We start from the raw sequence: 168,853 nt of genomic DNA, 5'->3' as shown, positions 1-168,853 counted from the left end.
GCCGTTCCTCCGGTTTGATACCGAGATCCGCCGCATCGTCTGCACCACGAACGCCATCGAGTCGGTGAACGCCAGGATTCGGCGAGCAGTCAAGGACCGCGGTCACTTCCCGAACGAGACCGCAGCTTTGAAATGCGTCTACATGGCCATCATGTCGCTGGACCCCACCGGCAAGGGCCAGGCCCGCTGGACCATGCGCTGGAAGACCGCCCTGAACGCCTTCGACATCACCTTCGACGGCCGACTCTCAGCAGCCCGTCAGTAGCCCCAACACTCTGGTTACACCGCTCGTTTGACAGACCCGGACGCGCAGCTGCCCGGCACCCTCAACTCACGGTCGCACAAGGCCTGTCAGCGGGATTCGAACACTCGGTCAAGCCACCACAACGAGCGAAGCCGGATACTGGCTTTGTCCACGCTCACTGACAAAACTGGCGGACAATTGTCATGCGGACATGGAATTTCTCACCGGAATCGGGACCCTACACAAGCGCGGGATCAGGTCTGTGCCATGTCCACGAAGCGTGAGTAGTGGCCCTGGAAGGCAACGGTGATGGTGGCCGTCGGGCCGTTACGGTGCTTGCCCACGATGATGTCCGCCTCGCCTGCGCGCGGGGACTCCTTCTCGTACGCGTCCTCACGGTGCAGCAGGATCACCATGTCGGCGTCCTGCTCGATGGAGCCGGACTCACGCAGGTCGGACACCATCGGTTTCTTGTCCGTGCGCTGCTCAGGACCACGGTTGAGCTGCGAGAGCGCGATCACCGGGACTTCCAGCTCCTTGGCCAGCAGCTTGAGGTTTCGGGACATGTCCGAGACCTCCTGCTGACGGCTCTCGGAGCGTTTGGAACCGCCGGCCTGCATCAGCTGGAGGTAGTCGATGATCACGAGCTTGATGTCGTTGCGCTGCTTCAGCCGACGGCACTTCGCGCGGATCTCCATCATCGACAGGTTCGGGGAGTCGTCGATGTAGAGCGGCGCGGAGGACACTTCCGGCATCCGGCGAGCCAGGCGCGTCCAGTCCTCGTCCGTCATGGTGCCGGACCGCATGTGGTGCAGGGCGACCCGGGCCTCTGCGGAAAGGAGGCGCATCGCGATCTCGTTGCGTCCCATTTCCAGGGAGAAGATGACGCTCGGCAGGTTGTGCTTGATCGACGCAGCGCGCGCGAAGTCCAGCGCGAGCGTCGACTTGCCCATGGCGGGACGGGCGGCGATGACGATCATCTGGCCCGGGTGCAGACCGTTGGTGAGCGAGTCCAGGTCCGTGAAGCCGGTGGGCACACCCGTCATTTCGCCGCTGCGCGAGCCGATCGCCTCGATCTCGTCGAGCGCGCCCTCCATGATGTCGCCGAGCGGGAGGTAGTCCTCGCTGGTGCGCTGCTCGGTGACCGCGTAGATCTCCGCCTGGGCTCGGTTGACGATCTCGTCGACGTCGTCGTCGGCCGCGTATCCCATCTGCGTGATCCGGGTGCCGGCCTCGACCAGGCGGCGCAGCACGGCGCGCTCGTGGACGATCTCCGCGTAGTACTCGGCGTTGGCGGCGGTGGGCACCGTCTGGACGAGCGTGTGCAGATACGCCGCGCCGCCGACCTTGTTGATCTCGCCGCGCTTGGTGAGTTCGGCCGCGATCGTGATCGGGTCGGCCGGTTCGCCCTTGGCGTAGACGTCGAGGATCGCCTGGTAGATCGTCTCGTGCGCGGGCTTGTAGAAGTCGTGGCCCTTGAGTACTTCGACGACGTCGGCGATGGCGTCCTTGGACAGGAGCATGCCGCCGAGGACGGACTGCTCCGCGTCGAGGTCCTGCGGCGGTACCCGCTCGAAAGCAGTGCCACCGCCCTCCCACTCGCCGCCTTCCCGGCCGCGATCGTGCTGTTCGTCACGGCCGCGGCCGCCGTCGCCGCGGCGGCGGGAAGCGGGCAGACGATCGCTGGGTCCGCTCTCGGCCCACGGGTCGTCCAAGGGCTCGGAAATGCTCACCGAGCAGCCTCCTCCCGTCCGCCGAGCGGACCTCGCCGTGCCTTAAGTTCTACGGCACAGCACTGACAATCGAGAGCCCCAACTCCGCTTGTGGCGCGTCGGTATTGTGAGGGTTTCATCGGCCGGCGAACGCAGTGGGCGCCGGACCACCGTAGGCCCGCGGGCACCTTCAGCCAATCTGGTTATCCACAGGCCATGTGGACGACGGCCCCGATGCTGTGGAGAACTCCGCAAAACCTGTGCATGACCCGGTGGACAGCACTGTGAACAAGCCCTCGCCTTTTCTTTTCAACCGCCTCTGACCTGCACGTTCTCCATCCACCGGCTGTGCAGAAGAAAAAGTTTCCCGGTCGGGCCAAGATCCCTTCGAACGACACGCGAGACGATGCGCAACGCAACAGCAGGTAAGGGTCAATAGTCAATTGCATCTCTTACCTGTGGACGATTAGATTGGTGGCCATGACACAGGCTCCCGCGCCCCCCAGGGCCATCCGGCGACAGCACGATCGGGAGATCGTCGCACTCGCTGTTCCGGCCTTCGGCGCACTCGTCGCCGAGCCGCTCTTCGTCATGGCCGACAGTGCGATCGTGGGCCATCTGGGCACCGCCCAACTCGCCGGGCTCGGAGTCGCCTCCGCGCTTCTGATGACAGCCGTCAGCGTCTTCGTCTTCCTTGCCTACGCCACCACCGCCGCCGTCGCGCGCCGCGTGGGCTCCGGTGACCTTCCGGCCGCCATCCGCCAGGGCATGGACGGCATCTGGCTGGCCCTGCTGCTCGGCGTCGTCGTGATCGTGACCGTCCTGCCCACCGCCCCGACACTCGTCGACGTGTTCGGTGCCTCGGACACCGCAGCTCCGTACGCGACCACCTATCTACGCATCTCAGCACTCGGCATCCCGGCCATGCTCGTCGTTCTGGCCGCGACCGGCGTCCTGCGGGGACTCCAGGACACGAGGACACCGCTCTACGTCGCCGTCGGGGGCTTCGTCGCCAACGGCGCCCTGAACGTCGGCCTCGTCTACGGCGCGGACCTCGGCATCGCCGGATCCGCCTGGGGCACGGTCATCGCCCAGTGCGGCATGGCCATGGCCTACCTCGCGGTAGTGGTCCGGGGAGCCCGTCGCCACGGCGCGTCTCTGCGGCCCGACGCCGCCGGGATCAGGGCCTCCGCACAGGCCGGGGTGCCCCTGCTGGTCCGCACGCTCTCGCTGCGGGCGATTCTGATGATCGCCACCGCTGTGGCCGCCCGTCTCGGGGACGACGACATCGCAGCACACCAGATCGCTCTGGGCCTGTGGAGCCTGCTCGCCTTCGCCCTCGATGCCATAGCCATAGCCGGACAGGCCATCATCGGACGCTGTCTCGGCGCCGACGACGCTCAGGGCGCCCGTGACGTCTGCCGCCGCATGGTCGAGTGGGGCATCGCCGTGGGTATCGCCCTCGGCCTGCTCGTCGTGATCGCCCGGCCGCTGTTCCTGCCGCTGTTCACCAGCGACCCTGCGGTGAAGGACGTCGCGCTGCCGGCTCTTCTCGTGGTGGCACTCTCCCAGCCCGTCTGCGGCATCGTCTTCGTGCTGGACGGTGTGCTGATGGGTGCGGGAGACGGCCCCTATCTCGCCTGGGCGATGGTGCTCACGCTGGCCGTCTTCGCCCCGGTGGCCCTGTTGGTGCCGGTTCTTGGTGGCGGTCTCACCGCCGTATGGGGAGCGATGACACTGATGATGGCCGTCCGGATGCTGACGCTCTGGCTTCGCGCCCGCTCCGGCCGCTGGCTCATCACCGGCGCGACCCGCTGACTGTTTCACGTGAAACCGGCGTTCACGCGAAACGGAAGGTAGAGAGCACGACCAGCCCTCGCGTGAAGCGGGCGTTTCACGTGAAACAAGCAAGCGGAAGGGGCCGCACCCAGCGGGTACGGCCCCTTCTCGGCACTACAAGCCGAACGCAGCGATCAGGCCGCGATGACCTCGATGTTGACCTTGGCGGCAACCTCGGGGTGCAGACGCACGGACGTCTGGTGGGCGCCCAGGGTCTTGATCGGCGAGCCGAGCTCGATGCGGCGCTTGTCGACCTCGGGGCCACCGGAAGCCTTGATCGCCGAAGCGATGTCGGCCGGGGTGACGGAACCGAAGAGACGACCGGCGTCGCCGGAGCGGACGGCCAGACGGACCTTCACGCCCTCGAGCTGGGCCTTCACAGCGTTGGCCTGCTCGATGGTCTGGATCTCGTGGATCTTGCGAGCACGACGGATCTGCTCGACGTCCTTCTCGCCACCCTTGGTCCAGCGGATCGCGAAGTTCCGCGGGATCAGGTAGTTGCGAGCGTAACCGTCCTTGACGTCGACGACGTCGCCGGCGGCACCGAGGCCAGAGACCTCGTGGGTGAGGATGATCTTCATTTTTCGGTCACCCTTCCCTTATCGCGCCTGGGCGGTGTACGGCAGCAGCGCCATCTCACGGCTGTTCTTGACGGCCGTGGCGACGTCACGCTGGTGCTGCGTGCAATTGCCGGTCACGCGACGGGCACGGATCTTGCCGCGGTCGGAAATGAACTTCCGCAGCATGTTCGTGTCCTTGTAGTCCACGTACGTGACCTTGTCCTTGCAGAATGCGCAGACCTTCTTCTTAGGCTTGCGCACAGGCGGCTTCGCCATGGTGTTTCTCCTGTGTGATCAAGAAGTTGGGATACGACCCACCCTCGACCCGAGCAGGCCCGGACAACCGGGCCCGACGGGCTAGAAGGGGGGTTCGTCCGAGTAGCCGCCGCTCTGCTGGCCGCCGCCGGAGCTTCCGCCCCAGCCGCCACCGCCGCTGCCGCCGCCCTGGGCGCCGCCGGCGGGAGCGCCGGTAGCCCACGGGTCCTCAGCGGGAGCGCTGCCGCCGCCCTGCTGGCCGCCGCCGGAGCTTCCGCCCCAGCCGCCGCCACCCTGGCCGCCACCGCCACCGCCGCCGTAACCACCCTGGCCGCCCTGGCCACCGCGGCCGGAAGCCTTGGTGACCTTTGCCGTGGCACTGCGCAGGCTGGCGCCGACTTCCTCGACGTCCAGCTCGTAGACCGTGCGCTTGACGCCCTCACGGTCCTCGTAGGACCGCTGCTTCAGTCGGCCCTGCACGATGACGCGCATGCCTCGCTGGAGCGACTCCGCGACGTTCTCCGCCGCCTGACGCCAGACCGAGCAGGTCAGGAACAGGCTTTCGCCGTCCTTCCACTCGTTCGTCTGGCGGTCGAAGGTGCGGGGAGTGGACGCGACACGGAACTTCGCGACCGCCGCACCGGAGGGGGTGAAGCGCAGCTCGGGGTCGTCGACAAGATTGCCGACGACCGTGATGACGGTCTCGCCTGCCATGGGGGAACCTCTCGGCGGGTTTGCTGCTGGCTGCTTGTGCTGCTACTCGAAATCCCGAGATCAGCTGAGCGTGAGCTCAGTGGGTCTCGGGGCGGAGGACCTTGGTCCGGAGGACCGACTCGTTCAGGTTCATCTGGCGGTCGAGCTCCTTGACGATCGCGGGCTCAGCCTGCAGATCGATGACCGAGTAGATGCCCTCGGGCTTCTTCTTGATCTCGTACGAGAGACGACGACGGCCCCAGGTGTCGACCTTCTCGACCTTTCCGTTGCCCTCACGGACGACGGAAAGGAAGTTCTCGATCAGCGGGGAGACAGCGCGCTCCTCGAGATCGGGGTCGAGGATGACCATCACTTCGTAGTGACGCATGTGGAACCCACCTCCTTTGGACTCAGCGGCCACGGTCGATCCGTGGCAGGAGGGTTGTGATGCGTACGCAACGGTATCGGCCGCCACTGACAATCGGGGGCCGGCGAGCGACATCCCCGGTCTGAGCTGGGCGGACACCCTGGCTCTGGCTGGGCAGACACCGGTGCAGACGGTACAGACTACCTGCACACCCGCTTCCGGTTGAAATCCGGCGTGGTTGACCGTCAATCTGTACACGTCGGGTGTGTATGGCGCTACGATGCGCCGCTTCCGCAGGAGGTGCCACATGGCACAGGTATTGCGACCCAACACCGCCGGATCTCTCTTCGCCACCGACGGCAAATCCCATCCGCTCCAGGACACTCTGCTCGCCGTGACTCTGGTGCTCGGCCTGACGGCCTTCATCACGTCGTTCTTCCACAGCCTGCATCTGCTGAGCTCCTGGACCGGTCTGGTGGGAATCCTGACCGGCGCGTACGGGCAGTGGATCTCCGAGACCACCCGTGAGCGCTTCGGCCTGATCCTGGGTCTCGGCACCGCGGCCGTGGGCTTCTTCATCGGGATGGCGCACGGCGGTCTCTTCGGCGGAGTCTGGTGACCGAACCGGTGCCGGTCCCGGCATCCCGGACCCCAACCTCACCTCAGGACGCGTAGGACACCTACGAACCATGACGGAACGCCCCGGCCGCACGCGGGCCGGGGCGCAGGTTCCATACGCCCAGTCAGGGCGCTCGCAAGGCGCAGTAGGCTTCGGCGCGAGAGCCGGAGCCCCCGTACCCATGGGGCCACACCAGCCCGAGGAGCGCCCCGAATGAGCCTGACCCTGAGGACGATCAGCCGAGAGCAGCATCTGGCATACATCCAGAGCCTGCCGTCGGCGAGCCACATGCAGGTTCCGGCCTGGGCCGATGTCAAGGCCGAGTGGCGATCGGAGAGCCTCGGCTGGTTCGACGGGCGAACCGGTGAACTGGTCGGCGCAGGCCTCGTCCTCTACCGCCAACTGCCCAAGATCAAGCGTTATCTGGCCTATCTGCCCGAGGGCCCGGTCATCAACTGGTACGCGCCAAATCTGACCGAGTGGCTGGAACCGATGCTCGCGCACCTCAAGCAGCAGGGCGCGTTCTCGGTGAAGATGGGCCCGCCGGTGATCATCCGCCGCTGGGAGGCCACCTCCATCAAGGCGGGCATCCAGAACCCGGACGTGAAGCGCCTGCGCGACATCGAGGCCGACTTCATCGAACCGCGCGCCTTCGAGGTCGCCGACAAGCTGCGCCGCATGGGCTGGCAGCAGGGCGAGGACGGCGGTGCCGGCTTCGGCGACGTCCAGCCGCGCTACGTCTACCAGGTGCCGCTGGCGAACCGCTCCCTTGAAGAGGTCCACAAGAACTTCAACCAGCTGTGGCGCCGCAACATCAAGAAGGCCGAGAAGGCGGGCGTCGAGGTCGTCCAGGGCGGCTACCACGACCTCGAGGAATGGCAGCGGCTGTACGAGATCACGGCCGTGCGCGACCACTTCCGCCCCCGCCCCCTGTCGTACTTCCAGCGCATGTGGACGGCCCTCAACACCGAGGACCCGAACCGTATGCGGCTGTACTTCGCCCGCCACAACGGTGTGAACCTGTCGGCGGCGACGATGCTGATCGTCGGCGGGCACGTCTGGTACTCCTACGGCGCCTCCGACAACATCGGCCGTGAGTTCCGTCCCTCGAACGCGATGCAGTGGCGCATGCTGCGCGACGCCTACGCCCTCGGCGCCACCGTCTACGACCTGCGCGGCATCTCCGACTCGCTGGACGAGACCGACCACCTCTTCGGCCTGATCCAGTTCAAGGTCGGCACCGGCGGTCAGGCCGCGGAGTACCTCGGCGAGTGGGACTTCCCGCTGAACAAGCTGCTCCACAAGGCCCTCGACATCTACATGTCGCGCCGCTGACGTCACGTCCAGTGATTCCATACCTCTGACACCTCTGACGCGTTTCCCCACACCGCAGCCACCAGAAAGGTCCCAGGTCCGGCCATGGCGCTCACCCTCTACGTCGACACCGCGCGCTGGCGGGCGCATCACAAGCACGTGCAGGAGCAGTTCCCGGGACTCGTCCCGGTCTGCAAGGGCAACGGCTACGGCTTCGGGCACGAGCGGCTGGCGGAGGAGGCCACCCGGCTGGGCTCGGACATCCTCGCCGTCGGAACGACGTACGAGGCCGCGCGCATCAAGGACTTCTTCGGCGGTGACCTGCTGGTGCTGACGCCGTACCGGCGCGGCGAGGAGCCCGTCCCGCTGCCGGACCGGGTCGTGCGCTCGGTGTCCTCGATCGACGGCGTGTACGGCCTCGTGGGGGCCCGTGTGGTCATCGAGGTGATGTCCTCGATGAAGCGGCACGGCATCAGCGAGCAGGACCTGGCACAGCTGCACGCCGCCATCGAGAACGTCCGGCTCGAGGGTTTCGCGATCCACCTGCCGCTGGACCGCACCGACGGCTCCGACGCCGTCGAGGAGGTCATCGGCTGGATGGACCGGCTGCGCGCGGCTCGGCTGCCGCTGCACACGATGTTCGTCAGCCACCTCAAGGCCGACGAACTGGCCCGGTTGCAGCAGCAGTTCCCGCAGACCCGGTTCCGGGCCCGGATCGGCACGCGGCTGTGGCTGGGGGACCACGACGCCACCGAGTACCGCGGCGCGGTCCTGGACGTCACCCGGGTCGCCAAGGGCGACCGCTTCGGCTACCGGCAGCAGAAGGCGGCCTCCGACGGCTTCCTGGTGGTCGTGGCGGGCGGTACGTCGCACGGGGTGGGTCTGGAGGCCCCCAAGGCCCTCCACGGCGTCATGCCGCGCGCCAAGGGCGTCGCCCGGGCCGGCCTCGCCACCGTGAACCGGAACCTCTCGCCGTTCGTCTGGGGCGGCAAGCAGCGCTGGTTCGCCGAGCCGCCGCACATGCAGGTGTCCATCCTGTTCGTGCCCTCGGACGCGCCGGAGCCGCACGTCGGCGACGAGCTGGTGGCCCATCTGCGGCACACCACCACCCAGTTCGACCGACTCGTGGACCGCTGAGCCCCAGAGGACAGCAGGGGCAGCAGGGCAGCCAGCCAGTAGAAGAGGCCGTACCCGGATTCCGTGTACGGCCTCTTCTACTGGCTGGCTGGCTGACTAGCCGGCTGGATGTTCGCTCACGGCGAACTGTCGGCTGCGTCCGCCTTGCCCCAGTCCACCTGCGGCCCGTCGAAGTGGGAGGCGTGCCGGGGCGGATGCGCCGCGGTGCCGAGGACGAAGACGTCCTCCGCCCCGTCGAGCACCCCGCCCGAGGGATCGTCGTCCCCTGCCTGCCGCACCACGTCCCGCTCCGGCATCAGGATGTCCCGCACGACCACGCCGCACAGGTAGAGCGTCCCCAGCAGGTGCACGCCGATGGCCCAGTGGTAGCCGTCGGTCGGCAGGCCCTTGTGGGCGTCTCCGCTCATCGTGTACGCGAGGTACATCCAGATACCCAGGAAGTAGACGACCTCGCACGCCTGCCAGATCAGGAAGTCCCGCCACTTCGGCCGGGCCAGCACCGCCAGGGGCACCAGCCACAGGACGTACTGCGGCGAGTAGACCTTGTTGGTGAGGATGAAGGCCGCCACGATCAGGAAGGCCAGCTGGGCGAAGCGGGGACGCCGGGGCGCGGTCAGTGCCAGCGCCGCGATACCCACCGCGCACAGCACGACGAGAAGCGTGGCGAGGGTGTTGACGCTGTCGGTGGTGAGCGGATCGCTGGAGTTCTGGGCCAGGATCAGCCAGAAGGAGCCGAAGTCGACGCCCCGCTCCTGACTGAACCGGTAGAACTTCGACCACCCTTCGAAGGCGAAGAGCATCACCGGCAGGTTCACCACCAGCCAGGCGACAGCCGCACCCGCCAGCGCCTTGCCGAAGTCCCGCCACTTCCCCGCGCGCCAGCACAGCACGAACAGGGGGCCGAGCAGGAAGACGGGATAGAGCTTGGCGGCCGTTGCAAGCCCCAGCAGGACACCGAAGGCAAGGGACCGGCCCCGCGACCACATGAGCATCGCCGCGGCCGTCAGAGCGACCGCCAGCAGGTCCCAGTTGATGGTCGCCGTCAGCGCGAAGGCGGGCGCCAGGGCGACCAGCAGGCCGTCCCAGGGACGCCGGGCGTGCGTCCGGGCCACGCAGACGGCGATGACGGCCGCGCAGGCCATCAGCATCCCTGCGTTGACCATCCAGTACCACTGTTCCTGGTCCTGGATGCTGCCGCTGCCCGGCGTCAGCCAGTTGGCCACCTCCATGAACACGCCGGTCAGCACCGGGTACTCGAGGTAGTCCATGTCACCGGGGAGCTTGTCGAAGTAAGGCACGAGCCCGTCGGCGAAACCGCGCCCCTGATAGAGGTGCGGAATGTCGGAGTAGCAGGCGTGCGTGTACTGGGAGGTGGCGCCGAAGAACCAGCCCCCGTTGTAGCAGGGCGCCTTCTGGATCAGCCCTAGGGCGAACATCCCGATCGCCACGAGCGCGACGATCCGTACGGGAGTCCACCAGGAAGTCCCCACCAGGGCCCGTCGGCCGAGGGGACCGCCGATCAGCTCACTGCCGGCCGCGGCCACCGGGTCGTCACTGGTGGGCTTTACCTGATCCGGCTCGTGCACGCGCGCCGGCGTCGATTCTGCACTGGGCATGGGCGACATCCTGCCGTACGGACCTAGGAAAACGCCGAGGACCGCCCCACCTGGTTCGGTGGAGCGGCCCTCGTTTCACGTGAAACATGCACATGTTTCACGTGAAACACCCAAGCTGGGCGGGTGCGCGACTAGCCGCCGCCTCCGAAGAAGCCGTTGCTGGTATTGCCTCTGCTGTTGCCTTCTGTCTCCGTGGCAGTCGGCGAGGCGCTTGTCTCCCCGCTGTTGCCTCCCGAGTTTCCGTTGGTCGTCCCCTGGCTGTCCTCGTCACAGCCGAAGAAGGTGGTGCACGTCGCGGACGCCGAAGGCGAAGGCTGGACCTCCGACCGGCTCGGAGACGGGGACGGCGACGGCTGCGCCTCCTCGGTCTCGGTCACCGAGGGAGACGGCGACGGAGAGGGTTCCGCGTTGACGATCTTGCCGATCGGCTCGGGCTCCGGGAAGTCCTTCGCCGGCGTGCCCTTCAGCGCCTCTTCCATGTAGTCGTGCCAGATCTGCGCCGGGAACGAGGCGCCGTGGATCTTCTTCTGGCCACCCGTTCCGAACATCTCCAGGAACGTACGGTTCTTGTTCGACTCATCGTCGTCGTAGCGGAACATGGTGACCGCGGTCGACAGCTGCGGGGTGTAGCCCACGAACCAGGCCGACTTGTTGCCGTCGGTGGTACCGGTCTTGCCCGCGACCTCGCGGCCCGTCAGCTGGGCGTTGGTACCGGTGCCCTTCTCGACCACGGTCTTCAGGACGTCCGTCACGTTGTCGGCGACCTTGGCGGTGAACGCCTGCTCCGACTCGGTCTCGTGCGTGAAGATCTGGCCCTTCTCGCTCGTGACCTTCTCCACGGAGTACGGGTCGCGCTGCTTGCCGCTGGAGGCGAAGGTCGCGTACGCGCCCGCCATCCGGATCGCGCTCGGGTCCGAGATACCGATCGAGAACGACGGGAATCCACTGTTGGTGAGGCTGGACTCCTTCAGGCCCGCACTGACTGCGGCTTCCTTGACCTTGTCCAGACCGACGTCCATGCCGAGCTGCACGAATGCGGAGTTCACCGACTCGCGCATCGCCTCACGCAGGTCGATCTTGTAGTCGGGAGGGCTGCCGAGGGAGACGCCGCCGTCGTTGGTCTGCAGCCACTCCTCGCCCTTCTCGTTCTTCCAGACCGTCTGGTCGTAGTTCTGGATCTTGAGCTTGTTCTTGCCGCTGAACAGGCTCTTGGGCGAGACGATCGTGCGTTCGTCCTGCGCCTGCGACGACCCCAGTTCAGGATCGCGCACACCCCAGGTCATCGCGGCCGCCAGCACGAACGGCTTGAAGGTCGAACCGACCTGGGCACCGGTCTGGTCGGCGTTGTCGGTGAAGTGCTTGGTGGCGTCCTCGCCGCCGTACACGGCCCGGATGGCACCGGTCTCCGGCTCCACGGACGCGCCGCCGAACTGGACGTGCGTGTCGGTCTCCGGCCGCTCCTCCGGCTTGATGTTGGCCTTCTGGACCTTCGTGACCGAATCCTCGAGCTCCTTGACCTTGTTCTTGTCGAAGGTCGTGTAGATCGAGTAGCCGCCCTGCTGGAGCAGGTCCTGGGTGATCCCGGTCTTCTTGCTGTTGGTGACCAGGTAGCCGTTGGCGAGGTCGACGAGGTAGCCGACCTGACCCTTCAGGTCGGTGTTCGACCGGGGGTTCTGCCACTTGGGGAGCGTCGTGTACTTGGCCCGCACCGAGGCATCGAGGTGCCCGTACTCGACCATCTTGTCCAGGGTGTCCTGCATCTGGACCAGGGCCCGCTTGCTGTTGGCCTGGGGCGTGGCGCCGGTCGGGTCGACCGAGGTCGCACCGGCGGGGTCGTAGTACGTGGCGCCCTTCAGCATGGCGGCCAGGAAGGCGCACTCGCCCGGGTTGAGCTTGATCGCGTCCTTGTTGAAGTAGGCGCGGGCGGCGGCCTGGATTCCGTAGGCGTTGCGCCCGTAGTACGCGGAGTTCAGGTAGCCGGCCATGATCTGGTCCTTGTCGACCTCGGCGCCCACCTTTATCGACACGAAGATCTCCTTGAACTTCCGGGAGATCGTCTGACTCTGGTCGTTCAGCATCGCGTTCTTGACGTACTGCTGGGTGATCGTCGATCCACCCTGCGTCTGTCCGCCCCTGGCCATGTTGAACACGGCTCGGGCGATGCCCTTGGGGTCGATGCCGCTGTCGTCGTAGAAGGTCTTGTTCTCCTGCGAGATCACCGCCCAGCGCATCTCCTCGGGGATCTGCGAGAGGTCGATGTTCTGACGGTTCGTCTCACCACCGGTGGCAACCATCTGGCTGCCGTCCTTCCAGTAGTAGACGTTGTTCTGGGCCGTGGCCGTCTTGGCGACGTCCGGAATACCCACCATGGCGTACCCGATGCCGGCCACGGCCACCAGGCTGCCGACGAAGCCGACGAACAGGCCCGTGACGAGCTTCCAGGACGGCATCCAGCGCTGCCAGCCGTCCTTTCCGGCGCGCGGGTAGTCGATCAGACGCTTCCGGTCGGGCGCCGAGCGCCCTCTGCCCCGTCCGGGGCCGGTGGGCTCGGCCACTCTGCGCCGCCCGCCCGAGTTTCTCTGGGGCGCGCGTCGGGCGTCGGCGCGGCTGCTGTGCGGCTGCTCCTCGCTTCCGGACCCGTGACCCAACCCGTAGTCGGCAGGAGATCCGGTAGCGCCTCGCGGTGCCGCGCGGCGGCCGGAAGACGGACCGGACTGGCCGCGTCGGGCCGCGGCACGTCCGCCTCCCTGCGGCTGCGGCGGTTTGCGACGGTGCTCGCTCATCGAACGATTACTCCTCGGGCAGGCGCATCCGTGCGCGCCTGGAAAGGGCGGCTGGTTTCCTGTCCCCCCGAAGTACGGATGCGGTCGGTCGCGCATTCATCCGTACTGCACCGAGGACCTCGACGCCCCCCGGCGTCTCATGGGTCCCGGTGGTGTGCATGGCGCACAGACTACGCACCGTCAAAACCTGCCTAGCCCCGAAGTTCACCTCAAATCAGGCAACTCGCCTGCAACGAATCGGTGATGTGATCCCGTTCACCGTCCCCCCTCTTGTCGCATCCGGAAGGCCGTTCTATCGTCTTGATGTATCGAGTCGATACATCAGCGCGACATAAGACTGAGGGAGGCGACGATGAGCCGGCGTTCCGGGATCCTCGAGTTCGCCGTCCTGGGTCTTCTCCGCGAGTCCCCGATGCACGGCTATGAGCTGCGCAAACGACTCAATACGTCACTGGGTGTGTTCCGTGCGTTCAGCTACGGCACGCTGTACCCCTGCCTCAAGACGCTGGTCGCCAACGGCTGGTTGATCGAAGAGCCGGGGAGCACACCCGAGGACGCCCTCGCGGCTCCACTCACCGGGCGACGCGCCAAGATCGTCTACCGGTTGACGGCCGAGGGTAAGGAGCACTTCGAGGAGCTGCTCTCGCAGACGGGCCCCGACGCGTACGAGGACGAACACTTCGCCGCTCGTTTCGCCTTCTTCGGGCAGACGTCACGCGATGTCCGTATGCGCGTACTGGAGGGCCGCCGCAGCCGGCTGGAGGAGCGTCTGGAGAAGATGCGCGCCTCCCTGGCTCGCACCCGAGAGCGCCTCGACGACTACACGCTCGAGCTCCAGCGCCACGGAATGGAGTCCGTGGAGCGCGAAGTGCGCTGGCTGAACGAGCTCATCGAGAGCGAGCGGGCCGGACGGGACCTGACAGGTTCCGCGTCCGGGGAGTCCGCTCAGCAGAACACCACATCTGGATCGACGGGCGGCCTGCCCCGTCCCGGGGGCGACCCCGGGACGGATCTGCCCGACGAAACCACCCCGTGAGCGCCCAACCAGGGCCTCACTCGCACACACAGGGAGCAACCGGAATGGGTTCGGTTCGCGTAGCCATCGTCGGCGTGGGCAACTGCGCGGCATCGCTGGTACAGGGCGTCGAGTACTACAAGGACGCCGACCCGGCGTCCAAGGTCCCGGGCCTGATGCACGTGCAGTTCGGCGACTACCACGTCCGCGACATCGAGTTCGTCGCCGCGTTCGACGTGGACGCCAAGAAGGTCGGCCTCGACCTCTCGGACGCCATCGGCGCGTCCGAGAACAACACCATCAAGATCTGCGACGTGCCGAACACGGGCGTGACCGTCCAGCGCGGCCACACCCTCGACGGCCTCGGCAAGTACTACCGCGAGACCATCGAGGAGTCCGCCGAGGCCCCGGTCGACATCATCCAGATCCTCAAGGACAAGCAGGTCGACGTCCTCGTCTGCTACCTGCCCGTCGGTTCCGAGGCCGCGGCGAAGTTCTACGCCCAGGCCGCCATCGACGCCAAGGTCGCCTTCGTCAACGCTCTCCCGGTCTTCATCGCCGGCACCAAGGAGTGGGCGGACAAGTTCACCGAGGCGGGCGTCCCGATCGTCGGCGACGACATCAAGTCCCAGGTCGGTGCCACCATCACGCACCGCGTCATGGCGAAGCTGTTCGAGGACCGCGGCGTCGTCCTGGACCGCACGATGCAGCTGAACGTCGGCGGCAACATGGACTTCAAGAACATGCTCGAGCGCGAGCGCCTGGAGTCCAAGAAGATCTCCAAGACGCAGGCCGTCACCTCGCAGATCCCCGACCGGGAGCTCGGCGCGAAGAACGTACACATCGGCCCGTCGGACTACGTGCAGTGGCTCGACGACCGCAAGTGGGCCTACGTCCGCCTCGAGGGTCGCGCCTTCGGCGACGTCCCGCTGAGCCTGGAGTACAAGCTCGAGGTCTGGGACTCCCCGAACTCCGCGGGCGTCATCATCGACGCCGTGCGCGCCGCGAAGATCGCCCAGGACCGCGGCATCGGCGGCCCGATCCTGTCGGCGTCGAGCTACTTCATGAAGTCCCCGCCGGTCCAGTACTTCGACGACGAGGCCCGCGAGAACGTCGAGAAGTTCATCCGCGGCGACGTCGAGCGCTGAACCCGACACAACGCTCGTAGCAGCACCGGCGCTGTTCCGCCAGCGCTGAAAATTCGCTCCTGCCAGGGCTGAGAAGGGTCCCCGGGTCACCTGACCCGGGGACCCTCCCCGTGTGTGAGGCTGTGACCATGGCCGTCGTCCGTGATCTGCGCGTCCTGCTGCGCCTCGGGAACTTCCGGCGCCTGCTCGCCGTGCGGCTGCTCTCCCAGTGCGCGGACGGCGCCTACCAGGTCGCGCTCGCCGCCTATGTCGTGTTCTCCCCGGAGAACCAGGCCTCGGCCACCGCGATCGCCTCCGCCATGGCGGTCCTGCTGCTGCCCTACTCGCTGGTCGGCCCCTTCGCCGGCGTCCTGCTGGACCGCTGGCGCCGCCGACAGGTCTTCCTCTACGGCAACCTGCTGCGCGCCCTGCTGGCCTCGGCCACGGCCGTCCTGATGATCAGCCAGGTCCCCGACTGGCTCTTCTACGCCTCCGCGCTGTGCGTCACCGCGGTCAACCGCTTCGTCCTCGCCGGTCTGTCGGCGGCTCTTCCGCGGGTGGTCGACGGTGAGCGCCTCGTGATGGCCAACTCCCTCTCTCCGACCGCCGGGACGCTGGCCGCCGTCGTGGGCGGCGGTCTCGCGTTCACCGTCCGACTGGTGGTGGACTCCGACGCGGCGGTGGTGCTCCTGGGGTCCGTGTTGTACCTGTGCGCCGCGCTCGTCTCCCTGTCCATGGCCGCGGATCTGCTCGGGCCCGACCGGGACCTGGTCCCGCTTCGGCTGTCGGCCGCGCTCAGGGGCACCGCACAGGGCCTTTCGGCCGGCGTACGTCATCTGGCCGAGCCGAGGCGCCGGGCGGCCGCCTGGGCACTCGGCTCGATCGCGCTGATGCGGTTCTGCTACGGCGCCCTGACCGTCATGGCGTTGATGCTGTGCCGGTACGCCTGGTCGTCCGACACGGACGAGGGACTGGCCCTTCTGGGACTGGCGGTGGGCGTCTCCGGCATCGGCTTCTTCCTCGCGGCGGTGGTGACCCCGTCGGCGGCGGGGCGACTGGGCCCGGTCCGCTGGATCGTCGTCTGCGCCGCGGCGGCCGCGGTCCTGGAGCTCGTCCTCATGCTCTCGTTCACCCAAGTCACGACGTTCGTCGCCGCATTCGTGCTGGGGCTCGTCACCCAGGGCGCGAAGATCGCCACCGACACCATCGTCCAGTCCTCCGTGGAGGACGGCTTCCGCGGCCGGATCTTCTCTCTCTACGACGTCCTGTTCAACGTCGCCTTCGTCGGTGCCGCCGGTGTCGCCGCCCTGATGCTGCCGCCCGACGGCCGTTCGGCAGCGTTGGTGGTCACGGTCGCCGTTATATACGGAGCGATTGCTGGCGCTATGTTCCGCTTTGAGCGCCAGTATGTGTCACATCAATGACACAGACTCCCCCTGAGCTACTGGGTTGTCAGTGGGGCCCGGTAACTTACGTGCGTCTTACTTCGCGACTGATTTCGCGCCACACGTCTAAGTTCCTAGGGGGAACCCAAGTGTCGACTCCGCCGCCCCAGGGCCAGAACCCGTTTGCGCAGCAGGGCCAGCAGCCCTACGGCCAGCCCGAGGGCCAGGCCCCGTACCCGCCGCAGGCCGGCTACCCGCAGCCGGGTGCCGCTCCCTACGGTGCGGTGCCGCCGGAGCAGCCCCGGCGCAAGGTCAGCTTCAAGCTGATCAAGAACATCGTCATCGTGATCGCCGTCATCAGCGTGGCCATCGGCGCCTACATATCGAGCCGGGACGACGCCAACACGGCGGCCGTCGGCGACTGCATGCACCGCGGCAGCAGCGACGACAACAACCCCGACCTCGAGGTCGTCAAGTGCGACTCCTCGCAGGCGCAGTACATCGTGCTGGCGAAGATCGAGGGCACGTACAGCCAGCTGACGGCCGACAGCAAGTGCGAGGAAAAGGCCAAGGACTTCCAGTACTCGTACACCGAGAGCGGTGACGGCAGCAACTTCCTGCTCTGCCTGAAGGACTACTCGAAGTAAGGCAGTTGTGGAGTGGGGCGGTGTTTCACGTGAAACACCGCCCCTTCGCATGTCCGCCTGCCGCATCGGCGGGGTCGTGTTTCACGTGAAACATGACCCCGTTTCACGGCCTCAGTCCTGCTGCGCCCACCACTCCTTGAGTGCCGCCACCGCCGCGTCGTGCTCCATCGGCCCGTTCTCCAGGCGCAGTTCCAGCAGGTGCTTGTACGCCAGACCGATGGCAGGACCGGGACCGACGCCCAGGATCTCCATGATCTGGTTGCCGTCGAGGTCGGGACGGATCGCGTCCAGCTCCTCCTGCTCCTTCAGCTGGGAGATGCGCTCCTCCAGCCCGTCGTACGCCCGCGAGAGCGCGACCGCCTTACGCTTGTTCCGCGTCGTGCAGTCCGAGCGGGTCAGCTTGTGGAGGCGTTCGAGGAGCGGTCCCGCGTCACGGACATAGCGACGCACCGCGGAGTCCGTCCACTCACCTGTGCCGTACCCGTGGAAGCGCAGGTGGAGTTCGACGAGACGGGAGACGTCCTTCACCAGCTCGTTGGAGTACTTCAGAGCCGTCATCCGCTTCTTCGTCATCTTCGCGCCCACCACCTCGTGGTGGTGGAACGAGACACGGCCGTCGTTCTCGAAGCGACGGGTGCGCGGCTTGCCGATGTCATGCAGCAGCGCGGCGAGCCGCAGGGTGAGATCGGGGCCGTCCTCCTCCAGGGCGATGGCCTGCTCGAGGACGATCAGCGTGTGCTCGTAGACGTCCTTGTGCCGGTGGTGCTCGTCACTCTCCAGCCGCAGGGCGGGCAGCTCGGCCAGCACCCGGTCAGCGATGCCGGTGTCGACCAGCAGCGACAGGCCCTCGCGCGGGTGCGTGGACAGGATCAGCTTGTTCAGCTCGTCCCGTACCCGCTCGGCCGAGACGATCTCGATACGGCCGGCCATGTCCTTCATCGCCGCGACGACCTCGGGGGCGACCTCGAAGTCGAGCTGGGCGGCGAAGCGGGCGGCGCGCATCATGCGCAGCGGGTCGTCCGAGAAGGACTCCTCCGGTGTCCCCGGGGTGCGCAGCACGCGCGCCGCGAGGTCGTCGAGGCCGCCGTGGGGGTCGATGAACTCCTTCTCGGGAAGCGCCACGGCCATGGCGTTCACGGTGAAGTCCCGCCGCACGAGATCCTGCTCGATCGAGTCGCCGTACGACACCTCAGGCTTGCGCGAGGTGCGGTCGTAGGCCTCCGACCGGTAGGTGGTGACCTCGATCTGGTAGCCGTCCTTCTGCGCCCCGACGGTACCGAAGGCGATTCCTACCTCCCACAGGGCGTCCGCCCACGGCCGCACGATCTTCAGGACGTCCTCGGGTCGGGCGTCCGTGGTGAAGTCCAGGTCGTTGCCGAGCCGGCCGAGCAGCGCGTCCCGGACCGAGCCGCCGACCAGGGCGAGTGAGAACCCGGCCTCCTGGAAGCGGCGTGCGAGGTCGTCGGCGACAGGCGCTACCCGCAGCAGTTCACTCACCGCGCGGTGCTGCACCTGGCTCAGGACGCTGAGATTGTCTTCGTTGGCGTTCGGCACAACAGAAGAGGGTACGTGGCCCGGCGAGCCGGGCGCCCCTCTTTATACGCGCACATAGCGGACTACCCGACCGTCTTCCACGATCTTGTGAAGCAGTCCGCGGCACTTCCCCTCAGCGCGCATCGTTACCATGCGTGGACGCACATTCCGACGACCACTGACGACGACGAGGGACGGGCGAACGCGTGGCCGAGGCGGCAGACTTTCCGGGGATGAGTCCCTCACCTGCCCGCCGGTGGCTGCGGCGCACCGGCGCACTGCTCGCCGGGGCGCCCCTGCTGGCCGGTCTCCTCCAGCTGCCCGCCGCCGCCCCCGCGCAGGCCGCCGGCCGAGCTTCCGCCAAGGCGGCCTCCGACACGGGCACGGTGGCCGTCGCCGTGGACTCGCTCAGCCCTGGGGCACCCATCGAGGGGGACACCGTGACCGTCTCCGGCACGGTCACCAACAACGGCAAGCAGACGGTCACCGACGCCCATGTCGGCCTGAGCGTGGGCGCCGCGCTCACCACCCGCTCGGCGATCGACAGTGTCGCCAAGCGCTCGGACGCCCTCCCTGCCACCTACGGCTCCGAAGTGGGCGGCAAGTACGTCGCCGAGTTCGCCAAGCTCACGCCCGGCGTGTCCGAGCACTTCACCCTCTCCGTCCCGGTCGACAAGCTCGACCTCGACGAGGACGGCGTCTACCCGCTCGGCGTCTCTCTCTCGGGCGAGACGTCCTCCCAGCAGTGGGAGCAGGTGCTGGGCGTCCAGCGCACCTTCCTGCCCTGGCAGCCCGACGAGGCGGACACCCGGACCCGGACGACCGTGCTGTGGCCGCTGATGTCCACCGTCCACATGACGGCGGAGACCGGTTCGAACGAGCAGCAGACGCCGGTCTTCCTCAACGACGACCTCGCCGAGGAGATCGCGCCGGGCGGCCGCCTGGACCAGCTCCTGACCCTGGGCAAGGGCCTCGACGTCACCTGGGTGATCGACCCGGATCTGCTGGCCTCCGTCGACGCCATGACCGGCAGCTACCGGGTCCGGGGCGAGGGCGACACCACCACGGCCGGCACCCACCAGGCGATCGCCAAGCAGTGGCTCGACGACCTCCAAAACGCGGTGCTCGGCAAGGAGGTCGTCGCACTGCCCTTCGCCGATCCCGACCTGGCCTCCCTCGCCCACAACGGCACCGGCGTCACCGGCTCGCTGAGCCAGCTCAAGGAGGCCACCGACGTCGCTGCCACCACGGTGGAGACGGTGCTCCACGTGACGCCGAACACCGACTTCGCCTGGCCGGTGGACGGCGCCGTCGACCCTTCGATCGTCAAGGTCGCCACCTCCGCCGGCGCCGACAAGGTGATCGCGCGCAGCGACAGCCTGACCGAGACCGGCGACCTCACCTACACCCCCTCCGCCGCCCGGCCCATCGGCGGCGGCACCACCGCGGTGGTCGCCGACTCGCGGCTGTCGAAGGCGTTCTCCGGAGACCTGACGAAAGCCTCCGCGTCCACGCTCGCCGTGCAGGAGTTCCTCGCGCAGAGCCTGTCGCTGAACCTTCAGACGGACAAACAGCGAAGCATCGTCGTCGCCCCGCAGCGTATGCCGACCGCGAGCCAGGCCCGGTCGCTGGCGGAGGCCGTCACGACGCTCCAGGGCGGTACCTGGTCGCAGTCCCAGCAGCTCGCGGCGACCGCCGAGGCCAAGCCCGACCCGGACGCCACCACGAAGGTGCCGTCCAAGTCGGCGTACCCCTCCTCGCTGCGCAAGCAGGAGCTGCCCCGCTCGGCATTCGAGCAGATCGCGGACACCCAGGACAAGCTCGACAACTTCAAGGTGGTCCTCGCCAACGAGGCCCGCGTGGTGACCCCCTTCGGTCGGGCCATAAACCGTGAGATGTCCACGTCGTGGCGGGGCCGGAGCACGGCCGCGAGCACCTTCCGCCAGGGGGTGCAGGCCTACCTCGACACGCTCACCGGCCAGGTCAAGCTGATCGACAAGTCGGAGACCAAGCTCTCCGGGCGCAGCGCCACGATCCCGGTGACCGTGCAGAACAACCTGGTGCAGGGCGTCGACCACCTGGTACTGCGGCTCACCTCGACGAACCCGACCCGCCTCGAGATCTCCGGCGAGGCCTACGCCGAACAGCCGATCACCGTGTCCGGCGGGCACACCACGACGGTGAAGTTCACCACGTCCGCCAAGGTCAACGGCCAGACGACGGTGATCGCCCAGCTGTACACCGAGGACGGCCAGAAGTACGGCGCGCCCGTCACCTTCGACGTGAAGGTCACCGAGATCACGGCCACCGTGATGCTGGTCATCGGCGGCGGCGTCCTGCTGCTCGTGCTGGCCGGCTTCCGGATGTACACCCAGCGCAAGCGTGCCGCGGCCCGGGAGCGCAGCGAGGACGGCGAGGACGCTCCCGACGCGGCTGACGAGCCCGCCGACGCCTCGCAGAACCCCGAGGGCCCCGAAGACCGCCCCAAGGAAGAGTCCGGCACCGGTGCCGGGGCAGACGACCCGGAGCAGCCGAGTGACGAGACAGCGGACACCGCAGCGGAAAGCGCCGACCCGTCCGGCACGGGTGAGAGAGTGGACCGTTGAGGATGTCGTGGCCGGTGGGCCCGGGACGATGAGGTGGGGTAAACCATGAACGCGCCGTACGACGGTGACCGCGGCCAGGCCGCGGGCGGCTCGGGCCACCCGGAGGGCCCGCCGCCCGAGCACGGCCAGGTGCCGCCGCAGCACCCGGCGGACATGTACCTCCAGGACGCCTACGACCAGGACCCCTACCAGGCGCAGGACCTCACCGCCCAGGACCCGGTCGCCGAGGCGCTCTACGACCGCGCCGCGCACCCCCCGCCGCCGGGCGCCTACTCGCCCCAGCAGCCGCTGTACGGCCGGCCCGCGCAGTCCCCGTACGCCCCCGATCCGCATGTGTGGGCCCAGACCCCGGCGCCCGAGCCCGAGGGTCCCACGCAGTACCTGCCGTACGGCGACGACCCGCGCACGACCCAGTTCGTGGGCGTGGACGACCTCGTGACGCACTCCGGCGAGGAGCAGCACCAGCCCGACGCCTTCGCCCACCTCTTCCGGGACCAGCAGCAGAGCGGCTCCCGTCCGCAGGCAGGGCCCCCTGCGGTGCCCGGTCCGGCCCACGCCCCGGGCGGGCAGGGGACGCCGCCGCAGTACCAGGCGCCGGTCGCCTCGTCGCCCGCGGCCGACCAGACCATGAACCTCACCGCCACACCGGCCGCGGCCGGTGTGGCGGCTCCTGCCCCGGCCTCTGCTTCCGCCTCCGCAGCCGCCGCGAAGAAGAGCGGGCGCGCCGCGGGCCTGCTGAAGTCCAGCGCCGTCATGGCGGCCGGCACGATGGTCTCCCGCCTCACCGGCTTCGTCCGCTCCGCTCTGATCGTCTCGGCGCTCGGCGTCGGCCTGCTCGGCGACACCTTCCAGGTCGCCTACCAGTTGCCGACGATGATCTACATCCTGACCGTCGGCGGCGGCCTCAACTCCGTCTTCGTACCGCAGCTCGTGCGGGCCATGAAGGAGGACGAGGACGGCGGCGAGGCCTTCGCCAACCGTCTGCTCACGCTGGTCATGGTGGCGCTCGGCCTGCTCACCGCCGCCTCGATCGTGGCTGCGCCCGTCCTGATCCGCCTGCTGTCCGACTCGGTCGCCAGCGACCCGGCGGCCAACGAGGTCGGCATCACCTTCGTCCGCTACTTCCTGCCCTCGATCTTCTTCATGGGCGTCCACGTGGTGATGGGCCAGATCCTCAACGCCCGCGGCAAATTCGGCGCGATGATGTGGACGCCGGTCCTGAACAACATCGTCATCATCGTGACGCTGGGCATGTTCATCTGGGTCTACGGCACCGCCGCCGACTCCGGTATGAAGGTCACGACCATTCCACCGGAGGGCGAGCGGCTCCTCGGCCTCGGCGTCCTGCTCGGCCTGGTCGTGCAGGCCCTCGCGATGATCCCGTACCTGCGCGAGACCGGGTTCCGGCTGCGGCTGCGCTTCGACTGGAAGGGCCACGGCCTCGGCAAGGCGGCCACCCTCGCCAAGTGGACCGTCCTGTTCGTCCTGGCCAACCAGGCCGGCGCGCTCGTCGTCACCCAGCTGTCCACCTCGGCCGGCACCGACTCGCCGGTCGACGGCACCGGCTTCGCCGCCTACGCCAACGCCCAGCTGATCTGGGGACTGCCGCAGGCCATCATCACCGTCTCCCTCATGGCCGCCCTGCTGCCGCGCATCTCCCGTTCGGCGGCCGAGGGCGACGCCGGCGCGGTCCGCGACGACATCTCCCAGGGCCTGCGCACCACGGCCGTCGCGATCGTGCCGATCGCCTTCGGCTTCCTCGCGCTCGGCATCCCGATGTGCACGCTGATCTTCGGTTCCTCCGGCACCAGCGAGGCCACGAACATGGGCTTCATGCTGATGGCCTTCGGCCTCGGCCTGATCCCCTACTCCGTGCAGTACGTCGTCCTGCGCGCCTTCTACGCCTACGAAGACACCCGCACGCCCTTCTACAACACGGTCATCGTGGCCGCGGTCAACGCGAGCGCCTCGGCAGTCTGCTTCTTCGTCCTTCCCGCCCGCTGGGCCGTGGTCGGCATGGCGGCCGCCTACGGTCTGGCGTACGCGATCGGCGTCGGCGTCGCCTGGAACCGGCTGCGCAAGCGGCTCGGCGGCGACCTCGACGGCTCCCACGTCCTGCGCACCTACGCACGGCTGTGCATCGCCTCCGTGCCGGCCGCCCTGATCAGCGGCGCGGCCTGCTACGGCATCGGCCACACCCTGGGCCAGGGCGTCCTCGGCTCCTTCGCCGCGCTGCTGGCCGGCGGGGTCCTGTTGTTCGGCATCTTCTTCGTCGCCGCCCGCCGCATGCGCATCGAGGAGCTCAACTCGCTCGTCGGCATGGTCCGCGGACGCCTGGGCCGCTAGGGCCGTCCCACAACCGGGGCGGAGGAAAGGAGTGGTACCCGATGAGCGGGAGTCAGTTGCGGCGAGGGGAGCACTTCCTCCGGGGCAGTGCGTGCCGGACCTCAGGCATGCGGCATGATCCGCTGCACAGGTCCCAGGACGAGGTAGGCGCACAACCATCGTCCGCCGCCGCGTGTCGTGCATAGCGACGGACTATGGGCACAATTGGGTTCGGCGTCGAACGGCGCGCACGAGGTCGGACGGCGCGCACTGGATGGGGAGGCAGGAACGACGGTGGCGGAACGGAGCACAGCTGCCGTCGACGTGGCAGACAACAGCGGTGACGAGCCGCTGACCGCACAAGCGGACCAGTCCACGGCCGACGGGGTGGTCAAGAACCGGGAGCAGGACACGGACAGCGACGAGGCACAGGGGAGCGGCGGGGCGGAGCGTCCCGGGAAGGCCTCACCGCCGGAACTGCACAGTGGACACAAGCTCGCCAGACGCTATCGCCTCGAAGAGTGCGTCACCCGTCTGGACGGTTTCAGCAGTTGGCGTGCGGTCGACGAGAAACTCCGTCGTGCCGTGGGCGTGCACATCCTGCCTGCGGACCACACACGGGCCCGTTCGGTGCTGGCCGCGGCCCGCTCCTCGGCCCTGCTCGGCGATCCCCGATTCGTCCAAGTGCTGGACGCCGTCGAGGAGAACGACCTCGTCTACGTCGTCCACGAGTGGCTGCCCGACGCCACCGAGCTGACCGCGCTGCTCGCGGCCGGCCCGCTGGAACCGCACGACGCCTACCAGATGGTCAGTCAGATCGCCTCCGCCATGGCCGCCGCGCACCGCGAGGGCCTGTCGCATCTGCGGCTGAACCCCAATGCCGTGCTGCGCACCTCCTCGGGCCAGTGGCGCATCCGCGGCCTCGCCGTGAACGCCGCCCTGCGCGGCATCACCACCGACACCCCTCAGCGCACCGACACCGAGGCGATCGGCGCCCTGTTGTACTCGGCGCTCACCCAGCGCTGGCCCTACGAGAACGACGCGTACGGCCTGTCCGGGCTGCCCAAGGACGTCGGATTGATCGCCCCCGACCAGGTGCGGGCCGGCGTCCACCGGGGCCTGTCGGAGCTGGCCATGCGCGCCCTCGTCAACGACGGCGCGACCGCCTCCCGGCACGAGGCCGCCTGCACCACGCCGGAGGAGCTGGTGAAGGCGATCGGCGAGATGCCCCGCATCCGCCCGCCGGAGCCCGCGTTCACCGCACCGCCCGAGTACCAGCGCACGACCTACCAGCAGGGCACCTACGGCCGTCCGGCACCGCACCCGGGCGCCACCCAGCCTGTGGCGGCTCCGCTCCCTCCGCTGCAGAGTCGCACCGGCAAGGCTCTGAAGTGGGCGGTCTCGGCCCTCCTCATCGCCGCCCTCGGACTCGGCAGCTGGCAGCTCGCGGACGCTCTGATGGAGAGCAAGTCCGAGGACACCAACCAGACGCAGACGACGGACGACGGCGACAAGAACAGCGCCGCGCCCAAGGCTCCCCAACAGCTGAAGATCAAGGGCGCGGCGGAGTACGTCGTGAGCGGCGACGCCCAGCACCCCAACGACGTCGGCGAAACCTACGACGGCGACAGCTCGACCTACTGGCGGACGTCCAGCTTCCTCGGCGGACCGGTGCTCGCGCCGTACAAGCCGGGCGTGGGCATCGTCTACGACCTCGGCTCGGCACAGGAGATCTCCGCGGCGACGATAGGGCTCTACTACGGCGGCAATCACACGACCGTGAACTTGTACGCCGCCGACTCGCTGAATCCGTCCGCGAGTGCCCTCAAGTCCATGCAGAAGATCGGCACGCTCAGCACGTCCGGAACCGCCGCCACGGTCAAGGCCACCAAGGCGGTCAAGACGCGGTATGTGCTCGTCTGGCTCACCGCTCTGCCCTACGCTGCTGGCGACCAGTACAGCGATGCCGGCTACAAGCAGGCCATCACCGACGTGAAGTTCACGGGCTGACGTCTCACCGAGGGGGAGGGGGTCCGATGGCAGAAGGCGCCGCCTATGACGGGGTGAGCGACCAGGACCTCCTCACTCACCACGTCGAGGGCGACCCCGACGCCTTCGGTGAGCTCGTGCGGCGTCACCGCGACCGGCTCTGGGCGGTGGCCCTGCGCACGCTGGGAGACCGCGAGGAGGCCGCTGACGCCGTCCAGGACGCCCTCGTGTCCGCCTACCGGGCCGCCCACACCTTCCGCGGCCAGTCCGCCGTCACGACCTGGCTGCACCGCATCACCGTGAACGCCTGCCTGGACCGCGCCCGCAAGGCCGCGTCCCGCAAGACCTCGCCGGTCGACGACACCGAGCGACTGGAGCAACTGCTCGAGCCGCATGAGTCGGCCGCCGCTCCCGCGGAACGCAACGACCTGCACCGCCAGCTCCTCGAAGCGCTCGGCACCCTCCCGCCCGACCAGCGGGCCGCCCTGGTCCTCGTGGACATGCAGGGCTACCCGGTCGCCGAGGCCGCCCGCATGCTCGACGTGCCGACCGGAACGGTCAAGAGCCGCTGCGCACGAGGCAGGGCAAGACTCCTGCCGCTCCTGACCCATCTGCGGCCGGACAGCACCGGCAGCGGGAGAGAAAGCGGCTCAGGACGGAACCGGGCGCAGGGGACATCCGTCACACCGGCAGCGGAACCTCGTGACGAGGGACCGGGCAACACCGGGACAGGCGATTCAGCTGCTGTGAAGGGCGGAGGTGGGCGAACGTGACATCGACGACGGACACGACCGGGCACCCGGATGTCGCGGAGATCTCCGACCTCGCCGAGGGCCTGCTCGCACCTGCCCGGAGCGCGGACCTGCGCCGGCACCTGGACGCCTGCGAGCTCTGCACGGACGTCCACACCTCGCTCGAGGAGATCCGCGGCCTGCTGGGCACTTTCCCCGGTCCGCCGCGCATGCCGGACGATGTCGCCCACCGCATCGATGCCGCACTCGCCGCCGAGGCCCTCCTGAACGCCACGGCCCGGGAGAGCGAAAACGCTCCGGAGGCGGCCACCGGAATCAAGGCCGACGCAGACGCGCTCCCTGTTTCACGTGAAACAACGACGGCGACGGACCGACCCGCGGGGCACGCCCGCACCGGCGCCACCGGTCCGGGCCGCAAGGACCGCAAGCGGGGCAGGCGTCGCAAGGTCGCCGTTCTCGGCGCGGTCTTCACTGCCGCGGCGCTGGGGCTCGGTTCCGTCCTGGTGTCTTCCCTCACAGGTGGTGGAGGGTCGGGCACCTTGGTGCATCAGTCCGCCGGGCCGGACACCTTCGCCGCGAGCAAGCTCGAAGGACAGGTCGCCGACCTCCTGACCAATGCCGGCAGCTCGCGTGTCCCGGAGAGCATGGGAATCCAAGGCACCACCGAACCGTCGCCCAAGGTCCTCCGGCAGCCCGTGGTTCCCCCTTGCGTGCAGCAGGGCATCGGCCGCGAGGACGCGGCCCTCGCCACCGAGGAGGGCACGTACCAGGGGACGGTCGCCCTGCTCGTCGTGCTGCCCGACGCCTCGGACAGCACGAAGATCGACGTCTTCATCATGGACAAGACCTGTGTGGATCATCCGTCGTCGAGCCCGGCCAAGGTCCTGCTGACGGACTCCTACACACGTCGCTGACGGCCCGCCTACCGTCTCGGTCCTGCACGTCGTTTCCCCCGGCCTCCCTCCTGGTTTCTCCCTGGCTTCTCCGTTGGCATCCGCGACGGGATCCCCTGCGGTGTCGCCCCTTCGTGTGCCCGGACACAGTGGGAATGGACGCCCCTTAGGATCCGTTGGGTGGGGTGAGAGTCCAGAAGCTCCCACCCGTCGAGAAGCAGTCCAGAGACGAGGAACCAAGCCGTGAGCGACGTCCGTAACGTGATCATCATCGGCTCCGGGCCTGCCGGCTACACCGCGGCCCTGTACACCGCACGCGCGTCGCTGAAGCCGCTGGTGTTCGAAGGGGCCGTCACCGCGGGCGGTGCACTCATGAACACCACCGAGGTGGAGAACTTCCCCGGCTTCCAGGACGGCATCATGGGCCCCGAGCTCATGGACAACATGCGCTCCCAGGCCGAGCGCTTCGGCGCCGAGCTGATCCCCGACGACATCGTCTCCGTCGACCTCACGGGTGAGATCAAGACCGTCACGGACACCGCGGGCACGGTCCACCGGGCCAAGGCTGTCATCGTCACCACCGGCTCCCAGCACCGCAAGCTCGGCCTGCCGAACGAGGACGCGCTGTCCGGTCGGGGTGTCTCCTGGTGCGCCACGTGTGACGGCTTCTTCTTCAAGGAGCAGGACATCGCCGTGATCGGCGGCGGCGACACGGCGATGGAGGAGGCCACCTTCCTCTCGCGCTTCGCCAAGTCCGTGACGATCGTCCACCGCCGGGACACCCTGCGCGCCTCCAAGGCGATGCAGGAGCGTGCCTTCGCCGACCCGAAGATCAAGTTCGTCTGGGACAGCGAGGTCGCCGAGATCCAGGGGGACCCGAAGCTGGCCGGGCTGAAGCTGCGCAACCTCAAGACCGGCGAGCTCTCGGACCTGGCGGTGACCGGACTGTTCATCGCGATCGGCCACGACCCGCGCACCGAGCTCTTCAAGGGTCAGCTCGACCTCGACGAGGAGGGCTACCTGAAGGTCGACGCGCCTTCCACCCGGACGAACCTCACCGGCGTCTTCGCCGGCGGTGACGTGGTGGACCACACCTACCGTCAGGCGATCACCGCGGCCGGCACCGGCTGCTCCTCCGCTCTCGACGCCGAGCGCTACCTCGCCGCCCTGGCGGACGAGGAGCAGTCCGAGCCCGAGAAGACCTCTGTCTGACCCTCTCCCGCCCCACCGCACCAAGAATTAAGGAGCCCCCTGTGGCCGGCACCCTGAAGAATGTGACCGACGCCGACTTCGAAGAGGTCGTCCTCAAGAGCGACAAGCCCGTCCTGGTGGACTTCTGGGCCGAGTGGTGCGGCCCGTGCCGCCAGATCGCTCCCTCTCTCGAGGCCATCGCGGCCGAGCACGGCGAGAAGATCGAGATCGTCAAGCTCAACATCGACGAGAACCCGGCCACGGCTGCCAAGTACGGCGTCATGTCGATCCCGACCCTGAACGTGTACCAGGGCGGCGAGGTCGCCAAGACGATCGTCGGCGCCAAGCCGAAGGCTGCGCTCGTCCGCGATCTGGAGACCTTCATCTCCGAGTGACGCACGACTGACGCACTGAGCCGTCCCGCCGACGGCTGATGTTTCACGTGAAACACGAAGGGGCCGGCCCGAGAGGGCCGGCCCCTTCGCTTTCCCGAACGCGCCACCAAACGGGTCCCACCAGAGCGCGTCACCCAAGGCGTCTACAGCGGGCGCAACGCCGGCTCCTTCTGGACCGCTCCCAGCAACCGGTCGAGCGCCATCTCCACGTCTTCCTTCCAGGAGAGCGTGGTCCGCAGCTCCAGCCTCATCCGAGGATGGGATGGATGAGGGCGCATGGTCTTGAAGCCCACCGCCAGCAGGTGGTCCGCCGGGAGCACACAGGCCGGCTCCTGCCAGCGGGCGTCGCCGAATGCCTCGATCGCCTTGAAGCCCCGACGCAGCAGGTCCTTGGCGACCGTCTGGACCATCACACGGCCGAGTCCCTGCCCCTGGTAGCCCGGCATGATGAACGCGGTCATCAACTGCACGGCGTCCGGGGACACGGGACTCGTGGGGAACGCCGTCGAGCGGGGAACGTAGGCAGGAGGGGCGTAGAGCACAAAGCCCACGGGGACGTCATCCACGTAGACGACCCGGCCGCACGACCCCCAGTCCAGCAGGACAGCGGAGATCCAGGACTCCTTCTCCAGGGCGGACTTCCCTGCCTTCAGCGCGGCCGCACCGCGGACGGGGTCCAGTTCCCAGAAGACACACGAGCGACAGCGCTTGGGAAGGTCCTGAAGGTTGTCCAGCGTGAGCGGTACGAGCCGACGCCCCATGAAGGCTGTTCCTCGCTTCCTTCGCCCGCGGCGTCGCGAGCGGCTGTCAGAGCGCTCCGTTCCCTGAGCAGACTGCCGACGAAACCGCCGACGGCGCCCAGTCCCAGTCCGGCGCTCACCAGTCCGGTCCGGCTCATCGTTCGCATGGCCCCCGCCTCCCGCTCCGAGGTGCTACCAGGTGGATGCGCCATAGCCCCAACCGCATCGTATCCACGATGCGATTCCATCGATACCGACTGAAAGCAAAGAGCGAGCCGTGTTCCGGTACACACCGGACACGGCTCGCTCACAGACTTCCAGGACCAGCGCCGCCTCTGCCGAGCAGCCGCTCAGTCTTCCGTTTCGTCTTCCGCTGCCTCGGTGTCGCCGTCCACGAGGCCCTTCTGCAGGACAGGACCCTCGCCGGGAGCGAGCGTGTCGAGGATGCGCTCGAGATCCTCCATCGAGGCGAACTCGACAGTGATCTTGCCCTTCTTCTGCCCCAGGTCGACCTTCACCCGCGTCTCAAAGCGGTCCGAGAGCCGGGTCGCGAGGTCGGTCAGCGCCGGGGAGACCCTGCCACCGGCGCGCGGCCCCTTGGCACGCTGAGCCGTCTGCGGACGCGAGCCCATGAGGGTCACGATCTCCTCGACGGCCCGCACCGAGAGTCCCTCGGCCACGATGCGGTGGGCCAGCCGGTCCTGCTCCTCCGAGTCGTCGACGGAGAGCAGCGCCCGGGCATGACCGGCGGAAAGCACTCCGGCCGCGACCCGGCGCTGGACCGCCGGCGAGAGCTTCAACAGACGCAGGGTGTTGGAGACCTGTGGGCGGGACCGGCCGATGCGGTCCGCCAACTGGTCGTGCGTGCAGTTGAAGTCCTTCAGCAACTGGTCGTAGGCGGCTGCCTCTTCCAGCGGGTTCAGCTGGGCCCGGTGAAGGTTCTCCAGGAGTGCGTCCAGGAGAAGCTTCTCGTCGTCCGTGGCCCGCACGATCGCCGGGATCGCTTCCAGGCCGGCCTCACGGCAGGCCCGCCACCGCCGCTCGCCCATGATGAGCTCGTAGCGGGCCGGACCGGTCTGACGCACCACAACCGGCTGAAGCAGGCCGACCTCCTGGATGGAGGTGATGAGTTCGTGCAGCGCGTCCTCATCGAAAACCTCACGCGGCTGGCGCGGGTTCGGCGTGATGTGGTCGAGAGGGATCTCGGCGAAGTGCGCGCCGATCGGCGGCGCGGGCGTCTCCATGACGCCGAACACCGACAGCTCCTCTGTTTCACGTGAAACAGGCGGCAGCGTGGCCACCTTCGCCGCGGCCACTCCACGGTCGGTCGTCAGCACCGGTACCACTGCGGGAGACGTGGATCCCCCGCCGCCCACCGCGGACTGTGCCGGTGTCTTCTCCGTCGGGGCAGCAGGAATCAGCGCTCCAAGACCTCGGCCGAGCCCCCTCCGTCGCTCACTCACTGGATCCCCTCCACCATGTTCCGGTTGTTCTGGGCGCCGATGTGGGCGTGCGTGGCGTCGTAACTGACCTCGACACCCCTCAGCGCAAGTTCTCGTGCTGCCTCAAGGTAAGACAGGGCGCCGCTCGATCCGGGATCGTAGGTCAGCACCGTCTGCCCGTAGCTCGGCGCCTCGGAGATACGGACCGAGCGGGGAATGCTCGTCCGGAGAACCTCGTCACCGAAGTGGGTGCGCACCTCTTCGGCGACCTGCGACGCAAGACGCGTCCGGCCGTCGTACATGGTGAGCAGGATGGTCGACACATGCAGGGTGGGGTTGAGGTGCCCCCGCACCAGGTCGACGTTGCGCAGTAGCTGCCCCAGCCCCTCCAATGCGTAGTACTCGCACTGGATCGGGATGAGGACCTCGGCACCGGCCACCAACGCGTTGACCGTCAGCAGACCGAGGGACGGCGGGCAGTCGATGAGGATGTAGTCCAGCGGTTGTTCGTAGGCCTGGATCGCTCGCTGCAGGCGGCTCTCACGCGCCACCAGGGACACCAGCTCGATCTCCGCACCGGCGAGATCGATTGTGGCGGGAGCGCAGAAGAGGCCCTCTACATCGGGGACGGGCTGAACGACCTCCGCGAGGGGACGGCTCTCGACCAACACGTCATAGATGGACGGAACCTCGGCGTGGTGGTCGATCCCCAGAGCGGTGGACGCGTTGCCCTGTGGGTCGAGGTCGACCACCAGGACACGGCCGCCGTGCAGGGCCAGGGACGCGGCAAGATTGACGGTCGTCGTCGTCTTGCCCACTCCGCCCTTCTGGTTGGCGACCACGATCACACGGGTCTGCTCGGGACGTGGCAGACCCTCGCCGGCGCGGCCGAGAGCCTCCACCGCGAGTTGGGCAGCACGACCGATCGGAGTGTCGTCCATCGGGGGCGGTGTTTCACGTGAAACATCCTCCCCAAACGACTCGGTACGGGGACCGGGGACCGGATCGGTCATCGGTCCCGCGATGTTGGCGTCGGACCGCAAGGATTCACTCTCCTCGACTTCAGGCTCGCAATGAACAGAGCCTCCCATGTCTTCGGGGTCGTGAACCAGTGAGGCCTGCTGTTCTGTGGAGAAATCCACCTCTGTGGACAACTCCCGTCCCTCATCGAGTGAACCGAGAGGCTTACGGTCGCGGGGTTCGGCCGCGGCGCGGCCGCGACTGATGATGCCGTGGAGCAGGGAGCGACGTTTCACGTGAAACACGATGCACAGCGCCTGCGGCCGGATCCTCGCGACACTCCGTGTGCATGGGTTTGGCAGCTTGTGTGGAGTACGTCTCAGCGGCGTCGGCGCACTCGGCCGGTGCGGGCCGCCTTGGCCCGCTTCGCCGCGAACCGCACACCACCCGGGCTCTCCCCGACCTCGACCCGCACCACCGTGGACAACGGATCGACCACGCCCTCGCCTACGTGCAGGATCGACGTGCTCACGGCCCCGAGCTTGCTCAGTGCCGTGGCCGCGCTCTTCAGCTCTTCCTCGGCGGTGTCTCCCTTGAGGGCGAGCATCTCACCGTAGGGACGCAGCAGCGGGATACCCCAGCCGGCCAGGCGGTCCAGGGGCGCCACGGCACGGGCGGTCACCACATGGACCGGCGGGATCTTGCCCATGACCTCCTCGGCACGGCCACGCGCGACCGTCACATGGTCCAGGCCCAAGAGCTCGACGACCTCGTTGAGGAAGTTGGTCCGTCGCAGCAGCGGCTCCAGCAAGGTGATCTTCAGGTCCTCCCGCACGAGCGCCAGGGGAATGCCGGGCAGACCGGCACCCGAACCGACGTCGCACACGGTCACGCCCTCGGGTACGACCTCAGAGAGCACCGCGCAGTTCAAGATGTGCCTCTCCCACAGGCGGGGCACCTCGCGTGGACCGATCAGCCCACGCTGCACACCGGCCTCGGCCAAGAGCTCGGCGTATCGGACCGCATCGCCGAAGCGATCACCGAATACCTCTCGTGCCACTTCGGGCGCGGGGGGGAGCTCCGCTGCCTCCGTCACGGGGACCGTCCTTCCGTACCGCATCAGCGCTTCCCGCGCCGACACCAGAACTACCAGGCTGACAAAGATCGGCCCCGCCTGCGCAACAGACGGGGCCGGAGTACGTACGTACCGAATCAGTTGGGCAGCACGACGACGAAGCGCTGCGGCTCCTCGCCCTCGGACTCGCTGCGCAGGCCGGCGGCCTTGACCGCGTCGTGCACGACCTTGCGCTCGAAGGGCGTCATCGGCTTCATCTTGACCGGCTCACCGCTGTTCTTCGCGTCGGCCGCGGCCTTGGCGCCCAGCTCGGTGAGCTCGGCGCGCTTGTTGGCGCGGTAGCCGGCGATGTCGAGCATCAGTCGGCTGCGGTCGCCGGTCTCCCGGTGCACGGCGAGGCGCGTGAGTTCCTGCAGCGCCTCCAGCACCTCGCCGTCCCGGCCGACCAGCTTCAGCAGGTCACGGGTGCCCGCGTCGCTGATGATCGACACAGAGGCTCGGTCGGCCTCGACGTCCATGTCGATGTCGCCGTCGAGATCGGCGATGTCCAGCAGACCCTCGAGGTAGTCCGCCGCGATCTCGCCCTCCTGCTCCAGGCGGGTCAGGGTGTCTGCACCCTCGGCGGCGGCGGAGGTGGTGCCTTCCGTCACGGGATGGGCTCCTTCTTACTTCTTGGACGGGGACTTGGGGCGCTGCGGGCCGCCCTTGCGCTGCCCGGACTGGGCCTTGCTGCGGCCTCCGGAACCGGGCTTGGCACCGGCCTGCTTGGCGGCGCCGGCGCTGCCCGAGGGCTTGGCGTCCTCCGGCTCGTCGGACTTGGTCAGCGAGGTGGGCTCGCCGGCCGCCTTCGGGGTCGCAGACTGGCGCTGCGACTTCGACTGGCGCTTGGGCTGCTGACGCTTGGCGGCTGCCGCGCTCGTAGACATGCCGTCCTCGGCCTGGGCAGCCGCCTGGGCCTCGCTCTTGACGACGTTGCCGTCGGCCTGTGCCGCGAAGCCCACCTTGGTCAGGGCGTTGATGAACTTGCGCTCGGCGTCGTTGCGGTCGCGGCCCTTGGCCACGATGGCCTTGACGATGGCCTTCTCGCTGCGGCGACGGGTCTTGCCGTTGTGTGTGACGTGCTTGTACAGGCGATCCAGGTAGGCGGCCTGCGCCTTGGAACCCGGCGTCGGGTTGTTGCGGATCACGTACATCTGCTGACCCATGGTCCACACGTTGGTGGTGAGCCAGTAGACGAGGACACCCACGGGGAAGTTGATGCCGAAGACGGCGAACATGACGGGGAAGACGTACATCAGCATCTTCTGCTGCTGCATGAACGGCGTCTTCACCGAGGTGTCGACGTTCTTCGTCATCAGCTGGCGCTGGGTGAAGAACTGCGACGCCGACATCAGAACGATCATGATCGCGGTGACCACGCGGACGTCGGTGAGCGAGGCGCCGAGCGCCTCCACCTTCGCCGAGCCGTCGGTGAACTTCGCGGCCAGCGGAGCACCGACGATGTGCGCCTTCTGCGCACTCGCCAGCAGGCTCTTGTTGATCACGCCGATGGTGTCACCGGAGGCGATGGCGTTGAGCACGTGGTACAGGGCGAAGAAGAACGGGGACTGCGCCAGGATGGGAAGGCACGAGGACAACGGGTTGGTACCCGTGTCCTTGTACAGCTTCATCATCTCTTCGGACTGACGCTGCTTGTCGTTCTTGTAGCGCTCCTGGATCTTCTTCATCTCGGGCTGGAGCGTCTGCATGGCCCGAGTGGCCTTGATCTGCTTCACGAACAGCGGGATCAGGCAGATACGGATCAGGATCACCAGGGACACGATGGACAGGCCCCAGGCCCAACCGGTGTCGGGGCCGAAGATGGCGCCGTACACCGTGTGGAACTGGACGATGACCCAGGAGACAGGTGTCGTGATGAAGCTGAAGAGGCTGGCAATCGTGTCCACTAATCATGCTCCTTGGGCATGGGACGGTGTCTCTGCGGCCGGGCCCGAGGAAGAGTGCTCCTCGGGGGCCGTTTCGGCGGCGGAGGTCCCGCCCCTGCGTGCACGCCACGCGTCGCGCAGCATTTCGTGCCATCGCGGCCGCTTGCGCTGCGGGACATGGTCCACACCGCCGAGCGACCACGGGTTGCAGCGCAGAATGCGCCACGCGGTGAGTGCCGTTCCCTTGATCGCACCGTGCCGATCGATGGCCGTAAAGCCGTAGTGGGAGCACGACGGGTAGTACTTGCACACCGGCCCGAGCAGCGGACTGATCGTCCACTGGTAGAGCTTGATCAGAGCCAGTAGCGGGTACTTCATCGCGCGCCCCCTCCCAGTAGCCGTTGAAGGGCGGCATCCAGGTCTTGGGCCAGCTGTGCGTGGTCGGCGTCGCCCGCCCCGGGCAGCGCCCGTACGACTACCAGGCTACCGGGGGGGAACAGGCTGACCCGGTCGCGCATCAGGTGACGCAGTCTGCGCTTCACCTTGTTACGCACCACCGCTCCGCCCACAGCCTTGCTCACGACGAAACCCGCACGCGTCGGGGGAGCGCTCTCCCCAGGCGCGTGCGGGTCCGTGGCACCGCTTCGAAAATGGACCACGAGGGTCGGGCGGCCTGCCCGACGACCCCGTCGTACCGCGGTCGCGAAGTCCTCGCGCCGCCTCAGCCGATGCTCGGTAGGCAGCACGACGTCATGACCTGATCAGGCTCAGGCGGACAGGTTGGCGCGGCCCTTGCTGCGGCGGTTCGCGAGAATCGCGCGACCGGCACGGGTGCGCATCCGCAGGCGGAAGCCGTGGGTCTTGGCGCGACGGCGGTTGTTCGGCTGGAAGGTGCGCTTGCTCACTCGGGGGCTCCAGAAATCAATCGGTGGCGGCGGGGTGCCGTCCTGGCTGTCACCGTGCGCCCACGAGGTAGCTCGCGGTGAACGCCCGAGTGCACCGCTTCCCGATCACCTGAAGCGATCTGTGCCCATCGGAGGCAGGCGGCAGCAGCCATCGACAACTCGACCTGGTTACGGTACGCGCGGCTACGCCATCCGGTCAAACCGGCAGTCACAGGGAGACACTATCCACAGCCTGGGGACAACAACTTGAACCGCACCCGCCGCCCTGACTACCTTGGCTGGACTCCGAATCGTTCCTTTGTCCCTGCCCCGCCCCATATGAATCCCGACCGTCCCGCAACCACACGTTCGTGGGACCCGCGAGAGAGCGTGCCCTGTGGCTGACGTACCTGCCGATCTTGCCGCAGTGTGGCCACGAGTACTGGAGCAGCTCCTCGGCGAGGGCCGGGGCCAGGGCGTCGAGGTGAAGGACGAGCACTGGATCCGGCGCTGCCAGCCGCTCGCGCTGGTCGCCGACACCGCCCTGCTCTCGGTACCGAACGAATTTGCGAAAGGCGTGCTGGAGGGCCGCCTCGCCCCGATCGTCAGCGAGACGCTGAGCCGTGAGTGCGGCCGCCCGATCCGCATCGCCATCACCGTCGACGACTCCGTCGGCGACCCCCAGGCCCCGTCGGCCCCCCCTGCCCAACAGCAGCCGCGCTACGAGGAGCCCGAGCTCCCGGCCGGCTCCTATGACGGGCAGGACGGCCGGAAGGACGGCCGCTACGACTCCGGATACGACAACTCGTACGACAGCCAGTACGAGGGCTACGGCCGGCACCGCGCCGACCCGATGCCCCCGACGCCCGGCGACCAGCTCCCCGGCTCGCGCCCGGACCAACTGCCCACCGCACGGCCCGCGTATCCGTCGGAGTACCAGCGCCCCGAGCCCGGCGCCTGGCCGCGGCCCCAGCAGGACGAGTACAGCTGGCAGCAGCAGCGGCTGGGTTTCCCGGAGCGCGACCCTTACGCGTCGCCCTCCTCCCAGGACCCGTACGGCTCCTCGTCGCAGGACTCCTACGGTCCGCCGTCGCAGGACTACCGCCCCCAGTCGATGGAGCGGCCGCCGTACGACCCGTCGCCGTACGAGCAGAAGCGGTCGGAGTACGAGCAGTCGCGGTCCGACTACGACCAGCGCGACGCCGGCCGCCGGGAGCGGCCCGAGCCGCCGGCCGGTCCCGGTCATCCGCACCGCGGCGGCCCCGGTCAGCACGGACCCGGTCAGCACGGCCCGGGCACCCCCGGACCGTCGGCCGCGCAGTCCTCGCCGAAGGCCGGCCCCGGTGAGCCGACGGCGCGCCTGAACCCGAAGTACCTCTTCGACACGTTCGTCATCGGCGCCTCCAACCGGTTCGCGCACGCGGCCGCCGTCGCCGTCGCCGAGGCGCCCGCGAAGGCCTACAACCCCCTCTTCATCTACGGGGAATCGGGCCTCGGCAAGACGCACCTGCTGCACGCCATCGGGCACTACGCGCGGAGCCTCTACCCGGGCACGCGCGTGCGGTACGTGAGCTCGGAGGAGTTCACCAACGAGTTCATCAACTCCATCCGCGACGGCAAGGGCGACAGCTTCCGCAAGCGGTACCGGGAGATGGACATCCTGCTCGTCGACGACATCCAGTTCCTCGCGGACAAGGAGTCGACGCAGGAGGAGTTCTTCCACACCTTCAACACGCTCCACAACGCCAACAAGCAGATCGTGCTGTCCAGCGACCGGCCGCCGAAGCAGCTGGTCACGCTGGAGGACCGACTGCGGAACCGTTTCGAGTGGGGCCTGATCACGGACGTCCAGCCGCCCGAGTTGGAGACGCGGATCGCGATCCTCCGCAAGAAGGCGGTGCAGGAACAGCTCAACGCCCCGCCGGAGGTACTGGAGTTCATCGCGTCCCGCATCTCGCGCAACATCCGCGAGCTGGAGGGCGCGCTGATCCGGGTGACGGCGTTCGCGTCGCTCAACCGGCAGCCGGTGGACCTGGGCCTGACGGAGATCGTCCTCAAGGACCTGATCCCCGGCGGCGACGACTCCACGCCTGAGATCACCTCGACCGCCATCATGAGCGCGACCGCCGACTACTTCGGCCTCACGATCGAGGACCTGTGCGGCAGCTCGCGCGGCCGCCAGCTCGTCACGGCCCGCCAGATCGCCATGTACCTGTGCCGCGAGCTGACGGACCTGTCACTGCCGAAGATCGGCGCGCTGTTCGGCGGCCGCGACCACACGACGGTCATGCACGCCGACCGCAAGATCCGCAATCTCATGGCCGAGCGGCGCTCCATCTACAACCAGGTGACCGAGCTGACCAACCGCATCAAGAACGGCTGACGGCACCGAAGACCGCGGCACAGACGCCGCTGAGGGCGCCCCCGGAGGACATCCGGGGGCGCTTTTCGTCGTCTGAAGGCCTTCCCGAGGCCCTCCGCACCGGCCGGCGGCGACGGGCAACGGTCGTTCGCCGCTCATCCGCTGTTCGAATACCGGCCGGGTTACGGCCACTCTCCACAGATTCGGCGACTTTTTCCCGTCCACACCCTGGGGACCGGGAAGTTGTCCAGACTGTGTCCACAGGCTCGCCCTGTGCGAGACCATCGAGCCAGGTCAAGTGGTTGTGGATTCGTGGAAAAAGTTTGTCCACAGCCTGTGGACAAAAAAATGATCCACAGGCTGTGCACGAAGTTGTCCACCGGCAACCCACAGGCTGCGGCCGGTTGTCCCCAGCGATCTCCGGCTTCTCCACATGTCTGTCCACTGTTCGGCAACACGACGCGCCTCGTCACCGGGCCGAGTGAAAGGCGTCACACGAAGCCGCCGGGTTGCCCTGTGGGAAACGTGGGTAAACCTGGGGACGCCGCTGGGGAGAACTCGCCCCCGCCTGTGCATGGAGTGTGCAGAACTTTCTGTTCTCCACAGAAGCACCCGGTTGTCCACCGCCTCCACCCACAGGGCCAGTGGATAAAATATCGCCTCTGAGCTGCGAAAACGGGGTTATCCACGGTTTCCACAGGCCCTACTACTACTAACAACTAGAGAGAGCTGGGAATCCGTTTCGAAGCGGGGCCTGTGCACAACTCGCTCCTCGGTGCCCGGCTGCCCCTCGTCACGACTTGACCCCGAGGGGCACCAGCTGTCAGTGCGGTGCGTCAGACTGGTCCCCGGTGGTTCTGCCCCGCCTCGGGGCCGACCACACCGAGACAGACGACGAAGGCCAGGCAGGGCGAGAAGCGCCGGCAACAGCAGGAGGCGGCAAGAGTGAAGATCCGGGTGGAACGCGACGTACTCGCGGAGGCCGTGGCCTGGGCGGCGCGTAGCCTCCCGGCCCGTCCGCCGGCGCCGGTCCTCGCCGGCCTGCTGCTGAAGGCGGAGGACGGCCAGCTGAGCCTGTCCAGCTTCGACTACGAGGTCTCCGCGCGGGTCTCCGTGGAGACCGAGGTCGAGGAGGAGGGCACCGTCCTCGTCTCCGGCCGCCTGCTCGCGGACATCTGCCGCGCCCTGCCCAACCGTCCGGTGGAGATCTCCACAGACGGTGTACGGGCCACGGTGGTCTGCGGCTCCTCGCGCTTCACTCTCCACACCCTGCCGGTGGAGGAGTACCCGTCGCTGCCGCAGATGCCGAACGCCACGGGCACCGTCCCCGGCGAGGTCTTCGCCTCCGCGGCCGCCCAGGTCGCCATCGCCGCCGGTCGTGACGACACGCTGCCGGTGCTCACCGGTGTGCGCATCGAGATCGAGGGCGACACGGTCACGCTGGCCTCCACCGACCGCTACCGCTTCGCGGTCCGCGAGTTCCTGTGGAAGCCGGAGAACCCCGAGGCGTCCGCGGTCGCCCTGGTGCCCGCCAAGACGCTCCTGGACACCGCCAAGGCGCTCACGAGCGGCGACAGCGTCATCCTGGCGCTCTCCGGCTCGGGCTCCGGCGAGGGCCTGATCGGTTTCGAGGGCGCCGGCCGTCGTACGACGACCCGCCTCCTGGAGGGCGACCTCCCGAAGTACCGCACGCTGTTCCCGACCGAGTTCAACTCCGTCGCCGTGATCGAGACCGCCCCCTTCGTGGAGGCCGTCAAGCGCGTGGCGCTGGTCGCCGAGCGCAACACCCCGGTGCGGCTCAGCTTCGAGCAGGGCGTGCTCATCCTCGAGGCCGGTTCCAGCGACGACGCACAGGCTGTGGAGCGGGTCGACGCCCAGCTCGAGGGCGACGACATCTCGATCGCCTTCAACCCGACCTTCCTGCTGGACGGCCTGAGCGCGATCGACTCCCCGGTCGCACAGCTGTCCTTCACGACGTCCACGAAGCCCGCGCTGCTCAGCGGCAAGCCGGCTCTGGACGCGGAGGCGGACGAGGCCTACAAGTACCTGATCATGCCGGTGCGCCTGAGCGGCTGAGTCGCGGGTGTTGTCCACAGGTCGTGGAGAAAGCGTCCCCGGCCTGTGGGTAAGCCGCAGGTGGGAGCGTTCGTTTGAGCGCGTATGCCCACAGGTGTGCGTGACCGTCCGGGTTTAGGCTCGTACATGGGTACGAAGGTGCCCCACACGCCACACAGCGACCTAAGGAACAACTGATGGAGCTCGGTCTCGTCGGCCTCGGCAAGATGGGCGGCAACATGCGCGAGCGGATCCGCCGCGCAGGCCACACCGTCGTCGGATACGACCGCAACCCGGACCTCGCCGATGTCCACAGCCTCCAAGAGCTTGTGGGCAAGCTCGAGGGCCCGCGCGTGGTCTGGGTGATGGTTCCGGCCGGCGCCGCGACCCAGTCCACCGTCGACGAGCTCGGCGAGCTCCTGGAGCCGGGTGACGTGGTCGTGGACGGCGGCAACTCCCGCTGGACGGACGACGAGAAGCACGCCGAGGAGCTGGCCGCCAAGGGCATAGGCTTCGTCGACTGCGGCGTCTCCGGCGGCGTCTGGGGCCTGGAGAACGGCTATGCGCTGATGTACGGCGGCGCCGCGGAGAACGTGGCCAAGGTGCAGCCGGTCTTCGACGCCCTCAAGCCCGAGGGCGACTTCGGCGCGGTCCACGCCGGCAAGGTCGGCGCCGGGCACTTCGCGAAGATGGTCCACAACGGCATCGAGTACGCGATGATGCAGGCCTACGCCGAGGGCTGGGAGCTCCTGGAGAAGGTCGACTCCGTCACGGACGTGCGCGAGGTCTTCCGCTCCTGGCAGGAGGGCACGGTCATCCGGTCCTGGCTGCTGGACCTCGCGGTCAACGCGCTCGACGAGGACGAGCACCTCGACAAGCTGCGCGGCTTCGCACAGGACTCCGGCGAGGGCCGCTGGACCGTGGAGGCCGCGATCGACAACGCCGTGCCGCTGCCCGCGATCACGGCCTCGCTGTTCGCGCGGTTCGCCTCCCGACAGGAGGACTCGCCGCAGATGAAGATGATCGCGGCGCTGCGCAACCAGTTCGGCGGCCACGCCGTCGAGACGAAGTAGTCCACGACCAAGTGATCCACAGGGTCGCACCGCGATCCACAACCCTGGGGGAGGTCGGCGAACGACCATGCACGTCACGCATCTGTCGCTGGCCGACTTCCGCTCGTACGCCCGGGTCGAAGTTCCGCTCGACCCGGGCGTCACCGCCTTCGTGGGCCCCAACGGGCAGGGCAAGACGAACCTCGTCGAGGCCGTCGGCTATCTCGCCACGCTCGGCAGTCACCGGGTCGCCTCGGACGCGCCCCTGGTCCGCATGGGCGCCGACCGCGCGATCATCCGGGCGCAGGTCAGGCAGGGCGAGCGGCAGCAGCTGATCGAGCTGGAGCTGAACCCCGGGAAGGCCAACCGCGCCCGTATCAACAGGTCCTCGCAGGTCAGGCCCCGTGATGTGCTCGGCATCGTGCGGACCGTGCTGTTCGCGCCCGAGGACCTCGCCCTGGTGAAGGGCGACCCGGGCGAGCGCCGCCGCTTCCTGGACGAGCTGATCACCGCCCGCTCCCCGCGCATGGCGGGCGTGCGCTCCGACTACGAGCGGGTCCTCAAGCAGCGCAACACCCTCCTGAAGACGGCCGCGCTGGCCCGCAGGCACGGCGGCCGCAGGGGGGCACCTCCCGCGCGAGCGGATTCGAGCGTGGGGACGGACCTCTCCACGCTCGACGTCTGGGATCAGCACCTCGCGCGCGTGGGCGCCGAACTGCTCGCCCAGCGGCTCGACCTGGTCGCCGCGATCCAGCCGCTCGCCGACAAGGCGTACGAACAACTGGCGCCCGGTGGCGGTCCGGTGGCCCTGGAGTACAAGTCGTCGGCCCCCGGTGAGGCACACACGCGTGAGGAGCTCTACGGGCAGCTGATGGCCGCGCTCGCGGACGTCCGCAAGCAGGAGATCGAGCGCGGCGTCACGCTGGTGGGCCCCCACCGGGACGATGTGATCCTCAAGCTCGGCCCGATGCCGGCCAAGGGGTACGCCTCGCACGGCGAGTCCTGGTCGTACGCGCTGGCGCTGCGGCTGGCCTCCTACGACCTGCTGCGGGCCGAGGGCAACGAGCCGGTGCTGGTCCTGGACGACGTCTTCGCCGAGCTGGACGCCCGTCGGCGGGAGCGGCTGGCCGAGCTGGTCGCGCCCGGCGAGCAGGTGCTGGTGACGGCCGCGGTCGACGACGACGTGCCGGACGTCCTCGCGGGGGCGCGGTACACCGTGTCCGGGGGGACGGTGGAGCGCGTATGAGCGCCGACGAGCCCGCCCCGGAGCGGAACCCCGAGCGCGGCCCCGAGCCGTCCGGCGTCGACCTCGCGCGCGTGGCGCTCAGGGCGGCACGCGAGCAGGCACGCGCGCGCGGGGACGCGGTGCAGCAGAAGAAGCAGGCCCGGCGCGGGGGCGGCCTGCGCTCCGGAGCGCGCGCCGACGGCCGCGACCCGATGGCGCTGGGCGCCGCCATCAACCGGCTGCTCACCGAGCGCGGGTGGGAGGCGCCGGCGGCGGTGGGCGGGGTGATGGGCCGGTGGCCGCAGATCGTCGGCGAGGACCTGGCCAAGCACTGCCTGCCGGAGAAGTACGACGAGGACGAGCGGACGCTGATCGTGCGCTGCGACTCCACGGCCTGGGCGACGAACCTGCGGCTGCTCGCCCCGGCTCTGGTGGCGCGCCTGAACGAGGATCTGGGGCACGGCACGGTGCGACTGATCAAGGTGCTGGGTCCCGGTGGTCCCGTGCGCCGCTACGGCCCCTTGAGGGCCCCTGGGAGCACCGGTCCCGGCGACACCTATGGGTGACGTATGTCACGTATTCGAAGGCCGGGACGGTTCTGTCGTGACCGCCCGGCCTTCGTCGCGTGTGCCCGCGTGCGGGTGCGAATCGCGACCTGACTCCCAAGTAGCCAAGGGTTGACACCCGGAAGCGCTGAGTGCCTCCGTGAGCCTCTTGGAGCCCCCATCCATATATCGGGACTCGAAAGAGACCGGTTGAGGGCGGCACATGCGGACTCAGGTACCGGCAAACCCCCATCACTGTCAGTGCTACCGGTAGACTGGAAGCCAATCCCGCCCCGAACGTGGGGACCGCCCGGGAAAAGCTGAGCAACGCTGATCAAGGCTTACCAACGCAACATGCCGCAGCCGCTCCGGCAACCCGCCGACGAGCCTGGCTAGTGCTGTGCCAGAAAGGGCGCTTCGTGGCCGATTCCGGCAACCCCAACGAGAACATCCCGTCCACCGACGCCGGCGCGAACGACGAGGTCATCGCCTCGAGCAACTCGAGCATCTCGAGCATCTCGAGCAGCGAGGTCACCGCCTCGTACGACGCCAGCGCCATTACCGTCCTCGAGGGCCTGGACGCCGTCCGCAAGCGACCCGGTATGTACATCGGTTCGACCGGTGAGCGAGGGCTGCACCACCTCGTGTACGAGGTCGTCGACAACTCGGTCGACGAGGCGCTGGCCGGTCACGCGGACACCATCGACGTGACGATCCTGGCCGACGGCGGTGTGCGCGTCATCGACAACGGCCGGGGCATCCCGGTGGGCATCGTCCCCTCCGAGGGCAAGCCGGCCCTCGAGGTCGTGCTCACGGTGCTGCACGCGGGCGGCAAGTTCGGCGGCGGCGGTTACGCGGTCTCCGGCGGTCTGCACGGCGTCGGCGTCTCGGTCGTGAACGCCCTGTCGAGCAAGGTCGCGGTCGAGGTCAGGACCGACGGCCACCGCTGGACGCAGGACTACAAGATGGGCGTCCCCACGGCCCCGCTGGTCAAGCACGAGGCCACGGACGAGACCGGCACGTCGGTCACCTTCTGGGCGGACGGCGACATCTTCGAGACCACGGAGTACTCCTTCGAGACGCTCTCGCGGCGCTTCCAGGAGATGGCGTTCCTCAACAAGGGCTTGACGATCAAGCTCACCGACGAGCGCGAGTCGGCGAAGGCCACCGCCGGGGCGGACGAGGCGGGTGCGGACGAGAAGGACGAGGTCAAGACCGTCACGTACCACTACGAGGGCGGCATCGTCGACTTCGTGAAGTACCTCAACTCCCGCAAGGGCGACGTGGTGCACCCGACGGTGATCGACCTCGAGGCGGAGGACAAGGACAAGGCCCTCTCCCTCGAAGTCGCGATGCAGTGGAACAGCGGCTACAGCGAGGGCGTGTACTCCTTCGCCAACATCATCCACACGCATGAGGGCGGTACGCACGAAGAGGGCTTCCGCGCGGCGCTGACGAACCTGGTCAACAAGTACGCGCGCGACAAGAAGCTGCTGCGCGAGAAGGACGACAACCTCACGGGCGACGACATCCGCGAGGGTCTGACCGCGATCATCTCCGTCAAGCTGAGCGAGCCCCAGTTCGAGGGCCAGACGAAGACCAAGCTGGGCAACACGGAGGCGAAGACCTTCGTCCAGAAGGCCGTCTACGAGCACCTCAACGACTGGCTGGACCGCAACCCGGTCGAGGCGGCGGACATCGTCCGCAAGGGCATCCAGGCGGCCACCGCGCGCGTGGCGGCCCGCAAGGCGCGCGACCTGACACGTCGTAAGGGCCTGCTGGAGTCGGCGTCCCTGCCGGGCAAGCTCTCCGACTGCCAGTCGAACGACCCCATCAAGTGCGAGATCTTCATCGTCGAGGGTGACTCCGCCGGCGGTTCGGCCAAGTCCGGCCGCAACCCGCAGTACCAGGCGATCCTCCCGATCCGGGGCAAGATCCTCAACGTCGAGAAGGCGCGGATCGACAAGATCCTGCAGAACCAGGAGATCCAGGCGCTGATCTCCGCCTTCGGCACCGGTGTGCACGAGGACTTCGACATCTCCCGGCTCCGCTATCACAAGATCATCCTGATGGCGGACGCCGACGTCGACGGCCAGCACATCAACACCCTGCTGCTGACCTTCCTGTTCCGCTTCATGCGGCCGCTGGTCGAGGCCGGGCACGTGTTCCTGTCCCGCCCGCCGCTCTACAAGATCAAGTGGGGCCGGGAGGACATCGAGTACGCGTACTCCGACCGCGAGCGCGACGCGCTGCTCGAGATGGGCCGCCAGCGCGGCAAGCGGGTGCGCGAGGACTCGATCCAGCGCTTCAAGGGCCTCGGCGAGATGAACGCCGAGGAACTGCGCATCACCACCATGGACCAGGAGCACCGCGTCCTCGGCCAGGTCACCCTGGACGACGCAGCCCAGGCCGACGACCTGTTCTCGGTTTTGATGGGCGAGGACGTCGAGGCGCGTCGCGCCTTCATCCAGCGCAACGCCAAGGACGTCCGCTTCCTCGACATCTGAGTCGGTCTCAGCTGACCGCACCAGGAAGGATCCCCACCAGCAATGACCGACGAGAACACTCCCGTCACGCCTGAAGAGGGCGGCGACGTCGTGATGCGCATCGAGCCCGTCGGGCTCGAGACGGAGATGCAGCGTTCGTACCTCGACTACGCGATGTCCGTCATCGTCTCGCGTGCGCTGCCGGACGTCCGGGACGGCCTCAAGCCCGTCCACCGTCGCGTCCTGTACGCCATGTACGACGGCGGCTACCGGCCCGAGAAGGGCTTCTACAAGTGCGCCCGCGTCGTCGGCGACGTCATGGGCAACTACCACCCGCACGGCGACTCCTCGATCTACGACGCGCTGGTCCGCCTCGCGCAACCGTGGTCGATGCGGATGCCGCTGGTGGACTCCAACGGCAACTTCGGATCTCCCGGCAACGACCCGGCGGCCGCCATGCGGTACACCGAGTGCAAGATGATGCCGCTGTCCATGGAGATGGTCCGTGACATCGACGAGGAGACCGTCGACTTCACGGACAACTACGACGGCCGCTCCCAGGAGCCGACCGTCCTGCCGGCCCGCTTCCCCAACCTGCTGATCAACGGCTCGGCCGGCATCGCGGTCGGCATGGCGACGAACATCCCCTCGCACAACCTGCGCGAGGTCGCGTCCGGCGCCCAGTGGTACCTGGAGCACCCGGAGGCCTCGCACGAGGAGCTGCTGGACGCGCTCATCGAGCGCATCAAGGGCCCCGACTTCCCGACCGGCGCCCTGGTGGTGGGCCGCAAGGGCATCGAGGAGGCCTACCGCACGGGCCGCGGTTCGATCACCATGCGGGCAGTCGTAGAGGTCGAGGAGATCCAGAACCGCCAGTGCCTGGTGGTCACGGAGTTGCCCTACCAGGTCAACCCCGACAACCTCGCGCAGAAGATCGCCGACCTGGTGAAGGACGGCAAGATCGGCGGCATCGCGGACGTCCGTGACGAGACGTCGTCGCGCACCGGCCAGCGTCTCGTCATCGTCCTCAAGAGGGACGCGGTCGCCAAGGTCGTCCTGAACAACCTCTACAAGCACACGGACCTGCAGACGAACTTCGGCGCCAACATGCTGGCGCTCGTCGACGGCGTCCCACGCACGCTGTCCCTGGACGCGTTCATCCGCCACTGGGTGACGCACCAGATCGAGGTCATCGTCCGGCGCACGAAGTTCCGGCTGCGCAAGGCGGAGGAGCGCGCGCACATCCTGCGTGGCCTCCTGAAGGCCCTGGACGCCATCGACGAGGTCATCGCGCTGATCCGGCGCAGCGACACCGTCGAGATCGCGCGCACGGGCCTGATGGGCCTCCTGGAGATCGACGAGATCCAGGCGAACGCGATCCTCGAGATGCAGCTGCGCCGACTGGCCGCCCTGGAGCGTCAGAAGATCATCCAGGAGCACGACGAGCTCCAGGCGAAGATCACCGAGTACAACGCGATCCTCTCGTCCCCGGTCCGCCAGCGCGGCATCGTGAGCGAGGAACTGGCCGCGATCGTCGAGAAGTACGGCGACGACCGCAAGACCATGCTGGTGCCCTACGACGGTGACATGTCCATCGAGGACCTGATCGCCGAGGAGGACATCGTCGTCACCGTCACGCGCGGCGGCTACGTCAAGCGCACGAAGGCGGACGACTACCGAGCCCAGAAGCGCGGCGGCAAGGGTGTGCGCGGCGCGAAGTTGAAGGAAGACGACATCGTCGACCACTTCTTCGTCTCCACCACGCATCACTGGCTGCTGTTCTTCACCAACAAGGGCCGCGTGTACCGGGCGAAGGCCTACGAGCTGCCCGACGCCGGTCGGGACGCGCGCGGTCAGCACGTCGCGAACCTGCTGGCCTTCCAGCCGGACGAGGCGATCGCCGAGATCCTCGCGATCCGCGACTACGAGGCGGCGCCGTATCTGATCCTGGCCACCAAGGGCGGTCTGGTGAAGAAGACGCCTCTGAAGGATTACGATTCGCCGCGTTCCGGTGGTGTCATCGCGATCAATCTCCGTGAGACGGAGGACGGTTCCGACGACGAACTGATCGGAGCCGAACTCGTCTCGGCCGACGATGATCTGCTTCTGATCAGCAAGAAGGCGCAGTCGATCAGGTTCACCGCCACGGACGAAAGCCTGCGGCCCATGGGCCGTGCCACCTCGGGTGTCAAGGGCATGAGCTTCCGTGAGGGAGACCAGCTGCTCTCGATGAATGTTGTTCGACCCGGTACGTTCGTGTTCACTGCCACAGACGGCGGGTACGCGAAGCGGACCGCCGTCGACGAGTACCGCGTCCAGGGTCGCGGCGGCCTGGGTATCAAGGCCGCCAAGATCGTCGAGGACCGCGGTTCTCTCGTCGGCGCGCTGGTGGTCGAGGAGACCGACGAGATCCTCGCCATCTCGCTGTCCGGCGGTGTGATTCGTACGCGAGTCAACGAGGTCAGGGAGACGGGCCGTGACACCATGGGCGTCCAACTGATCAACCTGGGCAAGCGCGATGCCGTCGTCGGCATCGCACGTAACGCCGAGGCGGGGCGTGAGGCGGAGGAGGTCGACGGCGAGGACGCCGTGGACGAGACCGCCGAGCAGGCCACGACCACCGGCACGGACGAGGGTGAGTCGCCCTCGGCTGAGTAGCACCGAGGAGTGAGTCATCGTGAGCGGAGCCACGGGCGCCGGTACATCTGCCGGTACGGACAAGAACGGCGGCGGCCGTGGCTCCGCCGCGTCGAAGGGGGACGCGCGTACGACCGACGCGCGGGGCGCGGGGGACGGCGAGGGACGTGCGGCGGACACGCACACGACCCAGCTGAAGGCGATCAAGGCACCTGTGTCCGACTCCCCCTCATCGGCACCCTCGACCGACACCCAAGGTGCCAAGGGATCCCAGGGGGGAACCGTGACGGACACCCGAGGCTCGCAGGGCAAACAGGAGGCGTCGCCGCTTCCCGGCGAGCGTCAGCCGCAGCAGCCCGCAGGGCCCTACCACCCGCCGCAGGCCTACCCGACGCAGCAGGCGTCCGCGGCCACGCCGTCGGCCGGTCCGGCGGCCGGGCCCGCCACGGCCCAGGCCGGCGCGGTCCGGCGGCCGCGGACGGGCGCGCGCACCACGCCCCGCGTCCGCAAGGCGCGGCTGCGGGTGGCGAAGGCCGACCCGTGGTCGGTGATGAAGGTCAGCTTCCTGCTCTCCATCGCGCTGGGCATCTGCACGATCGTCGCGGCGGCCGTGCTGTGGATGGTCATGGACGCGATGGGCGTCTTCTCGACGGTCGGCGGCACGATCTCGGAGGCGACCGGCTCGAACGAGTCGAACGGCTTCGACCTTCAGTCGTTCCTGTCGCTCCCCCACGTCCTGATGTTCACGTCGATCATCGCGGTCATCGATGTGGTCCTCGCGACGGCGCTGGCCACCCTCGGCGCGTTCATCTACAACCTCTCCGCGGGCTTCGTCGGCGGCGTCGAGCTGACGCTGGCCGAGGACGAGTGACCTTTGCCGTCATAGCCGTCTCAAACCTCGCTGCGGGTCCCGCGACTATCGATTTTGGGACTGCCCGCGTCGTGCGCTAATCTTCAGGAGTCAGCGCGCGGGACACACACCGCAGAGCGCGGCGGGGCTATAGCTCAGTTGGTTAGAGCGCATCCCTGATAAGGATGAGGCCACAGGTTCAAATCCTGTTAGCCCCACCAGCTGGAAGGCCCCCGGTCCACTTGGACCGGGGGCCTTCGGCATGCAGGGGCGACAGCGGTTCGTCCTCTCCTATTACGGCCAAATCGCGACCTACTGTCATTTGCTCGATTCCGCCCACACTCGAACGTATGGGGACGACAGCTGATCGGGGCGATCGCTGGTGCCAGTGCTGTGGGAAGTCAGGGTCGGCTGTGCGCAGTCGGGGACGCATCGATCTCATGGTCGAGTTCTGCGACGGCTGCTGGAATCGGGCCGCCAACCAGATGGCGTTGGCCGACGGCGCCACCGCGTCGCCGTGGCCCGAGCCCGACGGAGACGACGTCACGTTCCTGGAGCCCCCGACCTGTGTCCGGTGCGGTCGTGGCATCCGGATCTGTCCGACGGTCTACGACCGATGGGTGAGCCTGTCCACCGCGGAACTGCTGGCCAAGGACGTTCCGCCGCGGTTCCGCTGGCGGCTCACCAGGCTGCCCGGCCGCCGCACGTCCGTGATCGTCGATGTCCTGGCGGTCCGGGTGCGGGCCATCGCTCCGCTCCCAGGTGAACTGGTGATACCGGCCCATCGGATGCTCTGCGCCATGGAACAGTCGGAGGAGGGGTGGGACGTCGACGGCTGACGGCCGGCCGGACATGGGTGCGTGCACGGCGAAGGCCCGGTGGCTCCTGGGGAGCTGCCGGGCCTGCTCGTGCGGGCTGTACGCAAGTTCGCCGTCACGTGGTGGGTCGGGAAGGGCCGCTCAGCGCTGCAGGGGGATGGCCGGCTCGGCCTGTTCCGCGGGGTCGCAGGAGGTCGGCGTGTTCTCGGCCGGATCCGTGTCCGGGAGGCCGCGGTGGCGGCAGCTGGGGGACTTTCCGTGGGCCTCGGCGCGGATGCGCTGTTTCATCGTGGGGGGCAGAGAGCGGGTCTGGGACCAGAGCCAGGGGGAGGAGATCGTCGGCCATGCCGCGGTGTGCGTGGTGGGCGCACTCTCGCCGGTGTGCGTCGGCTCGGTCCGGGCCGCCGCCGTCGTGGCGGTCGTCGTGATGAGTCCGAGCGCCGTGCACAGCGCGAGGAAGGCGGTGACGATGGCGGTCCACAGCTTCATGACCCGGTTCTCGGTCATGGCCCCTCACTTTCGGGTTGGGCGATTTGCGTACTTTCCTCATGATGTGTATGGGCGGCGCGAAGTCGTGGACCGACGCTCGCGGCGTGGCGTTGTTCCGATGAACACCACCCGGATGGGTGCAAGCAGCCATAAAAGGGAGGAGAGTGGATCAGGTGGGGCGGGAAGGGGTGAAAGTCACCCTCTGTGGAGATGTGATCACCCTCCGATCGGAGTGGTGTGATCCGCGCTGCGAACCGCTGCTACTGCGCTGCCGGGGGCGGGAGTTGAGGGCTGGACGCAGGTCACCGATCGGTATCGGTCGGTGTGTATAGTCGGGCGCCAGAGGTCCCCTACGTCAAGGAAAGACGAGGTCGCGCGGTGAAGAAGCTTCTCCTGGTCGCACTGGCCGCCATCGGCGGGCTCCTTGTGTACCGCCAGATCCAGGCGGATCGCGCCGAGCAGGATCTGTGGACGGAGGCGACTGACTCCGTGCCCACGGGTTCGTGAGTACCGATACCGAGGACTGAGAAGTCCGAGCAGACCCCGGCCGCCGCTTGCGGTCGGGGTTTTGTGTTGCGGATCCCCGGGCCTGCGGTTAGAGACGGGCTTTTCGGACGCTCGTACGGAATGCGCGGGTGGCGCGCGTACGGGCGGGGCAGGATGGCCCACGTTCGGTCGAAGGCGAGGGGGCGGAATCGATGGGCCGGCGTGCGGGGCGGACGGGGCGGGAAAGGTGTGGGGCGGCCGGATGGCAGGCCCTCGCGCGGATCACCGCCGTGGCGGCGGCGCTCTGCGCGTCGTCCGCGGTGCTGCCCGGTCCGGTCGCCGTGGCCGCGCCGGACGTCCCGTCGTACGCCTTCGCCGACGACGTCCGCACCGCCCCGGCGGCGACGGGCACCAGCGACGCGGTACGTCTGGAGCCCGGCGCGACCTACCGGAGTTCCCTGGAGGGCGAGAAGAAGGCCTACTACCGTCTCGAACTCGACGGCATGTCGAACACGTACGTCTCCGTGACGGCCGTCCCGCGCGCGGACGCCGAGCTGTCCGTCGGTGCGGGGATCACCGTCTCCGTGCAGGATTCCGACAGCGCCAGCTGTTCCCGGGACTCGGTGACCGTCGGGGCGTCCAAGAGCCCGCAACCGATCACGGCCTGGGGCGCGCGTGAGCTGCTGCCGGGCAAGGGGCTGTGCCAGGAGGCCGGCACCTACTACGTCATCGTCGAGCGCACCGGCACCGGCACCGGCACCGGTAACGGCAGCGGCGCGGGCTCCGGTGACGGCAGCGGCGCGGGCTCCGGTGACGGCGACAGGACGGATCTCGCCACCGAGGAGTCTGAGGAGTCTTGGGAGCTGGAGCTCGCGGCCGTTTCCGAGCCGGCGCTGAAGAAGGCGGCCGCCACCAGCGTTCCCGAGGCCTGGAACTCCGCGACGCCCACGCCGCCCGCCGCCGAGCCGGTGACCGTCCGCGGCGGGGCCGGCTTTGCCAGGGCGACGGCCGTGGAGCAGGGCGTCTGGAGCGACGAGATCGTCCCCGGGCAGACCCTCTTCTACAAGGTGCCCGTCGACTGGGGCCGCCAGGTGTCCGCCGCCGTCGACCTCGGCAGCGCCGACAAGGACTCCGGGTATGTGGTCGACGCCCTGGACATGACCCTCTACAACCCGGTGCGAGCCGAGGTGACGAACGCGAGCGTCGGGTACGGCGGCAGCCAGAAGTCGGCGGCTCTGCCCCCCGTCCCGCCGGTCAGATACGTCAACCGGTACGCGCCCACCGATCCGACGAACTCTTTGCGGTTCGCCGGCTCGTACTACCTCGTGGTGCACCTCGCCGCGCAGGTGGACGAGCGTTTCGGGGACGGCCCCTACGGGCTGACCCTGCGCGTCGGCCTCGGTGGAACCACGCAGGACGGACCGGGATACGCGCATCGGTCGGTACCGCGCGGGTTCTTCGACGTGGGCGCGCCGGACCCGGAGCCGTCGGCGGGCGGGGCCGGCGGCGACACCGCTTCGGGCGGCGATGCGTCAGGCGGTGACCCCGCGATGAAGGCGGTTGCCGTGGGCGGAATCGGCGCCGGAAGCGTGCTGCTGACGGTGCTCGGGGTCTGGACGCTGACCGCCCGGCGCAGGGCGGCGGCGGCTCAGATCCGCGCCAACGCCCAGAACCCCACGGCGTAGCAGGCCAACGCGAGGAGCAGCATCGGCACCGCGACCTTGGCGGGCGGGCCGGGACGCCCCCGGCGGGCGGCGCGATGTCCCCGCCGACCGGTCTGCGGCGCCGGCGCCTGCGCGGTGTACGTGGCGGTGGCGGCATCGGCGCCCGGAGGCTCGTACGAGGGCGCGGGGGAGAGGGGCGTCGGCGCGTAGGCGGGGGGACGGGGAGTGGGGGTGGGGGTAGGGGTGGAGAAGGAGGTGGCCGTCGGTTGCGGAGGCGGCAGGTGGAAGCTTCCGGTGTCCGACATGGAGGGGACGGCGACCGGGGTTTGAGCAGGGGTGGGGGTGGCCGACTGCGGCGCCGGATGTGTGGAGCGGCGTGGGTCGGTCGGTATGGAGTCCGTGCCGGGCCATGACTGGCCGGTACCGGCGCCGTCGTCGGCCTGAGCGGGCAGGGCACCTGTGCCCGGATGGGCAGGACGGGCGGCCGCGCCTGGGCCAAAGGGAAACGGTTCGGTGCCCGGCGGGGCGGCATCCGGATCCCTCTCCGGACGGGCGGGCAGGGAGCCGGTGCCCGCGCGGCCCGGATCGGGAGCGGCGTAGGGGCGGGGCGGCAGGGAATCCATGCCCATGCCCAGGTCCACGCCCATGCCCATGCCCATGCCCATGCCGGTACCCGTACCCGTACCCGATCTGGCACCCGTACCCGTATCCGTGTCCCGCAGGGGTGTCGGTGTAGTCGGGCCCTCGGGGCCGAACCCCTTGGGCAGTGCGCCCAGTTGGTCGAAGATCTCGATCGTCTCGTCGTCCGGACCGGGCTCGGGGAGCAGCTCGACGGCCGCCGCGAGCGCCTTGCGCGCGCCCGTGGCCGTACGGAAACGGGCCTGCGGGTCCGGTTGCAGGAGGGTGGCCACGACCTGCCACAGCGGCTCCGGAACACTCTTGGGGGCGCTCGGAGTTCCGTGTTCCGCGAAGTACTCGACGAGCGCCTTGGCATCGGGTTTGGCGCCCTCCAGCAGATACAGCGCGACCAGGCCGACGGCGAACAGGTCGGCCGGGAAGTCCGGGTCGGCACCCAGCAGTTGCTCGGGCGCGAGGTAACCGGGCGTTCCCACCACGAGGTCGGTGTCGGTCAGCCGGGGCTCGCCGAGCCGCATCGCGATGCCGAAGTCGGAGAGCCGGAGCCGGGGCCGGCCCGTTCCGGTGGCCTCCAGCAGGATGTTGGCGGGTTTGATGTCGCGGTGCACGACGCCCTCCGCGTGGACCGCGGTGAGCCCGGAGAGCAACTGGTCGAGCAGGGTGCACACGAACAGCGGGGGCAGCGGGCCGTAGTCGCCGACGAGATGGACCAGGGAGCCGCCGGCGACCAGGTCCATGGTGAACAGGACCTTGTCGTCGTCGGCGGCCCAGCTGGCGGGTGCGAGGACATGGGGATGGTCGATCCGCAGCGCCTGTTCGCGGACGAACCGCAGCAGCGCGTGCGCGTCGCTCTGCTGGAGGACCTTGGCGGCGACATAGCGGCGGCGACGGTGGTCCCAGGCGCGCCAGACCGCACCGACCCCTCCGCGGCCGATCGGGTCCGCCAGTTCGTACCGTGCGGCGAAGACCTCACCCATGGCAGTACCTAGCTCCTCCCCCTTGTCCCCTGCTCCCCCTGCTCCCTCTCGGTTCTCCCCCCTTGCTACCCCCGCGATGAGCGATACGACCCCCGTGTGCCCCTGAATCGCCCCCTAAGGGGCCTGCCCCTCCGAGCTGCCGACTGCCCGGCTGCCGAACCCCCTTCGGCGACCGGGCCGAGGGCTCAGCTCTGGTGGGACTGGTAGTGCGTGACCGCGTCGGAGGTACGGCCGGCGCCGTACACCCGGAGGAACTCTGCCAGTTCCGGGTGGGTCGGGGCGAGAGTGTCGGCGGCGTCGATGATGTCGCCGGCGGCGGCCACCGAGCGCAGCAGGGACTGGATCTCGCGGACGACCCGCTTGACCGTCGGCGCCCCTGAACTGCTCGTCGTCTGCGTGGTGTTACTGAGCACCGATCCCCCCTGCGACCGCTTGATCTCGTCCATGCGCTCGGTCGCCTCGGCGGCGCTGACGCTGCCGTCCGCGACCTGCGCCGCCAACTCCTGGAGCAGCTGCACTCGCTGCACCACGGCCGGGTTGCCGATCTTCGCCCGCTGACCGCTCATCAGCTGCGACAGCATCGGTGCCGACAGTCCCAGTACCCCCGCGAGACGAGCCTGGTTGAGGCCAAGATCGTCGATGAGCTTACGGAAGAGCGCCCCCAGCGGCTCCCCGTACCAGTTCCGCTGCAGTTCCCGCGCTCTCGCGGTCGCTTCCTGCTGTGCGGCGTCCATTGCGTCTCCCCATCGCTTCCCCAGAAACCGCGGTTCGCTGTAGCGAACCGCGTCCGAGCATCTTACGGAGAGTGGTCATCCGCGGGGACCCCCAATCTTTTTGCGAGATACCCCGGGTGACCCGGTACTCTGGTCTGCGGCGCCCGCCGGGAAGAGGTTTCTCCGGCCGGTCGTCTCTTGCGGGGCCTTAGCTCAGTTGGTAGAGCGCTGTCTTTGCATGGCAGATGTCAGGGGTTCGACTCCCCTAGGCTCCACACACAAGACCCCTCCGACCTGCGGAAACGCAGGTCGGAGGGGTCTTTGCGCTGGTGCTCGGTCAGCCGCGGTCCTCGCGCTTCGCGGCTTCCTCCTCGGCCTCCTTGGCCTGTACCTCGGGGTCCAGGACCGAGGTGTCGCCGCTGCCGTCCACCGAGGTCAGGCCGCCTGCGGCCGGCACCTCCGTGGCTGCCGGCGGCTCGACCAGCCAGTCCGGGTTGGCCTGCTTGTCCCACCACTTCCAGGCGGCGAAGGCACCGCCGGCGACGACGCCCAGCACCACGAGCGCCTTGGCGAGCTTGCCCGCCTTGGCCCGGCGCCGGTGCTTGCGCACCAGCTTCTCGATCTCCTTCGGCGTCACCTGGCCGCGCAGGGCGGCCAGCGCGGCGACGCCGCGGGCAGCGGCCTCGTCCCGTACGGGTCCGGCCGCGGCCACCGCCTGTTCGATCCTCGGCCGGGAGTAGTCGGCGGCCTGCCGTGCGGCCAGCCGGGTGCGGGCGGCCGCCTCCTGCGCGGCCAGGTCGACCTTCGGCGGGACATGTGTCTTCGCCTGTTCCAGACGTGGGGCGACATGGGCGTCGTACTGGACTCGGGCCTGGAGTCGGGCCTGGTCGGCGGCCTGCGACACCTTGGGCGCGAGTCGTACACGGGCTTCCTGCGCGTAGAGCGCGGCCCGCTCCTTGGCCGTGTCGGCGTAGGGCGCCACCACTTCCGCGGCGTGCAGCACGCTGTCCTTCGCCGAGCCGGTCGCGGAGCGCACGCTGTCGATGCGGGTCACGGGTTCCTCCTCCTCGGTGGCGTACGGTATTTCGACTTTCCACCCTTTGACGGATCATGCCTGCCGACGGCCGTCCCGGCATGTGCGGACGGGCATACGGGTGCTGGTCGCGCGCCGATCGCACGCTGATCATCTGCGCCAGCGGATGGACGGATCGGCGGATGGATCGGTGGATGGATCGGTGGATCGATGGATCGGTGGATTCGGATCTTCGGTGCGGACCGGTGTGGATGTGCGTTGATCGGTGTTGATCGTTACAGAGTCTGATCAATGCAAACAGTCGGGGCATTGGAAACAGAGCGTCGACAGGGCGACAAAGCCGACGATGCCACGGATCGGCCCCGCCCGCTCCCGTCCAGGCCGAGTCGGGTGCGATTCCGTGCCGGAACCGTCGGTTCCGATCGAGGGCGGGCCGTCCGGCCACGCGGGCCGCGGACCGTGCGAGGATCGGGGGGTCACAGGAAGACAACGGAAGGCAGATCGTGGCCGAGCAGCTGTACGCCACCCTGAAGACCAACCACGGCGACATCGAGATCCGGCTCTTCCCGGACCATGCCCCGAAGACGGTCAAGAACTTCGTCGAGCTCGCCACCGGCGAGCGTGAGTGGGTCAACCCGGAAACGGGTGTGAAGTCCACGGACAGGCTCTACGACGGCACGGTCTTCCACCGGGTGATCAGCGGATTCATGATCCAGGGCGGTGACCCGCTGGGCAACGGCACCGGCGGTCCCGGCTACCAGTTCGAGGACGAGTTCCACCCGGACCTGCGGTTCGACCGGCCCTACCTGCTGGCCATGGCCAACGCCGGCCCGGCCACCAACGGCTCGCAGTTCTTCCTGACCGTCTCCCCGACGGCCTGGCTGACCCGCAAGCACACCATCTTCGGCGAGGTCGTCGACCCGGCCGGCCAGAAGGTCGTGGACGCCATCGCGGCCACCCAGACCAACCCGCGCACCGATCGTCCGCTGAAGGACGTCGTCATCGAGTCGGTCGTCGTGGAGAGCCGCAAGGGCTGAGCGGTACCGCCGGGAACCATGCGCCCTGCTCGTCCGTAAGGATGAGCAGGGCGGTTCCTTTACGATCCGTTCCTACTCGATTCCGACTCGATCCATTGCGAACACGACGGCTCACGTGACGCGCACGCATTGACTGGGGGAGCCCATGGACCAGGCGCCTGGCAGCCGGCAGGACGACGCTCAGAGCGGCCTGCCCGTCTGCTACCGGCACCCCGACCGGGAGACCGGCATTCGCTGCACCCGCTGCGAGCGCCCGATCTGCCCCGAGTGCATGGTCAGCGCCTCCGTCGGTTTCCAGTGCCCCAACTGCGTCCGCGACGGCTCCGGCACGGGCCACGCTCCGGGCGCCTCGCAGCCCCGCACCCTCGCGGGCGGCACGATCGCAGCCGATCCCCTCCTGGTCACCAAGATCCTTCTCGGGATCAACGTGGCGATGTTCGTGCTCCAGCAGGCTCTCGGCGACAGTTTCACCGACCGGCTCGACCTGATCGGCCGGGCGTTCATGCCGGCCCTGGGGTACGGCGAACTCCAGGGCGTGGCCGAAGGCCAGTGGTACCGGCTGCTGACCTCGATGTTCCTGCACGGCAGCGTCATCCACATCCTGTCCAACATGCTCAGCCTCTGGTGGATCGGCGGCCCTCTCGAAGCGGCCCTCGGCCGGGTCCGCTACCTCGCGCTCTACCTGGTCTCCGGTCTGGCCGGCAGCGCGCTCACGTACCTGATCGCCGCGCCCAACCAGGCCTCGCTCGGCGCCTCCGGGGCGATCTTCGGTCTCTTCGGGGCGCTCGCCGTGCTGGTGCGTCGGCAGCGCTACGACATGCGGCCGGTGATCGCTCTGCTGGTGATCAACCTGGTCATCACCTTCGGATGGAGCGGGATCTCCTGGCAGGCGCACATCGGCGGCCTGGTCGCCGGTGTGGTCATCGGCTTCGGGATGGTCCACGCCCCCCGCGAGCGCCGGGCCCTCGTGCAGTTCGGGACCTGCGCGGTGATGCTGGTGGTCGTCCTGGTCGTGACGCTCCTGAGGACTGCTCAGCTCACCTGAGCGCGCTGTTGTCCACAGTCTGTGTCGAATCTTGTGCACAACGTGCGGGAACAACTGTGCCCCCTGTCCTCGACCCGCGTTTGCGCAGGTCGGGCAGGGGGCGAACAGTTTTTCGAGTGACAGTGACAGCCGGTAGTTACGTCACACCGGCGTCAACCCTCGATGAGTTATCCACAGATCGTCTTTCTTTTCCCCATGTGGAAAACCGCTGTGGATAACTCAGTGGATAGCCGTGGGCAGAGCTGGCCGGCGGCCTGCCTCGGGGGCTACTTCCACTGCGTGGAGACGCCGAAGCCGGCCGCGATGAAGCCGAAGCCGACGACGATGTTCCAGTTGTCCAGCTTGTCGATGGGCAGCGAGCCGTCGGTCACGTAGAAGACCACGATCCAGGCCAGCCCGATGAGGAACATGGCCAGCATCACGGGTGCGACCCAGGCGCGGCTGTTCAGCTTGATGGCGGTCGCCTGCTTCGCCGGCGGCGGCGTGTAGTCGGCCTTCTTGCGGATACGTGACTTCGGCACGAGGGTCTCTCCTGTCGATGCGCTGCGTGGCCGCGCAGAGTGCTGGGGTCGGGCTCGGGGGCTGCGTGCCAGGGGACTGAGGGGCTCCTCCGGGCGTCCGTTAGCGTAGTGCTTCTACGGCGCCGAAGGAGATAAGGGTACGTTGAGCAATTCTGCCGACTCCCCCCGGACGGATTCAACGGGTTCACCCCCTGATCCCACCTCCGTTTCCCCTGCCGTTCTCTCGCTGCCTTCCTCCTCGGCCTCCGCTGCCGATCGCCGGGGCGGTTTCCGGCCCGTGCGGGTGCTCACCGTGGGCGTCTTCGCCCTCGCCGGCCTTCTCTTCTTCACCAGCTTCAACACCGCCAAGGGCACCAACATCCGCACGGACGCCTCCCTGCTGAAGCTGTCCGACCTCATCGAGGAGCGCAGCAAGAAGAACGGCGAGTTGGAGGGGACGAACGGGGCCCTGCGCGAAGACGTGGAGTCGCTGGCCGAGGCCGACGACGGCAGCACCCAGGCCCAGGACGACAAGCTCGCGGGACTGGAGAAGGGCGCGGGCACCCAGCAGCTCAAGGGCCGGGCGATCACCGTCACGCTCAACGACGCCCCGCCGAACGCCACCGCCAAGCTCCCCGGCTACCCGGACCCGCAACCCGACTACCTGGTCATCCACCAGCAGGACCTCCAGGCCGTGGTGAACGCGCTCTGGCAGGGCGGCGCCCAGGGCGTCAAGGTCATGGACCAGCGGCTGATCTCCACCAGCGCCGTGCGCTGCGTCGGCAACACGCTGATCCTCCAGGGCCGCGTCTACTCGCCGCCGTACAAGATCCAGGCGGTCGGCGACCCGGAGAAGCTGCAGCAGGCGCTCGCGGACGCCCCGGCGATCCAGAACTACATGGTCTACGTGAATGTCTACGGCCTCGGCTGGAAAGTCACCGAGGACGGGACGGTGACTCTGCCGGGTTACTCGGGCACAGTGGATCTGCACTACGCCAAGCCCGTGGAGTAGTCAGGCCTGAAGCGGGCCCTCGAGCGAGTCCTTATCGGAGCCGCCGGTGCGGGTGATCGTCAGGACGTTCAGCGAGCTGTGCATCACGGTAGGCGCCGTCATCGTCCTGTTTGTCGTCTATGTGCTGTTCTGGACCGGGGTTCAGGCCGACCGTGTCATGGACGACCAGATCGACGACCTTCACGACCAGTGGGCCCAGCCGACCGCAGGGCCCGCCCCGGGCCCCGGCGCGAGCACGAGCCCGGGCACCCCCGCGCAGCCGGCGCCGTACCGGAGCGGGAAGCCGTTCGCCGTCATGTACATCCCGCGTCTTGGTTTCACGTGGAACAAGCCCGTCCTCGAAGGCACAGCGACCGGCACCCTGAAGAAGGGGCTGGGGCACTACGCCGGGACGGCCGGGCTCGGGCAGACCGGGAACTTCTCCGTCGCAGGTCACCGCCGTACCTACGGCGACCCGTTCAAGGACTTCCCGAAGCTCAGGCGCGGGGACGCGGTGGTGCTGACGGACGGGGCGACCTGGTTCACGTATCGGATCGACAAAGGCCCCTACAAAACCGTGCCCTCGGATGTCGAGGTGATCGACGCTGTGCCACGTAAGTCGGGGTACACGCGTCCGGGCCGGTATCTGACCTTGACCACGTGCGATCCGGAATGGGGGCACAGTCATCGGCTGATCGTCTGGGCGCACCTGGACTCCACACAGCCTGTGGAGGCAGGCGAACCGAAGGCTCTGCGCCGTTAGTCTGGTGGCGTACGGCGTGAGTCAGGTGCCGTGGTGCGACGGAAGGGACGGCATGTACGGCTGGATCTGGCGACATCTGCCGGGAAACGCGTGGGTGAGGGCGCTGATCTCGATCATGCTGATCGTGGCCGTGGTGTACGGGCTGTTCCAGTACGTCTTCCCGTGGGCCGAACCGCTGCTTCCCTTCAACGATGTGACGGTGGACAACCAGTGAGCGCGCGCATTCTCGTCGTCGACAACTACGACAGCTTCGTCTTCAACCTGGTTCAGTACCTGTACCAGCTGGGCGCCGAGTGCGAGGTCCTGCGCAACGACGAGGTCTCCACGGCTCACGCCCAGGACGGCTTCGACGGCGTTCTGCTGTCCCCCGGCCCGGGTACGCCCGAGGAGGCCGGCGTCTGCATCGAGATGGTCCGGCACTGCGCGGCCACCGGTGTCCCCGTCTTCGGCGTCTGCCTGGGCATGCAGTCGATGCAGGTGGCGTACGGCGGTGTCGTGGACCGGGCGCCGGAGCTGCTGCACGGCAAGACCTCGCTGGTGGAGCACGAGGGCCGGGGCGTCTTCGCGGGCCTGCCGACCCCGTTCACCGCGACCCGCTACCACTCGCTGGCCGCCGAGCCGGCGACGGTCCCGGCCGAACTCGAGGTGACCGCCCGAACCCACGACGGGATCATCATGGGACTGCGCCACCGTGAACTGCCCGTCGAGGGCGTCCAGTTCCACCCGGAGTCGGTGTTGACCGAGCACGGGCACCGGATGCTCGCCAACTGGCTGGTGGAGTGCGGCGACCAGGGCGCGGTGGCGAGGTCGGCGGGGCTCGCCCCGGTGGTGGGCAGGGCCACGGCGTGACCGCGCTGCGCCCCGAGCGCGAGGACTCGTACGGCACGGCGGCGTACGAGTCCTTCGGCGGTGACGCGTACGGCGCCGACCCCTATGCGGGGCAGCCGTACCAGCCGCCGATCGACGAGGAGACGGTGGCGCTGCGGATCCCGCCGCCGGCTTCCGCGTTCGGTGGCAAGCCCGTATCGGCCTCTGGGGCCCCGGCGGCCTCTCCCCTCCCCGGAACACCGGCGGGCGGGCGCGCGGCCCGCAGAAAGGCCGCCAAGGGCCGTCGTGGGCGTCATGGCGGCCCCGGCGAGGAGTCCGAGTCGTACAACGGGGCCGACGCGCCGTCCCAGGGCGAGCGGCCCCTGTCGCGCGTCGAGGCCCGCCGCCGGGAGCGGGCCCGCAAGCCGGGCGCGGCCGTCGTCGCCAGCCGGGCGGTCGGCGAGGTGTTCATCACCACGGGCGTGCTGATGCTGCTGTTCGTCACCTACCAGCTGTGGTGGACGAACGTGCGGGCGCACGCGCAGGCGGACAAGGAGGCGAGCAGCCTCCAGGACGACTGGGCGAAGGGCAAGGGCGCTCCCGGCGTCTTCTCGCCGGGGCAGGGCTTCGCCCTCCTGCACATCCCCAAGCTGGACGTGGTCGTGCCGATCGCGGAGGGCGTCAGCAACAAGAAGGTGCTGGACAAGGGCATGGTCGGGCACTACGGGGAGAGCCCGCTGGAGACGGCGATGCCCGACGCGAAGACCGGCAACTTCGGGCTCGCGGGCCACCGCAACACGCACGGCGAACCGTTCCGGTACATCAATCGGCTCCAGGCGGGCGACGACATCGTCGTCGAGACGCAGAACGAGTACTTCGTCTACAAGATGACGTCGTCGCTGCCGGTGACCGCGCCCAGCAACACGAGCGTCCTGGATCCTGTCCCGCCGGGCTCCGGGTTCACCGGGCCGGGACGGTACATCACGCTCACCACCTGCACGCCGGAGTTCACCAGCAAGTACCGCTTGATCGTCTGGGGCAAGATGGTCGAGGAACGGCCGCGCAGCAAGGGCAAGCCGGACGCGCTCGTCGAGTAGGCGCGCAGTGGAGCAGTCGAGTAAAGGCAGATGAACGTGGCAGCGACCACCGGCGACACCGAGCACGAAGAGCACGCGCGCGTGGACGCGCCCGATCCCGCGCCGCCGCGTCGCGCGGGCGGGCGGATCGCCTTCGCCGTCAGCGTCTTCGGTGAACTCCTCATCACCGCAGGCCTGGTGCTCGGCCTGTTCGTCGTCTACTCGCTCTGGTGGACGAACGTCGTCGCCGACCGGCACGCGGACCGGCAGGGCGACAAGGTGCGTGACAACTGGGCCCAGCAGGACACCGGTCCGGGCGCGCTCGACACCAAGGACGGCATCGGCTTCCTCCATGTGCCGACGATGAAGAACGGTGAGGTGCTGGTCGAGAAGGGCACCTCGTCGAAGGTCCTCAACGAGGGCGTCGCCGGCTACTACACCGACCCCGTCAAGGCCGTCCTCCCGACCAGCGGCAAGGAGGGCAACTTCACGCTCGCCGCCCACCGGGACGGCCACGGCGCGAAGTTCCACAACATCGACAAGCTGGAGAAGGGCGACCCGATCGTCTTCGAGACGAAGGACGACTGGTACGTCTACAAGGTGTACGCGGTCCTTCCAGAGACGTCGAAGTACAACGTCGAGGTCCTCGGTCAGATCCCGAAGGAGTCCGGCAAGAAGAAGGCCGGGCACTACATCACGTTGACGACCTGCACGCCGGTGTACACGTCCCGGTACCGGTACGTGGTCTGGGGCGAGCTGGTCCGCGTGGACAAGGTGGACGCGGACCGGACTCCGCCGAAGGAACTCGGCGACTGAGCTTCCCGACGCAAGCAGGACGAAACCAGAACGGGCCCCGCCGGTCGTGACCGGCGGGGCCCGTGTCGTTCGGTGTCAGCGACAGCGACAGCGGCAGCGTCAGTTGAACGGGTTGCCGTCGTTGTCGTCGTTGTTGTTGTTATTGCCGTTCTTTATGGCGATCAGGTTGACCGTCTGACCCCGGTTGACCGTGCTGCCGGGGGCCGGGTCGGAGCTGATGACCTGGGCGTCGTCGTCCTGGGAGCCGGCGATGTTGCCGACGTTCAGCCCCGCGTTCTGCAGCGCCTGCTTGGCGTCCTTCAGGCTCAGGCCCTGAAGGTTCGACGGAACCTGGGTCTGGCTGCTCTTGCCGATCTGGATCTGGACCGTGGATCCCTTGTCGGCCTGGGAGCCGATCGACGGGACGGTCTGGATGGTCTTGCCGACCGCGTTCTGGTCCTGGGTGTCGACCTCGACACAGGTGCCCGTCAGGTCGTTCTGTTGCATCTGCGCCTTGGCGTCCTCACAGCTCTTGCCGGAGACGTCGGGCACGGTGGCCTTCTCCTCGGCCTTGGCGATGGTCAGGGTGACCGTGGTGCCCTTCTCCACCTCCTTGCCGAGTTCGGGGTCCTGCGACAGAACGGTGCCCGCCTCCTCGGTGGACACCTCCTGCTTCGTCTCGACGACGAACTGGTACTGGTCGCCCTCCAGCAGCGTCTTGGCCTCGTCCAGGGTCTTGCCGAGGACACTCGGCACGGCCACCTTCGGCGCGCCGGTCGACACCACGAGGTTGACGGTGTCGCCCTTGTTGACGGTCTTGCCGAACGCCGGGTCCTGGGAGCAGATGTTGCCCTTGGAGGAGTTCTCGCAGGCCTTCTGGGTGAAGACCGCTTTCAGGTCGACGTTCTCGGCCATGGTCTTGGCCTCGGCCTGCGACTTGTTCACGAAGTTCGGGACCGGGAAAGCCTTGTCCGCGGCGGCGTTGCCGTCGAACACCCACTTGCCGATCAGGATGGCGCCCACCAGCACCAGCGCAGCGGCGACGACCAAGAGGATCGTCGAGGCGTTGGACTTCTTCTGGCGCCGCCGGTCGGGACGGTCGTCGTAGCCGAAGCCGCCGTCGTCCGGGTTCATGGGCGGCAGCATCGACGTGGCGCCGGCGTCCGCGGAACGCATGGCCGTGGTCGCCTGGTCGTCCCCGTAACCGCCGTACCCGCCGTAGCCGACCGAGCCCATCGCCGCCGTGGCCGCGACCGGCTGACCGTCGAGGCATGCCTCGATGTCGATGCGCATCTCGTCGGCGGACTGGTAGCGGTAGTTCGGGTCCTTGACCAGCGCCTTCAGGACGATGGCGTCCATCTCGGGGGTGATCTCGGGATCGAAGACGCTCGGCGGCTGCGGTTCCTCCCGCACATGCTGGTAGGCCACCGCGACCGGGGAGTCCCCGACGAACGGCGGCCGTACCGTCAGCAGCTCGTAGAGCAGACAGCCCGTGGAGTACAGGTCGGAGCGCGCGTCGACCTGCTCGCCCTTCGCCTGTTCCGGCGAGAGGTACTGGGCGGTGCCGATCACGGCGGACGTCTGCGTCATCGTCATGCCGGAGTCGCCCATGGCGCGGGCGATGCCGAAGTCCATGACCTTGACCTGGCCGTTGCGCGTCAGCATGACGTTGGCCGGCTTGATGTCACGGTGGACGATGCCGGCTCGGTGCGAGTACTCCAGGGCCTGGAGGATGCCGATGGTCATCTCCAGCGTCCGCTCCGGCAGCAGCTTGCGGCCGGAGTGGAGCAGCTCGCGGAGCGTGGAGCCGTCGACGTACTCCATGACGATGTACGGGATCGAGACCCCGTCGATGTAGTCCTCGCCCGTGTCGTAGACCGCGACGATCGCGGGGTGGTTGAGCGAGGCGGCAGACTGGGCCTCCCGGCGGAACCGGGCCTGGAAGGAAGGGTCGCGCGCGAGGTCCGCGCGCAGCGTCTTCACCGCCACGGTGCGGCCGAGGCGGGTGTCATGCGCGAGGTAGACCTCAGCCATGCCACCACGGCCGAGCACGTGGCCCAGCTCGTACCGGCCGCCGAGGCGACGCGGCTCTTCCATAGCTACCTACCAGCCCTCTCCGTCGGTCCCGACCGGCACACGTGTGCGGCCGGAGGCTGCCGTCCGGGCTTACCGTACCCGGACGGCGCTGTGTGACCTGGCCAAGCCCGTCACCCGATACAGGACCGGTATCGCAACGTGCACCGATGTGTAGGCGACGTGATGGGGGTCACTTCTTGCTGTCGATGACTGCCTTCATCACGTCCCTCGCGATCGGACCGGCGAGACCGCCGCCGGTGATGTCGCCGCGGTTGGCGGCGCCGTCCTCGACGACGACGGCGACGGCGACCGGCGCGCTGCCGTCGGACAGCTTCGCGTACGAGATGAACCAGGCGTACGGCTTCTCGCTGTTGTTGAGGCCGTGCTGGGCGGTACCGGTCTTGCCGCCGACGATGACATTGTCGATCTTGGCCTTGCCGCCGGTGCCCTGCGGGTTGCTGACGACCGTCTCCATCATCTCCTGGAGGGCCTGCGCGGTCTTGGACGAGACGGCCTGCGACAGCTGCTGCGGCTCGGTCGTCTCGACGGTGTCCAGGTTCGCGGCCTTCAGCTGGTCGACCATGTACGGCTTCATCAGCTTGCCGTCGTTGGCGACCGCCGAGGCGACCATGGCCATCTGGAGCGGGGTGGCGCGGTTGGAGGCCTGGCCGATGCCGTCCTGGGCGTTCTGCGGCCGGTTGTCCTTGGGGTAGATGCTCTCCGCGGCGCGCACCGGGGTGTCCAGCTCCGCCTCGTTGAAGCCGAACTTCTCCGCCTGCTCGATCATCTTCTCGTTGCCGACGTTGTCGGCCATCTTCGCGAAGACGGTGTTGCAGGACACCATGAGCGCGTAGCGCAGGGTGGCGTTCTTGCACTCGCCGTGCTCGTTGGTGAGCTTGCTCGAGGACTCCGGCAGCTTGAACGGGTCCGGGGTGTCGGTCTTGTCGTCGATGTCGGCGACCTCGCCGTTCTCCAGCGCGGCGGCGGCGGTGACGACCTTGAACGTGGAGCCCGGCGGGTAGGTCTCGCGCAGCGCGCGGTTGAGCATCGGGTCGTCGGTGTTGTTCTTCTTCTGGACCGCCTTCCACGCGGTGGCGTCGGCGTCGGAGGACCCGGCGAACTTCGACGGGTCGTACGACGGCGTCGAGACCAGCGCCAGGATCTTGCCGGTGGACGGCTCGATCGCGGCGACCGCGCCCTTCTTGCTGCCCAGGCCCTCGTAAGCGGCCTTCTGCGCGGCGGCGTTGAGGGTGGTGATGACGCTGCCGCCCTCCTTGTCCTTGCCCGTGATCATGTCCAGGGTGTTGCGGAAGAAGAGCCGGTCGTCGTTGCCGCTGAGGATGCCGTCCTCCAGCTTCTCCAGCTGGTTGGCGCCGAAGGCCTGCGAGGAGAAGCCGGTGACCGGCGCCCACATGGGGCCGTTGATCCAGGTGCGCTTGTACTTGTAGTCGCCGGTGGTCTCCACCGAGCCGGTGATGGCCTTGCCGTCGACGATGATGTTGCCGCGCGGCGTCGAGTAGCGCGTGATGTTGACGCGGCGGTTCTTGGTGTCGCTGGCGAGGGTGTCCGCCTTGACGTACTGCAGGTAGTTGTCCCGCAGCAGCAGGGTGAGGACCAGGAGGCCGCAGAAGATCGCGATCCGGCGCAGGGGCTTGTTCATGACGGGCGGACCACCTGGGTCATCTCGGCGTCGGGATTGGAGGCGGGAGCGGGTGCCGGGCGGCGCGCGGTGTCGCTGATTCTGATCAGGATGCCGATCAGGGCCCAGTTGGCGATGACGGAGGAACCGCCGTACGCCAGGAAGGGCATCGTCATACCGGTGAGCGGGATGAGACCCATCACACCGCCGGCGACGACGAACACCTGGAGCGCGAAGGCGCCCGAGAGGCCGATGGCGAGCAGCTTGCCGAAGGGGTCGCGGGCGGCGAGGGCGGTGCGCACGCCGCGCTCCACGATCAGGCCGTACAGCAGCAGCAGCGCCATGATGCCGGCCAGGCCCAGCTCCTCGCCGAAGGTGGCGAGGATGAAGTCGGAGTTGGCGGCGAACTTGATCAGCTCGGAGTGGCCCTGGCCCCAGCCGGTGCCGAGGGTGCCGCCGGAGCCGAACGCCCACAGGGCCTGCATGGCCTGCTCGGAGTGGCCGATGACGCCCTGCTGGGAGAGCTTGTACTCGCCCATCGGGTCGAGCCAGGCCTGGACACGCTGCTGGACGTGGCTCTCGAACTGGGCCACGCCGACCGCGCCGACCGCGGACATCAGCATGCCGAAGACGATCCAGCTGGTCCGCTCGGTGGCGACGTACAGCATGATGACGAACATTCCGAAGAACAGCAGAGAGGTGCCGAGGTCCGTCTCGAAGACCAGGATCAGGATCGAGATGATCCAGACGACGATGATCGGGCCGAGGTCGCGGCCGCGCGGCAGATACAGGCCGAGGACGCGGCGGCTGGCCAGGGCGAGCGCGTCGCGCTTCACCATCAGATAGCCGGCGAAGAAGATCGCCAGCACGATCTTGGCGAACTCACCGGGCTGGATGGAGAAGCCGGCGACCGAGATCCAGATCTTGGCGCCGTAGATGTTCTGGCCGAGGCCCGGCACGAGCGGGAGCAGCAGCAGGAAGATCGCGCCGACCATGGAGATGTAGGTGTAGCGCTGCAGGGCGCGGTGGTCCTTGAGGAAGATCAGCACCACGATGAACAGGGCGATGCCCATCGCCGTGTACAGCAGCTGCCGTGGCGCGGCCGTGCCGGCCTGCTCGGCGTTCTGCAGATACTTCGACTGGTCCAGTCGCCAGATGGCGACCAGCCCGAGCCCGTTCAGCAGGGTGGCCAGCGGCAGCAGCAGCGGGTCCGCGTACGGCGCGAACTTGCGGACGACGAGATGGGCGACGCCGGCCAGGAGCCCGAGGCCCAGCCCGTAGCTCAGGAGGCCGGACGGCACCTCCTCCTTGATGGCCAGGCCCACGTTGGCGTAGGCGAAGACCGGGATGGCGACGGCGAACACCAGCAGCGCGAGCTCGGTGTTGCGCCGGCTCGGCGTACCGATCGAGCCGATCGTGGACGTGTGATGCGTCGGCGAGTTGGTAGTACTGCTCATCGTGTGACGGGGCCTCTCACGGCTTGCCTACTGCTCACCGCACCGCGAGACGACCTTCTGCTCTTCCTCCGAAAGGCTGGGGCCGGGGGTGGGAGTGGCGGTCGCGGATACGGACGGGGACGCGGATGCCGAGGGGCTCGGCGATGCCTTGGACGTGACGGACGCGGGCGTGGTTCCCGTGCTGCCACCCGCCTCGCCCGCGCCGGTCTTGGAGCCGGTCGTGCTCGCTGTCCCGGTACCGGCCTGCTTCTTGCAGGCGGAGGCCTGGACGGCCAGCTCGTCGATCTTCTTCTGGGCGGTGGACAGGCTGCCCTCGGCGATCGTCGCCTCGACCAGCTTCTGCTGGTACTCCGGGAGGTACTTGAGTTCGATCTCGGGGTGGTCTTTCTCCACCTTCGACAGCGACACCCAGGCCAGGTCCTGGCTGATGCCGCGGTACAGCGCGACGTGCTCGCCCTTGGTGCCGACGTAGTACTGCGTCTGCGTCCAGCGCCAGCCGCCGTACAGGCCGCCGCCGATGACGGCGAGCGCGAGCACGCTGTAGAAGGATCTCTTCAGCCACTTGCGGCCGCCGCGCGGCTTGACGAAGTCGTCGTCGGTGTAGTCGCCGAAGCCGTCGGTGGGGATGAAGCCGGTGATGTCGCCGCCGGAGCCGGGCGGGCCGAACTCGCCGCCCCCGCCGTGCCCCTGCTGCCGACGGCCGAGGCCCGAGGCCCGGCCGGCCGGGGTCTGCATGATGCCGTTGTCGTGCAGCTGGAGCTGGTTCTCGGCGACCGCGCCGACCACGACCGGGACGTCGGACAGCTGCCCCGCGAGGGTGTCGCCGGTGTCCAGGTCGAGGACGTCGGCCACGATCACGGTGATGTTGTCGGGGCCGCCGCCGCGCAGCGCGAGCTGGATCAGCTCCTGCACGGTCTCCTGGGGGCCCTGGTAGCTGGCGAGGGTGTCCTCGAGCGTCTGGTGGGAGACCACGCCGGACAGGCCGTCGGAGCAGATCAGATAGCGGTCGCCGGCCCGGACCTCACGGATCGACAGATCCGGCTCGACGTGCTCGCCGCTGCCCAGCGCCCGCATCAGCAGGGAGCGCTGGGGGTGGGTGGTCGCCTCTTCCTCGGTGATGCGGCCCTCGTCGACGAGGCGCTGCACCCAGGTGTGGTCCTGCGTGATCTGGGTCAGCACCCCGTCCCGCAGCAGGTAGGCGCGCGAGTCGCCGACGTGCACCAGACCGAGGCGCTGGCCGGTCCACAGCAGCGCGGTCAGGGTGGTCCCCATGCCCTCGAGCTGGGGGTCCTCCTCGACCAGGGCGCGCAACTGGTCGTTGGCGCGCTGGACGGCGGTACCGAGCGAGGTGAGGACGTCGGAGCCGGGGACGTCGTCGTCGAGGGCGACGATGGTGGAGATGGCCTCGGAGGAGGCGACCTCACCGGCGGCCGCGCCGCCCATGCCGTCGGCGATGGCGAGCAGCCGAGGGCCGGCGTAGCCGGAGTCCTCGTTGCCCTCCCGGATCATGCCCTTGTGCGATCCGGCGGCGAAGCGCAGTGACAGACTCATGCGCACCTCGCCCGTCGGCCCCGGGTACAGCCGGTCGTGTCGAGCCACACTGCCCACCCTCCGGTCGGGAGCACACCGGGGCCCTGGGTGCCGGCCGCCGCCGCGTGCTCGCTCCGCTCGCGCTCAGTCATGATGTAGCACTACTTCCGCAACTCGATGACGGTCTTGCCGATACGGATCGGCGCGCCCAGCGGGATCGGTGTGGGAGTCGTCAGCCGCGATCGGTCGAGGTACGTGCCGTTGGTGGAGCCCAGGTCCTCGACGATCCACTGTCCGTCGCGGTCCGGGTAGATCCTGGCATGGCGGCTGGAGGCGTAGTCGTCGTCCAGCACGATCGTGCTGTCGTGCGCCCGGCCCAGCGTGATGGTCTGGCCCTGGAGCGCGACGGTCGTGCCGGTGAGGATGCCCTCGGACACGACCAGCTTGGTAGGTGCGTTACGACGCGTGCGGCCGGCGGCGGGCTGCTGGCGCTGCTGCGGTGGCGCCTGGCGCTGCGCCTGCTGCTGTTGCTGCGCACGCCCGGCCTCCCGGCGCGAACCGCGCTGGGTGACCCGCGTACCGAACAGGTCGCTGCGGATGACCTGCACGGCCACGATCACGAACAGCCACAGTACGGCCAGGAAACCCAGCCGCATGACCGTGAGGGTCAGCTCTGACATTGCCCCCGCTTCACCCTTCGGCTTGCCGGTAAATGATGGTGGTGCTGCCCACGACGATCCGCGAGCCGTCGCGGAGCGTAGCGCGGGTGGTGTGCTGCCCGTCCACCACGATGCCGTTGGTGGAGCCGAGATCCTGGATCGTCGAGGGCGAACCGGTCCGGATCTCGCAGTGCCGACGCGAGACGCCGGGGTCGTCGATCCGCACGTCGGCCTCGGTGCTGCGACCCAGCACGAGCGTCGCGCGGGAGATCTGGTGGCGGGTGCCGTTGATCTCGATCCAGTGGCGGGTGCGTGACCCGGGCTGCGGAGCCCCGGCCAGGCCACCGCCGGCCGCACCCGGGCGCTGGGCGCCGGACGCGGGCGGGTAGCCGTAGCCGCCGGGACGGGCGCCGGGGGCGCCGCCGGGCGGTGGTGCGGCGGGCATGGGCGGCGCGGCGGCCCCGCCGGGCCGCTGTCTGCCGCCGGCGGCGGGCGCCTGCTCCGGCGCCTGGCTGCCGGTGGTGGCGAGCGTACGGCTGCGCACCCGGTACAGGCCGGTGTCGAGGTCGTCCGCCTTCTCCAGGTTGACCTTGATCGGTCCCATGAAGGTGTAGCGCTGCTGCTTGGCGTAGTCGCGCACCATGCCGGCGAGCTCGTCGCCGAGCTGGCCGGAGTAGGGGCTGAGCCGCTCGTAGTCCGGCGTGCTCAGCTCCACGATGAAGTCGTTGGGGACGACCGTGCGGTCACGGTTCCAGATCGTGGCGTTGTTGTCGCACTCGCGCTGGAGCGCACCGGCGATCTCCACGGGCTGGACCTCGGACTTGAAGACCTTGGCGAAGGTGCCGTTGACCAGACCCTCGAGGCGCTGCTCGAATTTCTTCAGGACTCCCATGGGGCACCTCCTCCGTAGTGGCTGCCGTCCCGTGCCGTGCTGCTTACCGTGCTGCCTGCCTGGTACTGCTCACTGATCGTATCCACGCGCCGGTGAATCGGCTGGTTCCCCCTGTCGGCCCCGCCGACGGATGTCGACGCCCTCTTGCGCATGTGTTTCTGTCCAGGATCGTAGAGGCGGCCGTGGACCAGTGTCCCGCACCTGACTGTGGTCCTCGTCCGGCTCCTGGGGAGACGGCCGCCCTTAGTACGAGGTTGATACGTGAACCAGTCACCGCCGAGACCTGAGAGGTTGCCGAGGGCCTCCCACCTGCTCCCTGCCCCCGAACAAGGGATGTGAACGCACCCTGACCCGCGTGCTAATGTTCTGCGTGTCGGAAGGCGCAAGGCCGCAAGGCCAACAAGCCAAATGACACACCCAATGCGCGGGTGGCGGAATAGGCAGACGCGCTGGATTCAGGTTCCAGTGCCCGCAAGGGCGTGGGGGTTCAACTCCCCCCTCGCGCACCAGCTGGAAGCCCCTCAGGTCTCAGGACCTGAGGGGCTTTCGCGTTTCTCCGGACAGGTGCGCAGTCGGTGGGCGACCGGCAAGCAGGCGGCAAGTACAGGCCATGGTTGATCACAGCGTGTGAGGAACATCTCAGGGTCTTGGCCGGTGGCGGCGGGTGCGGTGACCGGTGCCGTGACCGGTGGTGTAGCGGGCTACACCGCGTTCGCGCGGGGCGCGACCTAGCGTGGGTGCATGGCACAGGCGATCCGGCCGACGGCGACGGCGACGGCGACGGCGAACCGGCCGACGCCGATCCGGCGGGCAGGACGGGCGACGGGCCGGCTGGCCATCGCCGCGGTGATGACCTTCGGCACCTATCTGTTCGTCACCGTGCTGCACATCGCCGCCATCGGCACGCTCACCGTCGTCGGCGCGTGGCTGCTGCCCGAGGCGGTGCTGCTGATCCGCCGGATCGCCGGGGCCAAGCGCCATCAGGTCGCCGACTGGACGGGCCGCGAGATCCCCGAGGCGTACGAGCCGCTCACCGGATCGCTGCGCGAGCGCGTCCGGACGGCCGTCCGCGACCCCGGCACCCTCGCCGACCTGCGCTGGATGGTCGCCCACTACGTCTACGGCTGGCTGGTCCTGCTCGCACTGCCGCTGTGGCCGGCGGCGCTGGTCGTCGACGGGGTGCGGTGCGGGCTGCTGCGCCGGGACGCGGTCGTCCTGCCGCTCGTCGTCCGGCTCGCCGACCTCGAGGCCCGCTGGTCGGAGGCCCTGCTCAAGCCGTCCCCCAAGGCGCGCCTCGCCGCCCGGGTCCGGGCGCTGACCGAGACCCGCGCCGACGCGATCGCCGCGCACGGCGCCGAACTGCGCCGCATCGAACGCGACCTGCACGACGGGGCTCAGGCCCGGCTGGTCGCCCTGTCCATGCGGATCGGGCTCGCCCAGCGGGCCTTCGACCGTGACCCGGACGCCGCGCGCACGCTCATGGCGGACGCCCAGGACCAGGCCGAACAGGCGCTGACCGAACTGCGGCACGTCGTGCGGGGCATCCACCCGCCGATCCTCACGGACCGCGGCCTGACGGGGGCGGTCCGGGCGCTGGCGGCCGGCAGCGGACTGGATGTGACGGTTCGGGTGGAGGGGCTCGAGGACGGTGTCAGCGGGGGTGCGGGCGGGTACCGGGCGCCCGTCGCCGTGGAGGCCGCCGCCTACTTCGCGGTGGCGGAGGCGCTCACCAACGTGACCAAGCACAGCGGTTCACCGCGGGCCGACGTCGAGCTGGTGCGGCTGCGGAGCGGGCTGCGGGCGGTGGTGCGGGACGAGGGTCTCGGCGGGGCGGACGAGGGTGAAGGGTCCGGACTGCTGGGGATCCGGCGACGGGTCGCCGCGTTGGACGGTGCGGTGAGCGTGAGCAGTCCGGTCGGGGGGGCCGACGGCGATCGCCGTGGAGTTGCCGTGCGTGTGGTGAGGGCGGTGGCGTGTTTCACGTGAAACATGCCGTCCACAGGGTCTGACGGGTCCCGGTCGACGGCTGTACGGTCGGCACGAGTTGATGATCGGCTCGTCGAGCCGACGGACGGACGTGTGCGGGGGAGGCGGTCGTGGTGACCGAGGCCGGTGTGGCAGGGACAGGGGCCGAGGCGGCTGGAGCGCGCAGGCTTCCCCGGGTGCCTGGGTTCGCGGAGTGGCCCGTCGAGCGGTCTGTTGAGCGGTCCGTCGCGGGTGAGGGCGAGGGCGCGGTCGCGGGTGCCGAGTCGGGGTCTGTGCTCGGTGCCCCCAAGGAGGCGGGCAGGGCTCTGCGGAGCCGGGTGTCGCGGGCGGCGCACGCCGCGCTCGAGCTGGACGCCTCGCGGCCGGACGCGGTGACGGTGGTCGAGGAGTCCAACCGGGGCCGCATCGTGGAGCTGGCGCCGATAAGGGTCGGCCGGATGGCGACCACGCCGTTCGCGTTCCTGCGCGGCTCGGCCGGGCTCATGGCGTACGACCTGGCCCGCACGCCCATGACCGGGATCCGCGCGCAGATCTGCGGCGACGCCCACGCGGCCAACTTCGGCCTCTACGGCGACGCCCGGGGCGGTCTGGTCATCGACCTGAACGACTTCGACGAGACGGTCGACGGCCCCTGGGAGTGGGACCTCAAGCGTCTCGCCGCCTCCCTGGTGCTCGCGGGCCGGGAGGCCGGCGCGGACGAGGACACCTGCCGCAAGGCGGCGCACGGCGCGGCCGGCTCCTACCGACGCACCATGCGGCTGCTGGCCAGGCTTCCGGTGCTGGACGCGTGGAACGCCATCGCCGACGAGGAGCTGGTCTCCCACACCGACGCCCACGACCTGCTGGGCACCCTGGAACGGGTCTCGGAGAAGGCGCGGGCCAACACCAGCGGACGGTTCGCGGCGAAGTCGACCGAGCCGACGGAGAACGGCGGCCGCCGCTTCGTCGACGCGCCGCCGGTGCTGCGCCGGGTCCCGGACGCGGAGGCCGCGGTGGTGGCCGCGTCCCTGGAGCAGTACCTGACCACGCTGTCCGAGGACCGCCACCCCCTGCTGGCCCGCCACGCGGTGCACGACGTCGCCTTCCGCATCGTCGGCACGGGCAGTGTCGGGGCGCGGTCGTACGTGGTGCTGTTGCTGGACCACCGGGGCGAGCCGCTGATCCTCCAGGTGAAGGAGGCCCGTGCCTCGGCCCTCGTCCCGCACCTGCTGACCGCCGGCTTCGAGGCGCCGGAGGTGGAGCACGAGGGCCGCCGGGTGGTCCTCGGCCAGAAGCGCATGCAGGTCGTCAGCGACATACTGCTGGGCTGGACGACGGTCGACGGACGCCCCTTCCAGGTGCGGCAGTTCCGCAACCGCAAGGGCAGCGTGGACCCGGCGGCGCTCGCGGCGGACCAGATCGACGACTACGGCCGGATGACCGGCGCCCTGCTCGCCCGCGCCCACTCCCACAGCGCCGACCCCCGCCTGGTCGCCGGCTACTGCGGCAAGAACGAGGAACTCGACGAGGCGATCGCCACGTTCGCCGTGGCCTACGCGGACCGCACCGAGGCGGACCACACGGATCTGGTCGCCGCGGTACGGGCGGGGCGGATCGCCGCGGAGACCGGGGTGTGAGGCGCAGGAGACCGGGGTGTGAGGCGCATCTGAAGCGCATCTGAGGTGCGTCGCGTGCGGAGCCGGGGGGCTCGGCGGACGGTGGGTCGACGTGGTGGGGGGATCGTTGGCCTAGGCTGGTCGGGTGACGACCCCCGAAGCTGAGCAGCCCCGGCCCGAGGCGCGGCTGGAGCAGGCCGTGCGGGCCGCCGAGCAGGCGTTGATCGAGTTCGAGATCGCGGTGGAGACCTTCCGCGTCGAGGTCGAGAACTTCTCGCGGCTCCACCACCAGAAACTCGGTCCGATGTACGCCCGGCTCGACGAACTGGACGCGCAGATCGCCGAGGCCAAGGCCGCCCGCACGGGTGATCCCGAGGATGCGCGCAAGGCCGCCGAGGCGCGGGCCCGGGTGCTGCCGATGCCCGGGGTCGAGGAGCTGTTCCACGGCTGGATGGACGGCGAGGGGCTGTTCCCGGAGGCCGCGGCGATGCTCTCGGACCAGTCGGTCCGACCCCCGCAGCGGGTGCGGCCCAGCGAGGAGGCCCGCAAGCTGTATCGCGAGCTGGCCCGCAAGGCCCACCCCGACCTGGCCCAGGAGGACGCGGAGCGGGCCCGGCGCGAGGAGTTCATCACCCGCGTCAACGCGGCCTACGCGCGGGGCGACGAGGTCCTGCTCCGCGAGCTGGCCGAGGAGTGGGCGGCCGGTCCGGTGCCCCCGGAGCGCGCCCCGAGCCCCAGCGAGGAGCTCTATGCCCGCCTCGAGTGGCTCGCCGAGCGCAAGGAGATGCTCACGCTGGTCGCCCGGGAGCTGGAGGACAGCGCGATCGGCTCGATGCTCCGGATGGCCCCGGACGACCCCGACCGCCTCCTGGACGAGATCGCCGACAAGCTCCTGGCCGACGTCGCCGCACGCGAGACGGAGCTGGCCGAACTGGTGGGCTAGCGGGCCGGTGGATCGGCGCGCTTGAGGGCTGGTGGGTTTGCGGTCCGGTGGGCCGGCGGTCCGGTCCGGTGACCGGCCCCGTCGTCTCATGCGTCCTGTCGGGTAGCGTCGGGGCATGAGTTTCGGAGCTGGTGTGCCCACGGTCGAGGTCGGAGAGCTCAAGGACGGCGACTTCCTGCTGGACGTCCGCGAGGACGACGAGTGGCAGGCGGGTCACGCCGAAGGGGCGCTGCACATCCCCATCAGCGAGTTCGTCGGGCGCTACGGCGAGCTGACCGAGGCGGCTCCGCAGGACGGGCGGGTCCATGTGATCTGCCGCTCCGGCGGTCGTTCGGCCCAGGTCACGATGTACCTCGTGCAGCAGGGCATCGACGCGGTGAACGTCGACGGCGGCATGCAGATCTGGGCCGCCGTGGGCCGCCCGGTCGTCACGGCCGAGGGCAAGCCGGGCTTCGTGCTGTAGGCCGGGGCCGCATCAGCCGCATCAGCCGAATCAAGGGCTCTGTGAGGGTCAGCCGAGGTGATGGGCGGCCAGTAGGTCGCCCAGGGCCTCCTCGTGCGCGGCGGCCGGGCCGAGCGACAGTTCGAGGTGCTTGGCCCAGGCGTGGTACCGGTGCAGCGGGTAGTCGACGTCGGCTCCGAAGCCTCCGTGCAGATGCTGCGCGGTCTGCACGATCCGCCGGACGCCTTCCGAGGCCCAGATCTTGGCCACGGCGACGTCACCGGCGGCCGGCAGCGCGCCCGGGGCGTCGGAGGAGATCCGCCACGCGGCCTGCCAGAGCGTGACCTCCATCGCGCGCAGGTCGATGTAGCGGTCGGCGGCCTGCACGGCGACGGCCTGGAAACTGGCGATCGGGTACCCGAACTGCTCCCGCTTGCCGGCGTAGTCGCTGGTCATTGCCAGCACGCGCTCCCCCAGACCCAGCGCCAGCGCGCACGTCCCCGTGGTCAGCAGGGCGCGCAGCCATTCCCACGCGCCGTCGGCGGTGATGACGTTCCGGGCGGTGATCCGCGTCGATTCCAGACGCAGTTCGCCGAGCCGTTCGCCGGTGGTGGAGACCTGTTCGGCCAGCACGACGCCCTCGTGCTCGCGGGGAACGACGGCCAGGACGCTCCGGTCGTCCCCGGTGCGCGCCGGTACGACCACGAAGTCGGCGTCGTAGGCCCACGACACCGCCGTCTGCACGCCGTCCAGCACCCACGCGTCGCCGGCGCTGTCCTGCCGGGCGGTCACGGCGAGTTCGGCCGGGTCGTGGCCGGTGCGGCCATTGGCGGCGACGGTCAGGACGACCTCGCCCCGCCCGGCCCGCGCGAGCAGGGCCGACCTCAACTCCGGGCCCCCGTAGGCCTGTACGGCGGCCGCGGCCGCGCTGTTCTCCAGCAACGGCACCCGGGCCAGCACCTTCGCCGATTCGCGCAGCACCAGACAGAGACCGACCGCGTCGAGGCCGGCGCCGCCGAACTCCTCGTCGAGCGGCAGGCTCAGCAGGTCCGCGGCGGCGAGCCTGGCCCACAGCGCCCGGTCGAAGTCGTCGGCCACGGCGGCGCCCCTGGTGAGCGCGGGGCTGGGCACGCCGTCGGGGGCGACCCCGGCGAACACTCCCCGCGCCGCCTCGGCCGCGGCCTGCTGCTCCTCGGTGAAGGTGAAGTCCACGGCCTGTCCTCCCGACGGGTCAGCTGATCTGACGGAGCGTCAAGATAGAACAGGTTCTAGAAGAAGGGAACCGGGCGGTCACTCCTCATCGCCCGCCCGATGTACGCCTCACCGGTCGAGTCACCGATCGAATCACCGGTCCAGTCACCGGTCCAGTCACCGGTCCAGTCACCGGTCGAAGTCCACCTCCACCGCCTCCGTCAGCGGATGCGACTGGCAGGCCAGTACGTACCCGGAGTCCGTCTCCTCCGGCTCCAGCGCGAAGTTGCGGTCCATGCGGACCTCCCCGGAGACCAGGAAGGCCCGGCAGGTTCCGCACACCCCGCCCTTGCAGGCGTAGGGCGCGTCCGGCCGGTTGCGCAGCACCGTCTCCAGGACCGACTCCCCGTCCTGCACGGGCCAGTTTCCGCCGCGGCCGTCGAGCCGGGCGGTCACGGTGCTGTGGGCGGGGGCCGCGGTGCGCGCCGGCGGGGGCGCGTCGTCCACGTGGAAGATCTCCTCGTGGATCCGGGACCGAGCGACCCCGAGCCCGCGCAGCGCCTGCTCCGAGCCCTGCACGAGTCCGAAGGGACCGCACAGGAACCACCCCGCGACTTTCTCCACCGGCAGCAGCGAGGGCAGCAGCGCGGTCAGCCGCTCCCGGTCCAGCCGGCCGGAGGGCAGTCCCGCCTGCTGTTCCTCCCGAGAGAGCACGGTGACCAGGTGCAGCCGCTCGGGATGGCGGTCCTTGAGGTCGGCGACCTCCTCCAGGAACATCGTCGAGGCGGCCGTCCGGTCGCTGCGGATGAGGCAGAACCGGGCGGCGGGCTCGCGGGCCAGCAGCGTGGAGACGATCGACAGCACCGGTGTGATGCCGCTGCCGCCGACGATCGCCGCGTACAGGCCCGGCGCGGGGTCGAGGGTGAACCGGCCCGCCGGGGTCATCACCTCCAGTTCGTCGCCGACGTCGATCTCCTTCAGGGCGTAGGTCGAGAAGGCTCCGCCGTCGACCAGGCGGACGCCCACCCGCAGTGTGCGGGGGCCCTCGCCGACCGGGTCGGGGGCGGGTGAGCAGATCGAGTACGTCCGCCGGACTTCGGTGCCGTCGGCCACGCGGCGCAGGGCGAGGTGTTGTCCGGGGGCGTGCCGGTACTCCTCGCGCAGTTCGTCGGGGACCGTGAGGGTGAGGGCGACGGAGTCGTCGGTGAGGCGGTCCGCGGCGGCCACTCGGAGCGGGTGGAAGCGGGCCATCACAACTCCTTGAAGTGGTCGAAGGGTTCACGGCAGGCCAGGCAGCGCCGCAGTGCCTTGCAGGCGGTGGAGGAGAAGCGGCTGAGCAGCTCGGTGTCGGCGGACCCGCAGTGCGGGCAGTGGACCGGGTCGGGGTCCGCGGCGCGGCTTCCGGTCGGGCCGAGGGTTCTGGTCGGGCCGAGGGCCAGGGCGACGGGGCCGGTGTCGCGTGCCGTCCGGGGCGGCGCGATGCCGAATTCCCGGAGCTTGCGGCGTCCTTCGGCCGTGATGTCGTCGGTCGACCAGGCAGGGGACAGTACCCGGCGTACCGTCACCTCGCGTACCCCGTGCGCGTGCAGCGCGCGCTCGATGTCCACGGACATCGCCTCCACCGCCGGACAGCCGGTGTACGTCGGGGTCAGCTCGACCTCGACGGCCTGTGCCCCGAGGACGTGCACGGCGCGCACGACGCCGAGCTCCTGGAGCGTGAGCACCGGCAGCTCGGGGTCGGGGACCGCGCCGGCGATCTCCAGCAGCTCCGCCTCCAGGGCGGTGGCGGTCACCATGACGCACCCGGGTGGCTGCGGTGCAGGTGCTGCATCTCGGCGAGCATCCGGCCGAAGGACTCGGTGTGCAGGCCCTCACGGCCCGCGCCGGCCCGCCAGGCTCCGGTGCGCGATCCTTCGGGCAGGGAGAGGCCGGCCCGTCCCAGTACGTGCCCGACCGATTCCAGCCAGGACGACTCCAGGGCGGCCCGGTCGAGGTCCAGGCCGTCGACGGGGCGGAACATCTCGCCGGTGAACCGCCACAGTGCGGTGCAGGCCTGCCGCATCCGCTCGTGGCTGACCTCGGTGCCGTCGCCGAGCCGCAGGGTCCACTGCTCGGCGTGGTCGCGGTGGTAGGCGACCTCCTTGACGGCCTTCGCCGCAAGCCCCGCGAACGGGCCCTCTCCGGCCGCCAGGCGGTCGTACAGCAGGTGCTGGTAGGTGGAGAAGTACAGCTGGCGGGCGATGGTGTGGGCGAAGTCGCCGTTGGGCTGCTCGACCAACTGGACGTTGCGGAAGGCGCGTTCCTCGCGCAGGTACGCCAGTTCGTCCTCGTCGCCGGCCATCGACAGCAGGATCCGGGCCTGGCCCAGCAGATCGAGCGCGATGTTGGCGAGGGCGACCTCCTCCTCCAGCACGGGCGCGTGGCCCATCCACTCCCCCAGGCGGTGGGAGAGCACCAGGGCGTCGTCGCCGAGGGCGAGGGCGGCGGTCGTCGTGGCGGTGGTTGTGCCGGCCGTCGTGGTCACAGGCGGCTTCACAGGTGCTTCACCCCCTCCGGGATCTCGTAGAACGTCGGGTGCCGGTAGGGCTTGTCGGCGGACGGTTCGAAGAAGGAATCCTTCTCGTCGGGCGAGGAGGCCATGATCGCCGAGGACGGCACGACCCAGATCGAGACGCCCTCGCCGCGGCGGGTGTACAGATCGCGGGCGTTGCGCAGGGCGAACTCCGCGTCCGGTGCGTGCAGGCTGCCGGCGTGGGTGTGGGAGAGGCCGCGGCGCGAGCGCACGAAGACCTCCCACAGGGGCCAGTCGGTGTTCGTCATGCTCGTGTCGCTCCTGTCTCGCCGCTGTGCTTGTCCGCGTAGGCCGCGGCCGCCTCCCGGACCCACGCGCCCTCGTCGTGTGCGCGCCTGCGCTGGGTGATCCGCTCTTCGTTGCAGGGGCCGTTGCCCTTGAGGACCTGCTTGAACTCGGTCCAGTCGATGGGGCCGAAGTCGTGGTGTCCGCTCTCCTCGTTCCACTTCAGCTCCGGGTCGGGGAGCGTGAGGCCGAGGGACTCCGCCTGGGGGACGCAGATGTCGACGAAGCGCCGGCGCAGTTCGTCGTTGGAGTGGCGCTTGATCTTCCAGGCCATCGACTGCGCGGAGTGCGCGGACTCGTCGTCGGGCGGCCCGAACATCATGAGCGAGGGCCACCACCAGCGGTCCACCGCGTCCTGCGCCATCGCGTGCTGCTCCGGGGTGCCGCGGCTGAGGGACAGCAGGAGCTCATACCCCTGGCGCTGGTGGAAGGACTCCTCCTTGCAGATGCGGACCATCGCGCGCGCGTACGGGCCGTAGGAGCAGCGGCACAGGGGGACCTGGTTGGTGATCGCGGCGCCGTCCACCAGCCAGCCGATCGCGCCGACGTCCGCCCAGGTCAGCGTGGGGTAGTTGAAGATCGAGGAATACTTCTGGCGGCCGGTGTGGAGCTTGTCGAGCAGTTCGTCGCGGCCGGTGCCGAGGGTTTCGGCCGCGCTGTACAGGTAGAGCCCGTGGCCCGCCTCGTCCTGGACCTTCGCCATGAGGACGGCCTTGCGGCGCAGGGAGGGCGCGCGGGTGATCCAGTTGGCCTCCGGCTGCATGCCGATGATCTCGGAGTGGGCGTGCTGGGCGATCTGGCGCACCAGCGTGGCGCGGTAGGCGTCGGGCATCCAGTCGCGTGGCTCGATGCGCTCGTCGGCGGCCACGGTGGCGTCGAAGGCGCGCTCGTACGCCGCGTCGGCTTCGACGCCGCTGTCCTGCGCGCTGTGCCCCTGTGTGCGGGCCGTCTGGTGCGCGGCTGCTGTCGCCATGCGGTCCCCCTTGACCTCGGGCCTGGGCTGGTTGCCTCGGCCTCGGCTCTCCCGGAGCCTTCTCCCGACCGATCGTTCGGTCCGTCCGATTCCATGGTGGGACGGCCGTCGTAAGGTGTCAACCGCTGTGGATAACCTGCGAGCGTCCCCTGTGGACAACCGCCCCGCCCCCGGCACGTCCCGGGCGACGCGGGGGGAGGGCTGCGCCGAACGGGTGAGGCTGAGTACCGTTCGCGATTGCGCGATGCAGCAGGAAGACGACCGGGATCGGGGAACGGGGCGGAATGGACGCGTACGACGGAGGCTCTGGCGCTCGACGGGGGCGCGACACGTCGGGGGAGGCGGAGACGGAGGCACAGACGCCGCCCGAGGCGGAGGCGCTTCCCGGCGACGTCGTTCCCCGGCCCCGGACGGAGCTCCCGAGTTCCGAGCCCGGTTCGCGGGCCGACGTAGCCGACGGCTCCGGTTCCGGTCCCGGTGTCGTGCCCGCCGCCGCTGCCTCGGCTGCCGATCCCGCCGCCGGACCGAGCGCTGCCCTCGCCTCCGCTCCCGGCCTCGCGGCCGAGCCGCAGCACCCCGAGCCCCGGACCGGTGTGGCCGCGCTCTCCCCGCGCTACCAGATCGGCGCCGCGCTGGCGCTGGCCGTCGTCGCGGTCGCCGTCTGTGTGCATGTGGGAATGGTGTTCCTGCACGTCGCGCCGCAGAACACGGTCACGAAGGCGCACGGCCGGGCGATCGACGAGTGGATATACCCGGAGTTCGAACAGAACTGGAAGCTGTTCGCGCCGAACCCGCTTCAGCAGAACATCGCCGTCCAGGTCCGCGCGCAGGTCCGCACCGCGGACGGCGGGTCGCGGACCACCGGCTGGTACGACCTGTCCGCGCAGGACGGCCGCGCCATCGACGGCAACCTGCTGCCGAGCCACACGCAGCAGAACGAGCTGCGTCGGGCCTGGGACTTCTTCACCGGTACGCACAACAACGAGAACCGCCCCGTCGGCCTGCGCGGCGCCCTCTCCGAGACGTATCTGCGCCACATCGTGGTGCGGCGTCTGGAGCAGGGCAACGCGGTCGGCGAGGACGGTGTCGTCGAGCGGATACAGATCCGCTCGCAGACCACGAACGTGACCCCGCCGAAGTGGAGCACCGAGAAGGTGTCGATGATCCCGGTGTACCGCGAGCTGTCCTGGTGGTCGGTGCCGGCCGGCGAGACCGAGGGAGGCGCGAGGTGAACCGGTTCTCCCTGACGGTGTCCACCGCCATCGCCCGTGTCACCGAGTCGGCGCTCGGGCCGTACCAGAGCGCTGTGGTCCGGATCGGCTTCAGCGCGACCTGGCTGCTGTTCCTGCTGCGCGAGTTCCCGCACCGCCAGGAGCTCTACGGGCCCGACAGCCCCTGGGACTGGGAGCTGGCCCGGCAGCTGATCGACACCAACGGGGCGTTCACGGCCCTGATGTGGTCGGACGGACAGGGCTGGTTCCAGGCCGTCTACGCGCTCGGGCTGCTCACCAGTGTGGCGCTGCTGCTCGGCTGGCGCACCCGCACGATGTCGGTGCTGTTCATGGTCGGCGTGCTCTCGCTGCAGAACCGCAGCGTCTTCATGGGCGACGGCGGCGACAACGTCGTGCACCTGACGTCGATCTACCTGGTGTTCATGCGCTGCGGCCAGGTGTGGTCGCTGGACGCGCGGCGGGCCCGGCGGGAGCGCGAGGCACGCGCGCGTGGGGAGCGGGTCACGGACCGGGTCGGTCCCGTGCTGTGGGCGGCGTCCGGGTTCGTGCTGGTCACGGTGACCGTGGCGGGCCGTTTCCACAGCGAGGCGACCATTCCCGTGCTGCTCTGGGCGGCGTGGGTCGTGCAGGGCCTGTGGTGGGCCGTCCGGCGTCTCAGGAAGTCGCCGGAGCCCCGGATCCTGTGCGAGGTGATCGGCAACATCCTGCACAACGGCGCCCTGGTCGTGATCATGGTCGAGGCCTGTCTGATCTACGCGACGGCCGGCTGGTACAAGATCCAGGGTTCGCGCTGGCAGGACGGCACCGCCGTGTACTACCCGCTGCACCTGGACTACTTCTCGCCCTGGCCCGAGCTCACCGACCTGCTGGCCGGCAGCGGCACGATGGTGCTGCTCGCGACCTACGGGACCGTCATCGTGCAGGTCGCCTTCCCGTTCACCCTGTTCAACCGGCGGGTCAAGAACGTCCTGCTGGCCGTGATGATGGCCGAGCACGCGGTGATCGCCGTGGTCCTCGGACTGCCGTTCTTCTCGCTGGCGATGATCGCGACGGACGCCGTCTTCCTGCCGACGACGTTCCTGCACCGGCTGGGCGGATGGGCGACGCGCGCGCGTGGACGGCTGTTCTCCGGCGGCGGGCGTACGGGCGCACCGGAGCCGCCGAGCCAGAAGGACCCCGAGCCCACCCACGTAGGGTTCACCGCATGACCGACCCCGCGACCGCCGGTTCCGAGCGCCTCGGCCCGTTCGACGGGCTCGACCCGCTCGGCCGGTGGCGCCGGTTCGCCGACGCGGCCGTCCTGCTCGACGGCTTCCACGCCCTCAAGCACGCCGTGCGCTTCCGGGCCGGGATCCCGGTGGCGGTCGCCGTGGACCGGCGGGCCACGCTCGCTCTCGCCGACGAGCTCGCCCCCGACGTACGCGAGGCGCTGGACGGGCTCCTGACGGAGGTCCCGGAGGCGACGTACGCGTCCCTGGTGCCGCGCCCGCATCCCACCGGCGTCGCCGCCCTGGCCGTACGGCCCTCCCGTGCGGCCAACCTGGAGCGGCTCGGGCACACGCCCCGCGCCACTCCCGTCGTCGTCCTCGACAACCCGCGCAACCTGGGCAACGCGGGGGCGGTGATCCGGCTGGCGGCGGGCTTCGGGGCGACCGGGGTGGTCACCACCGGCACGCTGGACCCCTGGCATCCGACCGTCGTGCGCGGCGGCGCGGGGCTGCACTTCGCGACCGCCGTGGAGCGGCTGACGGTCGGCGAGCTGCCTGCCGGTCCGGTGTTCGCCCTCGACCCGGAGGGCGACGACATCCGGGGCGTCGAGCTCCCGGACGACGCCCTCCTCGCGTTCGGCTCGGAGCGCAGCGGGCTCTCCGCCGAGCTGCGCGCGCGTGCCGACCAGTTGCTCGCCCTGCCGATGCGCCCCCAGGTCTCCAGCTACAACCTCGCGACCAGTGTGGCCATGACGCTGTACCACTGGAGCGCCACCGGGGGCGCACCCGCGTAGCGCCCACGCCTGCTCCTGACTCCTATGCCTCCCGGCGGACCTCCACCATCCGGAAGCGGTTCGCGACGAACGCGCCGTCGGTGAGGGCCGCGTTGGCCGCCGGGTTGCCGCCCGAGCCGTGGAAGTCGGAGAACGCGGCCGTCTGGTTGACGTACACCCCGCCGGTGAGGTTGAGGGACAGCTGGGCGGCCTCCTCCAGGCAGACCTCCTGGATTGCCCGCTCGACCTCCTCGTCGGTGGTGTACGCGCCGACCGTCATCGCGCCCTTCTCGCGCACCGTGCGCCGCAGCAGGGCGACCGCGTCGGCCGCGGAGTCGACGGCGACGGCGAAGGAGACCGGGCCGAAGCACTCGTTCATGTAGGCGGCCTCGTCGTCCGGCTTGGCGCCGTCCAGCTTGACGATGACGGGGGTGCGCACGATCGCGTCCGGGAACTCCGGGTTGCTCACCTCACGGGAGGCGAGGGCGACCTCGCCGAGGCCCGCCGCGGCCTCCAGACGGGCCTTGACGTCGGGGTTGACGATCGCGCCGAGCAGCCCGTTCGCACGCGTGTCGTCGCCGAGGAGGCCGTCGACCGAGCGGGCCAGGTCGGCGACGACCTCGTCGAAGCTCTTCAGGCCCTCGTCGGTGCGGATGCCCGCGCGGGGGATCAGCAGGTTCTGCGGGGTGGTGCACATCTGGCCGCTGTACAGGGACAGCGAGAACGCCAGGTTGGCGAGCATGCCCTTGTAGTTCGCGGTGGAGTCCACGATCACCGTGTTGACGCCGGCCTTCTCGGTGTAGACCTGCGCCTGGCGGGCGTTGGCCTCCAGCCAGTCGCCGAAGGCGGTCGACCCGGTGTAGTCGACGATCCTGATCTCGGGGCGGGTGGCCAGCGTCTTGGCGATGCCCTCGCCGGGGCGCTCGGCGGCCAGCGCGACCAGGTTCGGGTCGAAGCCGGCCGCGGCGAGCACCTCGCGCGCGATGCCCACGGTCAGCGCGAGCGGCAGCACCGCGCGCGGGTGGGGCTTGACCAGGACCGCGTTGCCGGTGGCGAGGGAGGCGAACAGGCCCGGGTAGCCGTTCCACGTGGGGAAGGTGTTGCAGCCGATGAGCAGGGCGGTGCCGCGCGGGACGGGGGTGAAGGTCTTGGTCAGCGCGAGCGGGTCGCGCTTGCCCTGGGGCTTGGTCCACTCCGCCGTGCCGGGTGTGCGGACCTGCTCCGCGTACGCGTAGGCCACCGCCTCCAGGCCGCGGTCCTGCGCGTGCGGGCCGCCCGCCTGGAACGCCATCATGAAGGCCTGGCCGGAGGTGTGCATGACCGCGTGCGCGAACTCGTGCGTCCGGTCGCCGATCCGCTTGAGGATCTCCACACAGACCACCGCGCGGGTCTCCGCGCCCGCTTCCCGCCAGGCGCGCTGTCCGGCCGCCATCGCGGGCAGCAGGGTGTCCACGTCCGGGTGCGGGTACTCCACGCCCAGCTCGACGCCGTAGGGCGAGACCTCGCCGCCCACCCAGTCGTCGGTGCCGGGCTGGCCGAGGTCGAGCCGCGTGTTCAGGACGGCGTCGAAGGCGGCCTTGCCCGCCGCCGCGTCCAGGCTGCCGTTCTCCCCGTAGGCCTTGGGGTGTTCCGGGTGCGGGGACCAGTACGCGCGGGTGCGGATCGCTTCCAGGGCCTGATCGAGGGTGGGCCGGTGCTGGGCGATCAGGGCGGGCACGGACAGTTCGGCGGCCATGCGGGACCAACTCCTCGTCGTGAGAACTCTTCTTCGAGCCCATGACCTGGTGGAAACCTGGGCAGGCAGCACCAGTCAGAGTTAGAGTAACCGAACGATCGGTCGGGACAAGGGGGCCTGCCGCATCTGTGGAAAACCCCGTGCGGGAGGATCGCGCACATGACAGCAAACGACCTCAGCAGCCCCGTGGCCGTCGTCGGCACCGGCACCATGGGCCAGGGCATCGCCCAGGTCGCGCTGGTAGCGGGCCACCTCGTGCGGCTCTACGACGCCGTCCCCGGTCGGGCCCGTGAGGCGGCGGCCGTGATCGGCGCCCGGCTCGACCGGCTCGTCGACAAGGACCGCCTCGCCGCCACCGACCGGGACGAGGCCCGGGCCCGCCTGAAGGCCGCGGAGAGCCTCGCCGACCTCGCGGACTGCTCCCTGGTCGTCGAGGCCGTCGTCGAGGACCTGGCGGCCAAGCAGGAGCTGTTCCGGCAGCTGGAGGACGTGGTCGGCGAGGACTGTCTGCTCGCCACCAACACCTCGTCCCTGTCGGTGACCGCCGTCGCCGCCGCCCTGCGCAACCCGGGCCGCTTCGTCGGCCTGCACTTCTTCAACCCGGCGCCGCTGCTGCCGCTGGTCGAGGTCGTCTCCGGGTACGCCACCGACGTCACCTCGGCCACGCGCGCGTACGAGACCGCCCGCTCCTGGGGCAAGACGCCGGTCGCCTGCGCCGACACGCCCGGCTTCATCGTCAACCGCATCGCGCGGCCCTTCTACGCCGAAGCGTTCGCCGTCTACGAGGCGCAGGGCGCCGACCCGGCCACCATCGACGCCGTCCTGCGCGAGTCGGGCGGCTTCCGGATGGGCGCCTTCGAGCTGACCGACCTGATCGGACAGGACGTCAACGAGTCGGTCACGCACTCCGTGTGGCGGTCCTTCTTCCAGGACGTGCGGTTCACGCCCTCGCTCGCCCAGCGCCGCCTGGTCGAGTCGGGCCGCCTCGGCCGCAAGTCCGGCCAGGGCTGGTACGACTACCGCGAGGACGCCGAGCCCGCCGAGCCGCACACCGCGGAGCGGGCCCAGCCGCCCGCGTACGTCGTCGCCGAGGGCAACCTGGGCCCCGCGTCGGAGCTGCTCGCGCTGATCCGCGAGGCGGGCGTCCAGGTCCGCGAGGAGGAAGAGGACCACGGCACCCGCCTGGTGCTGCCCGGCGGAGGCCAGCTCGCGCTCGCCGACGGCCAGACCTCCGTGGAGTTCCGGGACGTCGTCTACTTCGACCTCGCCCTCGACTACCGCAAGGCCACCCGCATCGCCCTGTCCGCCTCCCAGGACACCTCCACGCAGACCATGTCCGAGGCGATCGGCCTGTTCCAGGCGCTCGGCAAGGACGTCAGCGTCATCGGCGACGTGCCCGGCATGATCGTCGCCCGTACGGTCGCGCGGATCGTCGACCTCGCGCACGACGCCGTCGCCAAGGGCGTGGCCACCGAGGAGGACATCGACACCGCGATGCGCCTGGGCGTGAACTACCCCCTGGGCCCCTTCGAGTGGAGCCGCAGGCTCGGGCGCACCTGGGCCTGCGCCCTCCTGGACGACCTGCACGACCGCGACCCCTCCGGCCGCTACGCGCCGTCCCTCGCGCTCTACCGGCACTCCTACGCCACCGAGAAGCGGGAGGGCGCCTCGTGACCACCGCCAAGCGCGACACCTACACCCCGGAGACCCTGCTCTCGGTCGCCGTCCAGATCTTCAACGAGCGCGGCTACGACGGCACCTCCATGGAGCACCTCTCCAAGGCCGCCGGCATCTCCAAGTCGTCGATCTACCACCATGTCGCCGGCAAGGAGGAACTGCTGCGGCGGGCCGTCAGCCGGGCCCTGGACGGCCTCTTCGGGATCCTCGACGAGGAGCACGCGCGCGTGGGGCACGCCTCGCAGCGCCTGGAGTACGTCGTACGGCGCATGGTCGAGGTGCTCATCGGCGAACTGCCCTACGTCACGCTGCTGCTGCGCGTGCGCGGCAACACCGACACGGAGCGCTGGGCCCTGGAGCGGCGCCGCGACTTCGACCACCGGGTCGCCGAGCTGCTCCAGGCGGCCGCCGCCGACGGGGACATACGCGGCGACGTGGACGTGCGGCTCGCGACACGGCTGGTCTTCGGAATGATCAACTCGATCGTCGAGTGGTACCGGCCGGGCGGCCGGGGCATGGTCGAGAGCGAGGTGGCCGACGCGGTGGTGCGGCTGGTCTTCGAGGGGCTGCGGACGGCCCCCTAGGGCCTGTCCGGGGCAGGGACAGGCAGTGGGGCTCGGAGGGCTCAGCCCTGCGGCTCCAGGTCCTCCTCCTCGAACACCAGCAGCGTGCGCGTGCTGAGCACCTCCGGGATCGCCTGGAGGCGGGTCAGCACGACCTCGCGCAGCGCTCTGTTGTCGGGCGTGTGCACCAGGAGCAGCACGTCGAAATCGCCCCCGACGAGGGCGATGTGGGAGGCGCCGGGCAGCTGCGTGAGCTGTTCGCGCACCGTCCGCCAGGAGTTCTGGACGATCTTCAGCGTGATGTAGGCGCTCGTACCCTGGCCCGCGCGTTCGTGGTCGACCCGGGCGCCGAAGCCGCGGATGACGCCGTCCTCGATGAGGCGGTTGATCCGCGCGTAAGCGTTTGCGCGCGAGACGTGGACGCGTTCGGCGACCGACCGTATCGAGGCACGGCCGTCCGCCTGGAGCATCTGGAGGATGTCCTGATCGATGGCGTCCAGCGGGCGCGGCGGCGGCAACGGGGCACTGCCCGTCCGCTGCGGGCCGCTCGACTGCGGGCCGCTCGGCGGTGGAGGGCTCGGCGGTGGAGCGCTCGGCTGTGGGCTGTGCGCGGGAAGCGTGGCACCGGGCTCCGGCCCTTCGACCATTTGTTCAGGTGCCATGTCCCCCCACCTTCCTGTCATGGACGTACTGCGTCCATCTCAGGCTGTGGAGAACCGTTTGTCCACAGCCTGAGGGGGCCTGTAGCCAAAATGTGCCGACGACCGAACAATCGGTAGGTGAGGCGCGTCACAGCCGACGCGTCTCCCGTAGCCGCTCCCACGAGGAGGTGCCGTCATGACGGTCATGGAGCAGCGGGGCACGTACCGGCCCACGCCGCCGCCCGCCTGGCAGCCCCGTACCGACCCCGCGCCGCTGTTGCCCGACGCGGAGCCGTACCGCGTCCTCGGCACCGACGCGGCCGCGCAGGCCGACCCGGAGCTGCTGCGCCGGCTCTACGCCCAGCTGGTGCGCGGCCGGCGCTACAACGTCCAGGCCACCGCCCTCACCAAGCAGGGCAGACTCGCCGTCTACCCCTCCAGCACCGGCCAGGAGGCCTGCGAGATCGCCGCCGCGCTCGTCCTCCAGGAGCGGGACTGGCTCTTCCCCAGCTACCGCGACACCCTCGCCGTCGTCGCACGCGGCGTGGACCCCGTCGAGGCGCTCACCCTGCTGCGCGGCGACCGCCACACCGGCTACGACCCCTACGAGCACCGGGTCGCGCCCCTGTGCACCCCGCTCGCCACCCAGCTCCCGCACGCCGTCGGCCTCGCGCACGCCGCCCGGCTCAAGGGCGACGACGTGGTCGCGCTCGCCATGGTCGGCGACGGCGGCACCAGCGAGGGCGACTTCCACGAGGCGCTGAACTTCGCCGCCGTCTGGCAGGCGCCGGTCGTCTTCTTCGTGCAGAACAACGGCTTCGCGATCTCCGTCCCGCTCGCCAAGCAGACCGCCGCCCCCTCGCTGGCCCACAAGGCCGTCGGGTACGGCATGCCGGGCCGCCTGGTCGACGGCAACGACGCGGCCGCCGTGCACGAGGTGCTGGCCGACGCCGTCCGCCGCGCGCGCGAGGGCGGCGGCCCGACCCTCGTCGAGGCCATCACCTACCGCATCGAGGCCCACACCAACGCCGACGACGCCACCCGCTACCGCGGCGACGCCGAGGTCGAGACCTGGCGCGCGCACGATCCGATCGAGCTGCTGGAACGCGAACTGACCGCGCGCGGACTGCTCGACGATGACGTGCGGAGATCCGCGCGGGACGCCGCCGAGGCGATGGCCGCGGACCTGCGCGCCCGGATGAACCAGGACCCCGTCCTCGACCCCATGGACCTGTTCTCGCACGTGTACGCCGAACCCACCCCCCAACTGCGCGCGCAGCAGGCACTGCTGCGCGCGGAGCTCGAGGCGGAACAGGAAGGCGCGCACCGATGACGACCGTCGCCCTCAAGCCCGCCACCATGGCGCAGGCCCTCACGCGCGCGCTGCGGGACGCGATGGCCGCCGATCCGTCCGTACACGTCCTGGGCGAGGACGTGGGCACCCTCGGGGGCGTCTTCCGGGTCACCGACGGACTCGCCGCGGAGTTCGGCGAGGCCCGCTGCACGGACACCCCGCTCGCCGAGGCCGGCATCCTCGGCACCGCCGTCGGCATGGCCATGTACGGCCTGCGCCCGGTCGTCGAGATGCAGTTCGACGCCTTCGCCTACCCGGCGTTCGAGCAGCTCGTCAGCCATGTCGCCCGGATGCGCAACCGCACCCGCGGCCGGATGCCGCTGCCGATCACCGTCCGCGTGCCCTACGGCGGCGGCATCGGCGGCGTCGAGCACCACAGCGACTCGTCCGAGGCCTACTACATGGCGACCCCGGGCCTCCATGTCGTCGCGCCCGCCACGGTCGCCGACGCCTACGGCCTGCTGCGTGCCGCCATCGCCTCCGACGACCCGGTCGTCTTCCTCGAACCCAAGCGTCTGTACTGGTCCAAGGACTCCTGGAACCCCGAGGACCCGGAGACCGTTGAACCGATAGGCCGCGCGGTGGTGCGGCGCCCGGGGCGGAGCGCCACACTGATCACGTACGGGCCGTCGGTGCCGGTCTGCCTCGAAGCCGCCGAGGCGGCACGCGCCGAGGCGGCACGCGCCGAGGGCTGGGACCTCGAAGTCGTCGACCTGCGTTCCCTGGTGCCGTTCGACGACGACACGGTCTGCGCCTCGGTACGGCGGACGGGTCGTGCGGTCGTCGTCCATGAGTCGGGCTCCTTCGGCGGCCCGGGAGGGGAGATCGCGGCCCGCGTCACGGAGCGCTGCTTCCACCACCTGGAGGCGCCGGTGCTGCGCGTCGCCGGGTTCGACCTCCCGTACCCGCCGCCGATGCTGGAGCGCCACCACCTGCCCGGCGTGGACCGGATCCTGGACGCGGTGGCACGGTTGCAGTGGGAGGCCGACAACTGATGGCACAGGTGCTGGAGTTCAAACTGCCCGACCTCGGCGAGGGGCTCACCGAGGCGGTGATCGTGCGCTGGCTGGTCCAGGTCGGCGATGTCGTCGCCGTGGACCAGCCGGTCGTCGAGGTCGAGACGGCCAAGGCGATGGTCGAGGTGCCCTGCCCCTACGGCGGCGTGGTCACCGCCCGCTTCGGCGAGGAGAGCACGGAGCTGCCCGTGGGTGCCCCGCTGATCACGGTCGCGGTCGGCGAGCCCGCCTCCGGCGACGCGCTCGGCCCGGCCGGCACGGCCGAGCCCCCGGCCTCGGCCGAGGGCTCGGGTTCCGCCTCGGGTTCCGGCTCGGGCAACGTGCTGGTCGGGTACGGCACGGCGGAGGCTCCCGCGCGCAGGCGCCGGGTGCAGCGGCCGACGGCTCCGGTGGCTTCGACGACTCCGGCGGCTCCGGCGGCTTCGACAGCAGCGGTGACTTCGGTCGCCGCCGACGGGCCCGTCGCGGTGATCTCCCCGCTCGTCCGTCGCCTCGCCCGCGAGAACGGCCTGGACCTGCGGGACCTCACGGGCACCGGCCGTGACGGGCTGATCCTGCGCGCGGACGTCGAGAACGCGCTGCGGGCGGGCACTGCCCTCGACCAGGCCTCCTCGACCTCTGCCTCCTCGACCTCTGCCTCCTCGACCTCCGTCTCTGCGGCCCCCTCCCCTCCCGTCGCCGCTTCTTCTTCCTCCGCGCTCACCGGAGGCCGCCGGATCCCGCTCAAGGGCGTCCGAGGCGTCGCTGCCGACAAGCTCTCCCGCAGCCGGCGCGAGATTCCGGACGCGACCTGCTGGGTGGACGCCGACGCGACCGAGCTGATGCGTGCCCGGGCCGCCATGAACGCGACGGGCGGGCCGAAGATCTCCCTCCTCGCGCTGCTGGCCCGTATCTGCACCGCGGCCCTGGCCCGGTTCCCGGAGCTCAACTCGAGCGTCGACATGTCCGCCCGGGAGGTCGTCCAGTTCGACCACGTCCACCTCGGCTTCGCCGCGCAGACCGAGCGGGGGCTCGTCGTGCCCGTCGTCCGTGACGCGCACGCCCGGGACGCGGAGGGCCTCACCGCGGAGCTGGCCCGGCTCACCGAGGCCGGCCGCGAAGGACGCCTCACCCCGGGAGAGCTGACCGGCGGCACCTTCACGCTGAACAACTACGGGGTGTTCGGCGTCGACGGCTCCACGCCGATCATCAACCACCCCGAGGCGGCCATGCTCGGCGTCGGCCGCATCGTGCCCAAGCCATGGGTGCACGAGGGCGAGCTCGCGGTGCGCCAGGTCGTCCAGCTGTCGCTGACCTTCGACCACCGGGTGTGCGACGGCGGCACGGCGGGCGGCTTCCTGCGCCACGTCGCGGACTGCGTGGAGCAGCCTGCGGTGCTGCTGCGCACGCTGTGAACCCGGGCGGGCTTCCGCGTTCGCCGTGATCCAGGGGGCACGCATCCCCGGGACGGACCGCATACTCGGGGGGTGACCTCGAACGAGCCCGCCGCCGTCGGCGAGCACGAAGCCGCCTACGACGCCGTCGTGCTCGCCGGTGGCGGTGCCCGTCGGCTCGGCGGCGCCGACAAGCCGGGCGTGCGGGTGGGCGGGCGGGCACTGTTGGACCGGGTGCTGGGCGCGTGCGCCGACGCGCGGACCACCGTCGTCGTCGCCGACCCCCGCCGCACCGCCCGCTCCGTGCGCTGGGCGCGCGAGGACCCGCCCGGCAGGGGCCCCGTCGCCGCGCTCGAGGCGGGGCTGCGTCACACCACGGCGGACGACGTCCTCGTCCTCTCCGCCGATCTGCCGTTCCTCGCGGCAGGCACCGTACGGCGGCTGCTGACCACCCTGCGCGCCGACGCGGCCGAGGGGGCGCTGCTCACCGACGCGGACGGCCGCGACCAGCCGCTCGTCGCCGCGTACCGTACCGCCGCACTGCGCCGCGAACTGGCGGCGCTCACCGCAGACCGGGGCGGCCTCGACGGGCTGCCCCTGCGCCGGCTGACCGCCGGGCTCGACCTCACCCGCGTCCCCGACCCGGTCGGGTCCTTCGACTGCGACACCTGGGACGACATCGCCACCGCCAGGGCACGTATCAGGGAGCATGGCCACGTGTTGGATGAATGGATTTCCGCAGTCAAGGACGAGCTGGGCATCGACCTCGATGTCGACACCGGCCTCCTCCTCGACGTTGCCCGCGACGCCGCCCACGGGGTGGCCCGGCCCGCGGCCCCGCTGACCACCTTCCTGGTGGGCTATGCGGCCGCGCAGGCCCAGGGCGGCCCCGAGGCCGTCGCCGAGGCCGCCCGCAAGGCCGCCGCGCTGGCGCTGCGCTGGGCGGAGGAGGCCGAACAGGAGAAGGCGGAGCAGGAGAAGGCCCAGCAGGAGAAGGCCGGGCAGGACAAGGCCGGGCAGGAGAAGGCCGACGGCTCCGGTCCGGACGCCGGATGACGCCCCGCGGCACCCGGCAGGGCCTGGACGCCGAGGATCTCGACGTCGAGGAGGCGCTCGCTCTCGTGAAGGACGGCAACGGCCCCGCGCAGCGCGACGGCAATGGCACCGGCACTCCGGCCTCCCGAGTCCCGGAGGCCGGGCACCGGGCCGCCGCCACCGACGACCGGCATCGTCACCGGGCCACCCCTTGGCCCGAGGCCCGGAAGATCGCCGCCCGAGCCGCGCGGTCGGCCGCCGCTCGTCGTGCTCCCGTCTCCGTCACCCTCGACGACGCCCTCGGCCTCGTCCTGGCCGCCCCGCTGACCGCCCTCACCGACCTGCCCTCCTTCGACACCTCGGCGATGGACGGATGGGCGGTCGCAGGCCCCGGCCCCTGGCACGTGCGGGACGAGGGCGTGCTGGCCGGGAGCGCGGCGCACGAGCCGCTCGCCGACGGCGAGGCCGTCCGGATCGCCACGGGCGCCCGGATCCCCCCGGACACCACCGCCGTGCTGCGCAGCGAGCACGGCCGCACCGACGACAACGGCCGACTGCACCCGACCTGCGAGATGCAGCACGGCCAGGACATCCGGCCGCGGGGCCAGGAGTGCCGCTCCGGCGACCAGTTGCTGCTCGCCGGGGCCGTGGTGACCCCGGCCGTCCTCGGCCTGGCCGCGGCCGCCGGGTACGACACGCTGGCCGTCGTTCCCCGGCCCCGGGTCGAGGTGCTCGTCCTGGGTGACGAACTGCTCACCGAGGGCCGCCCGCACGACGGCCTCATCCGGGACGCGCTCGGCCCGATGCTGCCCCCGTGGCTGCGGGCGCTGGGCGCCGAGGTCATCGCCGTCCGCAGGCTCGGTGACGACGCGAAGGTCCTGCACAAGGCCGTCACGTCTTCCGGCGCCGACCTGATCGTCACCACCGGGGGCACTGCCTCCGGCCCGGTCGACCATGTGCACCCCACGCTGCGCCGTATCGGCGCCGAACTCCTCGTCGACGGCGTCAAGGTGCGTCCCGGTCACCCCATGCTGCTGGCCCGCATCAAGGACGATCAGCACCTCGTGGGTCTGCCCGGCAATCCACTGGCGGCCGTCTCCGGGCTGCTCACCCTCGCCGAGCCCCTGCTGCGCACGCTCGCCGCCCGGTCGGCCCCCGAGTCGTACGCCCTGCCGCTGCGGGAGACTGTGCACGGGCACCCTCACGACACACGGCTCGTCCCGGTCGTCCTGCGGGGTGACCATGCCGGGCCGCTGCACTACAACGGCCCGGCCATGCTTCGGGGCATCGCGGCCGCCGACGCCCTCGCCGTCGTCCCGCCGGGCGGTGCGCGGGCGGGTCAGGAGGCCGAACTCCTCGACCTGCCGTGGACGACCGCCGGGATCGGCACCTGTTTCACGTGAAACACGCACCGCGAAGACGCATCGTGAAAGACGCGTCGTGTTTCACGTGAAACACCGCTTGAATCGGGTGCTCGACACCCCTTGAAACAGGCGGTGTTTCACGTGAAACAGGGTCATGTCTGGTCGGCGGGCGGAACGGCCCGGCTGACCGTGATCACATGATCTCCCGGCTGCAGGCTGGTGAGCCGGGGATCGGCGTAGTCCAGCAGTTCCTTGCCCCGGACGACGGCGACGACGAGGTCCGCGCAGGCCCTGGGCTCCTTTCCCGTCTCCGCCTTGGTGATCGGGCGCTCGATGAGGTCCAGGCCGCTGCCGAGGGTCATCAGGTCCTCCAGGGTCCTGGCCACGGTCGGGCTGACCATCGAGACGCCGAGCAGTCGGCCGGCGGAGCTGGAGCTGGTGATCACGGTGTCCGCGCCGCTCTGCTTGAGCAGCGGCACGTTCTCGTCCTCCCGGGCGGCGGCCACGATCGTGGCGCGCCGGTTCAGCTGGCGGGCGGTGAGGGTGACCAGGGCTGCCGTGTCGTCGCGCTGCGGGGCGACGATCACCCGGGAGGCGTTCTGGACTTCGGCCTTGAGGAGCGTCTCCGAGCGGGTGGCGTCCCCGGTCACCGCCACCAGCCCGTCGTCGCCGGCCATGTTCGCGGACTTCCGCTGTGCGTCCACGATCACGATCCGATCCTTCGGGATGCCCTGTCCGACGAGGGTCTGCACGGCGTGCCGGCCCTTCGTGCCGTATCCGACGACCACGATGTGGTCGCTGGTGCGGGCCCGCCAGCGGTGGATGCGGACCTGCTGGCGGGTGCGCTCGGTGAGCACCTCCAGGGTGGTGCCGACCAGGATGATCAGGAACAGCACGCGCAGCGGCGTGATGACGAGGATGTTGACGAGCCGGGCCATGTCGCTGACCGGGGTGATGTCGCCGTAGCCGGTGGTCGAGAGGGTGACGGTGGCGTAGTAGGCGGCGTCGAGGAGGCCGACGGAGCCGTCCGAGTTGTCGTTGTACCCGTCGTGGTCGGCGTAGACGATCAGGGTGGTGACGGCCAGCACCAGCAGGCCCATGGCGAGGCGCCGCAGCACCTGCTGGAGCGGGGGCACACTGATGTGCACGGGCATCGTGATGGAGCGGCCGGCTTCGGCGTCGTCCCGGGCCTCGCTGCGCGAGCGGTACCAGAGGGACCGGAAGAGGGAGAGCCGGGCCGGACCGGCGTGGTGTCGTTCCTGGTCCTTCATCGTGTGCCCCCTGTGGTGGTCATTCGATCGGCGGGCACCATGGTTCCCGGCGGGTCGGTGCCCGTCATGAAGCAACACGTCTCCATGAGCCCCCAACTGTCCATGATCCTGGAGGGTCCCCTTGCGTGACCACACTGTCGTCGTCGGCTTCGGCACGAAGGGGCGGTCTGCGATCCGGACGGCCTGCACCTCGGGCCTGCGCAAGGAGCAGGTCGTGGTGATCGACCCGAGCGCGAAGGTCGTCGACGCGGCGACGGCCGAGGGCTACGAGGGCGTGGTCGGGGACGCGACGCGCAGTGATGTGCTGCGGCGGGCCGAGGTGCAGCGGGCGGGGCGGATCGTCATCGCGACCGAGCGCGACGACACGGCCGTCCTGGTGGCGTTGACGGCCCGCCAGCTCAACCCCGGGGCGAAGATCGTGGCGGCGGTGCGCGAGGAGGAGAACGCGCCGCTGCTCAAGCAGTCCGGCGCAGACGAGGTCATCACCAGCGCCGGCGCGGCCGGCCGGCTCCTGGGCCTGTCCGTGCTCAGCCCGGCGGCGGGCAAGGTCATGGAGGACCTCATCCAGCAGGGCGACGGGCTAGACCTCGTCGAACGGCCCGTCACCAAGGCCGAGACGGGCCGTGGCCCGCGCGAGACGGTCGACCTGGTGGTGAGCGTCGTCCGGGGGCACCGCGTCCTCGCCTACGACGACCCGGCGATCGGCGTGCTGGAGGCGACGGACCGGCTGGTCACGATCGTGCGGGTGGGCCCGCCGAGCACACGGCCCACCCTCGGGGCACCCGGCATGCCCGGTGTCCCGCCCCTTCCGCCGGCCTGAACGTTCCCACCTGCTACTTGCGGTTGTAGAGCCGCATCGTCACCGGCCCGAAGACCAGCACGAACAGTGCCGACCAGCCCAGCGACCAGGCGACCTCGGCAGCCGGCCAGTCGCCGGCCATCAACCCCCGCACCGCCGACGCCAGATGGCTCACCGGGCTGTTGTTGACGAAGGCCTGCAGCCAGCCCGGCATGGTGCTCGGGTCGACGAACACGTTGGACAGGAAGGTGAGCGGGAAGATCACCATCATGCTGACGCCCATCACCGACTTCTCGGTGCGCAGCAGCAGCCCGAACATCGTCCAGATCCACGAGAACGCGAACGAAAAGACGATCAGCAGGGCGATCCCGGCGACGACGCCCGCGAACCCGCCGTCCGGCCGGTAGCCGAGCAGCATGCCCACGGTGAGCATCACGACGGACGCGATGGTGTAGCGCAGGGCGTCGCCGAGCAGATAGCCGACCATGGTCGAGGGCCGCCAGATCGGCAGCGACCGGAAGCGGTCGAAGACGCCCTTCTCGATGTCCGTGTTCACCGAGACGCCCGTGTACATCGTGATCATCACGACCGACATCACCAGGATGCCCGGCAGCAGGAACTGGATGTACTCCTCCGGGGAACCTGCCAGAGCGCCCCCGAACAGGTACGTGTACATCAGCACCATCATGATCGGGAACGCGGTGACGTCGAAGAGCTGCTCCGGCACGTGTTTGATCTTGAGGATCGCCCGCCAGCCGAAGGTCAGGGAGGCCGACCACGCGCTCGGCCGCGGCGGTCGCTCCCCGGCGATCAGCAGTGCGGCGAGCGACTCGGTGCGGACGGGGGCCAGGTCCTGTGCTTCCGTGGTCGTCGTGGTGCTCATGCCGCCACCTCGTCCTTCGGGCGATGCGTGTCGTGTCCGGTGAGGGCGAGGAACACCTCGTCCAGGCTGGGCTGCCCCAGCGAGAAGTTGTCGACGACGACTCCCGAGCGGGCCAGTTCGCCGAGCGCCCGGGCGGCCTGCTCGGCGGCGATGCCGCTGGTCGCCGTACCGACGCGGGCCGTGAGGGCGACCGGGTCGGGTTCCAGCTGGACCGTCGCGTCCAGGGTCCGCCGCAGCACCTCGGCCGCCGCGGGCCGCTGCTCCGCGTCCCGCAGCCGCAGGTGGACGGAGCCGGCGCCGACGGACGCCTTCAGCTCGCCCTTCGTGCCCTCGGCGATCACCCGGCCGCGGTCGATGACGGCGATCCGGGACGCCAGCTGGTCGGCCTCGTCCAGATACTGCGTGGTCAGCAGCACGGTGGTGCCCTGGGCGACGACCGCGCGCACGATGTCCCACACCTGGTTGCGGCTGCGCGGATCGAGCCCGGTGGTCGGCTCGTCGAGGAAGAGCAGGTCGGGGGTGTTGAGGATGGACGCGGCGATGTCGATACGGCGTCGCATGCCGCCCGAGTAGTGCTTGACCTGCTTCCCGCCGGCCTCCGTCAGTCCGAAGGCCTCCAGCAGCTGCCCGGAACGTACCCGCGCGGCCTTCTTGTCGTGGCCGAGGAGGCGGCCCAGCAGGACCAGGTTCTCCGTGCCGGTGAGGTCCTCGTCCACAGAGGCGTACTGGCCGGTGAGGCTGACGCGGCCACGGACCTCGTCGGCCTCGCGCACGACGTCGTGGCCGAAGATGTGCGCCTCGCCGGCGTCGGGCCGCAGCAGGGTGGCGAGCATTTTCACGGTCGTCGTCTTGCCGGCGCCGTTGGGGCCGAGGACGCCGTAGACCGTGCCGGCCGGGACGGCGAGGTCGACGCCGTCGACGGCCCGGGTCTCACCGAACGTCTTCACCAGTCCCGCGGTCTCGATGGCCAGGCCGGACGTGTGCTGGCTCATGATGGGGTGTCCTTCCGCGCACGTGGGTTACGCATGGGGAGACCTTTACCCTTGCCGGAACTCATCGGTGATCGCATCCTTTTTTCGGCGCGGACCCGCGGTCGGCGGCGGCGCGACGAGGAGTAGCGTCCCCCTCATGCATGCGATCACGATTCCCGAACCTGGTGGTCCCGAGGCGCTGGTGTGGGACGAGGTCCCCGATCCCGTACCCGGCGCCGGCGAGGTCCTGGTCGAGGTGGTGGCCGGGGCCGTGAACCGCGCGGACATCCTGCAGCGGCAGGGCTTCTACGACCCGCCGCCCGGCGCCTCCCGCTACCCCGGTCTGGAGTGCTCCGGCCGGATCGCCGAGATCGGCCCCGGCGTCTCCGGCTGGACGGTCGGCGACGAGGTGTGCGCGCTGCTGGCGGGCGGCGGATACGCCGAGAAGGTCGCCGTCCCGGCCGGTCAGCTGCTGCCCGTGCCCGAGGGCGTCGACCTCACGCGGGCCGCCGCGCTGCCCGAGGTGACCAGCACGGTCTGGTCGAACGTCTTCATGATCGCCCATCTCCGTCCCGGTGAGACGTTGCTGGTGCACGGCGGCTCCAGCGGCATCGGCACCATGGCGATCCAGCTGGCCAAGGCCGCCGGCGCGCGGGTCGCCGTCACCGCCGGCACCAAGGAGAAGCTGGAGCGGTGCGCCGAGCTGGGCGCGGACATCCTGATCAACTACCGGGAGCAGGACTTCGTCGCAGAGGTCCGGCAGGCCACCGGCGGCGCCGGCGCCGACGTCATCCTCGACAACATGGGCGCGCAGTACCTGGACCGCAACGTCCAGGCCCTCGCCGTCAACGGCCGGCTCGCGATCATCGGCATGCAGGGCGGCATCAAGGCAGAGCTCAACATCGCCGCGCTCCTCGGCAAGCGTGCCGCCATCAGCGCGGCCTCGCTGCGGGCCCGCCCGCTGGAGGAGAAGGCGGCCATCGTGGCGGCGGTCCGTGAGCACGTCTGGCCCCTGATCGCCGCGGGTCGGGTACGGCCTGTCGTCGACCGCGAACTCCCGATGAGCGACGCGGCCGCCGCCCACCGGGTCGTCGAGGACAGCGGCCACATCGGCAAGGTCCTGCTCACGGCCCAGCACGGGCACCAGGACAGGTCCTAGGAGCGGCGCAGGCGCAGTGCGGCCAGGGCGAGGGCGATGCCGAGGCCGATGAGGACGAGGCCGCTGCCGAGCGGCAGGATCTGCAGCACGGGTCCGTCGGCCCGTTCACCCTGTGTGGCCGCCTGCCGCACGGCGTCCTGCGGCGCGTCCGAGGCCGCCGAGGCGACGGCGGCCGGTGACGCGGACGCGTCGGTGTCGTCGGCCTCCGCGTCGCCGCTCGCGTCCGGATCCTCCCCCGCCGGGTCCACGGCCTCCGAGTCCTCCGAGTTCTCCGTCTCCATGTCCTCTCCCCCGTCGTCCACCCGTCCGGGCCGCGCCCGGCCCTCGCCCGCCCGGCTGCCGGCCCGGTCGGGCTCGGGGGAGGCGGAAGCCGAGGCGGAAGTGGACAGGGGAGCGGGGCGGGCGTACGTCGACACGGCCGCGTACGGCGTGGCGCTCGCACTCCCGGACGGCAGCGCGATCGCGCCCGCCGCGCTCGTCGCGACCACGCCCACCCCCACGCACAGCCGTGTCGCGCATTTCACCCGCTGCCATGGAGTCACGGTCGTGACCCCCTCCCGGTGCCCGGTAGCCAAGAAAAGACGCAATAAGCCTCACATCAGGGAACTGTCACCGCATTCCGGACTCCGCCGAACGGAAACAGTGGATCAGCTTTCGAGGGGGGCACCAGAGTGATGAGGTGGGGACGTGCGAGAGAATGGCGGCATGGAGATGCCGAGGAACGAAAGGTCGCCGGAGAACGCCCAGAAGATCCTGGTCGTAGGTCAGGACGGCATGGCGCTCGGCGGCGTCGACGCTGACGAGGACTCCCGTGAGATCCCGGTGACCGACATGGTCGAGCAACCGGCGAAGGTCATGCGGATCGGCAGCATGATCAAGCAGCTGCTCGAGGAGGTGCGCGCGGCTCCCCTGGACGAGGCGAGCCGGGTCCGGTTGAAGGAGATCCACTCGAGCTCGGTGAAGGAACTGGAGGACGGCCTGGCGCCGGAGCTGGTCGAGGAGCTGGAGCGGCTGTCGCTCCCGTTCAACGAGGACTCGACTCCGAGCGACGCGGAACTGCGCATCGCGCAGGCCCAGTTGGTCGGCTGGCTGGAGGGCCTCTTCCACGGCATCCAGACCACGCTCTTCGCCCAGCAGATGGCCGCGCGGGCCCAGTTGGAGCAGATGCGCCGCGCGCTGCCGCCGGGCGTCGGCCACGAGGGCGCCGACGACCCGCGCACGGGCGGCCGCTCGGGCGGCCCGTACCTGTAGAACCCACGGGAGCGACCAAGCCAAAGGGGCCCGGCGTCCGAAACGCCGGGCCCCTTCAACATGTCCGACGACATGTCCGTCGAGTGTCCGACGACATGTCCGTCGAGTGTCCGACGACATGTCCGTCGAGTGTCCGACGACATGTCCGTCGAGTGTCCGACGACATGTCCGAGTGCCCGCGGTCAGGACGCCGGGTTGCCCGAGGACACCTTGAGCTCGATCTCGGGCATCTCCTCCGGGTCGACGTCCGTCCCGGCGGAGGGGAACTGGTCCATGACCGCGCCGTCGCCGTAGGTGTTCTCGTCCACCTTCGTGATCTTGTACGGCCAGCCCGCGGCCTGGAAGCACTCCTTGACCGAGGCGATGTACTTGAACTTGAAGTTCGGCACCTGGATCTTGTCCGGGTCGTTGTACGACTCCCGCGGCTCGGAGCACTCCGTCGAATCGATGGTCTTCGAGGCGTCCGGCCCGCGGTAGTCCGCCGCCTTCGTCGCCGACGGCGAGGAGCTGGTCGTACCGCCCTTGGCGTCGTCGCTGCCGCCGTTGATCATGAGGGCGGAGATGAGGCCGCCGACCGCCACCACCGCCACGACGGCCGAGCCGATCAGCACCGCCTTGCTGTTCTTCCGGCCGCCGCCCCCGGACACCGTGGTCGACGGCTGCGGGCTGAGGTTGTACGCGGGCGGGGTGTGCGGCCCCTGCTGGTGGCCGTACGCCGGAGCGGGCGTCGGATAGCCGCCCTGCTGCGGATAGCCGTAGGACGGGGCCGGTGTCGGCGGCGTGCCGTACGGGTTCGGGGTCGGGGCGGGCTGGTACGGCGTCTGGACGCCCGGGTGCGGCGGCGCCGGCGTGCTCTGGCCGACCGGCGGGAACACCGCGGAGCCGACGCCCGCGCCGCTCGACGTGGCCGCGCCGGGGACGATGCTCGGCGGGGCCGGCTGGAAGGAGGCGGCGACGCGCAGACATTCGTCGCGCATGGCGACGGCGGTCGGGAAACGCTCGTTCGGGTTCTTCTTCAACGCGCGGGCGACGAGCGCGTCGACGGCCGGCGGCAGCGCCCGGTTGATCGAGGAGGGCGCGACCGGCTCCTCCTGTACGTGCGCGTACGCGATCGCAAGCGGCGAATCCGCCTCGAAGGGCAGCCGCCCGGTGACGAGTTGGAACAGCATGATGCCGACCGAGTACAGGTCGGACCGGGCGTCCACGCCGCGCCCCAGCGCCTGTTCGGGCGAGAGGTACTGCGGGGTGCCGACGACCATGCCGGTCTGCGTCATCGAGGTGACGCCGGACTGCATGGCGCGCGCGATGCCGAAGTCCATCACCTTGACCACGCCGCGCTTGGTCATCATCACGTTGCCGGGCTTGATGTCGCGGTGGACGAGGCCCATCTCGTGGCTGATCTCCAGCGCGGCCAGCACGTCCGCGGTGATCTTCAGCGCCTTGTCGGCGGGCATCGCGCCCTGCTGCCGCACGTCCTCGTCGAGCACCGAGCCGAGCGGGCGGCCCTCGATGTACTCCATGACGATGTACGGGGTCGTCAGCCCCTCCACCTCGTCCTCGCCCGTGTCGAAGACGGAGACGATGTTGGTGTGCGTGAGCTTGGCCACGGCCTGGGCCTCGCGGCGGAAGCGCTCGCGGAAGGCCTGCTCGCGGCCGAGTTCGGTGTGCAGGGTCTTGACCGCGACCTGACGGTCGAGCACGGCGTCGTAGGCGAGGTGCACCGAGGCCATGCCGCCCTCGCCGAGCAAGTCGCGCAGCTGATAGCGGCCGGCGGCCAGCGCCCGCCCCGCGTACCGGCCCTGCGCGCCGTCCTGGCTCATCTTCTGCGTCCCCCGTAGGCCTTCGGCGCCGTTGACTTGTAGTTGATCGAAAGTGCTATTCCCGGCCAAGTCTGCCTCAGGGCACTGACACGTCAAGCTCGGTGCCCGTTCCGTGACCCTACGAGAAAGAAGCGTCGCGGAAGCGTTACAGGTGCCGTACGGGCGGTACACGGAATTTGCACGTCGGCACGGAGTGCGGATCGGCTGGCCGGTCCGTCCCGGACCGGCGCCCGGGCCGGTCCCGGGCGGTGATCCGGGCATCGACCCGGACCGGCGGCTTGCGCGGAGGCTGTAGCGTGGCCGACGGAGACCGTAACAACACCGCGCGCACCGCGGGCAGAAACGACGGCGAGGACTGATGGCACAGCAGCGCGCTCAGGGCCCGTCCGACCCCGAGGCGACTGGCGGCGGTATGTCAGATGCGCCGGAGAACTGGGGCAACGGCGGGTTGGTCGGGGACGGCCGGTATCGACTCACCCACAGACTCGGCCGAGGCGGCATGGCCGAGGTGTTCGCGGCCGAGGACGTACGTCTCGGGCGCACCGTCGCGGTGAAACTGCTGCGCGCCGACCTCGCGGAGGACCCGACCTCCAAGGCCCGCTTCACCCGTGAGGCCCAGTCGGTGGCCGGGCTCAACCACCATGCGATCGTCGCCGTGTACGACTCCGGCGAGGACTTCGTGGGCGGCCAGAGCGTGCCGTACATCGTGATGGAGATCGTCGAGGGACGCACCATCCGCGACCTGCTCCTCAACGCCGAGGCGCCCGGGCCCGAGCAGGCCCTGATCATCACCTCCGGTGTGCTCGAGGCGCTCGCCTACTCGCACCAGCACGGCATCGTGCACCGCGACATCAAGCCGGCGAACGTGATCATCACGCACAACGGCGCGGTCAAGGTGATGGACTTCGGCATCGCGCGCGCCCTGCACGGCGCGTCCACGACGATGACGCAGACCGGCATGGTCATGGGCACGCCGCAGTACCTCTCCCCGGAGCAGGCGCTCGGCAAGGCCGTCGACCACCGCTCCGACCTGTACGCGACGGGCTGTCTGCTGTACGAGCTCCTCGCGCTGCGGCCGCCGTTCACCGGCGAGACGCCGCTGTCGGTGGTCTACCAGCACGTGCAGGACATCCCGGTGCCGCCGTCGCAGACCTCGGGCGGCGAGTGCCCGCCGGAGCTCGACGGCCTCGTCATGCGCTCGCTGGCCAAGGACCCCGACGACCGGTTCCAGACGGCCGAGGAGATGCGGGGTCTCGTCCAGTACGGGCTCCAGATGCTGTACGACCAGGGCGCCCACACCGGCACCTGGAACACCGGCCCGGTCGGCCCGGTCGGCCCGGTCGGCGCGCGCGACGGACGGGGCACGCCTCCCGGCGGCTTCGCGCACACGACCGTGCTGCCGCACGGCGCCGACGGCTCCGCCACCTCGCAGATCCCGCAGCCGATCCTGCCCGTCGGTTACGGCGGCGGTGACGACGGCGGCTTCGAGGGCCACGGCAACAAGGGCAGCGGCCGCGGCAAGCTGTGGATCCTCGCGGTCTTCGCGGTGATCGCCATCGCCGCGGGCGTCGCGCTCGCGGTGAACACCAAGGGGGACGGCAGCGGCGGCAGCGAGACCACGAAGTCGCCGTCCGCCTCACCGTCGGCCCCGGCCTCGCCCAGCGATTCGCCGACCGACGAGGAGAGCGAGACGTCCACGGACGAGAACACGGACGACGGCAGCGGCTCGGGCTCCGGATCGAACTGGACGCCGTCCCCCACGCCGTCCTGGTCGCCCTCGTCCAGCCCCTCCCCGTCGACCAGCAGCGAGCCTACGGGCGACGAGACGGCGACCCAGCCGTCGAACGACCCGACGGACACGGGGTCGCCCGACCCGGGGACCGACGGCGGGACCAGCGAGGGCACGACGGAGGGCACTTCCAGCGGCACCGACCAGGGCAGCACCACCCTCGGCAACCTGGGCTGACAGCCGCACCTCCCGTCTCGCTCCATCACCACGCGCGCGCGTGGGCCCACGACAGGGCTCCACGCGCGCGCGTGGTGTTTCTCGGGCCCGCGGGCTGCCCCGTGAGCCCCCGCGACCCGCCCGAAGACCGACTCTTCCCGTGGCCGGGGTGGCCGGGATAACGTGCCGTTGCTCCGGCCTCCTGCAAGGCTGTGACCAGGGTCCTTCCCGACTTTGCCGATTTACTTGGAAATCCAAGCAAAAACGCAGGTCAGGAGGGGTTTCACAGAAATGTGGAGCAATGGGTAACGTGATGACTGCAGGGCGCTCGCCGGGGCACCTGTCACGCCTGTTCCGGCCGAGTGGCACCCACCCCGTGCACGGGTGTCGGAAACAGGTGAGCCTCCCCCAGGCTCTGAACGAGCTGGGGGGACCCTCAGGTCACCCGGCAACCCCGGGGGCCGGACCGACGGAGGAGCACACACGTGACCGTGGAGAGCACTGCCGCGCGTAAGCCGCGACGCAGCGCAGGAGGCAAGGCCGGCGCCACCGGCACCGAGCGCACCCGCACCGCCGCCAGGAAGAGCGCCGAGCCCGAGCTCGTGCAGCTGCTGACGCCGGAGGGCAAGCGGGTCAAGAACAACAAGAACGCCGAGTACGCCCAGTACGTCGCCGGTGTCACCCCCGAAGACCTCCGCGGCCTCTACCGCGACATGGTGCTCACCCGTCGTTTCGACGCCGAGGCCACCGCCTTGCAGCGCCAGGGCGAACTGGGTCTGTGGGCCTCGCTGCTCGGCCAGGAGGCCGCCCAGATCGGCTCCGGTCGGGCCCTGCGCGACGACGACTACGTCTTTCCCACCTACCGCGAGCACGGCGTCGCCTGGTGCCGCGGGGTCGACCCGACCAACCTGCTGGGCATGTTCCGCGGCGTGAACAACGGCGGCTGGGACCCCAACAGCAACAACTTCCACCTCTACACCATCGTCATCGGCTCCCAGACGCTGCACGCGACGGGCTACGCGATGGGCGTCGCCAAGGACGGCGCGGACAGCGCGGTGATCGCCTACTTCGGCGACGGCGCCTCCAGCCAGGGCGACGTGGCCGAATCGTTCACCTTCTCCGCGGTCTACAACGCCCCCGTCGTGTTCTTCTGCCAGAACAACCAGTGGGCGATCTCCGAGCCCACCGAGAAGCAGACCCGCGTCCCGCTCTACCAGCGTGCGCAGGGCTACGGCTTCCCCGGCGTCCGCGTCGACGGCAACGACGTCCTGGCCTGCCTCGCGGTCACCCGGTGGGCGCTGGAGCGGGCCCGCAACGGCGAGGGCCCCACCCTCGTCGAGGCATACACGTACCGGATGGGCGCGCACACCACCTCCGACGATCCGACGAAGTACCGGGCCGACGAGGAGCGCGAGTCCTGGGAGGCGAAGGACCCGATCCTGCGTCTTCGCCGCCACCTCGAGGCCTCAAACCACACGGACGAGGGATTCTTCGCGGAACTCGAGGCGGAGAGCGAGGCGTTGGGCAGACGAGTGCGCGAAGCGGTCCGTGCCATGCCGGACCCGGACCACTTCGCCATCTTCGAGAACGTGTACGCGGACGGGCACGCGCTCGTCGACGAGGAGCGGGCCCAGTTCGCCGCCTACCAGGCGTCGTTCGCGGACGAGGGGGGAAACTGACATGGCGGACAGCGTGACGTCCAAGAACCTGGCCCTGGCCAAGGCGATCAACGAGTCGCTGCGCCGCGCTCTGGAGGAGGACCCCAAGGTCCTGATCATGGGTGAGGACGTCGGCAAGCTCGGTGGCGTCTTCCGCGTCACCGACGGGCTGCAGAAGGACTTCGGCGAGAGCCGTGTCATCGACACCCCGCTCGCGGAGTCGGGCATTGTGGGCACGGCCATCGGACTGGCCCTGCGCGGCTACCGCCCGGTGGTGGAGATCCAGTTCGACGGCTTCGTCTTCCCGGCCTACGACCAGATCGTCACCCAGCTCGCGAAGATGCACGCGCGCTCCCTGGGCAAGGTCAAGCTCCCGGTCGTCGTCCGCATCCCCTACGGCGGCGGCATCGGCGCGGTCGAGCACCACTCGGAGTCGCCCGAGGCCCTCTTCGCGCACGTGTCGGGCCTGAAGATCGTCTCCCCGTCCAACGCGTCCGACGCGTACTGGATGATGCAGCAGGCCATCCAGAGCGACGACCCGGTGATCTTCTTCGAGCCCAAGCGGCGCTACTGGGACAAGGGCGCGGTCGACACCGAGGCGATCCCCGGCCCGCTGCACAAGGCCCAGGTCGTCCGCGAGGGCACCGATCTGACCCTCGTCGCCTACGGCCCGATGGTGAAGCTCTGCCAGGAGGTCGCCGCCGCGGCCGCCGAGGAGGGCAAGAACCTGGAGGTCGTGGACCTGCGTTCGGTGTCCCCGCTGGACTTCGACTCGATCCAGGCGTCGGTCGAGAAGACCCGACGCCTGGTCGTCGTCCATGAGGCGCCGGTGTTCTTCGGCTCGGGCGCGGAGATCGCCGCCCGGATCACCGAGCGCTGCTTCTACCACCTGGAGGCACCGGTCCTGCGGGTCGGCGGCTATCACGCCCCGTACCCGCCGGCGCGCCTGGAGGAGGAGTACCTGCCTGGCCTGGACCGGGTGCTCGACGCCGTCGACCGTGCCCTGGCGTACTGAGGAGAGGGTCGTGACGACGATGACGGAAGCGTCCGTACGCGAGTTCAAGATGCCCGACGTGGGCGAGGGGCTCACCGAGGCCGAGATCCTCAAGTGGTACGTCCAGCCCGGCGACACGGTGACGGACGGCCAGGTGGTGTGCGAGGTCGAGACGGCCAAGGCCGCCGTCGAACTGCCCATCCCCTACGACGGGGTGGTGCGCGAGCTGCACTTCCCCGAGGGCACCACGGTCGACGTGGGCATGTCGATCATCGCGGTGGCCGTGGCGGGCACGTCCGGCACCCCGGTCGCCGAGGTACCGGCGCAGACCACCGCGCAGGCGCCGGCGGCCCCTGCCGGTCCGGCGGCCCCGGTGGGTGCGGCGGCCGCGGAGAAGAAGCCCGAGGCGGCGAAGGCCGTGGGCGCCGGCCGTCAGCCGGTGCTCGTCGGGTACGGCGTGGCCGCGTCCTCGACCAAGCGGCGTCCGCGCAAGGGCCCGGAGATCACGCTCCCGCAGGTCCCGGACACAGCTCCGAAGGAGCTGAACGGCCACGGCAGCGCTCCCGCCGCGCAGGAGCGCCCGCTGGCCAAGCCGCCGGTGCGCAAGCTGGCCAAGGACATGGGCGTCGACCTCGCCACGGTGGCCCCGTCCGGCCCGGACGGCATCATCACCCGTGCGGACGTGCACGCGGCGGCGGCCCCGGCCGCTCCGCAGGCCGAGGCGGTGACGCAGGCGGTGCGGGCGCAGGTCACGGCCCCCACGGCCGCGCCCGTGGCGCCCTCCCCGGTGTCGGCGTCGTACGACACGGCGCGAGAGACCCGTATCCCGGTCAAGGGCGTCCGTAAGGCGACGGCGGCGGCGATGGTCGGTTCGGCGTTCACCGCGCCGCATGTCACGGAGTTCGTGACGATCGACGTGACGCGCACGCTGAAGCTGGTCGAGGAGCTCAAGCAGGACAAGGACCTGCACGGCCTCAGGGTCAACCCGCTCCTCGTCATCGCCAAGGCCCTGCTGGTCGCGATCAGACGCCACCCGGAGATCAACGCCTCATGGGACGAGGCGGCGCAGGAGATCGTGGTCAAGCACTACGTCAACCTGGGTATCGCGGCCGCGACCCCGCGGGGGCTGCTGGTCCCGAACATCAAGGACGCCCACGCCAAGACGCTGCCCCAGCTGGCGGAGTCCCTGGGCAAGCTGGTGTCGACGGCGAGAGACGGAAAGACGTCCCCGGCCGCGATGCAGGGCGGCACGGTGACCATCACCAACGTCGGCGTCTTCGGCGTCGACACCGGCACACCGATCCTCAACCCCGGCGAGTCCGCGATCCTCGCGGTCGGCGCGATCAAGCTCCAGCCGTGGGTCCACAAGGGCAAGGTGAAGCCGCGTCAGGTGACCACACTGGCGCTGAGCTTCGACCACCGTCTGGTGGACGGCGAACTGGGCTCGAAGGTGCTGGCGGACGTGGCGGCGATCCTGGAGCAGCCGAAGAAGCTGATCACCTGGGGGTAGCGGCGACGACTGCGACCGCGACAGCGGCCGCGGACGGTCACCTCGTACCGTCCGCGGCCGTGTCCGCGGCCGTGTCTGTGTCCGCGTGGACCGTCAGCCGTGCCGTGTCCGGGCCGGGACGTGGATCGTCTCGACCCTGCTCGCCACCAGGCGTTCCCGTTCCCGGCGGGCCGCCCGCCTGCGCAGGCGCAGGATCTGGCTGACGCCGAGGGCCTGGAGGACGAAGACGCAGGAGAAGGCGATCCGGTAGTTGTCGCCGGTCGCGTCCAGCAGCACGCCGACCGCGAACAGCGTCGTCATCGACGCCACGAAGCCGCCCATGTTGGTGATGCCGGAGGCGGTTCCCTGCCGCTCGGGCGGGTTCGCCGGGCGGGCGAAGTCGAAGCCGAGCATGGAGGCGGGGCCGCACGCGCCGAGGACCGCGCAGAGTGTGATGAGCAGCCACATCGGCGCCCGGTCGCCGGGGTAGACCAGCGTGGTCGCCCACATCAGGGCCGTCGCGCCGACCGTGCCCAGGGCCAGCGGGAGCCGTGCCTCGTGGTGGCGGGCGACGATCTGGCCGTAGACCAGGCCCACCACCATGTTGCACAGGACCACCAGCGTGAGCAGTTCGCCGGCCGTCGCCCGCGACAGGCCCTGTGCCTCCACCAGGAACGGCATCCCCCACAGGAGCAGGAACACCATCGCCGGGAACTGGGTGGTGAAGTGCACCCACAGGCCGAGCCGCGTGCCGGGCTCGCGCCAGGACGCGGCGATCTGCCGGCGCACGTAGGCCGCGCCGTGGTGCGGGAACGGCTCGGGCTCGTGGCCCTCGGGGTGGTCCTTCAGGAAGAGCAGCAGAAGGACCAGGACCACCACTCCCGCGAGCGCGCTGCCCGCGAAGGCGGCCGTCCAGCCGACGCCGTGCAGCAGGCGGGCCAGGACGAGCGTGGAGACCAGGTTGCCCGCCATCCCCGCGAGGCCCGCGAACTGGGCGACCAGCGGTCCGCGGCGCGCCGGGAACCACCGGGTGCCCAGCCGCAGCACGCTGATGAACGTCATCGCGTCCCCGCAGCCGAGCAGGGCGCGTGAGGCGAGGGCCGTGCCGTAGGACGGGGAGAAGGCGAAGCCGAGCTGGCCGGCCGTGAACAGCACGACGCCGATGGTCAGCACCTTCTTGGTGCCGAGCCGGTCGACCAGCAGGCCCACCGGTATCTGCATGCCCGCGTAGACGAGGAGCTGGAGGATCGAGAAGGTCGACAGGGCGGAGGCGTTCACCTGGAAGCGGTCGGCGGCGTCGAGCCCGGCCACCCCCAGCGACGTGCGGAAGATGACCGCGACGAAGTAGACCGAGACGCCGATGCCCCAGACGGCGATCGCGCGCCGTCCGCCGGGCGGGTCACCCGGAAGGGTGGAGTTCACGCTGCGGGCGCCGGCGCTCACCGGACCTCCCCGCGGGCCAGGTGGGAGAACCAGTCGACGTGCCGGTGCACGATCTCGACGGCCCGCTCGGCGTCGCCGGCGCGCAGGGCCGAGAGGATCTCCTCGTGCTCGGTGAGCGTCTTGGCGATCCGGTCGGGGTGCGAGTGCATGATCGCGACGCCCATCCGCAACTGGCGGTCGCGGAGTTGGTCGTACAGCCTCGACAGGATCTCGTTTCCGCCGCTGCGGACGATCTCCGCGTGGAAGCAGCGGTCGGTCACCGCGGCGGCGGCCAGGTCGCCGGCCGCGGCCTGCTCCTTCTGCTTGGCGAGCAGTTCTTCCAGGCGCTCGATCAGCGCGGCCGGCGCGGGGACCGCCTTGCGCGCCGCGTGCTCCTCGACCAACAGCCGGGTCTCCACGACGTCCGCGATCTCCTGTGCGGAGACCGGCAGGACCAGGGCGCCCTTCTTGGGGTAGAGCTTGATCAGCCCTTCCACCTCCAGCCGCAGCAGCGCCTCCCGCACCGGAGTGCGCGAGACCCCCACGGCCTCGGCGAGCTCTCCCTCGGTGAGGAGGGTGCCGCCCTGGTAACGGCGGTCCAGGACACCCTGTTTGACGTGGGCGTACACGCGGTCGGCGGCGGGTGGCTGCTTGGCGGCGACGGGTGCGGATGCGGATGCGGGTGCGGACGCGGGTGCGGGACCGGATGTGGGACCGGGCGTGGGAGCAGTGGCGGGGGCGGTGGCGGTGGGGACGGGCGGGGCGGCGGACTGCATGCCCACAGGATAGATACAACACGTACGCATCGGGGGGTCGGTCCAGAATTTGGGACCAACGGTGAGTGACGGGTAAGAGTTTCCGTGAGTAATCGGAAATTCGGCCCAGCAAGCGCACAACCTTGTGTGCTACTTACGTGTCACACGCATGCGGCCTCTTCTTTCTTTCCCCTCCTAACTCGGCCGCACAGCAAGGGCATTCCGACGTAATCGGGGTATTTAAGTTGATAACCGCCACCAAGGGCATCCGAGTCCGCAGGGCCGCAGCCGTTGCCGTCACCGCCGGCGCAGTGCTCGCGACCGGGGCCCTCACCGCGGCACCCGCGCAAGCCGTCACAACGCCCACGATCGCCGCCAAGGCCGGCTACGTGGTGAACAACGCGAACAGTGCCGCCCTGTACAACAAGGCCGGAACCACCAAGCTCTCCACCGGTTCCACCACGAAGATCATGACCGCCAAGGTCGTGCTGTCCCAGGCGAACCTGAACCTGGACGCCAAGGTCACCATCCAGAAGGCTTACAGCGACTACATCGTGGCGAAGGGCGCCTCCTCGGCCCGGCTCATCGTCGGCGACAAGGTCACCGTCCGTCAGCTGCTCTACGGGCTGATGCTGCCGTCCGGCTGTGACGCCGCGTACGCGCTGGCCGACAAGTTCGGCACCGGCACGACCCGCGCCGCGCGGGTGAAGTCGTTCATCGGCAAGATGAACAGCACGGCGAAGTCGCTGGGCATGAAGAACACGAAGTTCGACTCGTTCGACGGCATCGGCAACGGCTCGAACTACTCGACCGCCCAGGACCTGACGAAGCTCACCGTGAACGCGCTGAAGAGCGCGAACTTCCGCGCGATCGTCGCCAAGAAGTCGTACACGGCCAAGACGATCACCAAGACGGGCTCCACCCGCACCATGGCGGCCTGGACGAACACCAACACGCTGCTGACCAGCTACCGCGGCGCCATCGGTGTGAAGACGGGCTCCGGCCCCGAGGCGAAGTACTGCCTCGTCTTCGCGGCCACCCGCAACGGCAAGACCGTCGTGGGCACGGTGCTGGCGTCCACGTCGGCGTCGGTGCGCGCCACGGACGCGACGAAGCTGCTGAACTACGGTTTCGCCAGGCTGGGCTGACCGGCACTCACGTGAGAACGGGCCCGTCGTGATCGTCACGACGGGCCCGTTCCGTTCCCCACCGCACCCCCACGGTGAGCGCGTCCTACTTCGTGACCGCGAAGTTCCGCAGGACGGCCGCCGTCAGCTCCGGCTCGCCCTCCGCCTTCACCCGGTCCGCGACCGCCTCCGCCGTCACCCGGCCGCAGGCCAGCCGGACGTAGGTCTCCCAGTCGAGGGTGAACGCGGCGGCCGGGCCGAGCGCGGGGGCCGTCTCCAGGGTGCCGCGGCCGTTGATGTCGACGCGGATGGTGCGCAGGAACTCGATCGGGCCGTGCACGTCGAAGACGATCGCGGAGCTGCGCGGGGCGCCGGCCCGCTCGGCGACGACCGCCGGGAGCGCGGCCAGCAGCGTGTCGCGGGCGATGTGCGCGCCGGGGGAGTCGAGGTTGCCGGGGCGGCCGAGGGAAGCGCGCAGATCCTGCTCGTGCACCCACACGTTGAACGCGTGGCCGCGCATGGACTCCTCGAGCGTGAGCTCGGTGCCGAGCGGGCCGCGCACCACCTGGGTGGGCTGGCGCGACTCGTTGCGCAGCTGCCGGTTGCGGCGGATGACCGTGTACTCCAGCTCGGACGTCATCTCCGGCGCGGTGTGGTGACGGCGGACGTCGACCTGCATCTCCATGTAGCGCTGGATGTCGTTGGTGACGTGGTACAGGTCGCGCGGGAGGGTGTGGATGGGGCGCGGGTCGCCGTACATCTCGCAGTCCAGCCCGATGACATGCGACACGATGTCGCGTACCGACCAGCCCGGGCACGGCGTCCGGCGGTTCCAGTCCGCCTCGACCAGCGGCAGCACCAGCTCGGATATCGCTTCGATGGAGTGGGTCCAGGCGTCGGCGTAGGGCTGGAGGGTGGGATGCAGACTCACGGAAACGGGACCCCTCGGCGGTCGGTACTCGGGTGGGTTGTGGCGGCGTTGCCAGCGGGAGGTGGCTGCTCTCGGCGGGTGTCGGCGGGTGTCGACGGGTGTTTTGAAACGCTAAGTTACGCTGCTGTGAGGCACCCCGGCAGTGCTTTCGTGTGACGATCGTAGGCCGGTGTGGACTACTCGAATGCCAGGACGGTGGTACTGTGCGCGCCTCTCTGATCCAGATCGCCGTAGAAGAGGGCGAATCGGTCGAATCGCGGCGGGTGCGGGTCGCCGCGCTGGTAAGAGAGCAGGCCGGTGCCGCCGACCTCGTGGTGCTGCCGGAGTTGTGGACGACCGGCGCGTTCGCCTATGAGGAGTTCGGCAGCGAGGCCGAGCCCCTGGAGGGGCCGACGTACGAGGCGATGGCCAAGGCCGCGAGCGACGCGGGAGTCTGGCTGCACGCGGGCTCGATCCCGGAGCGGGACCCGGACGGCCCCCTGTACAACACGTCTCTCGTCTTCTCACCCTCCGGTGAGCCGGTCGCCGCCTATCGCAAGATCCACCGCTTCGGCTTCGACAAGGGCGAGGCCGTGCTGATGGGCGCGGGCGAGGAACTGGTGACGTTCCGTCTCCCCGAGACGACCGTCGGCCTCGCCACCTGCTACGACCTCCGTTTCCCCGAACTCTTCCGCGGTCTCGTCGACGCCGGCGCCGAGACTCTCGTGATCCCCGCGGGCTGGCCGGAGCGCCGCCGGGGGCACTGGACGCTGCTGGCCCGGGCGCGGGCGGTCGAGAACCAGGCGTTCGTGCTCGCGTGTGGAACGGCCGGGACGCATGCCGGAGTTCCGCAGGCGGGTCACTCGATCGTGGTCGATCCGTGGGGCGAGGTGCTGGCGGAGGCGGGAGCGGGCGAGGAGGTCCTGCGGGTCGAGTTCGACCCCGCGAAGGTCGCGACGACGAGGGAGCAGTTCCCGGCCCTGAAGGACCGGGTGCTGGGCCTGCGGCGGCCGGTGCGCCGTAGTCCCTGACGAATCCGCCGACGGCCGGCCCCGGGTTCGGTCCGTCTGCGGCACGCCCGGCCGGACAGGTGCCGGCCGGACAGGTCCCGGCCGGACACGTCCCGGCAGCCGGCACTCTCCTAGGAGCGAAGAGCGTCGACGGGTTCCATGCGGGAGGCCCGCAGTGACGGGTAGAGACCTGCCAGGAGTCCGACGAGGGCTCCGGCGACCGGGGCTCCGAAGGCGAGACGGACGTCCAGGACCGGAGTCCAGTCCCTGACGGCGGAGACGGCCACCACGACGACCATGCCCAGCACGGCGCCGATGACGCCGCCGAGGAGTCCGATGGTCGTCGACTCCACCAGGAACTGCCCGGCGACCTGTCGTCGCGAGGCGCCGAGGGCGCGGCGCAGTCCGATCTCCCCGATCCGCTCCATGACCGTCACCAGTGTGACGTTGGCGATGCCGATGGCCCCGACCACCAGCGAGACCAGTCCGAGTACCAGGAACAGGCCGTTGACGTCGCCCTGCACTCCCTTGCGTGCCTTGGCCGGGTCCGGCGGCGCCGTGACGGCGAGGGCGTCCTCGGCGCCGGGGGCCAGCGCGATCGGTGCCTGGTGGGCGACCTGTTTCGCCGCGCCGAGCGCGGTGTTGATCAGCACCCGGGTCACCGTTCCCAGGCCCAACTGGTCCTCGGCCGTCGTGGGCGGCAGGATCACCCCGGTGGAGAGCTGCTGTTCCCGCTCGGCGTCGCCGAGGATCCCGATCACGGTGTAGGCCTGGCCCTTCAGGAAGACCGCAGGGGAGTCCCGTACCGAGTTGATGCCGAGGAGTCGTGCGGCCTGGTCGCCGAGCACCGCCACTCGGTCGTGCCGGGCGATGTTGCCGTCGTCGAAGAAACGCCCGGTGGTCATCCTGCCGCGCACCGCGGCGGGCAGCGTGGGGGACGCGGCGAGAACCGCCATGGTCTGGTCGGTGACGTCCCCCGGGGAGACCACGTCGTTCGCACGTACCTGGACGCTCGCGGTGTCGGTGGAGTCCGCGATCGCCGCCACCGACTCGACCCCGGCCAGCCGCCCGACCGCGTTCACCCCCGACCAGTCGACGAGCGGGACGGAGCCGGCCGGCCCCGGTACCTCCACGGTGACCGAAGTGGCGGTGAGGGCGTCGAACCGGCCGACGATCTGATTGCCCGCCGTGGCCGAGACCCCGATGGTGATGACCAGGGTGGTGATGCCCAGAACCGTGCCCAGTGTGGTCAGGGCGGAGCGCGTCGGACGGGCGAGTACCCCTGCCAGCGCCTCGGTCCACAGGTCCCTGAAGTCCATCCAGGGACGCTCGATGCCCGTGGCCCTGCCGCGGCGCCGTGCGGCCCTCATCGGCTCTCCTCCGTGAGCCGGCTCTCCTCCGTGAGCAGGCCGTCGTTGATCCTGACCCGCCGGTCGGCCCGCTTGCTGACCGCCTCCTCGTGGGTGATCACGACCAGGGTCATGCCCTGTTCGGACAGTTGGTCGAAGAGGTCGAGCACGGACTCGGTGTTCTCACTGTCGAGGTTGCCGGTGGGTTCGTCGCAGAGCAGCAGGGCGGGCTCGCTCATCAGCGCCCGGGCGATCGCCACCCGCTGCCTCTCACCACCGGAGAGCCGGTCGGGCCGGAAACCGGACCGGTGCGCCAGGCCTACCCGTTCCAGTGCCTCCTGGGCTCTGGTGCGGCGGCCGGCCCGGCCGCGCCCGGGGCGCGGCCGACGGTAGGCCTCGGCGAGCATGACGTTCTCGTCCACCGTCCGGTAGGGCAGCAGATGGAAGGACTGGAAGACGAACCCGATCCGTCCGCCGCGCAGCGAGGTGCGCTCCAGGTCGCCGAGCCGGTTGGTCTCCACCCCGTCGAGCCAGTAGGCGCCCGAGGTGGGGCGGTCCAGCAGCCCCAGGGTGTTGAGCAGCGTCGACTTGCCGGAGCCGGACGGGCCGACGATCGACAGGTGCTCGCCGCGCCGGAGGGTCAGGTTCACGTCCCGCAGGGCGTGCACCGGCGGTTCGGAGTCGAAGGTCCGGTCGACGGAGACGAGTTGGATGACCGTGTCCGCGTCGGGCATGACGGATGTCGGCGGGTCGGATGTCGGCGAGGCGGACGCCGGCAGGCCGGTCACTGTCCGATCACCACCTGATCGCCCGCCTTCAGGGCATCACCGGACGGTGTGACCTCCACCTGTCCCTCCGCCGAGAGACCCGCCTTGACCTTGACGTCCACCACCTTGCCGCCGCGTCGGACCCGCACCTTGGCCTGTCCGTCGGCCGATGTGTGCAGCGCGGCGATGGGCACGGCCAGCACGTCACCGTCCGACGAGCCCACCTTGATCGTCACCTTCGCGGATCCGGTGGCGTTCTTTGCCAGGTCTCCCGACGGGATGGAGATCTGCACCGGCACGGGAGCCGACGCGTCATCGCTCCCGTCATTCGTTGTTCCCTGCTGGGTTTGACCGCCCGTCGTATCGATCTTCGGCACATCGTCGCCCAGTGCCACGAGTTCCCCCTTCACCTTCTTGCCGTCGGGCGTCTCCACCTGCGCTGTCATGCCCTTGTGGAGCAACTTGGCGTCGCTGGCCTGCACCACGGCCTGTACCACGACCTTGGAGCTGGTCACCGTGCCGACCGGTCCGGACGGGGTGTCACCGGTCTTCACCGCCACCTTGTCCAGCCGGGCCGGCAGATCCGGCAGGAAGACCAGCTCACCCGCGGGGACTTTGGTCCCGTAGCCGGCCCGGAAGGCGGAGAGCGCGTCGTTGGCCGCGTTCAACTGCTGCTGTGCTGCCTTGAGCTGGAGCTTTCCGGCTTCGTCACTGGTGTCCGTACCGCTGCTGGTGTCCGTACCGCTGCCGGACCCCTCGGTGTCGTCGCCCGGGTTTCGGGCCGAGAGGAGGGCCTGCTGCGCGGTGGTCACAGCCGCCTCCAGCGTTCCCAGCTGCTGCTTGTCCGCAACACCGGGCTCCTGCGCGACAAAGCCCTTGCTCTTGTACCAGCGGCTCACTGCCGCGGCATCCTCCTGCCCGTACTGCCCGGTGGCCCCACCGGGGTTGAACCCGAGCCGGGTCAGGGCCCGTTCGAGCTGCTTGACATCGTCTCCGGACGTGCCGGGACCCAGCGTGCGATACATCGGTACGGATCCGCGCAGCACCAGGACCGGTCGCCCGCTCACCTGCATCAGCACGTCGCCCTCCTTCACCTCCGACCCCGCGACCGGCGCCTTGGTGACCCGCTGGACGACGGTTTCGGTGGACCCGGATCCCCCGGAGCCGGAATCCGGGGGGCCGACGGGCCCGGCCAGGGCCAGGCTCTGCGGTGAGGCGAACTCCACCGAGCCCTGGGCCACCACACTCGCGGTCAGCGACCGGCGCTCGACCGCGACGGTGACCGGTCCGGCCTTCGGGGGCTGGCGTGCGGCGGCGGCATCGGCCGGCGACTGCATCCGCGATCCGGCGAACCACCCGCCGGCTCCCACCAGCGCCACCGAGGCGACGATGATCCCCAGCTGCCTGGGACGGCTGCCCTCACTCTTGCGGCGCCGCCTCGGTGCTCGGGACGACGGTTCACCCGGCACCGGTGGATCCCGGGTTCTTGAAGAACTTCGGGAAGTAGGCGGCCCGGAAGCCCTTGCCGCACTCCAGGTCCTTCATCGCCAGGGCGATCTCCTTGGTGAGCAGCGGCAGAGCTTCCTCCTTGCTCATGGATTCCGTGGAGGTCCCGTCGGGGTTCTCCGCGGCGGCGGCGGGGCCCCCGACGCCGGCGGGAGCGGACGCGGCTGCCTGGAGTTTCACCATCTCCCCGATGCTGGTCGGTTGCGTGGTCGTGACGGGGATGCCGTCCCGCTTCAGACAGGAGGCGTACGACTGCGCGAGGCCGACCAGCTTCTGATCACCGTTGAGCGCCTGCGCGTTCTCCTGGCTCCGTGACGACGCGTCCAGCAGCTCCTTGGGCGACGTGGAGCCGTACACCTTCTTGTTGGCCGTTCCCAGGCAACCGGTCCAGTCTTTCTGGCCTTCCTCCGAGCCCGGGACGGATCCGAGCGCCTTTTCGTAGGCGGTCTTCTGTGCGGGCGTGAGCGTTTCGACGTATTTCGCGTTGTCCGAGGGCTCGTTCGCCGACCTGTCGCCCACCAGCTCGGGGTCGTCGGGGTAGACGGCGCGCGCGGTGTAACCGAAGCCGTACTTCTGCCGGAACTTCTTGGTGAGTTCGTAGTCCGCCCCGTCGGTGGCCCAGGTGGACGCGGGATCGATGGGGGCGACGGCGGTATAGGTGAACCCCTGCTCCTTCATGCAGTCCGCGATCGCGTTCTCCACGAGGTACTGGTTCTTGAGCTCCGCACCGGCGTCCGCGGGAACGTCGAGTCGCCCCGCCGACCCGGCCGATTCCTTCCCGGCGGAGGCGGTCTCGCCGTCAGTTCCGCAAGCCGCCAGCAGCGGGAGCAGACTCACCGCCACGGCCAGTTTCCGAACAGCGCGGGATCCAGGCATTCTCTCCATGACCTCCAGCGTGGTGACCGGAGTCGATGGCCTCTGGCCCGGACGATGACCCTTCTGTAACGGCCTTCGGGGAGGGGCTCTTTCCGGGACGGTCGTCGAACGCGGTATGCCTACACTCCCGGAGTGCCGCGTGTCCTGATGATCGAAGACGACTTGGACGTCCGTGATGCCGTCCGCCTGGCGCTGCGACACCAGGGGCATGAGGTTTTCGCCGCCGGAACCGGTGAAGAGGGACTGGAACAGCTCCGCCCCTTCCGCCCGGACGTCGTCGTGCTCGACCTCATGCTGCCGGGCATCTCCGGCCTCGACGTATGCCGGCGGATAAGGGAGCGCGGCCAGGTGCCGATCATCATGGTGACCGCCAAGGGGGACGACATCGACGTCGTCACAGGGCTGGAGGCCGGCGCCGACGACTACGTCGTCAAGCCCGTGCACGCCCGGGTGCTCGATGCGCGCATACGGGCCGTACTGCGCAGTCACGACGCGTCGCTCTCCGACGGCGTCCGTCCCAGGGCGGAGTCGCACGGCGAGCTGGTCATCGACCGCGTCGGGCTCACGGTGACACACCGCGGTGAACCCGTCGCACTCGCCCCCTCCGAGTTCCGGCTGCTGCTGACCCTGTCGGCCTCGCCGGGCCGGGTGTTCAGCCGCCAGGAGCTGCTGGAAGCGGTCTGGGAACACAGCTACTACGGGGACATACGGCTCGTGGACGCCTGTGTGAAGCGCCTGCGCGGCAAGCTCGGTGAGCTGGGCGGGGATACCCGGTACATCCAGACCGTACGCGGCTTCGGTTACCGCTTCGGTTCCCCGTGAGCGGCGGGCGGGGCCGCGGGCCGGTGCGGGTCCTTCGGGCGGTCCTGGCGCGCGTCCCTTCGGCGTTGGGCGGCCTGCGCCGCCGCCTGGTGGCGGCCTTCGCCCTGGTGGCTGTGACCAGTGCCCTGAGCACCGGAGCCCTCGCCTTCCGGGAGGCGCGCACGGGGGTGCTGCAGCAGAGCCAGGACTCCGTCATCGAGCAGTTCCGCACCAGCGTTCACAACGCCGTGGCTGCCTACGCTCCGCCGGAGCCGGGCCAGTCGGACCTGCAGAGGGTGGTGGACCAGCTGCTCCGGGCCAACCAGTCACAGGGGTGGCGGGTACTGGCCACGTACGGCAGCCTCCGCGCCGCCGCGCCGAGTCCCGAGTTCGACAAGCTGAGTCCGGGACTGCTCCGGTCCGTACGAACCCAGCGCGCCGCGGTGTTCCAGCGGGTGAGCGCCGACGGGCGTCCCTTTCTCGTCGTCGGAATGCCGGTCACGTACAACCCCGGCGAGGGCACGGAGTCCAGGCTCTCGGGGCTCGTGCTGTACCTGGTGGTGCCCCAGGACACCGAACAGGCCTACGTCAGAGCGATGGTCAGCGGCATCGGGCGCGCCACCCTGGTGACACTGGGCCTCGCCGTCGGCCTGGCGCTGCTGGCCGCGAGCGGCGTACTCCGCCCCGTGCGGGCGTTGCGCCGGGCCACGGACCGGATGGCCGAGGGGCACCTCGACGTCCGGCTGGCCGTCAACGGCTCCGACGAACTGGCCGACCTCTCACGGTCCTTCAACGACACGGCGGCCGCACTGGAGCAGTCGGTCGCGGAGCTGCGCCGCCTGGAGGCCCAGGCGCGTCGCTTCGTCGCGGACGTCTCCCATGAACTGCGGACGCCGCTGGCGGCGATGTCGGCGGTCACCGACGTACTCGACGAGAAGGCGCTGAACCTGGACCACGAGACGAGTGACGCGCTGCGGCTCATCAGCGAGGGAACGAATCGGCTGAGCGGGCTGGTGGGAGACCTGATGGAGGTCTCCCGCTTCGACGCGGGCGCGGCCGAACTCAACCTGGACGAGATCGACCTGGCCGAGTCCGTACGGCGCACCCTCTCCGCCCGGGGCTGGCAGGGCCAGGTGGAGACCCGGCTGCCCCCACCGGGCGTGCTCAGGGCGCGCGTGGATCCGCGCCGGCTCGACGTGGTGATGGCCAATCTGGTCGGCAACGCGCTGCGGCACGGGGCGCCGCCGGTGCGGCTGACCCTGGACGTGCGGGAGGAGCGGGCGGACGTGGCGTGGGCCGTGATCACAGTGACCGACAACGGACCGGGGATCGCCGAGGAAGCCATGCCGCACATCTTCGAACGTTTCTACAAGGCGGGCACCTCACGGACCAGGAGCGAGAGCAGCGGACTGGGCCTGGCCATCACGGCGGAGAACGTTCGTCTGCACGGCGGACGCATCAGTGCGGCGAATCCGGCCGGGGGCGGTTCGGCGTTCACGGTCGAACTCCCCCTGCACCGCGACTCCGCAGCGGACGCCGACGACGCCGACGACGCCATCGACGCCGCAGGAGGTCCCCGGTGAAGGGCTCGCGCGTACCGGCGCTGCTGGTCGGGCTCACGGCCGTGCTCACGCTGGCGGCGTGCGGGGTCCCCCCGTCCGACGTCATCCGGGCCGGTCCGCCGGCGAGCGGCATGGCTCCTCCGCGTCCGAAGGCGCCCAGCGTCATCCGCCTCTATTTCCTGCGCGACGGCGATCTGACGCCCTACCCCCGGAAGGTGGACGACCGCGGGGACCTCGGGGTCGTCGTGCGCCTGCTGTTCGGCGGACCGATCGCGAGCGAGGCCGGGACGGCCACCACGGAACTGCCCCGCCTGACAGGTGCACCGGACGTCGTGATCGGGAGCGATCTCACCATCTCCGTCCAGCTCCCCGAGGGCGTCCCTCCGCTCAGTCGTCCGGCCATGCTGCAGTTGGCGTGCACGGTGGCTCTCACGGCTGAGCCGGTCGCCCCGCAGCCTGCGGAAGTGAACCAGGGCGACGGCGCCCTTGCGGCTCCTTCCGGCGGTGATGCGGAAACCGCCTCCGCACCCACGAGTGTCCAGGTGCTCGGGGACGGATGGACGACGACTCAGTCGGACGCCGCGTGCCCCCGAGAAGCTTCCTAGTCCTCCCGGTGTCAGTCCTTCCCGTGTTCCTTCTCGGCCAGGTGGATCACGCACACCGCCACCGCGATGAGCAGCGCCGGATCCGCGTCCTCCCGGACGACGTCGACGCCGTACGTCTCGCGGACGTGCAGCCACCGCCGGGAGACGACGGCCAGCAGCTCGCCGTCGTACTCGACCGCGAACTCCCGGGCGAGGATCTTGCCGCTGACGTCGAGTTCGGTGCGGCCGTCCGCCAGGGCGACCCGATAGTGGTCGCGCAGCAACGACAGCCGCTTGCGCCGGATCGTGGCGAGCGGGGCGCCGTCCCGTTCGATCACCATGGTGTCCCGCAGGGCGAACATCTTCTGGCGGATGTCGATCAGGACCTGCCCGCGGGTGTCCTTCAGCTCGAAGGTGTCCCGCAGCCGCATCGCCTTGCCGTCGACCAGGTACACCTTGTCGCCTTGGTCGTCCTCGATCCAGTAGTCGTCACCGATGCCGAGGAGCCGGTCGCGCACGAGGAATCTCATGTCGTCACCGGTTCCCCGGAGGCCGGTGCGAAACGCCGTCCATAGGCCGATGGGCTGAGTTCCGTCTCGTGCCGCACGCGCGCGTGGGTTCGCGGCCGTCCCCGGTCCGGCCCTCGCCGCCACCACGTCCAGCCGCTCCTCGCCCCGCTCGATCAGCCGACAGGCGAGCGCCCCTCGCTCCCCCGTGAGTCAGGCCGGCGGGGTCGTGCCGAGCTGGGCGCGGAAGCGGCGGTGCAGGACGGCGGGGGAGACGGCCGCGAGCGCCCGTGCCGCGCCACCGTCAGCGGCTCCCTCAGCCGTTTCCACGCCCAGGTCAGCGGGGGTGCCAGCGACTCGTCGGGCACGTCCGGCAGCGGCCGTTCCACGAACTGCGGCGGCCAGGACGTCGCCCTCGTCGATGGAGAGGACGTCGGGCGGTCCTCGAACCGACCGGCACGTCGACGGTCGGCGACCGCGACGAGGCCGTCCCGGCGCACGTGGACGCGACGACGGGTCACGCGCCGGGGTGACCGAGGCGACGCCCTCGGCCTAGTCTGTGGCGGTGACAGCGCAGGCGGCCGACGAGGTGTTCTTCGAGGGACGACGGTTCGCGGTGACCGCGGTCGACGGCGAGGGTCTGTTCGATCCGGCCGGGCACGGTCTGGAGCCGGGGCCGATGAACACCGGTTGCTACCGCGGTCACATCTGCCGGTACACCGTCGCCGAGCAGCGGCTGGTGTTGCGCGATCTCATCCTCGGGTCGGAGGGCGAGCCACCCCGGTCGGACGGCGTGCGACCGCGGCGGGACCGCTCGTACGGGGGATGGCGCTACCGGGGGCTGGACATTCCGGTCGCCTTCACCGGGCGTCTGCTCGTCGGCAGCGGTCACGCGGCCGACAGCCCGTATCTGAACATGGGATTCTGGCCGGCCTGGATGTACCGGGACGTCCGTGAACTCACCCTGCGGGCCGGTGTCCTGCTCGCCGCCGCCGACTGCTCTGCGGAACTGGCCGCGGTACGGACGAACCTCGCGGCGGACGCCGCCCGGCCCGCGCCGGGGGAGCCGACCAGGGACTGGATCTCCCGCACGTTCTCGCTGACGTACGACTACAGCTGGCCGGGGCGGTCCTGACGGTCCTGAGCCCGGTCTCAGGGCCACCAAGTCTTCACGATATTCACACAAGGGTGCGACGTGCCTGGTGTCACGGTATGCCTGACGACGCCCCGTCTGTCCCGCCTGTCGCGTCGTCAGACGCCGTACCCGTCGCCGTAGCCGTCTCGGCGGCGACGCGCGTCCTCGTCGATCACCGGTGTGGTGGGCGGCATGAGGACGCGCCGCCGTCGGGCGATGCTGCTGAAGGTCGTCACGCCGATCAGGCCGACGATCATCAGGATGACGCCCACCAGGTCGAGGTTGACGCCCTGCATGTCCCAGTCGGTCGCGAACGTGAGGATGGCTCCCACGGCGATGAGGATGATGCACCCTCCGAGGCCCATGATGTCGCCTTCCGATCGGTGAGCCGGACGTTCCGGCCACCGCCTCCGGGTACCCCGCCCTTCGCCGACTACCCCTCCAGGAAGGCCACCAGGGCGTTGGCCAGCAGATACGGGTCGGCGTCGCCGCACAGCTCACGGGCGCTGTGCATCGACAGGATGGCCACGCCGATGTCGACCGTGCGGATGCCGTGCCGGGCCGCGGTGATCGGGCCGATGGTCGTGCCGCAGGGCATGGAGTTGTTGGAGACGAAGGACTGGAACGGCACGCCCGCCTTGTCGCAGGCGGCGGCGAAGATCGCGCGGCCGGTGCCGTCCGTCGCGTACCGGTTGTTGACGTTGACCTTGAGGATCGGCCCGCCGTTGACCCGCGGATGGTGCGTCGGGTCGTGCCGCTCCGCGTAGTTGGGGTGGACGGCGTGACCGGTGTCGGAGGACAGACAGACGGTGCCCGCGAAGGCTCTCGCCCGGTCCTCGTACGAGCCGCCGCGCGCGAAGACAGAACGTTCCAGCACATTGCCCAGCAGCGGTCCGTCCGCGCCCGTGTCCGACTGCGAGCCGTTCTCCTCGTGGTCGAAGGCGGCCAGCACGGGGATGTACGGCAGCTTCTGACCGCCGGTCGCCACGGCCGTCAGCGCGGCCGTGCCGGCGTGCACGGACAGCAGGTTGTCCATGCGCGGGCCGGCCACCAGCTCCTCGTCGCGGCCCAGGTAGGCGGGCGGCTCCACGGAGTGCACCATCAGGTCCCAGCCGGTGACCTCGCCGGCGGACAGCCCGCACTCCTGCTCCAGGAAGGCGATGAGGTCGCCGTCGCGCACGTCGTTGCCCAGGCCCCAGACGGGCTGGAGGTGGCGCTGCTTGTCGAGCTTGAGGCCGTCGTTGTTGACCGACCGGTCGAGGTGGATGGCCAGTTGGGGGACTCGCAGCAGCGGGCGGCCCACGTCGACGAGGCGGGTCGAGCCGTCGCGCAGGGTCAGCCGGCCGGCCAGGCCCAGGTCGCGGTCGAGCCAGGAGTTGAGCAGCGGGCCGCCGTAGATCTCCACGGCCACCTGGCGCCAGCCCTGCGTGCCGGAGTCGGGCAGCGGCTTGACGCGCAGGTTGGGGGAGTCGGTGTGCGCGCCGATGATCCGGAACGGTGTGTGCGGCGTGGCGCCCTCGGGGACGTACCAGGCCACGATCGCGCCCCCGCGCAGTACATACCGGCCGCCCGACGTGCCGTCCCAGGCGTCCGTCTCCGAGACCTGTCGGAAACCGGCCTTCTCGAGGCGCTCGGCCGCGTTCGCCACGGCGTGGTACGGCGACGGGCTCGCCGTCAGGAACGTCATGAGATCGTCGGTGTGGCCGCGGTCGAAGCGGTGGGGTTCGCTCATGGTGTTCACCTTAACGACGTACGAGAGCCCGCTCCCGGCGATGGGAGCGGGCCCTCGTGAGGACGATGTGCAGTGTTTACCGGTTGCGCGGATGGTCCCGAAAAGGTGCCCGGGACGGGTTCCTGGAACGGTTCCGGGGACCGGTTCCCGGAGCGGGCGTCAGAAAGCGGCCTCGTCCAGCTCCATCAGGTCCAGCTCGACGCCCGAGGCGATCTTGCGGGCCAGCGTGACGCCCGGCAGGACGTTGGCCGCGAAGAACTTCGCCGCCGCGATCTTGCCGGTGTAGAACGCCACGTCCTTCGCGGAGACGGCCTTGGTGGCGGCCGTCTCCAGCTTCTCGGCGGCGACCGCCGCGCCCTTGAGGAGCAGGTAGCCGACGATCACGTCACCGGAGGCGAGCAGCAGGCGGCTGGTGTTGAGGCCCACCTTGTAGATGTTCTTGACGTCCTGCTCGGTGGCGGCGAGGTCGGTGAGCATCAGGCCGACGATGGCCTCCAGCTCGACGGCCGCCTTGGCCAGGTGCTCGCGGGCGGAGGAGAGCTCCTCGCCTCCGGTGCCCAGCGCCAGGAACTTCTTGATGTCCTCGGCGAGGGAGTTGAGCGCCGCGCCCTGGTTGCGGACGATCTTCCGGAAGAAGAAGTCCTGGCCCTGGATCGCGGTGGTGCCCTCGTACAGGGTGTCGATCTTGGCGTCCCGGATGTACTGCTCGATCGGGTACTCCTGGAGGAACCCGGAGCCGCCGAAGGTCTGGAGCGACTGGGCGAGCTGCTCGTAGCCCTTCTCGGAGCCGTAGCCCTTGACGATCGGCAGGAGCAGGTCGTTGAGCGCGTGCTCCGTCTTCGCGTCCTCGCCGTTCGCCTCCTTGACGGCGATCGCGTCCTGGACGGAGGCCGTGTAGAGGACGAGGGCGCGCATGCCCTCCGCGTACGCCTTCTGCGTGATCAGCGAGCGGCGCACGTCGGGGTGGTGGCTGATGGTGACCTTCGGCGCGGCCTTGTCCATGAAGTTCGCCAGGTCGGGGCCCTGGACGCGCTCCTTGGCGTACTCCAGCGCGTTGAGGTAGCCGGTGGAGAGCGTGGAGATCGCCTTCGTGCCGACCATCATGCGGGCGAACTCGATGATGCGGAACATCTGGCGGATGCCGTCGTGCTTGTCGCCGATCAGCCAGCCCTTGGCGGGGTGCCGGTCGCCGAACGTCATCTCGCAGGTGTTGGAGGCCTTCAGGCCCATCTTGTGCTCGACGTTCGTGGCGTAGACGCCGTTGCGCGTCCCCAGCTCGCCGGTCTCGAAGTCGAAGAGCGTCTTCGGGACCATGAAGAGGGACAGGCCCTTGGTGCCGGGGCCGGCGCCCTCGGGGCGGGCGAGGACGTAGTGGAGGATGTTCTCCGACATGTCGTGCTCACCGGACGTGATGAAGCGCTTGACGCCCTCGATGTGCCAGGAGCCGTCCTCCTGCTGGACCGCCTTGGTGCGGCCCGCGCCGACGTCCGAGCCGGCGTCCGGCTCGGTGAGGACCATCGTGGAGCCCCACTGCCGGTCGACGGCGAGCTGCGCGATCTTCTTCTGGACGTCGTTGCCCTCGTCGAAGAGGATGCCGGCGAACGCCGGGCCGGAGGAGTACATCCACACGGCCGGGTTCGCGCCGAGGATCAGCTCCGCGTAGGCCCAGATCAGCGACGGCGGGGCGGTGGTGCCGCCGATCTCCTCGGGCAGGCCGAGCCGCCAGTACTCGGAGTCCATGAACGCCTGGTAGCTCTTCTTGAAGGACGCGGGGACCGGCGCGGTGTTGGTCTCCGGGTCGAAGACCGGCGGGTTGCGGTCGGCGTCGGCGAAGGACTCGGCCAGCTCGTTCTCCGAGAGGCGGGTCAGCTCGTCGAGGATGCTCTTCGCGGTCTCGGTGTCCATCTCCTCGAACGGGCCGGTGCCGTACAGCTTGTCGCGCCCCAGTACTTCGAAGAGGTTGAACTCGATGTCGCGGAGATTCGACTTGTAGTGCCCCATGGCGACGGCTCCATGATCCGTAGAGAGATCGGCGAGGCACTGGTGGATCCTCGCGCTAGTTCACGTACCAGCAAGTAGCAAGTGCCTACGATGATGCTACCCGTCGGTAATAAGTCGCAACCCCTACTCGGCCAAGTGTGAGAAGGGTCTACCTCACCCGGGGGTGGGCACGCCTCGGTACGCTTGGGCTCATGTACGGATACGGCCAGCCCATGGACGGGGGCGCCGCGCAGCAGCAGTACGCCCCGCCGCCGCAGCAGCAGATGCCCGGCGGCCATGGCGGGTACGGCCAGCAGCCGCCGCTCTACCCGGAGCCGTCCCCGCCGTCCCTCGCGGACGCGGTACGGGCCTTCACCACCGGGCAGTTGGCCGCCGAGGACTTCCAGCAGGTCTTCGCGACCTCCAAGGTCTACTGCCCGCGCGGCGACAACCCCGGTTTCCTCGCCCTGCACAACACCCAGCAGCCGGTGATCCCGATGTTCACCAGCCTCAAGGAACTGCGCCGGTACGCGGGCAAGGAGTCCAAGTACTTCGTGATCACGGGCGCCGAGGTCATCGATCTCCTGCCCACCGGCTACGGCTTCGTCCTCGACATGGAGGGCGAGCATCGGATGGTGTTCGATGCCAAAGCTGTCGAACAGATGGTCGAATTCGCCATGCGGCGGATGTACGGCTGAGGGCCTTCCCGGGTCGGCCCCCCGAGCGTTTCCAGCCCCTGGTTGTCACAGGCATGACATAGGGTTCCCACAACTCGCCGAGATCGGCCGCGCGGCCCGGAGGGAATGCCCTCCGGGCTTCCGTCGTTACGGGTGGCAGAAAGTTCAACGCTCAACTAAAGTGGGACGCACGTCGCACAAGGAGGTACGGACATGCCTGCAGTGACCGTCGAGAACCCGTTGACCCTGCCGCGCGTCGTCACACCGGCGGACGCCGTGGCTCGTCCGGTGCTGACCGTGACGACAGCGCCGAGCGGCTTCGAAGGTGAGGGTTTCCCGGTACGCCGTGCGTTCGCCGGCATCAACTACCGCCACCTCGACCCGTTCATCATGATGGACCAGATGGGCGAGGTGGATTACGCGCCGGGCGAGCCCAAGGGCACGCCCTGGCACCCCCACCGCGGCTTCGAGACCGTCACCTACATCATCGACGGCATCTTCGACCACCAGGACAGCCAGGGCGGCGGCGGCACCATCACCAACGGCGACACCCAGTGGATGACGGCCGGCTCGGGCCTCCTCCACATCGAGGCGCCGCCGGAGTCGCTGGTCATGTCCGGCGGTCTCTTCCACGGCCTCCAGCTGTGGGTGAACCTGCCGGCCAAGGACAAGATGATGCCGCCGCGGTACCAGGACATCCGCGGCGGTCACGTACAGCTCCTCACCTCCCCCGACGGCGGCGCGCTGCTGCGCGTCATCGCCGGCGAGCTGGACGGCCACGCCGGTCCCGGCGTCACCCACACCCCGATCACCATGGTCCACGCGACGCTCGCGCCGGGCGCGGAGCTCACCCTGCCGTGGCGCGAGGACTTCAACGGCCTCGCGTACGTGCTGGCGGGCAAGGGCGCGGTGGGCACGGAGCGGCGTCCCATCCACCTGGGGCAGACGGCGGTCTTCGGCGCGGGCTCCTCGCTGACGGTCCGCGCGGACGAGCAGCAGGACTCGAACACGCCGGACCTGGAGGTCGTGCTGTTGGGCGGGCAGCCGATCCGTGAGCCGATGGCGCACTACGGCCCGTTCGTCATGAACACCAAGGACGAGCTGCAGCAGGCGTTCGAGGACTTCCAGAAGGGCCGACTGGGAACGATCCCGGCGGTGCACGGAATGGGCGAGGGCGGCCCGCAGGGCGCGTGAGCTCCGGTAGGTTACGACAGGGCCCGAAGCCGCAACTTTGGATTGCGACTTCGGGCCCTGTCTTGTGTTCGGTGCTATCGGGTTACGGCAGCACGTAGACGGGCGCTCCGTCAGCGGAGCAGCCGGTCTGCCGCATACAGCCGCGCTTGAGCAAGGTGCGCAGGCAGTCGTGGACGCGAGCTTCGGAGAGCCCCGTGCGAGTGGCGATCACCTCGATGCGGCAGCCGGCCTCGCCCAGCACGAGCGCAGGTGCCAGACAGGCCGCGACCGCGTGGATGTCCTCAGTGAAGACGAGCTTCTTCGCTTGCCGGTCGGCCAGGAGCTGCTGGGACGTCAGCTTCTGTCCCGGCTGGTGGCTCTTGACGGTCCGCTTCGGTTCCGGCTGGTGGCTCTTGACGGTCCGCTTCGGTTCCGGCTGGTGGCTCTTGAGCGTCTGGGCGATCTCCACAAGCGCCTTGGCGATCGTGTTTTGGCTGCGGGCGATCATGTCCTGGCTGGCACTGATCTGGCGCAGGAGAAAGGTCTGCTCCTTCTGGGAGGCGGCCGGCATCTCGTCGGCCTCGATGTTCCTCACTTCGAGGCGCACGATGGCGTCGGCGACCTGATGGGGCATGAGGTGTGCGGTGCCGCCGGCGGGGGCGGGCGGTACGGGGGCCGGTTCCAGAGCGTAGGAGCCGTCGCGCTGGATGGTGGCGATGACTCCGGCGACCCAGGTCTTGAAGGGCTGTGACTCCGGCTTCATGCAGTTGTTCACGAGCTCGATGAGACCCTGGAGGTTCACCAATCTCATTGTTGTGCGGAAGCCGTGACCTGCGGTATTGCGCCTTGCGTCGCTCACGCCGACGCTTCGTGCAATATCGCCGAACGTTGTTGTGTGCTGTTGTGAGACCGCGCTCTGCACGGCATCTCGTGTGTTTGCGTAGCCGAGATGCTTCGCCACGTCCATCGCTGGGAACCAGTGTTCCCCGTCCGGCATGGTCAGCCTCCGCACCCTGGCCCCCGTGGCCGCGAACACGAAGTCGTTGATGTCGATCGCGTCCTGCTGTGCCGCCGACTTGTTCGGCGGCAGTGTGTTGTTCTGCTCGTACATCGAGCCTCACCTCCGTGCCGGACATGAGGCATATGCGGGGGCAACAGGTGTTCATGGCAAGGATGTTCACCCATGAGGGGCGATGGGTTGAATACGTGTCAAAGTGACGAACCGTCATCCGTGCGGCCCTCCCCGCAGGACAGCCCTCCGCCCCCGTGATCCGCTGGGTGTGTGCACCTGCTCCCCCTCCCCGCGCGCCGGTTCGCCGCCTGGTGCGGCGTGGTTCTGCTCGCGTCGGGCGTCGGGTACGTGGGGATCAGGCTCTGTTCGGAACTGCGTACCGCCGTCACTCCCGTGTTGCTCGCGTTGCTCGGGACCGCACTGCTCAGGCCGCTGTACCGGAGGCTGGTGGAGGTGAGGGTGCCGCGGTCGGTGTCGGCCGGGCTGACCTGTGTCGCCGTCGTCGCCGTCGTCGGCGGGGCCGTATACATCGTCGTCGCCGCGCTGATCGACAGCGGGGATCAGATCGTCGCCGCGCTCAGATCGGCGGCGCGGGGTGTCAGTGAGCACTTCGGTGCCGCCGGGACCTCGCTCGACGACCTCGCGTCCAACGCCAAGGAGTTGCTCGCCAAGTTCGGGGGGACGGCCGCGTCCAATGTCATCAGCGGGGTGAGCGTCGTCGGCGAGAGCATCGCGATGGCCGTGCTGGCGCTGCTGCTCGTCTTCTTCTTTCTGCGGGACTCGCACCAGGCGGTCGGCGCGCTGCGCTCGCTCGCGCCGCGCGGTACCGGCGACACCCTGGAGGCCATGGCGCGGCGGGCGTTCCGGGCCGTCGAGGGGTTCATGCGGGGGACGACCTTCATCGCGTTCATCGACGCCGTGTGCATCACCGTCGGGCTGCTCGTCCTGGATGTGCCGGGGGCGGTCGGGCTGGGCGCGCTCGTCTTCGTCGGCGCGTACATCCCCTATCTCGGCGCCTTCCTCTCCGGGGCCGTCGCCGTGCTGGTGGCGCTGGCCGACCGGGGCTTCGTCATCGCGCTGTGGGTGCTCGGGGTGGTGCTGGCGGTGCAGGTGCTGGAGGGGCATGTGCTGCAGCCGATGATCCAGAGCCGGACCGTGCAGATGCATCCTGCGGTGGTCATGGTCACCATCACCGCCGGGGCCTCGGTCGCCGGGATCCTGGGCATGCTGCTCGCCGTTCCGGTGACGGCCGCCGCCTTCGGGGTCCTGCATGAACTGCGGACGCGTCACGGGGCCCCGGTCGAGGGCTCCTGAGGCTCGCCGGGTTCGTAGAGCTCGAACCAGATGCTCTTGCCCTCTCCCCTCGGCGCCACCCCCCAGGTGTCCGCGAGGAGTTCGATGAGGACCAGGCCGCGGCCCGAGGAGGCCAGTTCGCCGGGGCGGCGCTTGTGGGGGAGGTCGTCGCTGGTGTCGGTGACCTCGATGCGCAGTCGGCGTTCCCCGGGCGCGCCGATGACCTCCGCGACGAGCAGGGCGTCGGCGTCGGTGTGGACGAGGACGTTCGTCAGCGTCTCGGAGACGAGCAGGACCGCCGAGTCGAGCTGGTCCTCGCAGGTCCAGTCGTGCAGCAGCTCGCGCAGTTGCTGCCGGGCCACGGCGATCCGCTCGGGCTCGGCCTGCGCGACCGTGAGCATCGAGCGGCGCACCGGCTGCCCGACCGGCGGGGCGGCCCCCGGACCGCAGCCGCCCGCGCCCTGGCGGCAGAGCAGCAGGACGGCGATGTCGTCCTCGCGGCGGTCCGTCCGGCCGGGGTGCCCGGGGTCGGCTCGGTGACCTCCTGGAGGGTGCCGATCAGCTCGTACGCCTTCTTCGCCGGGTCGAAGGACGGCTTGGAGCGGCTGCGGACGACCCGGACGACCCGCCCCTGGTCGTCCATGAACCGGGTTCGTACCTCGGCGAGGGTGCCCTCGGCGACGGCGAGCCGGACCACTCCGGTGATCTCGTTCCAGTCGACGGGGTGCAGCCGGGCCCGGGTCTGGGCCTCGGTGAGGACCGTCTGCTGCGCGGGCAGCCCGAGCAGCCGGGCTGCCTCGGCGTCGACCGTGACCAGCCCGGTGGCGGTGTCCCAGTGCCAGAGGCCGGTCGCGAGGGAGGCGAGGACCTCCCCCACGGCGGGCAGAGGCTCGCCAGTGCGCATTGCCCCACTTTAGGAAGACAGGGGCGAAAGATGCCACTGATCGCCCACCGGTCGCCGGCCGGTCGCCGGCCGGTCGCCCGCCGGTCGCCGGCCGATCGCCCGCCGGTCGCCGGCCCGGTATTGAGGGGAGGCGATCTTGGGCTGCCCGGTACGCTTGGATCGTGTTTCACGTGAAACACGATCCAAGCCACCCGATCTGCGAAGACTGGATGAACGACGATGCATCGGTACAGGTCCCACACCTGCGGCGAGCTCCGCGCCTCTGACGTCGGCACCGACGTCCGGCTGAGCGGCTGGCTGCACAATCGGCGCGACCTGGGCGGCATCCTCTTCATCGATCTGCGTGACCACTACGGCATCACGCAGCTCGTCGCCCGTCCGGGTACGCCCGCGTACGAGGCTCTCGACAAGCTGACCAAGGAGTCGACGGTCCGCATCGACGGCAAGGTCGTTTCACGTGGAACCGAGAACGTGAACGCGGAGCTGGCGACCGGCGAGATCGAGGTCGAGGTCGGCGAGGTCGAGCTGCTCGGCGCGGCGGCCCCGCTGCCCTTCACGATCAACGCCGAGGACGGGGTCAACGAGGAGCGGCGTCTGGAGTACCGCTTCCTCGACCTGCGCCGCGAGCGCATGCACCGCAACATCCTGCTGCGTACGTCGGTCATCTCGGCGATCCGGCACAAGATGACGGCGCTGGGCTTCAACGAGATGGCCACGCCGATCCTGTCGGCCACGTCTCCCGAGGGCGCGCGTGACTTCGTCGTGCCGTCCCGGCTGAACCCGGGCCGGTTCTATGCCCTGCCGCAGGCTCCGCAGCAGTTCAAGCAGCTGCTGATGATCTCGGGCTTCGACCGGTACTTCCAGATCGCCCCCTGTTTCCGTGACGAGGACGCGCGCGCGGACCGTTCGCCGGGCGAGTTCTACCAGCTCGACGTCGAGATGAGCTTCGTCGAGCAGGAGGACGTCTTCCAGCCGATCGAGAAGCTCATGACCGAGCTGTTCGAGGAGTTCGGCGGCGGCCGTCATGTCACCTCCCCCTTCCCGCGGATCCCGTTCCGCGAGTCGATGCTGAAGTACGGCTCCGACAAGCCGGACCTGCGGGCCCAGCTGGAGCTCGTCGACATCACCGACATCTTCGAGGGCTCGGAGTTCAAGGCCTTCGCCGGCAAGCACGTGCGTGCCCTGCCGGTGCCGGACGTCTCCGCACAGCCGCGGAAGTTCTTCGACCAGCTCGGTGACTTCGCGGTCTCGCAGGGCGCGAAGGGCCTGGCCTGGGTCCGGGTCGCCGAGGACGGGTCCCTGACCGGCCCGATCGCGAAGTTCCTCACCGAGGAGAACGTCGCCGAGCTGACCAAGCGCCTGTCGCTGGCCGCCGGTCACGCGGTGTTCTTCGGCGCGGGCGAGTTCGACGAGGTCTCGAAGATCATGGGCGCGGTGCGGGTCGAGGCCGCCAAGCGCGCCGGGCACTTCGAGGAGGGCGTCTTCCGCTTCTGCTGGATCGTCGACTTCCCGATGTACGAGAAGGACGAGGAGACCGGGAAGATCGACTTCTCGCACAACCCGTTCTCGATGCCGCAGGGCGGTCTGGAGGCCCTGGAGACCCAGGACCCGCTGGACATCCTCGGCTGGCAGTACGACATCGTCTGCAACGGAGTCGAGCTGTCCTCCGGCGCGATCCGGAACCACGAGCCCGAGATCATGCTCAAGGCGTTCGAGATCGCCGGCTACGACCGCGAGACCGTCGAGGACAAGTTCGCGGGCATGCTGCGCGCCTTCCGCTTCGGCGCCCCGCCGCACGGCGGCATCGCCCCCGGCGTCGACCGCATCGTGATGCTCCTCGCCGACGAGCCGAACATCCGCGAGACCATTGCCTTCCCGCTCAACGGCAACGCCCAGGACCTGATGATGGGCGCGCCGACGGAGCTGGAGGAGGCCCGGCTGAGGGAGCTGCACCTCTCGGTGCGCAAGCCGCAGCCGAAGTAGCGGACGTACGTGTGTGGCCCGGAACCGACGTCGGTTCCGGGCCACATTGGTTTTCCACGGCAACTGACAGCTCTCCCTTATGCTCCTGACAGGTTTCGTCCCTAGCGTCCGGGCCTCATGACGGGAACTCAGAAACCACACAGTGAGCAGGACTTAACACGTCGCAAGGTCGTGGCCGTGACCGCGGGCGGTATCGCCGCGGCGGGCCTCGGCGGCACCGCGTTCGCGGCCGACGCGCTCGGCAAGGACGGCGGCCGGGGCGGCAGAGGCGACCGGGGCACGCCCCCGGCCGAGGACGGCGTCTGCTACCGGCTCACCACCGAGACCACCGAGGGCCCCTACTACATCGACGCCGACAAGCTGCGTCGCGATGTCACCGAGGACCGCGAGGGCATTCCGCTAGCCCTGGCCCTCAAGGTGATCGACTCGGAGAGCTGCAAGCCGGTCCGGAACGCGGCCGTCGACATCTGGCACTGCGACGCGGCGGGCGTGTACTCCGGCTACGAGGACATGGGCAACGGCGGCGGAGGCGGCGGCCCCGCGCCGACCGGCGAGCCCCCGACCGACGCGCCCACCGACGCGCCCACCGGCGCACCCACGGGCCCGCCTCCCGGCGGCGGTCACGCGGAGCCCACGGACGACACCCGCTACCTGCGCGGAACCTGGCGTACGGACCGGCACGGCCAGGTCACCTTCAAGACGGTGTTCCCGGGCTGGTACCGGGGCCGTACCGTGCACATCCACGTCAAGGTGCACGTCAACGGCGAGTGGACCGACGCCGGTTACGAGGGCGGGAACACCTGCCACACCGGTCAGTTCTTCTTCGACGAGGAGTCCGTGCTCGCCTCCGCGGTGGTGGAGCCGTACGTGAGCAACACCGCCGAGCGCACGACCCTCACCGAGGACACGATCTACGACCAGAGCGGTGTCCAGGGCGGGCTGCTGAAGCTGCGCTACGACAAGCGGGACATCACGAAGGGCGTCCGCGGGTCGATCACGGTCGGCGTGGACCCGGACGCGACGGAGGACGGCCAGGACACTCCGCCGGCGCCCAGCGCATCGGCGTCGGACTCCGCCTCGCCGTCGGCCTCGGCAAGCTGACGGGCCGGGTTGCGGTCACCGCCGTTCGCGCCGGCCGGCGGTGACCGGAACCCGCTTGGAGACCTCACCGGAAGCGCACAGGAATCCCGGGGGTACGCCCACAGCGGCCTGCCGTCTCATAGGGGAAGAGGGCAGACAAAGGGCCGGCAACCGTCGACGTGGGTCGACGGGAGCCGGCGGGGCAAGGGAGGAAGCCGGCGATGGGATCGATGGGATCCACGGGGTTCATGATCACGCTTTCGGCGCTGCTGATCGTCGGCGCGGTGGTCGGGGTGGTGGCTCAGCGGCGCGACCGGCGCAGCCGTCGTCCGTCCGACCTGGACGCGGAGGCGGAGGCGAACCACTGGCTCGTCCGGCTGGGCGGCGGCATGGTCCCCCCGGACGTCCGGGCATGGACGCGGGCGGACGAGGCGGCGGGCCGGGCGCTGACCGACGCGGCGGAGTGCCATCGCGCGGCGCGGGCACAGCTGGCGCAGGCCCGCACGGCGGCGGAGTACGCGCAGGTGACGCGGGTGGCGAAAGAGGGTCTGGAGCATCTCCGGACGGCACGGACGGCACTGGGCCTGGACTCGGGCCTGGCCGCCCCGGCGGGGCCGGAGGGCGGTTCCATCGGCTCGGCTTCCCATAAGGCAAGCCTGGCCTTGGCGGATTCGATATCATGAGTCGGCCGAAAACGGGCCCCGCTCCCATGTCTTTTGCCTGGCCTTGGAATTCCACAGGCCTTTCCCACGGCTTTGACAGGGCCGCCTCCTAGTTTCGCCCTCATGACGGGAAACATCGAGAACAACGACAACGAGCAGAGCGTCGCGGGCGACCGGCAAGGCCCCAAGCACAAGCGTGATCTGACCCGCCGCAAGGTCGTCGTCGCCGGTGCGGGCGCGGCGGTCGCCGTCGGTGCGGGCGGTGCGCTCGCCGCCGGCGCCTTCGCCGGGGAGAAGAAGGGCGCGGGCAAGCCCGCCAAGGCCTCGGCCGGCGCCGGCGAGTGCTACAAGCTCACCTCCGAGACCACCGAGGGCCCGTACTACATCGACGCGGACAAGCTCCGCCAGGACATCACCGAGGACAAGGAGGGCATCCCGCTCACCCTCGCCCTCAAGGTGATCGACTCCGAGACCTGCAAGCCCCTCGCGAACGCCGCCGTCGACGTCTGGCACTGCGACGCGCTCGGCATCTACTCCGGTTACGAGAGCCTCTCCACCGGCGGCGGGGGCGGCACCCCTCCGACCGACGCGCCCTCCGGCACTCCGACCGACGTCCCCAACGGGACCCCCACCGGCGAGCCGCCGGCCGGCGGTGGCGGTGGCGGCGGGCACGAGGAGCCCACCGACGACGAGCGCTACCTGCGCGGCACCTGGAAGACCGACAAGCACGGCCTGGTCACCTTCAAGACGATCTTCCCGGGCTGGTACCGCGGCCGCACCGTGCACATCCACACCAAGGTGCATGTGAACGGCGAGTGGACCGACGCCGGTTACGAGGGCGGGAACACCTGCCACACCGGTCAGTTCTTCTTCGACGAGGAGTCCGTGCTCCTCTCGGCCGCGGTGGAGCCGTACTCCACCAGCACCACCGAGCGCACGACCCTCACCGAGGACACGATCTACGACCAGAGCGGTGTCCAGGGCGGTCTGCTCAAGCTGAAGTACAACAAGAAGAACATCGCCAAGGGCGTCATCGGGTCGATCACCATGGGCGTCGAGCCCGACGCGACCCACGACGGCACCGACGACGCCTCCCAGCCGGGCGCGTCCGGCACGGAGTCCGCGACGGCTTCGGCCTCGGCCGGCTGATTCGGCCGGTCGATGTGGCCGGTCGACTCGACCGGTCGACTCGCGGCAGGGGGTGTCCCGGTCACTCGTCCGGTGACGCCCCCTCCTCCAGCAGTCGTTCCGCGATGTCCGTCGACCAGGACTGGGCCCACGCCCGCAGGTCGGCGATGCCGGGCTCGGTCAGGCCGTACCGCGTGAACGCCGTGTCCGGGTAGTGGTCCGTGCCCTCCAGCCGGGTCCGGAGCGTGGGCAGATCGAACTCGTCCAGCGCGTGCCGACGGGCCAGTTCCTCCAGGTCCGGGTGGCTGAAGCGGGCGGCCGCGGCCCGGGCGTCGATCAGGTCCACGGCCAGACCGCGGTCGTACAGCGCCCGGACCTTCGTGCCCACCGCGTCCGGCAGGGACAGCGTCTCGCCGTAGACCGTCGGCACCGGCGGGCTCCACAGGGTCTCCTTGTGGAGGGTCAGACGGAGCGCGACGTCCGTCTCCGGATCCATGACCGTCAGCCGCGCCGACAGCGGGTCCGTGTCCTGGACGGTCGTCTCGCGGCCCCGGCCCGTCAGCTCGGCCTCCAGCGTCCGGGCGATCTCCGCCATCGGCTCGGCGCTCTCCGTCGCCAGGTCCACGTTCGCGTGCGGGCGTCGGAGCAGCCCGTGGGCTTCGAGGGCGTAGCCGCCGGCCAGCGAGAACGGGACGGACGTCACGCCGAAGACGTCCGCGAGGAGGCGCAGGTGCTGCTCGATGAGGTCCACCGGGCAGTCGTAGCAGACCGGGCGGCCGTAGGGTCCGCAACGCCACGGGCGCGCGGCGCCGTCCGGCGAGGTCCGCCAACTCGGCGGGGGCGGCGGCGGTGGTGGCCCGGGCGGGAGCCGCCGGTAGCGGACCCGGTGACCGACGCGGCCCCCGCCCCCGACGGGTCGGCGCTACTTCGCGACGAACTGCGTGAGGATCGCCTGCACCTCGTAGATGTCCACGCCCTTCGTGAACGTCTTCTCGATCGGCACGGACGAGCCGGAGACCCAGATCTTCAGCTCGGCGTCGAGGTCGAAGGTGCCGGCGGTCTCCACCGCGAAGTGGGTGATGCTTCGGTACGGGATGGAGTGGTACTCCGTCTTCTTGCCGGTGATCCCCTGCTTGTCGACGAGGATCAGCCGACGGTCCGTGAACATGATGGTGTCCCGGATCAGCAGGAAGGCGGCCTGGACCTGCTCACCCTGCCCCAGCAGCCGCGCGTAGTCCTGCTGTGCCTGCGCCGGGTCGATCGGATGCGCGTTCCCGAAGAGTGCCATGGATGTCCCCCAACTTCGTCCCCATGGGCGGCGTTTGCCCCCTCGCGGCACCTTAAGGGGCAGGTGAGGGAATAGTGAAGGCGCTTGGGCGAGTGACGCACGGGTCGTGAGAAAAAAGTTCTCGACGGGCGGCAACTCTTCACACGGCGGCGACCACTGACAGGCAGTAAGCCCGCTCCTCCCCGTAAGGATCCCCCGTGGCAGCTACCTCCCACCGCCGGTCCCTCCGCTCGCGCCGCGCCCTCGTGCTCTCCGCCGCCGTCGTGGCCGCGGGTCTCGGCGCCGGTGTCGTCGTGATGAACGCGAACGCCGGGACCGTCGACCTGTACCACCAGACGCTCGCCGCGAAGGACGGCTGGGCCTCCTCCGGCACGGGCACGACCGGTGGCGCCAAGGCCGACGCCGCACACACCTTCACCGTCTCCACCCGCGCCCAGCTGGTGAAGGCGCTGGGTTCCGCCTCCGACACCACCCCGCGGATCATCAAGGTCAAGGGCACGATCGACGCCAACACCGACGACGCGGGCAAGAAGCTGACCTGCGCGAACTACGCGTCGGGCACGGGCTACTCGCTCTCGGCGTACCTGAAGGCGTACGACCCCGCCTCCTACGGCACCTCCAAGCTGCCCTCCGGCACCCAGGAGAAGGCACGCGCCGCCGCGCAGACCAAGCAGGCGAAGAACATCGTCTTCAAGGTGCCGGCCAACACCAGCATCGTGGGCGTGCCGGGCACGGCCGCCGGGATCTCCGGCGGCATGCTCCAGCTCCAGAACGTGGACAACGTCGTCGTCCGCAACCTGACCTTCGCCGCCACCGAGGACTGCTTCCCGCAGTGGGACCCGACCGACGGCGACGACGGCAACTGGAACTCCAACTACGACTCCGTCACCCTGCGCGGCGCGACCCACGTGTGGGCCGACCACAACACGTTCACCGACGCGCCCCACCTGGACAGCGCCAACCTCGAGTACTACGGCCGCGAGTACCAGATCCACGACGGCGCCCTGGACATCACCAAGAGCTCGGACCTGGTGACGGTGTCCCGCAACCAGTTCACCAACCACGACAAGACGATGCTGATCGGCAGCAGCGACAGCGAGCCCTCGGGCAAGCTGCGCGTGTCCATCCACCACAACATCTGGAAGGGCATCGTCCAGCGCGCCCCGTTGGCCCGCGTCGGCCAGGTGCACATCTACAACAACTACTACGACGTGACGACCCTCAACGGCTATGCGACGCAGTACAGCATCAACTCGCGGGCCAAGGCCCAGGTCGTCGCCGAGAACAACTACTGGAAGGTGCCGACCGGCGGCAAGGTCGCGGGGCTCCTCAGCGGCGACGGAACCGGCGCGGTCAAGGGCTCCGGCAACCTCGTCAACGGCACGGTCACCGACGTCGTCGCCGCGTACAACGCCGCCTCGTCGAAGGACCTGAAGACGACGGTCAACTGGACCCCGACCCTCACGGCGGGCCTGGAGTCCTCGGCGAAGAACCTGCCGACGACCCTGGCCACGACCACGGGCGCAGGCGTCCTGAAGTAACACCGAAGACGCGCGAGGGCCGGGAACCACGAGCCCCCGGCCCTCGCGTTCGCCCGTCGCGCATGCGCCCACAAGAGGTTCACGCACGACGCATGACCTTGTTCTCCGAGGCCAGCAGCCAGTGGAAGTGGTCGACCAGCGGCTCCACCACGTACGGATCCCGCAGCACCACACCGAGTTCGATGTTGTCGGACAGGGCTCGGTCGGTGAGGTTGGCACTTCCCAGCAGGGCGGTGTGCCGATCGGCGGCGACCAGCTTGGCGTGTAGGACACCGGAAGTTGCCACCCGGTGCCAGACGCGTACCTCGCCGGGCAGTGTGACGAAGGCTGCCGACGCCTGTGTGGACTCTTCGAGCAGGAGATCCACGCTCACCCCTCGGTCAACGGCTAGCCCTATCTCTGCCACGACGTCCCGCGCTCCGTGGGCCGCGAAACTGGCGATCAACAGCGAGGTGCTCGCCGAGCGAATGACCTCCACTGCGATCCCGCTCGTCAGTCTCGCCGGTACCGAAGTACTCAGCGGACCACTCACCACGACCTGGGCCGGCTGGGGCCGGGGCAACGAGCGCGCGGTGGCAAGAGCCAGGGCGAGTCCCGCTCCGGTCATTCCGGGGGCCTCGGCGCGCCAAACGCGGATGATTTCTGCGAGCTGGTGAGCCAGACCGGCGGCGGGCTGGGCCGCGACGAAGCGGATCAGCAGCGGGTCGTCGGGATCAGTGGCCGCCTCCAAGACATGTTCCAGGACGACTATGCGGTCTGCGGGCAGGCGATCACAGAGGGCGGCCAGGAGGCCTGGAAGCCGGTCCAGCGCGGCGCTGCTTCGGGCTGCGGGGATGTCAGCCGGTGCGCGGGCGGGACGACCGTCCCGGCTGCCTGAGTCGTGGTCCGGCTTCGCTCCGCTCACGGCCTGAACGCACACTTGTTGTCGGCCAGTGTTTCCACCAGCAGCGCCCGGTCCAGGTAGTGGTTGCCCCTTTCGCACGAGGTCTCCGCGGCGAACAGACAGGCGTGGCAACCCGCTCCGTGCAGCCGGGAGTGAATGCGTGGATCGTGTTCGGCGCACATGGGATCGGAGCTGCACAGCCTGGCCTCTTCCAGCGCCTGCGCGATCGCGGGGCCGAGCCGCTCACTGCGGCCGAGCGAGACGAGTCCGCCAAGGGTGCCCTCGCTGTCGGGAGCGGCGGTGTAGAGCAGGATCCCGGACATCGGATCGGGCCCCGATCGTGCGTAGATGCGCTCCGCTATTCCAGATGCCCCGTAGCCGCATTCCAGGGCGAACTGGCGGATGAGGACATGGGCCAGGGTGTGCAGGAGCACGTATCGGATGCCGGGCCACCGGGGCTCGACGCGGCGGGCCGTGCACCAGGCCCAGTGGGCGGACTTCAGGCTCTCCTCGCGGGCGCGCACCGCATCCTGCCGCTCCCACTCGGCGAGGCGCTCCTCCTTGAGGGCGAGGAACACGCCCTCGCCGCGCAATTCGGCGCAGGGAACCCAGGTGGAGGCGTTGTTACGGCTGAGCGGAGCCACGGCGCGCGTGCGCGTGTCCTCTTCGGGCAGCCATTCGGGGGCTTCTATCCGCGTGAAACCGGTGAGCGCCGATACCTCGCGCAGCCGGTGGACGAGTACGACGCTGTCCAGCCAGCCGGCGGTGTCGTCGGGAAGGCGCCGCTCACGCACCGTGGTGAAGTCCGGCAGGGCGTGGTCGCGAGGGTGGGTGAAGGCCCGCCATTCCGGTGTGGTGAGGTCGAACTCCTCGTCCTCCTCACTCTCGTCACCGGTGACTGCCTGAGCTTCCCTGGTCACCGCAGCCCAGACCGCGTCCGCTCCGTACTGCTCCAGCTCGGGCCAGCAGGCCTGAGTGGGCAGCAGCATCTTGGCCGCGTCCGCGGGGACGGCGGCCAGTGGTGAGAGCAGGCTCCAATGTTCCCTGACCGCCTGAGTGAGGGGCTCCTCGGCGCGGGGAATGCTGAACAGCCTCAACTGCGAGGCGAACCAGCTGTTGGTGGCGCCCAGCACCATGGTGCGCGCGTGCTCCTGGCATCCGCCCTGGGCGAAGGTGCCGAGGTGCGGGTGATGGCCACGGCACGCGGGGAGGTTCCGCTCCCCGGCCTGCCCGAGGGCGTCGGCCATCGAGCGGGGCGGCACTCCGCAGGTGCACCGGACGAAGACGTTGGCGGCCTCGCCGGTGGTGCCGGACTCGGTCAGACTCAGCGTCTGACCCTCGCACGAGGTGCTGCCACGATGTACGAAGTACACCCAAGGGAAGTCGTCCATGTGGCCCTTGGGGCATGCCACGAGGAAGCGGGCGGGCAGCGCGGTGGGCTGTCCGGCACCGGGGCCGCCGCAGTTGATGTGGACGTACTTCGTCTTCTCCGGTCGGTAGAGATTCCGCCGCAGATCGAAGAGGCCGCCCGAAGCGGGTGCCAGCTGGTTGCAGCGCTCCCGTGAACAGCGCAGCCAGCGAGGGAAGAGTCCGACCGGCACCCCTGTCCGTGTCCAGTCGCCGTACGGGTCGGCCGGGTTCTCCGGCAGGTGGGGCGGGGTGCGCAGGGCGGTGACATGGCCGCCGAGGCGGCGCCGGACGGCGGCCAGCAGACGGTCCTCGGTCAGGACGCGGGCGCGGACCGGGTCCCAGTCGTCGAGACCCATGACCATCGTGGACAGGTTGGGCAGGTCGGTGACGGCGCCGATGCCGTAGGTGTGAAGAAGCTGGCTGGGACGCAGTTCGCCCACGCGGAGCGCGTCTGCTGCGGGGGCGGTCATGTGGTCTCCCAGGGATCTGCGTCCGCGTCCGGGGCGCTGCTGTCGTCGGGCTGTTCGCGCGGAGTGTAGGGCGGCTCGGCTGCGAAGTCGGTGCCGGCGTCACCGGTGAGGATCAGCCGGATGGGCGGCTCGACCTCGCGCAGCGACGTCGGACAGGTCATGAGCCGCCACGGGCCGCTGTCCGGTTCCAGCAGGAGCGGGGCGACATCGCCCTGGCGGCGGGCGGCGCGGTAACCGAGGACCGCTCCGGGGGCTTTGCGTTTCTGCTCCCAGTAATCGAGCCGGGTGTCGAGTCGGGCCCGCACCTCGTTGGCGATGTGCCGGTCGTCCGTGACGTCCCTGGCGCGGAGTTCGAGGGACGCCACGGCATGGCTGACGACCTCGCCGCGCCGGTCGACCCATTGGGCACCCCGGTTGGCGTTGTAGTCGGACTTCAGATTCCGTACGAGGGACGCCAGGACGCCGGTGAGGCCCCGGTCGACGGCGCGGTCCGCGAACGGCGTCACCGACAGGGCTTCCACATGCTGGTAGATGGTGGCGTGGAAGGACTCGAACGTCTCGTAGTGCGAAAGGTCGCGCGGACGGGCCCAGTTGAGCAGGGTGAAGACGAGGCCGGGTGCCCTACGGCCGACGCGGCTCGTCGCCTGGATGTACTCGGCGGTCGACTTCGGCTGGTTGTTGACGACCATGACACCGAGCCGGGAGACGTCGACGCCGACGGCGATCATGTTGGTGGCGAGCAGTACGTCGATGGGGCGGGGCGATCCCTTGGGCCTGCGGCCGAAGGTGATGTCGAGCTTCTCCAGGATGTCGGGGATGGCGTCGGATGCCATGCGGCTGGTCAGCTCGGCCGGTTCGTTGATCCGCCGGGTGGCGAGCCCTCGTCGGTCGGCCCGGATGAGCCTGGCCGAGACGTCGTCCTCCACGAGCCGTCGCATGCCACCGAGGTCGCGCAGGCTGTTGAAGTAGCCGACGAGTGTCATGTACGGGTCTGTCAGGTCGCTCGCGCCGTACGTCTCGTACAGGTACTGGGCAGCGGCGAGCTGGGCGACGAACACCCTGATGGCCACGGACTTCGTCCGCACGCCCTGGGCGCAGATGCCCACGTACCGGCGGCCGGGGGTCTTCTCGGTGGGCCGCCGCCGGGCGAAGAACGTGTCGTCGGCGCTCAGCCCGGACGGCGGGAAGACCGCTGTGCGGCGGGCGAAGAGGTCGTGGATCTGACGGTCGGCGCGGCGCACGGTGGCGGTGGAGGCGATGACCTTGGGGCGCACGCTGACGCCGCTTTCGGGCTCCCAGGTGGAGAGCCGGTCCACGGCCGTCTCGTACAGCCCGGTGAGGGAGCCGAGCGGGCCGGAGATGAGGTGCAGCTCGTCCTGGACGATGAGATCCGGCGGGCGTACCCGCACGGCGTCGACGGTGGTGGCGGAACCATGGTCACCGGCCGCCGGGTGGCTGGACGCCTCCCAGTCCGCGTCCACCGCGGACGGCGTGACGTATCCGTGGCGGGTGCAGCGCCGGGACACCTGGCCGAACAGCGCCTGGGTGTCGCCCTTCCACGGCAGCTGGGCGAACTTGTCGACGGTGGCGATGACGAGGCTGGGCGGGAGGCGGTAGATCTCCTCGTCGACGACGAGGACGGGCAGTCCCTGTTCGTCGGCGGGCAGCCCGAAGGCGCTCGCGCCGAACGGGCACTCGTAGGCGTCGGGGCAGGTGATGAACGTCCGGCGGAGTGTTTTGTCGACGCTGATGTCGCGGCCCGCCTCCATCTTCGAGCCGCACCACGGGCAGCTGGTGAGCTGGTGGGGGGAGCCCATCCGCCCGAAGCCGCCGCGGCCCTTGTCCTTCTTCTGCTCCTTGGCCCAGTCGATGGCCTGGTCGGTGGTGTTGGGAGTGACCCGGCCGCCCACCCACAGGCCGATCCGGAACGGATTGCGGCCCCACCGGTCCGGCGCCTCCCGACGGATCACCTCGCAGGCGCAGATCAGCGCGGCCGCCCGCTGGAACTGCTGGATGGTGAGCAGCCGCAGTGTGTACCGCATGATCACGGCGACCCCGTGCTCGGCGTCGAGTCCGCCGAGGTGGGGCTTGCGCCGCCGAATGGCGAGGGTGAAGGCGGTCAGACCGAGATAGGCCTCGGTCTTGCCGCCACCGGTGGGGAACCAGAGGAGGTCGGCCAGCGCGGTCTTGTCGTCGGCCCGCTCCGGATGGCCGGGGTCGGCGAGGGACGGCAGGTTGAGCAGCAGGAAGGCCAGCTGGAAGGGGCGCCAGCTGCGGTTCTTCGGCAGGTCGGCCGCCTCGACGGCTTCTTGCAGTGACGTCGAGGGGGTGCGACGCCGGTTGCTTGCCGCGATGGTGTGCACGCGCTGGTGCCACATGGCGCGGTTGGCGAACCGGAAGGCGTCGAGGGCGTCGGGATCGTCCCGCAGAAGGTTGATGCCGGCCTGGATACGGTCTGCGGCCCGCCCGGCGAGGCGCATGTTCTCCTCGGCCTCGGCCCGGTAGCCGTCGAGCTCCGCGGCCGGGTCGTCCACCGACTGCTTCTGCCGCTCGATCCAGGAGCGGTAGCCGTCCACCAACGGAAGCAGCGCGGCCCGCAGCGGATCGGCTTCCATCCGGCTCAGCTCGCTCATGTCCAGCATGAGCTCCGTCAGTTCGGACAGGTCCGCGTCGTCCTCGCGGTGCGGGTCCGGCACGTCCGTGTGCGGCACCTCGTACGACGGTGTGGCCGTGGTGGAGACGCGAACGGCCCGTCGGCGGTCGACCGGGGACGCCTCGGCGTGCACCCCGGTGCCGTGGCCCACGGCGAACTCGGGGAGGAAGCGGTACGTCATCGCGAGCGAGCGCCGCTCGCCCTGGTCTCCCCCGGACGGTTCGACCGTGCGGCGCGGCAGGAAGGGCGCGATGTCCGGCCCGCCCGAGACCGTCATCGACGTCTGGAACATCCAGTGTGCCGAACCAGGTCTGTCCTCCTGGCCGTTGACGAGGAAGAGGGACACCAGCCATGAGCCCTCGTGCAACCGGGCTCGTCCGCGTACCACGATGTGCGGGAAGTGCTGAGCATGCAATGGCCGGGCCTTCAGCTCGCCCTCCACCAGCTTCACGCCGACGGTGCCGGAGCAGGGCACGCGGTGGAACACCCGCTTCGGGTTGCCCTCGATCTGCGAGTCACCCCGCTCGTACCGCGCCCAGGCGCAGTCGACCGTCAGCTCCTGGATCCTCTTGTCGACGCGTACCGTCAGCCCGAGGGTCGACGGGTGGAGGCTGGGCACGCTGGGAGCGGAGGGCTCCGGATCTCCGGCCTCCGGCTCCTGCTCGGGCGCCACGCTCTGCTCGTCGAGCGTCTCGGGCGCCACCTCCTTGCCGATGGTCCGCAGCGCCGTGCCGTTTTCGGTCCGTACGCCGCCGGGGGCCAGCCGCCCGATGATGTAGTGGTCCAGCGGGTTCCCCGCCAGCTCCTCCTGCTCCTCGCCGGTCGGTCCGAGCAGGTCGCGCACGACGAGCTCGGAGAGCCGGTCGCGCAGTTCCTGCGGGGTGGGCGCGGACAGGACCGGGTCGGACGGGTCCGGCCCGGTGCCGGAGGCGGCGAGGGAATCCTGGGTCACGGGGCCAGAGTAGGTGGGGCCACCGACAACCGGCACGGGGTTCTACGCGGAACTTGATCGACCGCCGCGCATTCCGCCATTCGACGGGCTGCTTTCGGCCGGATACCGATCAAGGGCTTTGGCTGAGTGTGTGACGCTCGTTACTGTGCGTCGCTCGGGGGTATGACACGCGCGGCACGTCGGTGGGAGCGCGGGGGTCGGAAGGCGAGCGGGGCGTATGACGGACAGCAGAACGGGCGGTATTCCGCCGCAGTCCTCGCCCTCACGCAAGGGGAATTACGGCGTGCCCCTGCCGGGGGTCGAGCCGATTCCGGGGTGGATGCAGGCTTCGACGGGGTTCGGGGACAACAATCACCGGGGCGACTTCGGTGAGCAGTTCATCCGGATGCTGGCCGCAGCCGCCAATATCGACGCGGCCCGTCGCGAGCGCGACCGGGTAGGTGTGGACTGGCAGTTGGGGCACCCGGGGCGGCCCGGGACCCGTCGGTATCCGATCATCGAGGCGCAGGTGAAGTGCACGTCGTCGCCGGACGCCCACGGCGAGCACATCTCCTACGACCTCAAGGTCAAGAACTACAACCAACTGGCCGGCCGCGAATACGACGTTCCCCGCTTCCTCTTCCTCGTCCTGGCCCCGACCGACGCCGTCACGTGGTCGCACGCGAACCCTGACCGGCTGTTATTGCGCCACGCCGCCTATTGGGCGTGCCTGCATGATCAGGAGCTGTGTGAGAACGGGACGACTCGCACGGTGCACGTCCCGCGTACCAACCTGCTGACCGTCGACTCCTTGCACGAGCTGTTCACCGAGGGCCGTGAACTGCTGGAGGCGTCATGAAGGTGATTACGGACGCGGATTTCCAGCAGGCGGCACAGCTCGCACCGGAGTTGTTGCGGCGTTACCTGAGCGGCAAGGGCTGGCGTTCTGAGCGTGGACTGGCCGGCGGCGAACTGTGGGAAAGGACCCCAAACAGCGAACCGGGCCCGCCGTACGAGGTGCTGGTGCCGCTGACACAGCGCCGTGACTACCCCGGGCGCGTCGTCGACATCCTGGAAACCCTCGCGGTCGTCGAGACACGTACCCCCGGCGACATCCTGCGGGAGATGCAACTGCCCCCGGTGGACTGGCAGTTCCTGCGACTGGTCCCGCCGGGCCCGTCCGGTACGGCTCCTCTGCTGGACCTGGTGTCTGCCCTCACCGGTCTGAAGGACCTGCACACCGCCGCCGCCTCTGCCGCGGTCCAGCCGCAGGCCGTGCAGCCGGGGCAGAAGCCGCAGGTGGTGAAGGACCACGTCGCGTCTGTCCGGCTGGACCAGACGCGCGTCGGCAGTTACGTCATCGCCGCCCACACTCCTCTCCCGGACCTCCGGCCCAGCCCGCGACAAGGCGAGGTGTCAGCGGACGAGGCCCGGCAGGCCTCGCTCTTCGAAGACGACGCGTTCCCGGGCGGCGGACCTGACCTACGGCCCTCCGAACCGTTCGCCCGCACCGTCTCCCGGATGCTGTTCGCGGGCGTCACCTGCGCGCATGCCGCTGCCGAGGAGACGCTCACCCGTGACTCCCTGGACGGCTTCGGGCGGTACATCGGGGCCGGCCTGTCCGCGAACCTCTGCGAGGCACTGGTGAGAATCGCGGGTGAGGAGCAGCGATCCTTCTCCCTGGCCTTCGACTGGTCACCCGAGAGGCCGGTGGCGCAGGACTCGCCCCCGGTGTCGCTCACCCCGCTCCACGTGCGGGCGCTGGAGGCGGGCGCGAAGGATCTGCGTGAACGGGCGGCTCGCGAGGAGGGCGCGGTCCTGCACGGGGTGGTCACCCGCCTGAGCGGGCAGGACGACCGACAGGCGACGATCTACGGTTCGCTGCTGCACGAGGACGCGTCACGGGTGCGCAGTGTGCGGGTGGAGCTGCGTCCGGAGGATGTGGAGAGGGCCACCGCGGCCTGGCTCGACGGGTTCGAGGTGGCAGTGCACGGCGATGTGGAGCCCTACGGAACCGGGGTGCGGATGCGGGGGGTGCGGGCGTTCGTGGTCAGGCCGCAGTGAAGGGCCCCGTACGAGTTTCGCCGACTGTGAGCAGCCGTCGCGCCGAAGGCTGCTCCCCCTGTCAGCTCACACGCGGACTGCCTTCCGCTCACCGTCGTACCTCCACGCGTCCGTGTACCGGGGCGGCATTTCCGCTGAGGTCCGTGGTTACTCGTCCGCGAAGACGTCCTCGGCTGTCGGAGCGGTGACGGATCGGGCGAGCCAGCGGCCGAGGGTTTCCGGGTCGTTGCAGTCCGTGATGCGCTCACGGACGTGTTCAGGCTTTCCCCGAGGTCTTACATAGGGAACGCAGGTCGCACCGGAGCATGAGGCGTCATGTTCCGGCGGCGGGGATCGGGTCGGAACGGGGCGCTTCGGTGTGAAACGGATGGGTCGTGGTGAGCCGGGGCGAGGGTGGCGCTCACCCGCCTCCGGCGCCCCTTTGGCGACCGGCGGGCATGGTTGGGGCGGTACTCTCCGGCACAGGGGCCAGGGCCCTGCGGTGGCGGCGGAGCACGGAGGAGTCGCCCAGCAGCAGCGCGTGCGGTCGGTAGCCGGGGCCGCGCAGCGAACGCTCCAGCGCGGGCAGGTAGTTCCAGCGCACGGCGGGGTGCGCGGAGTGCGCGAAGTGGTACAGGTCCCCGTACGGCAGCCAGGTGGCGCGGGCCAGCAGGGCGAGTGGCACGTTGCGCGGGTAGAGCCGCAGGCACCGGCCCGCCTCCACCGCGACGGGCGGCCCGGTGACCGGCTCCGGATCGAACCAGCGGTGTTCCACGAGGAGCGACATCCAGGCGAGCTGTGGGTACAGCAGGAACCGGGGCACCAGGAAGACGAACACCGCCGCCTCCCAGCCGAAGACCAGCGCCATGACCGCCGCCACGGCGATCGGCCCGGCCGTACGCAGCCTCCCGGTGCCCGACGTCCCGGCCACTCGGAGGGGAGCGGCCAGACCGCGTGCCGTGTCCCGGAGCCCGGCGGGTGTGAGGGGGCGGACCATGCCCAGCGCGTACCGCATGGTGGAGGCCCCGTGCCGCAGGCCCGCCCGGTGCAGTTCGGCGAGGTTGGGATCGGCCCCGGCGACGGTCGCGTTCGGATGGTGCTCCCGTACGTGCCGACGGCGCCGCACGGGGACCGGGACGAAACCGAGCGGGACGTGGACGGCCGTCTCGGCGAGCAGCGTGTTCAGCCGACCGCCGCGCGTCAGCACGCCGTGCACCGCGAAGTGACTGACCTCCTGGAGACGGCGCAGGGCGACCGCCCCCGCGCACGAGGCGACCACCCAGCCCCCGGGTCCGCCGCGCACCGCCACGAGACACCATCCGGCGAGTTCCAGCCACTGCCCGAGGAGCAGCAGCACCGGTGTGACATCGTTCAGCCGCTCGCGCTGGAGCGACATCACCTCGCGGAGCGACGCCGGCGCGACCCTGCCGGGCCGACGGGTGGCGCTGAACCACCACCGGTCCGCCTGCCGCAGCGTGATCCCTACCGTGATGACTGCCAGACCAACCGAAAGCACGGTCAAGCCCGTTTCCCTCCCCGTCCGCCCCAGCCGGACCGGGGGCCGCCCGACGAAGCGGTGCCGTGTCTCCCGGCCGCACGACAGGCGGGCGCTCTCGGAAGTCCGGGGCGGTCAGATCTCGGTCGGCTTGATTCCTGCCTCGTGCAACACCTTCAGGTTTTCCCGGCTGAGCTCGGCGAACGCGCCGATTTCCGCCATGTTCACCTCACCGGAGAAGTGCACCGGACCGTCCCCGAGCAGCACGGCGGGGTCGAGTTCGGTCTCGTACACCAAAGTGGCGTTGCCCTCCAGGAGGGGCTGCCACAGGCCGTCGCCAACGGGCTGGAGCAGGCTCCTGGCGACACCGCCGGGATTGCGTACGGTGACCGGTCGCTCCGGATCCACGAGCCCGAGACGGGACAGCACCGCGCGGGAGGCCGCGACGCCCGACCCGCACGACGGCGTGAGGCCCGCTCCGCGCTCGTAGGTGTGGACGAACACCTCGTCTTCCGAGAGCGGCAGCACGAAGGAGAGGTTCGCGCCGATCGGGAACACGTCCGGCGACCCGGCGACCCGGCGGCCGGTCTCGACCAGCTCCGCCTCGTCGTAGGCGTCGATCAGAGTGATCAGATGCGAGTTCGGCACCGCGACCGCCGTCACATGGCGCGACGGGTGGAACGCGGCCAGCCGCCGGTCCACGTACTCGCCGTTCGCGCCGGCCTCGGCCACGATGGGCTGCGCCGGCGCGAAGTCGACCGCCGGCAGCTCCACGGAGACCTGCCGCACCCCGTGCGGCGTACGGCCCCGGTCGCGCACGATGAAGGAGTACGGCCCCTGCTGCACGACCACCGACTCGGCCTGATGCCGGTCCAGCAGCACGCGACCGGCGCACCGCATGCCGTTCCCGCACAGCAGGGCCTCGGACCCGTCGGGGTTGAAGAACCAGGCCCGCGCGCTGCCGTCGCCGTGGTCGGCGACGAAGTACACCCCGTCGCCCCCCAGACCCCGCTTGCGGTCGCACAGCAGACCGACGGCACGGCCGAGCTCGTCTGCCGTGGCGAAGTGGTCGAGGGGCGCGCCGTCCACCACGAAGATGTCGTTTCGCGACCCGTGGGCCTTGGTGAGCGAGAGAGCAGGCATGGTGTTCTTTCCGTCGCGCGGCCCCACCGGGTCCGGACCGGCTGTCACTCCATGCTATCGAAGCCTTCTCGAACACCGCGGAGCCGTGAACGCCGAGGGCTCACAGTCGGGCCGCCGCCCCGCGGACAACCAGTTCGTCCCACGTGCCAGCGTCGAGCAGGGGCCGGACGGCAGCCTCGTACGACTGGAGGGTGAACGGTGCCGAATCCGAGCCATGGCCCCAGACCGACTCGAAGCGTCCCGCCCAGCGCTCGACCTGTTTGAAGTACACCGAACTGCGGCCCCGGCGGTAGTCGGCGTCTCCCTGTTCCTCTTCCAGCAGTACGGCGGCCTTCGATATCACCACGAAGTCCACGGCCTGGTCGGCGCGCAACCGGTCCCGCACGGCGAGGGCGCACTGCACGCCCAGGGACCGGTGGTGATCGATGAGGGAGAGGAGAGCCCGTGCGAACTCCTGCCTTGCGAGATCGTCCTGCCAGCAGATGAACAGCCGCTGCACTGTCCCGCCGGCCTCGATGAGACGTCGGTTGACGGCCAGGTACTCACGGCGCTGGGTCAGCACGTTCGGATCAGTGGTCAGGTCGGCCGCCAGCACGCGCTTCGGCTCGGTTCGTGAGTCGATGAGCGCCTGGTAGAGCAGGACCGACAGCCGGGGCACCTCCGACGCGTACACCTGGAGATGCCCGTCGGCGATCTCACCGAAGCCCGCGATGAGCTCACGCTCCAACTGTTCACGCACCCGGGCGAAGTACTGGGCGTCCGACATGTGCCGGTCGTTCGCCCGGCGCAGCTGGATGTAGATGCGCCGCAACCACATGTGGTTCGCCACCATGAGGAGCAGCAGAACGGTCTCCACGGCCAGGAGAACGTCCTTCACCATGCTCCGTTGCGCCACCCATGCCGCGACGGGGACGGCCACACCGGCAATGCCCACCAGTGCGTTCAAGACCTGTGACGACAGGGCGTCGGCCACGCGAGTACCCAAGTCCCGTCGCGGTTGCGGCGCCATGCTTTCCCCCTTGACGATGGATCAGATAACTCGACATCGTCCAGGTTCGGTAAGGCTTGGGCAAGTACACCTCGTAGTGAAGAGATGCCTTTCCGTCACGTCGGTGGCGGCGTCGGCTGTCGAGCCGGCTGACGGCAGGGCGAGTTCGGCCCACATGGGGCATGCCGGACTGAAGGCCGGCTCGCACTACGAATTCTCGGCAGCCAGGACGTGGTAACGCGAGGTCAGGATTCGAGGGGAAGCGAGATCTGTTCGGCGGCAGGGCCCAGGTAGGTGTACTCGGTGGAACGGGCGATGCCCATGGAGTCCAGCTGCTGCCGGAACCGGACTCGGAAGTGGACGTTGTCCCCCAGGCCGGGGCGCATGCGGAGCAGTTCCTCGGGCTCCTCGAAGCGGACGTCATAGGCAGGCGCGTTCTTCGCCGTACCCGTCTTCACTTTCACCAAGCCGCTTTCGCGCAGCTCGGTGACTCGGCCGGAGATGGTGATCTCTTGATCGCGGTCCCTGGTCTCCCGGAGCCGTTTCACATACTGCCGACCCCGCTCGGTCAGCCGGGCGCGGCGCAACCCGCCCTCGGCGTCGTACCAGGTCACCCCGAGGTTCAGTTCGTACCGGCTCAGTGCCCGGGACACCGCATCGACCGCGTCGAAGAGCTTCACCCATTCGCGGATGTCGCGCTCTGATTCCAAAGCGTCCAGCAGCTTGGTGAGGGTGCCGAGCCCCGTGGCGACGGCTGATGTGGCGGGGGTGTTCAAGGCGTCGGGTTCTGCTGAGTCGACTGGAACGGTGACGGGTCGTGCGTGCACGACGGTGCTGCCTGAGGAGATCCCGGTGAGCTCCAGCTGTACGGGAGTACCTGCGGCGGCAGAGACCATGTGCTCCACGGGTTCGAGGAGCGCGTCACCCCACTCGAAGCGGAGAGCACCGCCGACAGCGGCCGGACCGGTCAGTCGAAGCTGGAGCTCCTCTTCGAGTCTGGCGTCCGGAGCGTACTCGCGTGCCGCCGCGAGGCGGCTCGCGCGGTGTTCAGCCTCGATCTCCTCGTCGTCCCGGTCCTCGGTGCCCAGCGCGTCGAGCAGACGCGCGGCACGCTCCGTCTCGGCAGGGTCGTCCCCCTGGAGAGCGCGCCTACGCTCGCGCCAGCTGTCGCCGGTCACAGTCGCACCTCCAGGTAGCCGCGTGCCGGGGCGGCACTCTCTTCGGTCGGTGAGCGGTCGCTCTGGTCGTGCAGTCGACAGCGCTGCCACCAGTCGTCCCACACACCCCGTTGTGTGAAGTATGTCCGTTCTTCGAGGGTGAAGCGGTCCGGCTCGAAGATATGCGCAACGGGTTGGTACCCGATGCGCAACGGCGAGACGCCGAACTTCTCTTTCATCCTGGACCTGCTCTTGAAAGCGATGGTCAGCCACTTTGAGCCTGGCTTGCCGCGTACGGCACGTTCGGCGCGTGTGTCTATCAGCAGTGTGGCGTCGATGTTCTCAGGATCGAGTCTGGTGCTGACGAAGCTGCCACCGAGCCACAGCCTGTGGATGAGGGGAAGGCCGCCGAGGGCGCTCGTGTAGGTGTCCTCGAGTGTGAGGAAGGGGTCGAGATAGTCGTGCAGGCCGTCCCACAGTCCTGTGCGGGTTGAGGAGTCCTCGAACTCGGGAGCGCTTACCAGCATCGCCTCCGCCTCGTCGAAGGACACGGAGTACCGGCCCAGCGGAAGGAATCCGTTCGCGGCGAAGGAGGGCAGCACGTGAGGTCCTGTCGGGTGCGGGAGAGCGTCCTCAAAGCGGTCAGGGCGGGGCAGTGCGGGTCATCTTGCCGGTACGGCCTCGGCGGCGCCGGGGATTTCGGAGATTCCGTCCGCTGACGCGCACGCTCGGCAGGTCCCCGGCTCCGAGCCGCGGAAGGCGCGGTCGCAGGTGTCGCAGTTGCGGAGGGGATGCCTGACGGGCGGGGGCCGCTCGGGTGCGCGGTAAGGCGGCAGTGGTGGGAGCTGGGCGGTCAGGCGGTGGGCCAGGAAGGCGGCCGGTCGGTACAGGGGCTCGGACGGCAGGTCGCTGGTCAGGGCGTGGCGTACGGCGGTGGGGGTGAGGTCGCGCTCCAGCCAGGCGGCGACACCGGGGGCGAGGTGCTCGGCGTCGGTGGCGGAGAGGAGGAGGCGGGGGTCTGCGCGGCGGAGGCCGGCGAGGAGGTCGGTGGCGGTCTGGAGGAGGGCTGGGGAGGTGTACGCGGGCTGCGGTACGGCGGGGAGGGCGCGGCGTGGCGGTTTCCGCTGAGCTGCCGCTGCCCGGCGGGCCGGGGGTTTGGGCGCGGCGTCGGCCTTCTCGCTGCCGTGACGGCCCGGCTGGTTGCAGGAGACGGTGCGGGTGACGATGCGGCCGCTCTCGGTGCGCTCACGGGGGCGGCGCAGGTAGCCGTGGGTCTCCAGCTCGCGCAGGGCGGCGGCGATACGGGTCGTGCCCTCGGGAAAGCGGGCGGCGAGGGTCTTGATGTCGACGCGGGCGCCGGCGGGCAGGGACTGGATGTACACGGCCAGCCCGATGGCGAGTCCGGACAGCTCCGGGTGCTGGGCGAGGTGGTTGCCGATCACCGTGAAGCGGGTGGTGTGGCGGGTGTTGTCGTGGATGACTCCGCCGGAGTGCGCTGCCGTGGAGGCGCGACGGGGAGGGTGGTTTTTCCCACCGATACGGGACTGGGCGTGCGGGGGCACGCTAGGGTTTTGGGTGTCCATCGGGAAGGGTCTGACTTCCTTGGTGGTCAGGCCCTCGCAACGGGATTGCAGTCCCTGCGAGGGCCGTCGTATGTCTGGGGGTTGTGCTGTGTCGCGCTGAGCGTAGAGCAGGCAACCGGTGCCGAATCCAGCTGAGTTGGTGATGTTCACTCGCGCGAGTGAGTGGGCTCCGTGGGCGGGAGGGGTGGGGCTTGGTGAGGCTTCTTTCCCTCTTGTGTTTCTTGGAGGAGAGCGCCCGAACCACCGGAGCACACGTTTCTGAACTCCGGTGAGAGGTCGAGTTCGGCCCAGACGGTCTTGCGGGGGACGGGGCCGAGTTCGACGCCCCAGCGGTCGGCGAGCGCCTCGACGAGGAGGAGGCCGCGCCCGGATTCGGCATCGGGAGTTGGTGGTTGGCGATGCGGGAGGTCGTCACCGCGCGTGTCCGTCACCTCGATGCGGAGGGTCTCGCTGCGCGCCAGGAGTGCGAGGCGGAAGTCGCGTCCGGGGAGACGGCAGTGGGTGGCGGCGTTCGCCGCGAGCTCGGCGACGAGGTGTTCGGCGGCCTCGATGGCGTGGTGTGGCAGGTCCCAGGTGCGCAGCCACTCGGTGGCGAGGAGCCGGGCGAGGCGGGCGCCGCGTGGGGTGGGGGACAGCAGGACGCTGAAGTGACGGGTCGGGAGGTGGAGTTGGGTGGAGATTTCCTGGTTCACGTCACTGAGCGTGGCGGTGCGTGCTTACCGTGAACAGTGACGACGCCGATGCGTAGGGTGACTGTCCGGGTCTTGTCCACTGTTGTCCGGGCTGTCGGAGCAGGCCCTGCGGGTACTGGCGTTGCGGCACGGCGGGACGACGGAGGGGTGCGGCATGTCGGTGGACGGCGAGGTACGGCGACTCAGGACCGAGGCGGACGAGCCGGGGTGGGAGGTGGACCCGGATGACGAGTGGGGAGTGGCCGTCATCACCACCGTGGGGCGGCAGTTGAGGCTGCGGCGCGAGGCGGTGGGGATGCGGGCCGCCGAGTTCGGGGAGGCGGTGGGGTACGGCGAGGACCTGGTGTACAAGATCGAGGGCGGGAAGCGGATCCCTCGGCCCGAGCTCCTGGACAAGGCGGACGAGATGTTGGGGGCGGGTGGGCTGCTTTCGGCGATGAAGGAGGACGTGGCGAAGGTCCGGTATCCGAAGAAAGTTCGGGAACTGGCCAAGTTGGAGGCGCAGGCCGTTGAGGTGGGGTTGTACAGCAACCACAACATTCATGGCTTGTTGCAGACGGAGGAGCACATGCGGGCGCTCTTCCATGTGTGGCTGCCCGGCTACTCGGATGAAGAGACGGAGCGCATGGTGGCCGCGCGGATGGCCCGGCATTCGATCTTCGAGCGGCCACGAGCACCGGCTCTCAGTTTTGTCCAGGAAGAGGTGACGCTCCGCCGTCCCGTCGGGGGCAGAATGGTTTGGCGTCGGCAGCTCGAACATCTGCTGGAGCTGGGACAGTTGCGGAACGTCTCGATCCAGGTGATGCCGACCGACTGTGAGGAACACTTCGGCACGGGCGGACTGATCGAGGTGCTCAAGTTTCCGGACGGCACTGCGGTGGGGCGCTCCGAGGGAGCGTTCAGCGGGCGCCCGGTGTCTGACCCGAAGCAGCTCAGAATCCTTGAACTGCGCTATGGCATGATCCGGGCCCAGGCCCTCACGATCCGAGAGTCCCGGGCCTTCATCGAGCAGATGCTTGGAGAGACATGATCCGCACGTCCACCACCCGGGAGACCTCCGAACTGGCGTGGTTCAAGAGCAGCTACAGCAGCAGCGGGGACGGCAACGACTGCATCGAGATCGCCACCACTCCCTGCACGGTGCACGTCCGCGACTCCAAGAACATAGGCGGCCCTCAGCTTTCGCTCGCGCCGGAGGCGTGGGCGGACTTCGTGACGTACGCCTCGGGTAGCTGACCCTGACGGCCCCGCTCACGTCTGGTTGTCACCCTATCTGCGGGGCACGTTGACCACCGCTCAGAACAAGGCGTCCGGCTCGGGGAAGAGGCCGTCGTCATTGAAGTCCTCTGGAGAGTTCGGGGGGGTGCGTGCAGCAGCTCGCGCCTTCGCCTTGGCCTTACGGGCGGCAGCCCGGCGCCTCTTGGCCTCCGGTGTGTGCAACCCCTTGTCCAACTCCTCCTTGTACCGAGCGTGATTCAGCTCCAGTAGACGGTCCAGGATTTCAGTCTGGGCTTCGGTGGCGATGGTAAAGCGGGTTCCCTGGCGTGTCTCATGGAAGTTGTGTTTCAGGTCTAGGTCCGTCCAGCCGTGCGCATCGGCCACGGCTAGGTCGACCTCGGCATGGGCATCCCGGACCGCTTGGATTTTGGCGTCAGTATCGGACTCGGTATGGATGCGGTTGTAGAGCGTAGTGAGGCCAATTTCGTAAGTTGACATAGCCGTCAGTCGTGCCTGCTCTAGAACTTTACCGGCGTCGGTCAGGCGGTCGGTTTCGGTGGGGAAGGGGAACGTCTCAAATACATCAGATGGCGAGTAGTTCAGTCGGCCTTCCAGCGTTGAACTCCACTTCCTGACCCACATTTCGTGCTGAGCTGAGCACAGTGATGAAAGTCTGGCTGCGGTTCCTGCGGCGATGACTGCAAGCTTATGTGCGAACACCTGCCCCGTGGGGACCCTGGCTGGAGCTAGATACTTACTCACCAGTGCAATGACGATCGCCCGTTCCAGCTCGGAAACCGCTTCGACCATGGAGTTTTGCTTCTCGGCGTACTGCCACCACCGCTCGCGGTAGACCTTTCGATTGTTCTCGGCTCGCATAGGTTTGACATCGCGTTCAATGATGGAGAATAGGTCAGTGAACTCGGAAGCTTCGTCCTTCGAGCGGTCGTGGAAATTGATTACCCAGCGGCTAGCTGTGCAGTCCGGGCGGGAGTTAAGATCCTCGCCGTTAAGGTATGGGAAAAGCACTTCGGCGTTCTTGGGGTCCCCACTGATGAAGGATTTGGCCTCCTCGGGTGTAAGGACAAAGCCCATGCCGAGTACGTATGACCCGATAAACGACTGGGCTTCATTTTCTACCAGCCGATAGGGGTTTCCCGCCACTCGCGACTTGGGGTCTAGGTTAGGCGTGATCCCTCGTACCTTCTGCCCGTCTAGCACCAGTGCCTCGTCGTCCCTGGCCTGGCCGCTCAACCACAACAGTGAGACCTCCAGGGCAGCCGTCCCGGGCCAAGGCTGCGATTTGATGGCCCGATAAACAGTCCATCCATTAGTCGTAGCCTGGTCCAGTCCGACCTCCCGTGTATCCCCCTGGGCAATAGTGTTCGTAGCGATGATCCCCGTTCGCCGCCCGGGAGCGATCGACAAATTCCGCAACAGGAAGTAGGCGCAGAGGTCCGCGTGCCCCCGCGTACCCCCCGCCAGCTGATCGACCAGGTACTCCCGGTAATCGTGACCCAACGCCCCCGTCAGCTTCTTGCCCCCCACAAACGGCGGATTCCCCACCACCGCATCAAACCCGGTAGAGCCCCCCACCCCCATAACCTCCGGAAACTCCAAAGGCCAATGCAACGGCCGCACCGCTTCCGCCCGAGGCCCCTTCAGCCACCCCTCAACAATCCCCCGCGCCCGAGACTCCGCCTCCTCGGCCCCGGCACCGCCCCCCAACGCCGTAGCCACCAGCCCCGCCACCGACTCCAGTCGGTTCCGGTACGCCCGGGACTTCGCGTCCTCCTTGGCGTCGCGGAAGCGGGCCGCTCCCCGGGCCCCGCCGACGTTCTCCTCGCCGGAGATGTCGGACGCCTCCTCGTCGGAGAGTCCCTCGGCGGCCAGGGCCGCGCCCACCACCGCGTCGGCCGCCAGCCGCAGCCGGTTACTGCGGGACTCCGCCTGCGCGAGCAGGTCCGCCTTGTCGCGTACCGTCCGGATGTCGTTGACGGCCGTCGACTCGATCTTGCGCCGAAGCTCCGCCGCCTCCGACAGCAACGTCTCCGTGACGTCCAGCGCCCGCGCCACCTCCGGGCTCAACTGCCGGTCCTGCCACTCCAGATGGAACTGCTTGACCTGGCGGACGTCGATGACGCCCACCAGTGAGTCACCGGACCGCAGCGCGTGGTCCAGGAACGAGAACGGCCGGCCCTTCGCCAGCGTGACCAGCCACAGCGACAGCTTGGCCAGTTCCACGGCCATGGGGTCGCGGTCGACGCCGTACAGGCACCGATCCGCGACCAGCCGCCGCGCGATCTGGTGCAGTTGTTCGTGGTCGTCGCGGTCCACGTCCCTGGCGATCTCCGGCGGGAGTTCGGGCTCGCGGAGCCACGACTCGACCACCCGGTCGGACAGGTACCGGCAGGCGGAGACCAGGAACGCGCCCGAGCCCATCGCCGGGTCCAGGATCCGCAGCTTCAGGAGTTCGTTCGCCGACTTGGCCTGCCAGACGCCCGGTGCCGCGCCCTCGGCGGGGCCCGGCGCGTAGCAGAGCGGTGCGAGCGTGTGCTCGACGACCTCCTCCGCCAGCGCCTTCGGCGTGTAGTGCGTGCCCGTGTCGCGGCGGTTGCCGGAGCGGACGACGACGACCGAACCGGCCGGCCACACCTTCGGCTCGTCCCGCAGGTCGAGCCCGTAGAGGCCGGTGAAGGCCGCCGCCCGCTCCACCAGCGCCGCGTCACTGCCGCACGCCGTCTCCAGCTCGACGGTGATCGTCCCCGACTTGGCCTGCGCGGCCGTCACCGTCGCCGCCTTCGTACCGGAGGCGGCGGCCACCTCGTCCGCGAGAGTGCCGGCCGCCGCCCACTCCTCCAGGCGGGCCAGCGGCAGTACCGCCTCGTACTTCTTGTCCCGCCCGAAGGAGACGCCCACGTAGGGCTCGTCCGCCCACTTGCAGCCGTACTCCAGCAGACCCTCGTAGACATGGCCGATCTGCTCGACGTCCAGGCCCTTGTAGGAGAGGCGCTCCCTGCCCTTGAAGCCCTTGCGGGCGCGCAGGGTGAGGAGGGCGTCGAGGATCTCGTACACCACCCGGTCGGTGACCCTGGCCGGTACCAGCCAGGGGTAGCGCGACGGGTCGAAGAGCGAGCCGCCGTACGCGGGGATCCACAGGCGGTCGTGTGTGCAGCCGCCGTGGATGGCGGCGAACACGGCGAGCAGACGAGGCCAGGTGGCCTCCACACGGTCGCCGAGTTCGTCGCCGTGCAGGCTCTGGGCGGTCGCCAGTTCCTCGTGGAGCGGGCCGACGGCGTACGAGGCGTCGTACAGCTCGTCCCCGGACGGCAGCAGCCGCTGTTCCTCGGCGTAGAGGAGGAAGACCAGGCGCATCATGACGGTGAGCGCGCCCTCGTACACGTCCTTCGCGGGAACGCCGTCGAGGAGCTGTCCGCCCGCTTCCCGGTCGAGCCGGGACAGCTCCGCCACCAGCAGGGAGACCGCCTCGCGGACCTGGCGGCCGAGGGTGTCGGTGACCTCGGAGCGGTCCTTGGCGGTGCGCTCGAACAGGCCCGCCGTCGACTCGGACGGCTTGCCCTCGGCGTCCACCGGCGGGCGCGCCACCCGGCGGGCGGTGAGCAGACTGGCGAAGGCGCGGGCCAGGATCGGTTCCTCGGACCACAGGTCCGCGTCGAAGACGGCGACGGTCGTCGCTTCCTTCGGACGGGCGTGGACCAGCGCCCACTCGCGGCCGTTGGTGAGGAGCGCCAGCGGTACGTTGCGGGCCCGGCACAGTTCGGCGGCCCGGTCGGCGTGGCTGGGCCGGTCGCCGTTCGGACGGTTGAGGGGGCCGCCCCAGTCATCCGTACGGAAGAACAGGGCGCGCGGGGCGAGGCCCGACTGGCCGGGGCCGAGCAGGACCGCGTCAGGGGTGTTCGCGCCGGCGCGCAGTGAGTCGGGGATCGCCGCGCCCTCGCACAGGCCGGGGGCACGCCAGTCGAGCAGCTTGGTCAGAACGAACCGCTCCCAGGAGGACCGCAGCAGCTCCGGGTCCTCCTGGACCTCCGCCCAGGCCTGCCGCAACTGCGCCCGGACGTCGTCGGGGATGGTGTCGAGGCCCTGCGGGAAGGCGCCCACCAGCACCGGCAGCGAGATGAACGGGCCGTCCGGGCGCAGCAGCCGCAGCCAGTCCTCGTGCTGCTCGGCGGGGGTGGGGACCGAGCCCTTCGGCGGGAACTTCCTGGCGGCGGGGGCGGCGGTCGGCATCAGCGGTTCTCCTGGCGGGCGGTGGCGGCGAGGGGCGAGAGGGAACGGGGGATGAGGAAGGTCACGGCGACCGGGAACCAGCGGGGCGACGGATCGGCCCAGCGGCGGCGCAGCGCGGCCGTCTCCGTCTCCATCACCTCCGGCAGCCGTTTCCAGCGCTCCTCCAGCGCCTCATGGTCGGCGTGCAGCTGACGCCGTTCGTCCTCGATGTCGAACAGCGAGTCCTGCTTCCAGTGCTCGTTGTCGTCCAGGCGGTCCCGGATCGACCGCCTGAGGTCCTCGAGGACCGCCCGCATGCCCTCGACCTCCTCCTCACACCGCTTGGCGAGCAGCGTTTCGAGGGAGCGGAAGCGCCGGTTGGCCTGCGTGTTCAGCGCGGCACCCAGACGCTTCTCCAACTGCTCCCACAGGCCAGCGAGTTCGTCCCGAACCCCGTCCGCAGGCAGTTCCTCCGTCGCGGCCGCCAGCCACGCCTCGACCTCGTCCTTCTTCGCCACCGAGAGCTTGCCGCCCTCGATCAGTCCGCCCGCCGCGATGACTTCCTCGTGCAGGCGGGTACCGCCACTGCCGGTGATGACCACCCGGCCGTGCGCCACGACGGCCGGCTGCCGCAGCAGCCCGTCCGGAACCACTCGCGCCGTCACCCGGGACAGCTTGGCCGACGCGTCGGCCGACCAGAGCTCAGCGCGCAGCAGCCGCAGGCACATCTGCACCAGCCGGTGGCCCAGGTGCAGGTGCACCACGTCCGTACGGTCACGTGCCTCAAGCTCGTCGAAGACGACCAGACGCTCTTTGTGGGTGAGCGGGTGTCGCAGCCCGTCGTTCCGGGCGCGTGCCCAGGCTCCGGGCAGCTCCGGCAGGCGGAAGCAGCGGGCGTTGTGATCGGGCTGGGGGTCGGGGACCTCGGTGAGGTCCTTGCGGTGGGCCAGCAGCAGGCCCGTACGGACGACCCGTTCGACCGTCTCCGGGGTCAGGTGCAGCTCCTGACGGCTGCCGGCCAGCGCGTCCACCAGCCGTTCCAGGTCTCGCGCCAGATCCCGTTCGACCTTCAGGACGGCCTTCCCGGACCGCTTGGTGATCTCGGCGTCAGCGGTGGTCCAGCTGGAGCGGCGGCCCAGCATCTTCTGCTCCACCTGCGCGGCGATCACCTCGCCCGCGCTGCCCAGGTCCTCGCGGATCCGCTCGGTCTTGCGCGCGGCCACGGCGAGGAAGTGCAGCTCGTCCTCCAGGGCGCCGTCCTCGTAACCCGAGTCGGTCTGGAAGTCGTGCGTCGGGTCGAAGCCCTGCCAGCCCTCGGGCACGAAGTGGAACACGTCGACCTGATCGGCCTTCTGCCCGTGCCGGTCCACGCGGCCGTTGCGCTGCTCCAGGCGGTTGGGATTCCAGGGGATCTCCCAGTGCAGCACCCGGTGGCAGTGCGCCTGGAGGTTGATGCCCTCGCTGGCCGCGTCGGTGCCCAGCAGGATACGGACGGGCGACAGGTCGGGGCTCTCCTGGAACACCTGCTTCACGTGCTCGCGGTCGTCGCGGTCCTGGCCGCCGTGCAGCTGCGCGATCCGGTCTGCCGGATACCCGGCCGCCAGCAGCTGTCCGTACAGCCAGCGCTGGGTGTCGCGGTACTCGGTGAAGACGATGACCCGCTGGTCCTCCCAGTCGCCCTTCGGCCCGGCGGGGCACACGATCTCGTCCAGCCACTCCCGGAAGCGCTCGAATTTGGCGTCCGGACGCTTGCCGGCCTCGACCGCCCAGGCGTCCAGCTCCCTGAGGAGCGTGTGCTCGTGGTCGGTGAGCGGACGCATCGCGTGACGGGCAGCGGTGAGGGCGCGCTGTGCCGCCTCGGCCTGCTCCTGCTCGTCCGCCTCCTCGGCTTCGTCGACCCCTTCGATCAGCGGTCGCAGCACGCGCACGCTCGGCGTGGGCTCCTCCTGATCCGCGGCGGCCCGCCGGGCCGTCATCGTGCCCAGGTGGGTGCTGACGGTCTCCGCGAACGCCTTGGGCGAGGACAGGAACCGCTTCTTCAGCAGCGTCGTCACGAAGTCGGCGGCCGTCCGGCCCGCCTTGCCCTCGCTGTGGCCGGAGCGCCTGGAGCGGGCGTACTCCGTCAGCTTGGCGTACGCCTCCCGGGTCGAGTCGCTGTAATCGATCTCCAGGGCGTGCGGCACACGGCGGGGGAACCGGGACTTGCCGTTCCACAACGGGGGCAGCTCCGACTTCATGCGGCGCACCATCACCCGCTTGAGCTGCTCGTCGGTCGGCTTGATGCCGACAGCGAACCGGTGCGGGTCCAGCATCTCCAGCAGAGCCGTGAACGAGTTGAGGAAGCCGTTGTGCGGAGTCGCGGAGAGGAACAGCCGGTGCTCGCAGTGCGGAGCCAGCAACTTCACCGCCTGGGTTCGCTGCGAGTCCACCGCGTACTTGCCCGTCCCCGACGGGGCACACGTGTGCACCTCGTCCACGACCAGCAGATCGAAGGCGCGCGGATAGTCCGGCACCTGGGGCAGCACCTCGCGCAGCATCCGCAGCGGACGCTCCCGCTTCAGCCAGTCGATCGAGACGATCAGCCGGGGATGGTGCTGCCACGGGTTGGCGTACGGACCCGCAGCCCGGCGCAGCTCGCGCAGCATCTTCGTGTCGACGATCCGGAAGTCCAGACCGAACTTGTCCCGCATCTCGTCCCGCCACTGGAGGGTCAGCCCGGCAGGGCAGACGATCAGCATGGAACGGGCACGGTGCCGCAGCATCAGCTCCTGCATCACCAGACCGGCCTCGACGGTCTTGCCCAGACCCACGTCGTCGGCGATCAGCAGGTTGGTACGAGGCATGGAGAGGGCGCGGACCACCGGGTCCAGCTGATAGTCCTGGATCTCGACGCCGGAACGGAACGGTGCCTGGAGGGCCGTCTTGTCGGCGGAGGCGATGGCGCCCCAGCGGACGGCGTCCAAGAAGGCGTCCAGCCGCCCCGGCTCGTCGAAACCGTGGTGCGGAGAGGGCAGCTCGTACTGGTCGTGGACGTCCGTGGCCTGCTCGAGCTCCCACACCACCCGCAGCTCCTCGTCCCGGCCGTCGCTCTCCAGCGAGGACAGGGTGATCAGGTGGCTGGTGGCGGCTTCCGCGGCGCGTGCCGGGTCGTCGCTGGCGGCGGTGGAGCGGACGACGTCGGTGACCACCCAGGGGCGATGGCGAACGGTGACGCGTTGGCCGGGCACCGGTACCGGCGCGCTCGAAGTCTCCCGATTCGCGGTTTGCATCGCCATCTCGCTCGTCCCCCAGCTGTCACGGGCATTTCTTCTTCCCCGGCGGTCGTCAAAGTCTAGGTGCGGAACAGGCGGTGGCATCCGGGTCAGGCCGATGTGCCCAGACAGCAGCGGAGATTCGGCGGGGCGTCCCTCGGCGAGGCAGGACCCCTGTGACGCGCCACGCCTTTATGGCGCCTGGACCCGCGATCTTCGGCCGTCGGCGCGGAACCTGTCGACACCGGATTCCCGGTCCTCCCTTTTGGGAGGATGTGGACCGTTGCGTGGAGGACGACGACCGCCGTGCTGCTCGAGCGGCTGGCGGACCGGCAAGGGACCGGGCCCGTGACCGTGGAGGATCTCGGTCTCCTGGCCGGGCTCGCCTCCACCGAGGCGCGTGCTGCCGTGCCCGTGGTGCTCACCCTTGCGGGTGCTTTCGGCGTGCTGCGCGAGGAGGGCACCCCGGACGGCGCTGCGGCCACCACTGTGATCAGCCCCCAGGCAGCATATTTAGCGGGCCCGCCAGTACCAGTTGCCGGGAGGCCGTACCCGGGCTTCCGACACGGACGCGCAAGCGACCGCCGTCCGGGAACTGGAGGAGGAGCTGGACGGCTACACGCACCGGTCCGACCGGGCCGTCCTCACTGAACTCGGCGCAGTGCAGGCCGTTCAACCGTCACGCACCCATGGTGCCCTCACCGGGTACCGCGTGACCTTCTTTCAGGCGTCCGGCGCGGCGCAGGCTGACCCCTCGGGGCCCGTCAGGTGTCGTACGTGCCGTTCCAGGGGGCGCTGAAGCCGAGGCGGTCGGGGTAGAGCTCGGCCCAGTCCTCGGCTTCGTCCTCGTCGTCCTTGCGGATCACCAGGCCGAACAGGACGTTCTCGTAGGTGAGTTGGAAGGGGCGGACGGCGATGTCCGTGTAGGAGCGGCGGGGGAGGCTGCGGAGCAGGGTTGCCAGGCGGACGCGGGCGCGGGTGAGGACCGAGTCGGGGCCGTGCGGGTTGCGCTGCTGCTCGGCCCAGGTGCCGGCGCACCAGATGTCCGAGTCGCGGTAGTGGCCCGCGGCGTCGAAGGTGTGCAGCACGGTATAGAGGCGTTTGTGCTCTTCCCAGCCGTCGTCGAGACGGAAGCCCTGGGGGAACGCGTACGTGACCGACGCGAGGAACTGGCCGTCCGCGTACCGCCCGATGGACTCGGTGCGGTGCTTCGGCTCATAGGCGATCGGAATGACCTCGGGGACTGCCATGGCGGAAACCATACGGCTTGGCGAGAACATGCCGAAGCGGGGGGAAGCCCTTCGCCTTTTCCTCTACATCTTCTCCTTCCCCGCCAGGTTCTTCCCTGGCGGGGCTTGCCGGGAGACGTCAGCCCTCGGTGCCGCCGAAGCGCTCCTTGTAGGCCTCCAGGTCCTCGTCCGTGAGCTTGGCGAAGAGGACCGGGGGGACGGTGAAGGGGGTGCCCGCGGGGACGGCGGTCAGGGCTCGGGCCTCGTCCGCCGTGATCCAGGTCGCCGTGTCGTCCGGCAGGGCGAAGGCCTCGCGCATGGTCTTCGCCGTCGACGGGATGAAGGGCTCCGAGACCACCGCGTAGAGGTGGATCAGGTTCATCGCCGTGCGCAGGGTGAGGGCCGCGCCGTCCTTGTCCGTCTTGATCTCCAGCCAGGGGGCCTTCTCCTCCAGGTAGGAGTTGCCGGCCGACCACAGGGCGCGCAGGGCGGCGGCCGCCTTGCGGAACTGGAGGGACTCCATCTGCGACTCGTACTCCGCGAGGAGCTCGGCGATCTGCTCGCCCAGCTTCGCCTCCGCCTCGCCGGGCGCGTTGCCCGCCGGGACCTCCTCGCCGAAGCGCTTCTTGGAGAAGGACAGGACGCGGTTGACGAAGTTGCCCAGGGTGTCGGCGAGGTCCTTGTTCACCGTCGCCGTGAAGTGCTCCCAGGTGAACGACGAGTCGTCCGACTCGGGGGCGTTGGCGATGAGGAAGTAGCGCCAGTAGTCCGCCGGGAGGATGTCCAGCGCCTGGTCGGTGAAGACGCCGCGCTTCTGGGACGTGGAGAACTTGCCGCCGTAGTACGTCAGCCAGTTGAAGGCCTTGACGTAGTCGACCTTCTTCCACGGCTCGCGCACGCCCAGCTCCGTCGCCGGGAACATCACCGTGTGGAACGGGACGTTGTCCTTCGCCATGAACTCCGTGTAGCGGACGGTGTCGTCCGCCTCGTACCACCAGGACTTCCAGTCCCTGGTCTCCCCGGCGGGCGCCGCGTCCGACCATTCCTTCGTCGCCGCGATGTACTCGATCGGGGCGTCGAACCACACGTAGAAGACCTTGCCGTCCGCCGCCAGCTCCGGCCAGGTGTCGGACGGGACCGGGACGCCCCAGTCCAGGTCACGGGTGATCGCGCGGTCGTGCAGGCCCTCGGTGAGCCACTTGCGGGCGATGGAGGAGGCGAGCTGCGGCCAGTCGGCCTCGTGCCGGGCGACCCACTCCTCGACCTCGTGCTGGAGCTTCGACTGCAGGAGGAAGAGGTGCTTGGTCTCCCGGACCTCGAGGTCCGTCGAGCCCGAGATCGCCGAGCGCGGGTTGATCAGGTCGGTCGGGTCCAGGACGCGCGTGCAGTTCTCGCACTGGTCGCCGCGGGCCTTGTCGTAGCCGCAGTGCGGGCAGGTGCCCTCCACATAGCGGTCCGGGAGGAAGCGGCCGTCGGCGGGCGAGTACACCTGGCGGATGGCGCGCTCTTCGATGAAGCCGTTCTCGTTCAGGCGGCGGGCGAAGTGCTGCGTGATCTCCACGTTCTGGGCGGAGGAGCTGCGGCCGAAGTAGTCGAACGCGAGTGCGAAACCGTCGTAGACGGCCTTCTGCGCGTCGTGCGCCTGCGCGCAGAACTCGGCGACCGGGAGCCCCTGCTCCTTCGCCGCGAGTTCGGCCGGCGTGCCGTGCTCGTCCGTCGCGCAGATGTAGAGGACGTCGTGGCCGCGCTGGCGGAGGTACCGGGAGTACACGTCCGCCGGGAGCATGGACCCCACCATGTTGCCCAGGTGCTTGATTCCGTTGATGTACGGAAGGGCGCTGGTGATGAGGTGTCGAGCCATCGGAGGCTGCTCCCAGTCGGTTGTTGCGGCGGCTTGTGCGGCGGCTTTTGCGTCGGTCGTTTTTGTGAGCCTTGAACTTGAAATCGTAGCCGACATGGGTGGGCCGCCCGCCTCCCGTTTTACGGGGTGGGAGACGGGCGGCCACCGAGCGGGGATTACGGGCGCCAGTTCGCCAGGATGCCCTCGTAGACCTCTGCGTCCGTGAGCTCGCGCGGGGTCTCACCGGCGAGGAAGTGGGACGTGTTGGCCAGCTTCAGCTTGCGGAGGTAGTCGAACGCCTTGTTCTCCGGGTCACCGAAGGCGACGAAGGAGAAGAAGACCGTGGGGTGGGCCTTCGCGGCGTCCGTGAGGGCCTGGGTGGCGGGGGTCTTCGCGTCCGGGGCGCCGTCGGTCTGGAAGACGACCAGGGCGGGGGTGCCGGGGGCTTCCTTCTGGTGCTGGGCGAGGACGTCCTCGACGGCGGCGTGGTAGCTGGTGCGGCCCATGCGGCCGAGCCCTGCGTGCAGGTCGTCGATCTTGTTCTCGTGGTCGGCGAGGGTGAGTTCGCCGGTGCCGTCCACCTCCGTGGAGAAGAAGGTGACGTGGACCTTCGTCTTCTCCGGGCCTGCGGGGTCGAGGTGGGCGGCGAGGGCGAGGGTCTGCTCCGCGAGGGCCTGGGCGGAGCCGTCCTTGTAGTAGGGGCGCATGGACGCTGAGCGGTCGAGTACGAGGTAGAGCTTGGCTCGGGCGTCGGTGAGGCCGGTCTTGTCGAGGGCGGCCGCGGCTGCCTGGTAGGCGGTCGCGAGGCCGGCGGGGAGGTCGGGGGCGTTGCGCTCCGCACCGGCACCCGCCCCCGCCTCGGCTTCGCCCTCGGCAACAGCGTCCCCACCATCGGCGACCGTGGCGACCGTGGCGACCGTGGCGACCGTGGCGACGGGGGCGGGATCGGAGGCGGGGGCGGGGGCGGAGGGAGCATGCTCCGTCTCGCCTCCGGCGGCCGAAGCGGGCTCCGCCTCGGCGACGGGGACGGCCTCGGGCTCCGCCTCGGTGACGGGCTCGGTCTCGGTGGCCGGTACATCGGCAACCGCGACCGGCTCGGACTCCGGCTCCGCCGTCGCCTCGGGCTCGGCGTCGCCAGCGGTCTCGGCCGCCGTTTCCGGCGTGGGCTGCTCGGACTCGACCGCTTCTGCGGTTGCCTCCGGGGCAGCGGCTCCCGCCTCGGGCTCGGGGGAGGGGGAGACCTCGGCGGCCGGGGAGGGCTCGGCCTCGGCAACCGCGACCGGCTCGGACTCCGGCTCCGCCGTCGCCTCGGGCTCGGCGTCGCCAGCGGTCTCGGCCGCCGTTTCCGGCGTGGGCTGCTC

General features: G+C 69.7%; 144 protein-coding genes, 3 tRNA genes and 5 pseudogenes. 80 read left to right on the top strand and 72 right to left on the bottom strand.

Features of this window, described 5'->3' with window-relative positions; translation table 11 throughout:
- On the top strand, positions 1–265 hold a 265-nt coding region (locus tag AB0J04_RS00910), incomplete at its 5' end, for a transposase (RefSeq protein WP_363166205.1).
- 233 nt (positions 266–498) lie between these two features.
- Here AB0J04_RS00910 and dnaB read toward each other — a convergent pair.
- Entirely contained in the window at positions 499–1,977 is a 1,479-nt protein-coding gene (gene dnaB / locus AB0J04_RS00905; RefSeq protein WP_363166204.1) for a replicative DNA helicase, read from the bottom strand.
- Positions 1,978–2,436: 459 nt separating this feature from the next.
- Here dnaB and AB0J04_RS00900 point away from each other — a divergent pair, with 459 nt between their 5' ends.
- Complete coding sequence (locus tag AB0J04_RS00900) at positions 2,437–3,774, top strand: MATE family efflux transporter (RefSeq protein ID WP_363166203.1); 1,338 nt, start codon at positions 2,437–2,439, stop codon at positions 3,772–3,774.
- 155 nt (positions 3,775–3,929) lie between these two features.
- Here the strand turns inward: AB0J04_RS00900 and rplI are convergent, their stop codons facing one another.
- The 4 genes from rplI to rpsF form a co-directional block, all read right to left on the bottom strand.
- Entirely contained in the window at positions 3,930–4,376 is a 447-nt protein-coding gene (gene rplI / locus AB0J04_RS00895; protein ID WP_351907623.1) for a 50S ribosomal protein L9, read from the bottom strand.
- Positions 4,377–4,394: 18 nt separating this feature from the next.
- Positions 4,395–4,631 (bottom strand): 30S ribosomal protein S18, encoded by a 237-nt coding sequence (rpsR, locus tag AB0J04_RS00890; RefSeq protein ID WP_020130672.1) that lies wholly within the window; start codon positions 4,629–4,631, stop codon positions 4,395–4,397.
- Positions 4,632–4,712: 81 nt separating this feature from the next.
- Entirely contained in the window at positions 4,713–5,324 is a 612-nt protein-coding gene (locus AB0J04_RS00885; protein WP_363166202.1) for a single-stranded DNA-binding protein, read from the bottom strand.
- Between the two features lie 76 nt (positions 5,325–5,400).
- Positions 5,401–5,691, bottom strand: coding sequence for a 30S ribosomal protein S6 (rpsF, locus tag AB0J04_RS00880; protein ID WP_073787253.1), 291 nt, complete (start codon positions 5,689–5,691; stop codon positions 5,401–5,403).
- Between the two features lie 286 nt (positions 5,692–5,977).
- Between rpsF and AB0J04_RS00875 the strand changes: the two genes are divergently transcribed.
- From AB0J04_RS00875 to AB0J04_RS00865, 3 genes are all read left to right on the top strand, one after another.
- The gene (locus AB0J04_RS00875) at positions 5,978–6,289 is read left to right on the top strand and encodes a hypothetical protein (protein WP_363166201.1); all 312 of its coding nucleotides are present in this window, start codon (positions 5,978–5,980) and stop codon (positions 6,287–6,289) included.
- Between the two features lie 213 nt (positions 6,290–6,502).
- A complete protein-coding gene (femX, locus tag AB0J04_RS00870; RefSeq protein ID WP_351907617.1) occupies positions 6,503–7,624 on the top strand; it encodes a peptidoglycan bridge formation glycyltransferase FemX in 1,122 nt (373 codons plus the stop codon).
- Between the two features lie 84 nt (positions 7,625–7,708).
- Entirely contained in the window at positions 7,709–8,740 is a 1,032-nt protein-coding gene (locus AB0J04_RS00865; RefSeq protein ID WP_351907615.1) for an alanine racemase, read from the top strand.
- Between the two features lie 116 nt (positions 8,741–8,856).
- Here the strand turns inward: AB0J04_RS00865 and AB0J04_RS00860 are convergent, their stop codons facing one another.
- Positions 8,857–10,356 (bottom strand): glycosyltransferase 87 family protein, encoded by a 1,500-nt coding sequence (locus AB0J04_RS00860; RefSeq protein WP_363166200.1) that lies wholly within the window; start codon positions 10,354–10,356, stop codon positions 8,857–8,859.
- A 131-nt stretch (positions 10,357–10,487) separates the two neighbouring features.
- Complete coding sequence (locus AB0J04_RS00855; protein WP_363166199.1) at positions 10,488–13,139, bottom strand: transglycosylase domain-containing protein; 2,652 nt, start codon at positions 13,137–13,139, stop codon at positions 10,488–10,490.
- A 352-nt stretch (positions 13,140–13,491) separates the two neighbouring features.
- Between AB0J04_RS00855 and AB0J04_RS00850 the strand changes: the two genes are divergently transcribed.
- The 4 genes from AB0J04_RS00850 (at position 13,492) to AB0J04_RS00835 (ending at position 17,313) form a co-directional block, all read left to right on the top strand.
- Entirely contained in the window at positions 13,492–14,175 is a 684-nt protein-coding gene (locus AB0J04_RS00850) for a helix-turn-helix transcriptional regulator (RefSeq protein WP_363166198.1), read from the top strand.
- 44 nt (positions 14,176–14,219) lie between these two features.
- Positions 14,220–15,302, top strand: a complete 1,083-nt coding sequence (locus AB0J04_RS00845; RefSeq protein WP_363166197.1) for an inositol-3-phosphate synthase — start codon at positions 14,220–14,222, stop codon at positions 15,300–15,302.
- Positions 15,303–15,430: 128 nt separating this feature from the next.
- Complete coding sequence (locus AB0J04_RS00840; RefSeq protein WP_363166196.1) at positions 15,431–16,705, top strand: MFS transporter; 1,275 nt, start codon at positions 15,431–15,433, stop codon at positions 16,703–16,705.
- 110 nt (positions 16,706–16,815) lie between these two features.
- The gene (locus tag AB0J04_RS00835) at positions 16,816–17,313 is read left to right on the top strand and encodes a hypothetical protein (RefSeq protein WP_363166195.1); all 498 of its coding nucleotides are present in this window, start codon (positions 16,816–16,818) and stop codon (positions 17,311–17,313) included.
- Between the two features lie 111 nt (positions 17,314–17,424).
- On the opposite strand, the gene AB0J04_RS00830 is transcribed toward AB0J04_RS00835, so the two are convergent.
- Positions 17,425–18,867 (bottom strand): CCA tRNA nucleotidyltransferase, encoded by a 1,443-nt coding sequence (locus AB0J04_RS00830; RefSeq protein WP_363166194.1) that lies wholly within the window; start codon positions 18,865–18,867, stop codon positions 17,425–17,427.
- 185 nt (positions 18,868–19,052) lie between these two features.
- Between AB0J04_RS00830 and AB0J04_RS00825 the strand changes: the two genes are divergently transcribed.
- The 7 genes from AB0J04_RS00825 to trxA all read left to right on the top strand — a co-directional run bounded on the left by AB0J04_RS00825 (position 19,053) and on the right by trxA (position 28,997).
- Complete coding sequence (locus AB0J04_RS00825) at positions 19,053–21,452, top strand: DUF6049 family protein (RefSeq protein WP_363166193.1); 2,400 nt, start codon at positions 19,053–19,055, stop codon at positions 21,450–21,452.
- Positions 21,453–21,497: 45 nt separating this feature from the next.
- Entirely contained in the window at positions 21,498–23,798 is a 2,301-nt protein-coding gene (gene murJ / locus AB0J04_RS00820) for a murein biosynthesis integral membrane protein MurJ (RefSeq protein ID WP_363166192.1), read from the top strand.
- A gap of 273 nt (positions 23,799–24,071) precedes the next feature.
- On the top strand, positions 24,072–25,787 hold the full coding sequence (locus tag AB0J04_RS00815) for a protein kinase family protein (protein ID WP_363166191.1): 1,716 nt from the start codon (positions 24,072–24,074) through the stop codon (positions 25,785–25,787).
- Positions 25,788–25,813: 26 nt separating this feature from the next.
- Positions 25,814–26,539, top strand: a complete 726-nt coding sequence (gene sigM, locus AB0J04_RS00810) for an RNA polymerase sigma factor SigM (RefSeq protein ID WP_363166190.1) — start codon at positions 25,814–25,816, stop codon at positions 26,537–26,539.
- Entirely contained in the window at positions 26,536–27,432 is an 897-nt protein-coding gene (locus tag AB0J04_RS00805; RefSeq protein ID WP_363166189.1) for a hypothetical protein, read from the top strand. The genes sigM and AB0J04_RS00805 overlap by 4 nt, the downstream gene beginning before the upstream one ends.
- Before the next feature lie 222 nt (positions 27,433–27,654).
- On the top strand, positions 27,655–28,623 hold the full coding sequence (gene trxB, locus AB0J04_RS00800; protein ID WP_363166188.1) for a thioredoxin-disulfide reductase: 969 nt from the start codon (positions 27,655–27,657) through the stop codon (positions 28,621–28,623).
- A gap of 41 nt (positions 28,624–28,664) precedes the next feature.
- A complete protein-coding gene (gene trxA, locus AB0J04_RS00795; RefSeq protein WP_057576621.1) occupies positions 28,665–28,997 on the top strand; it encodes a thioredoxin in 333 nt (110 codons plus the stop codon).
- A gap of 143 nt (positions 28,998–29,140) precedes the next feature.
- Here trxA and AB0J04_RS00790 read toward each other — a convergent pair whose 3' ends face one another.
- From AB0J04_RS00790 to rpmH, 9 genes are all read right to left on the bottom strand, one after another.
- Positions 29,141–29,758 carry a GNAT family N-acetyltransferase gene (locus tag AB0J04_RS00790; protein WP_363166187.1) on the bottom strand — a complete coding sequence of 206 codons (618 nt, stop codon included), beginning with the start codon at positions 29,756–29,758 and terminating at the stop codon, positions 29,141–29,143.
- A 329-nt stretch (positions 29,759–30,087) separates the two neighbouring features.
- On the bottom strand, positions 30,088–31,200 hold the full coding sequence (locus AB0J04_RS00785; protein ID WP_363166186.1) for a ParB/RepB/Spo0J family partition protein: 1,113 nt from the start codon (positions 31,198–31,200) through the stop codon (positions 30,088–30,090).
- Positions 31,197–32,270, bottom strand: a complete 1,074-nt coding sequence (locus AB0J04_RS00780) for an AAA family ATPase (RefSeq protein ID WP_363166212.1) — start codon at positions 32,268–32,270, stop codon at positions 31,197–31,199. The genes AB0J04_RS00785 and AB0J04_RS00780 overlap by 4 nt, the downstream gene beginning before the upstream one ends.
- A gap of 248 nt (positions 32,271–32,518) precedes the next feature.
- Complete coding sequence (rsmG, locus tag AB0J04_RS00775) at positions 32,519–33,235, bottom strand: 16S rRNA (guanine(527)-N(7))-methyltransferase RsmG (protein WP_358802252.1); 717 nt, start codon at positions 33,233–33,235, stop codon at positions 32,519–32,521.
- 116 nt (positions 33,236–33,351) lie between these two features.
- A complete protein-coding gene (locus AB0J04_RS00770; protein WP_363166185.1) occupies positions 33,352–33,864 on the bottom strand; it encodes a R3H domain-containing nucleic acid-binding protein in 513 nt (170 codons plus the stop codon).
- 15 nt (positions 33,865–33,879) lie between these two features.
- Positions 33,880–35,160, bottom strand: coding sequence for a membrane protein insertase YidC (yidC, locus tag AB0J04_RS00765; RefSeq protein ID WP_363166184.1), 1,281 nt, complete (start codon positions 35,158–35,160; stop codon positions 33,880–33,882).
- Positions 35,161–35,163: 3 nt separating this feature from the next.
- A complete protein-coding gene (gene yidD, locus AB0J04_RS00760; RefSeq protein ID WP_363166183.1) occupies positions 35,164–35,517 on the bottom strand; it encodes a membrane protein insertion efficiency factor YidD in 354 nt (117 codons plus the stop codon).
- Complete coding sequence (gene rnpA / locus AB0J04_RS00755; protein ID WP_363166182.1) at positions 35,514–35,885, bottom strand: ribonuclease P protein component; 372 nt, start codon at positions 35,883–35,885, stop codon at positions 35,514–35,516. Before rnpA ends, yidD begins: the two co-directional genes overlap by 4 nt.
- A gap of 21 nt (positions 35,886–35,906) precedes the next feature.
- Positions 35,907–36,044 carry a 50S ribosomal protein L34 gene (gene rpmH, locus AB0J04_RS00750; RefSeq protein ID WP_018846094.1) on the bottom strand — a complete coding sequence of 46 codons (138 nt, stop codon included), beginning with the start codon at positions 36,042–36,044 and terminating at the stop codon, positions 35,907–35,909.
- A 376-nt stretch (positions 36,045–36,420) separates the two neighbouring features.
- Here rpmH and dnaA point away from each other — a divergent pair, with 376 nt between their 5' ends.
- From dnaA to AB0J04_RS00700, 10 genes are all read left to right on the top strand, one after another.
- Positions 36,421–38,406, top strand: a complete 1,986-nt coding sequence (gene dnaA / locus AB0J04_RS00745; protein WP_363166181.1) for a chromosomal replication initiator protein DnaA — start codon at positions 36,421–36,423, stop codon at positions 38,404–38,406.
- 924 nt (positions 38,407–39,330) lie between these two features.
- Positions 39,331–40,461, top strand: a complete 1,131-nt coding sequence (gene dnaN / locus AB0J04_RS00740) for a DNA polymerase III subunit beta (RefSeq protein WP_351907572.1) — start codon at positions 39,331–39,333, stop codon at positions 40,459–40,461.
- A gap of 176 nt (positions 40,462–40,637) precedes the next feature.
- Positions 40,638–41,513 carry a phosphogluconate dehydrogenase (NAD(+)-dependent, decarboxylating) gene (gene gnd / locus AB0J04_RS00735; protein WP_363166179.1) on the top strand — a complete coding sequence of 292 codons (876 nt, stop codon included), beginning with the start codon at positions 40,638–40,640 and terminating at the stop codon, positions 41,511–41,513.
- Positions 41,514–41,580: 67 nt separating this feature from the next.
- A complete protein-coding gene (gene recF, locus AB0J04_RS00730) occupies positions 41,581–42,738 on the top strand; it encodes a DNA replication/repair protein RecF (protein WP_363166178.1) in 1,158 nt (385 codons plus the stop codon).
- On the top strand, positions 42,735–43,283 hold the full coding sequence (locus AB0J04_RS00725; RefSeq protein WP_363166177.1) for a DciA family protein: 549 nt from the start codon (positions 42,735–42,737) through the stop codon (positions 43,281–43,283). The genes recF and AB0J04_RS00725 overlap by 4 nt, the downstream gene beginning before the upstream one ends.
- 374 nt (positions 43,284–43,657) lie before the next feature.
- Positions 43,658–45,769 (top strand): DNA topoisomerase (ATP-hydrolyzing) subunit B, encoded by a 2,112-nt coding sequence (gene gyrB, locus AB0J04_RS00720; protein WP_363166176.1) that lies wholly within the window; start codon positions 43,658–43,660, stop codon positions 45,767–45,769.
- Positions 45,770–45,811: 42 nt separating this feature from the next.
- Positions 45,812–48,406 (top strand): DNA gyrase subunit A, encoded by a 2,595-nt coding sequence (gene gyrA, locus AB0J04_RS00715; protein ID WP_363166175.1) that lies wholly within the window; start codon positions 45,812–45,814, stop codon positions 48,404–48,406.
- Between the two features lie 19 nt (positions 48,407–48,425).
- Positions 48,426–49,256 carry a DUF3566 domain-containing protein gene (locus AB0J04_RS00710; protein ID WP_363166174.1) on the top strand — a complete coding sequence of 277 codons (831 nt, stop codon included), beginning with the start codon at positions 48,426–48,428 and terminating at the stop codon, positions 49,254–49,256.
- A 123-nt stretch (positions 49,257–49,379) separates the two neighbouring features.
- Positions 49,380–49,456, top strand: a tRNA-Ile gene (locus AB0J04_RS00705).
- Between the two features lie 219 nt (positions 49,457–49,675).
- Positions 49,676–50,074 carry a DUF6083 domain-containing protein gene (locus AB0J04_RS00700; protein WP_363166173.1) on the top strand — a complete coding sequence of 133 codons (399 nt, stop codon included), beginning with the start codon at positions 49,676–49,678 and terminating at the stop codon, positions 50,072–50,074.
- A 120-nt stretch (positions 50,075–50,194) separates the two neighbouring features.
- Here AB0J04_RS00700 and AB0J04_RS00695 read toward each other — a convergent pair whose 3' ends face one another.
- Positions 50,195–50,560, bottom strand: coding sequence for a DUF6344 domain-containing protein (locus AB0J04_RS00695; protein WP_363166172.1), 366 nt, complete (start codon positions 50,558–50,560; stop codon positions 50,195–50,197).
- Positions 50,561–50,920: 360 nt separating this feature from the next.
- Here AB0J04_RS00695 and AB0J04_RS00690 point away from each other — a divergent pair, with 360 nt between their 5' ends.
- Together AB0J04_RS00690 and AB0J04_RS00685 are read left to right on the top strand one after the other, a co-directional pair.
- On the top strand, positions 50,921–51,049 hold the full coding sequence (locus tag AB0J04_RS00690) for a DLW-39 family protein (protein ID WP_003999697.1): 129 nt from the start codon (positions 50,921–50,923) through the stop codon (positions 51,047–51,049).
- 191 nt (positions 51,050–51,240) lie between these two features.
- A complete protein-coding gene (locus AB0J04_RS00685) occupies positions 51,241–52,713 on the top strand; it encodes a hypothetical protein (RefSeq protein WP_363166171.1) in 1,473 nt (490 codons plus the stop codon).
- On the opposite strand, the gene AB0J04_RS00680 is transcribed toward AB0J04_RS00685, so the two are convergent.
- Together AB0J04_RS00680 and AB0J04_RS00675 are read right to left on the bottom strand one after the other, a co-directional pair.
- Positions 52,677–54,305, bottom strand: a complete 1,629-nt coding sequence (locus tag AB0J04_RS00680) for a protein kinase (RefSeq protein WP_363166169.1) — start codon at positions 54,303–54,305, stop codon at positions 52,677–52,679. The genes AB0J04_RS00685 and AB0J04_RS00680 overlap by 37 nt on opposite strands.
- A gap of 185 nt (positions 54,306–54,490) precedes the next feature.
- On the bottom strand, positions 54,491–55,039 hold the full coding sequence (locus AB0J04_RS00675) for a DNA-binding protein (protein ID WP_319337508.1): 549 nt from the start codon (positions 55,037–55,039) through the stop codon (positions 54,491–54,493).
- Positions 55,040–55,220: 181 nt separating this feature from the next.
- Here AB0J04_RS00675 and AB0J04_RS00670 point away from each other — a divergent pair.
- Positions 55,221–55,293, top strand: a tRNA-Ala gene (locus tag AB0J04_RS00670).
- Between the two features lie 62 nt (positions 55,294–55,355).
- Here the strand turns inward: AB0J04_RS00670 and AB0J04_RS00665 are convergent.
- Positions 55,356–56,072, bottom strand: coding sequence for a DUF5324 family protein (locus AB0J04_RS00665; protein ID WP_363166168.1), 717 nt, complete (start codon positions 56,070–56,072; stop codon positions 55,356–55,358).
- Between the two features lie 482 nt (positions 56,073–56,554).
- Between AB0J04_RS00665 and AB0J04_RS00660 the strand changes: the two genes are divergently transcribed.
- Both AB0J04_RS00660 and AB0J04_RS00655 read left to right on the top strand, forming a co-directional pair.
- Positions 56,555–57,088, top strand: coding sequence for a peptidylprolyl isomerase (locus AB0J04_RS00660; protein WP_363166167.1), 534 nt, complete (start codon positions 56,555–56,557; stop codon positions 57,086–57,088).
- A 145-nt stretch (positions 57,089–57,233) separates the two neighbouring features.
- Complete coding sequence (locus AB0J04_RS00655; protein ID WP_363166166.1) at positions 57,234–58,133, top strand: rhomboid family intramembrane serine protease; 900 nt, start codon at positions 57,234–57,236, stop codon at positions 58,131–58,133.
- A gap of 266 nt (positions 58,134–58,399) precedes the next feature.
- On the opposite strand, the gene crgA is transcribed toward AB0J04_RS00655, so the two are convergent.
- Complete coding sequence (crgA, locus tag AB0J04_RS00650) at positions 58,400–58,654, bottom strand: cell division protein CrgA (RefSeq protein WP_054242100.1); 255 nt, start codon at positions 58,652–58,654, stop codon at positions 58,400–58,402.
- Positions 58,655–58,796: 142 nt separating this feature from the next.
- Here crgA and AB0J04_RS00645 point away from each other — a divergent pair, with 142 nt between their 5' ends.
- Genes AB0J04_RS00645 through AB0J04_RS00620 form a run of 6 tightly spaced genes read left to right on the top strand, consistent with a single transcriptional unit; the run spans position 58,797 to position 63,086 of the window.
- On the top strand, positions 58,797–59,645 hold the full coding sequence (locus AB0J04_RS00645) for a DUF881 domain-containing protein (protein ID WP_363166165.1): 849 nt from the start codon (positions 58,797–58,799) through the stop codon (positions 59,643–59,645).
- A 46-nt stretch (positions 59,646–59,691) separates the two neighbouring features.
- Positions 59,692–60,387: a class E sortase gene (locus AB0J04_RS00640; protein WP_363166164.1), complete on the top strand. Its 696-nt coding sequence runs from the start codon at positions 59,692–59,694 to the stop codon at positions 60,385–60,387.
- Between the two features lie 16 nt (positions 60,388–60,403).
- Positions 60,404–60,601: a hypothetical protein gene (locus AB0J04_RS00635; protein WP_363166163.1), complete on the top strand. Its 198-nt coding sequence runs from the start codon at positions 60,404–60,406 to the stop codon at positions 60,599–60,601.
- Positions 60,598–61,236, top strand: a complete 639-nt coding sequence (locus tag AB0J04_RS00630; protein ID WP_053753870.1) for an aminodeoxychorismate/anthranilate synthase component II — start codon at positions 60,598–60,600, stop codon at positions 61,234–61,236. The genes AB0J04_RS00635 and AB0J04_RS00630 overlap by 4 nt, the downstream gene beginning before the upstream one ends.
- Entirely contained in the window at positions 61,233–62,291 is a 1,059-nt protein-coding gene (locus tag AB0J04_RS00625) for a class E sortase (protein ID WP_363166162.1), read from the top strand. The genes AB0J04_RS00630 and AB0J04_RS00625 overlap by 4 nt, the downstream gene beginning before the upstream one ends.
- Before the next feature lie 30 nt (positions 62,292–62,321).
- Positions 62,322–63,086 (top strand): class E sortase, encoded by a 765-nt coding sequence (locus AB0J04_RS00620; RefSeq protein WP_363166161.1) that lies wholly within the window; start codon positions 62,322–62,324, stop codon positions 63,084–63,086.
- A 99-nt stretch (positions 63,087–63,185) separates the two neighbouring features.
- Here the strand turns inward: AB0J04_RS00620 and pknB are convergent, their stop codons facing one another.
- The 6 genes from pknB to AB0J04_RS00590 form a co-directional block, all read right to left on the bottom strand.
- On the bottom strand, positions 63,186–65,162 hold the full coding sequence (gene pknB, locus AB0J04_RS00615; RefSeq protein WP_363166160.1) for a Stk1 family PASTA domain-containing Ser/Thr kinase: 1,977 nt from the start codon (positions 65,160–65,162) through the stop codon (positions 63,186–63,188).
- Between the two features lie 169 nt (positions 65,163–65,331).
- Complete coding sequence (locus AB0J04_RS00610; RefSeq protein WP_363166159.1) at positions 65,332–66,801, bottom strand: penicillin-binding transpeptidase domain-containing protein; 1,470 nt, start codon at positions 66,799–66,801, stop codon at positions 65,332–65,334.
- Complete coding sequence (locus tag AB0J04_RS00605) at positions 66,798–68,237, bottom strand: FtsW/RodA/SpoVE family cell cycle protein (protein WP_363166158.1); 1,440 nt, start codon at positions 68,235–68,237, stop codon at positions 66,798–66,800. Before AB0J04_RS00605 ends, AB0J04_RS00610 begins: the two co-directional genes overlap by 4 nt.
- A gap of 27 nt (positions 68,238–68,264) precedes the next feature.
- Positions 68,265–69,836 carry a Stp1/IreP family PP2C-type Ser/Thr phosphatase gene (locus tag AB0J04_RS00600; protein WP_363166157.1) on the bottom strand — a complete coding sequence of 524 codons (1,572 nt, stop codon included), beginning with the start codon at positions 69,834–69,836 and terminating at the stop codon, positions 68,265–68,267.
- A gap of 92 nt (positions 69,837–69,928) precedes the next feature.
- The gene (locus AB0J04_RS00595; RefSeq protein ID WP_363166156.1) at positions 69,929–70,447 is read right to left on the bottom strand and encodes an FHA domain-containing protein; all 519 of its coding nucleotides are present in this window, start codon (positions 70,445–70,447) and stop codon (positions 69,929–69,931) included.
- A 10-nt stretch (positions 70,448–70,457) separates the two neighbouring features.
- Positions 70,458–71,318, bottom strand: a complete 861-nt coding sequence (locus AB0J04_RS00590) for a DUF3662 and FHA domain-containing protein (RefSeq protein WP_363166155.1) — start codon at positions 71,316–71,318, stop codon at positions 70,458–70,460.
- A 422-nt stretch (positions 71,319–71,740) separates the two neighbouring features.
- On the opposite strand from AB0J04_RS00590, the gene AB0J04_RS00585 reads away from it, so the two are divergent.
- The 5 genes and pseudogenes from AB0J04_RS00585 (at position 71,741) to AB0J04_RS00565 (ending at position 76,305) form a co-directional block, all read left to right on the top strand.
- A tRNA-Leu gene (locus AB0J04_RS00585) sits at positions 71,741–71,827 on the top strand.
- A gap of 232 nt (positions 71,828–72,059) precedes the next feature.
- Positions 72,060–73,281 (top strand): annotated as a pseudogene (locus AB0J04_RS00580) (histidine kinase).
- Between the two features lie 136 nt (positions 73,282–73,417).
- The gene (locus AB0J04_RS00575) at positions 73,418–74,920 is read left to right on the top strand and encodes a DUF2252 domain-containing protein (RefSeq protein WP_363166211.1); all 1,503 of its coding nucleotides are present in this window, start codon (positions 73,418–73,420) and stop codon (positions 74,918–74,920) included.
- Positions 74,921–75,044: 124 nt separating this feature from the next.
- Positions 75,045–75,842: a hypothetical protein gene (locus AB0J04_RS00570; protein ID WP_363166154.1), complete on the top strand. Its 798-nt coding sequence runs from the start codon at positions 75,045–75,047 to the stop codon at positions 75,840–75,842.
- A gap of 133 nt (positions 75,843–75,975) precedes the next feature.
- Entirely contained in the window at positions 75,976–76,305 is a 330-nt protein-coding gene (locus AB0J04_RS00565) for a rhodanese-like domain-containing protein (RefSeq protein ID WP_363166210.1), read from the top strand.
- A gap of 48 nt (positions 76,306–76,353) precedes the next feature.
- On the opposite strand, the gene AB0J04_RS00560 is transcribed toward AB0J04_RS00565, so the two are convergent.
- From AB0J04_RS00560 to paaA, 6 genes are all read right to left on the bottom strand, one after another.
- Entirely contained in the window at positions 76,354–77,496 is a 1,143-nt protein-coding gene (locus tag AB0J04_RS00560) for an acyl-CoA dehydrogenase family protein (RefSeq protein ID WP_363166153.1), read from the bottom strand.
- A gap of 168 nt (positions 77,497–77,664) precedes the next feature.
- Entirely contained in the window at positions 77,665–78,726 is a 1,062-nt protein-coding gene (locus AB0J04_RS00555; RefSeq protein WP_363166152.1) for a 2Fe-2S iron-sulfur cluster-binding protein, read from the bottom strand.
- Complete coding sequence (gene paaD / locus AB0J04_RS00550; RefSeq protein WP_363166151.1) at positions 78,726–79,271, bottom strand: 1,2-phenylacetyl-CoA epoxidase subunit PaaD; 546 nt, start codon at positions 79,269–79,271, stop codon at positions 78,726–78,728. The genes AB0J04_RS00555 and paaD overlap by 1 nt, the downstream gene beginning before the upstream one ends.
- Positions 79,265–79,999, bottom strand: coding sequence for a 1,2-phenylacetyl-CoA epoxidase subunit PaaC (gene paaC, locus AB0J04_RS00545; RefSeq protein ID WP_363166150.1), 735 nt, complete (start codon positions 79,997–79,999; stop codon positions 79,265–79,267). The genes paaD and paaC overlap by 7 nt, the downstream gene beginning before the upstream one ends.
- Before the next feature lie 8 nt (positions 80,000–80,007).
- A complete protein-coding gene (gene paaB, locus AB0J04_RS00540) occupies positions 80,008–80,295 on the bottom strand; it encodes a 1,2-phenylacetyl-CoA epoxidase subunit PaaB (RefSeq protein WP_363166149.1) in 288 nt (95 codons plus the stop codon).
- The gene (gene paaA / locus AB0J04_RS00535) at positions 80,292–81,305 is read right to left on the bottom strand and encodes a 1,2-phenylacetyl-CoA epoxidase subunit PaaA (RefSeq protein WP_363166148.1); all 1,014 of its coding nucleotides are present in this window, start codon (positions 81,303–81,305) and stop codon (positions 80,292–80,294) included. Before paaA ends, paaB begins: the two co-directional genes overlap by 4 nt.
- A 284-nt stretch (positions 81,306–81,589) precedes the next feature.
- Between paaA and AB0J04_RS00530 the strand changes: the two genes are divergently transcribed.
- Genes AB0J04_RS00530 through AB0J04_RS00520 form a run of 3 tightly spaced genes read left to right on the top strand, consistent with a single transcriptional unit; the run spans position 81,590 to position 84,539 of the window.
- Complete coding sequence (locus AB0J04_RS00530; protein WP_363166147.1) at positions 81,590–82,537, top strand: DUF5819 family protein; 948 nt, start codon at positions 81,590–81,592, stop codon at positions 82,535–82,537.
- Positions 82,534–83,745 carry an HTTM domain-containing protein gene (locus AB0J04_RS00525; RefSeq protein ID WP_363166146.1) on the top strand — a complete coding sequence of 404 codons (1,212 nt, stop codon included), beginning with the start codon at positions 82,534–82,536 and terminating at the stop codon, positions 83,743–83,745. The genes AB0J04_RS00530 and AB0J04_RS00525 overlap by 4 nt, the downstream gene beginning before the upstream one ends.
- Positions 83,742–84,539 (top strand): TrmH family RNA methyltransferase, encoded by a 798-nt coding sequence (locus AB0J04_RS00520; protein ID WP_363166145.1) that lies wholly within the window; start codon positions 83,742–83,744, stop codon positions 84,537–84,539. Before AB0J04_RS00525 ends, AB0J04_RS00520 begins: the two co-directional genes overlap by 4 nt.
- Positions 84,540–84,561: 22 nt before the next feature.
- Here the strand turns inward: AB0J04_RS00520 and paaN are convergent, their stop codons facing one another.
- Positions 84,562–86,253 carry a phenylacetic acid degradation protein PaaN gene (paaN, locus tag AB0J04_RS00515; protein WP_363166144.1) on the bottom strand — a complete coding sequence of 564 codons (1,692 nt, stop codon included), beginning with the start codon at positions 86,251–86,253 and terminating at the stop codon, positions 84,562–84,564.
- 159 nt (positions 86,254–86,412) lie between these two features.
- Here paaN and AB0J04_RS00510 point away from each other — a divergent pair, with 159 nt between their 5' ends.
- A complete protein-coding gene (locus AB0J04_RS00510; protein ID WP_363166143.1) occupies positions 86,413–87,927 on the top strand; it encodes a 3-hydroxyacyl-CoA dehydrogenase in 1,515 nt (504 codons plus the stop codon).
- On the top strand, positions 87,924–88,514 hold the full coding sequence (locus AB0J04_RS00505) for a TetR/AcrR family transcriptional regulator (RefSeq protein ID WP_363166142.1): 591 nt from the start codon (positions 87,924–87,926) through the stop codon (positions 88,512–88,514). Before AB0J04_RS00510 ends, AB0J04_RS00505 begins: the two co-directional genes overlap by 4 nt.
- Before the next feature lie 41 nt (positions 88,515–88,555).
- On the opposite strand, the gene AB0J04_RS00500 is transcribed toward AB0J04_RS00505, so the two are convergent.
- A complete protein-coding gene (locus AB0J04_RS00500; RefSeq protein ID WP_363166141.1) occupies positions 88,556–89,155 on the bottom strand; it encodes an Lrp/AsnC family transcriptional regulator in 600 nt (199 codons plus the stop codon).
- 175 nt (positions 89,156–89,330) lie between these two features.
- Between AB0J04_RS00500 and pdhA (AB0J04_RS00495) the strand changes: the two genes are divergently transcribed.
- The 5 genes from pdhA (AB0J04_RS00495) to AB0J04_RS00475 all read left to right on the top strand — a co-directional run bounded on the left by pdhA (AB0J04_RS00495) (position 89,331) and on the right by AB0J04_RS00475 (position 95,315).
- A complete protein-coding gene (pdhA, locus tag AB0J04_RS00495) occupies positions 89,331–90,467 on the top strand; it encodes a pyruvate dehydrogenase (acetyl-transferring) E1 component subunit alpha (RefSeq protein WP_363166140.1) in 1,137 nt (378 codons plus the stop codon).
- Positions 90,464–91,483: an alpha-ketoacid dehydrogenase subunit beta gene (locus AB0J04_RS00490; RefSeq protein ID WP_363166139.1), complete on the top strand. Its 1,020-nt coding sequence runs from the start codon at positions 90,464–90,466 to the stop codon at positions 91,481–91,483. The genes pdhA (AB0J04_RS00495) and AB0J04_RS00490 overlap by 4 nt, the downstream gene beginning before the upstream one ends.
- Positions 91,483–92,898: a dihydrolipoamide acetyltransferase family protein gene (locus AB0J04_RS00485; protein WP_363166138.1), complete on the top strand. Its 1,416-nt coding sequence runs from the start codon at positions 91,483–91,485 to the stop codon at positions 92,896–92,898. Before AB0J04_RS00490 ends, AB0J04_RS00485 begins: the two co-directional genes overlap by 1 nt.
- Before the next feature lie 72 nt (positions 92,899–92,970).
- Entirely contained in the window at positions 92,971–93,933 is a 963-nt protein-coding gene (locus AB0J04_RS00480) for an NTP transferase domain-containing protein (RefSeq protein WP_363166137.1), read from the top strand.
- The gene (locus tag AB0J04_RS00475; RefSeq protein ID WP_363166136.1) at positions 93,930–95,315 is read left to right on the top strand and encodes a molybdopterin molybdotransferase MoeA; all 1,386 of its coding nucleotides are present in this window, start codon (positions 93,930–93,932) and stop codon (positions 95,313–95,315) included. The genes AB0J04_RS00480 and AB0J04_RS00475 overlap by 4 nt, the downstream gene beginning before the upstream one ends.
- Before the next feature lie 113 nt (positions 95,316–95,428).
- Here the strand turns inward: AB0J04_RS00475 and AB0J04_RS00470 are convergent, their stop codons facing one another.
- Positions 95,429–96,547, bottom strand: a complete 1,119-nt coding sequence (locus AB0J04_RS00470; protein ID WP_363166135.1) for an NAD-binding protein — start codon at positions 96,545–96,547, stop codon at positions 95,429–95,431.
- A 121-nt stretch (positions 96,548–96,668) separates the two neighbouring features.
- Here AB0J04_RS00470 and AB0J04_RS00465 point away from each other — a divergent pair.
- Positions 96,669–97,367: pseudogene (locus AB0J04_RS00465) on the top strand (NAD(P)-binding protein); the annotation flags it as partial.
- 13 nt (positions 97,368–97,380) lie between these two features.
- On the opposite strand, the gene AB0J04_RS00460 reads toward AB0J04_RS00465, so the two are convergent.
- On the bottom strand, positions 97,381–98,229 hold the full coding sequence (locus tag AB0J04_RS00460) for an ABC transporter permease (RefSeq protein WP_363166134.1): 849 nt from the start codon (positions 98,227–98,229) through the stop codon (positions 97,381–97,383).
- Positions 98,226–99,221, bottom strand: coding sequence for an ATP-binding cassette domain-containing protein (locus AB0J04_RS00455; protein WP_363166133.1), 996 nt, complete (start codon positions 99,219–99,221; stop codon positions 98,226–98,228). The genes AB0J04_RS00460 and AB0J04_RS00455 overlap by 4 nt, the downstream gene beginning before the upstream one ends.
- 136 nt (positions 99,222–99,357) lie before the next feature.
- Here AB0J04_RS00455 and AB0J04_RS00450 point away from each other — a divergent pair, with 136 nt between their 5' ends.
- Positions 99,358–100,359 carry an NAD(P)H-quinone oxidoreductase gene (locus AB0J04_RS00450; protein ID WP_363166132.1) on the top strand — a complete coding sequence of 334 codons (1,002 nt, stop codon included), beginning with the start codon at positions 99,358–99,360 and terminating at the stop codon, positions 100,357–100,359.
- Here AB0J04_RS00450 and AB0J04_RS00445 read toward each other — a convergent pair.
- Positions 100,356–100,901, bottom strand: coding sequence for a hypothetical protein (locus AB0J04_RS00445; protein WP_363166131.1), 546 nt, complete (start codon positions 100,899–100,901; stop codon positions 100,356–100,358). The genes AB0J04_RS00450 and AB0J04_RS00445 overlap by 4 nt on opposite strands.
- A gap of 163 nt (positions 100,902–101,064) precedes the next feature.
- On the opposite strand from AB0J04_RS00445, the gene AB0J04_RS00440 reads away from it, so the two are divergent.
- A complete protein-coding gene (locus tag AB0J04_RS00440) occupies positions 101,065–101,610 on the top strand; it encodes a bacterial proteasome activator family protein (RefSeq protein ID WP_363166130.1) in 546 nt (181 codons plus the stop codon).
- Positions 101,611–101,792: 182 nt separating this feature from the next.
- On the opposite strand, the gene AB0J04_RS00435 is transcribed toward AB0J04_RS00440, so the two are convergent.
- Positions 101,793–103,430, bottom strand: coding sequence for a protein kinase (locus AB0J04_RS00435; RefSeq protein ID WP_363166129.1), 1,638 nt, complete (start codon positions 103,428–103,430; stop codon positions 101,793–101,795).
- Positions 103,431–103,785: 355 nt separating this feature from the next.
- On the opposite strand from AB0J04_RS00435, the gene AB0J04_RS00430 reads away from it, so the two are divergent.
- From AB0J04_RS00430 to AB0J04_RS00415, 4 genes are all read left to right on the top strand, one after another.
- Positions 103,786–105,396, top strand: coding sequence for a protein kinase (locus tag AB0J04_RS00430; protein ID WP_363166209.1), 1,611 nt, complete (start codon positions 103,786–103,788; stop codon positions 105,394–105,396).
- Positions 105,397–105,860: 464 nt separating this feature from the next.
- On the top strand, positions 105,861–107,054 hold the full coding sequence (pdhA, locus tag AB0J04_RS00425; RefSeq protein ID WP_363166128.1) for a pyruvate dehydrogenase (acetyl-transferring) E1 component subunit alpha: 1,194 nt from the start codon (positions 105,861–105,863) through the stop codon (positions 107,052–107,054).
- A gap of 1 nt (position 107,055) precedes the next feature.
- Positions 107,056–108,048 (top strand): alpha-ketoacid dehydrogenase subunit beta, encoded by a 993-nt coding sequence (locus AB0J04_RS00420; RefSeq protein WP_363166127.1) that lies wholly within the window; start codon positions 107,056–107,058, stop codon positions 108,046–108,048.
- A 10-nt stretch (positions 108,049–108,058) separates the two neighbouring features.
- Positions 108,059–109,537 carry a dihydrolipoamide acetyltransferase family protein gene (locus AB0J04_RS00415; protein ID WP_363166126.1) on the top strand — a complete coding sequence of 493 codons (1,479 nt, stop codon included), beginning with the start codon at positions 108,059–108,061 and terminating at the stop codon, positions 109,535–109,537.
- Positions 109,538–109,630: 93 nt separating this feature from the next.
- On the opposite strand, the gene AB0J04_RS00410 is transcribed toward AB0J04_RS00415, so the two are convergent.
- Positions 109,631–110,959 (bottom strand): MFS transporter, encoded by a 1,329-nt coding sequence (locus AB0J04_RS00410; protein ID WP_363166125.1) that lies wholly within the window; start codon positions 110,957–110,959, stop codon positions 109,631–109,633.
- Positions 110,956–111,714 carry a GntR family transcriptional regulator gene (locus AB0J04_RS00405; RefSeq protein WP_363166124.1) on the bottom strand — a complete coding sequence of 253 codons (759 nt, stop codon included), beginning with the start codon at positions 111,712–111,714 and terminating at the stop codon, positions 110,956–110,958. Before AB0J04_RS00405 ends, AB0J04_RS00410 begins: the two co-directional genes overlap by 4 nt.
- Positions 111,715–111,938: 224 nt before the next feature.
- On the opposite strand from AB0J04_RS00405, the gene AB0J04_RS00400 reads away from it, so the two are divergent.
- Positions 111,939–112,841, top strand: a complete 903-nt coding sequence (locus tag AB0J04_RS00400) for a D-alanyl-D-alanine carboxypeptidase (RefSeq protein ID WP_363166123.1) — start codon at positions 111,939–111,941, stop codon at positions 112,839–112,841.
- Between the two features lie 85 nt (positions 112,842–112,926).
- Here the strand turns inward: AB0J04_RS00400 and AB0J04_RS00395 are convergent, their stop codons facing one another.
- Positions 112,927–113,751 carry a maleylpyruvate isomerase family mycothiol-dependent enzyme gene (locus AB0J04_RS00395; RefSeq protein ID WP_363166122.1) on the bottom strand — a complete coding sequence of 275 codons (825 nt, stop codon included), beginning with the start codon at positions 113,749–113,751 and terminating at the stop codon, positions 112,927–112,929.
- A gap of 203 nt (positions 113,752–113,954) precedes the next feature.
- Here AB0J04_RS00395 and AB0J04_RS00390 point away from each other — a divergent pair, with 203 nt between their 5' ends.
- On the top strand, positions 113,955–114,761 hold the full coding sequence (locus tag AB0J04_RS00390; RefSeq protein ID WP_363166121.1) for a carbon-nitrogen family hydrolase: 807 nt from the start codon (positions 113,955–113,957) through the stop codon (positions 114,759–114,761).
- Between the two features lie 110 nt (positions 114,762–114,871).
- Here the strand turns inward: AB0J04_RS00390 and AB0J04_RS00385 are convergent, their stop codons facing one another.
- The 4 genes from AB0J04_RS00385 to AB0J04_RS00370 all read right to left on the bottom strand — a co-directional run bounded on the left by AB0J04_RS00385 (position 114,872) and on the right by AB0J04_RS00370 (position 119,247).
- On the bottom strand, positions 114,872–116,110 hold the full coding sequence (locus AB0J04_RS00385) for an ABC transporter permease (RefSeq protein ID WP_363166120.1): 1,239 nt from the start codon (positions 116,108–116,110) through the stop codon (positions 114,872–114,874).
- Positions 116,107–116,823: an ABC transporter ATP-binding protein gene (locus AB0J04_RS00380; protein WP_363166119.1), complete on the bottom strand. Its 717-nt coding sequence runs from the start codon at positions 116,821–116,823 to the stop codon at positions 116,107–116,109. The genes AB0J04_RS00385 and AB0J04_RS00380 overlap by 4 nt, the downstream gene beginning before the upstream one ends.
- A 50-nt stretch (positions 116,824–116,873) precedes the next feature.
- On the bottom strand, positions 116,874–118,235 hold the full coding sequence (locus AB0J04_RS00375; protein WP_363166118.1) for a peptidoglycan-binding protein: 1,362 nt from the start codon (positions 118,233–118,235) through the stop codon (positions 116,874–116,876).
- 79 nt (positions 118,236–118,314) lie between these two features.
- Entirely contained in the window at positions 118,315–119,247 is a 933-nt protein-coding gene (locus AB0J04_RS00370; RefSeq protein ID WP_363166117.1) for a hypothetical protein, read from the bottom strand.
- Between the two features lie 123 nt (positions 119,248–119,370).
- On the opposite strand from AB0J04_RS00370, the gene AB0J04_RS00365 reads away from it, so the two are divergent.
- From AB0J04_RS00365 to AB0J04_RS00355, 3 genes are read left to right on the top strand one after another with little or no spacing between them, the layout of a single operon-like run.
- Positions 119,371–120,060 carry a response regulator transcription factor gene (locus tag AB0J04_RS00365; protein ID WP_363166116.1) on the top strand — a complete coding sequence of 230 codons (690 nt, stop codon included), beginning with the start codon at positions 119,371–119,373 and terminating at the stop codon, positions 120,058–120,060.
- Between the two features lie 23 nt (positions 120,061–120,083).
- Positions 120,084–121,622 carry a HAMP domain-containing sensor histidine kinase gene (locus AB0J04_RS00360; RefSeq protein WP_363166115.1) on the top strand — a complete coding sequence of 513 codons (1,539 nt, stop codon included), beginning with the start codon at positions 120,084–120,086 and terminating at the stop codon, positions 121,620–121,622.
- Positions 121,619–122,206 (top strand): hypothetical protein, encoded by a 588-nt coding sequence (locus AB0J04_RS00355; protein ID WP_363166114.1) that lies wholly within the window; start codon positions 121,619–121,621, stop codon positions 122,204–122,206. The genes AB0J04_RS00360 and AB0J04_RS00355 overlap by 4 nt, the downstream gene beginning before the upstream one ends.
- 11 nt (positions 122,207–122,217) lie before the next feature.
- Here AB0J04_RS00355 and AB0J04_RS00350 read toward each other — a convergent pair whose 3' ends face one another.
- Positions 122,218–122,715: an LURP-one-related family protein gene (locus tag AB0J04_RS00350; protein ID WP_363166113.1), complete on the bottom strand. Its 498-nt coding sequence runs from the start codon at positions 122,713–122,715 to the stop codon at positions 122,218–122,220.
- Positions 122,712–123,086: pseudogene (locus tag AB0J04_RS00345) on the bottom strand (helix-turn-helix domain-containing protein); the annotation flags it as partial. The gene AB0J04_RS00350 and the pseudogene AB0J04_RS00345, both read right to left, overlap by 4 nt.
- Positions 123,087–123,131: 45 nt before the next feature.
- Between AB0J04_RS00345 and AB0J04_RS00340 the strand changes: the two are divergent.
- A pseudogene (locus AB0J04_RS00340) lies at positions 123,132–123,224 on the top strand (cupin); the annotation flags it as partial.
- Between the two features lie 32 nt (positions 123,225–123,256).
- A complete protein-coding gene (locus AB0J04_RS00335; RefSeq protein ID WP_363166112.1) occupies positions 123,257–123,826 on the top strand; it encodes a hypothetical protein in 570 nt (189 codons plus the stop codon).
- Between the two features lie 116 nt (positions 123,827–123,942).
- On the opposite strand, the gene AB0J04_RS00330 is transcribed toward AB0J04_RS00335, so the two are convergent.
- The 3 genes from AB0J04_RS00330 to AB0J04_RS00320 form a co-directional block, all read right to left on the bottom strand.
- A complete protein-coding gene (locus AB0J04_RS00330; protein ID WP_363166111.1) occupies positions 123,943–124,191 on the bottom strand; it encodes a DUF6458 family protein in 249 nt (82 codons plus the stop codon).
- 68 nt (positions 124,192–124,259) lie between these two features.
- Positions 124,260–125,558: a M18 family aminopeptidase gene (locus AB0J04_RS00325; protein ID WP_363166110.1), complete on the bottom strand. Its 1,299-nt coding sequence runs from the start codon at positions 125,556–125,558 to the stop codon at positions 124,260–124,262.
- 159 nt (positions 125,559–125,717) lie between these two features.
- Positions 125,718–127,559, bottom strand: a complete 1,842-nt coding sequence (locus AB0J04_RS00320) for an acyl-CoA dehydrogenase (RefSeq protein WP_363166109.1) — start codon at positions 127,557–127,559, stop codon at positions 125,718–125,720.
- 191 nt (positions 127,560–127,750) lie between these two features.
- Between AB0J04_RS00320 and AB0J04_RS00315 the strand changes: the two genes are divergently transcribed.
- The gene (locus tag AB0J04_RS00315; protein WP_351905766.1) at positions 127,751–128,236 is read left to right on the top strand and encodes an SseB family protein; all 486 of its coding nucleotides are present in this window, start codon (positions 127,751–127,753) and stop codon (positions 128,234–128,236) included.
- Between the two features lie 192 nt (positions 128,237–128,428).
- Complete coding sequence (locus AB0J04_RS00310) at positions 128,429–129,409, top strand: pirin family protein (RefSeq protein WP_363166108.1); 981 nt, start codon at positions 128,429–128,431, stop codon at positions 129,407–129,409.
- 82 nt (positions 129,410–129,491) lie between these two features.
- Here AB0J04_RS00310 and AB0J04_RS00305 read toward each other — a convergent pair whose 3' ends face one another.
- Positions 129,492–130,499: a Bro-N domain-containing protein gene (locus AB0J04_RS00305; RefSeq protein WP_363166107.1), complete on the bottom strand. Its 1,008-nt coding sequence runs from the start codon at positions 130,497–130,499 to the stop codon at positions 129,492–129,494.
- 171 nt (positions 130,500–130,670) lie between these two features.
- Between AB0J04_RS00305 and AB0J04_RS00300 the strand changes: the two genes are divergently transcribed.
- Complete coding sequence (locus AB0J04_RS00300) at positions 130,671–131,714, top strand: AI-2E family transporter (protein WP_363166106.1); 1,044 nt, start codon at positions 130,671–130,673, stop codon at positions 131,712–131,714.
- Here AB0J04_RS00300 and AB0J04_RS00295 read toward each other — a convergent pair.
- Positions 131,687–132,597: pseudogene (locus AB0J04_RS00295) on the bottom strand (ATP-binding protein). The gene AB0J04_RS00300 and the pseudogene AB0J04_RS00295 sit on opposite strands and share 28 nt — an antisense overlap.
- Before the next feature lie 219 nt (positions 132,598–132,816).
- Between AB0J04_RS00295 and aspS the strand changes: the two are divergent.
- The 4 genes from aspS to AB0J04_RS00275 all read left to right on the top strand — a co-directional run bounded on the left by aspS (position 132,817) and on the right by AB0J04_RS00275 (position 137,471).
- Entirely contained in the window at positions 132,817–134,580 is a 1,764-nt protein-coding gene (gene aspS, locus AB0J04_RS00290; protein ID WP_363166105.1) for an aspartate--tRNA ligase, read from the top strand.
- A 117-nt stretch (positions 134,581–134,697) separates the two neighbouring features.
- Positions 134,698–135,681 carry an intradiol ring-cleavage dioxygenase gene (locus AB0J04_RS00285; RefSeq protein ID WP_363166104.1) on the top strand — a complete coding sequence of 328 codons (984 nt, stop codon included), beginning with the start codon at positions 134,698–134,700 and terminating at the stop codon, positions 135,679–135,681.
- 200 nt (positions 135,682–135,881) lie between these two features.
- Complete coding sequence (locus AB0J04_RS00280; protein WP_363166103.1) at positions 135,882–136,343, top strand: hypothetical protein; 462 nt, start codon at positions 135,882–135,884, stop codon at positions 136,341–136,343.
- A gap of 102 nt (positions 136,344–136,445) precedes the next feature.
- Positions 136,446–137,471 (top strand): intradiol ring-cleavage dioxygenase, encoded by a 1,026-nt coding sequence (locus tag AB0J04_RS00275; RefSeq protein ID WP_363166102.1) that lies wholly within the window; start codon positions 136,446–136,448, stop codon positions 137,469–137,471.
- A gap of 61 nt (positions 137,472–137,532) precedes the next feature.
- Here the strand turns inward: AB0J04_RS00275 and AB0J04_RS00270 are convergent, their stop codons facing one another.
- Complete coding sequence (locus AB0J04_RS00270; protein WP_363166101.1) at positions 137,533–138,201, bottom strand: hypothetical protein; 669 nt, start codon at positions 138,199–138,201, stop codon at positions 137,533–137,535.
- Between the two features lie 171 nt (positions 138,202–138,372).
- Complete coding sequence (locus AB0J04_RS00265) at positions 138,373–138,738, bottom strand: PH domain-containing protein (RefSeq protein WP_351905804.1); 366 nt, start codon at positions 138,736–138,738, stop codon at positions 138,373–138,375.
- Between the two features lie 197 nt (positions 138,739–138,935).
- Here AB0J04_RS00265 and AB0J04_RS00260 point away from each other — a divergent pair, with 197 nt between their 5' ends.
- Entirely contained in the window at positions 138,936–140,279 is a 1,344-nt protein-coding gene (locus AB0J04_RS00260) for a polysaccharide lyase family 1 protein (RefSeq protein ID WP_363166100.1), read from the top strand.
- A 79-nt stretch (positions 140,280–140,358) separates the two neighbouring features.
- Here AB0J04_RS00260 and drmC read toward each other — a convergent pair whose 3' ends face one another.
- The gene (gene drmC / locus AB0J04_RS00255) at positions 140,359–141,009 is read right to left on the bottom strand and encodes a DISARM system phospholipase D-like protein DrmC (protein ID WP_363166099.1); all 651 of its coding nucleotides are present in this window, start codon (positions 141,007–141,009) and stop codon (positions 140,359–140,361) included.
- On the opposite strand from drmC, the gene AB0J04_RS00250 reads away from it, so the two are divergent.
- A complete protein-coding gene (locus AB0J04_RS00250) occupies positions 140,932–141,156 on the top strand; it encodes a hypothetical protein (protein WP_363166214.1) in 225 nt (74 codons plus the stop codon). The genes drmC and AB0J04_RS00250 overlap by 78 nt on opposite strands.
- Before the next feature lie 23 nt (positions 141,157–141,179).
- Here AB0J04_RS00250 and AB0J04_RS00245 read toward each other — a convergent pair whose 3' ends face one another.
- Together AB0J04_RS00245 and drmA are read right to left on the bottom strand one after the other, a co-directional pair.
- A complete protein-coding gene (locus tag AB0J04_RS00245) occupies positions 141,180–143,042 on the bottom strand; it encodes a DUF1998 domain-containing protein (protein ID WP_363166098.1) in 1,863 nt (620 codons plus the stop codon).
- Positions 143,039–146,647: a DISARM system helicase DrmA gene (gene drmA / locus AB0J04_RS00240; RefSeq protein WP_363166097.1), complete on the bottom strand. Its 3,609-nt coding sequence runs from the start codon at positions 146,645–146,647 to the stop codon at positions 143,039–143,041. Before drmA ends, AB0J04_RS00245 begins: the two co-directional genes overlap by 4 nt.
- 319 nt (positions 146,648–146,966) lie before the next feature.
- Between drmA and AB0J04_RS00235 the strand changes: the two genes are divergently transcribed.
- Positions 146,967–147,485, top strand: coding sequence for a DUF4365 domain-containing protein (locus AB0J04_RS00235; RefSeq protein ID WP_363166096.1), 519 nt, complete (start codon positions 146,967–146,969; stop codon positions 147,483–147,485).
- Complete coding sequence (locus tag AB0J04_RS00230) at positions 147,482–148,690, top strand: hypothetical protein (protein ID WP_363166095.1); 1,209 nt, start codon at positions 147,482–147,484, stop codon at positions 148,688–148,690. Before AB0J04_RS00235 ends, AB0J04_RS00230 begins: the two co-directional genes overlap by 4 nt.
- A 400-nt stretch (positions 148,691–149,090) precedes the next feature.
- Here the strand turns inward: AB0J04_RS00230 and AB0J04_RS00225 are convergent, their stop codons facing one another.
- From AB0J04_RS00225 to AB0J04_RS00195, 7 genes are all read right to left on the bottom strand, one after another.
- The gene (locus AB0J04_RS00225; protein ID WP_363166208.1) at positions 149,091–150,185 is read right to left on the bottom strand and encodes a fatty acid desaturase; all 1,095 of its coding nucleotides are present in this window, start codon (positions 150,183–150,185) and stop codon (positions 149,091–149,093) included.
- A 114-nt stretch (positions 150,186–150,299) separates the two neighbouring features.
- Positions 150,300–151,307, bottom strand: a complete 1,008-nt coding sequence (gene dapF, locus AB0J04_RS00220) for a diaminopimelate epimerase (RefSeq protein ID WP_363166094.1) — start codon at positions 151,305–151,307, stop codon at positions 150,300–150,302.
- A gap of 100 nt (positions 151,308–151,407) precedes the next feature.
- Positions 151,408–152,253, bottom strand: coding sequence for a hypothetical protein (locus AB0J04_RS00215; RefSeq protein ID WP_363166093.1), 846 nt, complete (start codon positions 152,251–152,253; stop codon positions 151,408–151,410).
- 287 nt (positions 152,254–152,540) lie between these two features.
- Complete coding sequence (locus AB0J04_RS00210; RefSeq protein WP_363166091.1) at positions 152,541–153,473, bottom strand: hypothetical protein; 933 nt, start codon at positions 153,471–153,473, stop codon at positions 152,541–152,543.
- On the bottom strand, positions 153,470–154,054 hold the full coding sequence (locus tag AB0J04_RS00205) for a hypothetical protein (protein WP_363166090.1): 585 nt from the start codon (positions 154,052–154,054) through the stop codon (positions 153,470–153,472). The genes AB0J04_RS00210 and AB0J04_RS00205 overlap by 4 nt, the downstream gene beginning before the upstream one ends.
- A gap of 60 nt (positions 154,055–154,114) precedes the next feature.
- Positions 154,115–155,035: a helix-turn-helix domain-containing protein gene (locus tag AB0J04_RS00200; protein ID WP_363166089.1), complete on the bottom strand. Its 921-nt coding sequence runs from the start codon at positions 155,033–155,035 to the stop codon at positions 154,115–154,117.
- A 146-nt stretch (positions 155,036–155,181) separates the two neighbouring features.
- On the bottom strand, positions 155,182–155,727 hold the full coding sequence (locus AB0J04_RS00195; protein ID WP_363166088.1) for an ATP-binding protein: 546 nt from the start codon (positions 155,725–155,727) through the stop codon (positions 155,182–155,184).
- 154 nt (positions 155,728–155,881) lie between these two features.
- Here AB0J04_RS00195 and AB0J04_RS00190 point away from each other — a divergent pair, with 154 nt between their 5' ends.
- Together AB0J04_RS00190 and AB0J04_RS00185 are read left to right on the top strand one after the other, a co-directional pair.
- Positions 155,882–156,757 carry a helix-turn-helix transcriptional regulator gene (locus AB0J04_RS00190; RefSeq protein ID WP_363166087.1) on the top strand — a complete coding sequence of 292 codons (876 nt, stop codon included), beginning with the start codon at positions 155,882–155,884 and terminating at the stop codon, positions 156,755–156,757.
- Positions 156,754–156,963, top strand: a complete 210-nt coding sequence (locus AB0J04_RS00185; RefSeq protein WP_363166086.1) for a DUF397 domain-containing protein — start codon at positions 156,754–156,756, stop codon at positions 156,961–156,963. Before AB0J04_RS00190 ends, AB0J04_RS00185 begins: the two co-directional genes overlap by 4 nt.
- A 60-nt stretch (positions 156,964–157,023) precedes the next feature.
- Here AB0J04_RS00185 and AB0J04_RS00180 read toward each other — a convergent pair whose 3' ends face one another.
- A complete protein-coding gene (locus tag AB0J04_RS00180) occupies positions 157,024–161,193 on the bottom strand; it encodes a type IIL restriction-modification enzyme MmeI (protein WP_363166085.1) in 4,170 nt (1,389 codons plus the stop codon).
- The gene (gene drmD, locus AB0J04_RS00175) at positions 161,193–164,441 is read right to left on the bottom strand and encodes a DISARM system SNF2-like helicase DrmD (protein WP_363166207.1); all 3,249 of its coding nucleotides are present in this window, start codon (positions 164,439–164,441) and stop codon (positions 161,193–161,195) included. The genes AB0J04_RS00180 and drmD overlap by 1 nt, the downstream gene beginning before the upstream one ends.
- A 517-nt stretch (positions 164,442–164,958) precedes the next feature.
- Here drmD and AB0J04_RS00170 point away from each other — a divergent pair.
- Positions 164,959–165,222: an NUDIX domain-containing protein gene (locus AB0J04_RS00170; RefSeq protein WP_363166084.1), complete on the top strand. Its 264-nt coding sequence runs from the start codon at positions 164,959–164,961 to the stop codon at positions 165,220–165,222.
- On the opposite strand, the gene AB0J04_RS00165 is transcribed toward AB0J04_RS00170, so the two are convergent.
- The 3 genes from AB0J04_RS00165 to AB0J04_RS00155 form a co-directional block, all read right to left on the bottom strand.
- Positions 165,188–165,673 carry a hypothetical protein gene (locus tag AB0J04_RS00165; protein WP_363166082.1) on the bottom strand — a complete coding sequence of 162 codons (486 nt, stop codon included), beginning with the start codon at positions 165,671–165,673 and terminating at the stop codon, positions 165,188–165,190. The genes AB0J04_RS00170 and AB0J04_RS00165 overlap by 35 nt on opposite strands.
- Before the next feature lie 118 nt (positions 165,674–165,791).
- A complete protein-coding gene (gene metG / locus AB0J04_RS00160; protein ID WP_363166081.1) occupies positions 165,792–167,513 on the bottom strand; it encodes a methionine--tRNA ligase in 1,722 nt (573 codons plus the stop codon).
- A 155-nt stretch (positions 167,514–167,668) separates the two neighbouring features.
- On the bottom strand, positions 167,669–168,853 hold a 1,185-nt coding region (locus AB0J04_RS00155), incomplete at its 5' end, for a VWA domain-containing protein (RefSeq protein ID WP_363166080.1).

Origin of the sequence: Streptomyces sp. NPDC050263, from assembly GCF_040655955.1 — a bacterium.
Taxonomy (GTDB): domain Bacteria; phylum Actinomycetota; class Actinomycetes; order Streptomycetales; family Streptomycetaceae; genus Streptomyces.
The sequence above is the reverse complement of the archived record's forward strand: the minus strand, read 5'-3'. Positions and strand labels throughout refer to the sequence as shown.

Excerpts from the sequence above, each read along its gene's own strand:
- femX (WP_351907617.1), top strand. The coding sequence starts at position 6,503 with ATGAGCCTGACCCTGAGGACGATCAGCCGAGAGCAGCATCTGGCATAC.
- gnd (WP_363166179.1), top strand. The coding sequence starts at position 40,638 with ATGGAGCTCGGTCTCGTCGGCCTCGGCAAGATGGGCGGCAACATGCGC.
- AB0J04_RS00850 (WP_363166198.1), top strand. The coding sequence starts at position 13,492 with ATGAGCCGGCGTTCCGGGATCCTCGAGTTCGCCGTCCTGGGTCTTCTC.
- paaD (WP_363166151.1), bottom strand. The coding sequence starts at position 79,271 with ATGGTGACCGCCACCGCCCTGGAGGCGGAGCTGCTGGAGATCGCCGGC.
- AB0J04_RS00500 (WP_363166141.1), bottom strand. The coding sequence starts at position 89,155 with ATGGCACCTGAACAAATGGTCGAAGGGCCGGAGCCCGGTGCCACGCTT.
- gyrA (WP_363166175.1), top strand. The coding sequence starts at position 45,812 with ATGACCGACGAGAACACTCCCGTCACGCCTGAAGAGGGCGGCGACGTC.
- AB0J04_RS00180 (WP_363166085.1), bottom strand. The coding sequence starts at position 161,193 with ATGCCGACCGCCGCCCCCGCCGCCAGGAAGTTCCCGCCGAAGGGCTCG.
- recF (WP_363166178.1), top strand. The coding sequence starts at position 41,581 with ATGCACGTCACGCATCTGTCGCTGGCCGACTTCCGCTCGTACGCCCGG.
- AB0J04_RS00265 (WP_351905804.1), bottom strand. The coding sequence starts at position 138,738 with ATGGCACTCTTCGGGAACGCGCATCCGATCGACCCGGCGCAGGCACAG.
- AB0J04_RS00875 (WP_363166201.1), top strand. The coding sequence starts at position 5,978 with ATGGCACAGGTATTGCGACCCAACACCGCCGGATCTCTCTTCGCCACC.
- paaN (WP_363166144.1), bottom strand. The coding sequence starts at position 86,253 with ATGGCCGCCGAACTGTCCGTGCCCGCCCTGATCGCCCAGCACCGGCCC.
- AB0J04_RS00555 (WP_363166152.1), bottom strand. The coding sequence starts at position 78,726 with ATGGCCCGCTTCCACCCGCTCCGAGTGGCCGCCGCGGACCGCCTCACC.
- AB0J04_RS00605 (WP_363166158.1), bottom strand. The coding sequence starts at position 68,237 with ATGAGCAGTACTACCAACTCGCCGACGCATCACACGTCCACGATCGGC.
- AB0J04_RS00655 (WP_363166166.1), top strand. The coding sequence starts at position 57,234 with ATGGACCAGGCGCCTGGCAGCCGGCAGGACGACGCTCAGAGCGGCCTG.
- AB0J04_RS00450 (WP_363166132.1), top strand. The coding sequence starts at position 99,358 with ATGCATGCGATCACGATTCCCGAACCTGGTGGTCCCGAGGCGCTGGTG.
- AB0J04_RS00285 (WP_363166104.1), top strand. The coding sequence starts at position 134,698 with ATGACGGGAACTCAGAAACCACACAGTGAGCAGGACTTAACACGTCGC.
- AB0J04_RS00725 (WP_363166177.1), top strand. The coding sequence starts at position 42,735 with ATGAGCGCCGACGAGCCCGCCCCGGAGCGGAACCCCGAGCGCGGCCCC.
- AB0J04_RS00490 (WP_363166139.1), top strand. The coding sequence starts at position 90,464 with ATGACGACCGTCGCCCTCAAGCCCGCCACCATGGCGCAGGCCCTCACG.
- AB0J04_RS00405 (WP_363166124.1), bottom strand. The coding sequence starts at position 111,714 with ATGCAGTCCGCCGCCCCGCCCGTCCCCACCGCCACCGCCCCCGCCACT.
- AB0J04_RS00855 (WP_363166199.1), bottom strand. The coding sequence starts at position 13,139 with ATGAGCGAGCACCGTCGCAAACCGCCGCAGCCGCAGGGAGGCGGACGT.
- AB0J04_RS00685 (WP_363166171.1), top strand. The coding sequence starts at position 51,241 with ATGGGCCGGCGTGCGGGGCGGACGGGGCGGGAAAGGTGTGGGGCGGCC.
- AB0J04_RS00840 (WP_363166196.1), top strand. The coding sequence starts at position 15,431 with ATGGCCGTCGTCCGTGATCTGCGCGTCCTGCTGCGCCTCGGGAACTTC.
- AB0J04_RS00275 (WP_363166102.1), top strand. The coding sequence starts at position 136,446 with ATGACGGGAAACATCGAGAACAACGACAACGAGCAGAGCGTCGCGGGC.
- AB0J04_RS00455 (WP_363166133.1), bottom strand. The coding sequence starts at position 99,221 with ATGAGCCAGCACACGTCCGGCCTGGCCATCGAGACCGCGGGACTGGTG.
- AB0J04_RS00695 (WP_363166172.1), bottom strand. The coding sequence starts at position 50,560 with ATGACCGAGAACCGGGTCATGAAGCTGTGGACCGCCATCGTCACCGCC.
- murJ (WP_363166192.1), top strand. The coding sequence starts at position 21,498 with ATGAACGCGCCGTACGACGGTGACCGCGGCCAGGCCGCGGGCGGCTCG.
- AB0J04_RS00475 (WP_363166136.1), top strand. The coding sequence starts at position 93,930 with ATGACGCCCCGCGGCACCCGGCAGGGCCTGGACGCCGAGGATCTCGAC.
- AB0J04_RS00900 (WP_363166203.1), top strand. The coding sequence starts at position 2,437 with ATGACACAGGCTCCCGCGCCCCCCAGGGCCATCCGGCGACAGCACGAT.
- rpsR (WP_020130672.1), bottom strand. The coding sequence starts at position 4,631 with ATGGCGAAGCCGCCTGTGCGCAAGCCTAAGAAGAAGGTCTGCGCATTC.
- AB0J04_RS00235 (WP_363166096.1), top strand. The coding sequence starts at position 146,967 with ATGCAGGCTTCGACGGGGTTCGGGGACAACAATCACCGGGGCGACTTC.
- rpsF (WP_073787253.1), bottom strand. The coding sequence starts at position 5,691 with ATGCGTCACTACGAAGTGATGGTCATCCTCGACCCCGATCTCGAGGAG.
- AB0J04_RS00470 (WP_363166135.1), bottom strand. The coding sequence starts at position 96,547 with ATGAAGGACCAGGAACGACACCACGCCGGTCCGGCCCGGCTCTCCCTC.
- AB0J04_RS00780 (WP_363166212.1), bottom strand. The coding sequence starts at position 32,270 with ATGGGAGGCTCTGTTCATTGCGAGCCTGAAGTCGAGGAGAGTGAATCC.
- aspS (WP_363166105.1), top strand. The coding sequence starts at position 132,817 with ATGCATCGGTACAGGTCCCACACCTGCGGCGAGCTCCGCGCCTCTGAC.
- AB0J04_RS00530 (WP_363166147.1), top strand. The coding sequence starts at position 81,590 with ATGGACGCGTACGACGGAGGCTCTGGCGCTCGACGGGGGCGCGACACG.
- AB0J04_RS00860 (WP_363166200.1), bottom strand. The coding sequence starts at position 10,356 with ATGCCCAGTGCAGAATCGACGCCGGCGCGCGTGCACGAGCCGGATCAG.
- AB0J04_RS00190 (WP_363166087.1), top strand. The coding sequence starts at position 155,882 with ATGTCGGTGGACGGCGAGGTACGGCGACTCAGGACCGAGGCGGACGAG.
- AB0J04_RS00610 (WP_363166159.1), bottom strand. The coding sequence starts at position 66,801 with ATGAACAAGCCCCTGCGCCGGATCGCGATCTTCTGCGGCCTCCTGGTC.
- AB0J04_RS00485 (WP_363166138.1), top strand. The coding sequence starts at position 91,483 with ATGGCACAGGTGCTGGAGTTCAAACTGCCCGACCTCGGCGAGGGGCTC.
- AB0J04_RS00305 (WP_363166107.1), bottom strand. The coding sequence starts at position 130,499 with ATGTACGAGCAGAACAACACACTGCCGCCGAACAAGTCGGCGGCACAG.
- AB0J04_RS00590 (WP_363166155.1), bottom strand. The coding sequence starts at position 71,318 with ATGGGAGTCCTGAAGAAATTCGAGCAGCGCCTCGAGGGTCTGGTCAAC.
- pknB (WP_363166160.1), bottom strand. The coding sequence starts at position 65,162 with ATGGAAGAGCCGCGTCGCCTCGGCGGCCGGTACGAGCTGGGCCACGTG.
- yidD (WP_363166183.1), bottom strand. The coding sequence starts at position 35,517 with ATGAAGTACCCGCTACTGGCTCTGATCAAGCTCTACCAGTGGACGATC.
- AB0J04_RS00350 (WP_363166113.1), bottom strand. The coding sequence starts at position 122,715 with ATGAGATTCCTCGTGCGCGACCGGCTCCTCGGCATCGGTGACGACTAC.
- AB0J04_RS00675 (WP_319337508.1), bottom strand. The coding sequence starts at position 55,039 with ATGGACGCCGCACAGCAGGAAGCGACCGCGAGAGCGCGGGAACTGCAG.
- sigM (WP_363166190.1), top strand. The coding sequence starts at position 25,814 with ATGGCAGAAGGCGCCGCCTATGACGGGGTGAGCGACCAGGACCTCCTC.
- AB0J04_RS00420 (WP_363166127.1), top strand. The coding sequence starts at position 107,056 with ATGGCGGACAGCGTGACGTCCAAGAACCTGGCCCTGGCCAAGGCGATC.
- paaA (WP_363166148.1), bottom strand. The coding sequence starts at position 81,305 with ATGGCGACAGCAGCCGCGCACCAGACGGCCCGCACACAGGGGCACAGC.
- AB0J04_RS00435 (WP_363166129.1), bottom strand. The coding sequence starts at position 103,430 with ATGAGCCAGGACGGCGCGCAGGGCCGGTACGCGGGGCGGGCGCTGGCC.
- AB0J04_RS00680 (WP_363166169.1), bottom strand. The coding sequence starts at position 54,305 with ATGGGTGAGGTCTTCGCCGCACGGTACGAACTGGCGGACCCGATCGGC.
- AB0J04_RS00380 (WP_363166119.1), bottom strand. The coding sequence starts at position 116,823 with ATGCCCGACGCGGACACGGTCATCCAACTCGTCTCCGTCGACCGGACC.
- AB0J04_RS00200 (WP_363166089.1), bottom strand. The coding sequence starts at position 155,035 with ATGGACACCCAAAACCCTAGCGTGCCCCCGCACGCCCAGTCCCGTATC.
- AB0J04_RS00320 (WP_363166109.1), bottom strand. The coding sequence starts at position 127,559 with ATGGGGCACTACAAGTCGAATCTCCGCGACATCGAGTTCAACCTCTTC.
- AB0J04_RS00520 (WP_363166145.1), top strand. The coding sequence starts at position 83,742 with ATGACCGACCCCGCGACCGCCGGTTCCGAGCGCCTCGGCCCGTTCGAC.
- AB0J04_RS00280 (WP_363166103.1), top strand. The coding sequence starts at position 135,882 with ATGGGATCGATGGGATCCACGGGGTTCATGATCACGCTTTCGGCGCTG.
- AB0J04_RS00325 (WP_363166110.1), bottom strand. The coding sequence starts at position 125,558 with ATGAGCGAACCCCACCGCTTCGACCGCGGCCACACCGACGATCTCATG.
- AB0J04_RS00440 (WP_363166130.1), top strand. The coding sequence starts at position 101,065 with ATGGAGATGCCGAGGAACGAAAGGTCGCCGGAGAACGCCCAGAAGATC.
- AB0J04_RS00370 (WP_363166117.1), bottom strand. The coding sequence starts at position 119,247 with ATGGAGAGAATGCCTGGATCCCGCGCTGTTCGGAAACTGGCCGTGGCG.
- AB0J04_RS00330 (WP_363166111.1), bottom strand. The coding sequence starts at position 124,191 with ATGGGCCTCGGAGGGTGCATCATCCTCATCGCCGTGGGAGCCATCCTC.
- AB0J04_RS00510 (WP_363166143.1), top strand. The coding sequence starts at position 86,413 with ATGACAGCAAACGACCTCAGCAGCCCCGTGGCCGTCGTCGGCACCGGC.
- dapF (WP_363166094.1), bottom strand. The coding sequence starts at position 151,307 with ATGCCTGCTCTCTCGCTCACCAAGGCCCACGGGTCGCGAAACGACATC.
- drmD (WP_363166207.1), bottom strand. The coding sequence starts at position 164,441 with ATGCAAACCGCGAATCGGGAGACTTCGAGCGCGCCGGTACCGGTGCCC.
- AB0J04_RS00310 (WP_363166108.1), top strand. The coding sequence starts at position 128,429 with ATGCCTGCAGTGACCGTCGAGAACCCGTTGACCCTGCCGCGCGTCGTC.
- AB0J04_RS00315 (WP_351905766.1), top strand. The coding sequence starts at position 127,751 with ATGTACGGATACGGCCAGCCCATGGACGGGGGCGCCGCGCAGCAGCAG.
- AB0J04_RS00885 (WP_363166202.1), bottom strand. The coding sequence starts at position 5,324 with ATGGCAGGCGAGACCGTCATCACGGTCGTCGGCAATCTTGTCGACGAC.
- rplI (WP_351907623.1), bottom strand. The coding sequence starts at position 4,376 with ATGAAGATCATCCTCACCCACGAGGTCTCTGGCCTCGGTGCCGCCGGC.
- pdhA (WP_363166140.1), top strand. The coding sequence starts at position 89,331 with ATGACGGTCATGGAGCAGCGGGGCACGTACCGGCCCACGCCGCCGCCC.
- paaB (WP_363166149.1), bottom strand. The coding sequence starts at position 80,295 with ATGACGAACACCGACTGGCCCCTGTGGGAGGTCTTCGTGCGCTCGCGC.
- AB0J04_RS00865 (WP_351907615.1), top strand. The coding sequence starts at position 7,709 with ATGGCGCTCACCCTCTACGTCGACACCGCGCGCTGGCGGGCGCATCAC.
- AB0J04_RS00460 (WP_363166134.1), bottom strand. The coding sequence starts at position 98,229 with ATGAGCACCACGACGACCACGGAAGCACAGGACCTGGCCCCCGTCCGC.
- AB0J04_RS00185 (WP_363166086.1), top strand. The coding sequence starts at position 156,754 with ATGATCCGCACGTCCACCACCCGGGAGACCTCCGAACTGGCGTGGTTC.
- metG (WP_363166081.1), bottom strand. The coding sequence starts at position 167,513 with ATGGCTCGACACCTCATCACCAGCGCCCTTCCGTACATCAACGGAATC.
- AB0J04_RS00230 (WP_363166095.1), top strand. The coding sequence starts at position 147,482 with ATGAAGGTGATTACGGACGCGGATTTCCAGCAGGCGGCACAGCTCGCA.
- AB0J04_RS00595 (WP_363166156.1), bottom strand. The coding sequence starts at position 70,447 with ATGTCAGAGCTGACCCTCACGGTCATGCGGCTGGGTTTCCTGGCCGTA.
- AB0J04_RS00245 (WP_363166098.1), bottom strand. The coding sequence starts at position 143,042 with ATGACCGCCCCCGCAGCAGACGCGCTCCGCGTGGGCGAACTGCGTCCC.
- AB0J04_RS00620 (WP_363166161.1), top strand. The coding sequence starts at position 62,322 with ATGAACGTGGCAGCGACCACCGGCGACACCGAGCACGAAGAGCACGCG.
- AB0J04_RS00700 (WP_363166173.1), top strand. The coding sequence starts at position 49,676 with ATGGTCGAGTTCTGCGACGGCTGCTGGAATCGGGCCGCCAACCAGATG.
- AB0J04_RS00845 (WP_363166197.1), top strand. The coding sequence starts at position 14,220 with ATGGGTTCGGTTCGCGTAGCCATCGTCGGCGTGGGCAACTGCGCGGCA.
- AB0J04_RS00165 (WP_363166082.1), bottom strand. The coding sequence starts at position 165,673 with ATGGCAGTCCCCGAGGTCATTCCGATCGCCTATGAGCCGAAGCACCGC.
- AB0J04_RS00790 (WP_363166187.1), bottom strand. The coding sequence starts at position 29,758 with ATGGGGCGTCGGCTCGTACCGCTCACGCTGGACAACCTTCAGGACCTT.
- AB0J04_RS00385 (WP_363166120.1), bottom strand. The coding sequence starts at position 116,110 with ATGAGGGCCGCACGGCGCCGCGGCAGGGCCACGGGCATCGAGCGTCCC.